At 59.9% G+C, this 222,532-nt stretch carries 226 protein-coding genes, 1 tRNA gene and 1 riboswitch (1 of these 228 cut by a window edge); of the genes, 89 read left to right on the top strand and 138 right to left on the bottom strand.

Annotated elements, in window-relative coordinates; translation table 11 throughout:
- Window positions 1–1,078, top strand: partial view of a pyruvate kinase gene (gene pyk / locus ACTJJ7_RS08290; protein WP_440966502.1) — the 3' portion only. The gene continues 359 nt to the left of window position 1, outside the view; the window shows 1,078 of its 1,437 coding nt (coding positions 360–1,437); the start codon falls outside the window, past its left edge; the stop codon is at window positions 1,076–1,078.
- Between the two features lie 52 nt (window positions 1,079–1,130).
- Here the strand turns inward: pyk and ACTJJ7_RS08285 are convergent, their stop codons facing one another.
- From ACTJJ7_RS08285 to ACTJJ7_RS08265, 5 genes are all read right to left on the bottom strand, one after another.
- A complete protein-coding gene (locus ACTJJ7_RS08285; RefSeq protein ID WP_440966500.1) occupies window positions 1,131–1,757 on the bottom strand; it encodes a hypothetical protein in 627 nt (208 codons plus the stop codon).
- A gap of 60 nt (window positions 1,758–1,817) precedes the next feature.
- Window positions 1,818–1,943, bottom strand: a complete 126-nt coding sequence (ykgO, locus tag ACTJJ7_RS08280; RefSeq protein WP_091880250.1) for a type B 50S ribosomal protein L36 — start codon at window positions 1,941–1,943, stop codon at window positions 1,818–1,820.
- 168 nt (window positions 1,944–2,111) lie between these two features.
- Window positions 2,112–3,185, bottom strand: a complete 1,074-nt coding sequence (locus ACTJJ7_RS08275; protein ID WP_105734404.1) for a 5-(carboxyamino)imidazole ribonucleotide synthase — start codon at window positions 3,183–3,185, stop codon at window positions 2,112–2,114.
- A 1-nt stretch (window position 3,186) separates the two neighbouring features.
- A complete protein-coding gene (gene purE, locus ACTJJ7_RS08270) occupies window positions 3,187–3,684 on the bottom strand; it encodes a 5-(carboxyamino)imidazole ribonucleotide mutase (protein ID WP_105734403.1) in 498 nt (165 codons plus the stop codon).
- A 95-nt stretch (window positions 3,685–3,779) separates the two neighbouring features.
- On the bottom strand, window positions 3,780–3,983 hold the full coding sequence (locus ACTJJ7_RS08265) for a YdcH family protein (protein WP_008128260.1): 204 nt from the start codon (window positions 3,981–3,983) through the stop codon (window positions 3,780–3,782).
- A 226-nt stretch (window positions 3,984–4,209) separates the two neighbouring features.
- Here ACTJJ7_RS08265 and ACTJJ7_RS08260 point away from each other — a divergent pair, with 226 nt between their 5' ends.
- On the top strand, window positions 4,210–4,389 hold the full coding sequence (locus ACTJJ7_RS08260; RefSeq protein ID WP_105734402.1) for a YdcH family protein: 180 nt from the start codon (window positions 4,210–4,212) through the stop codon (window positions 4,387–4,389).
- A 118-nt stretch (window positions 4,390–4,507) separates the two neighbouring features.
- On the opposite strand, the gene ACTJJ7_RS08255 is transcribed toward ACTJJ7_RS08260, so the two are convergent.
- The 3 genes from ACTJJ7_RS08255 to ACTJJ7_RS08245 all read right to left on the bottom strand — a co-directional run bounded on the left by ACTJJ7_RS08255 (window position 4,508) and on the right by ACTJJ7_RS08245 (window position 6,368).
- Window positions 4,508–4,771, bottom strand: a complete 264-nt coding sequence (locus tag ACTJJ7_RS08255; protein WP_105734401.1) for an ArsR/SmtB family transcription factor — start codon at window positions 4,769–4,771, stop codon at window positions 4,508–4,510.
- A gap of 63 nt (window positions 4,772–4,834) precedes the next feature.
- Window positions 4,835–6,076 (bottom strand): MFS transporter, encoded by a 1,242-nt coding sequence (locus ACTJJ7_RS08250; RefSeq protein ID WP_440966579.1) that lies wholly within the window; start codon window positions 6,074–6,076, stop codon window positions 4,835–4,837.
- Between the two features lie 106 nt (window positions 6,077–6,182).
- Entirely contained in the window at window positions 6,183–6,368 is a 186-nt protein-coding gene (locus ACTJJ7_RS08245) for a DUF1192 domain-containing protein (protein WP_130271573.1), read from the bottom strand.
- Between the two features lie 96 nt (window positions 6,369–6,464).
- On the opposite strand from ACTJJ7_RS08245, the gene ACTJJ7_RS08240 reads away from it, so the two are divergent.
- Window positions 6,465–7,469 carry an NAD(P)H-quinone oxidoreductase gene (locus ACTJJ7_RS08240; protein ID WP_440966496.1) on the top strand — a complete coding sequence of 335 codons (1,005 nt, stop codon included), beginning with the start codon at window positions 6,465–6,467 and terminating at the stop codon, window positions 7,467–7,469.
- 59 nt (window positions 7,470–7,528) lie between these two features.
- Here ACTJJ7_RS08240 and ACTJJ7_RS08235 read toward each other — a convergent pair whose 3' ends face one another.
- Window positions 7,529–9,730, bottom strand: coding sequence for an esterase-like activity of phytase family protein (locus ACTJJ7_RS08235; RefSeq protein ID WP_440966494.1), 2,202 nt, complete (start codon window positions 9,728–9,730; stop codon window positions 7,529–7,531).
- Between the two features lie 226 nt (window positions 9,731–9,956).
- On the opposite strand from ACTJJ7_RS08235, the gene ACTJJ7_RS08230 reads away from it, so the two are divergent.
- Together ACTJJ7_RS08230 and ACTJJ7_RS08225 are read left to right on the top strand one after the other, a co-directional pair.
- Window positions 9,957–10,652 (top strand): DUF1013 domain-containing protein, encoded by a 696-nt coding sequence (locus tag ACTJJ7_RS08230; protein WP_105734398.1) that lies wholly within the window; start codon window positions 9,957–9,959, stop codon window positions 10,650–10,652.
- Window positions 10,653–10,738: 86 nt separating this feature from the next.
- A complete protein-coding gene (locus tag ACTJJ7_RS08225) occupies window positions 10,739–11,263 on the top strand; it encodes a GNAT family N-acetyltransferase (RefSeq protein WP_105734397.1) in 525 nt (174 codons plus the stop codon).
- Here the strand turns inward: ACTJJ7_RS08225 and ACTJJ7_RS08220 are convergent.
- From ACTJJ7_RS08220 to ACTJJ7_RS08205, 4 genes are all read right to left on the bottom strand, one after another.
- Entirely contained in the window at window positions 11,260–11,967 is a 708-nt protein-coding gene (locus ACTJJ7_RS08220) for a helix-turn-helix transcriptional regulator (RefSeq protein WP_105734396.1), read from the bottom strand. The two genes, ACTJJ7_RS08225 and ACTJJ7_RS08220, sit on opposite strands and share 4 nt — an antisense overlap.
- A 12-nt stretch (window positions 11,968–11,979) precedes the next feature.
- Entirely contained in the window at window positions 11,980–12,567 is a 588-nt protein-coding gene (locus ACTJJ7_RS08215; protein WP_440966491.1) for a DJ-1/PfpI family protein, read from the bottom strand.
- Window positions 12,568–12,595: 28 nt separating this feature from the next.
- Window positions 12,596–12,892, bottom strand: a complete 297-nt coding sequence (locus tag ACTJJ7_RS08210) for a DUF1127 domain-containing protein (protein WP_105734394.1) — start codon at window positions 12,890–12,892, stop codon at window positions 12,596–12,598.
- Window positions 12,893–13,022: 130 nt separating this feature from the next.
- Window positions 13,023–14,933 carry a propionyl-CoA synthetase gene (locus ACTJJ7_RS08205; RefSeq protein ID WP_105734393.1) on the bottom strand — a complete coding sequence of 637 codons (1,911 nt, stop codon included), beginning with the start codon at window positions 14,931–14,933 and terminating at the stop codon, window positions 13,023–13,025.
- A 136-nt stretch (window positions 14,934–15,069) separates the two neighbouring features.
- Here ACTJJ7_RS08205 and ACTJJ7_RS08200 point away from each other — a divergent pair, with 136 nt between their 5' ends.
- Window positions 15,070–15,234, top strand: coding sequence for a hypothetical protein (locus ACTJJ7_RS08200; protein ID WP_165401873.1), 165 nt, complete (start codon window positions 15,070–15,072; stop codon window positions 15,232–15,234).
- On the opposite strand, the gene ACTJJ7_RS08195 is transcribed toward ACTJJ7_RS08200, so the two are convergent.
- From ACTJJ7_RS08195 to tkt, 5 genes are all read right to left on the bottom strand, one after another.
- Window positions 15,229–15,993 carry an SGNH/GDSL hydrolase family protein gene (locus ACTJJ7_RS08195; RefSeq protein ID WP_130271050.1) on the bottom strand — a complete coding sequence of 255 codons (765 nt, stop codon included), beginning with the start codon at window positions 15,991–15,993 and terminating at the stop codon, window positions 15,229–15,231. The genes ACTJJ7_RS08200 and ACTJJ7_RS08195 overlap by 6 nt on opposite strands.
- 80 nt (window positions 15,994–16,073) lie before the next feature.
- Window positions 16,074–17,099, bottom strand: a complete 1,026-nt coding sequence (locus ACTJJ7_RS08190) for a class I fructose-bisphosphate aldolase (RefSeq protein ID WP_440966488.1) — start codon at window positions 17,097–17,099, stop codon at window positions 16,074–16,076.
- A 178-nt stretch (window positions 17,100–17,277) separates the two neighbouring features.
- Window positions 17,278–18,471 (bottom strand): phosphoglycerate kinase, encoded by a 1,194-nt coding sequence (locus tag ACTJJ7_RS08185; protein ID WP_130271054.1) that lies wholly within the window; start codon window positions 18,469–18,471, stop codon window positions 17,278–17,280.
- Between the two features lie 226 nt (window positions 18,472–18,697).
- Window positions 18,698–19,705: a type I glyceraldehyde-3-phosphate dehydrogenase gene (gene gap / locus ACTJJ7_RS08180; protein WP_105734389.1), complete on the bottom strand. Its 1,008-nt coding sequence runs from the start codon at window positions 19,703–19,705 to the stop codon at window positions 18,698–18,700.
- A 67-nt stretch (window positions 19,706–19,772) separates the two neighbouring features.
- Window positions 19,773–21,758 (bottom strand): transketolase, encoded by a 1,986-nt coding sequence (gene tkt, locus ACTJJ7_RS08175; protein WP_130271056.1) that lies wholly within the window; start codon window positions 21,756–21,758, stop codon window positions 19,773–19,775.
- A gap of 318 nt (window positions 21,759–22,076) precedes the next feature.
- Between tkt and ACTJJ7_RS08170 the strand changes: the two genes are divergently transcribed.
- Window positions 22,077–22,349 (top strand): DUF4164 domain-containing protein, encoded by a 273-nt coding sequence (locus tag ACTJJ7_RS08170; RefSeq protein ID WP_105734387.1) that lies wholly within the window; start codon window positions 22,077–22,079, stop codon window positions 22,347–22,349.
- 27 nt (window positions 22,350–22,376) lie between these two features.
- Window positions 22,377–22,742: a cell division protein ZapA gene (locus tag ACTJJ7_RS08165; protein ID WP_105734386.1), complete on the top strand. Its 366-nt coding sequence runs from the start codon at window positions 22,377–22,379 to the stop codon at window positions 22,740–22,742.
- A 29-nt stretch (window positions 22,743–22,771) separates the two neighbouring features.
- Here the strand turns inward: ACTJJ7_RS08165 and ACTJJ7_RS08160 are convergent, their stop codons facing one another.
- From ACTJJ7_RS08160 to ACTJJ7_RS08140, 5 genes are all read right to left on the bottom strand, one after another.
- Window positions 22,772–24,589 (bottom strand): ABC-F family ATP-binding cassette domain-containing protein, encoded by a 1,818-nt coding sequence (locus tag ACTJJ7_RS08160; protein WP_440966485.1) that lies wholly within the window; start codon window positions 24,587–24,589, stop codon window positions 22,772–22,774.
- Window positions 24,590–24,745: 156 nt separating this feature from the next.
- Window positions 24,746–25,102, bottom strand: a complete 357-nt coding sequence (locus ACTJJ7_RS08155) for a YMGG-like glycine zipper-containing protein (protein ID WP_130271060.1) — start codon at window positions 25,100–25,102, stop codon at window positions 24,746–24,748.
- 136 nt (window positions 25,103–25,238) lie between these two features.
- Complete coding sequence (locus tag ACTJJ7_RS08150; RefSeq protein ID WP_105734384.1) at window positions 25,239–25,535, bottom strand: hypothetical protein; 297 nt, start codon at window positions 25,533–25,535, stop codon at window positions 25,239–25,241.
- Window positions 25,536–25,638: 103 nt separating this feature from the next.
- Window positions 25,639–26,265, bottom strand: a complete 627-nt coding sequence (locus ACTJJ7_RS08145; protein ID WP_105734383.1) for a thiamine diphosphokinase — start codon at window positions 26,263–26,265, stop codon at window positions 25,639–25,641.
- A 54-nt stretch (window positions 26,266–26,319) separates the two neighbouring features.
- Entirely contained in the window at window positions 26,320–26,517 is a 198-nt protein-coding gene (locus ACTJJ7_RS08140) for a hypothetical protein (protein WP_130271062.1), read from the bottom strand.
- 157 nt (window positions 26,518–26,674) lie between these two features.
- Window positions 26,675–26,791, top strand: a riboswitch (TPP riboswitch).
- Between the two features lie 44 nt (window positions 26,792–26,835).
- Here ACTJJ7_RS08140 and thiB point away from each other — a divergent pair.
- The 4 genes from thiB to ACTJJ7_RS08120 all read left to right on the top strand — a co-directional run bounded on the left by thiB (window position 26,836) and on the right by ACTJJ7_RS08120 (window position 31,909).
- On the top strand, window positions 26,836–27,855 hold the full coding sequence (thiB, locus tag ACTJJ7_RS08135; RefSeq protein WP_440966482.1) for a thiamine ABC transporter substrate binding subunit: 1,020 nt from the start codon (window positions 26,836–26,838) through the stop codon (window positions 27,853–27,855).
- 4 nt (window positions 27,856–27,859) lie between these two features.
- The gene (gene thiP / locus ACTJJ7_RS08130) at window positions 27,860–29,494 is read left to right on the top strand and encodes a thiamine/thiamine pyrophosphate ABC transporter permease (RefSeq protein WP_440966480.1); all 1,635 of its coding nucleotides are present in this window, start codon (window positions 27,860–27,862) and stop codon (window positions 29,492–29,494) included.
- Window positions 29,487–30,239 (top strand): thiamine ABC transporter ATP-binding protein, encoded by a 753-nt coding sequence (gene thiQ, locus ACTJJ7_RS08125; protein WP_440966478.1) that lies wholly within the window; start codon window positions 29,487–29,489, stop codon window positions 30,237–30,239. The genes thiP and thiQ overlap by 8 nt, the downstream gene beginning before the upstream one ends.
- Window positions 30,240–30,481: 242 nt before the next feature.
- Window positions 30,482–31,909 (top strand): M48 family metalloprotease, encoded by a 1,428-nt coding sequence (locus tag ACTJJ7_RS08120; protein ID WP_245421111.1) that lies wholly within the window; start codon window positions 30,482–30,484, stop codon window positions 31,907–31,909.
- Window positions 31,910–31,960: 51 nt separating this feature from the next.
- Here ACTJJ7_RS08120 and ACTJJ7_RS08115 read toward each other — a convergent pair whose 3' ends face one another.
- From ACTJJ7_RS08115 to ACTJJ7_RS08090, 6 genes are all read right to left on the bottom strand, one after another.
- Window positions 31,961–32,575: a CarD family transcriptional regulator gene (locus tag ACTJJ7_RS08115; protein ID WP_440966476.1), complete on the bottom strand. Its 615-nt coding sequence runs from the start codon at window positions 32,573–32,575 to the stop codon at window positions 31,961–31,963.
- A gap of 340 nt (window positions 32,576–32,915) precedes the next feature.
- Window positions 32,916–33,254 carry a ferredoxin FdxA gene (fdxA, locus tag ACTJJ7_RS08110; RefSeq protein WP_105734377.1) on the bottom strand — a complete coding sequence of 113 codons (339 nt, stop codon included), beginning with the start codon at window positions 33,252–33,254 and terminating at the stop codon, window positions 32,916–32,918.
- Between the two features lie 311 nt (window positions 33,255–33,565).
- Entirely contained in the window at window positions 33,566–33,970 is a 405-nt protein-coding gene (locus tag ACTJJ7_RS08105) for an RNA-binding S4 domain-containing protein (RefSeq protein ID WP_130271072.1), read from the bottom strand.
- 14 nt (window positions 33,971–33,984) lie between these two features.
- A complete protein-coding gene (locus ACTJJ7_RS08100) occupies window positions 33,985–37,029 on the bottom strand; it encodes a helicase-related protein (protein WP_440966474.1) in 3,045 nt (1,014 codons plus the stop codon).
- Between the two features lie 682 nt (window positions 37,030–37,711).
- The gene (phbB, locus tag ACTJJ7_RS08095; protein ID WP_105734374.1) at window positions 37,712–38,437 is read right to left on the bottom strand and encodes an acetoacetyl-CoA reductase; all 726 of its coding nucleotides are present in this window, start codon (window positions 38,435–38,437) and stop codon (window positions 37,712–37,714) included.
- A 131-nt stretch (window positions 38,438–38,568) separates the two neighbouring features.
- A complete protein-coding gene (locus ACTJJ7_RS08090) occupies window positions 38,569–39,753 on the bottom strand; it encodes an acetyl-CoA C-acetyltransferase (RefSeq protein WP_105734373.1) in 1,185 nt (394 codons plus the stop codon).
- A gap of 273 nt (window positions 39,754–40,026) precedes the next feature.
- Between ACTJJ7_RS08090 and phaR the strand changes: the two genes are divergently transcribed.
- Both phaR and ACTJJ7_RS08080 read left to right on the top strand, forming a co-directional pair.
- Window positions 40,027–40,638, top strand: coding sequence for a polyhydroxyalkanoate synthesis repressor PhaR (gene phaR, locus ACTJJ7_RS08085; RefSeq protein ID WP_105734372.1), 612 nt, complete (start codon window positions 40,027–40,029; stop codon window positions 40,636–40,638).
- Window positions 40,639–40,728: 90 nt separating this feature from the next.
- On the top strand, window positions 40,729–41,166 hold the full coding sequence (locus ACTJJ7_RS08080) for a GlcG/HbpS family heme-binding protein (RefSeq protein ID WP_105734371.1): 438 nt from the start codon (window positions 40,729–40,731) through the stop codon (window positions 41,164–41,166).
- 33 nt (window positions 41,167–41,199) lie between these two features.
- Here ACTJJ7_RS08080 and ACTJJ7_RS08075 read toward each other — a convergent pair whose 3' ends face one another.
- Complete coding sequence (locus ACTJJ7_RS08075; RefSeq protein ID WP_440966471.1) at window positions 41,200–42,099, bottom strand: LysR family transcriptional regulator; 900 nt, start codon at window positions 42,097–42,099, stop codon at window positions 41,200–41,202.
- A 165-nt stretch (window positions 42,100–42,264) separates the two neighbouring features.
- Between ACTJJ7_RS08075 and ACTJJ7_RS08070 the strand changes: the two genes are divergently transcribed.
- The gene (locus ACTJJ7_RS08070) at window positions 42,265–43,725 is read left to right on the top strand and encodes an MFS transporter (protein ID WP_440966469.1); all 1,461 of its coding nucleotides are present in this window, start codon (window positions 42,265–42,267) and stop codon (window positions 43,723–43,725) included.
- Window positions 43,726–43,784: 59 nt separating this feature from the next.
- Here the strand turns inward: ACTJJ7_RS08070 and ACTJJ7_RS08065 are convergent, their stop codons facing one another.
- The 3 genes from ACTJJ7_RS08065 to mtgA form a co-directional block, all read right to left on the bottom strand.
- Window positions 43,785–44,189, bottom strand: a complete 405-nt coding sequence (locus ACTJJ7_RS08065; RefSeq protein WP_105734368.1) for a hypothetical protein — start codon at window positions 44,187–44,189, stop codon at window positions 43,785–43,787.
- 83 nt (window positions 44,190–44,272) lie between these two features.
- Window positions 44,273–44,455, bottom strand: a complete 183-nt coding sequence (gene rpmF, locus ACTJJ7_RS08060) for a 50S ribosomal protein L32 (protein ID WP_008121851.1) — start codon at window positions 44,453–44,455, stop codon at window positions 44,273–44,275.
- A gap of 178 nt (window positions 44,456–44,633) precedes the next feature.
- On the bottom strand, window positions 44,634–45,371 hold the full coding sequence (mtgA, locus tag ACTJJ7_RS08055; protein ID WP_440966577.1) for a monofunctional biosynthetic peptidoglycan transglycosylase: 738 nt from the start codon (window positions 45,369–45,371) through the stop codon (window positions 44,634–44,636).
- Between the two features lie 170 nt (window positions 45,372–45,541).
- Between mtgA and ACTJJ7_RS08050 the strand changes: the two genes are divergently transcribed.
- Entirely contained in the window at window positions 45,542–46,459 is a 918-nt protein-coding gene (locus tag ACTJJ7_RS08050; RefSeq protein ID WP_440966466.1) for a polyprenyl synthetase family protein, read from the top strand.
- Between the two features lie 3 nt (window positions 46,460–46,462).
- Here ACTJJ7_RS08050 and ispG read toward each other — a convergent pair whose 3' ends face one another.
- Window positions 46,463–47,719, bottom strand: a complete 1,257-nt coding sequence (gene ispG, locus ACTJJ7_RS08045; RefSeq protein WP_105734367.1) for a flavodoxin-dependent (E)-4-hydroxy-3-methylbut-2-enyl-diphosphate synthase — start codon at window positions 47,717–47,719, stop codon at window positions 46,463–46,465.
- Between the two features lie 216 nt (window positions 47,720–47,935).
- Here ispG and ACTJJ7_RS08040 point away from each other — a divergent pair, with 216 nt between their 5' ends.
- Together ACTJJ7_RS08040 and ACTJJ7_RS08035 are read left to right on the top strand one after the other, a co-directional pair.
- Entirely contained in the window at window positions 47,936–48,715 is a 780-nt protein-coding gene (locus ACTJJ7_RS08040) for a 3-hydroxybutyrate dehydrogenase (RefSeq protein WP_440966462.1), read from the top strand.
- Window positions 48,715–49,836 (top strand): patatin-like phospholipase family protein, encoded by a 1,122-nt coding sequence (locus tag ACTJJ7_RS08035; protein ID WP_105734365.1) that lies wholly within the window; start codon window positions 48,715–48,717, stop codon window positions 49,834–49,836. Before ACTJJ7_RS08040 ends, ACTJJ7_RS08035 begins: the two co-directional genes overlap by 1 nt.
- Window position 49,837: 1 nt before the next feature.
- Here the strand turns inward: ACTJJ7_RS08035 and ACTJJ7_RS08030 are convergent, their stop codons facing one another.
- From ACTJJ7_RS08030 to ACTJJ7_RS07975, 12 genes are all read right to left on the bottom strand, one after another.
- Window positions 49,838–51,016 carry an MFS transporter gene (locus ACTJJ7_RS08030; protein WP_105734633.1) on the bottom strand — a complete coding sequence of 393 codons (1,179 nt, stop codon included), beginning with the start codon at window positions 51,014–51,016 and terminating at the stop codon, window positions 49,838–49,840.
- Between the two features lie 38 nt (window positions 51,017–51,054).
- Complete coding sequence (locus ACTJJ7_RS08025; protein ID WP_245421095.1) at window positions 51,055–51,837, bottom strand: DeoR/GlpR family DNA-binding transcription regulator; 783 nt, start codon at window positions 51,835–51,837, stop codon at window positions 51,055–51,057.
- A 158-nt stretch (window positions 51,838–51,995) separates the two neighbouring features.
- Window positions 51,996–55,451 (bottom strand): pyruvate carboxylase, encoded by a 3,456-nt coding sequence (pyc, locus tag ACTJJ7_RS08020; RefSeq protein WP_105734364.1) that lies wholly within the window; start codon window positions 55,449–55,451, stop codon window positions 51,996–51,998.
- A gap of 171 nt (window positions 55,452–55,622) precedes the next feature.
- On the bottom strand, window positions 55,623–56,738 hold the full coding sequence (locus ACTJJ7_RS08015; RefSeq protein WP_105734363.1) for a branched-chain amino acid ABC transporter substrate-binding protein: 1,116 nt from the start codon (window positions 56,736–56,738) through the stop codon (window positions 55,623–55,625).
- A gap of 127 nt (window positions 56,739–56,865) precedes the next feature.
- Window positions 56,866–57,219 carry a DUF6867 family protein gene (locus tag ACTJJ7_RS08010; RefSeq protein WP_105734362.1) on the bottom strand — a complete coding sequence of 118 codons (354 nt, stop codon included), beginning with the start codon at window positions 57,217–57,219 and terminating at the stop codon, window positions 56,866–56,868.
- A gap of 62 nt (window positions 57,220–57,281) precedes the next feature.
- The gene (locus tag ACTJJ7_RS08005; protein ID WP_105734361.1) at window positions 57,282–58,031 is read right to left on the bottom strand and encodes an ABC transporter ATP-binding protein; all 750 of its coding nucleotides are present in this window, start codon (window positions 58,029–58,031) and stop codon (window positions 57,282–57,284) included.
- Window positions 58,031–59,305, bottom strand: coding sequence for an ATP-binding cassette domain-containing protein (locus tag ACTJJ7_RS08000; RefSeq protein WP_440966459.1), 1,275 nt, complete (start codon window positions 59,303–59,305; stop codon window positions 58,031–58,033). The genes ACTJJ7_RS08005 and ACTJJ7_RS08000 overlap by 1 nt, the downstream gene beginning before the upstream one ends.
- Window positions 59,305–60,729 (bottom strand): high-affinity branched-chain amino acid ABC transporter permease LivM, encoded by a 1,425-nt coding sequence (gene livM / locus ACTJJ7_RS07995; protein WP_105734359.1) that lies wholly within the window; start codon window positions 60,727–60,729, stop codon window positions 59,305–59,307. Before livM ends, ACTJJ7_RS08000 begins: the two co-directional genes overlap by 1 nt.
- A 4-nt stretch (window positions 60,730–60,733) precedes the next feature.
- Window positions 60,734–61,642 (bottom strand): branched-chain amino acid ABC transporter permease, encoded by a 909-nt coding sequence (locus ACTJJ7_RS07990; protein ID WP_105734358.1) that lies wholly within the window; start codon window positions 61,640–61,642, stop codon window positions 60,734–60,736.
- A 269-nt stretch (window positions 61,643–61,911) separates the two neighbouring features.
- Entirely contained in the window at window positions 61,912–62,913 is a 1,002-nt protein-coding gene (locus tag ACTJJ7_RS07985; RefSeq protein ID WP_440966457.1) for a 4-hydroxyproline epimerase, read from the bottom strand.
- Between the two features lie 14 nt (window positions 62,914–62,927).
- Window positions 62,928–64,181 (bottom strand): NAD(P)/FAD-dependent oxidoreductase, encoded by a 1,254-nt coding sequence (locus tag ACTJJ7_RS07980; protein ID WP_440966455.1) that lies wholly within the window; start codon window positions 64,179–64,181, stop codon window positions 62,928–62,930.
- Between the two features lie 9 nt (window positions 64,182–64,190).
- Complete coding sequence (locus tag ACTJJ7_RS07975; protein ID WP_440966453.1) at window positions 64,191–65,084, bottom strand: dihydrodipicolinate synthase family protein; 894 nt, start codon at window positions 65,082–65,084, stop codon at window positions 64,191–64,193.
- Window positions 65,085–65,165: 81 nt separating this feature from the next.
- Between ACTJJ7_RS07975 and ACTJJ7_RS07970 the strand changes: the two genes are divergently transcribed.
- Entirely contained in the window at window positions 65,166–65,819 is a 654-nt protein-coding gene (locus ACTJJ7_RS07970; protein WP_105734354.1) for a GntR family transcriptional regulator, read from the top strand.
- 70 nt (window positions 65,820–65,889) lie between these two features.
- Here ACTJJ7_RS07970 and ACTJJ7_RS07965 read toward each other — a convergent pair whose 3' ends face one another.
- On the bottom strand, window positions 65,890–67,386 hold the full coding sequence (locus ACTJJ7_RS07965; protein WP_440966451.1) for a CoA-acylating methylmalonate-semialdehyde dehydrogenase: 1,497 nt from the start codon (window positions 67,384–67,386) through the stop codon (window positions 65,890–65,892).
- Window positions 67,387–67,518: 132 nt separating this feature from the next.
- On the opposite strand from ACTJJ7_RS07965, the gene ACTJJ7_RS07960 reads away from it, so the two are divergent.
- Both ACTJJ7_RS07960 and ACTJJ7_RS07955 read left to right on the top strand, forming a co-directional pair.
- Window positions 67,519–68,400: a LysR family transcriptional regulator gene (locus ACTJJ7_RS07960; protein ID WP_105734352.1), complete on the top strand. Its 882-nt coding sequence runs from the start codon at window positions 67,519–67,521 to the stop codon at window positions 68,398–68,400.
- Between the two features lie 113 nt (window positions 68,401–68,513).
- Window positions 68,514–68,894 carry a DUF3011 domain-containing protein gene (locus ACTJJ7_RS07955; protein WP_105734351.1) on the top strand — a complete coding sequence of 127 codons (381 nt, stop codon included), beginning with the start codon at window positions 68,514–68,516 and terminating at the stop codon, window positions 68,892–68,894.
- A gap of 55 nt (window positions 68,895–68,949) precedes the next feature.
- On the opposite strand, the gene rlmH is transcribed toward ACTJJ7_RS07955, so the two are convergent.
- From rlmH to rplU, 10 genes are all read right to left on the bottom strand, one after another.
- Entirely contained in the window at window positions 68,950–69,432 is a 483-nt protein-coding gene (gene rlmH, locus ACTJJ7_RS07950; protein ID WP_105734350.1) for a 23S rRNA (pseudouridine(1915)-N(3))-methyltransferase RlmH, read from the bottom strand.
- A 166-nt stretch (window positions 69,433–69,598) separates the two neighbouring features.
- Window positions 69,599–69,982 (bottom strand): ribosome silencing factor, encoded by a 384-nt coding sequence (rsfS, locus tag ACTJJ7_RS07945; protein WP_245421094.1) that lies wholly within the window; start codon window positions 69,980–69,982, stop codon window positions 69,599–69,601.
- 149 nt (window positions 69,983–70,131) lie between these two features.
- Complete coding sequence (locus ACTJJ7_RS07940; RefSeq protein WP_105734631.1) at window positions 70,132–70,728, bottom strand: nicotinate-nucleotide adenylyltransferase; 597 nt, start codon at window positions 70,726–70,728, stop codon at window positions 70,132–70,134.
- Between the two features lie 56 nt (window positions 70,729–70,784).
- On the bottom strand, window positions 70,785–72,068 hold the full coding sequence (locus tag ACTJJ7_RS07935; RefSeq protein WP_440966448.1) for a glutamate-5-semialdehyde dehydrogenase: 1,284 nt from the start codon (window positions 72,066–72,068) through the stop codon (window positions 70,785–70,787).
- Between the two features lie 3 nt (window positions 72,069–72,071).
- The gene (gene proB / locus ACTJJ7_RS07930; RefSeq protein ID WP_440966446.1) at window positions 72,072–73,214 is read right to left on the bottom strand and encodes a glutamate 5-kinase; all 1,143 of its coding nucleotides are present in this window, start codon (window positions 73,212–73,214) and stop codon (window positions 72,072–72,074) included.
- A gap of 198 nt (window positions 73,215–73,412) precedes the next feature.
- Complete coding sequence (gene obgE / locus ACTJJ7_RS07925; protein WP_105734345.1) at window positions 73,413–74,447, bottom strand: GTPase ObgE; 1,035 nt, start codon at window positions 74,445–74,447, stop codon at window positions 73,413–73,415.
- Between the two features lie 6 nt (window positions 74,448–74,453).
- Window positions 74,454–74,630, bottom strand: coding sequence for a hypothetical protein (locus ACTJJ7_RS07920; protein WP_165401874.1), 177 nt, complete (start codon window positions 74,628–74,630; stop codon window positions 74,454–74,456).
- Window positions 74,631–74,665: 35 nt separating this feature from the next.
- On the bottom strand, window positions 74,666–75,289 hold the full coding sequence (locus ACTJJ7_RS07915; RefSeq protein WP_130271108.1) for a GNAT family N-acetyltransferase: 624 nt from the start codon (window positions 75,287–75,289) through the stop codon (window positions 74,666–74,668).
- Window positions 75,290–75,408: 119 nt separating this feature from the next.
- Complete coding sequence (rpmA, locus tag ACTJJ7_RS07910; RefSeq protein WP_105734342.1) at window positions 75,409–75,681, bottom strand: 50S ribosomal protein L27; 273 nt, start codon at window positions 75,679–75,681, stop codon at window positions 75,409–75,411.
- 24 nt (window positions 75,682–75,705) lie between these two features.
- Entirely contained in the window at window positions 75,706–76,185 is a 480-nt protein-coding gene (rplU, locus tag ACTJJ7_RS07905; protein WP_105734341.1) for a 50S ribosomal protein L21, read from the bottom strand.
- Between the two features lie 352 nt (window positions 76,186–76,537).
- Here rplU and ACTJJ7_RS07900 point away from each other — a divergent pair.
- Window positions 76,538–76,627, top strand: a tRNA-Ser gene (locus ACTJJ7_RS07900).
- Here ACTJJ7_RS07900 and ACTJJ7_RS07895 read toward each other — a convergent pair.
- The 5 genes from ACTJJ7_RS07895 to ACTJJ7_RS07875 form a co-directional block, all read right to left on the bottom strand.
- On the bottom strand, window positions 76,628–76,909 hold the full coding sequence (locus ACTJJ7_RS07895; RefSeq protein WP_440966442.1) for a helix-turn-helix domain-containing protein: 282 nt from the start codon (window positions 76,907–76,909) through the stop codon (window positions 76,628–76,630). It abuts the tRNA gene before it with no gap.
- A gap of 43 nt (window positions 76,910–76,952) precedes the next feature.
- A complete protein-coding gene (locus ACTJJ7_RS07890) occupies window positions 76,953–77,744 on the bottom strand; it encodes a head GIN domain-containing protein (RefSeq protein WP_105734340.1) in 792 nt (263 codons plus the stop codon).
- 90 nt (window positions 77,745–77,834) lie between these two features.
- Window positions 77,835–77,987, bottom strand: a complete 153-nt coding sequence (locus ACTJJ7_RS07885) for a hypothetical protein (RefSeq protein WP_440966439.1) — start codon at window positions 77,985–77,987, stop codon at window positions 77,835–77,837.
- Between the two features lie 3 nt (window positions 77,988–77,990).
- Window positions 77,991–78,362, bottom strand: coding sequence for a hypothetical protein (locus tag ACTJJ7_RS07880; RefSeq protein WP_165401876.1), 372 nt, complete (start codon window positions 78,360–78,362; stop codon window positions 77,991–77,993).
- A 90-nt stretch (window positions 78,363–78,452) separates the two neighbouring features.
- A complete protein-coding gene (locus ACTJJ7_RS07875) occupies window positions 78,453–79,439 on the bottom strand; it encodes an MlaD family protein (RefSeq protein ID WP_105734338.1) in 987 nt (328 codons plus the stop codon).
- 278 nt (window positions 79,440–79,717) lie between these two features.
- On the opposite strand from ACTJJ7_RS07875, the gene ACTJJ7_RS07870 reads away from it, so the two are divergent.
- On the top strand, window positions 79,718–80,167 hold the full coding sequence (locus tag ACTJJ7_RS07870) for a hypothetical protein (RefSeq protein WP_440966437.1): 450 nt from the start codon (window positions 79,718–79,720) through the stop codon (window positions 80,165–80,167).
- Window positions 80,168–80,196: 29 nt separating this feature from the next.
- Here the strand turns inward: ACTJJ7_RS07870 and ACTJJ7_RS07865 are convergent, their stop codons facing one another.
- Window positions 80,197–80,877 (bottom strand): superoxide dismutase, encoded by a 681-nt coding sequence (locus ACTJJ7_RS07865; protein WP_440966435.1) that lies wholly within the window; start codon window positions 80,875–80,877, stop codon window positions 80,197–80,199.
- A gap of 323 nt (window positions 80,878–81,200) precedes the next feature.
- Between ACTJJ7_RS07865 and ACTJJ7_RS07860 the strand changes: the two genes are divergently transcribed.
- The 3 genes from ACTJJ7_RS07860 to ACTJJ7_RS07850 all read left to right on the top strand — a co-directional run bounded on the left by ACTJJ7_RS07860 (window position 81,201) and on the right by ACTJJ7_RS07850 (window position 85,221).
- Entirely contained in the window at window positions 81,201–82,514 is a 1,314-nt protein-coding gene (locus ACTJJ7_RS07860) for an MFS transporter (protein WP_105734336.1), read from the top strand.
- A gap of 80 nt (window positions 82,515–82,594) precedes the next feature.
- Window positions 82,595–83,845, top strand: a complete 1,251-nt coding sequence (locus ACTJJ7_RS07855) for an aminopeptidase (protein ID WP_440966433.1) — start codon at window positions 82,595–82,597, stop codon at window positions 83,843–83,845.
- Between the two features lie 86 nt (window positions 83,846–83,931).
- Window positions 83,932–85,221: an MFS transporter gene (locus ACTJJ7_RS07850; RefSeq protein WP_105734334.1), complete on the top strand. Its 1,290-nt coding sequence runs from the start codon at window positions 83,932–83,934 to the stop codon at window positions 85,219–85,221.
- A 35-nt stretch (window positions 85,222–85,256) separates the two neighbouring features.
- Here ACTJJ7_RS07850 and ACTJJ7_RS07845 read toward each other — a convergent pair whose 3' ends face one another.
- From ACTJJ7_RS07845 to ACTJJ7_RS07830, 4 genes are all read right to left on the bottom strand, one after another.
- Window positions 85,257–86,048 carry an ABC transporter permease gene (locus ACTJJ7_RS07845; RefSeq protein WP_440966432.1) on the bottom strand — a complete coding sequence of 264 codons (792 nt, stop codon included), beginning with the start codon at window positions 86,046–86,048 and terminating at the stop codon, window positions 85,257–85,259.
- A complete protein-coding gene (locus tag ACTJJ7_RS07840; RefSeq protein ID WP_440966431.1) occupies window positions 86,045–86,896 on the bottom strand; it encodes an ABC transporter ATP-binding protein in 852 nt (283 codons plus the stop codon). The genes ACTJJ7_RS07845 and ACTJJ7_RS07840 overlap by 4 nt, the downstream gene beginning before the upstream one ends.
- Before the next feature lie 13 nt (window positions 86,897–86,909).
- The gene (locus ACTJJ7_RS07835) at window positions 86,910–87,929 is read right to left on the bottom strand and encodes an ABC transporter substrate-binding protein (RefSeq protein ID WP_105734331.1); all 1,020 of its coding nucleotides are present in this window, start codon (window positions 87,927–87,929) and stop codon (window positions 86,910–86,912) included.
- A 209-nt stretch (window positions 87,930–88,138) separates the two neighbouring features.
- Complete coding sequence (locus ACTJJ7_RS07830) at window positions 88,139–89,242, bottom strand: saccharopine dehydrogenase family protein (RefSeq protein WP_105734330.1); 1,104 nt, start codon at window positions 89,240–89,242, stop codon at window positions 88,139–88,141.
- Between the two features lie 122 nt (window positions 89,243–89,364).
- Between ACTJJ7_RS07830 and ACTJJ7_RS07825 the strand changes: the two genes are divergently transcribed.
- From ACTJJ7_RS07825 to ACTJJ7_RS07810, 4 genes are all read left to right on the top strand, one after another.
- Window positions 89,365–89,793 carry an Lrp/AsnC family transcriptional regulator gene (locus tag ACTJJ7_RS07825; protein WP_105734329.1) on the top strand — a complete coding sequence of 143 codons (429 nt, stop codon included), beginning with the start codon at window positions 89,365–89,367 and terminating at the stop codon, window positions 89,791–89,793.
- Window positions 89,794–89,887: 94 nt separating this feature from the next.
- Window positions 89,888–90,673, top strand: coding sequence for an ImuA family protein (locus tag ACTJJ7_RS07820; protein WP_440966428.1), 786 nt, complete (start codon window positions 89,888–89,890; stop codon window positions 90,671–90,673).
- On the top strand, window positions 90,582–92,138 hold the full coding sequence (locus tag ACTJJ7_RS07815; protein WP_440966427.1) for a Y-family DNA polymerase: 1,557 nt from the start codon (window positions 90,582–90,584) through the stop codon (window positions 92,136–92,138). Before ACTJJ7_RS07820 ends, ACTJJ7_RS07815 begins: the two co-directional genes overlap by 92 nt.
- Window positions 92,138–95,386 carry an error-prone DNA polymerase gene (locus ACTJJ7_RS07810; protein ID WP_440966425.1) on the top strand — a complete coding sequence of 1,083 codons (3,249 nt, stop codon included), beginning with the start codon at window positions 92,138–92,140 and terminating at the stop codon, window positions 95,384–95,386. The genes ACTJJ7_RS07815 and ACTJJ7_RS07810 overlap by 1 nt, the downstream gene beginning before the upstream one ends.
- Window positions 95,387–95,398: 12 nt before the next feature.
- Here ACTJJ7_RS07810 and ACTJJ7_RS07805 read toward each other — a convergent pair whose 3' ends face one another.
- The 3 genes from ACTJJ7_RS07805 to ACTJJ7_RS07795 all read right to left on the bottom strand — a co-directional run bounded on the left by ACTJJ7_RS07805 (window position 95,399) and on the right by ACTJJ7_RS07795 (window position 98,225).
- Window positions 95,399–95,641, bottom strand: a complete 243-nt coding sequence (locus ACTJJ7_RS07805; RefSeq protein ID WP_105734325.1) for a DUF768 domain-containing protein — start codon at window positions 95,639–95,641, stop codon at window positions 95,399–95,401.
- A 187-nt stretch (window positions 95,642–95,828) separates the two neighbouring features.
- The gene (locus ACTJJ7_RS07800) at window positions 95,829–96,020 is read right to left on the bottom strand and encodes a CsbD family protein (protein WP_105734324.1); all 192 of its coding nucleotides are present in this window, start codon (window positions 96,018–96,020) and stop codon (window positions 95,829–95,831) included.
- Between the two features lie 252 nt (window positions 96,021–96,272).
- On the bottom strand, window positions 96,273–98,225 hold the full coding sequence (locus ACTJJ7_RS07795; RefSeq protein WP_440966423.1) for an AI-2E family transporter: 1,953 nt from the start codon (window positions 98,223–98,225) through the stop codon (window positions 96,273–96,275).
- Window positions 98,226–98,451: 226 nt separating this feature from the next.
- Between ACTJJ7_RS07795 and ACTJJ7_RS07790 the strand changes: the two genes are divergently transcribed.
- The 4 genes from ACTJJ7_RS07790 to ACTJJ7_RS07775 all read left to right on the top strand — a co-directional run bounded on the left by ACTJJ7_RS07790 (window position 98,452) and on the right by ACTJJ7_RS07775 (window position 100,597).
- Window positions 98,452–98,610, top strand: coding sequence for a DUF3309 family protein (locus ACTJJ7_RS07790; RefSeq protein ID WP_105734629.1), 159 nt, complete (start codon window positions 98,452–98,454; stop codon window positions 98,608–98,610).
- Window positions 98,611–98,809: 199 nt separating this feature from the next.
- Complete coding sequence (locus tag ACTJJ7_RS07785) at window positions 98,810–99,682, top strand: PRC-barrel domain-containing protein (protein WP_440966421.1); 873 nt, start codon at window positions 98,810–98,812, stop codon at window positions 99,680–99,682.
- Window positions 99,683–99,810: 128 nt separating this feature from the next.
- Complete coding sequence (locus ACTJJ7_RS07780) at window positions 99,811–100,149, top strand: DUF883 family protein (protein ID WP_105734321.1); 339 nt, start codon at window positions 99,811–99,813, stop codon at window positions 100,147–100,149.
- Between the two features lie 61 nt (window positions 100,150–100,210).
- Window positions 100,211–100,597: a hypothetical protein gene (locus ACTJJ7_RS07775; protein WP_440966419.1), complete on the top strand. Its 387-nt coding sequence runs from the start codon at window positions 100,211–100,213 to the stop codon at window positions 100,595–100,597.
- Here the strand turns inward: ACTJJ7_RS07775 and ACTJJ7_RS07770 are convergent.
- The gene (locus ACTJJ7_RS07770; RefSeq protein ID WP_440966417.1) at window positions 100,577–102,076 is read right to left on the bottom strand and encodes a sensor histidine kinase; all 1,500 of its coding nucleotides are present in this window, start codon (window positions 102,074–102,076) and stop codon (window positions 100,577–100,579) included. The genes ACTJJ7_RS07775 and ACTJJ7_RS07770 overlap by 21 nt on opposite strands.
- A 177-nt stretch (window positions 102,077–102,253) precedes the next feature.
- Here ACTJJ7_RS07770 and ACTJJ7_RS07765 point away from each other — a divergent pair, with 177 nt between their 5' ends.
- Window positions 102,254–102,475, top strand: a complete 222-nt coding sequence (locus tag ACTJJ7_RS07765; protein ID WP_440966416.1) for a hypothetical protein — start codon at window positions 102,254–102,256, stop codon at window positions 102,473–102,475.
- Window positions 102,476–102,482: 7 nt separating this feature from the next.
- On the opposite strand, the gene ACTJJ7_RS07760 is transcribed toward ACTJJ7_RS07765, so the two are convergent.
- The gene (locus ACTJJ7_RS07760) at window positions 102,483–103,877 is read right to left on the bottom strand and encodes a sensor histidine kinase (protein WP_440966414.1); all 1,395 of its coding nucleotides are present in this window, start codon (window positions 103,875–103,877) and stop codon (window positions 102,483–102,485) included.
- Between the two features lie 74 nt (window positions 103,878–103,951).
- Window positions 103,952–104,707 carry a Crp/Fnr family transcriptional regulator gene (locus ACTJJ7_RS07755; protein WP_130271142.1) on the bottom strand — a complete coding sequence of 252 codons (756 nt, stop codon included), beginning with the start codon at window positions 104,705–104,707 and terminating at the stop codon, window positions 103,952–103,954.
- A gap of 141 nt (window positions 104,708–104,848) precedes the next feature.
- Between ACTJJ7_RS07755 and ACTJJ7_RS07750 the strand changes: the two genes are divergently transcribed.
- Window positions 104,849–105,268 (top strand): hypothetical protein, encoded by a 420-nt coding sequence (locus ACTJJ7_RS07750; RefSeq protein WP_105734315.1) that lies wholly within the window; start codon window positions 104,849–104,851, stop codon window positions 105,266–105,268.
- On the opposite strand, the gene ACTJJ7_RS07745 is transcribed toward ACTJJ7_RS07750, so the two are convergent.
- Entirely contained in the window at window positions 105,251–105,802 is a 552-nt protein-coding gene (locus ACTJJ7_RS07745; RefSeq protein WP_105734314.1) for an RNA polymerase sigma factor, read from the bottom strand. The two genes, ACTJJ7_RS07750 and ACTJJ7_RS07745, sit on opposite strands and share 18 nt — an antisense overlap.
- Before the next feature lie 11 nt (window positions 105,803–105,813).
- The gene (locus ACTJJ7_RS07740; protein ID WP_105734313.1) at window positions 105,814–106,017 is read right to left on the bottom strand and encodes a NepR family anti-sigma factor; all 204 of its coding nucleotides are present in this window, start codon (window positions 106,015–106,017) and stop codon (window positions 105,814–105,816) included.
- Between the two features lie 332 nt (window positions 106,018–106,349).
- Here ACTJJ7_RS07740 and ACTJJ7_RS07735 point away from each other — a divergent pair, with 332 nt between their 5' ends.
- The 3 genes from ACTJJ7_RS07735 (at window position 106,350) to ACTJJ7_RS07725 (ending at window position 109,035) form a co-directional block, all read left to right on the top strand.
- On the top strand, window positions 106,350–107,144 hold the full coding sequence (locus ACTJJ7_RS07735) for a response regulator (RefSeq protein WP_105734312.1): 795 nt from the start codon (window positions 106,350–106,352) through the stop codon (window positions 107,142–107,144).
- An 86-nt stretch (window positions 107,145–107,230) separates the two neighbouring features.
- Window positions 107,231–107,395, top strand: a complete 165-nt coding sequence (locus ACTJJ7_RS07730) for a DUF1328 domain-containing protein (RefSeq protein ID WP_105734311.1) — start codon at window positions 107,231–107,233, stop codon at window positions 107,393–107,395.
- Window positions 107,396–107,589: 194 nt separating this feature from the next.
- On the top strand, window positions 107,590–109,035 hold the full coding sequence (locus ACTJJ7_RS07725; protein ID WP_440966411.1) for an ArnT family glycosyltransferase: 1,446 nt from the start codon (window positions 107,590–107,592) through the stop codon (window positions 109,033–109,035).
- Here ACTJJ7_RS07725 and ACTJJ7_RS07720 read toward each other — a convergent pair.
- Window positions 108,977–109,696: a glycosyltransferase family 2 protein gene (locus ACTJJ7_RS07720; protein ID WP_130271148.1), complete on the bottom strand. Its 720-nt coding sequence runs from the start codon at window positions 109,694–109,696 to the stop codon at window positions 108,977–108,979. The two genes, ACTJJ7_RS07725 and ACTJJ7_RS07720, sit on opposite strands and share 59 nt — an antisense overlap.
- A 425-nt stretch (window positions 109,697–110,121) precedes the next feature.
- Between ACTJJ7_RS07720 and ACTJJ7_RS07715 the strand changes: the two genes are divergently transcribed.
- The 4 genes from ACTJJ7_RS07715 to ACTJJ7_RS07700 all read left to right on the top strand — a co-directional run bounded on the left by ACTJJ7_RS07715 (window position 110,122) and on the right by ACTJJ7_RS07700 (window position 114,521).
- A complete protein-coding gene (locus ACTJJ7_RS07715; RefSeq protein WP_440966409.1) occupies window positions 110,122–111,408 on the top strand; it encodes a murein hydrolase activator EnvC family protein in 1,287 nt (428 codons plus the stop codon).
- Entirely contained in the window at window positions 111,398–112,723 is a 1,326-nt protein-coding gene (locus tag ACTJJ7_RS07710) for a S41 family peptidase (protein ID WP_105734308.1), read from the top strand. The genes ACTJJ7_RS07715 and ACTJJ7_RS07710 overlap by 11 nt, the downstream gene beginning before the upstream one ends.
- Before the next feature lie 99 nt (window positions 112,724–112,822).
- Window positions 112,823–113,965 (top strand): divergent polysaccharide deacetylase family protein, encoded by a 1,143-nt coding sequence (locus ACTJJ7_RS07705; RefSeq protein WP_440966407.1) that lies wholly within the window; start codon window positions 112,823–112,825, stop codon window positions 113,963–113,965.
- Window positions 113,966–114,002: 37 nt separating this feature from the next.
- Window positions 114,003–114,521: an RNA pyrophosphohydrolase gene (locus ACTJJ7_RS07700; RefSeq protein WP_105734307.1), complete on the top strand. Its 519-nt coding sequence runs from the start codon at window positions 114,003–114,005 to the stop codon at window positions 114,519–114,521.
- Between the two features lie 80 nt (window positions 114,522–114,601).
- Here ACTJJ7_RS07700 and ACTJJ7_RS07695 read toward each other — a convergent pair whose 3' ends face one another.
- From ACTJJ7_RS07695 to ACTJJ7_RS07665, 7 genes are all read right to left on the bottom strand, one after another.
- The gene (locus tag ACTJJ7_RS07695; RefSeq protein ID WP_105734306.1) at window positions 114,602–115,009 is read right to left on the bottom strand and encodes a F0F1 ATP synthase subunit epsilon; all 408 of its coding nucleotides are present in this window, start codon (window positions 115,007–115,009) and stop codon (window positions 114,602–114,604) included.
- Window positions 115,010–115,100: 91 nt separating this feature from the next.
- Window positions 115,101–116,681, bottom strand: a complete 1,581-nt coding sequence (gene atpD, locus ACTJJ7_RS07690; RefSeq protein ID WP_105734305.1) for a F0F1 ATP synthase subunit beta — start codon at window positions 116,679–116,681, stop codon at window positions 115,101–115,103.
- Window positions 116,682–116,699: 18 nt separating this feature from the next.
- Window positions 116,700–117,578: a F0F1 ATP synthase subunit gamma gene (locus ACTJJ7_RS07685; RefSeq protein ID WP_105734304.1), complete on the bottom strand. Its 879-nt coding sequence runs from the start codon at window positions 117,576–117,578 to the stop codon at window positions 116,700–116,702.
- 19 nt (window positions 117,579–117,597) lie between these two features.
- Window positions 117,598–119,127 (bottom strand): F0F1 ATP synthase subunit alpha, encoded by a 1,530-nt coding sequence (gene atpA / locus ACTJJ7_RS07680; RefSeq protein ID WP_105734303.1) that lies wholly within the window; start codon window positions 119,125–119,127, stop codon window positions 117,598–117,600.
- Window positions 119,127–119,687, bottom strand: coding sequence for a F0F1 ATP synthase subunit delta (locus ACTJJ7_RS07675; protein WP_105734626.1), 561 nt, complete (start codon window positions 119,685–119,687; stop codon window positions 119,127–119,129). The genes atpA and ACTJJ7_RS07675 overlap by 1 nt, the downstream gene beginning before the upstream one ends.
- 244 nt (window positions 119,688–119,931) lie before the next feature.
- Window positions 119,932–120,321, bottom strand: a complete 390-nt coding sequence (locus tag ACTJJ7_RS07670) for an AGROH133_08824 family phage infection protein (RefSeq protein ID WP_105734625.1) — start codon at window positions 120,319–120,321, stop codon at window positions 119,932–119,934.
- A gap of 42 nt (window positions 120,322–120,363) precedes the next feature.
- On the bottom strand, window positions 120,364–122,547 hold the full coding sequence (locus ACTJJ7_RS07665; RefSeq protein ID WP_130271152.1) for a primosomal protein N': 2,184 nt from the start codon (window positions 122,545–122,547) through the stop codon (window positions 120,364–120,366).
- A 91-nt stretch (window positions 122,548–122,638) separates the two neighbouring features.
- On the opposite strand from ACTJJ7_RS07665, the gene fsa reads away from it, so the two are divergent.
- Complete coding sequence (gene fsa / locus ACTJJ7_RS07660) at window positions 122,639–123,292, top strand: fructose-6-phosphate aldolase (protein ID WP_105734301.1); 654 nt, start codon at window positions 122,639–122,641, stop codon at window positions 123,290–123,292.
- A 71-nt stretch (window positions 123,293–123,363) separates the two neighbouring features.
- Here fsa and ACTJJ7_RS07655 read toward each other — a convergent pair whose 3' ends face one another.
- The 11 genes from ACTJJ7_RS07655 to leuS all read right to left on the bottom strand — a co-directional run bounded on the left by ACTJJ7_RS07655 (window position 123,364) and on the right by leuS (window position 135,686).
- Window positions 123,364–124,374: an isopenicillin N synthase family dioxygenase gene (locus tag ACTJJ7_RS07655; RefSeq protein WP_440966403.1), complete on the bottom strand. Its 1,011-nt coding sequence runs from the start codon at window positions 124,372–124,374 to the stop codon at window positions 123,364–123,366.
- 50 nt (window positions 124,375–124,424) lie between these two features.
- A complete protein-coding gene (locus tag ACTJJ7_RS07650; protein ID WP_440966401.1) occupies window positions 124,425–125,225 on the bottom strand; it encodes an ATP-binding cassette domain-containing protein in 801 nt (266 codons plus the stop codon).
- 9 nt (window positions 125,226–125,234) lie between these two features.
- A complete protein-coding gene (locus ACTJJ7_RS07645; RefSeq protein ID WP_105734298.1) occupies window positions 125,235–126,014 on the bottom strand; it encodes an ABC transporter permease subunit in 780 nt (259 codons plus the stop codon).
- Window positions 126,011–127,180, bottom strand: coding sequence for an FMNH2-dependent alkanesulfonate monooxygenase (gene ssuD, locus ACTJJ7_RS07640; protein WP_440966399.1), 1,170 nt, complete (start codon window positions 127,178–127,180; stop codon window positions 126,011–126,013). The genes ACTJJ7_RS07645 and ssuD overlap by 4 nt, the downstream gene beginning before the upstream one ends.
- Window positions 127,181–127,238: 58 nt before the next feature.
- Entirely contained in the window at window positions 127,239–128,195 is a 957-nt protein-coding gene (locus ACTJJ7_RS07635; protein ID WP_440966397.1) for a sulfonate ABC transporter substrate-binding protein, read from the bottom strand.
- A 220-nt stretch (window positions 128,196–128,415) separates the two neighbouring features.
- Window positions 128,416–129,267: an ABC transporter permease subunit gene (locus ACTJJ7_RS07630; protein WP_440966395.1), complete on the bottom strand. Its 852-nt coding sequence runs from the start codon at window positions 129,265–129,267 to the stop codon at window positions 128,416–128,418.
- Window positions 129,264–130,037 (bottom strand): taurine ABC transporter ATP-binding protein, encoded by a 774-nt coding sequence (locus ACTJJ7_RS07625; RefSeq protein ID WP_440966393.1) that lies wholly within the window; start codon window positions 130,035–130,037, stop codon window positions 129,264–129,266. The genes ACTJJ7_RS07630 and ACTJJ7_RS07625 overlap by 4 nt, the downstream gene beginning before the upstream one ends.
- A 111-nt stretch (window positions 130,038–130,148) precedes the next feature.
- Entirely contained in the window at window positions 130,149–131,156 is a 1,008-nt protein-coding gene (gene tauA, locus ACTJJ7_RS07620; protein ID WP_440966391.1) for a taurine ABC transporter substrate-binding protein, read from the bottom strand.
- Between the two features lie 149 nt (window positions 131,157–131,305).
- Window positions 131,306–132,466: an AAA family ATPase gene (locus ACTJJ7_RS07615; RefSeq protein WP_440966389.1), complete on the bottom strand. Its 1,161-nt coding sequence runs from the start codon at window positions 132,464–132,466 to the stop codon at window positions 131,306–131,308.
- Between the two features lie 21 nt (window positions 132,467–132,487).
- Window positions 132,488–133,069 carry an LPS assembly lipoprotein LptE gene (gene lptE, locus ACTJJ7_RS07610; protein WP_105734291.1) on the bottom strand — a complete coding sequence of 194 codons (582 nt, stop codon included), beginning with the start codon at window positions 133,067–133,069 and terminating at the stop codon, window positions 132,488–132,490.
- A complete protein-coding gene (gene leuS / locus ACTJJ7_RS07605) occupies window positions 133,056–135,686 on the bottom strand; it encodes a leucine--tRNA ligase (RefSeq protein WP_440966386.1) in 2,631 nt (876 codons plus the stop codon). Before leuS ends, lptE begins: the two co-directional genes overlap by 14 nt.
- 119 nt (window positions 135,687–135,805) lie before the next feature.
- On the opposite strand from leuS, the gene ACTJJ7_RS07600 reads away from it, so the two are divergent.
- Window positions 135,806–136,471, top strand: a complete 666-nt coding sequence (locus tag ACTJJ7_RS07600) for a YggS family pyridoxal phosphate-dependent enzyme (protein WP_440966384.1) — start codon at window positions 135,806–135,808, stop codon at window positions 136,469–136,471.
- A gap of 10 nt (window positions 136,472–136,481) precedes the next feature.
- Here ACTJJ7_RS07600 and ACTJJ7_RS07595 read toward each other — a convergent pair whose 3' ends face one another.
- Window positions 136,482–137,024 carry a YcbK family protein gene (locus ACTJJ7_RS07595; protein WP_130271172.1) on the bottom strand — a complete coding sequence of 181 codons (543 nt, stop codon included), beginning with the start codon at window positions 137,022–137,024 and terminating at the stop codon, window positions 136,482–136,484.
- Window positions 137,025–137,320: 296 nt separating this feature from the next.
- Here ACTJJ7_RS07595 and acs point away from each other — a divergent pair, with 296 nt between their 5' ends.
- Window positions 137,321–139,273, top strand: coding sequence for an acetate--CoA ligase (acs, locus tag ACTJJ7_RS07590; protein ID WP_440966383.1), 1,953 nt, complete (start codon window positions 137,321–137,323; stop codon window positions 139,271–139,273).
- A gap of 39 nt (window positions 139,274–139,312) precedes the next feature.
- Here the strand turns inward: acs and ACTJJ7_RS07585 are convergent, their stop codons facing one another.
- On the bottom strand, window positions 139,313–140,578 hold the full coding sequence (locus tag ACTJJ7_RS07585) for a class I SAM-dependent methyltransferase (protein WP_440966382.1): 1,266 nt from the start codon (window positions 140,576–140,578) through the stop codon (window positions 139,313–139,315).
- Between the two features lie 476 nt (window positions 140,579–141,054).
- On the opposite strand from ACTJJ7_RS07585, the gene ACTJJ7_RS07580 reads away from it, so the two are divergent.
- The gene (locus ACTJJ7_RS07580) at window positions 141,055–142,455 is read left to right on the top strand and encodes an MATE family efflux transporter (protein WP_440966380.1); all 1,401 of its coding nucleotides are present in this window, start codon (window positions 141,055–141,057) and stop codon (window positions 142,453–142,455) included.
- A gap of 10 nt (window positions 142,456–142,465) precedes the next feature.
- On the opposite strand, the gene ACTJJ7_RS07575 is transcribed toward ACTJJ7_RS07580, so the two are convergent.
- Window positions 142,466–142,699 (bottom strand): DUF1674 domain-containing protein, encoded by a 234-nt coding sequence (locus ACTJJ7_RS07575; RefSeq protein ID WP_440966378.1) that lies wholly within the window; start codon window positions 142,697–142,699, stop codon window positions 142,466–142,468.
- A 115-nt stretch (window positions 142,700–142,814) separates the two neighbouring features.
- On the opposite strand from ACTJJ7_RS07575, the gene htpX reads away from it, so the two are divergent.
- The 4 genes from htpX to purH all read left to right on the top strand — a co-directional run bounded on the left by htpX (window position 142,815) and on the right by purH (window position 148,787).
- A complete protein-coding gene (gene htpX, locus ACTJJ7_RS07570) occupies window positions 142,815–143,786 on the top strand; it encodes a zinc metalloprotease HtpX (RefSeq protein ID WP_440966376.1) in 972 nt (323 codons plus the stop codon).
- Window positions 143,783–145,162 (top strand): RsmB/NOP family class I SAM-dependent RNA methyltransferase, encoded by a 1,380-nt coding sequence (locus ACTJJ7_RS07565; protein ID WP_440966574.1) that lies wholly within the window; start codon window positions 143,783–143,785, stop codon window positions 145,160–145,162. Before htpX ends, ACTJJ7_RS07565 begins: the two co-directional genes overlap by 4 nt.
- A gap of 184 nt (window positions 145,163–145,346) precedes the next feature.
- Window positions 145,347–147,056 (top strand): heparinase II/III family protein, encoded by a 1,710-nt coding sequence (locus ACTJJ7_RS07560; RefSeq protein WP_440966375.1) that lies wholly within the window; start codon window positions 145,347–145,349, stop codon window positions 147,054–147,056.
- 114 nt (window positions 147,057–147,170) lie between these two features.
- A complete protein-coding gene (gene purH / locus ACTJJ7_RS07555) occupies window positions 147,171–148,787 on the top strand; it encodes a bifunctional phosphoribosylaminoimidazolecarboxamide formyltransferase/IMP cyclohydrolase (RefSeq protein ID WP_440966373.1) in 1,617 nt (538 codons plus the stop codon).
- Here the strand turns inward: purH and ACTJJ7_RS07550 are convergent.
- The 5 genes from ACTJJ7_RS07550 to ACTJJ7_RS07530 all read right to left on the bottom strand — a co-directional run bounded on the left by ACTJJ7_RS07550 (window position 148,777) and on the right by ACTJJ7_RS07530 (window position 157,219).
- On the bottom strand, window positions 148,777–150,144 hold the full coding sequence (locus ACTJJ7_RS07550) for an MFS transporter (RefSeq protein ID WP_440966372.1): 1,368 nt from the start codon (window positions 150,142–150,144) through the stop codon (window positions 148,777–148,779). The genes purH and ACTJJ7_RS07550 overlap by 11 nt on opposite strands.
- 36 nt (window positions 150,145–150,180) lie before the next feature.
- Window positions 150,181–154,974, bottom strand: a complete 4,794-nt coding sequence (locus tag ACTJJ7_RS07545) for an NAD-glutamate dehydrogenase (protein WP_440966370.1) — start codon at window positions 154,972–154,974, stop codon at window positions 150,181–150,183.
- A gap of 107 nt (window positions 154,975–155,081) precedes the next feature.
- Window positions 155,082–155,714: a TPM domain-containing protein gene (locus ACTJJ7_RS07540; RefSeq protein ID WP_105734277.1), complete on the bottom strand. Its 633-nt coding sequence runs from the start codon at window positions 155,712–155,714 to the stop codon at window positions 155,082–155,084.
- Window positions 155,715–155,722: 8 nt separating this feature from the next.
- Window positions 155,723–156,556 (bottom strand): TPM domain-containing protein, encoded by an 834-nt coding sequence (locus tag ACTJJ7_RS07535; protein ID WP_440966368.1) that lies wholly within the window; start codon window positions 156,554–156,556, stop codon window positions 155,723–155,725.
- A gap of 42 nt (window positions 156,557–156,598) precedes the next feature.
- Window positions 156,599–157,219, bottom strand: coding sequence for a LemA family protein (locus ACTJJ7_RS07530; RefSeq protein WP_440966367.1), 621 nt, complete (start codon window positions 157,217–157,219; stop codon window positions 156,599–156,601).
- A 139-nt stretch (window positions 157,220–157,358) separates the two neighbouring features.
- Here ACTJJ7_RS07530 and ACTJJ7_RS07525 point away from each other — a divergent pair, with 139 nt between their 5' ends.
- The 4 genes from ACTJJ7_RS07525 (at window position 157,359) to ACTJJ7_RS07510 (ending at window position 159,779) form a co-directional block, all read left to right on the top strand.
- A complete protein-coding gene (locus ACTJJ7_RS07525; RefSeq protein WP_105734622.1) occupies window positions 157,359–157,619 on the top strand; it encodes a hypothetical protein in 261 nt (86 codons plus the stop codon).
- 47 nt (window positions 157,620–157,666) lie between these two features.
- Window positions 157,667–158,551 (top strand): pyridoxal kinase PdxY, encoded by an 885-nt coding sequence (gene pdxY, locus ACTJJ7_RS07520; protein WP_105734274.1) that lies wholly within the window; start codon window positions 157,667–157,669, stop codon window positions 158,549–158,551.
- Between the two features lie 145 nt (window positions 158,552–158,696).
- Window positions 158,697–159,365, top strand: a complete 669-nt coding sequence (locus tag ACTJJ7_RS07515; protein ID WP_105734273.1) for a carbonic anhydrase — start codon at window positions 158,697–158,699, stop codon at window positions 159,363–159,365.
- 3 nt (window positions 159,366–159,368) lie between these two features.
- A complete protein-coding gene (locus ACTJJ7_RS07510) occupies window positions 159,369–159,779 on the top strand; it encodes a DUF4440 domain-containing protein (protein WP_440966364.1) in 411 nt (136 codons plus the stop codon).
- Window positions 159,780–159,843: 64 nt separating this feature from the next.
- Here ACTJJ7_RS07510 and ACTJJ7_RS07505 read toward each other — a convergent pair whose 3' ends face one another.
- Complete coding sequence (locus tag ACTJJ7_RS07505) at window positions 159,844–160,665, bottom strand: lytic murein transglycosylase (protein ID WP_440966363.1); 822 nt, start codon at window positions 160,663–160,665, stop codon at window positions 159,844–159,846.
- Between the two features lie 293 nt (window positions 160,666–160,958).
- On the opposite strand from ACTJJ7_RS07505, the gene ACTJJ7_RS07500 reads away from it, so the two are divergent.
- From ACTJJ7_RS07500 to rpsP, 5 genes are all read left to right on the top strand, one after another.
- The gene (locus ACTJJ7_RS07500) at window positions 160,959–161,234 is read left to right on the top strand and encodes a BrnT family toxin (protein ID WP_440966361.1); all 276 of its coding nucleotides are present in this window, start codon (window positions 160,959–160,961) and stop codon (window positions 161,232–161,234) included.
- Window positions 161,227–161,523, top strand: coding sequence for a BrnA antitoxin family protein (locus ACTJJ7_RS07495; RefSeq protein ID WP_440966359.1), 297 nt, complete (start codon window positions 161,227–161,229; stop codon window positions 161,521–161,523). Before ACTJJ7_RS07500 ends, ACTJJ7_RS07495 begins: the two co-directional genes overlap by 8 nt.
- 244 nt (window positions 161,524–161,767) lie before the next feature.
- Window positions 161,768–163,339, top strand: coding sequence for a signal recognition particle protein (ffh, locus tag ACTJJ7_RS07490; RefSeq protein WP_440966357.1), 1,572 nt, complete (start codon window positions 161,768–161,770; stop codon window positions 163,337–163,339).
- Between the two features lie 2 nt (window positions 163,340–163,341).
- The gene (locus ACTJJ7_RS07485; protein ID WP_105734267.1) at window positions 163,342–163,650 is read left to right on the top strand and encodes a chorismate mutase; all 309 of its coding nucleotides are present in this window, start codon (window positions 163,342–163,344) and stop codon (window positions 163,648–163,650) included.
- An 18-nt stretch (window positions 163,651–163,668) separates the two neighbouring features.
- Entirely contained in the window at window positions 163,669–164,109 is a 441-nt protein-coding gene (gene rpsP / locus ACTJJ7_RS07480) for a 30S ribosomal protein S16 (RefSeq protein WP_105734266.1), read from the top strand.
- A gap of 57 nt (window positions 164,110–164,166) precedes the next feature.
- Here the strand turns inward: rpsP and ACTJJ7_RS07475 are convergent, their stop codons facing one another.
- The gene (locus tag ACTJJ7_RS07475) at window positions 164,167–164,772 is read right to left on the bottom strand and encodes a TetR/AcrR family transcriptional regulator (protein ID WP_440966355.1); all 606 of its coding nucleotides are present in this window, start codon (window positions 164,770–164,772) and stop codon (window positions 164,167–164,169) included.
- 99 nt (window positions 164,773–164,871) lie between these two features.
- Here ACTJJ7_RS07475 and ACTJJ7_RS07470 point away from each other — a divergent pair, with 99 nt between their 5' ends.
- On the top strand, window positions 164,872–165,612 hold the full coding sequence (locus ACTJJ7_RS07470) for an SDR family oxidoreductase (protein WP_105734263.1): 741 nt from the start codon (window positions 164,872–164,874) through the stop codon (window positions 165,610–165,612).
- Between the two features lie 36 nt (window positions 165,613–165,648).
- Here ACTJJ7_RS07470 and ACTJJ7_RS07465 read toward each other — a convergent pair whose 3' ends face one another.
- Complete coding sequence (locus ACTJJ7_RS07465; RefSeq protein ID WP_105734262.1) at window positions 165,649–166,041, bottom strand: DUF983 domain-containing protein; 393 nt, start codon at window positions 166,039–166,041, stop codon at window positions 165,649–165,651.
- Window positions 166,042–166,239: 198 nt separating this feature from the next.
- Here ACTJJ7_RS07465 and ACTJJ7_RS07460 point away from each other — a divergent pair, with 198 nt between their 5' ends.
- Window positions 166,240–167,625, top strand: a complete 1,386-nt coding sequence (locus ACTJJ7_RS07460) for an aminotransferase-like domain-containing protein (protein ID WP_130271206.1) — start codon at window positions 166,240–166,242, stop codon at window positions 167,623–167,625.
- On the opposite strand, the gene ACTJJ7_RS07455 is transcribed toward ACTJJ7_RS07460, so the two are convergent.
- Both ACTJJ7_RS07455 and ACTJJ7_RS07450 read right to left on the bottom strand, forming a co-directional pair.
- Window positions 167,622–168,191 (bottom strand): methylated-DNA--[protein]-cysteine S-methyltransferase, encoded by a 570-nt coding sequence (locus tag ACTJJ7_RS07455; RefSeq protein ID WP_199537992.1) that lies wholly within the window; start codon window positions 168,189–168,191, stop codon window positions 167,622–167,624. The genes ACTJJ7_RS07460 and ACTJJ7_RS07455 overlap by 4 nt on opposite strands.
- A 28-nt stretch (window positions 168,192–168,219) precedes the next feature.
- Entirely contained in the window at window positions 168,220–169,026 is an 807-nt protein-coding gene (locus ACTJJ7_RS07450) for a DeoR/GlpR family DNA-binding transcription regulator (RefSeq protein WP_105734260.1), read from the bottom strand.
- Window positions 169,027–169,201: 175 nt separating this feature from the next.
- On the opposite strand from ACTJJ7_RS07450, the gene ACTJJ7_RS07445 reads away from it, so the two are divergent.
- The 6 genes from ACTJJ7_RS07445 to ppa all read left to right on the top strand — a co-directional run bounded on the left by ACTJJ7_RS07445 (window position 169,202) and on the right by ppa (window position 177,632).
- Window positions 169,202–170,098, top strand: a complete 897-nt coding sequence (locus ACTJJ7_RS07445; RefSeq protein WP_440966352.1) for a phosphotransferase — start codon at window positions 169,202–169,204, stop codon at window positions 170,096–170,098.
- The gene (locus ACTJJ7_RS07440; RefSeq protein ID WP_440966350.1) at window positions 170,095–172,536 is read left to right on the top strand and encodes a GcvT family protein; all 2,442 of its coding nucleotides are present in this window, start codon (window positions 170,095–170,097) and stop codon (window positions 172,534–172,536) included. The genes ACTJJ7_RS07445 and ACTJJ7_RS07440 overlap by 4 nt, the downstream gene beginning before the upstream one ends.
- Window positions 172,537–172,819: 283 nt before the next feature.
- Window positions 172,820–174,205, top strand: a complete 1,386-nt coding sequence (gene mgtE, locus ACTJJ7_RS07435; protein ID WP_440966349.1) for a magnesium transporter — start codon at window positions 172,820–172,822, stop codon at window positions 174,203–174,205.
- Window positions 174,206–174,403: 198 nt separating this feature from the next.
- Complete coding sequence (typA, locus tag ACTJJ7_RS07430) at window positions 174,404–176,233, top strand: translational GTPase TypA (protein WP_105734256.1); 1,830 nt, start codon at window positions 174,404–174,406, stop codon at window positions 176,231–176,233.
- Between the two features lie 134 nt (window positions 176,234–176,367).
- The gene (locus tag ACTJJ7_RS07425) at window positions 176,368–176,874 is read left to right on the top strand and encodes a GNAT family N-acetyltransferase (RefSeq protein ID WP_105734255.1); all 507 of its coding nucleotides are present in this window, start codon (window positions 176,368–176,370) and stop codon (window positions 176,872–176,874) included.
- A gap of 221 nt (window positions 176,875–177,095) precedes the next feature.
- Window positions 177,096–177,632: an inorganic diphosphatase gene (gene ppa, locus ACTJJ7_RS07420; RefSeq protein WP_105734254.1), complete on the top strand. Its 537-nt coding sequence runs from the start codon at window positions 177,096–177,098 to the stop codon at window positions 177,630–177,632.
- Here the strand turns inward: ppa and ACTJJ7_RS07415 are convergent, their stop codons facing one another.
- Window positions 177,633–177,956 (bottom strand): DUF167 family protein, encoded by a 324-nt coding sequence (locus ACTJJ7_RS07415; RefSeq protein ID WP_440966573.1) that lies wholly within the window; start codon window positions 177,954–177,956, stop codon window positions 177,633–177,635.
- A gap of 15 nt (window positions 177,957–177,971) precedes the next feature.
- Window positions 177,972–178,262: a YggT family protein gene (locus ACTJJ7_RS07410; RefSeq protein ID WP_105734618.1), complete on the bottom strand. Its 291-nt coding sequence runs from the start codon at window positions 178,260–178,262 to the stop codon at window positions 177,972–177,974.
- 258 nt (window positions 178,263–178,520) lie between these two features.
- Between ACTJJ7_RS07410 and aqpZ the strand changes: the two genes are divergently transcribed.
- Both aqpZ and ACTJJ7_RS07400 read left to right on the top strand, forming a co-directional pair.
- Window positions 178,521–179,210 carry an aquaporin Z gene (aqpZ, locus tag ACTJJ7_RS07405; RefSeq protein ID WP_105734253.1) on the top strand — a complete coding sequence of 230 codons (690 nt, stop codon included), beginning with the start codon at window positions 178,521–178,523 and terminating at the stop codon, window positions 179,208–179,210.
- A gap of 151 nt (window positions 179,211–179,361) precedes the next feature.
- Complete coding sequence (locus ACTJJ7_RS07400; protein ID WP_440966345.1) at window positions 179,362–180,603, top strand: MFS transporter; 1,242 nt, start codon at window positions 179,362–179,364, stop codon at window positions 180,601–180,603.
- A 5-nt stretch (window positions 180,604–180,608) separates the two neighbouring features.
- On the opposite strand, the gene ACTJJ7_RS07395 is transcribed toward ACTJJ7_RS07400, so the two are convergent.
- From ACTJJ7_RS07395 to hemC, 6 genes are all read right to left on the bottom strand, one after another.
- Window positions 180,609–181,343: a glutamine amidotransferase gene (locus ACTJJ7_RS07395; RefSeq protein ID WP_440966343.1), complete on the bottom strand. Its 735-nt coding sequence runs from the start codon at window positions 181,341–181,343 to the stop codon at window positions 180,609–180,611.
- Between the two features lie 10 nt (window positions 181,344–181,353).
- Window positions 181,354–181,830, bottom strand: a complete 477-nt coding sequence (locus ACTJJ7_RS07390) for a TerB family tellurite resistance protein (RefSeq protein ID WP_105734250.1) — start codon at window positions 181,828–181,830, stop codon at window positions 181,354–181,356.
- 164 nt (window positions 181,831–181,994) lie between these two features.
- Window positions 181,995–183,680, bottom strand: coding sequence for a heme biosynthesis protein HemY (locus ACTJJ7_RS07385; protein WP_440966342.1), 1,686 nt, complete (start codon window positions 183,678–183,680; stop codon window positions 181,995–181,997).
- A 13-nt stretch (window positions 183,681–183,693) separates the two neighbouring features.
- On the bottom strand, window positions 183,694–185,028 hold the full coding sequence (locus ACTJJ7_RS07380; protein ID WP_440966340.1) for a COG4223 family protein: 1,335 nt from the start codon (window positions 185,026–185,028) through the stop codon (window positions 183,694–183,696).
- Window positions 185,029–185,135: 107 nt separating this feature from the next.
- A complete protein-coding gene (locus ACTJJ7_RS07375) occupies window positions 185,136–185,861 on the bottom strand; it encodes a uroporphyrinogen-III synthase (protein ID WP_440966338.1) in 726 nt (241 codons plus the stop codon).
- A complete protein-coding gene (gene hemC / locus ACTJJ7_RS07370) occupies window positions 185,861–186,790 on the bottom strand; it encodes a hydroxymethylbilane synthase (protein WP_440966336.1) in 930 nt (309 codons plus the stop codon). Before hemC ends, ACTJJ7_RS07375 begins: the two co-directional genes overlap by 1 nt.
- Window positions 186,791–186,886: 96 nt before the next feature.
- Here hemC and tsaD point away from each other — a divergent pair, with 96 nt between their 5' ends.
- From tsaD to ACTJJ7_RS07345, 5 genes are read left to right on the top strand one after another with little or no spacing between them, the layout of a single operon-like run.
- Window positions 186,887–187,966 (top strand): tRNA (adenosine(37)-N6)-threonylcarbamoyltransferase complex transferase subunit TsaD, encoded by a 1,080-nt coding sequence (gene tsaD, locus ACTJJ7_RS07365; protein WP_130271230.1) that lies wholly within the window; start codon window positions 186,887–186,889, stop codon window positions 187,964–187,966.
- Window positions 187,963–188,949, top strand: coding sequence for an NAD(P)H-dependent glycerol-3-phosphate dehydrogenase (locus ACTJJ7_RS07360; protein WP_440966334.1), 987 nt, complete (start codon window positions 187,963–187,965; stop codon window positions 188,947–188,949). Before tsaD ends, ACTJJ7_RS07360 begins: the two co-directional genes overlap by 4 nt.
- Window positions 188,950–188,979: 30 nt before the next feature.
- Entirely contained in the window at window positions 188,980–189,270 is a 291-nt protein-coding gene (locus ACTJJ7_RS07355) for a YciI-like protein (RefSeq protein WP_105734243.1), read from the top strand.
- 8 nt (window positions 189,271–189,278) lie between these two features.
- Window positions 189,279–189,707: an EVE domain-containing protein gene (locus tag ACTJJ7_RS07350; protein ID WP_105734242.1), complete on the top strand. Its 429-nt coding sequence runs from the start codon at window positions 189,279–189,281 to the stop codon at window positions 189,705–189,707.
- A gap of 9 nt (window positions 189,708–189,716) precedes the next feature.
- Complete coding sequence (locus tag ACTJJ7_RS07345) at window positions 189,717–190,388, top strand: class I SAM-dependent methyltransferase (protein ID WP_440966331.1); 672 nt, start codon at window positions 189,717–189,719, stop codon at window positions 190,386–190,388.
- Window positions 190,389–190,395: 7 nt separating this feature from the next.
- On the opposite strand, the gene ACTJJ7_RS07340 is transcribed toward ACTJJ7_RS07345, so the two are convergent.
- On the bottom strand, window positions 190,396–190,929 hold the full coding sequence (locus tag ACTJJ7_RS07340) for a L,D-transpeptidase family protein (protein ID WP_130271235.1): 534 nt from the start codon (window positions 190,927–190,929) through the stop codon (window positions 190,396–190,398).
- 129 nt (window positions 190,930–191,058) lie between these two features.
- Between ACTJJ7_RS07340 and ACTJJ7_RS07335 the strand changes: the two genes are divergently transcribed.
- Entirely contained in the window at window positions 191,059–191,742 is a 684-nt protein-coding gene (locus ACTJJ7_RS07335; RefSeq protein ID WP_091879514.1) for a response regulator transcription factor, read from the top strand.
- 38 nt (window positions 191,743–191,780) lie between these two features.
- The gene (locus ACTJJ7_RS07330; protein WP_105734239.1) at window positions 191,781–192,239 is read left to right on the top strand and encodes a cyclic nucleotide-binding domain-containing protein; all 459 of its coding nucleotides are present in this window, start codon (window positions 191,781–191,783) and stop codon (window positions 192,237–192,239) included.
- A gap of 15 nt (window positions 192,240–192,254) precedes the next feature.
- Here the strand turns inward: ACTJJ7_RS07330 and ACTJJ7_RS07325 are convergent, their stop codons facing one another.
- The 6 genes from ACTJJ7_RS07325 to tesB all read right to left on the bottom strand — a co-directional run bounded on the left by ACTJJ7_RS07325 (window position 192,255) and on the right by tesB (window position 199,791).
- Window positions 192,255–193,061: an exodeoxyribonuclease III gene (locus ACTJJ7_RS07325; RefSeq protein ID WP_440966329.1), complete on the bottom strand. Its 807-nt coding sequence runs from the start codon at window positions 193,059–193,061 to the stop codon at window positions 192,255–192,257.
- A 126-nt stretch (window positions 193,062–193,187) separates the two neighbouring features.
- On the bottom strand, window positions 193,188–193,856 hold the full coding sequence (locus ACTJJ7_RS07320) for an outer membrane lipoprotein carrier protein LolA (protein ID WP_440966327.1): 669 nt from the start codon (window positions 193,854–193,856) through the stop codon (window positions 193,188–193,190).
- Window positions 193,857–194,066: 210 nt separating this feature from the next.
- Entirely contained in the window at window positions 194,067–196,709 is a 2,643-nt protein-coding gene (locus ACTJJ7_RS07315; protein WP_440966325.1) for a DNA translocase FtsK, read from the bottom strand.
- A 217-nt stretch (window positions 196,710–196,926) separates the two neighbouring features.
- Window positions 196,927–198,303 (bottom strand): ammonium transporter, encoded by a 1,377-nt coding sequence (locus ACTJJ7_RS07310; RefSeq protein ID WP_105734235.1) that lies wholly within the window; start codon window positions 198,301–198,303, stop codon window positions 196,927–196,929.
- Window positions 198,304–198,329: 26 nt separating this feature from the next.
- Entirely contained in the window at window positions 198,330–198,668 is a 339-nt protein-coding gene (locus tag ACTJJ7_RS07305) for a P-II family nitrogen regulator (RefSeq protein WP_105734234.1), read from the bottom strand.
- Window positions 198,669–198,921: 253 nt separating this feature from the next.
- Window positions 198,922–199,791 (bottom strand): acyl-CoA thioesterase II, encoded by an 870-nt coding sequence (tesB, locus tag ACTJJ7_RS07300; RefSeq protein ID WP_105734233.1) that lies wholly within the window; start codon window positions 199,789–199,791, stop codon window positions 198,922–198,924.
- A 121-nt stretch (window positions 199,792–199,912) separates the two neighbouring features.
- On the opposite strand from tesB, the gene ACTJJ7_RS07295 reads away from it, so the two are divergent.
- Window positions 199,913–201,166, top strand: a complete 1,254-nt coding sequence (locus ACTJJ7_RS07295; protein ID WP_440966322.1) for a ubiquinone biosynthesis hydroxylase — start codon at window positions 199,913–199,915, stop codon at window positions 201,164–201,166.
- Window positions 201,167–201,182: 16 nt separating this feature from the next.
- Here the strand turns inward: ACTJJ7_RS07295 and ACTJJ7_RS07290 are convergent, their stop codons facing one another.
- Window positions 201,183–202,220 (bottom strand): aldo/keto reductase, encoded by a 1,038-nt coding sequence (locus ACTJJ7_RS07290; protein ID WP_440966320.1) that lies wholly within the window; start codon window positions 202,218–202,220, stop codon window positions 201,183–201,185.
- On the bottom strand, window positions 202,217–202,444 hold the full coding sequence (locus ACTJJ7_RS07285; protein ID WP_440966318.1) for a hypothetical protein: 228 nt from the start codon (window positions 202,442–202,444) through the stop codon (window positions 202,217–202,219). The genes ACTJJ7_RS07290 and ACTJJ7_RS07285 overlap by 4 nt, the downstream gene beginning before the upstream one ends.
- A 62-nt stretch (window positions 202,445–202,506) precedes the next feature.
- Here ACTJJ7_RS07285 and ACTJJ7_RS07280 point away from each other — a divergent pair, with 62 nt between their 5' ends.
- A complete protein-coding gene (locus ACTJJ7_RS07280) occupies window positions 202,507–202,944 on the top strand; it encodes an OsmC family protein (RefSeq protein ID WP_105734230.1) in 438 nt (145 codons plus the stop codon).
- A 77-nt stretch (window positions 202,945–203,021) separates the two neighbouring features.
- Here ACTJJ7_RS07280 and ACTJJ7_RS07275 read toward each other — a convergent pair whose 3' ends face one another.
- The 5 genes from ACTJJ7_RS07275 to ACTJJ7_RS07255 all read right to left on the bottom strand — a co-directional run bounded on the left by ACTJJ7_RS07275 (window position 203,022) and on the right by ACTJJ7_RS07255 (window position 207,316).
- Complete coding sequence (locus ACTJJ7_RS07275) at window positions 203,022–203,801, bottom strand: succinate dehydrogenase iron-sulfur subunit (RefSeq protein WP_105734229.1); 780 nt, start codon at window positions 203,799–203,801, stop codon at window positions 203,022–203,024.
- 14 nt (window positions 203,802–203,815) lie between these two features.
- Window positions 203,816–205,663: a succinate dehydrogenase flavoprotein subunit gene (gene sdhA, locus ACTJJ7_RS07270; protein ID WP_440966316.1), complete on the bottom strand. Its 1,848-nt coding sequence runs from the start codon at window positions 205,661–205,663 to the stop codon at window positions 203,816–203,818.
- A gap of 2 nt (window positions 205,664–205,665) precedes the next feature.
- Window positions 205,666–206,049: a succinate dehydrogenase, hydrophobic membrane anchor protein gene (gene sdhD / locus ACTJJ7_RS07265; protein WP_105734227.1), complete on the bottom strand. Its 384-nt coding sequence runs from the start codon at window positions 206,047–206,049 to the stop codon at window positions 205,666–205,668.
- A 13-nt stretch (window positions 206,050–206,062) separates the two neighbouring features.
- Window positions 206,063–206,461 carry a succinate dehydrogenase, cytochrome b556 subunit gene (gene sdhC / locus ACTJJ7_RS07260; protein ID WP_105734226.1) on the bottom strand — a complete coding sequence of 133 codons (399 nt, stop codon included), beginning with the start codon at window positions 206,459–206,461 and terminating at the stop codon, window positions 206,063–206,065.
- A gap of 381 nt (window positions 206,462–206,842) precedes the next feature.
- Complete coding sequence (locus tag ACTJJ7_RS07255; RefSeq protein WP_105734225.1) at window positions 206,843–207,316, bottom strand: GNAT family N-acetyltransferase; 474 nt, start codon at window positions 207,314–207,316, stop codon at window positions 206,843–206,845.
- A gap of 192 nt (window positions 207,317–207,508) precedes the next feature.
- Between ACTJJ7_RS07255 and ACTJJ7_RS07250 the strand changes: the two genes are divergently transcribed.
- The 6 genes from ACTJJ7_RS07250 (at window position 207,509) to ACTJJ7_RS07225 (ending at window position 210,705) form a co-directional block, all read left to right on the top strand.
- Complete coding sequence (locus ACTJJ7_RS07250; protein ID WP_440966314.1) at window positions 207,509–207,913, top strand: hypothetical protein; 405 nt, start codon at window positions 207,509–207,511, stop codon at window positions 207,911–207,913.
- A 67-nt stretch (window positions 207,914–207,980) separates the two neighbouring features.
- Entirely contained in the window at window positions 207,981–208,691 is a 711-nt protein-coding gene (gene queC / locus ACTJJ7_RS07245) for a 7-cyano-7-deazaguanine synthase QueC (protein WP_440966313.1), read from the top strand.
- Complete coding sequence (queE, locus tag ACTJJ7_RS07240; RefSeq protein ID WP_440966311.1) at window positions 208,688–209,347, top strand: 7-carboxy-7-deazaguanine synthase; 660 nt, start codon at window positions 208,688–208,690, stop codon at window positions 209,345–209,347. Before queC ends, queE begins: the two co-directional genes overlap by 4 nt.
- Window positions 209,348–209,406: 59 nt before the next feature.
- Window positions 209,407–209,793: a 6-pyruvoyl trahydropterin synthase family protein gene (locus ACTJJ7_RS07235; RefSeq protein ID WP_105734221.1), complete on the top strand. Its 387-nt coding sequence runs from the start codon at window positions 209,407–209,409 to the stop codon at window positions 209,791–209,793.
- A 23-nt stretch (window positions 209,794–209,816) separates the two neighbouring features.
- The gene (gene queF, locus ACTJJ7_RS07230) at window positions 209,817–210,251 is read left to right on the top strand and encodes a preQ(1) synthase (RefSeq protein ID WP_425350462.1); all 435 of its coding nucleotides are present in this window, start codon (window positions 209,817–209,819) and stop codon (window positions 210,249–210,251) included.
- 25 nt (window positions 210,252–210,276) lie between these two features.
- Window positions 210,277–210,705, top strand: a complete 429-nt coding sequence (locus ACTJJ7_RS07225; RefSeq protein WP_105734219.1) for an OsmC family protein — start codon at window positions 210,277–210,279, stop codon at window positions 210,703–210,705.
- Here ACTJJ7_RS07225 and ACTJJ7_RS07220 read toward each other — a convergent pair.
- Entirely contained in the window at window positions 210,702–211,904 is a 1,203-nt protein-coding gene (locus ACTJJ7_RS07220) for a diguanylate cyclase domain-containing protein (protein ID WP_440966308.1), read from the bottom strand. The two genes, ACTJJ7_RS07225 and ACTJJ7_RS07220, sit on opposite strands and share 4 nt — an antisense overlap.
- Window positions 211,905–212,046: 142 nt before the next feature.
- Window positions 212,047–213,456: a 3-isopropylmalate dehydratase large subunit gene (gene leuC / locus ACTJJ7_RS07215; RefSeq protein WP_105734217.1), complete on the bottom strand. Its 1,410-nt coding sequence runs from the start codon at window positions 213,454–213,456 to the stop codon at window positions 212,047–212,049.
- 194 nt (window positions 213,457–213,650) lie between these two features.
- Between leuC and ACTJJ7_RS07210 the strand changes: the two genes are divergently transcribed.
- Window positions 213,651–214,301, top strand: coding sequence for a DUF1287 domain-containing protein (locus ACTJJ7_RS07210; protein ID WP_440966306.1), 651 nt, complete (start codon window positions 213,651–213,653; stop codon window positions 214,299–214,301).
- Here ACTJJ7_RS07210 and ACTJJ7_RS07205 read toward each other — a convergent pair.
- The 6 genes from ACTJJ7_RS07205 to rimM form a co-directional block, all read right to left on the bottom strand.
- Complete coding sequence (locus ACTJJ7_RS07205) at window positions 214,298–215,116, bottom strand: amino acid ABC transporter permease (RefSeq protein WP_440966305.1); 819 nt, start codon at window positions 215,114–215,116, stop codon at window positions 214,298–214,300. The two genes, ACTJJ7_RS07210 and ACTJJ7_RS07205, sit on opposite strands and share 4 nt — an antisense overlap.
- Window positions 215,117–215,124: 8 nt before the next feature.
- The gene (locus ACTJJ7_RS07200; RefSeq protein ID WP_440966303.1) at window positions 215,125–215,919 is read right to left on the bottom strand and encodes a basic amino acid ABC transporter substrate-binding protein; all 795 of its coding nucleotides are present in this window, start codon (window positions 215,917–215,919) and stop codon (window positions 215,125–215,127) included.
- A 207-nt stretch (window positions 215,920–216,126) separates the two neighbouring features.
- Window positions 216,127–216,579: a 50S ribosomal protein L19 gene (rplS, locus tag ACTJJ7_RS07195; RefSeq protein ID WP_105734617.1), complete on the bottom strand. Its 453-nt coding sequence runs from the start codon at window positions 216,577–216,579 to the stop codon at window positions 216,127–216,129.
- A 193-nt stretch (window positions 216,580–216,772) separates the two neighbouring features.
- Window positions 216,773–217,300 (bottom strand): GNAT family N-acetyltransferase, encoded by a 528-nt coding sequence (locus ACTJJ7_RS07190; protein WP_440966301.1) that lies wholly within the window; start codon window positions 217,298–217,300, stop codon window positions 216,773–216,775.
- 13 nt (window positions 217,301–217,313) lie between these two features.
- Window positions 217,314–218,030 (bottom strand): tRNA (guanosine(37)-N1)-methyltransferase TrmD, encoded by a 717-nt coding sequence (trmD, locus tag ACTJJ7_RS07185; RefSeq protein WP_130271256.1) that lies wholly within the window; start codon window positions 218,028–218,030, stop codon window positions 217,314–217,316.
- Window positions 218,027–218,605: a ribosome maturation factor RimM gene (rimM, locus tag ACTJJ7_RS07180; RefSeq protein WP_105734211.1), complete on the bottom strand. Its 579-nt coding sequence runs from the start codon at window positions 218,603–218,605 to the stop codon at window positions 218,027–218,029. The genes trmD and rimM overlap by 4 nt, the downstream gene beginning before the upstream one ends.
- Window positions 218,606–218,759: 154 nt before the next feature.
- Here rimM and ACTJJ7_RS07175 point away from each other — a divergent pair, with 154 nt between their 5' ends.
- The 3 genes from ACTJJ7_RS07175 to ACTJJ7_RS07165 all read left to right on the top strand — a co-directional run bounded on the left by ACTJJ7_RS07175 (window position 218,760) and on the right by ACTJJ7_RS07165 (window position 221,186).
- A complete protein-coding gene (locus tag ACTJJ7_RS07175) occupies window positions 218,760–219,716 on the top strand; it encodes a tyrosine recombinase XerC (RefSeq protein WP_440966298.1) in 957 nt (318 codons plus the stop codon).
- A gap of 18 nt (window positions 219,717–219,734) precedes the next feature.
- Window positions 219,735–220,808: a TraB/GumN family protein gene (locus ACTJJ7_RS07170; RefSeq protein WP_440966297.1), complete on the top strand. Its 1,074-nt coding sequence runs from the start codon at window positions 219,735–219,737 to the stop codon at window positions 220,806–220,808.
- Window positions 220,809–220,940: 132 nt separating this feature from the next.
- On the top strand, window positions 220,941–221,186 hold the full coding sequence (locus ACTJJ7_RS07165) for a hypothetical protein (RefSeq protein ID WP_440966295.1): 246 nt from the start codon (window positions 220,941–220,943) through the stop codon (window positions 221,184–221,186).
- A 68-nt stretch (window positions 221,187–221,254) separates the two neighbouring features.
- Here ACTJJ7_RS07165 and lpdA read toward each other — a convergent pair.
- On the bottom strand, window positions 221,255–222,532 hold a 1,278-nt coding region (gene lpdA / locus ACTJJ7_RS07160), incomplete at its 5' end, for a dihydrolipoyl dehydrogenase (protein ID WP_440966293.1).

Raw genomic sequence — 222,532 nt, 5'->3', positions numbered from 1 at the left:
CGGCCACCGCCTGCTGATCGATGACGGCAAGCTGGCGCTGGTCGCCGAGGCATCCGATGGCAAGTCGATCACCTGCCGCGTGGTTTCCGGCACCAAGATATCAGACAAGAAGGGCGTCAGCCTGCCCGACACGACGCTGGGCGTTGGCGCCCTGACGGAAAAGGACCGCCGCGATCTCGATGCCGTGCTGCAAGAGGAGGTCGACTGGGTGGCCCTGTCGTTTATTCAGCGGCCGGAGGATCTTGCCGAAGTGCGCAAGATCTCGCGCGGCCGCGTTGCCCTGCTCTCGAAGATCGAGAAGCCGCAGGCCGTCACCCGCCTTGCGGAGATCATCGAGCTTTCCGATGCGCTGATGGTCGCCCGCGGCGATCTTGGCGTTGAAATGCCGCTGGAAGCCGTTCCCGGCATCCAGAAACAGATCATCCGCGCCTGCCGCCGCGCCGGCAAGCCGGTCGTCGTCGCCACGCAGATGCTGGAATCGATGATCACTGCGCCGGTCCCGACCCGCGCCGAAGTGTCCGACGTGGCAACGGCCGTGTTCGAAGGCGCCGATGCCGTGATGCTGTCGGCCGAATCGGCGGCCGGCGACTACCCGGTCGAAGCGGTCTCCACCATGGCCCGCATCGCCGAAGAGGTCGAGCGCGACCCGAACTATCCCGGCATCATCCATGCGCAGCGCCCCGAGCCGAATGCAACCGGTGCGGACGCCATCTCGCTTGCCGCACGGCAGATCGCCGAAACGCTGAACCTGTCCGCCATCGTCACCTATACCGCATCCGGCACCACGGGCCTGCGCGCGGCGCGTGAACGGCCATTGCTGCCGATCATCGCCCTGTCGCCGGTTGTCGAGACGGCGCGCAAGCTCTCGCTCGTCTGGGGCCTGCACTGCGTTGTCACGGAAGATGCAACCGATCTTGACGACATGGTCGACCGCGCCTGCCACATCGCCTATCAGGAAGAGTTCGGCAATCCCGGCGACCGCATCATCATCTCGGCCGGCGTGCCGCTGCGCACGCCCGGCTCGACCAATATGCTGCGCATTGCCTATATCGGCTCGGATGGGCTGACAGGGATTTAAAAACCATCATTCGGACTGGCGGCGACAGGCCGCCGGTCTGAAAACCCGAAAATCAGGTACGCTGACCCGTCAGCTCCTCGGCCAATTGGCCCGCCTGCTTCTGCGCTTCGCGCATCATCGGATAGACTGCAAGAACCTGCTCGAAGGCATGCAGGGCGCCTTCCTTGTTGCCGGTATCCTTGAGGATGGCCGCCAGCCCCGCCAGTGCCCCGAAATGACGCGGCTCCAGCGACAGCGTCTTCTGGATATCGGCCATCGACCGTCCGTAATCATTCATCAGGAAATTGACCGTGGCGCGCCGGTTCCAGCCTTCGGCAAAATCCGGCTTCATCACGGTGACCTGATCGAGAAAATCCAGCGCGACGGCATATTTCTTTTCCGTCATGGCAAGGGCCGCCCACTGCATCATCAGATCGACGGTCGCACTGCCGGAATTCTGCCATTGCGTCTGGATCTGTTCGGCGATGCGGGTGGCCTTGGCTTCATTGCGCTCGCGCTTCAGGGCAAAGAACAATTCATCGAGGCGGGCAGAGCGCTTTTCCGCCAGGGTCTTGCCGGGCAGCGAGGCCGCCTGTGGCGCAGCCGCTGGGACGTCCGTCCCGGATGTTTCCTGCGCCAGTGCCAGCGCCGGCGACATCATCAGGAAAGATCCGATAAAAAATGCAAAAACGTTCCGCATGATACGGATCGTAGTCCGTATCAGCGAAACGTCAAATGCAAATAACCGTGAAACGGTAAATCAGCCCTGGCGCGCTTTGAAACGCGGCGCAGTCTTGTTGATGATGTAGATGCGGCCCTTGCGGCGCACCAGCTGATTGTCACGATGACGGCCTTTGAGAGCCTTGAGCGAATTCTTGATCTTCATTTCAGCACCGGTATCTTTACGCCCGAAACCGGGCACCAATAATAAAGCGCGCCTCTGGAGCGCGCCGGAAACACGTTGCGGGGAAATAGCCAAGGATTGCCCCGATTGTCAACTCCCGACTCATGATTCATATGGCGATTCATGCATCGGGAGTGAATTTATTTGTCCCTAGAGCCGCTTTGTAATGCGCGTGACGTGGCCCATCTTGCGGCCGGGACGTGCATCGGCCTTGCCATAGAGATGCACGACGGCCCCGCTTTCCGCCAGAATCGCCGGCAGTTTCGCCACATCGTCGCCAATGAGATTTTCCATCACGCAATCGGAATGGCGCCGTGTATCGCCGAGCGGCAGCCCGGCAACCGCACGGATATGCTGCTCGAACTGCGAGACCGCGCAGGCGGCTTCCGTCCAATGGCCCGAATTGTGCACGCGCGGCGCAAATTCATTGGCCAAAAGCGTCCCGTTGGCCAGCACGAAGAACTCCATGCCGAGGACGCCGACATAGTTGAGCGCCGCGAGCAGCTTGTGTGCCGAATCGGCCGCGAGCCCGGCGATGGTCGACGACACGGACGCCGGCACGGTCGAGGTCGCCAGAATGCCGTCCCTGTGCACGTTCTCGGCAATGTCGTAGATGCGGATATTGCCCGCCGCGTCGCGCGCCGCGATCACCGAAATCTCGCGGGTGAAATCGACCAGCCCTTCCAGAATGGAGGGAACGCTGCCGATGGCGGCAAAACCCGCCTTGGCGTCTTCGCCCTTGGCGCCGGAAAACTTGACCTGGCCCTTGCCGTCATAGCCGAAGCGGCGGGTCTTGAGGATGCCCTTGCCCTCGAAGGCGAGAAGCGCCGCTTCCAGATCGCCCTCGTTTTCGACAATACGCCATTGCGCTGTCGGGATGCCGGCCTTGTTGAGGAAACGTTTCTCGGTCACGCGGTCCTGCGACACTTTCAATGCCTCGGGCGGCGGAAAGACCGGCGTGGTTTCATTCAGTGTCTCGGCCGCATCAACCGGCACGTTTTCAAATTCATAGGTGATGACATCGCTCAGCTCAGCCAGGCGCTCCAGCGCATCTGGATCATCATAGGCCGCAACGATCTGCTCATTGGCGACCTGTGCGGCCGGACAATCCGCCTGCGGTTCGAGAATGACGGTGCGATAGCCCAGACGCGCCGCTGCCATGGCGAGCATGCGGCCGAGCTGTCCTCCGCCGATAATGCCGATAGTCGATCCTGCTGCAATCATCTCATGCCTCGTCAGATGGCCGTTCGGCGACCTTTTCGCTCTGCGCCGTGCGCCAGCCGTCCAGCCGTTTTGCCAGTGCGGCATCGTTCAGCGCCAGAACAGCCGCAGCCAAAAGGGCGGCATTGACCGCACCGGCACGGCCGATCGCCAGGGTGCCGACGGGAATGCCGGCCGGCATCTGGACAATGGACAGAAGCGAATCCTGCCCGGAGAGGGCTTTTGATTCCACCGGCACGCCGAACACCGGCAGCGGCGTCATCGAAGCGGCCATTCCCGGCAGATGGGCGGCACCGCCCGCACCGGCAATCACGACCTTGAAACCGGCATCGCGGGCGCCCTTGGCAAAGGCAACCAGGCGGTCCGGCGTGCGGTGGGCGGAAACGATGCGGTCATCGTGGGAAATACCGAGCGCATCAAGTGTCTCGGCGGCGTGGCGCATGGTTGCCCAATCGGACTGGCTACCCATGATGATTGCGACGTCAGCGCGTTTATCGGCCATTGAACATCCTCTGATCAGCGGAGCGTGCAGGGATTAACGGAAAAGCGGAGACGCTGCAAGTTATCGGCAGCCCGCCGGTCATGACCTGTTGAAAATCAGGCAATAATGTCTGGGATGATCTTGTCTTCAAGCTCGATGAGCTTGTCCTTGATGATGAGCTTCTTCTTTTTCATCCGCTGGATTCGAAGCTGGTCGCAACCAACCTGGATCATCGCTTGTATGGCGGCATCAAAATCCAGATGCTCCTGTTTCAATCGTGCGACTGCCAATCGAATGTCAGCCTGATCCTGGTCGGACATGCAGTGATTCCCGGTATTTTGTTCTAGAAGAATCCAATGTCTGGTCCGGCGTTCGAGAATACCGGATCAGCACGTGGCAATACCATATTTTACATGACAAGAAAATCCTACGAAACAAATTCGACAATTGCTTCAAGTGGTGGCAGAGTGTCACGGCTCTGTCATAATCTCGCCCTTTGGCAGGCAGAGCATGAACGAGTAGGAAACCAACCAAGGGAGAAGCCGGATGGCCATTGAGTCTCATCTTGAAACGCTTGAACGTAAGCATGGTGCACTCGAGAAGGAAATCTCCGAAGCGCTGGCAAGTCCTGCCACCGACGATTTGAAGATCACCGATATGAAACGCCGCAAGCTCATGCTGAAAGAGCAAATCGAAAAACTGAGATCGACCGCCACGCGCCATTAGAGCCTTTGGCCGACAGACGAAGAATTTCAGCCGGTTGCCGGAGAGGCAACGGGGCTGGCACTAAAACAAAAACCCGGTCAGAGACCGGGTTTTTTATTGGCCGGACGACGCACGGCCATCATTCGCTCCAGAACTGATCCAGCCATAAATTCAGGTGAAAGAAGCCGCTGTCGTCGACGGCATAAATCCGGCGTGTCCCCTCGGCCTTGACCTTGACCAGTTGCGCATCCAGCAGCGCCTTCAGGTGCTGGGATACCGCAGGACGCGAAATGGGCAGACCAAGCGCCAGTTCATTCACGGTCTTGGGACCGCGCCGTAACTCTTCCAGCAGATAGCGGCGGTTCGGATCGGAAATGGCTGCAAATGCGTCGGTTTCGGCCATGCCGAATAGTCGTTTTAAACTGCCGGCAATGTCAACGCATTTTGTACGAAAAACGCCGGAACATCAGTCCGGCTGGGCTTCCGCCCTGGGATCGAGCTTGATGCCCTCGGGCGTTGCCCGTTCCGACGGAACGGTCTGGAAATTGTCCCGCATCGCAATCGGCATGGCCGCCCGCATGCGCGAGCGGATGATGGCATGGGTCATGATCGAGACATGTGCCAGCGCGGTGATCGCAAACAGGCCCTCGGGCGCAACATATTCCATGGCCCAGGCGCCGAGGATTGGACCGACCATGGTGCCGAAACCATAGAGCAGCAGCAGGCCGCCGGTCACCTTGACGAAATTCTGCGAGTCCGAATAGTCGTTGGCATGGGCCACGGCCACCGGATAGAGCGTATAGGCCAGTCCGCCATAGATCGCCGTCATGAACAGGATGACTGTTGCCTGTCGCGAGCCGATCAGGAAGATCAGCATGCCGATGATCGCCGCCGCACCGGCGACGAAAGCCAGGACATAGCGCCGGTCGGTGCGGTCGGACATGCGCCCGACCGGGATCTGCATCAAAGCGCCGCCCATCACCGACGCGCTCATCATCAGGGCGATTTCCGTGGTGGTGATGCCCGTCGCCGCGCCATAGACGGCGCCCAGCGTGCCGAAGGCGCCGTTGGCAACGCCGATCAGCATGCAGCCGACAAAGGCAACCGGCGAATTGCGGTAGAGCGCCTTGAGGTCAAGCTGCACTTCCGTCAGCGGTTTCGGGCTGCTGGCGGTGGAAATGGCCGTCGGAATCAGCGCCAGGCAGAACAGGACCCCCGTCAGCATGAAAAAGGTGCCGTTATGCACGTCGCCGAAGCCGATCATCATCTGGCCCGCCGTGATGGAGGCAAAGTTCACCACCATGTAGAGGCCGAAGATCTGACCGCGGTTGGCATTGGTCGCCCGCTCGTTCAGCCAGCTTTCGATCACCATATAGGCGCCGGCCATGGCAAAGCCGGTCAGCGCCCGCAGCGCGATCCAGGCGGTGGCCTGCACGAGGATACCGGTCATCAGCGCAACAATGGCGGCAATGGCGGCAAAGGCGCTGAATGCCCGGACGTGGCCGACGCGGCGCACCAGGCGCGGCGCCAGCAGGCAGGCGGTAATGAACCCGCCGGCCCAGGCGGTACCGAGAAGACCGAGCGATGTGGTGGAAAAACCCTCCGCCCCGCCGCGCAGCGGCAGCAGGAGCCCGTGCAGGCCCGAGGCCATGACCAGGAATGACGTGCCACACAAGAGGGCGAAGACCTGAACGAACGAACGGAACACAGCGATACCCCAATGCTTGGACGGATGCCGGCAAACAAGCCGGTACAGGCCCGTCTCGATCAGCAATGCGGAGACATCATGACATCCGCATCATTTACGTTCCGTTTCAGCGAAAAAGTGCTTCCGCCGCCAGCTTGCTGCTGCCCTTGCGCGTGCGCTCTTCCTCAAGCCGGGTGATTTCCGCCCGCAGGATGCCGATGCGCTCGTCCAGCTCGGCGACGGAAAGCAGAGAAAGTTCCTGCCCGATCTCGTGGGCAAGCCTGCGTTTCGGTTCCTCGTCGAAAAGTGACATCATGTCCTCCACTTGCCGCTTTATGCTGAAAGGATACAGTCCCCACGCTTCGAATTGCAAATCATTCAAGCGAATCAACTGAAGGAGAGCATGTCCATGGCCAGTAAAATTCCGACGACGATGACCGCGATCGAGATCACCCAGCCGGGCGGTCCGCTGGTCCTCAAGCCGGGAAAGCGCGGCGTTCCGGAAGCAGGACCGAATGAACTTCTGGTTCAGGTGCATGCGGCTGGCGTCAACCGGCCTGACGTGCTGCAGCGCCAGGGTCATTATCCGCCGCCACCCGGCGCATCGGACATTCCTGGCCTTGAAATTGCCGGTGACGTGGTCGCCGTGGGCAGCGCCGTCACGCGCTTCCGCCCCGGCGACCGGGTGACGGCACTGGTGGCGGGCGGCGGCTATGCCCAGTACTGCACCGTGCACGAGACCACGGCCCTGCCGATCCCGGCGGGATACGGTTTCATCGAAGCCGCCGCCCTGCCCGAAACCTTTTTCACCGTCTGGCACAATGTCTTCGAACGGGGCGGCCTGAAGAGCGGCGAGACATTCCTCGTGCATGGCGGCACATCCGGCATCGGCACCACGGCGATCCAGCTTGCCAGCGCATTCGGCGCCTATGTCATCACCACGGCTGGTTCCGATGACAAATGCGAAGCCTGCCTGAAGCTTGGCGCCGACCGGGCCGTCAACTACCGCACGCATGATTTTGTCGATGCGGTTAAGGAAGCCACCGGCGGCAAGGGCGTCAACCTGACGCTCGATATGGTCGGCGGCGATTATACCGAGCGCAATTACGACGCTGCTGCCGTCGACGGGCGGATCGTGCAGATTGCCCATCTCAACGGCGCCAAGGCCACCGTCGATGTGTCCAAAATCATGATCAAGCGGCTGACCCACACGGGATCGACCCTGCGGGCACGCCCGGTCGAGTTCAAGGCCGGCATTGCACGGGAACTGGAGCTGAAGGTCTGGCCCCTGCTGGTGCAGCGCCGCGTCGCGCCAGTCATCGACATGGTCTATCCATTCCACGAGGCGTGGCGCGCGCATGAGCGCATGGAGGAAGGCAAGCATGTCGGCAAGATCGTTCTCGACGTCAGCTGACATGCCTCAAGCAAAAGGCCGCACAGCAAGCGCGGCCTCCTGCAAGCGTTGCGGACGGCTCAGTTTGCCGCGCTGACCTTGCCGATGCCGAAGAACAGCGTTTCGCCGGATGAGCCGTCGACGCCGTCATTGTCGGTGACCGCATAGCCATTGCCGGCGACATCGACGGTAAAGCCTTCCAGCTTGTCGACGATATAGCCATTCGTGCTCTTCAGGTCGGCGATGAAGTCGCGTGCCAGCGTCTTCTCGGCAACCGGCAGCTTTTCGCCGAGCTTTGCCGGTTTCAGCCCGTCCAGCGCCACGCGATAAAGCTTCTTGTTGACCGCCTTGTCGCCAATCAGATTGTCGCGTTCGACAATGTAGAGCTGGCCGTCATGGGCGGTGATTTCGGAAAGGCCAACCCAGCCATCGCCGCTCTTCTTGTCCAGCGGATAGGAGACGGCACCCCAGCTCTTGTCCTTGACGGTGTAGCTCAGGAGCTTGACGAAGCCTTTTTCATCATCCTTCCATTCCCGCTGCACGGCCATCCACAGAACGGTGGCATCGCCTTCGCCGACGCGGGTGATCCCTTCCAGCCCGAAACGGGTCTGATGCGGCAGCAGCTCTTCGGGAAGTGCGATTTCCTTCTTGATCTCGCCCTTCTCGTTGACGTTGAAGATCGCATGCGGCACCAGCTTGGACTGGTCGCCTTCATTGGCAAGCCAGAAGCCGCCCGCGCCGTCGGTGGTGATGCCCTCGAGATCGAGCTTCTGGGCCGGCTGGCCGCCGCGCGTGACCACCAGTGCCCGGGTGATCTTCGCCGGTGTCTGCTTGGCATCGATGGTGTAGATGGTGGGCGCAGCGGAATAGAACGAGTCCGAGACCGCATAGAGCTTGCCCGCCTCCTTCAGGTCTGCAACCAGGCCCGACAGCGCACCCCAGCCCAGCGGCGTGCCATCATCCTTCGATGCCGACACGATCTTCGGATAGGCCGGTTCCTGGTCTTTCAGCTCATAGATCATGACATGGGAACGCGCGCCGCCATCCGCGACCAGATCGGATTCATTGGCGGTGACGAACAGATTGCGCGAGGGAATGGCAAGAATGCCTTCCGGGGCGATGCCCGATGGCAGCAGCTGCACGAATTCCGGGTCCTTGCCGGTATCCTTGTAGACGCCGACGACAGAGGCGCGCTCGCTGGCAACGAAGATGTAGTTCGTGTCGCCATATTGCGCGACTTCGGCACCTTCAAGTTCGACGCCCTTCTTGTTGCGCTTGTCGGGATAATGGCCGGCCGCCGCAATCCTGTGCTCCAGCGAGGGCCCGGATTCGTAGAGAACCTTGCCATCGGTGGAGAAGATCGTGAAGCTGCGCGAACCGCCCTTGTAGTCGCCTTCATTGGCCACGAGAATGCGGTCATTCCCCAGCCATTTCACGGTATCCGGCTCGCGCAGGACGCCCTTCATGCTGCCGTCGAATTTCAGCGCGCCGTCGTTCTTGACGTCGATCTTGTCGAGGTCGACCGTACCGGCGGAGAAATGCGAGGTGATCTTGCCGCTGGCCGCATCGATGATCGCGATGTGGTTGTTTTCCTGCAGGGTGACGGCGATCTGGTTGTTCGCGTTGATCGATACGAATTCCGGCTCGGCATCCTCCGGGGCGATGTCGGCGAGACCGGTCAGAGTGACCGTCTTCATGCTCGTGCAATCGGGCGCGCCATTCTTCAGCGAGAAAATCTTGAGATCGCCGGAGGGAAGCTGCGGCAGCTCGCCATCATTGAGCTTTTCATCGCGCTCGTTTTCGATGGCAACGGCAGCAAAGGTCCTGTCGGGCGACACGGCGACCGAATCCGGCTGACCGCCGAGATCACAGCTCGTCAGCACCTTGCGCGCCGCAAGGTCGATCACGTCAAGCCGGCCGGAGGGATTCTTGTGGTCCTTGGAGGTGTTGACCGCAGCCAGCACCATGGCGCCGGCAACCGCGACGGATGTCGGCTCGCCTTCGACCTTCAGCAGGCCGCCCGCCTTGGGTTTGGCGGCGTCGGTGATATCGATGAAGCCGATGGCGCCATAGGGGCTGTCCGAATAGATCAGCGTCTTGCCGTCTTCCGAGGCCGTGATGATTTCCGAAGACGTCGGCTTGGACTTGTCTGCATCCTTGGGCAGGTTGTCAGCAACCGGGAAGCTGGCGATCCGGTTGAAAACCGGTTCGGCAGCGGCTGGCAGGGCAACGGAAGCGGCCAGAGCGGTCCACAGTCCGATGCAAAGGGTCTTGCGCGGCATTGTTGAATCTCCTCTTGTTTACAAGGGATCACTTGCCCGCGGGCGTTGCAGCGGCATGACAATTTCATGACAGTTTGATGAAACCAGTAATTGCATTCGGTTGCTGCTAAAACCGATTCTTGCTCAATCGGGAATTTACCGCTATATAACGCCTCGAATTCCCGGAAATTGTGGTTGAACCCACGTCCCGCCTCACCGGAACGGACGAACGAGAGGACTATATTCAATGGCCACCCAGCTTCTCATGCCAAAGGCAACGGCCGTCTGGCTTGTCGACAATACCGCTCTGTCTTTTGACCAGATTGCCGCCTTCTGCAAACTGCACCCGCTCGAGGTGAAGGCGATTGCCGACGGTGAATCCGCCCAGGGCATCAAGGGGCTGGACCCGCTGATGACCGGCCAGCTCTCGCGCGAGGAAATCGCCAGGGGTGAAGCCGATATCAATCACAAGTTGAAGATTCTCGAGCCGAAGGTGCGTGTGCCGGAAGCCAAGCGCAAGGGACCGCGCTACACGCCGCTGTCCAAGCGCCAGGATCGCCCGAACGCCATCCTGTGGCTGGTGCGCAACCATCCTGAACTGAAGGATGCGCAGGTTTCGCGCCTCATCGGCACGACGAAGTCGACCATCGAGCAGATCCGCAACCGCACCCACTGGAATTCCAACAATCTCCAGCCGATGGACCCGGTGACCCTCGGCCTGTGCTCGCAGATCGATCTCGACCTTGAGGTCGAGCGTTCTTCCCGCAACCGTCCGGTCCAGCCCGGCGAAGGCGGCGATACATTGCTGCCGGCATCGGCCACGGAAAACCTCGACATCCAGCCAGCCGTCCGCGAAGAGGACGAAGAGCTTGATGCGGACAAGGTTTTCGCCAAGCTGTCCTCGCTCAAGGGCCGCAATGCGGACGAAGACGAAGACGAATAAACCGGACGATTGCCTTGACGGGCAGTCCCGGAATCGAGAAAGCTCCGCCTCCGGTGGAGCTTTTTTCTTTTACGGGAGGTACAGCCTTGCTGCCGGTATTCGAGACAGACCGTCTTTTCCTGCGCCCGCGCACCGCAGCTGATATCGAAGCCTGCATGGCCATGGACCGCGACCCGGAGGTGACGAAATATCTGCCGGGGCCCTGGCAGGACCCCGAGGCGCACCGCCGTTTCGTCACCGCGCGCATGGAGGCCGATTTCGGCCCCGGCCTCGGCTACTGGTCGATCTTCGCCAGAGAGCAGCCGGACCTGTTCCTCGGCTGGGTGCTGCTGATCCCGGACGATGCGGTGGGGCCGGATATCGAAATCGGCTGGCGGCTCAATCGCCACGCCTGGGGCAAGGGCTATGCCACGGAAGCGGCGCGGCCGCTCGTCGTGCATGCGTTCGAGCAGGTCGGCGTCGAACGCATCATCGCTGCGATCCATCCCGAGAATGCCGCCTCTATCCATGTGGCGCAGAAGATTGGCCTCAAGGCCGCCGCCGATGGCATCCCATACCGGTGCTTTGCCATGAGCCGGGAGGATTTTGCCGCCGCGCGCGCAGCCTTCTAGGATGCCTTCTTGGCATCGGGCGCTTCGCTGAGTTCCATCCGCCGGTAGAAATCGGCCAGCGTCTTGCCGCGCTCCTGCCGGAAGATGCGTTGCGCCTTCTCGGCCCGGGTGATCCGGTCGATGCGGAATGTACGGAAATCATTGCGCAATTCGCACCAGCTGATCACGGTCCAGACCTTGCCCCAGAACCACAGACCGAGCGGCCTGATGTCCCGTATGCTTTCCTTGCCGTCCATGTCCTTGTAGGCCACGGACAGCACCTGGCACTGGTCGGCGGCGTTCTCGGCAAGATCGATCATCGCCCGGTCGTGGCTGCTGATATTGGTTCCCGACGAATGAATGTGCGTGTTGGCAATGCGCGGGCGGTCATCCTTGGGCAGGACAGCCCCGATCTTGATGATGGCTTCTTCCGCCGCGCGCGCCATGGAAGCGCCGCCCCAGGCGGTTATCAGCCGGGCGCCTGCAACCAGCGCGACCACCTCGTCGCGCGTGAACATCAGCGGCGGCAGGTCAAAGCCTTCCCGCAGGATATAGCCGACCCCCGCCTCGCCGTCGATCGGCACGCCGGTGGACTGGAGGTCGGCAATATCGCGATAGATGGTGCGTTCAGACACTTCGAGCTTTTCCGCCAGCTGGCGTGCGGTAACCAGCCGCCCGCCCCGGAGTTTCTGTACGATCTGAAAGAGACGGTCTGCGCGGCGCATCCTGTTAATCCTTCACGCTGCCTGATACTCGCGCGCAATAAAGCTGCGCATCCCGGCAATCTGTCCCGCCTGCTCCGGCAGGAACGCTTCGAGAAATTCCGTGGCAAAAGTGCCCGGTGCCGATCCGGCGGCGCTGACAATATGCGCGTCACGCACCGCATGGGGCACATCCTGATACAGGGAGGAACCGGCATAGTCCCCGATCTGGGACTGTATCCAGCCTGCGCCGTTGCTGGTGTGTCTACGGCCTTCGAAAACACCCGCGCGGGCAAGAGCCAGCGTCCCGCCGCAGATGCCGCCGACAATGCCGCCGCGCGACAGAACCGAATGCAGCAGCGGCGCAATGTCAGGAGCATCCTCCGACGGCCAGGTGTTGGCGCCGATCACTGCAACCGCGTCCAGATCGGTATTGTCCAGCGGATCGAGCCCGCGATCCGGCACGAGATGCAATCCGCCAATGGACCTGAGGGGACCGGCCGCCGGCGCCAGGGCAACCACCCGCGCACCGAACCATTCGACGGCCGATCCTGAAAGCAGACCGAACTCCCAATCGGCAAACGCATCGATGAATACAAGGCCGATTGTCTTTTTCTGGTCCATTGCTGTTGCTCCCTTTCGGCGCTGCTGATCAGTATTCTAGCTTGAAATGTCCGTTCTGGCTTGTTTTTCCGGTTGCCGTATGGGCCGGACGCCGTGAACGGGCGGATGGGCGGACAGCGCCGGCATTGTCATTGCCGGCGATCTCCTTCATTGAATTGCGGCGTGCCAGACGTTCCGCATAGGCATCCGGCCAGCCGATATCCTTCAGCAGATAGTCCGGAAGTGCGCTGACGGAGCGTTCAGTCCGCATTTCGTCACGCACATGTGCATAATGTGACCACAGGCGCCTGACTGTTCCGACGATTCCAAAATCAACCATATTCATGACCCTGTCTCCTTTGCTTACGGAGACACTATCGCACACCCCTCCTGACAACCTTCTGTCAGGAGCCTGTCAGCAGGGGCAGGAAAGATGCGGCCCGGAATTGATGGGGACAGGATGATCGCGCGGGCGGTCAACCGGCGGGAATGCCGATGCCCCTGGCGTTGAGCACGGCCTTGATCTCGTCGAGGATGGCGGGATCGTCAATGGTGGCCGGCATGTTCCATGGCTCCTGATCGGCAATCTTCTGCATCGTGCCGCGCAGGATCTTGCCGGACCGGGTTTTCGGCAGCCGCTTGGCCGTCACCGCGATCTTGAAGGCCGCAACAGGGCCGATCCGCTCGCGGACCAGGGCGACGCATTCCTGCTCGATATCCGCCGCCGCGCGGGTGACCCCCGATTTGAGCACGATGAAACCGCAGGGAACCTGGCCCTTCAGATGATCGGCGATGCCGATGACGGCGCATTCCGCCACGTCGGGATGGCTTGACAGCACCTCCTCCATCGACCCCGTCGACAGGCGGTGCCCGGCGACATTGATGATGTCGTCGGTACGGCTCATGATGTAGATGTAACCGTCCTCATCGATGATCCCGGCATCGGCGGTTTTGTAATAGCCGGGGAATTCCGCCATATAGGCGTCGCGGAACCGCTGGTCGGCGTTCCACAGCGTCGGCAGGCAGGCGGGCGGCAGGGGCAGCTTGACCACGATATTGCCCAGTTCACCCCGCTTGACCGGGTGTCCGGCGTCATCGAGCACCTGCACGTCATAACCGGGCATGGGCACGGCCGGCGACCCGTATTTGACCGGCAGCATGCCCAGACCCGCCGGATTGGCCGCCATGGCCCAGCCGCTCTCCGTCTGCCACCAATGGTCGATGACGGGAACGCCCAGCTTTTCCTCGGCCCATTTGATCGTGTCCGTATCCGCCCGCTCGCCCGCCAGAAACAGATATTGCAGCGAGGACAGGTCATATGTGCCGATGAACGTGCCTTTCGGGTCTTCCTTCTTGATGGCCCGGAACGCTGTCGGCGCGGTGAACAGCACCTTGACCTTGTGCTCGGCGATCACCCGCCAGAATGTGCCGGCATCGGGCGTTCCCACCGGCTTGCCTTCGAACAGGACGCTTGTCGCGCCGATGAACAGCGGCGCATAGGCGATGTAGGAGTGGCCGACCGCCCAGCCGATATCGGAGGCGGCCCAGAACACGTCGCCCGCAGCCGTGTCATAGACCGCGCCCATCGACCACGCCAGCGCGACGAGATGGCCGCCATTGTCGCGCACCACGCCCTTCGGCTGGCCCGTGGTGCCCGAGGTATAGAGGATATAGAGCGGATCGGTTGCCTTCACGTTCGCGCAGGGCACCTTTCGTCCGCTGGCGGCAGCAACGGCCGCGGCATAGTCGATATCACGCCCGGCAACCAGTTCGTGCGGTTGTTGCGGGCGCACGAGAATGAGACAGGAGGAAACCTTGTGCGCCGCCTGTTCGATGGCCTTGTCCAGCATCGGCTTGTAGGCCACCACCCGGCCCGGCTCAAGGCCGCAGGAGGTGGCGATGATCATCACCGGCTTGGCATCATCGATGCGCGTGGCCAGCTCGTGGGCGGCAAACCCGCCGAAAACAACCGAATGCACCGCGCCGATGCGCGCGCAGGCCAGCATGGCCACCACCGCTTCGGGCACCATCGCCATGTAGATGATGACGCGGTCACCCCGGGCGACACCCCGATCGGTCAGCACCGCCGCCAGCGCGTTCACCTCGTCAAGCAAGGCGGCATAGGTGATCTTGCGGCCCGTGCCGGTCACCGCGCTGTCATAGATCAGGGCGGCCTGATCGCCCCGGCCGCGCTCCACATGACGGTCGACGGCGTTGTAGCAGGTGTTGCACTCCGCCCCCGGATACCAGCGGCCATAGGGCTGGTGCGTGGCATCGAAGACCTGTTCCCACGGCCGCGACCAGTCGATGGCCTCGGCGGCCCTGGCCCAAAATCCCTCCGGATCGGACTGCCAGTCCCGGTAGACCTGTGCATAGCGTGATGTCATGAATATCCTCCCAGATGACGTACCTTCCCCAATGTGCGCCCCGGAGTCAAAGGCGGATTTGACAATTGGCGCGGGATCACACACTTGTCGGATCCCCATCCACCCCTTCCCTCAGGCGGCAGGCTTTGTAACGACGATGCTCAAGATTCTGCCGCTGCTGCTGATCGTCCTGATGGCGCTGCACCTGATCAAGCCATTGGGCTGGCCCGGCATGAAGAAGCGCGGGGATTTCTGGAAAATCGCCGCCGGAGCGATATTTGCCATGCTGGTGGTCGTGGTGCTGAGCCACAGCGGGTTATGAGTTTGCTTCGCCTTCGCGCGCGGTAGCTTCCCTCACGGTGAGATTAAGCACATAGGGCACGAGATGTTTCGCCCAGGCATCGTAGCCGAGTGCGGAGGCATGGAAACCATCGCTGGAAAAGCCTTCGGGGCCTTCCACCGGCAGCCGCGGCGCCGGTATTGCCATGCGTTCGCGGCAGAGCCGCTCGCCCATGGCGTTGATGGCACTGGCCCGCCCTTCCAGAATGCGTCCGAGCAGCGGCGGCATGGCGGGCACGTCGCGGAAATCAATGACCGGTGACCAGACGACCGAGGTCTCCGGCCACTTTGCCTTCAGCGCATAGAGCAGCCCGCCGAATTCCTTCTTGAAGCGGGCGACCGAATGAAAGTTCTTGGTGTCGTTGGTGCCAGCAGTCAGAACGATATGGGTCCACATGCCCCGCTCGATATTGGGCACCACGTGATCGCGCAGCTGGCCCGATGTCGCCGAATTGAACCCGGCGGCGCGCCAGATGATCTTGCGTCCCGTCCGTCCCTGCAGATGCACGGCAAGCCGCACGCAGAGGCTTTGCCAGACATCGCTCACCCCGACACCGGCGGCCGAGGAATCGCCCAGCACCAGCAGGCGGATGGCCGGTTCCTTGCCCGCGATCTCGCCCACGGGAAAGGCTGGCGGCGGCAGCATGCGTTCGGTCTTCAGGCGCACGGCAATGCCCTGCCACGCATAGACCGGGAACAGCAGCCAGCTGACAAGCGGATGGAAAGCCGATGGTTTGGTCAAACAGTCCTCACAGCACACAAAAAAGCCCGGACCTCAATCAGGCCCGGGCTCTATGAGAGCTGTTTTTGGATAAGAAACGCTTAAGCGGCCTTTTCCAGGTCCTTTTTCCAGCCGCCGGTTGCGGCAAGACTGTTCATTTTGGCGCGGTGCGCGAAGGCGCGCTGACCGGCTGCAACGTTTTCCGGCTTGCCGTTCCAGGCGCTCAGGGCAGCGGCCTGCAGGGCGCGGCCATAGGAGAATGTCAGCTTCCACGGCAGATCGTGCGCAGCATTCATGGCCGAGAGATGCGCCGTTGCTTCTTCATCCGACTGGCCGCCGGACAGGAAGGCAATGCCGGGCACGGCGGATGGAACCGTCGCCTTCAGGACACGCAGGGTCTGCTCGGCCACCTGTTCGACCGAAGCCTTGCGGGCATTCTTGCCGTCGATGACCATGTTCGGCTTGAGAATCATGCCTTCCAGCACGACGCGGGCATCGTAAAGTTCGGTGAAAACCGTCTTCAATACCCATTCGGTCACGTCGTAGCAGCGCTCGATCGTGTGGGTACCCGGCTTGCCGTCCATCAGCACTTCCGGTTCGACGATCGGCACGATGCCGGCTTCCTGGCAAAGGGCGGCATAACGGGCGAGAGCCTGTGCGTTCTGCTTGACAGCACCCCATGTGGGCAGGGCGTCCGAAATATTGATGACACCGCGCCATTTGGCAAAGCGCGCACCCAGTCTGTAATATTCGGCCAGCCGCTCGCGCAGGCCATCGAGGCCTTCCGTGATGGTCTCGTCGGCAAACCCGGCGAGGCTCTTGGCACCGGCATCGACCTTGATGCCAGCAATGCTGCCGGCCGCTTTCAGGATCTGCACGAAAGGCGTGCCGTCCTTGGCATTCTGACGCAGGGTTTCATCATAGAGAATGACGCCGGAGATGTAGTTCTTCATGGCATCGTCCGAGCGGAACAGCATTTCGCGATAGTCGCGGCGGCTATCGGCTGTCGATTCCAGCCCAATCGTATCGAACCGCTTCTTGATTGTTGCGGTACTTTCATCCGCAGCAAGCAGGCCCTTGCCGCTGGCAACCATTGCAATCGCGATATCTTCCAGGCGTTCGCTCATAGATCATGCACTCCGTTTCTAGTGGTCTGGCCCATACCAGAAGCTCATATCAAACGAAATGGCAGTTCAAGCCTTTGAAACGATTGAAATTTTTTCAACCGATTTAACAGGATAACATTTTCTGTTCTTCGTTAATCCGGGGCCTTGGCAGACCCCGGATCACGCCTTCAACAGGCCATCAGCGCTTGAGGACATCGACACCCGGAAGCGGCTTGCCTTCCATCCATTCAAGGAAGGCGCCGCCCGCGGTCGACACATAGGTCAGATCATCGGCAATACCGGCATGGTTGAGCGCCGCCACCGTGTCGCCACCACCGGCAACCGAGACGAGATGGCCGGACTTGGTGCGCTCGGCCACATGCCGCGCCGCGGCAACGGTTGCCTTGTCGAACGGTGTCAGCTCGAAAGCGCCGAGAGGACCGTTCCACACCAGCGTTGCCGCATCATCGATGGCACCCTTGATGCGCTCGATCGACTGCGGCCCGACATCGAGGATCATGCCATCCTCGGGAATGGCATCCAGACCATAGGCATGGAACGGCGCATTGGCTTCAAAATGCCAGGCAACGATGGCGTCAACCGGCAGGATGATGGTGCAGTTGGCCGCCTGCGCCTTGGCCATGATCTCGCGGGCCGTGTCAGCCAGGTCATGTTCGCACAGCGATTTGCCGACCTTGACGCCCTGCGCCGCCAGGAATGTATTGGCCATGCCGCCGCCGATCACCAGCGCATCGACTTTCTCGACGAGATTGCCGAGGAGATCGAGCTTGGACGACACCTTGGCGCCGCCGACAACGGCCACCACAGGGCGCTTCGGATTGCCGAGGCCGCTTTCCAGTGCTTCAAGCTCCGCCTGCATGGTGCGGCCCGCATAGGCCGGCAGCACATGCGCCAGACCTTCGGTCGAGGCATGGGCGCGGTGCGCGGCGGAAAACGCGTCGTTGACGTAGATATCGCCATTGGCGGCCAATGCCTTGACATAGGCCGGATCGTTCTTTTCTTCGCCCTTGTGGAAACGGGTGTTTTCCAGAAGCAGTATATCGCCGTTCGCGAGCTTGGCGACGGCTTCTGCCGCCTTGTCGCCGATGCTGTCCTCGGCGAAATGCACGTTCTGGCCAATCACCTTGGCAACCGCATGCGCGATGGGCTTGAGGCTGAATTCCGGCGTCGGTCCATCCTTCGGGCGGCCGAAATGCGCAAGCAGGATGACCTTGGCGCCCTTTTTCGACAATTCAAGGATGGTGGGCGCGACACGCTCGATCCGGGTGGCGTCGGTTACGTGGCCGTTGGCAACCGGCACATTGAGGTCGACGCGCAGAAGAACGCGTTTTCCCGCAACATCGGCATCATCGAGTGTCTTGAAAGCTGGCATGGTGATTACCCCTCATCTGAATTTGCCAGCACCCCCCTCTGGGCTACCGCCCATCTCCCCCACAAGGGGGGAGATCACATTGGCATTGGTGTTATCGCTCATCGTCACATTCGATAATGTGCTTCAACAAATCTGAAAGCTGATCTCCCCCCTTGTGGGGGAGATGTCCGGCAGGACAGAGGGGGGTGTAAACGCCTGCCGTTCAACTCATACCGGAGCAAGCGTCTCAGATGACCTTGCTGAACGCGACGGCCGTGTCGGCCATGCGGTTCGAGAAGCCCCATTCATTGTCGTACCACGACAGGACGCGCACGAATGTTCCTTCCATCACCTTGGTCTGGTCAAGATGGAACACGGATGAATGCGGGTCGTGGTTGAAATCGATCGAGACATTCGGCGCATCGGTATAGCCGAGGATACCCTTCAGCTTGCCGTTGGCGGCGGACTTGATGGCATCGTTGATTTCGGCAACCGTGGTCGCGCGCTTGGCAACGAACTTGAAGTCCACGACCGAGACATTGGGCGTCGGAACGCGGATCGAGCTGCCGTCGAGCTTGCCGTTGAGTTCCGGCAGGACGAGACCGACAGCCTTGGCAGCGCCGGTCGAGGTCGGGATCATCGACAGGGCAGCCGCGCGGCCGCGATAGAGATCCTTGTGCATGGTATCGAGCGTCGGCTGGTCGCCGGTATAGCTGTGGATCGTGGTCATGAAACCATGATCGATGCCGACAGCTTCGTTGAGCACAAATGCAACCGGGGCAAGGCAGTTGGTGGTGCAGGACGCATTGGAAATGACCAGGTGTTCCTTGGTCAGCTTGTGATGGTTCACACCGAACACAACCGTCAGGTCGGCACCGTCAGCAGGCGCCGACACGATGACGCGCTTGGCGCCGGCTTCAAGATGGGCGGCCGCCTTGTCGCGCGCCGTGAAAATGCCGGTGCATTCCAGCGCAATATCGACGTTAAGCTCTTTCCACGGCAATTCTGCCGGATTGCGCACGGCAGTGACCTTGATGGGGCCCTGGCCGACGTCGATGGTATCGCCGGAAACCGTTACCGTGCCGGGGAAGCGGCCATGCACGGAATCATAGCGCATCAGATGCGCATTGGTCTCGACCGGACCCAGATCGTTGATGCCGACAACCTTGATGTCGGTGCGGCCGGATTCGATAATGGCGCGAAGAACATTGCGGCCAATGCGGCCAAACCCGTTGATTGCAACGCGAACTGTCATTTTTTAGTTTCTCCTTGGGGGTAGTGAGGAGCCCTTGATGAATGGTGTGAAGCGGTAGACCCGCCGATTATTTCAACTTGCCTTCCGCCGCCGCGACGATGGCTTCCGCGGTGATGCCGAAATGCTTGTAAAGCTCTTCGATCGGACCGCTGGCGCCAAAGCCGGTCATGCCGACAAAGATGCCGTCGAGGCCGATGAAACGGTCCCAGCCGAGGCGGATGGCAGCTTCCACCGCAACCTTGACCGGGGCATCGCCGATCAGCGCGCGCTTGTAGTCTTCGCTCTGCTGTTCGAAGAGTTCGAAGCAGGGCACGGAAACGACGCGCGCGGGATGGCCGTCCTTTTCCAGCTGCGCACGGGCGGCGAGCGCAATTTCGACTTCCGAACCGGTCGCGAAAATCGTCACTTCAGCCTTGCCGCTGGCCGGGGCCAGTTCATAGGCACCATAGGCGCATTTGTTTTCATCGGAATGGTCGGTCCGGACCGTCGGCAGGTTCTGGCGTGTCAGTGCCAGTGTCGATGGAGTCTTGCGGGACTCCAGTGCCAGCTGCCAGCATTCGGCCGTTTCGACAACGTCGGCGGGACGGAACACATAATTGTTCGGAATGGCGCGCAGTGCCGCCAGATGTTCGACCGGCTGGTGCGTCGGACCATCTTCGCCCAGGCCGATGGAATCATGCGTCATGACATAGATGACGCGGATGCCCATCAGGCTGGAAAGACGCATGGCGCCGCGTGCATAATCCGAGAAAGTCAGGAACGTGCCGGAATAGGGAATAAGCCCGCCATGCAGCGCGATACCGTTCATGGCAGCAGCCATGCCGTGCTCGCGGATGCCGTAATGCACGTAACGCTGACCATAATCGTCAGGGGTGATGTTCTGCGTCTGGCTGGTCTTGGTGTTGTTGGAACCGGTCAGGTCGGCAGAGCCGCCAATGGTTTCGGGAACAACAGCGTTGATGACTTCAAGCGCCATTTCCGATGCCTTGCGGGTCGCGACCTTCGGCTTGTCTTGCGAAAGCTTCTTCTTGTAGGCGACGATGGTGGCATCGAAATTGGCAGGCAGGTCGCCGCGCATGCGGCGGTCGAACTCAGCGCGGGTCTCGGCATTGGTCGCAGCCAGACGCTGTTCCCATGCGGCATGCTCCTTGGCAGAGCGCAGACCGGAGGCGCGCCATGTGTCGAGAATATCAGCGGGAACGACGAATGGCTCGGATGTCCAGCCGAGGGCCTTGCGGGCGCCGGCCAGTTCTTCCGCACCGAGCGGCGAGCCATGCACCTTGTTGGTGCCGGCCTTGGTGGGCGCACCAAAACCGATGGTCGTCTTGCAGGCGATCAGGGTCGGCTTGTCGGACTTGTGGGCCTTTTCGATCGCCGCGGCAATCGCATCCTGGTCGTGGCCATCGACATTGATCGAGTTCCAGCCGGACGCTTCGAAGCGGGCGCACTGATCCGTATTGTCGGCGAGCGAAACCGGACCGTCGATGGAAATGTTGTTGTGGTCCCAGAAAACGATGAGCTTGTTCAGCTTGAGATGACCGGCAAGCGCAATGGCTTCCTGGCTGATGCCTTCCATGAGGCAGCCGTCACCGGCGATCACATAGGTATGGTGGTTGACGAGATCATCACCAAAATGGGCATTCAGGATGCGCTCGGACAGCGCCATGCCAACGGAATTGGCCAGACCCTGGCCGAGCGGGCCTGTGGTGGTTTCGATGCCGGCGGCGTGACCATATTCGGGATGACCGGCCGTGCGCGAGCCAAGCTGGCGGAAATTCTTGATCTGGTCGATGGTGATATCTTCGTAACCGGAGAGATAAAGCACCGAATAGAGCAGCATCGAGCCATGTCCGGCGGAAAGGACAAAGCGATCGCGGTCGGGCCAATGCGGCGCCTTCGGATCGTGCTTGAGGAAACGGGTATAAAGAACGGTCGCAATATCAGCTGCGCCCATGGGAAGGCCGGGATGGCCGGAATTGGCCTTCTCCACTGCATCTGCCGACAGAAAGCGGATTGCATTGGCCATTTGGTTGGATTTTTCAGAATTGGTCATGTGTACCGTCTTTCGAAGAGGATAGGAAATGCCGTTTCTGGACGCCGGTTCAGACAAAATCCAAAAGGCACGCGACACATAGCAGGTGTCATCAGGGAGTCAATAAAACCTAAGTCAAATTGAGGCATTCGGAAAGCGGGCTCTTTCGTCGCACGGGCGGGAACAAGGGCACCCGATACTCGATTATCGGTGCATGACTGGACTGTGACAACGCGGATTGATTGACGCGACGTTGATGTGCCCTCTAGACTTCGGCGCATAAGCTGTTCTTCTTTTTGCGATTCGCGTAAAAGAGCGACACACAGGGGAAACGCGAAAATGGCACCGGAAGCCACCCTCAAGCAGGTTCTGGAACGATTGGCAAAAGCCTTGGCTCACCTCGAGGACGCGGTTGACCTGCGTCTTGAGCAGGAGGGTGATTTTGCCGAAGCGGAGGAAGAGGTCCAGCGCATGAACATGGACCGGCGCAGGCTGGCCCAGGAGCTGGACGCGTCGGAAGGGCGTGCGGAACGCCTGGAAGCCGCCAACAAGGAAGTCTCCCGCCGTCTCGTAACGGCGATGGAATCCATTCGCACCGTTCTGGACCGGTAATACCGCTATCAGCTGAAAGAGACGCCCATGGCCACTGTAACAGTTACGATTGACGGCAAAGCCTACCGGATGGCCTGCGACGAGGGCCAGGAACAGCACCTGACCGGTCTTGCCGAGCGGTTCGACCGTTACGTGACGCACCTCAAATCGTCCTTCGGTGAAATCGGCGATTTGCGCCTGACTGTCATGGCCGGCATCATGATCACGGACGAGCTGCATGAATTGCAGATGCGGGTCAAAGGCCTTGAAAACGAGGCCGACGCCCTGCGCAAGAGCCGCGATGAAGCTCTGCAGCGGGCGGACAAGAACGACACGGCCATCACCGGCGTTCTGTCCGAAGTCACCACGCGGATCGAAAACCTCGCGGCCAAGATCGCGCCCAAGGCGAGCTGATCTGCCGGATCGGCGGGACAAGCGAGGCCCTAGCCCTCGATTTCCTCGCGCAGCATTTCCAGTTCCAGCCACTCTTCCTCGAAGCGCTCGAGATCGTGCCGCTTCTTGCCGATCTCCTCGACGGTCTTGTTGAACACCTGCGGATTTTTGGCAAAAAGCTCGGGATCGGCGAGTTTGGCTTCGAGCTTGTGGATGTCCGCATGCAGCGCCTCCATCTTGCCCGGCAGGTTTTCCAGCGCGAATTTCTGCTTGTAGGACAGTTTGCGCTTTTCCTCGCGCTGCACCGCCGGTTTTTCCCCGCCGGCGTCGGCGGGCGCTGCTGATTTGGCCGTCTTCAGCTCCTTGCGTGTCGCCAGCGCTTCCCTGCGCTGCGCCAGCATGTCCGTATAGCCGCCGGCATATTCGAGCCAGCGCCCGTCGCCTTCCGGCGCAATCACCGATGTTACGGTACGGTCGAGGAAATCACGGTCGTGGCTGACCAGGAGAACGGTTCCGGCAAAGCCCGACACCAGTTCCTGCAGGAGGTCGAGCGTTTCCATGTCGAGATCGTTGGTCGGCTCGTCGAGCACCAGCAGATTGGCCGGGCGCGCGAGGACGCGCGCCAGCATCAGCCGCGCCCGCTCACCGCCCGACAATTCGCGGATCGGCGTGCGCAACTGCTCCGGCTGGAACAGGAAGTCCTTCATGTAGGAGGCCACATGGCGCTGTTCGCCATTGACGATGACATTCTCGCCGCGCCCGTCGGTCAGGTAGTCCGACAGCGTCTGGTCGAGGTTGAGACTGTCGCGCTTCTGGTCCAGAACGGCAATTTCAAGATTGGTGCCAAGACGCACGAAACCGCTGTCCGGCGCAAGCAGGCCGGTCAGCATGGAGAGAAGCGTGGTCTTGCCGACACCATTCGGACCGACAAAGCCGACGCAGTTGCCGCGCTGGATGCGTGTGGAGAAATCCTTGACCAGCACGCGTTCGCCATAGGCCTTGACCAGGTGTTCGGCCTCGATGACCAGCTTGCCGGATTCCCTGGCGTCGCTGGCCTTCAAGACGGCGGTTCCCTGCGCGCGGCGATGATTGCGGAATTCCCCGCGCATGCTCTGGAGTTCGCCGAGACGCCGCATGTTGCGCTTGCGCCGTGCCGTAACGCCGTAACGTAACCAATGCTCCTCGCGCACGATCTGGCGGCCGAGCTTGTGCAGATCACGCTCTTCCTCTTCCAGCACCTTGTCGCGCCATTCCTCGAAGGCGCCAAAACCCTGGTCGAGCCGTTTCGTAACGCCGCGGTCAAGCCAGACCGTCGACCGGCTGATATTTTCCAGAAACCGCCTGTCATGCGAGATGACGACGATGCTGGAGCGGATCTGCCGCAACTCGCCTTCCAGCCATTCGATTGTTGTCAGGTCGAGATGGTTGGTCGGCTCGTCGAGAAGCAGAATGTCGGGCTGGGGGGCGAGAACCTTGGCCAGCGCCGCACGCCGCGCCTCGCCGCCCGACAGATTGTCCGGCTTTTCCTCGCCGGTCAGGCCGAGATGCTCAAGAATGTAGCTGACACGGTAAAGATCGTCTGCCGGTCCAAGGCCCGCCTCGACATAATCGCGGACATTGGCAAAGCCTTCCATGTCGGGCGCCTGGGCGAGATAGCGGACGGTGACGCCGGGATGGCGGAACACTTCGCCGTCGGTCGGCGTGATGAAGCCCGCCGCGATCTTGAGCAGTGTCGACTTGCCGGAGCCATTGCGGCCGACAAGGGCAATGCGATCGCCCTCGCTGACGGAAATCGCCGCATCGCTGAGGAGCGGCGTACCGCCAAACGTCAGTGCAATCCGGTCAAGACGAAGAAGGGGTGGAGCCATGGCGTTTTTCAGTTCTGGAAAAGGAGCGCAATCGCCGGACATCAGTGCCGACGGGCGCTTGTCGGCGAGATTGGTGCCGCTGTCAAATATCTTTATCGCATAAAACAGAACAGGCCGGAAAACCGGCCTGTCTGCATCCGTTCAGCAGCGTGCCGCTCAGTAGCCGCCGTTGTTGTAACCGCCATAGGGGGCACCACGACCGCCATTGCCTTCGCAAGGGGCATTGTAAATGCTGCCATCGGGCCGCTGGTACCGGCACAGGTTCTGATTGCCATTGCCGCTGCCGCTTGGCGTCGTTGCCGTACCGACTGCCGCGCCGAGAAGCGCGCCGCCGGCCGCACCGATCACGGTGCTCTTGGTGTTGTGTCCGAGTGCCTGTCCGGCGAGTGCGCCGACACCGCCGCCGATCAACGCGCCCGTCCCGGCCCGCTGGTTCTGTTCGCTCGTTTCGCAGCCGGCCAGTGACATGGCCAGGAGCGCAGAAACCGCAATAGCGGTCAAACGAAAACTCATCGTAAATCCTCTCAACATGAATATAGCGGCCATATCGTGCGGGCTTAATGCGGCAGAACAAAGATCAGCCCATGAACCCGGCAAACAAAAACAGGCCGGTTTCCCGGCCTGTTCCGCTTTCCCTGATGGGGAACGATTAGTAACCGCGGCAAGGCGCGCGATAGCGTTCGCCGTAACGGTTTTCGTATGTGCAGTAACGGCGGCCGCCGCCGTCATTATTGGCCGTTGCAGCGCCAACAGCGACACCACCAACACCACCAATGGCAGCGCCGGCCAGTGCGCCACGGCCACCACCGATTGCACCACCAGCCAAAGCACCAAGTGCTGCACCGCCAACGCCATAACCCGCTGTACGCTGTTCACTTGTTGTGCAACCGGCTACCGAAAATGCCAGAAGCGCGGCAACTGCGACTGTCGACAAACTTTTCAACATGGAAGACCTCTCCCGTTTCAAAACTAAACTAACCAGCTTGCGTCCCCAATGCTGTGCCGCAAGAATTGCACTTTCCGCGTTGTTTTACAAGCGTTTCGCAATTTTACGGTGCAGCAATCAGGACGGCATTGCCTGAACGAAGCGATACGTGGAGATTTCCACACACGGCATTCGACACTGTAAGCGATGAACCGAAAGAAAGTTCCATATTTTCCAGCGGCCATCGCGCACCATGGATAAATAATCCGCGCAGGGACGTAAAGGCCACAATGCTGAATACTGTACCGTCGGCAAAATCGAACGCATAATCCCCTGCAACCAGGGGATGCGCCTCCTCACTTCCGCTGGAAAGAATGATCTTCCGGCCTTCCGCCGCATGGCGGGTGGCCATGGTCAGGTGCAGCAAAGTGTGGTCGGTGCGTTCACCGCCAAAGGCGCCGCACAGAATCACCTCGGTGGCACCCAGCCGGTAGGCCTCATTGAGCGCCAGTTCGCCATCGGTCATGTCCTTGGCCGCCGGAAACACCGAACGCGGCACATGCGCATAGCGTTCGGCCAGCGCGGGCGATGTCGAATCGAAATCGCCCAGCCACAATTCCGGTTCGAGGCCCAGTGCCTGTGCATGGGCGATGCCGCCATCGGCAGCCAGAACGCGTGCTCCGGCAATGAGATGGCGCAGACGGTCGGTGACGTGAACGGTTCCGCCAAGAAGAAGAACGAATTTGCTCATGCACCGGCCATAGCATGGCAAAAGCCGGCCGCACAGGGCATCCGTGATTCGCGGTTAAACGAAGCGCCCGAGCGCAATCGCGGCCATGCCGGCAATCGCCACACCAATGGCCAGAAACAGGCTCGGATAAAGCTCCGGGATGAATTTCTGCCGGCGCCGGCGCAGGAGGATCGCCTTGCGGGGCGCATTCTGCACGCCGGGATTGTGCTGCACCCTGACATGGGAATGATAAAAACCGTGACCACGAAACATGATTGACCCTTTCCATCGGAAAACAGCCGCACGGGATGTTTTCGCTGGGGACAATAGGCGCGCCAGTATCAGCTTTCGATTTGGCAGAACCGGCAAAACATAAAGATTTCATAAGCATCGACCGCTTGCACGGCTCTGGCCGAAGCTCTATCCTTGTCGTGCTCTAACGGGGTGCCGGTCCGATCGACCGGCTGAGAGGCGCAAGGGGAAACCCTGCCAACCCGCGGAACCTGATCCGGTTTGTACCGGCGGAGGGATTAGACGCGGCAGATTTGCCGGCGCACCAATCCTTTTGAACACTGCTGATAGGAGGCGCCGATGCGGCCATTCGAGACTATTGTAAAGACAGCGGCCGTCGTGACCGCTCTGTTCGCCCTTATTCCCCTTGGCACGGCACAGGCCGAAGGCAAGCTGACCATCTATACCTATGACAGTTTCACCGCCGAATGGGGTCCGGGCCCGAAGGTCAAGCAAGCCTTCGAAAAGCAATGCGCCTGCACGGTCGAATTCGTGGCGGTTGCCGATGGTGTCGCCCTGCTCAACCGGATCAAGCTGGAAGGCGAGTCAACCAAGGCGGATGTGGTGCTCGGCCTCGACACCAATCTGACCTACGAGGCCCGGCAAACCGGCCTGTTTGCCCCGCATGGCATCGACACGTCAGCCGTGAGCATCCCCGGCGGCTACACCGATGATATTTTTGTTCCCTATGACTACGGCTATTTCGCCGTCATCTATGATTCCGAGAAGCTGAAGACCCCGCCGGAAAGCCTGAAGGAACTGGTCGAAGGCGACCCGAAGCAGAAGATCGTCATCGAAGATCCCCGCACCTCGACGCCCGGCCTTGGCCTGCTGCTCTGGGTCAAGTCGGTCTATGGCGACAAGGCGGGAGAGGCCTGGGCAAAGCTGAAAGACCGGGTGCTGACCGTCACGCCCGGCTGGTCGGAAGCCTACGGCCTTTTCACCAAGGGCGAAGCACCGCTGGTGCTGTCCTACACCACATCCCCGGCCTATCACCTGATCGCCGAGCGTGTGGACCGCTACAAGGCCATTTCGTTCGGCGAAGGCCATTACCTGCAGGTCGAAGTCGCTGCCCAGACCGTCAACGGGGCCAAAAATCCGTTGTCGGCGCAGTTTCTCACCTTCATGACCAGCCCGGCGTTCCAGGATGCCATTCCTGAAAACAACTGGATGTATCCGGCCGCCAAGACCACCGACGCGCTGAACCCGGCCTTCGAAACCCTGGTTCAACCCGTCAAGACCCTGGCCTTCCCGTCCGAGGAAGTCGCCAAGAACCGTAAAGCCTGGATCGATGAATGGCTCGCGGCCATGAGCCTGTAGCATTGTGATTGCCACCGGCAGTTTCAGACCATGGGCGGGGGCGCTCGCCCTCGCCTTTCTGGCGGCACTCGCGGGTGGCGCACTGCTCAGTCTCGCATCCGAAGCGCTGCGCGGCGGCGTGGAAGGTTTTGCCGCATTCGACAGCTATCTGTGGCGTGTGGCCCGGTTCACGCTGCTGCAGGCGCTCCTGTCCATGCTGCTTGCGGTTGCCTTTGCCATTCCGCTCGCGCGTGCCCTGCATGAACATCCCGCCTTTCCCGGCCGCGCGCTGATTTTGCGCCTGTTTGCCCTGCCCCTGGCCTTGCCCGCGCTTGTCGCAGTGCTCGGCATCACCAGCATCTATGGCCGCAACGGCCTGCTGGCCTTTGCTTTCAGCAGCCTCGGCCTGGACACCCCACCCAATATTTACGGGCTTCCCGGCATTCTTCTCGCCCACGTCTTTTTCAACCTGCCGCTGGCAACCCGGCTCGTGCTGGCAAGCCTTGATTCCATTCCGCCGGATTACTGGAAGCTCTCGGCGCAGCTCGGCATGGGCGGCTGGGCTCGCTTTCGCCTGATCGAATGGCCCGTCATCCGCCGCAATCTGTCCGGTATTGCCGGGCTGATCTTCATGCTCTGCATCACCTCGTTCACGATCGTGCTGACCCTGGGCGGCGGCCCCCGCGCCACCACGCTGGAAGTGGCGATCTACCAGTCCCTGCATTTCGACTTCGATATTGCCCGCGCCGTCTCGCTCACCCTGCTGCAGCTGGGCCTGACCATCGCCGTCCTGCTGCTGCTCGGCCTGACAGGCAAACCGGCGGAGGAAGGCTTCAGTCTCCAGACGGCCACGCGGCGCTTCGAGCAGCCAAGCCGTGCAGCGCAATGCGCCAACACAGCCATCATTCTGCTCGGACTGCTCTTCGTCGGCCTGCCCATGGGCGGAACCGTTGTCGCCGGGCTTGGCGCCGACCTGGCGCGTCTCTTGAGCGAAGCCACGGTCTGGCGCGCCATTGCGACAAGCATCGTGCTTGGCGCGGCCGCGGCCCTGCTCTCCCTCGCCATATCGCTGTCGCTGGTGATGGCCCGGGAATATCAGCAAAGCCGGCGGCGAACGGTTGCGCCTCGCCTGTTCGAACGGTCACTGGATCTGGGGGCAAGCCTGATCATGGTGGTGCCGCCCATTGTCATCGGCGCCGGCTGGTTCATCCTCTCGCGCCATGCGCTCGATCCGTTCAGCCTTGCGCCCGTCATGGTCATCGGGGTCAATGCCGCCATGGCCGTGCCCTTTGCCTTCCGCATCCTGCGCCCGGCCTGGGATACAGCGGCAAGCCGCCACAACCGGCTTTGCCTCCAGCTCGGCATCACCGGCTGGGACCGGCTGCGCCTGATCGACTGGCCGGCCTTGCGCCTGCCCATCGGTGTCGCTTTCGCCTTTGCCATGGCTCTGTCGCTCGGCGATCTTGGCACCATCGCGCTGTTCGGCAGTGATTCCATCCAGACCCTGCCGTTCCTGCTCTTGCAGCGCATGGGAAGTTATCGCACACAGGATGCGGCGGGACTGGCCCTGATCCTGGGTGCCCTGTGCCTGCTCTTGATGGTTGCAGCCGACCGTGGTGCGGCCAGCCTCGCCCGACAGGACAATGCAAGAGATGGTTGAACAAACGGAAAAGACCACAACCGGCGGCGCCGCGATCCGGCTGGATGCCGTTCGTTTCGATTATGGCGATATGGCCATGCGTTTCGACCTTGCCATCGAAGCGTCCTCGATTGCCGCCATCATCGGGCCGAGCGGTGCGGGTAAATCCACGGTTCTCAACCTCATTGCCGGTTTCGAGACGCCGCTCTCCGGCCGCGTGCTGATCGGCGGTGCCGATGTCACGCATGTCGAACCGTCCCGGCGCCCGGTTTCCATGGTGTTTCAGGACAACAATCTTTTTGCCCATCTCGACGTTGCCGCCAATGTCGGTCTTGGCCGCCGGCCGGGCCTGCGCCTCGACGCGGCGGATCGGCAGGCGGTCCACGACGCCATCACCAAGGTCGGACTTGCGGGCAAGGAGACGCGCAAACCGGCGGCACTGTCGGGCGGGGAACGCCAGCGCGTGGCCATTGCCCGGGCGCTGGTGCGCAACCGGCCTGTACTGTTGCTCGACGAAGCCTTTGCTTCTCTCGGCCCAGCATTGCGCCATGAAATGCTTGATCTGGTCGGGCAACTGCAAAAAGATACTGGGATGACCATTGTGATGGTCACCCATCATCCGGACGATGCTTTGCGTATACCATCGACACTGTTCTTTCTGGAAAATGGCCACGTGGCAGCATCGGGTCCCGCCGGAGAATTGCTCGCGGCCAAAGGCCCTTCCCTGTTGCGAAAATATCTCGGCTCGCAAGAGTTATCACTTTGACATATTTTGTACTCAATGGGCCTCATAAGAAATCAATGTAATTCTTGCCCCGGCCTGCTCAACGGGCTAGCTAGAAAGTAAGCACACCGATTCCGCAGGCAAAAGACGAGTGAGAACTTGGTTTTAGCGTTGGCACCGGCGCCGCACGACATGAGGACATGATTCTGGGCTCGCACATTTTCCCCATCGGCAATCGACGGTTTCATCCGGCAGTACGAAGCACGACCGTGATTTCGACAACGCTGCTGCTCGCCTTCCTGTCGGGTTGCCAGGTGCTCAACGTCACCAAGGAAGATGCGCTCGGCCCATCATCAAGCCCAGTCATCGTCGACAATGTTTCGAAGAATGACCGGCTGGCCAAGCTGAGTGCCGAACAGCATCCCCGCATCCTTGCCACCTATGGCGGCGAGTACAAGGATGCGAAGCTCGAACGCATGGTTGCCAAGGTCGTCGGCAATCTGACCACCGTATCGGACAATCCGACCCATACCTACCGCATCACCATCCTCAATTCGCCCAACATCAATGCCTTCGCGCTGCCGGGCGGCTATCTCTATGTGACCCGCGGCCTGCTCGCTCTGGCCAATGACAGCGCGGAACTTGCCGCCGTCATCGCCCATGAAATGGGCCATGTGATCGCCAATCACGGCATCGAACGCCAGCAGCGCGAGGCGGAAGCCGTCATCGCCGGCCGCGTCGTCTCTGAGGTCCTGCAGGACGATCAGGCGGGCCGCGAGGCGCTCATCCGCGGCAAGCTGCGCATGGCGCAGTTCTCGCGCAATCAGGAATTGCAGGCGGATGCCATCGGCATCAAGATGATCGGCGAAGCCGGATACGACCCCTTTGCCGCGGCCCGCTTCCTGCAGTCGATGGCGGCCTATGCGGATTTCCGCAATGTCTCCGGGGCGACCGATGCCAGCCTCGACTTCCTCGCCAGCCATCCCTCCGCGCCGCAGCGCATCGAGCTGGCGCGCGGCCATGCCCGCAAGATCGGTGCGCCCGGCGTCGGCACGACGGACCGCGATTCCTTCCTGCAGGGCGTTGACGGACTGCTCTATGGCGACACGCCGGAAGAAGGCTATGTCCGTGGCCGCACCTTCGTGCACCCGCTGCTCGGCGTCAGTTTCACCGTGCCGGACGGCTTTGTCATCGACAACTCAGCCGCAGCCGTCATGGCAACCGGCCCCGGCGAAGTCGCGATCCGCTTCGACGGAACCCAGATTTCCGGCAAGACGTCGATGGTCGACTATATGCGCAGCGGCTGGGTGACCGGGCTTGACGATGCCAGCGTCAAGGCGACGACATTCAACGGCATGCCCGCCGCAACGGCAAAGGCCAAGGCAGACCGCTGGGAGTTCGATATCTTCGTCGTGAATTCCGGCGACCGCATCTATCGCTTCCTGACCGCCGCGCCCACGGGCAGCACGGCATTGATGCCGGCGGCGCAGACGGTGACGCAGAGCTTCCATCTGCTGACGGCGCAGGAAAAGGCCAACATCAAGCCGCTGCGGATCCGCGTTGTCACGGTCAAGCCGGGCGATACGCTTGCCAGCCTCTCCAGCCAGATCATGGGTACGGACCGCAAGCTGGATCTCTTCCGGCTGATCAATGCTCTGCCGCCCGGCGGCACGGTTTCCGTCGGCGACAAAGTGAAAATCATCAGCGAATAACAAAAAAGCCCGGTAAAACCGGGCTTTTTGTTGAAAGGGATGAACCCGCTATTATGCGGCTTCTTCCTGCTCGTCTTCAACGGACATGTCCGCATCAGCTTCAGCTTCGGCTTCTTCAGTCTTCGCGCCGCGCTTGGGACCTTTGGCGAGATTGACTTCGATCAGGCGGACGGCTTCCGTTTCCGACATCTTGTTGACGGCGGAAATTTCACGGGCCATGCGGTCGAGCGCTGCTTCATAGAGCTGGCGTTCGGAATAGGACTGCTCAGGCTGATTGTCGGCACGGAAAAGATCGCGGACAACTTCCGAAATGGAAATCAGATCGCCGGAATTGATCTTTGCATCATATTCCTGCGCCCGGCGGGACCACATGGTGCGCTTGATGCGGGCACGTCCCTGAACAACCTTCAGGGCACGGTCGACATAATCTGTTTCTGAGAGTTTGCGCATACCAATGGCGGTTGCCTTGGCAACCGGTACCTTCAAGCGCATCTTGTCCTTCTGAAAGTCAATCACGAAAAGCTCGAGCTTGTGGCCCGCAACTTCCTGCTCTTCGATATTGACGATCTGGCCTACGCCGTGAGCCGGATATACAATAAACTCACCCGTCTTGAATCCGATACGCTGGGCGGTCTTCTTCTGCGGAACTGCTGTCATGCGCTTCATTACTCCCTGCTGCGCCCGGCAAAACGCACCGGTTAAACCAATCACTGGAAACCGGAACCCGGTTTGTCGGCCGTCAATATTTTCACGCAAAGCAATCCGGACCAAACAGCAGGACGGGTCACAATCAAAGAACCTCAACCTGAACTGTTAAGTCCGGAAAAAATCTAGCCGATTGGTGATTTATGCTTTAGCGCCACGAAATTGACGTCCAATGATCAACATATCGCGGCACCATAACACGAAAAGTGATCAGAATCAACTTTTGCTGCACAAGCGCAAACTAAACGCATTGCAAGACTTGATTTTCAGGGCAAATCAGTCTTGTGGCACGCGAATAAGTTTAGTCGCCTTCGCCCGGTTCCGGTGAGAAGTACTTCTCGAGCTTACCGGTGACGCCGTCCATTTCCTTGGCATCGCTGGGCGCATCTTTCTTCGCCGAAATATTCGGCCATTTTTCCGCATATTCCGAGTTCAGCTGCAGCCAGCTGTCAAGACCCGGCTCGGTATCCGGCTTGATGGCCTCCGCAGGGCATTCGGGTTCGCACACGCCGCAATCGATGCACTCATCCGGATGGATGACGAGCATGTTCTCACCTTCGTAAAAACAATCGACCGGACAGACCTCAACGCAATCCATATATTTGCAGCGGATGCAATTGTCGGTCACAACATATGTCATTTACTGGCTCCTGAAGACACCATAGTCAGCGTGTCAGCGGTTGAGGTAACGATTTGGCACCGGCCTGACAAGAGGGGAAAACGGACTGCGGCACCAGAACGCGGCCCGGAAAATCTCGACGTGCAAAGGGATTGTCTTCATCACATCAGGACCGAGCCATTGTCCAAGTCCGCAGCGTGCCATTCATCGCATCGCGATGGTCCGCCGACAAGCAACCATCATCTCCCAATATAGGCATTCCGGAAATAATATTTTAGCCCGGCCGACCATTTTGGAGATAATTTCGATATTTCCATGTTTTTCATCGCAAACTAATCTTCGGAGCCGTCAGGCCGGCCCTTCATCAGCCGGTCGACATCCCGCCGCTCGCGCTTCGTGGGCCGGCCGCTGCCCGCGTCGCGCCTGGGCAGCATGTCAAGGCGGCTCACGGCATCCTTTGGCGGCGGCGGCGGAGAAATGTCCTCGTACAGCGCGCGCGCCTCCTCGGCGGGTCCGCGCCGGGTACCGCCGGACAGGACTTTGTAAATGAGAATGCGCCGGTCCAGCGTGATCGTCAGCACATCACCGGGTTTGACCCCGTGTGATGGCTGGTCGATCTTGTCCTTGTTGACCCGGACGTTGCCGCCCGATGCCAGTTTTGCAGCGAGGGAACGGGATTTGACCACCCGCGCGAAAAACAGCCACTTGTCGATGCGCTGCCTGTCGGTTCCCGTCATCTGGGGTCAGACCCTCACTTCTTCATCTGTTCCTTCAACGCCAGCAATTTGGCGAAGGGGGAGTCCATGTCGATCTTGACCGGACGTTCTTCCCGCTCCGGACGCTTGCCGTGATGCTGGGGCTTGCCGGAAGGCTTGCCGCCTTCCTGCCGGAAGCGCTCGCCACCGCCGGGCTTGCCGCCCTTGCCGCGGAACTCCTTGCGCTCACCGCGCTCACCCTGCGGACCGGCATTGCGGTTCGGACGGCTTTGCCGGTTTTGACGCTCCTCGCCCTGGCTGTCGCCGCTGCGGGCCTGCTGCTCGCGTCCGCCCTGGGGACGGCGGTTGTTGTTGCGGCCCTCGAAACGCGGTGCCTGGCGCCAGAGCAGCACCGGCTTGGGTGCGTCTTCTGCTGCCGGAGCGGCGGCGGTTTCAGCAACGGCTGCAGGCGCTTCCTCTGCAACCGCAACGGGCGCCGCAGCCTCGACAACCGGCTTGACGATCGGATCACCAACCGGTTCGGCCGCCGGGACTGATTTGGTGCCTTCTGGCGCGGTGCCCTGCGGCGCAGGCGCCTGGGCGACGGCATCGAGTTCGGCAACCTTGGCCGACACAACGGCAGCGTCGGTTGCTTCCGAGCGGTAGCCGAGATTCTTGAGGATTTCTTCCATGTCATCGGCAGTGGCGCCGAGAATGGACATCATCGCCGGCGTGACGACGAAACGCGTGCCGTCATAGGCACCGTCAGGCCGCGTTCCGCTTCCCGGCTTCCAGGCCAGCGCCGGACGGATGAGATCGGCCAGACGCTCGAGAATATCGATGCGCACGGCCCGGCGACCGAGCAGCCGGTAGCCGCCGAGGCGATAGAAGGCCGGATCGAAAGCGGGATCGGTGACAACCGATGTGCGGCCTGCGGACAGCACCTGCACGACGTCGCCATAGCCGGGGCGATCCCTGGCATCTTCCTTGAGCGCCCACAGCAGCGTCAGCAGACCCGCAGGCGCCGGTTTGAGCAATGCGGGCAGGAAGACGTGATAGGCGCCAAAGCGCACACCGAGGCGGCGCAGGGCAGCGCGCGAATCCTGATCGAGGCCGCGCACATCTTCCGCCACATCCCGGCGCTGCAGCACGCCGAAATTTTCGACCAGCTGGAACGCCAGTCCGCGGGTGATGCCGACCAGCGCATCGGCATTGGCAAGATCGACCAGCGGCTTGAGCACCGTATCCACATGATGGGCGAGGAAGCGGTCAACCCGCGCGGCGACCTTGTCGCGCGCCGGTCCCGTCAGCTGCTCGTCGGCCAGAAGCACCGCGCGGGGCTTCAGCGGCTGCTCGCCCGAGACGACCGAGGCGACCGGAGCGCCAATCCAGCGCAGCGTCCCGTCCGATCCCAGGGCGAAGTCGCCATTCGCGGAAGCGGCAAAACGCTCGGCGCGATTGTCGAACTCTGTCGCCAAGGCTTTTTGTGCGGCAGCCTTCACGGCTTTTGCATCGGTTCCATCGATCTGGCTGTCCGTAGTGAAACGGAATCCATCCAAACGTCCAACATGGTGCCCTTCGACAACAACGTCCCCGGCAGGGCTAATTTCGGCTTCTAGCATTGTATTCTCTCTCAGGCGCCTCATAAGCACGCTTGTCCTGCGGTCTACGAAGCGTTTCGTCAACCGTTCATGCAGTGCATCTGATAATCTGTCCTCAATTTCACGCGTCTTTTCTTGCCAATGTGCCTGATCTGCCAGCCATCCCGGCCGATGCGACACAAAAGTCCAAGTTCTGATCTGGGCAATCCGCCGCGACAAAGCATCGATATCGCCGTCGGTCGTATCAGCCCGGTGCACCTGTTCGCCCATGTACGTTTCGTTAACATGACCATGTTCGACGAGATCTGTATAGATCGATGCAATAATATCCGCATGCTGCGCCGGCGCAATTTTGCGGTAGTCCGGCAAGGCACAGGCATCCCACAGCAGCGCCACCCGTTCCGGCGTATTGGCCAGCGGCGCGATATCCGGGTCTTTCGACAGATAGTCGAGTGCCTGCTGATCCACCGCGGGCAGTGCCCGGGTCAATCCCTCCACCGGCGCGGGCGTGTCGATCGACCGCTTCAACGCGTCAAGGCTGGAGAAATCGAACCGGGCGGTGCGCCATTGCAAAATCTTGACGGAATCGAAGGCATGCGATTCCACCCGCTGCACCAGTTCCTCGGAAAAGCCCGATATCTGCCCGGTGACACCAAATGTACCGTCACGCAGGTGCCGCCCGGCCCGCCCGGCAATCTGGCCGATTTCGCCCGGCGACAGGTCTCGGAACTGATAGCCGTCAAACTTGCGGTCCTGGGCGAAGGCCACGTGATCAACATCAAGGTTGAGCCCCATGCCGATGGCGTCGGTGGCGACGAGATAATCCACATCGCCCGACTGATAGAGATCCACCTGGGCATTGCGGGTGCGCGGGCTCAGGGCACCCATGACCACGGCGGCGCCGCCATTCTGGCGGCGGATCAGTTCGGCGATGGAATAGACCTCCTCGGCAGCGAAGGCGACGATTGCGGTGCGCGGCGGCAGGCGCGTGATCTTCTTCGAGCCGGCATAGGTCAGGTTGGACAGGCGCGGACGCGTGACGACCGAAATGCCGCGCAGCAGCTTCTCCAATATGCCGCGCATGGTGGCCGCACCCAGCAGCAATGTTTCCTGACGGCCCCGCAAGTGCAGGATGCGGTCGGTGAAGATATGGCCGCGCTCCAGATCATTGGCGAGCTGGACCTCATCGATGGCGACGAAATCCATGTCGGTCTGGCGCGGCATCGCTTCGACGGTGCAGACCGCATAGCGTGCGCCAGGCGGCGATATCTTTTCTTCGCCCGTGATCAGCGCGACATTGGCAAGCCCCACCCGTTCGGCAACGCGGTTATAGACTTCGCGCGCCAGCAGGCGCAGCGGCAGGCCGATCATGCCGGTCTGGTGCGCCAGCATCCGTTCAATGGCGAGATGAGTCTTCCCCGTATTCGTCGGCCCCAGAACGGCGGTGACGTCACGGCCGCTCAGGATCAAGGGAAGTTCGGGAGTAGGCATAAGGTTCATCAAAAATATCCAACACCGGCACGACGGCCTTACCAGAACCAGCAAGGCATGCCGGGCATGCTCTATCCGATAGCACTATCGGTATCAGACAGAAAGTATGCGGCGACCTCAAGATAAACAATTGCGAACCGATTCACGGAGTGTTCCATTAAGAAATAGAACGCGAGCAGAACGAATCAGCGACGAATCAGCTATAGGACCAGATTCCTGCTTTGTTCACGGCCACATCTAGCTTTGCGGGGTATGAGTCGCACAAGATGCTGAATCGTCAAGGGCAGGATTTCATTGAATCCGTTCATCCGCATTAACCTTTGGCTTGCTGGCGCGAAAACCGACATTCCGGCGTCAACCGGTTTTTTGCCCGGTTAAGGAAATCGTAATATTTCCTTATAGTTAGTTAAGGAATCCGGGCTCCGCGCGTCCCGTTCCATTAACACTTCGATCAAAGGAAGAACGAATCAGCGACGAATCAGCGCTTTGCATTCTTTCCCGTTTTGTTCACGGCTACATCTTGTGCTGAAGGCGCGGGAGTCGCACCAATCACCGAACGCACGGGAAGGAAATAGGACAAGATTCAGGAAATGCCGTTAACCTTTGGCCGCGAGTATCGGGAATCGCTGCCGCACAAAACAAAACGCCGCCGACCGTTTCCGGCCCGCGGCGGCGTCTGATTTGCTTCCGATCAGCTGAAATATTGCCCGCCATTGGCGGTCAGCGTCGAACCGGTGATGAAACCGGCATCATCCGATGCGAGGAACACGACGCAGCGCGCGATTTCCTCCGGCTCCCCCAGACGTCCGACCGGGATTTGCGGAATGATGCGCTCGTTGAGCACCTTCTCATCGATGGCCCGCACCATTTCCGTTCCGATATAACCGGGGCAGATGGCATTGACCGTAATCCCCGCACGCGCGCCTTCCTGCGCCAATGCCTTGGTAAAGCCGATATCCCCGGCCTTGGCCGCGGAATAGTTGGCTTGTCCGGCCTGGCCCTTTTGCCCGTTGATCGAGGAAATATTGATGACGCGGCCGAATTTGCGGTCGCGCATGCCCGTCCATACCGGATGGGTCATGTTGAACAGGCCGGTCAGATTGGTGTTGATCACTTCGCCCCATTGACCTGGGGTCATCTTGTGAAACATGGCGTCGCGGGTGATGCCCGCATTGTTGACCAGTACGGCGACGGGGCCGTGATCAGCCTCGATCCTGGCAATACCGGCAGCGCATTCTTCATAGTTGGAAACATCCCACTTGTAGGTGGCAATGCCGGTTTTTTCCGTGAATTTCTTCGCCGCGTCGTCATTGCCGGCGTAATTTGCCGCGACCTTGTACCCCGCCGCTTTCAGGGCCACGGAAATGGCTGCGCCGATACCCCGTGTTCCACCCGTGACGATTGCCGTTTTGGTCATATTTCCCCTCCCTAATTCATGTTGGATCAAAGTTAGTGTTGTTGAAAAAGAGACGTGGCAGCAGCCTGGAAATTTAGTGCTGCCAGAGCACGGGTCCGGCAAACGCCGGACCCGTGTTCATTCTTGCAAGATCAGTCCTTGACGCGCTCAACGCACAGCGCAATGCCCATGCCGCCGCCAATGCACAGCGTGGCAAGGCCTTTCGTGCCGTTGCGGCGCTTCAATTCATAAAGCAGCGTGTTGAGCACCCGGGCACCGGAAGCGCCGATCGGATGACCGATGGCAATGGCACCGCCATTGACATTGACGATATCGGGATTGAGCCCGAGATCCTTGTTGACGGAAAGCGCCTGCGCCGCGAAGGCTTCGTTGGCTTCGACCAGATCAAGGTCCTCCACCTTCCATCCAGCTTTTTCCAATGCCTTGCGCGAGGCGGGGATTGGACCTGTCCCCATGATGGCAGGGTCGACACCGGCCGTTGCCCAGGAGACGATGCGCGCCAAGGGCTTGACGTTGCGGCGCTTGGCCTCGTCTTCGCTCATGAGCACCACGGCCGCCGCGCCGTCATTGAGGCCCGAGGCATTGCCTGCGGTAACGGTGCCTTCCTTGTCGAAAGCGGGCTTCAACTTGGTAAGAGAGTCAAGCGTCGCGCCATGGCGGATATACTCGTCATCGGCAACGACCACGTCGCCCTTGCGGGTCTTGACCGTGAACGGCACGATTTCATCCTTGAACTTGCCCGCCTTCTGCGCGGCTTCCGCCTTGTTCTGGGAGCCAAGGGCGAACTTGTCCTGGTCTTCGCGGGTGAACTGCCACTTGCGGGCGATGTTCTCGGCCGTATTGCCCATGTGGTAGCCATGGAAAGCGTCGGTCAGGCCATCCTTGATCATCGTATCGATCATCTTGAAATCGCCCATCTTCACGCCGCCGCGCAGGTGCGCGCAATGCGGCGCCATCGACATGGACTCCTGTCCGCCCGCCACGATGATGTCGGCATCGCCGGTCGCGATCTGCTGCATGCCGAGCGCCACGGCGCGCAGGCCGGAACCGCAGAGCTGGTTGAGCCCCCAGGCCGTCGCCTCCTGCGGAATGCCAGCCTCCATGGCCGCCTGGCGGGCCGGGTTCTGCCCTTCACCAGCGCCGAGCACCTGGCCCATGATCACTTCATCGACATCGGCACCATCGACACCGGCGCGGCTCAGCACTTCCTTGATCACCGCAGCGCCGAGTTCATGGGCCGGGACGTTGGCAAAAGCACCGTTGAACGAACCCACGGGGGTTCGCGCTGCACTGGCGATAACGATGGATTGGGTCATGGACGTCTCCTTGTCATTGAGATGCTGAATTCATTCAGCTTGGCTTCCCGAACAGAATTCCCTCCCTGCGTCAGTTTGACAAGGGGCATTCGCCGCGAAGCCAAATTTATCGCCCGCAGGGCCGAGAAAGGCTGGAATGATCTGCGCGATGGATGCGGCGCACAAATCACTTTGATTTGCGCCGCTTTCCCCCTATCCTCGCTGGCATATCAGTAAGCGGGCACGCAAATTCAGACCATTTGAGTCTGATGACATGAGTTGGGGAGTTCTCTGATGGCAGCAAAAACCGGCGACGTCGTCATTAAAAAATATGCCAACCGGCGCCTCTATAATACCGGCACGAGCACCTATGTGACGCTGGAAGACCTCGCCGAGATGGTAAAGCGCAATGAGGATTTCACCGTTCAGGACGCCAAGACCGGCGAAGACATCACCCATTCCGTCCTGACCCAGATCATCTTCGAACTGGAAAACAAGGATGGGCAGAACATGCTGCCGATTCCGTTCCTGCGCCAGCTCATCGCCTATTACGGCGACCAGATGCAGGTGGTGCTGCCGACATTCCTCGAACAGTCCATGAGCGCCTTTGCCAAGGAACAGGAACGCATGCGTGAGCAGCTTTCCGCCGCCTTCGGCAAGTCGCCGATCGACATGATGAATATCAGTGCGCCGGTCAAGCTCGTTGAGGAGCAGGTTCGCCGCAACACCGAAATGCTGCAGCATGCCATGCGGATGTTCACGCCGTTCCCGCTCAACAAAACGGCCGGAGCGGCCGAGGCCGACGAAACACCCGCCGCCGAAACCGCCAAGAAGGACACCGGGCTGGACGAACTGAAAGAACAGATCGCCGCCATGCAGCGCAAGCTCGATTCCCTCGACAAATAATCCAGGCCAGATCCGTTTTGACTGAGCATCCGGCTCGCACGGCGGATCGGCTTTTCCTGTTTTATGACCATACGAACCCAAGAGGATACCATGGCTCAACTCTCACTTTCCAAAGCCAACACCATCATCAAGGCAGCGCTTGCCAAGGCCACCGAGGCAGGCATGCGTCCGCTCTCCGTTGCCGTGCTCGATGCCGGCGGCCACCTCAAGGCCTTCCAGAAGCAGGACGGCGCCTCGCTGCTGCGCTTCGAGATCGCTTTCGGCAAGGCATTTGGCGGCCTGTCCATCGGCACCGGCTCGCGCACCGTTGAAAAATTCGCCAAGGAACGCCCGCATTTCGTCGAGGGGCTGGTGGCAGCATCGGGCGGACGCGTCATCCCGGTGGCAGGCGGCGTTCTCATCAAGAACGCCAAGGGAGAGATTCTCGGCGCGGTCGGCATCACCGGCGATACATCCGACAATGACGAGATTGCCGCTGTCGCCGGGATTCAGGCGGCCGGTTTCATCGCCGACGGCGGCCAGGGCTGACCGCTAGCCCCGTTCTGGAACAGCGCAGCGGCGCTACAGGCGTGTCCCGGCGAACAGCCGGGGCGCAATGAAATCAACGAACACCCGCAGCTTCGGCGACAGATGCCGGTTTGAAGGCCAGAGCACCCAGAACTGGCCTGTCTGCACCAGACAGTCGTCAAGCAGCGTGTGCAGATCACCCGCCTTCACCGCATCGGCCACCAGGAAGTCCGGCATATAGGCAATGCCGAGGCCGCGGACCGTCGCGCCATAAAGCGCTTCCATATTGTTGCATACCAGCGCCGGGGGCAGATGCAGGTCAACGTCCGGGGCTGCTCCTCCCATGACCCAGTCCTGCAACTTGCCGCTTGTCGGGAAACGGTAGCGCAGACAGGCGTGATGCTGCAGGTCGCGCAATTCCCTCGGTCTGCCGCGCCTCTGCAGATAGGCTGATGACGCGGCAAGCACCTGCCGGAACGGACCGAGCCGGCGCGCCATCAGCGATGAATCCGGCAAATCTCCACTGCGAATGACGGCATCGAACCCTTCTTCGATCACATTGACGATCTGGTCGTTGAAATCGAGATCAAGCTCGATTTCCGGATAGAGCTGTTCGAATTCAGGCAGATGCGGCAGCAGGAAACGGTAGCCGATCGTCGGCAGGCTCACACGCAAGCGCCCGCGCGGCGCTTCCTTGGTGCGCGACAGCATGGATTCCGCATCATTGAGATCATCAATGATGCGGCGGCAGCGCTCATAGAACAGCTGCCCCTCCGCCGTGAGGCTGATGCGGCGCGTGCTGCGCTGGAATAGGCGCACATCCAGGTTCTGCTCCAGCCGGGCAATCGTTTTTCCAACCGCCGAAGCGGAAATACCCAGCGACCGGCCAGCCGCAACGAAACTCAGCGTTTCTGCGGACCGCACGAAAGCAAACAAACCATTCAGATTATCCATGGTCCCTCTATTAGAGAAATATTGTCCGCTATCTCGGGATATATGGCGCAATTTTCAATGATTAAAGCCTGTGTATCATGAATTCGACCATTCCCTCCCACATTTAGATACCGCAGGTGAAAAATGACTGCCCACACACATCCGCACGGTACAGCGGAGAAGCTGATGATTCTGACCGCTGTCTGCCTGGCGGCCCTCGCCATGCCCGTCAGCTTTACCGGCCCTGCCGTCGCACTTCCCGCCATTGCCCGCGCCCTTGGCGGCAGCCCGGTCGAACTCAACTGGGTTACCAATGGCTTCATGCTGGCCTTCGGCAGCAGCCTGATGGCGGCGGGCGCGCTCGCCGACAATTACGGGCGCAAACGCGTCTTCCTGACAGGCCTTGCGCTTTTTGCCGTTTTCTCGCTGGCGCTGTCGCTTGTCACCAGCCTTGTCTGGTTCGACATCATGCGTGCCGCACAGGGGCTTTCGAGTGCCCTCGCCTTTTCCGGCGGCATGGCCGCGCTCGCCCAGGAGTTCGACGGACAGGAACGCACGCGCGCCTTCAGCATGATCGGCATCACATTCGGCATTGGCCTGTCCTTCGGACCGATTCTCTCGGGAACGCTGATCAGCCATTTCGGCTGGCAGGCGGCTATCCTCGTCACGCTGCCGATCACCCTTGTCGCGTTTGGCCTTGGTGTTTTCCGGCTACGGGAATCGCGTGACCCCGGCGCAAGGGGCATCGACTGGCCGGGCGCCATCAGCTTCACGCTGGCACTGACGCTGCTCACATGCGGCATATTGCAGGCGCCGGATATCGGCTGGGGGCACCCGCTCGTCATCGGCATGCTCGCCGCTGCCCTCATCGTGTTCGGTCTCTTCGCGATCATCGAACAGCGCGCGGCACGGCCGATGCTGGACCTCAGCCTGTTTCGCTACCCGCGTTTTGTCGGCGTGCAGATCCTCGCGGCGGCTCCCGCCTATTCCTTCGTCGTCCTGCTGATTCTCCTGCCCATCCGCTATATCGGCGTGGAGGGCTTCAGCGAGGTTCAGACCGGGCAGATGATGATTGCCCTGTCGGGGCCGCTGCTCATCGTGCCGTTTCTGGCAGCGCTGCTCACGCGCTGGTTCTCCGCCGCGATCCTGTGCAGTGCCGGTCTTCTCCTCTCGGCAGGCGGACTGTTCTGGCTCAGCCGCTGCATGCCGGGCCAGCCGGTGGAACTGACACTTCCGGCATTGGTCCTGATCGGCTTTGGCATCAGCCTGCCCTGGGGATTGATGGATGGCCTCGCCGTCAGCGTCGTCCCTAAGGAGCGGGCCGGCATGGCAACGGGTATTTTCAGCACCACGCGCATTGCCGGCGAAGGCATTGCCCTTGCCATTGTCAGCGCCCTGCTTACCGCGCTTCTCAACTGGAAATTGGGTACGGGCCCTGATGTCGCGCAGGCCGCCCAGAAGCTGGCAACCGGCAATATCGCCTCAGCCATGGGCCTGTTGGGTCCGGTCAGCCCGCAAGCCATATTGCAGACCTATGGCGAAGCCTTCGGCCAGCTCCTGCAGATTCTGGCGCAGATCACCGTCGTGACGGCGCTCGCCATCTTCATCGTCATGCGCATACCGGACAAGGCGGCCATCGCCGCCTGACCGGCCTGCCCATATCAAACCCCGGCAGATGGCTCATCTGCCGGGGTTTTTGCATGGTATCAGCGAAAGTTGACGTCGCGCCCGGCAGAGCGCAGCGAAACGGTGAAACCGGCGAGAATATCGAAGAAGGCCATTGCCATCAGAATGAAGAACAGTGAATGCGAGGCACTGGGAACCAGAAGGAATTCCACCAGGAATGCCACGAAGACGAAGGTCGACAGGAGATGGTCAACCACCGAGGCATTGCTTGTGCGCGTCGACTTCATGATCTCGAAGAACAGCAGCGCCAGCGACAGCACGATCATCAGATCGCCCAGTGTCATCCGCCATACGCCGCCCGACAGCATCTGCATGGAATAGAGCTGCGTGGCCCACGGATCGGCGCCGCCGATACCCGTCAATCCGGCAACCACCAGATTGAACACAACAAGCGGCACGATCATCAATGGAATATTGGAAATCACGGCATCTGTCTCCCATCAGCATGTCATAAACAAAAAAGACCGGCACAAGGCCGGTCCTCTTTATCACGAAATCCAGGAAGGGATCAGCCTTCTTTCGGCGTCAGAACCTGACGGCCGCGATACATGCCGGTCTTCAGATCGACATGGTGCGGACGGCGCAGTTCGCCTGAATTCTTGTCTTCGACATAAGTCGGGGCCTTCAGCGCGTCGGCGGAGCGGCGCATGCCGCGCTTCGACGGAGAAGTTTTTCTTTTAGGTACAGCCATTGTTCCTGCTCCAGTAATCAGTCAAAATCCGGCGCTGGCCCGATCGAGCCTGTCACAATGGACAAAATTCCGGAAAGTTCGGCTGGGGCTATACACGTCTTGAGAGCTTTTGACCAGCATGAGTCGCATATTTTTTGTCGCAAATGCCGATATGCCGGGATTTGCGCCGCGAGAGGGTCTATTTGACACAACCAATATACGCACCGGCGCCGCGCGCACGCCGTTCGTTGAGCCTTGCCAGTGTCTGCAAACCCCGGCCCGGCCGCGCCGGATTGCGTGCAATCGGGTTGGGCAGGGTTACCGCCAGAAACGCCGCCTGGCGCGGCGTCAGCCTTGCCGCACTGACCTTGAAATGATGCTGCGCCGCCGCCTCGATGCCGTAGATGCCTGGCCCCCACTCGGCAATATTCAGGTAGATTTCCATCACCCGCCGTTTGGTCAGGATCAGATCGGTCATCATCGCCAGCGGCATTTCCAGGCCCTTGCGGATGAAGGACCGGCTGTTCCACAGGAACAGGTTCTTGGCGGTCTGCATGGTGATCGTCGACGCGCCGCGCGTCTGCTCGCCATCCATGGCATCGGACATGACCAGGTTCATCGCATCCCAGTCGACGCCGGAGTGAAAGCAGAACCGCGCATCCTCCGACATCATGACGGAATGCACCAGCACCGGGGAAATCTCGTCCAAGGACACCCAGCGCCGATCATAACCGGAAAAGGTCACGAGGTCCTTCACCATCAAGGTGGAAACCGGATGCACGAATGGCAGCCGGTACAGGCTGAGCAGGATGATGGGGATCATCATCAGGATGATGCCCGCCAGAATCAGGTAGCGCGCGATGCGCCCCAAAGGCGAGCCGCCCGGACTGACCAGATAGCCTCCGCCTTTTTTGTTTCTGACCAGAACCCGTGTCACACCCGCCGCCTGCGTTGAAAACCCATCATGGACATAGAGCAACGATCCGCCAAAGGGAACCATTTCCATGTCTTTGCGGCCATGTTCACAATGACAACAAGGCAAAAATGCAAAAGCAGCACATCTAATCATTGACCGGACGGCGATTTTTCGCTCATTGCCAGATCATGATGACCGATCAAGACACTTCCCTGTTTCAAATGACATTGCTGCATCGCGCCGCCGCGGTGGAAGCGCTGCTGACAGACCTGCTCTCGGATCAGCCGCAAGATGGCGAGATCAGCCGTCCGCCGCGCCTCATGGCAGCCATGCGGCACGGCGTTCTCAATGGCGGCAAGCGTCTGCGCCCCTTCCTCGTCATGGAAAGCGCAGCCCTCTTCGGCGCCGGCACCCCTGCGGCATTGCGGGTAGCAGCAGCGCTCGAATGCATCCACAGCTATTCGCTCGTGCATGACGATCTTCCGGCCATGGACAATGACGATATGCGCCGCGGCCAGCCGACGGTGCATCGCAAGTTCGACGAGGCAGCGGCAATCCTCGCGGGGGACAGCCTCCTGACCTATGCCTTCGAACTGATTGCAGCCGAGGCGACGGAGCTTGATCCCGGCGCCAAGGTTGCATTGGTAACGGCTCTGGCACGCGCTGCGGGCATCGGCGGCATGACCGGCGGCCAGGCGCTTGATCTGGAAGCGGAAAAGGTCAAGCCCGACGAGGCCGGCATCATCCGCCTGCAGGCCATGAAAACCGGCGCGCTGATCCGTTTCGCCTGCGAAGCCGGTGCCGTGATCGGCAATGCCAACCCTGAGGATCGCGAACGGCTGGCGGAATATGGTTCGGCCATAGGCCTGGCCTTTCAGCTGGCCGACGATCTGCTCGATGTCACCGCCGATGCCGCCCACATGGGCAAAGCCACCGGCAAGGATGCGGCAGCGGGCAAGGCCACGCTGGTTTCGCTGCACGGGATCGACTGGACAAAACGCCAGTTAAGCGGACTGGTGGCACAGGCCGAGGAACTGCTTGCGCCTTTCGGCGAAAAAGCTGCCCTGCTCAAGCAGGCCGCACGCTTCATCGCCGAGCGGCAGAGCTAGACTCTATTCGGCTGCGTGCGAGCCTGCGCCCTGGCCGAAGCGGTTTTCGATATAATCGGCAACCATCTTCTGGAATTCCTTGGCAATGCCCGCACCGCGCAGGGTCGCCACTTTCTTGCCGTCGACAAAGACCGGGGCCGTCGGCGTTTCTCCGGTTCCCGGCAGTGAAATGCCGATATCGGCCATCTTGGATTCACCCGGCCCATTGACGATACAACCCATCACCGCAACATTGAGCGCTTCAACGCCGGGATATTTCTCGCGCCAGACCGGCATGTTGTCGCGAATATCGCTCTGGATCGACTGCGCCAGTTCCTGAAACACCGTCGACGTGGTCCGCCCGCAACCGGGACAGGCCGCGACAATCGGAATGAACTGGCGAAAGCCCATGGTCTGCAGCAATTCCTGCGCCACCTGCACTTCGCGCGTCCGGTCACCGTTCGGTTCCGGTGTCAGCGATATGCGGATCGTATCGCCGATACCCTGCTGCAGGAGAATGCCGAGCGCCGCCGAGGAGGCAACGATGCCCTTGGAGCCCATGCCGGCTTCGGTAAGGCCGAGATGCAGCGCATGATCGCAGCGCCGCGCCAGCTCCGCATAAACCGCAATCAAATCCTGCACCTGGCTGACCTTGGCTGAAAGGATGATCTTGGAGCGTGGCAGGCCGATTTCTTCGGCCAATTGCGCGGAAATCAGCGCGGACTGGACAATGGCCTCGCGCGTCACCTGTTCCGCCGTCAGGGGCGCGCCGGCCGCGTGGTTCTGGTCCATCAGCGCCGTCAGCAGTTCCTGATCGAGCGAACCCCAGTTGACGCCGATACGCACCGGCTTGTCGTAGCGGATCGCCATTTCGATGATGGCGCCGAACTGCGCATCCTTCTTGTCCTTGAAACCGACATTGCCCGGGTTGATGCGGTATTTCGCCAGCGCTTCGGCGCAGGCCGGGTGGTCGGCCAGCAGCTTGTGACCGATATAGTGGAAATCGCCGACCAGCGGCACGTTCAGGCCAAGCCGGTCCAGTCTCTCGCGGATTTTCGGCACGGCAGCGGCGGATTCATCCCGGTCAACGGTGATACGGACGATCTGCGATCCGGCATGGAAAAGGGCGGCGACCTGCGCCACGGTGCCGTCCACATCGGCCGTATCCGTGTTGGTCATCGACTGCACGACGACAGGCGCGCTTCCACCAACCATGACCCCGCCCACATCGACGCCAACGGAGGCGCGGCGGGCAAAGGGCTGCGAATAATAGTCAGACATTGTCAAACTCCAGATATTCCCTTCACGTGGCGCAGGGAACGCCTTGTGTCAACACCATGTGACATGAACGCGGCAAATTCAAAGCAAATGCGCTTTCCGATCACGGCACAGTGAAGCGTATGACAAAGTGTTCACGTTCCAAAGCTGGTAATCTTGCTGCAATGCAATATATTCCACACGCCTTCAACACGGTTGTTAAACCAAAGGAAGTTTCTCATGGCCAAGAAGACCGCAGTCGTCACAGGTTCCAACTCCGGCATCGGACTGGGTTCCGCCCACGCGCTCGCAGCGGCGGGTTACAATGTGGTGATCAATTCCTTCACCGACCGTCCGGAAGATCACGATCTTGCCAAGGAGATCGCCGCACAGCATGCCACGGGCGTTGCCTATATCAAGGCCGACATGTCCAAGGGGGATGAATGCCGCGCCCTGATCGACCAGGCCGCCGCGACATTCGGCAGCGTCGATGTGCTGGTCAACAATGCCGGCATCCAGTTTGTCGCGCCGGTCGACGAATTCCCGGCGGAAAAATGGGATGCGATCATCGCCATCAACCTGACCTCGGCGTTCCATACCACCGCTGCCGCGCTTCCCTATATGAAGAAGGCCGGCTGGGGCCGTATCATCAATATCGCCTCGGCCCATGGTCTGCGCGCATCGCCGTTCAAATCGGCCTATGTGGCAGCCAAGCACGGCATTCTCGGACTGACCAAAACCGTCGCGCTTGAGGTGGCGGAAAAACACATCACCAGCAATGCCATCTGCCCCGGCTATGTCCTGACACCACTTGTCGAAGCCCAGATCCCCGACCAGATGAAGGCGCACAACATGGACCGCGAAACGGTCATCCGCGACGTCATGCTGGACAGGCAGGCAACCAAGGAATTCGCCACGGTCGACCAGATCGGCGCAACGGTGGTGTTCCTCGCCAGCGATGCGGCGGCGCAGATCACCGGCACATCCATTTCCGTCGATGGCGGCTGGACGGCGCAGTGATGAATCACAAACCCAAAGTCATCAACATCGCACTGCAGGGCGGCGGCTCGCATGGCGCTTTCACCTGGGGCGTTCTCGACCGCATTCTCGAAGATGGCCGCCTGACCATCGAGGGCATATCCGGCACCAGCGCCGGTGCCATGAATGCTGTCGCGCTGGCTGATGGCTGGAGCCGCAACGGTCCCGACGGTGCCCGCGAGAAGCTCTATGAGTTCTGGCGAGCGGTGGGCCGCACCGGGCAGTTCAGCCCGGTTCAGCGCACGCCGTGGGACCGTTTCTTCGGCAACTGGTCCGTCGAAAACGGCGTCGGGTACAATCTGTTCGAACAGTTCTCGCGCATGTTTTCGCCCTATGAGTTCAATCCGTTCAACCTCAACCCGCTGCGGGATGTGGTCGAGCGCGAGATTGATTTCGACCGGGTGAAAGCCTGTTCGGCGCTCAAGCTGTTCATTTCCGCCACCAATGTGGAAAGCGGCCGCCTACGGGTCTTCTCGCAGTCGGAACTCAACGCCGACGTGGTGATGGCATCTGCCTGCCTGCCCTATATTTTCCAGGCGGTGGAGATTGAAGGCGAGCCTTACTGGGATGGCGGTTATGGCGGCAATCCGGCGCTCTATCCCTTCTTCTATTCGACCAAGAGCGAAGATCTGCTGCTTATCCAGATCAACCCGATCGAACGGCGCGGCGCACCGAAGACGGCCCGCGAAATCACCGACCGTATCGACGAGATCACCTTCAACGCAGCGCTCCTGCGCGAATTCCGTTCGATTGCCTTCGTCAATTCGCTGATCGATGCGGGGCGGATCGAACATGGCGAATACAAGCATATCCGCATGCACCGGATCGATGCCGATGTGGCACTGGCCGGCCTGGCGGCCTCGTCGAAGATCAATGCGGAATGGGCCTTTCTTGAATATCTGCGCGACCTCGGCCAGGCCGCGGCCGATGACTGGCTGGAAGAGCATTTCGATGCGGTGGGCGAAAACGCGACACTCGATCTCTCCGGTGAGCTTTCTCCCGAGATGAATGTCGGCCTGAAAGCCCACAAGGCCGGACGGCGGGTAACCGACTTCCTCCTGCAGCGCAAGAAACCTGCTATCGCGGCGCGGCGCCGGGCATAAATCAGCTGTCCGGATTTTCGTTGCGGTCGGCACTGGCGGCAAGATTGGCCATCAGGAAGACCACGATGAGCAGGCAGGCGAGCACCATATAGACCGGAGCGAAACCCGTGCGCCCGCCGACAAAGCCGATTGCCGAGGGCGCGACCAGAATGCCGGAATAACCCATCAGCGTGACGAGGCTGAGGGCAACGCCCGACGAGGTTCCCTTCTGGTTGCCCGCAGCCGAGAAGGCGATGGGCACCATGTTGGCAATGCCCAGCCCCGCAAAAGCGAAGGCGAGAATAGCGATCCAGGGGCTTGGCGCAAGGCTTGCAACCAGCATGCCCGATGCACCAATGAGCGCGGAGATGCGCAATGTCTTCACCGCACCGAAACGGTTGCGCACGCCATCGCCCAAAAAGCGCATGACGGACATCGTTCCCGAAAATGCCGCGAAGGCAAATCCGGCCGTGGCAATATCGGCACCGCGCTCCTGCTTGAGATAGAGGGCCGCCCAGTCAAGCACGGAGCCTTCGGGAACCATGGAGAAAAGCGCCATGATACCGATGAGGTAAATCAGCGGGTTGGTCGGGAAAGCCAGCTTGCCCTTCTTCTCGTGCACCACCGGCGCATCTTCGGTGATCATGAAGCGGAATGCGGCAAGCCCGAGAACAACGGCAATGGCGGTGACCACCGTTGCATGAACAAGATGACCCTGTGCTTCGATGAGCAGACCGCCAAGCGCGCCCCCGGCAAAGCCGCCAAGGCTCCAGAAGCCGTGCGAGGACGACATGACGGCGCGCGACAGTTTTTTCTCCACCTCCACGGCATTGGCATTCATGGCCACATCCATGCCGCCGATGACGGCACCGAAGAGGAAAAGCGCAGGCGCAGCAATGTAGACATTCGGAGCCAGCGCCACCAGGAGCAGGGAAAAGCTGCAGAAGATGGCAAAACCCTTGACCACCGCGCGCGAGCCATACCGGCCAATGAGGTAGCCGCACCAGGGCATGGCTGCCAGGGCACCAAGGCCGAAGACCAGGATCATCAGGCCGAGCGTGAATTCGCTGATGTGCAGGCGGGTCATGAACACGGGGATCTGCGGCGCCCAGCTGCCGACGAGAAAACCATTGAAGAAGAAGGCGCTGGCAACCGCCCAGCGGCCATAGACGGCTTTCTTCCGGTAGAGCGAGGCATCCATAATTTTATCACCAGCTTGAATTTCGGACAGGATGGACATCACGCGGCATGTCCATCGGCAATGACGACTTCGACCCCCGCGCCGCGAATCCGCTCCACGATCGACGGATCGGCGGTTCTGTCGGTAATCAGCGTTGAAATGGCCGAGATGGGTGCGATGGCAAAGGGCGCCTGCTTCAGCAGCTTTTCAGCCGTGGCAAGCAGCATTACTTCATTGCTTGCCTTGCTCATGGCCAGTTTCAGGTGCGCATCCTCGTAGTTCTCGGCACGCAGTGTCAGACTCTCATCGATGGCGCAGGCGCCGAGCACGCAGTAATCGACATGCATGAGCTGCACTTCGGCAAGGGGCGACTGCCCGATGACGCTGCGGGTGAAGCGGTTCAGCGTGCCGCCGAGGAGAATAACCTCGCATAGGGGATGGTCGAGAGCGGCCGAGGCAATATCCGGCGAACTCGTGATAATGCGCATTTGCAGGTTGACCGGAAGGGCGCGCACAAACTCGAGCACCGTCGTGCTCGAATCGAGAAGCATGGTGGAATTCGGGGCAATTCGTTCGGCGGCAACGGCGGCCACCGCCTTTTTACCGGCCGTTTCATCCCTGGCGCGCTGCTGAAAGCTGCGAAAGCTCGAACTGCTGCGCGCTGCACCGCCGTGAAAGCGCTGGACAAGCCCTGCTTCGGACAACTCGCGCAAATCCCGGCGTATGGAATCTTCCGACACCCCGAATTCCGCCGCGACGGCATTCGCCAGGATGCGGCCGGATTCATTGACCCGTTTGAGGATCATGTCCTTGCGTTCGTCCGGCGACAGGTCTTTGCTCATTATGGACATATCCTGCACATGCGCGCTCACAATCCGCATCGGCTGCGGACCTCAGGACCCGACCATACTTCGCATATGCGCATTGTTCAATGCCTGTTTATGCCGATATGCGCATAAACAGGCACGGATATGTTCCATCAGGCAATGGCCAGATGGCCTTACTCGTAGACGGCGAGCAGATCCTTGGCATCGATCTGGTCGCCGGCGCGAACCAGAATTTCAGCCAGCGTCCCGTCGCGCTCGGCACGCAGGGCCGTTTCCATCTTCATCGCCTCGATGGAGAGAAGCACGTCACCCGCATTGACCCTCTGGCCGACTGCAACACCCACGGTGGACACAATGCCCGGCATCGGCGCACCGACATGCTTGTCATTGCCAAGCTCTGCCTTGCGGCGCACCCCGGCGCTGCCCGCCCGGGTGCGGTCAGGCACCTTCACGCGGCGCGGCTGGCCGTTCATTTCGAAGAACACGGTGACCATGCCCTTGTCATCCGGCTCGCCCACTGCCTGATTGCGCACCACCAGCGTCTTGCCGCGCTCGATATCGAGAAAGACTTCCTCTTCCTGCGCCAGACCATAGAAGTAGACATGCGTCGGCAGGACACTCGTCGGACCGTAGGTGCCGTGTGTCACGGCAAAATCGGTGAACACTTTCGGATACATCAGATAGGAGGCAAATTCCTGATCGCTGACCTTGCGCTCCAGCTTTTCCTCGATGTCCTTGCGCTCGGCCACGAGATCGGCCGGCGCCAGGAGCGAGCCGGGCCGCTCGGTGAAGGGCTTTTCGTCCTTCAAAATCTTCTTCTGGATATCTTTGGGCCAGCCCTTCGGCGGTTGGCCGAGATCCCCGCGCATCATCGAAACCACCGAATCCGGGAAGGAAATATCCTTGTCCGGGTTTTTCACGTCGGCGACGGACAAATCCTGACTGACCATCATCAGTGCCATGTCGCCCACGACCTTGGATGACGGTGTGACCTTGACGATATCGCCAAACATCTGATTGACGTCGGCATAGGCCTGGGCGACTTCGTGCCAGCGCGTTTCAAGGCCGAGCGAGCGCGCCTGTTCCTTCAGGTTGGTGAACTGGCCGCCCGGCATCTCGTGCAGATAGACTTCCGACGCCGGTCCCTTCAGATCGCTTTCGAATGCCGCATATTGGGTGCGGACCGCCTCCCAGTAGAACGAGATGCGGCGGATCCATTCCGGATCAAGTCCGGGATCGCGCTCAGTGCCTTTGAGGGCTTCGACGATCGAACCGAGACAGGGCTGCGACGTATTGCCGGAAAGAGCATCCATGGCAGCATCGACCACGTCGACGCCCGCATCCACGGCGGCAAGCACCGTGGCCGCGGAAATGCCTGACGTGTCATGCGTGTGGAAATGCAGCGGCAGGTCGGTCGCCTCGCGCAGCGCCTTGAACAGCACCTTGGCGGCACCCGGCTTGAGCAGCCCGGCCATGTCCTTGACCGCGATGATATGCGCGCCCGCCTTCTCCACTTCCTGCGCCAGATCGACATAATATTTCAGGTCGTATTTCGGCCGGGCGGAATTCAGGATATCGCCGGTGTAGCAGATGGCCGCTTCACACAGCTTGTCCTCCTCCAGCACCGCATCCATGGTGACGCGCATGTTCTCCACCCAGTTGAGGCTGTCGAACACGCGGAACACATCGACGCCGTTGCGGGCGGCCTGCTGCACGAAATAGCGGACCACATTGTCAGGATAGCTCTTGTAGCCGACGCCGTTGGCACCGCGCAAAAGCATCTGCAGGAGGATGTTCGGCGCCGCTTCGCGCACATCTGCAAGACGTTCCCATGGATCTTCCGTCAGGAAGCGCATGGCGACATCGAACGTCGCCCCGCCCCAGCACTCCAGCGAGAACAGCTGCGGCAAGGCACGCGCATAGGTGCCCGCCACCCGGGCGATATCGAAGGTGCGCATCCGCGTTGCCAGCAGGGACTGGTGGCCGTCGCGCATGGTCGTATCGGTGAAGAGCGCGCGCTTTTCATTGCGCATCCATTCGCCGAACTTCTTCGGTCCCAGCTGGTCAAGCAGCTGCTTGGTGCCATCCGGGATCGGCGTTTCAATGAACGGCACCCGCGGCAGCGCCGCTTCGGCCGGTGGCGTGGCACGGCCCTTGGTTTCCGGATGGCCATTGACGGTGACGTCGGCCAGATAGGTCAGAAGCTTGGTGGCGCGATCCTGGCGCTTCACCTGTTCGAACAGCTCCGGCGTCGTGTCGATGAACTTCGTGGTGTAGCTGTTATCGGCAAACTTCGGATGGGTGATGATGGCTTCAAGGAAGGTCAGGTTGGTGGCAACGCCGCGGATGCGGAACTCGCGCAGGGCACGGTGCATGCGCTGGATCGTCTCGCCGGCGGTCGGTGACCAGGCGGTGATCTTTTCCAGCAGCGGATCGTAGTAGCGGGTAATGACCGCGCCCGAATAGGCGGTGCCACCGTCCAGCCGGATACCGAAGCCGGTTGCACCGCGATAGGCGGTGATGCGGCCGTAATCGGGAATGAAGTTCTGTTCGGGATCTTCCGTGGTGATGCGGCACTGCAGCGCATGGCCGTTCAGCTTGATATCCTTCTGCGCGGGCACGCCGGATTCCGGTGTGCCGATCGCCGCGCCTTCCAGAATGCGGATCTGCGCCTTGACGATATCAATGCCGGTGACTTCCTCGGTCACCGTGTGCTCCACCTGAATACGCGGATTGACCTCGATGAAATAGAACTGGTTCGTATCGGCATCCATCAGGAATTCGATGGTGCCAGCGCCGATATAGGCGGTTTCCGCGGCGATCTTCAGACCGTAATCGGCAATCTCCTTGCGCTGGGCCTCATTGAGGTAAGGCGCTGGCGCGCGCTCGACAACCTTCTGGTTGCGGCGCTGGATCGAACAATCGCGCTCGAACAGATGCACCGCATTGCCGTGCGTATCGCCCAGAATCTGCACTTCGACATGGCGCGCACGCTGCACCAGCTTTTCAAGGTAAACCTCATCCTTGCCGAAGGCAGCCTTGGCTTCACGCTTGCCCTCGGTGACCTCGCGGGCAATGTCATCCGGCGAGAAGATGGCGCGCATGCCGCGCCCGCCGCCGCCCCAGGACGCCTTCAGCATGACGGGATAGCCGATCTTCTCGGCAAGCGTCTTCACCTCGTCCATGTCGTCGGGCAGCGGGTCGGTTGCCGGGACGACGGGAACGCCTATCTCGATGGCGAGATTGCGGGCGGCGACCTTGTTGCCGAGACGGCGCATGGTTTCCGGCTTCGGCCCGATGAAGATGATCCCGGCTTCGCCGCAGGCTTCGGCAAACTCCGGACTTTCGGACAAAAGGCCATAACCCGGGTGGATGGCGTCGGCACCCGACAGCTTTGCCACGCGGATGATTTCCTCGATCGACAGATAGCTTTCGATCGGCCCCATATCCCTGGCCAGATGCGGCCCGCGTCCGACCTGATAGGACTCATCCGCCTTGAAACGGTGCAACGCCAGCTTGTCTTCCTCGGCCCATATCGCCACGGTTTTCATGCCAAGCTCGTTGGCGGCGCGGAAAACCCGGATGGCGATTTCTGATCGGTTGGCGACAAGGATCTTCTTGATAGGCAAGGCGAAAACTCCGAAATCTCATAGAGGCGGTATGAGCGGTAAAACCCTATTGGCGGGATGATTGCTGCACTGCAAACAAGGCATATTGATCACAAGACAGGAAAATGTCCAACGGCAAAATGCCCGGCATGAGAGCCGGGCATTTCGCAATGAGACAGAAAGCGGAAAGGCTTACTGCTGGACGTATGTGTACTTGCCGTCCTTGTCCTTCTTCCATTCGTACATGACGTAACCTGGAAGCTTCGGATCGCCCTTTTCGTCAAAGGAGATATCGCCGAGAACGGACTTGAATGGGCCCTTTTCCTTCAGGGCCTTGGCAACGGTTTCAGGATCGTTCGACTTTGCAGCGGTCGCTGCTCCAACGATGGCCTGCACGGCTGCATAGGAGTAGAGGGTGTAGGCTTCCGGCTCAAAACCGGCCTTGCGGAACTTCTCGACCAGATCCTTGTTGGCCGGATTGTTGCGCGGATCGGGACCGAAAGTGTTGAGCGTGCCGACCACGGCGTCGCCGGCAATCGCAGCGAGTTCGTTGGTGACAATGCCGTCGCCGGAGATGAACTTGACCTTCAGGCCCTGATCAGCCAGCTGGCGGATGATGAGACCGGCTTCCGTATGCAAACCACCCCAATAAAGAACATTGACGCCGGCCTGCTTGGCCTTTGCGATCAGCGCGGAGAAGTCCTTGTCGCCGACATTGACGCCTTCATAAAGAACCGGCTTCAGGCCCTTTGCCTCGATTGTCTTCTTGGTTTCGTCGGCCAGACCCTGGCCATATGGCGTCTTGTCATGGATGACGGCGATCTTGGCATCCTTGTAATGCTCGGCGATGTAGGCGCCGGCAATGGCACCCTGCTGGTCATCGCGGCCGCAGGTGCGGAATGTGTTCCACAGGCCGCGTTCGGTGAAGACGGGATTTGTCGCAGCTGGCGTTACTTCGACAATGCCGTTTTCCGCGTACACTTCGGATGCCGGGATGGACACGCCGGAGTTGAAATGGCCGACGACGAATTTCACGCCATCAGCAACAAACTTGTTGGCAACCGAAACGCCCTGCTTGGCATCGGAAACGTCATCGCCCAGAACGAATTTGATCTTTTCGCCATTCACGCCGCCAGCCGCATTGACCACCTCGGCGGCCGCTTCGGCACCCTTCTGAATCTGCGCGCCGTAAGCGGCGTTGGGGCCGGTCAGCGGAGCACCAATACCGACCAGAAGATCAGCATAGGCGTGACCGCCCAAAGCGAGCATCGCTGCAACAGCAACACCCGAGAATAGTGACTTCTTCATTTGAAAACTCCCATTTTCTAGGTACTTACGAAACCCCTAACGATGAATTCTTCCCATCGCTTGAAGACCACATTTGCCGATTTTCCGGCGGTTGTCACGCTGATTCGTTTCGCGTCAGCGAGATTGCTTAGGCCCCTTTTCTTTCCTTGAACGAGAAGGGAGAAACTTTTTCATAGAGCCAGTGATACTGCTGAACCATCTGGTTTGTCCGGGTGTAACGGTAGCCCAATGTGCCGATGATGATCAGCACGATGGTGTCGATCACATAGTAGTGCAGCGTCACCATCGTGCCTTCAAACAGGGCAAAGTGGATGAAGCGGACGCCGATGCCGAGAAGCAGCATGTAGAAGATCAGAATTGTATAGGACCGCCATGTCTTGGCACAGGCGCGGCCCGCCATCCATGCGGCCCAGCCGCCCATGATGCAGGTTACCAGCACAAACAGCCAGAATGAGGGTTCTTCGTACAAAATGCCTTGCATGGCAGTATTCCCCTTGCGGCACCGGACATTCCAGACCCGCTGGAAAGCCGGCCCTATTTTTGTCAGTGACGCCCGCCCTCAAGATAGGCGGCGCGCACTTCCGGATTGGCGAGAAGATCCTTGCTCGATCCGCTCATCGTCACGATGCCATTGACCATCACATAGCCGCGATCGGCCAGTTTCAGCGCGCCAAAGGCATTCTGTTCGACCAGAAACACGGTCAAGCCCGTGGACTTGTTCAGTTCCTTGATCGCCTCGAAAATATGCTTGATGATCAGGGGAGCCAAGCCCAGCGACGGCTCGTCGAGAAGCAGCAGGCGCGGGCGCGCCATCAATGCGCGGCCGATGGCCAGCATCTGCTGCTCGCCGCCCGACAGGGTGCCGCCGCGCTGGTTGATGCGCTCCTTCAGGCGTGGAAACAGGTCGAAAACCTTGCGCACGTCTTCGTCATAGAACTCCAGATTGTCGAGGCTGGCGCCCATCTGCAGGTTTTCCTGCACCGTCATACGCGGGAATATCCGGCGGCCTTCCGGCGATTGGGCGATACGCAGGCGGGCGATCTCGTGGGTCGGCAATTGCGTGATGTCCTGGCCGGCAAACACCACCCGGCCCTTGCGGGCCCGCGGCATGCCGAAAATGGTCATCATCAGCGTCGACTTGCCGGCGCCGTTGGCACCGATCAGCGTGACGATTTCACCGGCATCCGCATGCACGCTGACACCGCTGAGCGCACGGATATTGCCGTAATAGGTCTCAACATTCTCAACACTGAGAAGGGCTCCGGTCTTCGGAAGAGTTTGTGTTTCCGACATTACTTCGCCCCTCCGGTCTTCTTTGCAGCCGGTTTGCCCTGGCTCTCTTTCGCCAGCTTTTTGGCCTGGCCGATCCAGTCTTCGCGTGCAATACGCCCGTCAAATGCCAGATAGGCTTCGGCGGCCGTCACATCCGCCTTCTTCCAGGCCGCGATCTGATCGAAATGGAAAATACCGTGTTCGTTGAGCCTGCGCTCATTGACCGGGCCAATCCCCTTGATCAGGGTCAGATCGTCGGGCTTGCCCTCGCGCGGCGCGGCGAGTGCATTGGCGGTTGCGCCCGCCTTGATCGCCGGAGCTGCGGGCTTTGCCGCTGTTTTGGCCTTCGCTGCGACGGGCACTTCCGCCTGCGTCTCGGTGATTTCCTGGATGGCTTCGGTGGACAGAAGGTCAACTGCGGCCGTGATATCGTCACTGCCGGTGGCGGCAGCATGCTCGATCAGCTCGACCACCTCTTCATCCTCGACACCGAGATAGGCGGCAATGACCTTGGGGTCATTCTTTACCGTCTCCGGCGTTCCGTCGGAAATCTTGGTGCCGTATTCAAGAACAATGACGTGGTCGGAGATTTCCATCACCACGGACATGTCATGCTCGATCAGGATGATCGATGTTCCCGTCTCATCGCGGATGCTGAGGAGCAGTTGGTTCAGCTCCGCCGATTCACGTGCGTTGAGACCGGCGGCGGGCTCGTCCAGGCACAGAAGCTCCGGATCGGTGCACATGGCGCGGGCAATCTCGAGACGCCGCTGGGCGCCATAGGGCAGATCGCCGGCGGGATCGTCGGCGCGCTCGACGAGGTTGATTTTCTGCAGCCAGAAACGGGCTTTCTCGATCGCGTCGGCAGCCGCCTTCTTATAGGTGGGAAAGCCGAGAAGACCGAGAATCGTATAGCCCGACGACAGCATCAGGGGATTGTGCTGGGCAACCAGCAGGTTTTCCAGAACGGTCAGCCCCGAGAACAGCCGGATGTTCTGGAACGTGCGGGCCACTTTCGCCTTCTTGGTGATGACGAAGTCGGCCATGCGCTCCAGTAGATACTCCTCGCCATTCTGGCGGGTCATGGTCAGCATGCCTTCGGTCGGCTTGTAGAAGCCGGTGATGCAGTTGAACACCGTGGTCTTGCCGGCGCCGTTCGGGCCGATCAGGGCGGTGATCGCGCCGCGCTTGGCCTCGAAGTTCAGGTCGTTGATGGCAACGAGACCACCAAACTTCATCGACAGATGTTCAACGCGCAGCACGGGGCTGGGATTGTTACGCACTTCCGAAACCATCAGCCGTGCCCTTCTTTCGTAAACTCGCTGGAGATCATCTTGCGCTCGTGCAGGAAGGCGCTCGGTTCCCGGTTGCCGACAAATCCGCGCGGCTTCCACACCATGACGACGATCATGGCCAGACCGAACAGCAGCATGCGATAGAGCTCCGGCGTGAAGTCATTGCCAAAGATCAGCTTGAGGAATTCCAGCTCGCGCAGGAGTTCCGTGCCGCCGATCATCACGGCCGCCGCGATGGCGATACCGATGAGCGAGCCCATGCCGCCGAGCACGACGATGGCAAGAATGATTGCCGATTCGAGGAACACGAAGGACTCGGGACTGACAAAACCCTGGCGGGCGGCAAAGAACGATCCGGCAAACCCGCCGAACATCGCGCCGGTGGCAAAAGCCGTCAGCTTGGTGGTCGTCGTGTTGATGCCCAGGGACCGGCAGGCAATCTCATCCTCGCGCAGCGCTTCCCAGGCGCGGCCAATCGGCATGCGGCGCAGGCGGATCGTCACCCAGGCCGTCAGCAGAGCCAGGAACAGAATGAGATAATAGAGGAAAATCTTGTAGTAGACGCCGGAGTTCGGCAGGCCGAACATGGCGGCAAAACCGGTGGGACCCGGCGTGAACGGAATGCCGAACAGGGTCGCCTTGGCAATACCGGAGATGCCGAACGTGCCCTTGGTCACCACGGTCCAGTTGATCAGCACGAGACGGATGATCTCACCAAAAGCCAGCGTGACGATGGCAAGATAGTCGCCCCGCAGCCGCAGGACCGGAAAGCCCAGCACAATGCCCCACATGGCAGCAAAGATGCCGGCCATCGGCAGGAGCAGCCAGAACGACAGGCCGAAATGGGCGGAAAGCAGCGCGTAGGAATAGGCACCGACCGCATAGAAGGCGACATAGCCAAGATCAAGCAGGCCGGCGAGCCCCACGACGATGTTCAGGCCCCATGCCAGCATGACATAGATCAGGATCTGGATGCCGAAATTGTCGACATATTTGAGCGAGCCCTGCACGCCGCTCTGGAACGACCATTGCCCGGTTACCGCGAACTGGATCAGCGCCAGGATCAGGATGACGACGAAGGGGTAGATGAAAAGCAGAGCAAGACCGAACCGCGACACGGCTGCCTTGAGCGAACGGCGGTCAACCTTGGCAGCGGCTGGCGCCTTGCTCTTGGCCAGCTTCGCCTGTTCCCGCGACGGCGTTATGAAGGCTGCAAAGATGAAGCGTCCGATGGCAGCCACCGCCACGAAGATCGCCAGCAGGCCCCAGCGCTGAACGAGAACCAGCTCATTGTTGATGTTCTGGTCGGTGCGGAAACCAACGACGAGAAAGAACAGGCCGAACGCGATGATTCCGGCAAACACCGCTTCCTTGGCGGCTTTGGCGTAGACGGAATCCTGTCCTGAAGATTGGATATCAGCCATAAGCTCAAACCTTTTCGACTTCGGGCCGACCAAGAATGCCGGAGGGCAGGAAGATCAGAACGATTGCGAGGATCGAAAATGCAGCCACATCCTTGTAATCGATGGAGAAATAGGCCGACCACAGAGCTTCGATCAGCCCGATCAGCAGACCGCCGACCACCGCACCGGGCAATGAGCCGATACCTCCGAGCACCGCGGCCGTAAACGCCTTGACGCCGGGCGTAAAACCATCGGTGAAGGAGATGACACCATAGAACATGAGGTAGAGCGTTCCGGCGACCGCGGCGAGCATGGCGCCCATGACGAAGGTCATGGAAATCGTCTTGTCCACGTCGATGCCGAGAAGCGCGGCCATCTTGCGGTCCTGCTCACAGGAACGCTGGGCACGCCCGAGCGTGGTGCGGTTGACCAGATACCAGAATGCGGCAAGCAGGATCGCGGTGACGATAACGATCACCATCTGCTTGTAGGCAATGGTGATGCCCGTGCCGTAAATTGTCACACCGCCATTGACGAGCGGCGGGATCGGCTTGTTGCGCGGGCCCTGTGTGACCTGCACGAAATTGGACAGCGCAATCGACATGCCGATCGCCGTGATCAACGGCGCAAGGCGGAACGATCCGCGCAGCGGCCGGTAGGCAAGCCGTTCGATTGTCCAGCTCCACAGCCCGGTCAGCAGCATGGCGACAAGCATCATCAGAAGCAGCGCCAGCACAACAGGCACACCGCCGATAAATGTGGTTAAAGCAAGAAAAACGATCATCGCCATGAACGCGCCAAGCATGAAAACGTCGCCATGGGCGAAGTTGATCATGCCGATGATCCCGTAGACCATCGTATAGCCGATTGCGATCAGTCCGTAGATTGAACCGAGTGTCAGACCGTTGATCGATTGCTGGATGAAGTACTCCATCGCAACGATACCCCTCATTTTCATTGGGAAGTTTCTTATCCGGTTTTTTTATCCGGTTCCCGTTTACCCCAACTTCTTTACACGTAACGTCTGCGTTAAAGAAAGCAACAGCTTTTTTAGCACAAACAGCGGCATCACATTTGCTTGCATACTCCGTGCGAATTTTTTCACCAAATTTTCGCCAATTCTTGACGAAATTTACGGCAAATGCCGCTGATTTAACCGAATTGCCTATCCTCGCCTTATTGTCGGAACAAGCCAGGCGCGGCTCACTTGACCACAAATCCGTGAGCGAAGGGATCGCGGTCATCGATGAAGATCGTGCTGTAACCGGTCATCCGCGCCCACCCTGCAACCGAGGGTATTATTGCATCGCGGTCCCCGACATGGGTGGCTGATTCCACCCGGCCATGGAACAGCGAGCCGATGATGGATTCATGCACGAAGTCGTCTCCGGGCTTCAATTTTCCCTTTGCCGTCAGTTGCGCCATGCGGGCCGATGTACCCGTTCCACAGGGGGAGCGGTCAATCGCCTTGTCACCGTAGAACACGGCATTGCGCGCATGTGCTTCCGGCTTGGTTGGCGCTCCGGTCCACAGAATATGGCTGAGTATGTTGATATCGGGCTTTTCCGGGTGCTGGAACGTATAGCGTTCATTCAGACGTTCGCGCAGAACCGGGCTCCAGCCAATAAGATCGAGCGCCCGGTAGTCCGCCATATCCCGGAAATTCTTCTGCGGATCGACGATTGCGTAGAAATTGCCGCCATAGGCAACATCCACATGCAGTGTCCCGAGATCCGGGCATTCCACTTCCAGCCCTTCCGCATAGAGAAACGCCGGAACATTGGTGATGCGCACGCTGGTGACATACTGGCCTTCCTGCGTGTACTCCGCGACCACCAGACCGGCCGGCGTATCCAGCCTCAATATGCCCGGTGTCTTCGGGGTAATCAGGCCATGTTCAATCGCCATCGTCACGGTGCCGATGGTGCCGTGGCCGCACATGGGCAGACAGCCCGACGTTTCGATGAACAGCACCGCCACATCGCAATCCGCGCGAGTCGGCGGATAGAGAATGGAACCGGACATCATGTCGTGGCCGCGCGGCTCGAACATCAGGCCGGTGCGGATCCAGTCGAATTCGTGCAGGAAATGCGCGCGTTTTTCCATCATGGTCGAGCCGGTGAGGTTTGGCCCTCCCCCGGCCACGAGGCGTACCGGATTGCCACAAGTGTGACCGTCGACACAGAAGAAGGAATGACGCGCCATGATGTTACAAGGTCCTAAAAGCGTTGCGGATTGAAGGGATCGATCGGGATCGATGGCCGCCGGCCCTCGATGAGATCGCAGATCAGCCGGCCCGTGGCGGCGGACTGGGTCAAGCCCAGATGTCCATGGCCAAAGGCATAGAGAACATTTTTGCTTTGCCGGGAATAGCCGATAACCGGCAGCGAATCGGGCATCGACGGACGATACCCCATCCATTGCTTCCCGCCTGAAATATCAAGGTCCGGCAGGAAGGTCTTGGCTTTCTGCAGCATGACGTCCGAACGCTTGAAATTGGGGGGCAAGTCGAGACCGCCCAGTTCGACGGCTCCGCCGACGCGCACGCCGGTTTCGAGCGGCGTTACAACAAATCCATGACCGGAGAAAATCAGCTGGCGTTTCAGATCAAAGGCCCCGGCGGGCAAGGTGGTGTTGTAGCCGCGCTCCGTATCCAGCGGGATGCGGTCACCGAGATACAGCGCCAGACGGTGTGACCAGGCGCCCGCAGCGAGAATCAGCTTGCCGGTGTCGAGTGTCCGCCCATCCGCAAGCCTGACTGTACCGCCCATATCGTTCGCGCCAACGGAAACAACCTCTGCACGTTCGAAGCGGGCCCCCAGTTTTTCCGCATGGGCCCACAGCCCTTTGCCCACATGTTTGGGATCGCTGACCGTCTTCCATCCCGGAACGAAGGTTCCGGCGACAAAGCGGCGGGCGAGGCCCGGCTGACAGGCAGCCAGCGCGTCGCCGCGCAAATGTTCGAAGGCAACGCCCGCCCTCTCCCGCGCCGCCCAGCCGGGCAGGCCGAGATTGAGCTCATGCTCGCTCTCGTAAAGTTCCAGCGAACCATCCTCGCGCACCATGTGGCGGATACCGGCGCGCTGCATTAGATCCAGCATTTCCGGCTCGGCGAGGCGCATCATCGCGCCCTGCGCCACCGTGGTGTGCTCCAGCACATCAGGCCGGCTGGCGCGCCAGAACCGGTAAAGCCATGGCGCCAGCCTGGGAAGGTAGGACGGCCGGATGGTGAACGGCCCGAGCGGGTCCATCAGCCAGCCCGGAACCTTGGCCATGACCCCTTTCGAGGCCATCGGCAATATGTCGGAAAAAGCCAGGGCCCCGGCATTGCCGGAGCTCGTCCCTTCGCAGATGCCCTGGTGATCGATCACCAGAACCCTGCGCCCGGCTTCGCCCAGAAAAGCCGCGATGGCGACGCCGATGATACCGGCGCCGACAATGACAACATCATGCTTTTCCGGACCGGCACTCATGGCGCAGCCTTACAGAACAGGCAGTTTCGGCCGCGATGCCATGGCATCCCTGACGATCTTGTCGACAGCCGCCCGGCGGTCGCCGCGCAACGGCTGGCGCGGCAGGCGCACGCGATCATTGGTTCCGATTTCATGGACTTCCGCCAGTTTGATGTTCTGCACAAGATAGGTGGAGACATCGAGGTCAAGCAAGGGGCGGAACCAGCGATAGATATCCAGCGCTTCGGCATAGCGGCCGGCACCAATGAGCTTGTAGATCGCAACCGTCTCTTTCGGGAAGGCCGTGACCAGCCCGGCGACCCAGCCGATGGCACCGGCGGTCAATGCTTCGAAGGCGAGGTTGTCGACGCCGGTGAAGAGGTCGTAACGCTTGCCGAAAGTATTGATGATATCGGTGGTGCGGCGCACATCGTCGGACGACTCCTTGATCGCCACAAAGTGCTTGTCGGATGCAAGTTCCGCCAGGATGTCGCTGGTCACATCGACGCGATAGGCGATGCGGTTCGAATAGATCATGACGGGCAGATCGCCGGCAGCGGCAACGGCCTTCAGGGTGGTGACTGTTTCTTCCGGATCCGTGTGATAGATCGGGCTTGGAACCAGCATCAGGCCATCAGCGCCAGCCTTGGCAGCTTGCTGCGCAAGCGCAGCGCCATCGCGGGTTGCCGCTTCATTGATGGTCAGAAGCACGGGCTTACCCTTGGCAACGCCCTGCGCCGTCTTCAGCACTGCGAGTTTTTCCTCGTGGCTCAGCATCGGGCCTTCGCCGAGCGAACCTGCAACAATCAAACCATCGCAACCCGCATCCATCAGGAGCGAGAAGCAACGTTCCATTTCCGTGTGATCGAGTTTATCATCTTCAGTGAATTTGGTTGTAACAGCAGGGAAAACGCCTGACCACATGTCTCTTCTCCTTCTTGATATATCAGAAATATATCTGTAGAGCGTGTGGCTGTCAATTGCCTTGAATAGAAAGTTTGTCTGATGGATCAAACCGCAGTCCACACCATGGCCCAGACGGGCGAAAGTCTCGCGGAGCTGGCCTATCGCCAGATCGAAGAGATGATCGTCACGCTGAAGCTTGAGCCTGGCGCGGTCGTCAATGAGCGCACCCTCACCGATGTGACCAATATGGGCCGCACGCCGGTGCGCGAAGCGGTGCAGAAGCTGGCCTGGGAAGGCTTGATGGAAATCCGTCCCCGTTCCGGCATTGCCATTGCCGCGCTCAATCCCCAGGACTTTTCCAGGGTTCTCGACGCGCGCGAGGGTGTCGAGCGGGTTCTTGCGCGCGATGCGGCGCTCTACGGTGCATCGCTGCACCATGAGCGACTGAAGGCAGCCTCCGATGCGATGATGGCTGCGCGCTCCGGCAACGATGTGATCGGCTTTCTCAACGCCGACAAGATTTTCGATACGGTGCTCGGGCAGGCGGCGGAAAACCCCTACGCCGCCCGTCTCGCCTCCCCGCTGCAAACCCATAGCCGCCGCTTCTGGTTTCGCCTGCAGCGGCCCGGCAGCCTGGAGCAATCAGCCGGGGCGCATACGGCGCTGATCAAGGCGATCATCGCCCGCGAACCCGGCAAAGCCGCCGACGAGGCAACCCGGCTGATCGGCTATCTCAGGACAATGGCTCCGTAAACCCGTTCGGCCCAAAAGAAAATCGCCGCCCGGTGCGGAACCGGACGGCGATTTCAAAGCTCAATGCGATTTACTTCATCGTCGGAATGACGAACTCGGCCCCGTCCTTGACGCCCGACGGCCAGCGCGAGGTGACGGTCTTGGTTTTGGTGTAGAAGCGGAACGCATCCGGGCCATGCTGGTTCAGATCGCCGAAGCCGGAACCCTTCCAGCCGCCGAAGGTGTAATAGGCGATCGGCACCGGAATGGGCACATTGATGCCAACCATGCCAACCTGAACGCGCGAGGCAAAGTCCCGGGCAGCATCGCCGTCACGGGTGAAGATCGCAACGCCATTGCCGTATTCGTGTTCGTTCGGCAGACGGATCGCATCCTCATAGGTGTCGGCGCGGACAATGCCGAGAACCGGACCAAAAATTTCTTCCTTGTAGATGCGCATGTCAGGGGTGACGTGATCGAACAGGCAGCCCCCCATGTAGTAGCCATTCTCATAGCCCTGCATCTTGAAGCCGCGGCCATCGACGACGAGCTTCGCGCCTTCCTTCACGCCGAGATCGACATAGCCCTTGATGCGATCCAGCGCCTGCTGGGTCACCACGGGACCGTAATCCGCCGTCATATCGGTGGATGGGCCGACCTTGAGGCTTTCAACCCGCGGGATCAGGCGCGCGACGAGACGGTCTGCGGTGTCCTTGCCGACGGGAACGGCAACGGAGATCGCCATGCAGCGCTCGCCAGCCGAACCGTAACCGGCGCCGATCAGGGCGTCGACGGTCTGGTCCATGTCGGCATCGGGCATGATGATCATGTGGTTCTTGGCACCGCCGAAGCACTGGGCACGCTTGCCGTTGGCCGTGGCGCGCGAATAGATGTACTGGGCAATCGGTGTCGAACCGACGAAGCCGACAGCCTTGATATCCGGATCATCCAGAATGGTGTCGACAGCTTCCTTGTCGCCATTGACGACGTTGAAGATGCCTGCCGGCAAACCGGCTTCGATGAAGAGTTCGGCCAGACGCATCGGCACGCCCGGATCGCGCTCAGACGGCTTCAGAATGAAGGCATTGCCCGACGCAATCGCCGGACCGGCCTTCCACAGCGGGATCATCGCCGGGAAATTGAACGGGGTGATACCGGCAACGACGCCGAGCGGCTGGCGCATGGAGTAAACATCGATGCCCGTGCCGGCATTGTCGGTGAACTCGCCCTTGAGCATGTGGGCCGAGCCGAGGCAAACCTCGACCACTTCCAGACCGCGCTGGATATCGCCCTTGGCATCGGGAATGGTCTTGCCGTGCTCGCGCGCCAGAAGTTCGGCAAGCGAGTCGTATTCGGCTTCGACGAGATCAAGGAACTTGCGCAAGACGCGCGCACGGCGCTGCGGGTTGGTTGCAGCCCAGGCCGGCTGTGCCGCCTTGGCATTGGCAATGGCTGCGCGCACTTCATTGGGGGTTGCCAGCGCCACGCGGCCCTGAACGGTGCCGTCCATGGGCTGGAAAATTTCGGCCGTGCGACCGCTTGTTCCGGCGACATGCTTGCCACCGATAAAATGTCCGACTTCACGCATTGCGAGCAACCTCCCTGGGATTGACTGAATTTCGTTACCCTATCATCGCGCTTCAAATTTTTTATTGCAAGCCGAGCGAAAGCGTATCCGTTGTGCAAAAATTGAAGTACGAATCGGGGAGGAGGCCAACGAATGAACTGGGACGATGTGCGGATTTTTCTGGCTGTGGCGCGTTCGGGACAAATACTCGGCGCAGCCAAGCGGCTCGGCGTCAACCATGCGACCGTGGCGCGCCGTCTGACGGCGCTGGAGAATGACATCAACACCAAGCTGCTGACCCGCCGCACCAATGGCTGCGAGCTGACCCATGCCGGTGAAGAATTCCTCCTGTCGGCCGAGCGCATGGAAGCGGAAATGCTGTCGATCCGCTCCTCGCTTGGCGATGCCGATGTGTCCATTTCCGGCTCGGTGCGCATTGGCGCGCCGGACGGTTTCGGCGTCTCCTTCCTCGCGCCGCGCCTTGCCACCCTCACCGCCCGCTATCCCGACCTCAAGATTCAGCTTGTTCCGGTCCCCCGTTCCTTCTCGCTGTCGCGGCGCGAGGCTGACATAGCCATTACGGTCGACCGGCCCGATCAGGGGCGTCTCGTGGCGAAAAAGCTCGTTGACTACACCCTTTGCCTCTACGCCAGCCGGTCCTATCTCGCTGAACGCGCGGCACCGCGCAGTATCGACGATCTGCCGAAACACCGGCTGGTCGGTTATGTCGACGATCTGGTCATCAGCCCTTCGCTGAACTATGCGCCCGAAATCACCCGCGAATGGCGTCCCGCTTTCGAGATTTCCAGTGCCATCGGACAGGTGGAAGCGGTGAAGGCGGGGGCGGGCATTGGTATCCTGCATACATTCATCGCACGGGAGTATCCCGACCTCGTGCCGGTCCTGCCGGAACGCACGATTCACCGGTCCTATTGGCTTGCCTATCATGAATCGGTGCGCACCCTGCGCCGCATCACGGCGGTCTCCAGCTTCATCTCCGATCTCGTCAACGGCGAGACTGGACGATTCACCTGACAAAGCATAACAGGCAATGGTGGAAATGTGATTGACGGGCACGGAACAAACACCACAATTGCGCCTTGAACACATGCGCTTTCAGCGTGTTGTCATCATATCGGAGAGGGAAAATGTACCGATATATACTAGCCATGGCTGTAACCCTGGGGGGTATGCAGTTCGTAACGGTTCCAGCCGCACAGGCGCAGGAACGGCCCATCAGATGCGAATCGCGCAGCTTCCGCTACAATGAATGCGAGACCGACATGCGCCGGCCGCGGATCATCAGGCAGCTTTCGGGTTCGGCCTGCATTCCCGGCCAGAGCTGGGGCTTCAGCCGCGGCACCATCTGGGTGGACAAGGGCTGCTCGGCGGTCTTTGCCGACAGTGCCGAGCGTCCGCGCTGGCGGGACCGCGACGACCGTCCGCGCTGGCGGGATGACCGCTATCCTCGCCGCGACTACCGGCGTGAATACCGCGATGACCGCTACTACCAGCCGGACGATTATTGATCGGCATTACGGGCCTCGTTTTTCGCCATCTCCGGCCGGAGGTGGCGAAAACACCTCACACCCGGTGATACGGGTGCCCGGAAAGGATCGTAGTCGCGCGGTAAAGCTGTTCCGCCACGAGAATCCGGACAATCTGGTGCGGCCAGGTCATGGCGCCAAGCGCCAGCACGAGATCGGCGCGCTTTCTTAAATCAGCATCGTGGCCGTCAGGCCCGCCGATTGCCAGGAGCAGCTGGCGCTTGCCATCGTCGCGAAACCGGGCGATTGCATGGGCGAAGTCTTCCGATGGCATGGTCTTGCCGCGCTCGTCGAGAAGAACGAGCACACCGCCCTGATCCAGCGCTTCCAGCACTTTGGCGGACTCTTCCTGTTTGCGCAGGTCCGGCTGCTGGGCGCGGCTTTCGGTGATTTCGGTGACGGCGTTGAATTCGAGACCAAGCGGTGAACCGGTTTTCTTCAACCGGTCGAAATAGCGGTCTGCCAGTTCCCGTTCGGGGCCAGATTTCATCCGGCCCACGGCAAAAACGGTGATACGCATGGCACGTCCAGTCCTTTGTCACCCGGCGCGAAGAGCACTCTCCGGCGCTTGACCGGTCCATATCAGCCAGCCGCCCGAAGCATCCCGCTGGCGTTATGCCGGGATACTCCGATCCGTCAGAACTTTCTCACACCAGTCTCCGCGTGCCGTAACGGCACACCTTGCTCTAGTGTACGGTTTCCCCGTCAAGTTCGGGAGACTGCCACATCTTTTCGATGTTGTAGAACTCACGCACTTCAGGACGGAAAATATGGATGATGATATCGCCCGTGTCGATCAGCACCCAGTCACCGCTGGAAAGACCTTCAACCTTCGCATTGTTTCCGTGGCCGCTTTCCTTCAGCGCACGCAGGAGCTGGTCAGCCACCGCCGTTACGTGACGGTGTGAGCGGCCCGATGCGATGACCATATGGTCGCCGATGACAGATTTTCCGCGAAGATCGATGGGGACAATTTTTTCAGCCTTGGAGTCGTCGAGACTGGCAAGGACTGTCTGGAGGGCAAGAGAAACGGAAGTCGCACCGTTCATCTCCGCCGTTGAAGGTGCCAAGGCATCCTTCTTCTGAATTGCTGTTCTCAGTGTATTTCCTTTCCAATAAGAACAACGCGCCGCAGCCTTTAATCTTGCTGCACGTTATTAAGATAGGCAGAGTCGCATGACACTTTCAAGACGTCGCGGCACGGCCTTTGTTCACGTTTTCATTTCTGCCGTTTTACGGCTCCGTTGCGTATCGCCGTCGATGACAGCGAGGAGCGCGGGCCATGGATGAACGTCCAGGCTGGCGCGGGTGCCCGTGCCAGCAGCGGCGCGTCATCCTCGTCGAAGCGGGCATAGTCAAACGTCTTGGCCATGCGCGACGAGAGAAATGCCAGGGTCGAACCGGGCCGGTCGATCACCGCGATGGGAAACGTCATGGCAATCTTCTGCCAGCGCTGCCAGCGGTGAAAATCGGCAAGATTGTCCGCCCCCATGATCCAGACAAAATGCACACCCGGATTGCGTGCCTTGATCAAAGCCAGCGTATCGGCGGTATAACGCACATTATAGGCGGCTTCAAACGCCGTTACCTTGATGCGCGGGTCATGCACTTGCTGTTCGCACAATTTCAGCCGTTCCGCCAGAGGCGCCAGATGGCGTGTGTCCTTCAACGGATTACCCGGCGTGACAATCCACCAGAGCTGGTCGAGCTGCAGCCGGCGCAGCGAGATTTCCGCCACCAGCGCGTGGCCGGCATGGGGCGGATTGAACGATCCGCCAAACAGCCCGACGGTCATGCCCTTTTCAACGAAAGGCATGCGCAGATGCGCATCGCTCACGCCGGGAAAATCGTGACGTAACGCATCGATGGATGTCACGGGCGGGTCTGGCCATTGCCGCGAACGCGGTATTTGAAGGATGTCAATTGCTCCACCCCCACGGGGCCTCGCGCGTGCATCTTGCCCGTCGCGATGCCGATTTCCGCGCCCATGCCGAATTCGCCGCCATCAGCAAACTGCGTCGAGGCATTGTGCAAGAGGATGGCAGAGTCGATCTCATTGAAGAACCGCTCGACCACATGCACGTCCTCGGCAATCACCGCTTCCGTATGGTGCGACGAATAGCGATTGATATGCGCGATCGCGTCGCCAATGCCGTCAACCAGCTTCACGGATATGATGGCATCGAGATATTCCGTCGACCAGTCTTCCTCCGTCGCCGGTTTTGCCGCGACAAACAGCTGGACGACCGAAGCATCACCGCGAATTTCGCAGCCTGCCGCATGCAGATCCTCAAGCAGCGGCAAAAGACGCGCAGGGGCGATCAGCCGGTCGAGCAGCAGCGTCTCGGCCGAACCGCAGACGCCGGTCCGGCGCATCTTGGCATTGACGATAATCCGGCGCGCCATGTCGAGATCGGCGGAGGCGTCGACATAGACATGGCAGAGGCCTTCGAGATGGGCAAAGACCGGCACGCGCGCTTCCGCCTGCACCCGGGCCACAAGGCTCTTGCCGCCACGGGGAATAATGACATCAAGATTGCCGTCCAGCCCCTTCAGCATTTCGCCGACCGCGGCACGGTCCGTCACCGGGATGAGCTGGATGGCGTCCGCAGGCAAACCCGCCGCTTCGAGCCCTTCGGCCAGCGCCGCATGGATGGCGCGGGAGGAGTGGGCGGAATCCGAACCGCCGCGCAGGATGACGGCATTGCCCGACTTCAGGCAAAGGGCACCCGCATCGGCTGTTACGTTCGGGCGGCTTTCGTAAATCACCCCGATAACACCGAGCGGCGTACGCACGCGCTCAATATGCAGGCCGTTGGGACGGTCCCATTCGGCAATGATGTCGCCGACCGGGTCCTTGAGGGCGGCAATGGTGCGGATGCTTTCCGAGATCGCGGCGATACGGCCGGCATCGAGTTTCAGCCGGTCAAGCAGGGAGGCGGCCATCCCGGCCTTTTCGCCATCGGCCATATCCTGCCGGTTGGCCTCCAGAATCTCCGCAGCACGGCGATCCACCGCATCCGCCATGGCGATCAGTGCGATCATTTTCTGTTCCGGCGAAGCGATGGACAGGGGCTGGGCTGCGGCACGGGCTTTGCGGCCGATCCCGGCCATCAATTCAGCAATGTCGTCAATCGGTTCGACCCGTCCCAGCATTTCTCACTCCTTCGCAGCACGTTTTGCTGCGCGTACAACCAGATCATCCCGGTGAATCATCGCCGACCGGGCATCGTAACCGAGGATCGCGGCAATCTCATTGGTCTTGCGCCCTGCAATTCTTACGGCATCTGCGGCATCATAGGCAACAAGGCCGCGCGCGGCTTCGCGTCCATCCGGCCCGACCACTGCAACCGTATCGCCGCGGGTGAACTGACCGGCCACGTCACGGACACCGGCAGCCAGAAGCGATTTGCCGGATTTGAGCGCCGTCAGCGCACCCTCGTCGATCACCAGCCGCCCGGCTGGCTCGAGATTGCCCGAAATCCAGGTCTTCCATGCATTCACCGGATTGAGGCTCGGCCTGAACAGCGTCGACCGTTCACCCGCATCGATGGCAGCAAGCGGATGCATGCGCGTGCCGGAAGCAATGATCATCGCCGTGCCCGCCGCATTGGCAATCTTGCCGGCGTCGAGCTTGGTCTTCATGCCGCCGCGCGAATATTCCGACGCAGCCGCACCGGCCATGGCTTCGATGTCAGGGGTGATGGCGTCGACAACCGGCAGGAACAGCGCATCGGGGTTCTGATGCGGCGGGGCGGTATAGAGCCCGTCAATGTCGGACAGAAGAATCAGAAGGTCCGCTCCCATCATTGTCGCCACCCGCGCGGCAAGCCGGTCATTGTCACCATAGCGGATTTCCGTGGTCGCCACTGTGTCATTCTCATTGATGACGGGTACGGCCTTGAGCCGCAGCAGGGTGCCGACCGTGGCGCGGGCATTGAGATAGCGGCGCCGCTCCTCCGTGTCGGAAAGGGTAAGCAGGATCTGGCCAGCACGCAGCTGATGCCCGCCCAGCACCTCGGAATAGGCTTTGGCAAGCTCGATCTGACCCGCCGCAGCCGCAGCCTGGCCTTCCTCCAGCCGCAGCGCGCCTTTCGGCAGTCCGAGCACCGTCCGCCCGAGGGCGATGGCGCCGGAGGAGACGATCATCACCTCGACACCCGCCTGCACCAGCCGCGCCACATCGGCACCGAGGCTTTCCAGCCAGTCGCGCTTCAGCCCCTTGGAGCGGTCCACCAGCAACGCCGAACCGATCTTGACCACGATCCGCCGATAGGCGGAGAGTTTGAGAGTATTATTCATATACCCCCCTCTGGGCTGCCGCCCATCTCCCCCACAAGGGGGGAGATCACATCGCCATCAACATTCTCGCTTGCTTTGCAGTGCCGCAGAACGGATCGAGGCAGTAATGAAAGCTGATCTCCCCCCTTGTGGGGGAGATGTCCGGCAGGACAGAGGGGGGTGAAAAATTCAAACTCATTCTGCACGGACATGATGCACTCAATATTTGAAGCGGGTATCGACCTCTACCGGGGCCTCTGACTGGCGCGATTCAAGGATAATCGCAGACAAGGCCCGCAGCACCTGCTCGACACCCTCGCGGCTGACCGAAGACAAGAGCATCGGTTCGCGGCCCGCAGCCTTTTTCAGTGCGGTCACCTTCTTTTTGCGCGCCGCCGCATCCAGCGTATCGATCTGGCTCAGCGCGACGATCTCCAGCTTGTCGGCGAGCCCGTGGCCATAGGCTTCAAGTTCTGTGCGCACGGTCTTGTAGGCCTCGGCCACATTTTCTTCCTGCGCCGAAACCAGATGCAGGAGAACCCGCGTGCGCTCGACATGGCCAAGGAACCGGTCACCGATACCGACGCCTTCATGCGCCCCTTCAATCAATCCCGGAATATCGGCAATGACGAATTCGCGTGCGTCGACGCGGGCAACCCCCAGATTCGGGTGCAGGGTCGTAAAGGGATAATCGGCGATTTTCGGCTTGGCCGCCGTCACGCTGGCGAGAAAAGTCGACTTGCCGGCATTCGGCTTGCCCAGAAGTCCGGCATCGGCAATCAGTTTCAGCCGCAGCCACAGATTGCGCTCTTCGCCCTCCAGCCCCGGATTGGCACGGCGTGGCGCCTGGTTGGTCGATGTCTTGAAGTGCAGATTGCCGAAACCGCCATTGCCGCCCTTGGCAAGACGGTAGCGCTGGCCGACGGCAGTAAAATCGTAGATCAGGGTTTCGTTGTCGTCTTCGAAAATCTGCGTTCCCACGGGAACCTTGAGCACGACGTCGGCACCCTTGCCGCCCGTCATGTTGCGGCCCATGCCGTGCATGCCGGTCTTGGCCTTGAAATGCTGCTGGTAGCGATAGTCGATCAGCGTGTTGAGACCGTCCACGGCTTCGGCCCAGACATCGCCGCCGCGCCCGCCATCGCCGCCATCGGGACCACCGAATTCCAGAAATTTTTCGCGGCGGAACGATACCGAGCCGGCACCACCATCGCCGGAGCGGATATAGACTTTCGCCTGATCGAGAAATTTCATGAAAGTTCAGTCCTTTTTGATGCCCCGAGCCATTACAGGAAAATGCGCGGGAAGAAAACTGGCCAGATCGACATCAGCGGCCTTTTGAGAATTCAGCCTGGTGAGGCAGATGATGCGGTTTACGAGAACCGGAGCGCAGTGGACATTTTCGTCCATGAGCACCGGAAGCGCAGCAAACCGCATCAGATGACCACCAGGGTGGATTGGCATAGGGCCGCCTAGGTGTTCCAGCTGCGAAGCCCGATCCATGTCCGCCGATCCAGCATATAACGCTCGACCGGCACATTGCCTGCGGCAAGCGAATCCATCATGCCGGTATTGGCATACTGGAATCCGCTCTTGTAAAGCACGCGGCGCGAACCGATGTTGGAGACGCGGCACGATGCGTGCAGCTTTTCCACCTGCGTGGCGCGGAACACAAGATCCACCAGCGCATGGGCGGTTTCCGTCGCATAGCCCTTGCCCCAATAGGGTTCGCCCAGCCAATAGCCGATTTCCAGCTCATCCTTGCGGGGCTCGCTCATCCGCACATCCTGGCTGCGGCGGTAATTGATGCCGCAGCAGCCGATGAAGGTGCCGGATTGTGCAAGGGTAATCGCGTAGACGCATTTGCCGATCTCGCCCGCATTGGCGCGGCGCACGAAGTCCACCGCATGATCCTGCGTGTAGGGATGGGGCATGCGGGACAGCATTTCCGCCACACGGGGATTGTCGGCGAGACGGGCAATTGCGTCAACGTCCTCGGTGTGCGGCGCGCGCAGGACCAGGCGTTCGGTCACGAGGACCGGACAGTCTATCAGATCCAGCCTGTCTTCATCGTCTTCCAGTAATTCGGCAACCATTTTGCTATCCTCCAGATGCGAAAGGGGAGATGGGTGAAACCCCATCTCCCCTTTGATCTCTTGGCTTGGATGCCAGTCACCGGGTCCGATGGGGACGCCGGTGCTTCAAGCAGGACCAGCTATTCTGCTGCTTCGGCGATCGGGTTCACGATCGACACGAAACTACGGCCGTTGGCTTTGGTACGGAAAGATACAACACCGGCTTCAAGTGCGAAGAGGGTATGATCCTTGCCAACGCCAACATTGACGCCCGCATGCCATTTGGTGCCGCGTTGACGCACGAGGATGTTGCCAGCAAGCACGCGCTCGCCGCCAAACTTCTTCACGCCAAGGCGCTTTGATTCGGAATCACGACCGTTGCGCGACGAACCACCAGCTTTTTTGTGTGCCATGGGATTGCTCCTTTAAACCTGTTCTTACTCGCCCGAAGCGGGCTTTTCGGCCTTGGCAGCGGCCTTCTTCGGCGCAGCTTTGGCTTTCGGTGCGGCTTTAGTCTCGGTTGCTTCCGCAGCGGCAGCTTCCGCCTTCGGAGCAGGCTTCTTGTTGACCGGCTTTTCAGCGGCAGTCTTCGAAGGCTTGGCACCACCCGTCAGGATCTCGGCGATCCGGATCGTCGTCAGTTCCTGACGATGACCGCGTGTACGCTTGGAGTTCTGGCGGCGACGCTTCTTGAAAGCGATGACCTTGCGTGCCCGGCCCTGCTCGACGACTTCGGCTGTGACCAGCGCGCCGCCAACGGTCGGAGCACCGATCGTAGCGTCTGCACCGACGCCAACCATCAGAACTTCGGCAAATTCAACGATGTCGCCAGCATTGCCGGCAACTTTTTCGACCTTCAGGAGGTCATTGGCGGCAACGCGATACTGCTTACCACCGGTCTTGATGACTGCGAACATTTTATGCCCTTTCGGCGTTCGGTTCGGTTTTTTGCCGTTTGAAGGGCGCTAACCGTCTTTTTGTCAGTCGTGACATATTAATCGAAAGATGCCTGCAACCCCTAGGGATATAGGCACCCGGACTCAAAAACAAACGGCGCGGAGAATCCCCCACGCCAGTCGTCGGGCGCTTATAAGGTGAGGATTATGCGAGAGTCAAGAAATTTAACGCAAAATTGCTCTTGTATCCTTGCGCTTTGCCCGCTATCTAGCGCGTCGCACGCTCAAGCCAAGTCCTTCGGGACATCGCGGCACCGGCTGGGAGAACATCCCGGCTTTATCAGGTCTCTGTTCATGACGGGGGCTTTTACGCGGAGAGGTGGCTGAGTGGTTGAAAGCACCGCACTCGAAATGCGGCATGGGGGCAACTCCATCGGGGGTTCAAATCCCTCCCTCTCCGCCATTACTTTCCCGGAAACCGGTCTCCGACTTCAGTGCCATCGGTATCGCCGGACAATTCAACCGCCTTCACCATCTGTGCCGCATCAAATCCGAGAATGCCCGCAAGCTCGATCAGTTCCACCACATCCACCCGGCGCTGACCGCTTTCGAGCCTGGCGACAAAAGACTGATATTCACCCAGCGCATCGGCAAGCTGCGTCTGCGTGAAGCCAGCCGCTTCCCGCTTGGCGATCAGCAAAGCGATCAGCGCTTTGTGTTTTTCTGTTCCAAGCGTTTTTCCCATCAGCTTCCCTGTTTCCAATTCAACAGCACCGCATCCCGAATGCCTACCTCTCCCCGAGCGGCGTGACGCGCATTGAGCCATGGCCGCGCTGTTTGACCGCCGGCTGGCCGTAATACTCCACCTTGCCGCTGCCGTTCACGGAAATATCCAGCGTGTTCTTCGCCTGGACCAGGGCGCTGCCGCTGCCTGAAATATCCACCTTGGTTGCATCGGTGGCCAGATCGCCATTGTTATAGGCACCTGAACCATCCAGATCGAGATCCTGTATCTGCGCCTTGCCGCCAAGGCTGATCTGTCCCGAACCGGTGATTGCGGCATCGACATTGCCGGCCGCTATATTGTCGAGTTTCACGCTGCCCGAACCGGTCACCCGGGGCAGAATCTGATCGGCGCTCAGCGCGTCAAAATGGATATCGCCGGAGCCGGACAGATCGATCTTCACCATGCTGCCCTTGAAAGCGCCGGCGTGGATGCTGCCCGAACCGGACAATGTGACCCGGCTGAGGTCCTTGACCGTAATGTCGTAGGTAACCGTCTTCGACGGCACGATTTCGATCCTGCCGCGAATGCCAAGCACGAGATCGTCGCCTTTCACGCCGATATCAAGCAGAGGCAGGATATTGTCATCCGTCGTGACAATGAGCGCCTCGACATCCCCCTGCTTCACCTGGACATTGCCGATGCCTTGCAGGGTAATCCCATCGAATGTCTCGATATCGATGGTCTTGGCAACGACATGCCCCGAACCGGCGATCTGCTCCTTCTTGAGAATTTCGAATGAAACGAGCGCAATGAAAAACAAAACAATTAAAAACATGCCGGACATGCGAGCCATTATGAAGCCTCCATAGGCACGGCACCATACACTATGGGGATTACGCGAAGATGTCCGCAGCGCGTCAAGACCGTTTTGGCATGGGGGCGGTTAACCTGTCGCCCGGAACAGGCCGATGATGCGGCCCAGCAGAAACATTGCCGGGTAGAACAGAACCGAACTCACACCGGCGGCAAACACGAGCACCAGAACAAACTGTACCGGAGACAGCGCCCCGGATTGCTGCGGTTCCGGTTCACCCATGCGTCATCTCCCGGCTTTGCGCGCCTCGAATTCGACCCTGACTTTTTCCGCCAGCTTCAGCAATGTATCCTTGCATGACTTGCGGTCCATATCCGTTGGCTGTTTGGGCGATGCGATCAGCCCCTTCAGCCAGCCGCGAACGGTCCGGTCGGCCTCTTCAGGCGAACGGCCGAGCGCCTTGAGGATGGTCTCGCTGCTTTCGATGGCGGAGTAATGCGGCTCGCGGCCAAGCGCATTCTGGCATTGATAAGAGGTTGTCACGAGTTGCCTGACATCCGCCACAAGCCCGGTATCGCCGCCCCTGCCGCCGGATGGTGTTGTGCAGCCTGCAAGCGCCGCAATCACAAGTCCTGTACCGATCACACTCAACCGCATCATGTCCCCCCTACAGGGTTGCAACGCTATCCATCGAATGCCGGCGTGTCGAGCACTACCTTGGGCGCCTGGCCGGTGGCGGCCAAGGGGTCAGCGCCGCCCGCTATATTCCGGAACCTTGCTCTCCCCGCCGAACAATGTTTCCCGCGGATTGCTGTCGAAAGTGGAAATCGCCCGTTCGATGGTCTCGACCGAGCGGCGGCTGTCGGAAATGAATTTTTGCGCATTGCGCAATTTCTCACCGGTATAGGTTCCCAGCGTTTTCAGGATCGGCGCCAGCCGGGCCTGCAAGCTGTCGGCCGTATCGCGATAGGATTGCAGCTGTTCGCGGATATTGGCGACCGTGCTGCCCTTGTCGTCGGAGAGTTCCCTGTTCAGTTTCGTCAGCGCATCGTCAACCTTGACGGAGGCCTCGTTGATCCGCGACATGGTTTCGCGCGCATCCTTTATGACGGCTTGCACATCCTGCGCCCGCTGTCCGTAACGGTTGATCATATCGGTGCTGTCGGCAAGCTGCTGGGTGAACGCCTTGGCTTCGTGCGCCCGGTCGAGCGCCGGCCCTTTCATCTCGTCCAGATAATTTTCGGTGGCATCCATGGCGCGGTCCACGCGCTGCAATACATCCTGTACGGTCTGGACAAGGGTTTTCAGGGATGACGGGTCGATATCGATCCGCGCGACCGTATCTTCCTTTTCCGCTTCTTCGAGCAGCTTCGGTTCGTAGCTCTTGCCGCCCTTCAGCTCGATATAGGCCTGTCCGGTCAAAAGGACGAAAGCCAGTTCCGCCTGGGTCGAGCGCGTGATCGGCGTGGTTGCATCGATCTGCGTCTGGGCGATCACCACATCGGGATTGCTCGCATCGATGAAAAGCCGGGTGACCTCGCCAACCTTCAAGCCATTGAACAGGACCTGGCTTTTCACGGCCAGCCCCGTGACAGAACCGGGAATGCGGATCTCCAGCATTGCCGTGGGCCGCGTGTCGCCCAAGCGCTCGATCCAATAGACAAAGCCAAAGGCCAGCGCACTCACCAGCAGGGTGAAAATACTGACCACAAGATAATTGGCCTTGGTTTCCATTCACAATTCCATTCATTCAGGCCGACAGGTCTGCAACCTTATCGTGCAATATCCCTAACCCCGCACGTTACAGAACGCCACCATGTTCTTGCGGTTCCGGCACGGGCGTTACGGCATTGGGCCGCCGCCGTAACGCCGCCGCGTTACGTAACCCACGCCATCGTAACGATTGTTATCCACAGTCTGTGTGTTACGTGACCATAATGTTGCCCGTTGGGGCACACACCCCTATCAAGTTCATGCGAGTGATTCGCGTTCGTTACGGCACAGACATACCCATGGCACTATCCAACGCAGAGAGACAGAAACGGCACCGGGAACGGCAAAAGCAGAAGCTTGCCGCGGCCGCGCCGGGCCTTACAGCCCAATATGAGAACGTCGGTGCGGACCTGCGCGAAAAACTCTACAGGCTCATCGATGCGGAAAATCAGCGGCGCGATCGCATCCGCCCCACCGCCGAAGAGGCGTTGGAGCCAACCGATTTCAGCCGGGTTATTCTCGATATCGCCCTGGATGAAGACCATTCCGGCCTCGCCAGCAAGGCACGCATGATCCTGCTTGGCGCCCTGTGCATGGGCGAAAGCTCGGAGAAGGAAATCCGCGAGGCGCGCCTGGAGAAGGATGCGGCGCTGGCGCAGGAAACGGCGGATGACGACGGGCAGGACGGCGAACCGCAAGGGCGCATCAGCCCGCTCGAACATTACATCCGCGTGCCGAATTTCGGCTAGGCTCCGCGCCATCGCGGCAAACAGCCGGATCAGGCGTCGAACCGGTCGGAAACGAACTGCCAGTTAACCAGCTTGTCGAGAACCGCCGCCACATGTTCGGCGCGGCGGTTTTCATAGTCGAGATAATAGGCGTGCTCCCACACATCGATGCCAAGCACGGCCTTCCCGCCTTCGGCCAGCGGATCGCCAGCGTCTTTCATGCCCGTCACGGCAATCTTGTCACCATCCCTGACCAGCCAGACCCAGCCTGTCCCGAACACGTTGTCTGCTTCGGCAACAATCTTCTTCTTCAAGCCATCGATCCCGCCAAAACCGCTTTCTGCGGCGGCGGCGAAGGCACCCTTGGCTGGCGCGGAGCCGCTCTGGAATTGCTGCCAGTACAGATTGTGATTCCAGGCCTGCGCCGCATTGTTGAAGACCGGCGCATTGCCGTCCTTCTTCGCCCGCACCACCACCTCTTCAAGGGAAAGGTCGGCATAGGGCGTCTTTTCCACCAGGGTGTTCAGCTTCTTGAAATAACCCGCATGGTGCTTGCCATAATGCAGCCCGACGGTGCGCGCGGAGATGACAGGCGCCAGGGCGTCTTCGGCATAGGGCAGTTCCGGCAGCTTGAAAGGGGCGGCGGCATGCGCCTGAATGGCCGGGGCAAAGAGGGTTGCGGCTGCCACGGTGCCCGAAAGGACGAGCATATCGCGTCTGTTGAGATCCATCTTCTTCTCCTGAGGATTGTTGCGGGCAAATGACGGAATGCGCGCAAAACCTGTGATGCATTGCGCCTTTCCCACCATGAAAACGGCACTGCCCCGAGGGAGTTCCCGGATCATGGCAATTTTCCGCTCGTTTCGATCACGCTTTGGTGCAGGTGCACGTCAGCGGATCGCGTCAAAATCGGCCGGGCAGATAAGGATTTGAATTCTGGCCGGGGCTGCCCTAAGACTTGGAGGCAGGGAGTCCCTGTTTCACACCGAAGAAACGCCATGCCGGAAATCAGCGCCGCGCAGACGGTCAGCCACAATCATAGGTAGGAATTTTCATGAGCGATATTGCCGAAACCGCACCCATTGCCGTTGCACCCGACGTTAAAACCCGACTGAAATCCATCATCGGCGGATCGGCGGGCAATCTTGTCGAGTGGTATGACTGGTATGTCTATGCCGCTTTCACGCTTTACTTTGCGCCTGTCTTTTTCCCTTCCGGCAACCAGACCGCCGAGCTCCTGAGCGCCGCAGCCGTCTTCGCCGTCGGCTTCCTGATGCGTCCGATCGGGGCCTGGGTCATGGGCATCTATGCCGATCGCAAGGGCCGCAAGGCGGGCCTTACCCTGTCCGTAACACTGATGTGCCTTGGCTCCCTGCTGATCGCCATCACACCGGGTTACGCGACAATCGGCCTGCTGGCACCAACGCTTCTGGTCATCGCACGCCTGCTGCAAGGCCTGAGCGTCGGTGGCGAATACGGTGCCAGCGCAACCTATCTCAGCGAGATGGCCGGCAAGAACCGCCGCGGTTTCTATTCGAGCTTCCAGTACGTGACGCTGATTTCCGGACAGCTCGTTGCCCTTGTGGTCCTGCTTATCCTGCAGCGCATTCTCACGCCCGAGCAGCTCGGCGCATGGGGCTGGCGCATTCCTTTCGCCATTGGCGGTTTCCTGGCCATCGCGGTTTTCTACATTCGCCGCGGCCTTGCCGAAACCCAGTCCTTTCACAATGCCAAGAATGATGACAAGCCGAAATCCAGCGGCTTTGCCCTGTTCCGGCACTATCCGAAAGAAGCCTTCACCGTTCTGGCGCTGACATCCGGCGGTACGCTCGCCTTCTATGCCTACACCACATACCTGCAGAAATTCCTCGTCAACACCTCCGGCTTCAGCAAGGAATCGTCGAGCGAAATCACCGCACTCGCCCTGCTGATCTTCATGCTGTGCCAGCCCATTGCCGGGGCTCTCTCGGACAGGATCGGCCGCAAGCCGCTGATGGTCGGCTTCGGCATTCTTGGCGTCCTCTTCACATACCTCATCTTCTCCACGCTGGCCGTCACCACCAGCCCCTACGTCGCCTTTGCTCTGTCGCTGGCCGGTCTCCTGATCGTCACCGGCTACACCTCCATCAACGCCGTGGTGAAGGCCGAGCTTTTCCCCGCGCATATCCGGGCGCTCGGTGTTGCCCTGCCCTATGCGCTTGCCAACACGATCTTCGGTGGCACTGCCGAATGGGTGGCGTTGAAGTTCAAGCAGATGGGCCACGAAACCTGGTTCTTCTGGTATGTCACCATCATGATCGGCCTGTCCCTGATCGTCTACATCAAGATGCGTGACAGCCGTGACCACAGCCTGATCCACGAGGATTGATCCGGCAGGCGGGGAAGCAGACTGTTGCGCGACCCCGCCTTATCTCCCGTTCTCCATTCCGTTGTCACTCTGGAACCGCCATGACCACATCCGCAAAGACCAATATCGTTGATCCCGTCAAGCTTGACCGCCTGGCCGAAGTTGCCGTCAAAATCGGCCTGCAGCTGCAAGCGGGGCAGGACCTCCTGATAACAGCACCGCTGGCCGCACTGCCGCTGGTACGCCGCATCACCGAACACGCCTACAAGGCGGGTGCCGGTCTGGTGACGTCCTTCTATGCGGACGAAGAAGCCACGCTGGCGCGCTACCGTCATGCGCCGCTGGAGAGTTTCGACCATGCCGCCACATGGCTCTTCGAGGGAATGGCCAAGGCTTTTTCATCCAACACCGCGCGGCTTGCCATTGCCGGTGACAATCCGATGCTGCTTTCGGCGGAAGACCCGGAAAAGGTGGCCCGCGCCAACCGGGCAACCTCCAAGGCCTATCAGCCGGCACTGGAGAAAATTGCCGGTTTCGACGTCAACTGGAACATCGTTTCGTATCCGAATCCATCCTGGGCGAAGCAGGTTTTCCCGGATCTTTCCGAAGACGCAGCGGTTGCCAAATTGGCCGACGCCATCTTTGCCGCGTCGCGCGTGGACATTGACGATCCCGTCACCGCATGGCGGGAGCACAATGCCGTGCTTGCCAAACGCCGCGAATGGCTGAATGGCCTCAACTTCGCCTCCCTGCACTTCAAGGGCCCCGGCACCGATCTGGTTGTCGGTCTTGCCGACGAGCACCGGTGGCAGGGCGGCGCCTCGACCGCCAAGAACGGCATCACCTGCAACCCGAACATTCCGACGGAAGAGGTTTTCACCACGCCGCACGCCCTGCGTGTGGGCGGCCATGTCTCCAGCACAAAGCCTCTGTCCCATCAGGGCACGCTGATCGAGGATATCTCGGTGCGTTTCGAAGGCGGCAGGATCGTCGAGGCCAAGGCTTCGCGCGGCGAAGAGGTGTTCAACAAGGTGCTGAACACCGATGACGGGGCACGGCGTCTGGGCGAAGTGGCGCTGGTGCCGCATTCCTCGCCAATCTCGGCATCGGGCCTTCTCTTCTTCAACACCCTGTTTGATGAAAATGCCGCGAGCCATATCGCGCTCGGCCAGTGCTATTCCAAATGCTTCGTCAACGGCGACAAGCTGTCGGCCGAGGAGGTTGCGGCACGCGGCGGCAACAAGAGCCTCATTCACATCGACTGGATGATCGGATCGGGCGAGATCGATGTGGATGGCGTCCATGCAGACGGCAGCACAGTTCCCGTCATGCGCCGGGGAGAATGGGCCTGAGACAGCTGAAACGCATGCGTTGATGGTTACAAAATGAGCCAGTAGAACGCCTCCCGGGGTCAATCATGCCAATGGGAGGAAAATTCATGGCTCAGGACGGATTCGCAAAACGCGCGCGGCTGCTTTTCGCCAGCGCGGTGGGCACCATCATCGAGTGGTACGACTTCTTTGTTTTCGCCACCTGCGCGGTGCTGGTTTTCGACAAGGCGTTTTTCCCGACCGCGGATCCGGCAATCGGCATTCTGCTGGGCCTGAGCACCTTTGCCATCGGTTTTATTGCCCGCCCGCTTGGCGGCATCATTTTCGGCGTGCTGGGTGACCGCATCGGCCGCAAGAATGCGCTTGTGGTCAGCCTCGCCATGATGGGCGGATCGACCTTTGCCATGGGCCTGTTGCCGACCTATGCCTCGGTTGGCGTTCTGGCACCCGCCTTGCTGGTGCTGCTGCGCATTTTCCAGGGGATTGCCGTCGGCGGCGAAGCCACGGGAGCACTGCTCATCGTCGCCGAGTCCATGCCGGGCAAGCAGCGCGGCTTCTGGACCAGTTTCCCGATGATCGGCGGCCCTGCGGCCAACGTGCTCGCCGCAGCCACGATCAGCTTCCTGACCCTGCGCTTCGGCGAGCAGGCGTTTGTCGACTGGGCATGGCGCCTGCCGTTCCTGTTCTCGATCGTTCTGGTTGTCCTTGGCTTCTGGATGCGCCGCAAAGTGGAGGAATCCCCAGCCTTCATCGAGCTGGTCGAAAAGCGCAAAGCCGTGCCAGCCGCGCCCCTGTCGGAAGCCTTCAAACATTTCAGCAAGCCGATGGGTCAGGTGTTTCTGGTCAAAACAGCCGAAAACACCCTGTTCTATCTGTTCACGACCTTCTTTCTCGTTCTCACCGTCCAGTTCCTCGGGCTGGCGCGGTCCGTCGGCGTGGGCGCTCTGTTCTGGGGCTCGATCCTTGAAGTCATCGTCATCATGGCCGCAGCCTATGCCTCGGATCGGTTTGGCCGCAAGCCATTGATGCTGCTGGGACTGGTTGGCGGCCTTGGCGCAGGTGCCTATCTGTTCAGCCTGCCGCACGGCGCCGATCCGCGTCTGGTCCTGCAGGCAACCCTGCTCACCCTGACATTCCACGGCATTATCGTCGGCAGCATGGCGCCGTTCTTTACGGAGCTGTTTCCGACCCATGTGCGCTATTCCGCCATGTCCATCAGCTATCAGGTCGCCTCGGTGGTCGGTGGCTCTGTTGCGCCGCTGATTGCGACGCTGCTCCTCAACGCAACCGGCACGCCGCATGCGGTCATCATCTACGCGGCAGTCATGGTCATTCCGGGCATTATCTGCGTTCTTCTGTCGAAGGAGACGCGCGGAGCGGATCTCACGGCCATCTGAGCAAGGACCGCCGCCGGAATGCCGGTGGCGGCCGCCTATCTGCTTGAAATAACCGAGGTCCTGGGCCGCCAGACGAGCAGCCTGTTTTCGACCAGCGTCACCAGCCAGTCCACGAGAATGACAAAGCCCATCAGCACGAACATCCCCGCAAAAACGCCGGTGACATCGAACACGCTTTCGGCCTCGTGGATGAGGTAGCCGAGCCCGGCGGCCGAGCCCAGATATTCGCCCACCACCGCACCGACCACGGCAAAACCCACCGATGTGTGCAGCGACGAGAACATCCATGAGAGGGCCGACGGCATGTAGACGTGCCGCAAGAGCTGCCGCTCGTTCATGCCGAGCATGCGGGCGTTGGAAAGAACAGCGGGACTGACTTCCTTGACGCCCTGATAGACATTGAAGAAGACGATGAAGAACACCAGCGTCACGCCCAGCGCCACCTTGGACCAGATGCCAAGCCCCAGCCACAGCGCAAAGATCGGCGCGAGCACGACGCGCGGCAGGGCATTGGCCGCCTTGACATAGGGATCGAACACCGCGGCGAGCAAGGGCTTGCGGGCAAACCAGAACCCGATGATCACGCCGCCGAGCGAACCGATGACGAAGGCAAGCGCCGCCTCGGTCAGCGTGATGCCGAGGTGGTACCAGATCGATCCTTCCATGAACCACTGGACCATGCGCTTGCCGACTGCGAGAGGTTCGGCAAAGAAAAAGCTGATGGTTTTCGGATTGCCGATCAGCGTTGTCGTCGAGGCGATGTGCCAGAAGACCAGAGTGACAACCGCCACGAGAATCTGAAGGCTGATGAGCGTCAGTCGGTTCATGGCCGGACCTCTTCGGACTGCCGGTAACCCTTCAGGACTTCCTCTTTCAGGGCATTCCAGATTTCCCGGTGCGCGTCATGGAACTGCGGTTCAGACTTGATGTCGGCCATGTTGCGCGGCCGCGCCAGCGGGATCGTGTAATTGCCGATGATACGGGATGACGGCCCCGCCGACATGATGATCACCCGGTCGGCAAGACCGATGGCCTCATCAAGGTCGTGGGTGACGAACATCACCGCCTTGCGGTCCGCCGACCACAGATCGAGCAGGAGATCGCCCATGATCAGCCGTGTCTGGGCATCGAGCGGCCCGAATGGCTCATCCATGAGCAATATTTTGGGATGACGGATCAGCACCTGCGCCAGTCCGACGCGCTTGCGCTGGCCGCCCGACAGCATGTGCGGATAGCGGTCGGCGAAGGCCGCGAGGCCCACTTTACCGAGCCAGACACGCGCCTGCTCCAGGGCGTCGCGGCGCGGCGTGCCCGCCACCTCCAGCCCGATGGCCACATTGTCGATCGCGGTCTTCCAGGGCATGAGCGAATCCTGCTGGAAGAGATAGCCCGCATGCTTGTTCAAGCCAGACAACGGCTTGGCAAACGTGCGGACCTGTCCCTGCGCCGGCTTGAGAAGACCCGCCGTCGCATTGAGCAGTGTCGATTTCCCGCAGCCGGTGGGGCCGACAATCGCCACGAACTCCCGGTCGCTGACCACGAGATTCGTTTCGCCGACCGCCTCATAGGTGCCGCCGCCCTGCAGGGGGAACGCAATATGGATGCCGCTCAGCTCAACGGCGTTGACATCCTCGGCCTCGTTCAGGTCCCGTGTGGTCTTCCGTGCAATGATCATTGGCCCTTATGCCTCACCCCTTGATGAAACGGTCATCATAGGTCGCGGCAAGGTCAATCGTCGCATTGGCGAATTCGGGATCGAGGATTTTCAGCGTGTTGAGAACGGACTGCATGCCTTCCATGGGCAGGACACCGTCCAGCGAATAGGTCGGCAGCGAATTGGCAATGGCCTTGATGTACAGCGGCTTGTCACCTAGCTGATACTCGGCGGGAACACTGTCGGCGATCTCTTCCGGCGTGGCACTGTGCAGCCATTTCAGTGTTTTGACGAAAACACCCACCAGCGCCTTTGAGGTGTTGGGGTTCGCGTCGGCGAAATCCTTCTTCACATAGAGCACCGCCGCCGGATTGGAGCCGCCGAACAGGGCGCGCGTACCTTCCTCGGTGCGCGTATCGATGAGGATTTTGATATCGCCATCGGCCTCGAGCTTGGCAATGACGGGATCAAGATGCGCAATCACATCCACCTGGCCCTGCTTGATCGCAGCGACAGCGCTGGCACCGCCGCCAATGCCGATCAGCGGCGCATCGCTGGCCTTGAGACCCGCCTTTACCATGGCGTATTGGATCGTCAGGGCCGTCGATGAACCGGGAGCCGTGACGCCAAGTTTCAGGCCGGTGAAATCGGCGGGAGATTTGACCTTGTCGGCCAGTTCCTTGCGCACGGCAATGACGATGGCCGGGAAACGCCCGAGTTCGCACAGCGCACGCACATCCTGCCCCTTCGCCTGCATGCGGATCGTGTGCTCGTAAGCACCGGTCACCACATCGACGGAGCCGCCCACCAGCGCCTGCAGGGATTTTGCCCCGCCGCCGAAATCGTTGATCGTCACATCCAGACCGGCATCCTTGAAAAAGCCGCGGCGCTCGGCAATGGTCAGCGGGAGATAATAGAGGAGCGGTTTTCCGCCGACACCCAGCGTCAGGCTGGTCTTTTCCAGCGCTCCGCCTGTCTGTGCCATCAGTCCCGTGTTCGATGCCGCCAGCACCGACAGGGCGGCTGCGCCCACCAGAAATTCACGCCGTTCCATTGTCATCCTCCCGGCATCACCTCCCGTTCAGCAAGACATAGAAACGCCCTGGTGAGCCGCGTGATGTTCACTGTTTTCACATGTTTTCAAAACGCTACCACCCGGATTCCGGAAGCGCAAGGCAAGGAAATGGACGAAACATGCAACAAAAACGCGCCGGATACGAGATCCGGCGCGTTGTTTTAACGGTTAGCCGACGAGCGGAACGATCAGGCGACGAGGCGTCCCGCTGTTTCGCTCTGGGCATAGGCCTTGCCGAAACGGTTGGCGAGGAAGGCATCAAGCGCGATATCCTCCTGCTTGAGGAAGCCCTGCTGCGGCAGGTCGCCATTGGCCAGCATGTCGAGAACGGCGCAGATGGCCGATGCCGTGGTGATCTGGATACCGCTGTACAGCACGTCGCCGATATGGCCGCTATAGACCTTGTTGGCATAGGTTTCCTGCAAGAGGCGACCCTTCTTGCGGCCGCTGACCGTGACGAAAATCACCACGACGTCCTGCATGGTCGAAGGCAGGGCGTTTTCCAGGATGTCCTTGAACACATCGCGGCGGTCCCGCAGGCCAAGATCGTTGAGCAGGGCCTTCATGATGGCGGCATGGCCGGGATAGCGGATCGTGCGGTAGTTCAGGGTGCGGACCTTGCCGAGCAGCGTTTCGCACAGGGTGCCGAGACCGCCCGAGGTGTTGAAAGCTTCGTAGGTTACGCCGTCGAGCGAGAATTCCTCGCGCTCTTCCAGCGGCGGCACTTCCGTCAGTTCGCCGTCGACGATGGCTTCGCAAGGCTCGCAATATTCGTTGATGACACCGTCCGTGCTCCAGGTCAGGTTGTAGTTGAGCGCATTGGACGGGTACTGCGGCAGCGCACCGACGCGCATGCGCACGCTTTCCAGCGTATCGAAGCGCTTGGCCAGATCATTGGCGACAATCGAGATGAAGCCCGGAGCCAGACCGCACTGGGGAATGAAGGCCGTCTTTGCCGTGGCCGCAAGCTGCTTGACGATACGGGTGCTGGCAACATCTTCGGTCAGGTCGAGATAATGCACGCCCGACGACGCAGCGGCTTGTGCAATGCGCGTTGTCAGGTGGAAGGGAGCGGCGCTAAGCACGGCGAATTTACCGGCGAGAACCTTTTCAAGCGCGCCTTCTTCAGCAATCTCGATGCAGCGGGTAACGACGAGCGGGGAAACATCCAGGGCATCAAGCTGTGCCTGGGCGCGGTCGACGACCGTTACGCGGTAATCTCCGGTGTTTGCGAGCAGGTTGGCGATTGTTCCGCCGATTTTGCCTGCACCGACGATGACGATCTCTTTCATGTGATTCCCCTTGGATATAAAAAAGTTATAAAGATTTTCGCAGGCTTGCTCGTCGAAATGAAGCGTGTAAACTGACGATATTACGACCATTTTTTTACAATATGCCGTATGAGTTTGACATTATGCTGACAGATGCCGACCACGCCCTGCTTTCCCTGCTGCGCGAGAACGCCCGCGCCTCGACCGCCGACCTCGCCCGCAAGCTCGGCGTGTCGCGCACCACCGTGCAAAGCCGTATCGAGCGGCTGGAAAAGCGCGGCATGATTCGCGGCTACAGCGTGCTGCTTTCCCCCGAATATGAGCGGGATCTGGTCAAGGCGCATGTGCTGGTCACGGCCCTGCCGAAATTTGCCAAGCGGGTCGAAGCGGCATTGCGCGAAATCGCCTGGGTGCGGACCCTGCATTCTGTCAGCGGGCAATACGACATGATCGTCATCCTGGAAGCGCCGTCCATCAACGAACTCGACACATTGCTGGACCGGATCGGTGCCCTGGAAGGCGTGGAGCGCACCATTTCGTCCATCATCCTCTCCACGCGCATCGACCGCTGACCCCCAGTACACGCCCCCCTTCGGACTCCGCTTGACTCTTTGGCCGAATGGATTCCATAATAGAACATATCATGAACATTCAGGGGAAACCGTGGTGACAACCGTCAACCTTACGGCGTTGCGGCGCGATATCGCGTCTTTAAGCGAGCGGAATGCGCTGGAAGCGCAGGCGCCGCGCAGTGCCTTTGGTTTCGGCGACAGAAGCATCGACAAGGTGCTGGGCAAGGGACTGCAGCGCGGCGCGCTGCATGAGGTCTTTGCAGCGCAAATGCACGATGCGGGCGCAGCGACCGGATTCGTCATCGCCTTAGCCTTGCGTTCGTCCAGTGACCAGAGCCCCATTGTCTGGCTCGAAGAGGATTTTGCCGCGCAGGAACATGGTTTTCCCTATGCGCCGGGGCTGAACCATCTCGGTCTTGATCCGCAGCGGCTCGTCATCGTGCGCTGTTCGTCGCCGCAGGATGTGCTGAAAGCTGCCTCAGACAGCCTTGGCATCCGCGGAACGGGCGCCGTCATCATAGCACCGTGGAGCAATCCGAAATGCCTTGACCTGACAGCCACGCGCAAATTGCTGCTGACCGCCCAGCAGACGGGCGTGCCCGCCTTCCTGCTGCGGCTCGGCGCCGTTCCAATCGACAATTCCGCTGTGACCCGCTGGATGATCCGCTCGAACCCGTCGCGGTCGAGCGGCGCCAATGCGCCGGGTCACCCGGTGTTTGACGCCACCCTTATACGCAACAGGCAGGGCATGACGGGCCATTGGATCCTGCAATGGGAGAGTGACAATCATGTTTTCAGACAGATCGAACCGGTTTCTGGCGCTGTGGTTTCCACACCTGCCCACCGACCGCCTCAAACGCGAAAATCCGCAACGGGCTGAGTCCGGCCAGTTTCTGATTGTCGTTGACAAGGTTGCCAATGCCTTGCGCCTGACAGCCCTTGACGAACGCGCCGCCAAGGCCGGCCTGTTCAAGACCATGGCTTTGACCGACGCCCGGGCGCAGTTCGAAAATCTCGACATCGCCTTCGCGTCGCCGCGCAAGGATGCCGCCCTTTTGGAAAAACTGGCCGACTGGTGCGACCGCTATACGCCGCTGGTCGCGCTTGACGGTGCCGACGGGCTTATGCTCGACATCACCGGCTGCGTGCATCTCTTCGGTGACGAGCATCAGTTGCGCCGGGATATCCACCAGCGCCTGAGCCAGCATGGCGTGGTGGTCCGCTCGGCCATTACAGGCAATGCGGCGGCGGCCCATGCTTTCGCACGTCATTCGGCGGGAGACGTGATCGAGGATTCCGCGCTCACACAAAAACTGCGCCGCTTGCGTCTCGTCAGCCTCGAGATCGAAGATGTTCATCTGGCCGGATTGAAGAGAGCCGGGCTGCGCACCATCGGCGATGTCGAAGTGCTTCCCCGTGCGGCCCTTGCCGCGCGTTTCGGTGCCGGGCTGGTCGAGCGCCTCGACGCTCTTTTCGGATATGCGCACCACCCGATCTCCCCCCGGCGCATCGTACCCGCCTGCATGGTCGAGCGGCGCATGGCCGAACCCTTGATTGTCATGGACAGCGTTGAACGGGTGCTGCATGCGCTTGGCGACGAACTTTTCCAGCAGTTGCAGCAGCGTGTCGAGGGCGCGCGGGAAGTCGAGGCTTCGTTCTTCCGTGTCGATGGTGAGGTCAGGCGGATCGGCATTCAGGCCGGACGGCCGCTGACCGACACCAAAACCCTGTTCAGACTGTTGAAGGAGCGGCTTTCCACACTCGCCGAACCACTTGATGCCGGTTACGGTTTTGACATCATCCGTCTTGCGGCAGTGCGGGCCGAACGAACCCAAACCATGCAGAAAAGCCTCGACAGCACGGTTCAGGAAACCGAGGAGATTGGCGGGCTGATTGACCGCCTGTCGATCCGTCTCGGGACAGGGCGGGTCCTGCGCCCGCATCCCGTCGACACGCATATTCCCGAGCGCGCCGTTTCATTGGAACCGGCTGTTCACACCGCCGCAAATCCGCCGGTCGAATGGGCGCCCGTTCAGCACCCGGGCGAGCCGCCCGAGCGTCCGGTCCGGCTGTTCCAGCCGCCGGAACAGATTGAAACGACGGCGGGAATTCCCGATGGCGCCCCGGCACAATTCGTCTGGCGGCGGGTCCGGCACACTATCGTCCTCGCCGAAGGGCCGGAGCGCATCGCGCCGGAATGGTGGCGGGAACATGCCGGGGCCCTGACACGGGATTATTACCGCCTCGAAGACAACCGGGGGCACCGTTTCTGGGTCTTTCGCGAAGGCCTGTATGAGCGCGGCCAGACCACGCCGCGCTGGTACCTGCATGGGCTTTTTGCCTGATGCCCGGCTATACGGAACTTGCCGTCACCAGCAATTTCTCCTTTCTCGAAGGCGCTTCGCAGCCGGAGGAATTGGTGCAGGCAGCGGCATTGCTCGGCCTTGAGGGCATAGGCATCGCCGACCGCAACACGCTTGCCGGGGTGGTGCGGGCCTATAAGGCGCATCAGGAACTGACGCAGGAGCAGGGGATAAAGCTCAATCTCTTTATCGGCTGCCGGCTGATGTTCATCGACGGCACGCCCGATCTGGTCGTCTATCCGCGCGACCGCCCGGCCTACGGGCAGCTGTGCCGCCTTTTGAGCGAGGGGAAGACGCGGGCGGGGATCAAGGGCGAGTGCCATCTGGTGCTGGAGGATTTCCTTTTCCGCGCCAAGGATTTCCAGACGGTGGTCATGCCATCAGGACAGCCGGATGAAAATCTCGGACTTGTACTGAAAAAACTAGGCGTCGTTGCACCTGATTGCATCTGGCTTGGTCTTGCTATGTCCTATGACGGCGCTGACCGGCGCCATGGCGAAAAGCTGGAGCGCATCGCCGCCACGGCCGGTGTTCCACTGCTGGCGGTCAACAATGTGCTCTACCACACCGCCTCCCGCCGTCCGCTGCAGGATGTGCTGACCTGCATCCGCGACCATGTCACCATTGATACGGCTGGGCGCAGACTGGAGAAGAACGCGGAAAGGCATCTGAAATCGGCTGAAGAAATGCAGCATCTTTTCCGGCATTTTCCATCGGCCCTTGCGGAAATCCGCTGTTTCACCGCGCCCGTCACCTTCTCCCTTGGTGAACTGCAATACCATTATCCCGATGAGCCGGTGCCCCCCGGCAAGACCCCGCAGCAGTACCTCGCCGACGAGACATGGAAGGGGGCGGCGAAACGGTATCCCGATGGCATTCCCGAAATGGTGCGCGACCTTCTGAACAAGGAACTGACGCTGATCGGAACTTTGGGATATGCGCCGTATTTCCTGACGGTGCATGATATCGTCACCTATGCGCGGTCGCAGAACATCCTGTGCCAGGGCCGGGGTTCATCCGCCAATTCTGCCGTCTGCTATTGCCTGCACATCACCGCTGTCGATCCGACGAACGGCAATGCGCTGTTCGAACGCTTTCTCTCGGCCGAGCGCAAGGAACCGCCCGATATCGATGTCGATTTCGAGCACGAACGGCGCGAGGAAATCATGCAATGGGTTTACGGCCGCTACGGCCGCGACCGTGCGGCCATCGTCGCGACCGTGATCAGCTACCGCCCGCGCAGCGCCATCCGCGATGTCGGCAAGGCCCTGGGGCTGACCGAAGATGTGACGGCTGCGCTTGCCAACACGGTCTGGGGCAGCTGGGGCTCCACCGTTGACCGGCAGCATGTGCGGCAGGCGGGTCTTGATCCCGACAACATCATGATCCGCCGTGCCGTCAAACTGGCAACGGAACTGCTCGGTTTTCCGCGCCATCTCTCGCAGCATGTCGGCGGCTTCGTCCTGACACAGGAGCGGCTTGACGAAACCGTTCCCATCGGCCCTGCGGCCATGAAGGACCGTTCCTTCATCGAATGGGACAAGGACGATATCGACACGCTGCGGATCATGAAGGTCGATGTGCTGTCACTCGGCATGCTGACATGCATCCGCAAGGCTTTTGATCTCATTCATCAACATAAGGGCAAACGTTACGAACTGGCGGACCTGGAGCCCACTGACGAGAAGGTCTACGACATGCTGTGCGCGGCGGACTCCCTTGGGGTGTTTCAGGTGGAAAGCCGTGCCCAGATGAACATGCTGCCGCGCCTGCGCCCGCGAGAGTTTTACGACCTGGTCATCGAGGTCGCCATTGTGCGCCCGGGTCCGATTCAAGGCGACATGGTGCATCCCTATTTGCGGCGGCGCAAACGCATAGAGAATGTCGATTACCCATCGCCTTCTCCCGAATATGGCGACAAGGATGAACTGAAAAATGTTCTGATTAAAACATTGGGCGTTCCCCTGTTTCAGGAACAGGCCATGCGCATTGCCATTGAAGCGGCGGGTTTCACCCCCGATGAGGCCAACAAACTTCGCAGTGCTATGGCAACCTTCCGCAACCGCGGCACCATTCACAAGATGCAGGAGCAGATGGTCGAGGGCATGGTGCGCCGCGGCTATGAGCGCAGCTTTGCCGAAAACTGCTTCAACCAGATCAAAGGTTTCGGGGAATATGGTTTTCCGGAGAGCCATGCGGCGAGTTTTGCCATTCTCGTCTATGTTTCCTCCTGGATCAAATACCACCATCCGGAAGTGTTTGCTGCCGCCCTCCTGAATTCGCAGCCCATGGGTTTTTATGCCCCGGCCCAGATCATCCGCGACGCACGCGAGCACGATGTCGACGTGCGTCCTGTCGATGTCAATTTCAGTGAATGGGACAACACGCTGGAAAAGAAAAGCCACGGAAATCCTGCCATGCGCATGGGCTTTCGGCAGGTCGACGGCTTTTCGAAAGCCTGGGCCGACGAAATTTGCGCAAAACGGAAAAAACCCTATGCGGACATTGAAGAGGTTCGCCGTCTGACGCGACTGGAGCGCCGCGCCTTTGTCCTGCTCGCCGATGCGGATGCGTTTCGTTCCCTCGCCATTGACCGGCGCGAAGCATTGTGGGCCGTGCGCAGATTTCCCGACAATACAACCTTGCCACTCTTCCAGATTGCTGAAACCAACGAGCTTGCGGTGGAAGCGGAGACACGGCTGCCGACGATGCAGATGGCAGAACATGTCATTGCCGACTATGAATCCATCCGGCTTTCGCTCAAGGGTCATCCCCTGCAGTTTTTGCGGGACATGCTGGCCGGCGAGGGTGCCTTAACCTGCAGGCAAGCCACAGCGCTGGCCAGCAACAGGCGCGTCAAGCTTGCCGGCGTGGTCACGGTCCGCCAAAGGCCGGGCAGCGCCAAAGGCGTTGTCTTCATGACGATCGAGGATGAAACCGGCATTGCCAATATCATCGTCTGGTCGAAGACAATGGCGGCGTACCGCAAGGAAGTGATGAGTTCCCGCCTTATCCTGATCGAGGGAACGGTCCAGAGCAGCGATAATGTCACGCATATCGTTGCCCGCAAACTGATTGACCGCACGGCCGATCTCTATCGTCTTTCGGAACAATTGCCGCCCATGCCGGTATCGCATGCCGATGAAGTGGTCCATCCGGTCCCTGATCAGCCGAGAGCCCGTCATCCGCGCAAGGTCCGGATTCTGCCAAAATCCCGGGATTTTCATTAAAGCCTATCCTGCCTAGGCGCGTTTGCGCTCTGCGGCCAAGGCAGCCCGGTCGATGGCGGCGATCATGCAAATTTCCAGGTCGCCCAATCCGTCCAGAATCTCTTCCCTTGAAATACCGGCGGCTTCCGCTGCAGCGGTGCATTTGCCGACCAGTTGCTTGGGCCTTGGATCATGATGGGCCATGTCCGCCGGACGCGTGGCATGAACATTGGCCTCTATCCAGTGGTTGACGAAATCAATCGCACGTTGGCTCATGCTTTCCTCCTGTATATCACCAGTCAAAACTGCTGGCGGCGGAGAAGGTTGCGAAAAAAACAGGATATCACACCGCTCCTTTGGCCCAAACCACGAATTTGGATTGCAGTCCGGAACCACCGGTCATGGCCCAAAAAAGCAACCGGCTCGATCACGAGCCGGTCCCAATTTCAGCCATGGAACACAATCAGGCGCGGTCAACCACCTTCTTCACCGCATCCTTGGCCTTGCCCTTCATTTGCTGGGCATCGCCCTTCAGTTCCTGGGCCTTGCCTTCAGCCTGCAGCTTCCGGGAACCCGTTGCCTTGCCGGCAGCCTGTTTAATATTGCCCGCCGCCTTGTTGGCGAGCCCGGAAATCTTGTCACCTGTGCTACCCATCGGTACACTCCTTCAAAGTTCACTCACCCGAGGTAAACGGCCGATGACATCTACGGTTCCCGTGAAACCGGATAAATTCAAAATATTGAATTAAAAGGATAATTTTGTGAATCCAAGCGAAAACCCGGTGCCCACGGGGGAACAGGCACCGGGTTCTGAACGTGCCGGTCAGCGTGTGGCCAGCTTTTGTGAAACGTGACAGAGTCGTCTTGGTTCCCGCCAATGGAAAAGCTTTCCCGGATGGCGCAGATGTCACCCGGCGACATGTTTGATCGCCGCCTCGACGGTTGAGGCGAAATGACAGTTCCGGCTTGATCCGACGATCTTTTCACCATCGATGCCGCCCGCATCGTCGGCCCAGAATCCGACGATGATCTTGATGCGCGCATTCCGCCTGCGAATGCGGCGCACGAGATAGCGCGCATGAGCCACCGAGGACATGTTGAGATAGCTGATATAGATCGCACCCGCATCCGCGAGATCGAGCTTGGCGATATTCACAGCTTCCAGTTCGTCATGCGTGATGTCGCGAACCTCGAAGTCACGCCGCTCGAGAATATCGCCAATGATCACCGCCGCCGCGTCGTCGAGATCGCCCCGCCCGCCCGCGGAAATGATCGTCCTTGGCCCTTCGCTCTTGCTGCGCTTGCTCTTTGCCGGTTCAACCTGATCTTCATCGTCCTCCCCTTCCACGTCCTGATGTTCCGAGAGATTTTCCACAAGGCGCATCATGCTCTGCGCCACCCGGCTGCGGCGCGGAGCATCCAGCACACCGCGCCCCCGGTCATGCTCGGCGAGAGACAGGGCAGGAACAGCAACCGATGCGTAATAATCCGCGATTGCCGACGACTGCAGATAGTCTTCCGCTTTTTCCGTCGCTTCATCAGGGTCGCCCGACAGCAGCCGCTGGTAAAGCTGTTGCTGCGGCGACAAGACGGGTTCGTTGCCGAGCAGCACATCCAGGAATTCGAAGCGCGGCACGTGACGCCCGAGCACGACAAGGCAGACCGTCAGCGGCGTGGAAAGCAGCAGCCCGATGGGCCCCCATATCCAGGTCCAGACAATGGCCGCAAGCAGGATGGCAACCGGCGAGAGGCCCGTCCTCGAGCCATAAAGCACCGGCTCCATGACATTGTTGCTGATCAGTTCGAGAACAATGAACAAGGCCGCGGTCCACAGCAACAGCATCCAGCCGGGATCGACCGCCAGCGCCAGCATGAGCGGGAAAGATGCGGCAATGAATGGTCCGATATAGGGGACAAAACGCAGGGCAATGGCCAGAAGGCCCCACAGCATCGGGTTGGGAATACCAATCAGCCAAAGACCGATGCCGATCGGAACACCAAAGCAGATATTGATCACCAGCTGCATCAGGAGGTACTGCCCGACCCGCTTTCCCGCATCGTGCAAGGCCGTGGTGGTGCGGTGAATATCGCTGGCGCCGACAAGCCGGATGAAACGGTCGCGCAGATCTTCGCGCCGCAGCAGCATGAAGATGACAAACACCACGACAATGCCAATCGTTGCCAACGGCTGGATTAAAGGCGCGGCAACGGTTTGCAGCACTTGCAGGGGATCAGGCGCCGGATTGCGGATTTCAACCGGAACAGGCTTGTCCGGATTGTCTTTGCCCAAGGGCGACGGGCTTCCTGCCTGATTGTCCGGCGCGACGTTTTCTGGAGGGTGTTGCGCCTGCGCCCCTGCGCCGTCTCGTGGGGGAAACCGCTCCACTTCATCGGAACGGCCGATTTCTTCGTTGAGCCGTTTGAACATGCGCGCGCCACGGTCAAAAATACCGTTGCCGGACTGTGCATCCTTGATCGTCCTGATCTTGGCCTCAATGTTGTACTGATAGCTCGGCAGGTTCTGCGCCAGAACCGTCAGCTGACCGACCACAATGGTGGCAAACAGGAATATGGCGATAAAGGCGGTGAGCACCACGCTGACAACCGACAGAATTTTCGGCACACCGAAGCGGTGAAGCTGCGTGACCAGCGGCGACAAGGCAAAGGTCAAAAGCAGCGCAAGCGCGAGCGGAACAAAAATATCCCGGGCAAAGTAAAGCGCTGCGACCACTGCAATAGCCACAATGATGGGCGGGAACTGCATTCGCCCGTCATCGGCGGGCGCAGGCGCATAAATTGATTTTTGACTGACGCGCTCGACGGCGCGCGGCGACACCTCCCTCACAGTCTCAGAAGGCATGGCAAGTCCGCTTCTTCAAATCCATCAAAGTCCCTCTCCGTTGAGTCACGCACTGAAACGAAGCCGGCTGAATTTGGTTGCATGCGGCCTGGCGGGACCGGTGAACGCAAGGCGCCCTGTCCCTTCCCGCTGCATCGCGCGGCATGGAAACGCCGCAGTGGCCGGAACAAAAATCGATATCGGAAGTTTTCAATGCATCGGACCGCTCAAAGGAGACAAGCAGAGAATGCCGGTGACCACCATCCTGATCATTATTCTGATACTGGCGCTGATCGGCGTTTTTCCGAGCTGGCCCCACTCGCGGGCATGGGGTTATGGCCCCTCAGGTTTGCTGGGAATTGTCTTGGCGATTCTGCTCATTCTGCTGCTTCTGGGCCGCATCTAATGGAACAATTTGAACTCTGATTGCTTGCATCAGACCCGACGAAAGGATCAACACACTATGCTGCGTGGAGTCTTGCTTTGGCTTATCGGCCTGCCAATACCGATCATCCTCATTCTCTGGTTCCTCGGCTATCTCTCCTAGCTGGGAATGTTCAAGGCACTGTTTTCACATCACAATATTGTACAGGAATCATATTCGCATGACCAAACGTCTCTTGATAACCACCGCTTTGATCACTGTCCTTGCGGCATCCACCTTTGCTCAGGCCCAGGAACCGGGTTCAACGGCAACGCACGGCATCTTCCACGACGCGGTAAAGCCGGCAGCCAATGCCGAGCGCTATCTCAAATCCGCGTCCGGGCAAATCCTGGCTTCCGGACTGATCGGCCAGAAAGTCTACAACGGGGCCAAGGACGATTCCGTTTCGATCGGCAATGTCAAGGATCTGGTGCTTGACACCAATGGCATGGTCGAGGCGGCAATCATCGGCGTCGGCGGATTTGTCGGTATCGGCGAGAAGGATGTGGCGGTTGGATTGCATGACCTCGCCTGGGCAGACCGCGCAGACGGCACGCGTTGGCTGGTGATCGCCGCCAGCAAGGACGAGCTGGAAAAGGCGCCTGCCTTTGACGGGTCGGTTTTGCTCAACCGGAATATAGCATCGGATGTTCTGAAGCCGGCTCCCGTGCCCGCAAAGCCAGCACCGGAAGCCACGGCGGGCGCGCGTGACGGGTTGAAAGCGGTACCGGCCACCGCCGTCAGCGCGGAGAAGCTGATCGGCACGACCGTCTATGGTTCGGACGATGAGACACTTGGGTCCGTGGGTGACGCATTGATGACCCCCGATGGACAGGTGGAAGCGTTCGTCGTGGACGTGGGCGGCTTCCTGGGACTGGGCAAGAAACCCATCGCCATTTCAATCGAGAATCTTGATCTTCTGTCTGACAAGGATGGCAAGATCGCCGTCTACACACCCTTTACGAAACAGCAGCTGCAAGCCCACCCCGCCTATAGCGAGGAAGCCTACAAGGCCGACAGCGAAAAAATCCTGCTGCGCGGCAGTGCCGAATAACGGCGTTTGCAGCCCAATATCGGGAGAGGCCGCTGCAGGTGCAGCGGTCTGCACCTTCCGGTGGAACCAAACCGCATGCGGAGCGTTTCCATTCCTATGAAACTTATATTTCTCAAGGAGTTGCTTTAATGGCGTCAGTTTCTTCGAAAGTTCGCAAAGCCGTGGACGATGCAACGGAGTCCAACCCGGATCTGCAAGCGCAGGTTGCCGCTTTGAAAGAGGACATTGCGAACATTGCGGCGACACTCGCCAAGATTGGCAAGACCTCGGCCAAGGAGGCAAGCAGCAACGCATCCTCGACCTTTGAACATGCCAGGGCACGCGGCGAAGACGCTCTGGACGAAATCCGGTCTCAGGCCAAGGCGCTTGAGGATCAGCTGACGGAGACCGTACGCGAAAATCCCCTGACAACCGTTGCCGTGGCTGCGGGTGTAGGATTTCTTCTGGCTCTGATCGCCCGCCGTTGACATGCTGAAACTGCTGGCCCCCCTTCTGTCCAGTGCCGTTTCTGGAGAGCTCGGTTCCGCTGTGAGCCGGGCAAAGCGCCGTGCGGTCTTCGTTGCGCTGATCGGTATTCTGCTGGCGATCGCCGGCGTCTTCCTGCTTGTCGCGGGCTACATCGCGCTCGCGCAGCATATCGGCAGCCTGCACGCGGCCCTGATCCTGGCCGGCGGCGCCATCGTCCTTGCGCTTCTGGCCTATATCGCCATGAAAATTTCTGAAACGGTCGCCCGCAAACGGCAGCGCGAGCGGTCAAAGGTCGATACATCGACCCTGCTGACCGTTGCCGCACTTGCCGCCGCGCCTACCGTCCTGAAATCGCGCGGATTGTTGATGCTGGCCGTGCCGGTCATCGCCTTTGCCGGGCTTTCGCTGCTCACCAGGAAGAAGCCCTCATCCAACGACGGCGGCTGACCCTTCCTTGATCGGCATCGAAATCAGCACTTCCATGCCGGTTTCGGGATAACTCAAACGGACGCTGCTCGACAGAACCTTGTCCAGGCTGCGCTCGATCAGCCGTTCTCCAAGCCCGCGGGCGGCAGGAGGCGTGACACGGGGGCCATCGGATTCCACCCAGTGAATGACCACCCGCGATTCATCGAGCCCGGTTTCCGTCTGCCATGACACGCGGACCCTGCCGCGCGCGGAGGACAGCGCACCGTGCTTGGCCGCATTGGTGGCAAGTTCGTGCAAGGCGATGCCCAGTCCCAAGGCGTGATCGGGCGGCAGAATCATGTCCTCACCTTCCAGCACGACCTGGGCCGGATCATAGATCGCATAGGGCTCGACCTGCTTGGTGATCAGGTCAACGAGACTGATGCCGCTCCATTCACGATCGGACAAAAGCGTATGCGCTTCGGAGATCGCCCGCAGCCGGCCGGAGAAAGCCTCCATGAATTCCGCCGGATCGGAGGTCCGGTTCAATGTCTGCCGCGCCAGCGATTGCAGCATGGCCAGCGTATTCTTGACCCGGTGATTCAATTCCCGCAGCAACAGGCGGGTTTTCTCGGCCGCATTTCGCGTGCTGGTGATATCGATATTGACGCCAACAGCGACGAGCGGCTTGCCGGCGGCATCCCGCTCGAAAATACGGCCGCGCCCCAGCAGCCATTGGCCGGAAGACGCGGCGCGAAATTCGCCGACATAGTCCTGATTATGCGCCAAGGCGCGGGTGAATGCCGATTTCATCAGCGGAAAATCATCCGGATGCATGGCGCGGAAAACATCTTCGCCGCTTATCGGCTTGTCATCGCTCAGGCCGAGCATGGAATAGGCCATCTTGTTGCCGGTGAATTTTCCTGTCTTCAGGTCCCAGACCCAGCTGCCGACATTCCCGACCTCCAGCGCCATGTCGTTGCGCAGTTCATCCCTGTTGAGGGTTTCAATGGACCGAACATGGCTTTGCGCATCACACTGCAGTTTAAGGAAAGACCCGGCAAGCCTGGCCACCTGTTTCAACTGTGATTGCAGCAGTTCTCCTGCCGTCGGCCGGGGCGCCGCCGCGGCGATGACAAGCGCAGCAACGCGCGCGCCGCCGATGTCGACGGGCACGGCCGCAACAAACCGCACAGTGTGCCCGGCCAAACCTGCCGCCTGCCCGGAGAAGCGCTTGTCGGTCATCACATCGGGAACGACCAACACATCCCCCGCCGGCAGAACCAGCGCTTCCGCGCCGAATACCCAGAAATCGGACATTCCCCCCGGCGCGTTTCCGGCCTGCGCCAGTATCCGTCCCTGCGTCTCGCCAACCGCCACAATCACCGCAACATCGGCGTTCGAAAACGACAACGCCAGAGAGGCCAATCCCTGAAGCTCACCATCCGAGTCTATTTCAAGATTGCTTACCGCTGACAGGGCATCCAGGCGAGCTGGCTCCGACAGAAATTCTGACATGTTTTCTGAAATGTGGTCTGACTTCATAGTCGCATGACGCCCCTCATCGAGCCGTCCTTACTCTGAACATTAAAACAGCTTCGATTATCAACGCAACGCATACCCCTTTGTTCCCCATCTGGAACATTTAATAGCCCTCGCCGTTTCTGTTGCGTGAAGAATGCAAAGGAGAAGTCTATGCGTGAAGCGAAGGACATTCTATCGGACAATAGTCTGGACAGATCCGCGAAAATCGAAAAACTCCGCGACCTGCTCAGCGAAGCTAGGGGATTGCAACGCGCGGCGACGGAAGGCGGGATGGACAACGAGGACGGTTTCACCCGGAATTTGCGCGACATCGAACTTGCGCTGGAACAGCTGAAGGCCGACATGCCGGAAACCGGGGCGGCAACACTCTGACTGCGGCTCATTCGTTTTCCGCCTTCGCATTTTCCGCCGCAGCGGCGCTTTGGAGGGAGGGGAACGTCACCGTTACGACCGTGCCGCCGCCATCATTGGCGGCATAGGCTACTGCGCCGCCAAATTGCTGACAGAGCTGCGCGACGATCATCGAACCCAGACCCGATGCCCGCTTGTGGAGTTTTTTCTGGATACCAATTCCATCATCCGCAATGGTGAGGGCAATGACACCGTTGGCATCGTGCAGGAGGCTTATTTCAATGAGCCCGGCACGATTATGCGGAAAGGCGTGCTTGATCGCGTTCATAGTCAACTCGCCGATGATGATACCAAGGGTTGTGGCATCCCGGGAGCTCAGATCAATCGGCTCGAAATGCGCTTCGATCCGGATATTCCGGTCATGAAGGTGGGATTCCTTGATGTCGGCGATAATTTCCGGCAAATACTCATCAGCCCGAACGGTTTCATGGTCCTTTCCCAGCCGGAGGCGGCGGTGCGCCGACGAAATCGTCTGAATTCGGTCACGGGCGGCACCGAGAGCCACCCGGATTTCATCTGACGAAACGCCGCGCATCTGGATGCCAAGAAGCGATGACACGGTCGCCAGTGAATTGCCGATGCGGTGATCGGAATCCTGCAGGAGCGTTTCCACGCGTGCCCTCTCCCGCTTGGCGACCAGCATGGCCTTTTCAAGTTCGGCGGTGCGCAATTGAACCATCTCTTCCAACTGCGATTTTTCAGAAAGCAGCGTCGATTGGCCTTCCGTCAGCTTGCGCACATAGCGCTTGGTGCGGCTGGCAAGGATATAGGCAAGGATCAGCGCGCCTGCGAGCGAGAAGATCGAGGCGATAGTCAGCCAGAAGCGCAACTTGTCCATGGCAATGTTGCGCGCAATCAGCCGGCGGTCCTCTTCACCCAGGAAACTGTTGATGGTCTTCTTGATTTCGTCCATCTGGCCGATGCCGAAATCAGGACCGAGAGAAGCCAGAGCTTCGCTGTTGTTTCCGGCAAGGGACATCGCTATGGCGGCTTCGACTTTTTGCTGCTTCTGCTTCGCCAAATCCTGAATTTGGCTGACGATGGCCTGCTGGCGGGGATTGCCTCTCGTCATCTCGTTCAGCGTATTCAGTGATTCCGCCAGATGGGACGCCGCCGCGTGGTAGAGATCAAGGAAGGCCGGGTTTTGTGTCAGGAGATATCCGCGTTGGCTCGTATGCGCTTCGTTCAGCAGTGCGAGCGTACCATCCGCCTGCTCCCGGACGCGGTAGGTGGCGACGACATCGTCCATTTGATTGTTGAAGCCGCGGGTCAGGATGACTGTCGACATCGCGGCAGTGATGATCAGCGCAAGCGAAATAATGATGGCCAGCCCGCGCCCAGGTCTCTCCGAAAAACCCGCCAAAATTCTACGCCACTGCACCAACTGCACCGCTCCCGCCACAACGGGCCTCTTCTGCTCGGCCCGACATATAGAAACTAGATAAAGGGTCTTGGCACCTTCGGCAAACCTTGCCATCCCGATATATCGAGAAGGACTGCTTCATCGAGAACTTCGCATCCCCGGTCGACCCAGCGCAACGCACCGCGTGCTGCAAGTTTCTTGAGCGTCTTGTTCGTGTGCACGATGGACAGGCCGAGCGTATCGGCAACGTGCTGTTGCTTGAGCGGAACGAACAGCTTGTCGTCCTTGACCATGCCGACCGACTTGGCACGCTGAAAGATGAAGGCAAACAGATAGGCCGCACGTTCCAGCGCCGTCCGGCGCCCGACACTGAGCAGGATTTCGTCCAGCATCTGTTCCTCGCGGGAAGCCAGCCAGGTGATGTCATAGGCGAGACTGGGAAAGGTACGGAAGAGATTGGGAAGCTTGTCGCGCTGGAAAACACACAGGATGACCGGTGACATGGCTTCGATCGAGTGCTGCATCTCCTTCATCAGCGATCCCTGCAATCCGATGAGGTCCCCCGGCAGCACGTAGTTGAGAATTTGCCGGCGGCCGTCTTCCAGCGTCTTGTAGCGAAACGCCCAACCGGACAGGACCGTGAAAAGATGCGCACTGTTGGCGCCTTCAACCAGGAATGTGGTGCCGGCATCGGCAACCAGTTCGCCCGTCTTGAAACCGGACAAAAACTCCAGTTCGTCCTTCTCGTGCCGCTGGAAATGCGCAAACCCCTGCAAGGGACATTTCTCACAGGGAAACTGCCGTACCGCTGATGCCGTCGTTGTTTTCATCTGATTTCTCAATTGTGAGTTGTTGAATACGCTAGCATGGCACGGTTGAAATACCCGACAATTCTTCGCATTCGACATGTCATAGTTAAATGACACCCAATTCCGTTCAGCGCATAAGCACTGCTTTTGGGAGCAGTTGATATGGAATTGACCGGCAAGCGACTTCTGGTTCTGGAGGACGAATATCTGATCGGGCTGGAGTTGGAACGCATTGCCGAGGAATGCGGTGCGAAATCCGTCCACCTCGTCTCAACCGTTGCCGAACTTCTATTCTGGATTGAGAGCCAGCCGCCATGCGATATCGCCATTCTCGAAGTCAAGGCGCGGGGCGCGTCATCGCTGGACGCCGCAAATCTTTTGCTGCAGCGGGGCATTCCGGTTGTCTTTGCCACCGCCTATGATCAGCAAAGGAGCGGCATTGCCGGCTTCGCCGATGTTCCCGTGGTTTTGAAACCCTATGGCAAGACTCATATCCTGCAGGCCGTCGCCGCTGCATCGGCCAGGATGGCGCAGAGGATGCCGCCGGCAAAAGAAGATGGTGCATCAGGCGAATTTGTTTGACGTTACCTGGGTGGCAATCGAGTCGGGGCCGTAATCGACCTCGCCCTGGACATCGAGGAGTTCCTGCAATCGCGTTCTTGCCCGGCTGACGCGGCTCTTGATCGTTCCAACGGCGCATCCACAGATATCGGCGGCCTCTTCGTAGGAAAACCCGGACGCACCGACGAGAATGATGGCCTCGCGCTGGTCGTCCGGCAGCTTTTCCAGGGCCTTGCGGAAATCCTGCAGATCGAGCGAGCCGTATTGCGAGGGATGCACCGACAGCTGTTCGGTGAAAATGCCGTCCGAATCCTGCACTTCGCGCCCGCGCTTGCGCATCTGGCTGTAAAACTCATTGCGCAGGATCGTAAACAGCCAGGCCTTTATGTTGGTGCCGGCTTCAAATGAATCCTGTTTGGCCCAGGCTTTCATGATCGTATCCTGAACGAGATCATCCGCACGATCAGGATTGCCGATCAGCGATACTGCGAATGCGCGCAGCTTCGGCAGGGACGCAATCAGATTTCTCTTGAAGTCAGGGGATTCATGTACCATTCGACCGCCTGTTATTTTGACGACTGAGCATGGTTGCGTTCAGCTTCGTCGAGCTTTTCCAGAAGGTCCAGGAAACGCGCCGGGATTTCCTCCTCCTGTACGGAGGCATAAAGCGCACGCAGCTTCAAACCGATTTCTGATTCCGCGTTTCTGACGTCGCGGCGGCGGACACGACCCTTTTCGGAGCCGTCTGAGAGACTTTTGTTGGCGTTCATTACTACTATCTTTGCTGGTCGGTCGTCGCAAAAGCTTTTGGCAGGCACATTAATGTCGATAATCCTTCAGAGAAGGAAAAGTTCCATGCCAGGGAACTTTTTTTTCGCCAAAGTGTTTTGGTTCGTACTAGTGGAACGAATTTGACATTCGCATCCCATTTGACATGACGTAGGGCACGCGAATGTCAAATTCAAAGTTCCACTAGAAACATAAACTAACTGGTGGTCCTTTGATTCTGACATTTGCCTGAATGGTCTGTATCAAAGCGATGCAAATGTCAGAATCGGACCACTTGTCTTCAATGCCCAAACGGGAACGGGAAATCACCATAATGTCATTGTCCACTCGGATCGCTCCACATCTGCCCTATCTTCGCCGCTTTGCCCGCGCCATTACCGGGTCGCAATCGTCAGGCGATGCTTATGTAGCCGCGACGCTCGAAATCCTCATCAGCGATGTCTCCCTTTTTCCTGAAACCACATCTGACCGCGTCAGCCTCTACAAACTGCTGATCAAGCACTTCAATTCGGTCAATGTCCGCCCGCTTGAGCTGCAATCGGAATTTGGCTGGGAAAAGCATGCGGCGGCAAACCTGACCGCCATCGCCCCGCGCGCGCGCCAGGCCTTCCTTCTCATCAGCCTTGAAGGCTTCAGCCAAGCTGAAACCCTCGATATTCTCGATATAGACGAGCAGGAGCTTTATACCCTTCTCGACGAGGCTTCTGTCGGCATTTCCAAGCAGATCGCCACCGATATCATGATCATCGAGGATGAGCCGCTGATCGCCATGGACATTGAACACATGGTGGAAAGCCTGGGTCATCGGGTTGTCGGTATCGCGCGTACCCGCGACGAGGCCGTCAAACTCTACGCAGAAACACATCCGAGCATGATTCTTGCCGATATTCAGCTCGCCGATGGCAGTTCCGGCATCGATGCGGTCAACAACATCCTGAGCCAGGATGCGGTTCCCGTGATCTTCATCACGGCGTTTCCCGAGCGGCTCCTGACCGGCGAACGGCCTGAACCGACGTTCCTTGTCACCAAGCCCTTCAACCCTGACATGGTGAAAGCCCTGATCACGCAGGCGCTGTTCTTCAAGGAAAGCAGCAAGGCGAAGGCATAAGAGCCGGCAAAGCATTCATTCCGGTTTCCGCAGGGAACAAAGGCACTCCCAGATCGTTGTGAATGCAACAGGATAGGGAGAATAGAATGTTATACTATGCGGTTGTGTTTCTCATTATTGCCCTTGTGGCAGGTGCACTTGGCTTTGGCGGAATAGCCGGGGCTTCGGTCGGGATAGCCAAGATTATTTTCTTTGTGTTCCTCGCGCTCCTGGTCATTTCCCTGATCGCAGGCCTGCTTCGCAGGGCGTAGTCACAACAATTTGAATGCGTGAAAGGCCGCCGGCATCAACCCGGCGGCCTTATTCATTGGCGCGATTCCCCATTGGAAATTTGTAGCATTGCGGCAACGGGCACTTGGTTGTAGTGGGATACGACACATGTGAAATTGACGCTCAGGTTGCATCCAACTCTCGATTCCATGCAGCGTTGAAACTGGACGGCCCGATGATCAACTGGACCTATCTCGCCCGGCGAATCCCCCTTGCAATACTCTGCTATACGCTGGCCCTGATCGCGCTCAGGCTGGCCCTGTCGCCCTTTCTCGACATCGATGAAGCCCAGTTCGTCGGATTGGTTGATTTTTCCTGGATTTACGGCAACTCGCATCCGCCGCTTTACAATTGGCTGGTGCGGCTGGCGCTTGAGCTTACCGGCTGGAACTGGCTGGTTGCCACGGTTCTGGTCCGCCTGTGCCTGCTCGGCCTCTATCACTGGCTTTCATTCGACACGGCACGCCGGCTGGGCGGTGACCGGGCCGGTGTGTTGGCCCTGGCGGCATCCGCCCTTCTACCACAGATTGTCTGGATGTCGATCCAGACAACGGCGCACACGCTTTTGGTGATTGTGGCATCCGTCGGGACGATCCATGCCCTGGCCCTCATCCGGTCGGGACGGGGATACAGCGCCTATGTCTGGCTTGGCATATGGGCCGCCATTGGCGGGCTGGCAAAGTATAACTTCTTCATGTTCCTGTTCAGCTTCCTGATTGCGTGCGCCCTCAACAGGGCCATTCGCCGCCAGATTTTCTGCAAGCCCGCCTTGATATCCTTTGGCATTTTCATTCTTGCCATGGCACCCGTGGCCTGGGCCTCGTTGAACGCGCCTTTGGCTGCAACCGCCGGACGGATGGCCAAACTCAATCATCTGATCCCGATGCTTCAGCCGTTTGATATTCCCTGGTTTGGAGTGGACGGTCTTCTCAGCCTCTTCATCTCGACCTTCCTCTGGTCAGGCCCGGCTCTTGTGATTTTCCTGATTGGCCGCCTGCAGGACGCTCCGAAGCCGGTTCCGGATGGCGACACGGATGTCAGGAAAGTCCTGTTCCGCACTGTCGTGCTTGGCTTGACGGCTTTCGGCTTGATTGTCTTTTTTGCCGACTACCATTCGGTGGCGGAGCGTTACATGGCACCCATTCTGGCGCCGACCGCCATTTTGCTGGCACTTTACTTCCCGCAAAAGCATGGCGCGCGAAACCTGCTGATCATATCCGCCGGATTCTACGTCTTGGCGCCCCTTGCCTTCGCTATCGTGCTGCTGTTCGGTGACGATCGCCTGTCAATACCATTCGATGCGGTTGCCAATGCCATTCGCGCGCAGAACGCGGCCCCGGCACGGTTGGCGTCCAAGCGGCAGGATGATGCCGCCAACATCGCCGTACAGCTCCATTGGCCGCCGGCAAACGGCAAGGCCGATGATATCGTCCTTGTCTGGGAGGGAGGCGATGCTCCGGACAAAGAAGCGCTTGAACTCCTGCCCCTGGACGCGACGGCAACCGGCCCCATGACCCGCGTCGACAGCCCAATGAGAAATTTCAACGGCCAGATAAGGACGTTCAGCTTTCAGCGTTATTCATCTCGCTTACCCCTGCCGGATCAGAGTATCGGCGGATAAGCCAGAAAACACCGACAGTGTCGAGAAACGCAACCGCAGCGCGATCAAAGAACCCGTATTTGGAGACGCCGGCCAGCCGGGGACGGTCCTCCACATCGACTTCGACGACGGTCAGACCGGCCCGGATCGAGAGAGCCGGAAGAAAACGGTGCATGTTGTCGAAGTAGGGCAATCCTCTTGCCACGGACGCTGGCAGGACTTTGAAGCCGCATCCCGCATCCCGACAATTGTCCCTGAGAAGACGCCTGCGGATGAAATTGGCGGATTTCGACGTCAGCAGTTTCACGACCCCGTCATTGCGGCGCTTCCGGACCCCGGCAAACAGCGCAGGCTGGGATTGCGCAATGCGCGGCCAAAGGCGCGCCAGATCCAGCGGGTTGTTCTGCCCGTCACCGTCCAGCGTCGCGATCCATTGCCCCCTCGCGGCCTGAAAGCCGCTGATCAGCGCCCTGGATTTACCGGTACGCTTCTCATGCCGCAGCACGCGAACGTGGCGGCCGGCATTCAGCGCTTCTTCGGCCGATCCGTCACTCGAGCCGTCATCGATGATCAGTATCTCATAGCTGGCAGTGCCCGAAAGGGCCTGATTGATCTCGGTGACAAGGGCGCCGATGTTTCCGGATTCATTATAGGCAGGAATTACGACTGACAGATCGGTCATTTGAAAAATCCAGAAACCAAGGTGAACCTGCCGCATTGCGATCTGAATCCGGTCATTCCGGTCAGCTTCGAAATATCATTGCATCTGCGCAACGCGTCAGGACGTTCGATACGTTCTCTGCCCGTTCCCATAGCACTCAAAAGGAGAAAGCAAAACAAATGTTCGCGCCAAACCGAAGCCACGTCACCCGATGCAGGCTGTTCCTGCCGCGATTTCACGCAAGAGTGAAGCTGAGGTCGTAATTCCGCCATCCCGATTGGCACTAAAATGATAGCATCGCGTGAATATCCCGCATGGATGCCCTATGGTTAATAGTTCATTAATCGAAGTCTTCCTATTGTCGGGCTCTAATCTTAATTCATTTCGGTCCGCATATGCGTTTTCGGCTTTCAGGTGCAACCATTCGTCCAAACAAGTGTTCCGGCATGCGCACCGGCCTGCTTGTTCTGATGGTTGCCTGCGCTTCGCCGGTATATGCGCAGGAAGCAGTCGATGCAAAACGCGCTGACACCATCCGGCAGCTCGACGAACTCACGGGCCAGATAGGCCTGTCCGCCGACAAGTTGGCTTCCCTCGACAAGGAAATTGCCGATCTGAAGAAGGATCAGACCACCCTGACGGCTGCGCTGATCCAGTCGGCCAAGACCGAGAAAAAACTGACGGAAGATATAGCTGCCATCGGCGACAAGCTCACCGATCTGCGCGAGCGGGAAGACGGAATAAAGCTCTCTCTCAAAGGACGGCGCGCGGCGCTCGCTGAAGTCCTTGCCGCCTTGCAGCGCATGGGGCTCAACCCGCCCCCCGCCATCCTCGTTCGCCCCGACGATGCCCTTGCGTCGGTGCGCAGCGCCGTCCTGCTGGGCGCTGTTGTTCCGGAAATGCGCGAGCAGACGGAGGTCCTGATTGCCGACCTCAAGGAACTCTCGCGGATCAGGACATCGATTGGCGATGAACAAACCCGCCTGACCGCCTCCCTGTCAGGACAAGCGGAGGAAAAGAAGCGCCTCGATCTGCTTCTGGCCGAGAAGCAGAAACTGCAGACAACATCCGAGGAAACACGCAAGGCCGAACAGCAGCGGGCGGAAGATCTGGCCCGGCGCGCGACATCGCTACGCGAATTGATCGCCTCCATGGAACAGGACATGGAAGAGGCGCGCAAAGCTGCCAGCGCCGCAAATCAGCAGGAAGAACAGAAGCTTGCAGCCAGCAAGGAGCGGGCCGACAATTTTGCCTCCAACCAGGAACGCCTGTCGGCCAAGGTGAACTTTGCCTCGCTGAAGGGGCATCTGCCCATGCCGGGCGCCGGAAAACTGGTCCGGCATTTTGGCGACGATGACGGACTGGGCGGAGTGCTGCAAGGCGACACGCTGGAAACTCCGGCGGGCGCGACAATTACCGCGCCGACGGACGCCGTGGTGCTCTATGCCGGCGCCTTTCGCTCCTATGGCCAACTCTTGATCCTCGATGCCGGCAATGGCTATCATGTTGTGTTGGCGGGAATGAAGAGAATCAATGTTTCGCAGAATCAGTTTGTTTTGGCGGGAGAGCCGGTCGGTGTGATGAACGAGCAACTCGTAGCGAGTACCGGCACCGTTCAGTTGGGAAATGGAGCGCCAATGCTTTACATTGAGTTCCGAAAAGATACAAAACCTGTTAATCCCGCTCCCTGGTGGGCGGATAGGCTCGCTGGAAGGACCACAAATGATACGTAGGTTAACGCTTCTCATGGCCGGAGCCCTGTTGGGCGCGACGGCAATGGTGGTTGTGCAGGGTGCACTGCCCACAACCGTTGCAGAAGCTGCGGGCAGTGACACATATAAGCAGTTGTCGATTTTCGGCGACATTTTCGAGCGCGTGCGCAACCAGTATGTCACGCCGCCGGATGACAAGAAGCTGATTGAAAGCGCCATCAATGGCATGCTGACATCGCTCGATCCGCATTCGTCCTATATGAATGCCGACCAGGCCCAGGACATGCGTGTGCAGACCAAGGGTGAGTTTGGCGGCCTCGGCATTGAAGTCACCATGGAAAATGAGCTTGTGAAAGTCATTGCCCCCATCGAAGACACCCCTGCCTCCAAGGCGGGTGTTCTGGCTGGCGACTACATCTCGCAGATCGACGGGACCGAGGTTCGCGGCCTGACGCTGAACGATGCCGTCGACAAGATGCGCGGCGATGTCAACACTCCCATCGAGCTGACCCTGATCCGCCAGGGCGCCGACAAGCCGATCAAGCTGACCATCGTCCGCGATGTGGTCAAGGTAAAGGCCGTCAAATACCGCGTCGAGAACGATGTCGGTTATGTCAGGGTCATTTCCTTCACCGAGCAGACCTTCGAAGACCTGCAGAAGGCGATCAAGGACATTCAGAGCAAGGTTCCCGCCGACAAGCTCAAGGGCTTTGTGCTCGATCTGCGCCTCAACCCCGGCGGCCTGCTGGACCAGGCGGTTGCTGTCTCCGACGCCTTCCTCGACAAGGGCGAGATCGTCTCGACCCGCGGCCGCGACCCGCAGGACATCACCCGCTTCGACGCCCGTCCGGGCGATCTGATCAATGGCAAGCCGATGATCGTTATGATCAATGGCGGTTCCGCCAGCGCATCGGAGATTGTCGCCGGCGCATTGCAGGACCATCGCCGGGCGACGGTGCTGGGCACGCGGTCCTTCGGCAAGGGCTCGGTGCAGACGATCATTCCGCTGGGCGAGAACGGCGCGCTGCGGCTGACGACGGCGCTGTATTACACCCCGGCGGGCAAGTCGATCCAGGGCAAGGGCATCGTGCCGGATATCGCGGTCGAACAGCCGCTGCCGGACGATCTGAAGGGCCGGGCCGAACCGATGAGCGAATCCAGCCTGAAGGGCCATATCAAGGGCGTTCAGGAGGATGCGGAAGGATCGGGCTCGATCGCCTATGTTCCGCCGGATCCGAAGGACGACCTGCAGCTGATCGAAGCCCTGAAACTGCTGCGTGGCGAACAGGCCAATGCGGCATTCCCGGCTGATCCGTCCAAGGGCGTACCGAACTGAGATGACTAGGGGGATCAGGCTGGCGCTTACACACCTGATCCCCCTTTCATTCCACACCGGCTATCCCTTCCGTTTCATTCTTCTCATCGGCCAAAGCGCGTGAATTCCGACATCAACAGGCCGCTGGGACAAAACAGCAAACGGCCCAAGGAAAAACCGAAGACTGGTGCGGGCTGGCTTCTGCCCGCCGGTGCCGTGCTGGGCGTCGGCGCCGCTGCTCTGCTGATCTCATGGACCAGCAACCATGGATTTCGCAATCCGCCGCCGGAGATGGAGAAGCCCAAACAGGCCGCCCTGGCTCCGCCCCCACCAGCCGAGACGGCACTGCCAGCAGCCAAGACACCGGCAAGCGGCGTTACGCAGGGCAATGTCACCACCAGTCCCGGCGGCCCGAAAATCATCGTCGTGGGCGATCCCGCCAGGGTGGCCCAGAATCCGCTGACCGCCCACATCCCCGACCGGGATCTGCTTGAGACAACTGCGCTGGGCTCCCTGCCGGTCATCGGGCCGGACGGACGGCGGCCGCTCGACGTCTATGCCCGGTCATGGTCAGGCGCCCGCGGCGCGCGGATCGCTCTCGTCATTGGCGGGCTCGGCATGTCCCAGACCGGCACGCAGCAGGCAATCGCGGCGCTCCCTGCGGAAGTGACGCTGGCTTTTGCTCCCGAAGGCAACAGCCTGATCCGCTGGATGCAAACAGCCCGCCAGAATGGCCATGAATTGCTGATGCAGGTGCCGCTTGAACCTTTCGACTACCCGCGGGTCAATCCCGGCCGCAACACCTTGACGGTCGATGCGCCCGCTACAGAGACACTGGATAATCTGCACAAGGCCATGGGCCGCATCACCAATTATACCGGCATCATAAATTACATGGGAGCCCGCTTCACCGCCGATGCCAAGGCCATGACGCCTGTCATGCAGGACATCGCGAAACGCGGGCTGCTCTATCTCGATGACGGCAGTTCTGCCCGCAGCCAGGCCGATACCATCGCCAGCCAGCAGGGAACGCCCTTTGCCGCCGCCGATGTGCTGATTGACGGCACGCAGGACCGGGGCAGCATCCTCAAGAAGCTGGATGAGCTGGAGCGGATTGCCCGGGCCAAAGGCACGGCGATCGGCACCGGTTCGGCCTTCAGCGTGACCGTGGATGCCGTGGCCGCCTGGACCAACGAGGCCAAGACCCGCGGCATCGAGATCGTGCCGGTTTCCGCTCTTGTCCGCGATCCTGAAAAGGGTTAGGCACCACCAGCATCCCCTCATCCAGCGGAGTATTCGCATGAGCAAGAAACATGTCGACCCCGAGACACTCCCCTACCGGCCCTGCGTCGGCATCATGGTGCTCAACGCCGATAAACTCGTCTGGGCGGGCCATCGCATCGTCATCCCCAATGATGAAATGGAGGGTTCAACCCAGCTATGGCAAATGCCCCAGGGTGGCATCGACAAGGGCGAAGATGCGCAAATCGCAGCACGGCGCGAGCTCTACGAGGAAACGGGCATGAAAACCGTATCCCTGCTGGCTGAGGCGCCGAACTGGATTAATTATGACCTGCCGCCCGCACTCGTCGGAATTGCCCTGAAGGGAAAGTATCGCGGCCAGACGCAAAAATGGTTCGCCTATGAATTTACCGGCGATGAAAGCGAGATTGCGATCAACCCGCCTCCCGGCGGCCACACCGCTGAATTCGACGCGTGGGCATGGAAGCCGATGGCCGAGCTGCCGGACCTTATCGTGCCGTTCAAGCGCAACGTCTATGAGCAGGTTGTCGCCGCATTCAAGCATCTGGCGGGCTGATCTGCTGATCAAGTGCACACGCAACAACAAAAAAGCGGACCAAAGGCCCGCTTTCGTCAGTATCAATGATTTGAAGCCGGTCAGGCTGCCTTGATGGCTTCCTGCAGCGTCGTCAGCTGGCCGAGAAGATCTTCGGCCTTGGCCTTCTGTTCCCGTGTCGTGGCGTCTTCGAAATCTTCGCGGGCGTCCTTGATGCGGTTCTGAAGTTCATCAGCCTTTATATCGGTGACGTGTACCGCCGATTCCGCGAGGAGCGTGCAGCCTTCCGGCGTCACATCGACGAAACCGCCGAACACGACATAGCTGTCCGGCTTGCCATCCGGCGTCTTGACCGTCACGACGCCCGGCTTGACGGTCGCCATCAGCGGCGCGTGGTGGGCCATCACGGTCATGTAGCCTTCCGTACCCGGAACCACAACTTCGGTGACTTGTTCCGAGAGGAGCAGACGCTCTGGTGACACGAGTTCAAAATGGAAGGCTTCTGCCATGATATTCACTCAATTCCTGCGGTCATTGACCTGATAGAAGGGATGGCCTTGACAAGAAAGGGCGGGCCGGAGCCCGCCATTATGTTCCAGATCAGGCAGCTTCCGCTGCCAGACGCTGTGCCTTTTCGATCGCCTCGTCAATCGAGCCGACCATGTAGAACGCTGCTTCCGGCAGGTGATCGTAGTCACCATTGCAAAGGCCCTTGAAGCCCTTGATGGTGTCAGCCAGATCGACCAGCTTGCCCGGCGAACCGGTGAAGATTTCAGCAACGAAGAACGGCTGCGACAGGAAGCGCTCGATCTTGCGGGCGCGGGCGACCGTGATCTTGTCTTCTTCCGACAGTTCGTCCATGCCGAGAATGGCGATGATGTCCTGCAGGGACTTGTAGCGCTGCAGGATCGACTGAACCTGACGGGCAATCTGGTAGTGTTCGTCGCCGACGATCAGCGGATCGAGCATGCGCGATGTCGAGTCGAGCGGATCCACAGCCGGATAAATACCCTTTTCGGAGATCGCACGGTTGAGGTTCGTCGTCGCATCCAGATGCGCGAAGGATGTGGCTGGCGCAGGGTCGGTCAAATCGTCGGCGGGCACGTAAATGGCCTGCACGGATGTGATCGAGCCCTTGTGCGTCGTGGTGATGCGTTCCTGCATGGCGCCCATGTCGGTTGCCAGCGTCGGCTGATAACCCACGGCGGACGGGATACGGCCCAAGAGAGCCGACAGTTCCGAACCAGCCTGCGTGAAGCGGAAAATGTTGTCCACGAAGAACAGAACGTCCTGGCCTTCATCGCGGAAATGCTCCGCAACCGTCAGACCGGAAAGCGCAACGCGGGCGCGGGCACCTGGTGGCTCGTTCATCTGACCGTAAACCAGTGCGGCCTTGGAGCCTTCACCGCCACCGGCCTTGTTCACGCCGGATTCGATCATTTCGTGATAGAGGTCGTTGCCTTCGCGGGTACGTTCACCCACGCCGGCAAACACCGAGTAACCGCCGTGCGCCTTGGCCACGTTGTTGATCAGTTCCATGATCAGAACCGTCTTGCCAACGCCGGCACCGCCGAACAGGCCGATCTTGCCGCCGCGTGCATAAGGCGCGAGCAGATCGATAACCTTGATGCCGGTCACCAGGATCTGGGCTTCCGTCGACTGCTCGACATATGCCGGAGCCTCCTGGTGGATGGCGCGGGTCAGCTTCGTCTTGATCGGGCCTGCTTCGTCAACCGGCTCACCGATAACGTTCATGATACGGCCGAGCGTTGCTTCGCCGACCGGAACCATGATCGCAGAACCGGTATCGTACACGGGCTGACCGCGAACCAGACCTTCGGTCGAGTCCATGGCGATCGTGCGGACAGTGTTTTCACCGAGATGCTGGGCAACTTCCAGAACAAGGCGATTGCCAAGATTGTCGGTTTCCAGCGCGTTCAGTATCTTTGGCAGCTCGCCTTCGAAATGAACGTCGACAACGGCGCCGATGACCTGGCTGACGTGACCGGCTGCACCGGTTGCCTTCAGGGTCGTCTTGGGCGTTGCCGCTGCCTTGGCGGTCTTTGCTGCAGGAGCAGCAGCCTTTGCCTCAGCCTTCGGAGCGGCGGCTTTGGCAGCCGCTGCCTTGGGTGCAGCTGCCTTGGCGGCTGCGGGTGTTTTCGGGGTCGCTGCTTTTGCCATCGATCCTTACCTTCGCGATTAGAGCGCTTCCGCGCCCGAAATGATTTCGATCAGTTCTTTGGTGATCTGAGCCTGACGCTGGCGGTTGTACGACATTGTCAGCTTGTTGATCATGTCACCGGCATTGCGGGTTGCGTTGTCCATGGCGGACATGCGCGCACCCTGTTCCGATGCCGCGTTTTCGAGGAGAGCGCGGAAAACCTGGACGGAAATATTGCGCGGGATCAGGTCACCAAGAATGGATGCCGGATCCGGCTCATATTCATAAACCGCATCGCCGGCCGTTTCCGGTTCGGCATCGCCGATGGCGGTTGCGGGAATCAGCTGCTGGGCAGTCGGAATCTGCGAAATCACCGACTTGAACTCCGAATAGAACAGCGTGGCGACGTCAAACGCGCCTTCGTTGTAAAGGGCGATGATCCTGTGGCCGATCGCGTCCGCATTGACAAACCCGACCTGTTTGACTTCACGCAGGTCAACATGCTCGATGATGTGCTTGCCAAGATCGCGGCGCAGGATATCCGCACCCTTCTTGCCGACAGTAATGATCTTCACTGTCTTGCCGTCCGCCAGCAGGCGGCGCGCATGTTCGCGGGCCAGGCGGGCGATCTGCGAATTGAAACCACCGCAAAGGCCGCGCTCGGACGTGCAGACGATGAGCAGATGCACATCGTCCTTGCCGGTTCCGCTCATCAGCACGGGCGCATCATCGCCATCCACATTGGCGGCGATGTTGGCCAGTACCGCAGCCATGCGCTGCGAGTAGGGACGCGCGGCTTCCGCAGCTTCCTGCGCGCGACGCAGCTTCGCCGCAGCGACCATCTGCATCGCTTTGGTGATCTTCTGCGTCGCCTTAACCGAGGCGATCCGGTTTCTCAGATCCTTTAACGAAGGCATCCGTTCATCCCGTCAGTGGTTATGCGAAAGACTTGGCGAAAGCGTCAATTGCAGCTTTCAGCTTGCCCTTGGTATCGTCGCTGATCTGCTTTTCCTTGGCGATGACATCGAGAACATCCTTGTTCTCGGTGCGCATCCAGGTCAGCAGACCCTGTTCGAACTTGCCAACCTGATTGACCGCAAGCTTGTCGAGATAACCATTGACGCCAGCGAAAATCACGGCGACCTGCTCTTCGGTCTTCAGCGGCGAGAACTGCGGCTGCTTCAGAAGTTCAGTCAGACGTGCACCGCGGTTGAGAAGGCGCTGTGTCGACGCATCGAGATCGGAACCGAACTGCGCAAAAGCCGCCATTTCGCGGTACTGCGACAGCTCGCCCTTGATCGAACCGGCAACCTGCTTCATCGCCTTGATCTGCGCGGACGAACCAACGCGGGACACCGACAGACCGACGTTAACAGCCGGACGGATACCCTGATAGAACAGGTTGGTTTCGAGGAAGATCTGGCCGTCGGTGATCGAAATCACGTTGGTCGGAATATAGGCGGAAACGTCGTTTGCCTGGGTTTCGATGACCGGCAATGCGGTCAGCGAGCCAGCGCCGTTTTCGTCGTTCAGCTTGGCCGAACGCTCGAGAAGGCGGGAGTGCAGGTAGAAAACGTCGCCGGGATAAGCTTCGCGGCCTGGCGGGCGGCGCAGCAGCAGCGACATCTGGCGGTAAGCCACAGCCTGCTTGGACAGATCGTCATAACCGATCAGCGCGTGCATGCCGTTGTCGCGGAAATATTCACCCATCGCGCAACCGGCAAACGGTGCAAGATACTGCATCGGTGCGGGATCGGAAGCGGTGGCAGCAACAACGATCGAATATTCAAGCGCGCCGCGCTCTTCAAGGATCTTCACGAACTGTGCAACGGTCGAACGCTTCTGACCGATAGCAACGTAAACGCAATACAGACGATCCTTTTCATTGCCCGCATCGTGTGCAGGCTTCTGGTTGAGGAACGTGTCGAGAATGATCGCGGTCTTGCCGGTCTGACGATCGCCGATCACCAGCTCGCGCTGGCCGCGGCCAACCGGGATCAGGGCATCGATGGCCTTGAGGCCTGTCGACATCGGCTCATGCACCGACTTGCGCGGGATGATGCCGGGCGCCTTGACGTCAACGCGCGAACGCTGCTTCGCCTTGATCGGGCCCTTGCCGTCAATCGGATTGCCGAGAGCGTCAACGACGCGGCCGAGCAATTCCTTGCCGACAGGAACGTCAACGATAGCGCCTGTGCGCTTGACGATGTCGCCTTCCTTGATGTCACGGTCCGAACCGAAAATAACGACACCAACGTTGTCGCTTTCCAGGTTCAGGGCCATGCCACGGGTACCGTCCGGGAACTCGACCATTTCACCAGCCTGAACATTGTCCAGACCATATACACGAGCAATACCGTCACCGACGGACAGAACCTGACCGACTTCGGAGACTTCTGCCTCCTTGCCGAAATTCTTGATTTGCTCTTTCAGGATTGCGGAAATTTCCGCGGCGCGGATGTCCATCAGCCGACCTCTTTCAGTGCAAGCTTAAGCGAAGAAAGTTTTGTGCGAAGTGAAGTGTCGATCTGGCGGGACCCCAACTTGACGATGAGACCACCAAGGATCGACGGATCAACAGTGACATTGATTGTCACGTCCTTGCCGGCGACGCTTTTCAGCGTGGCCTTCAATTCAGTTTGCTGCGCTGCCGTCAGGGCATGCGCAGAAGTAACATCGGCCGAAACTTCGCCGCGATTCTCGGCAGCGATGTTGCGGAATGCCTGGATCATGGAAGGCACCGCGAACAGACGGCGGTTCGTTGCCACGACGCGCAGGAAGTTGGCGACGAGGCCGCCGATCTTGGCCTTGGCGAGAATCGCCGAAATGGCCTTGACCTGATCTTCCGCGGAGAAAACCGGGCTCTCGATCAGACGCCTCAAATCGGCGCTGCCATTGACGAGAGCCTCAAACTGGCCCAGATTCTTTTCTACATCAGCGACTGATTTTGCTTCCAGCGCGAGGTCGAACAGCGAACCCGCATAACGCTGGGCAACACCGGATATGAGCGACGAAGTTTCTGCCACGAACGACAAGCTCTCTGCGTTGAAGCCAAAAATCGGGAAACCAAAAGGAATTTTCGGTCAAATCTTTGGCATTATTGATTTTTTTATCGCCCTGGAAACAACCCTGAAACTGCCCCCGACGAGATTTGAATGCCGTCTAGCATAGAGAAGCAGGAGTCGCAACACGCGAATCCGCGAAAACTGGCGTCAGAATTGCCGCAGCCGCAATTTTATGAATAGGCCACTCAACTATTAAGCGCGCGAACTAGGTGATAAAGCCGAAGGCGAAAAGCAAGGGACCGGCTGCCAGCGCCAGCTCGATAAGAACGGAAATCCAGTTGTAAAGCGTATTGCCGCGGTCCGACATCATCGAGATCAGACGGCCGAAAACCGTGAATCCCCAGGACACGCCCAGCGCGATCCAGAGGAAGGGCTGCGCAAAGACAAGAGCGCAAAGACCAAGCCCCAGATAGAAGCCCGCCATGGTTGCCCGTGATTCCGACAGCGCTTCGGGATGCGCCTGCACGGTTTGCAGGCGCAGAATCCGGAAGGCTATGCGGGGCGCAAAAAACATGATCAGGCCGAAGACAACCGTAACGGCGGCAGAACTCCAGGCGATCCATTCGCCCTGGCTGGCTGGCCAATACAATTCCATCATTTTCGCGTCCCCGCTGCGTTAACCATTTCCGCTGTTTGCTTATAGAAAGCTTTGCGGGTCGATATCAATCTGCACGCGCACTGATCCACGCTCTTTTGGTCCGGCGCTTAAAATGGCGCGAATGAAATTCTGGATATCGGCCTTGCGCGTTCCATGGATCAGCAGCCGGAAACGATGGCGCCCGCGGATAAGGGCAAGCGGCGCCTCGGCAGGACCCAGAACATTGATCTCGGATGAGTGCGGCGCCGCACGGCGCAATGCACGCGCATGGTTTTCCGCTTCCGCTCGTGTTCCCGCTGAAATAATAAGCGCGCCGAGCCTGCCATAGGGCGGCAGGCCGGATCGTTCCCGCTCCTCGATTTCGCGCGTATAGAAGGCCTCCGCATCGCCGGAAACAATGGCGCGCATGACAGGGTGATCCGGCTGATAGGTTTGCAGCAGGCCCACGCTTTTCTTGCCGGTGCGGCCCGCACGGCCCGTCACCTGGCTCAGCAGCTGGAATGTTCGCTCCGCCGCCCGCGGGTCGCCATTGGCGAGCCCCAGATCCGCATCGACAACGCCCACCAGCGTCATATTGGGGAAATTGTGCCCCTTGGCGACGAGCTGCGTGCCGATAACGATATCCGCCTCGCCGCGTGCAATGGCATCCAGTTCCAGGCGCAACCGTTTTACACCCATCAGATCGGATGACAGGACAATGATCCGCGCATCGGGAAAGGTTTTTTCCGCCTCCTCGGCTATGCGCTCGACACCCGGGCCGCAGGCAACGAGGTGATCCAGCGTGCCACAGGACGGGCAGGCCTCCGGCCGCGGTTCATGATGGCCGCATTGATGGCAGACGAGCTGGCCGCGGAACCGGTGCTCGACCAGCCAGCTGGAACAGCAGGGACATTGAAAACGATGGCCGCACACCCGGCACAGGGTCAGGGGCGCATAACCGCGGCGGTTGAGAAACAGCAGCGACTGTTCCTTGCGCTGCAAGGTCTGGTTCATCGCCTCGACCAATGCCGGCGACAAGAAGCCGCCGGGGCGCGGCGGCGAACGGCGCATGTCGATGGCTTTCAGGTCCGGCATTGCCGCTTCCGCATAACGGCCGGTCAGACGGATGCGGGTGTAGCGTCCCTGCAGGGCATTGACCTGGCTTTCGACTGAGGGCGTGGCAGAAGCCAGGATGACGGGAAAGCCGCCGATATGGCCGCGAACCACCGCCATGTCGCGGGCGTTGTAGAAAACGCGGTCCTCCTGCTTGTAGGCCGGATCATGCTCCTCATCCACAATGATCAGACCCAGATCCTGAAACGGCAGGAACAGCGCCGAGCGCGCGCCCGCAACAACCCGCACCTGGCCTTCCATCACCTGCCGCCAGACACGCTCGCGCGTCTTCGGGGCGAGATCGGAATGCCATTCCGCCGGCTTTGAGCCGAAGCGATCGTGGAAACGCTCGAGGAACTGCTGTGTCAGGGCAATTTCCGGCAAAAGGATCAGCACCTGCTTTCCCTGCTCGATTGCCGTGGCCACCGCTTCGAAATAGACTTCCGTCTTGCCCGAACCCGTCACGCCATCCAGCAGGGACACGGAGAACCCGCGCGACGCAACCGCCTCCACGAGCTGTCTTGCCGCATCGGCCTGGTCGCCGGAGAGCTCGGCCGGCGCATAGTCCGGATCCGGCGGCGCAACGACAGGCCGCGCCGGGATCATCACCTCCTCGAACACGCCCTGCGCCGAAAGCCCATCGATCACCGTTGCCGAAACACCTGCCGCGTGGGCAAGGCCGGTGCGTGTCCAGGCAAGACCATCCCCGGCCAGTTCAAGCACGCGCGAGCGCGCACCGGTCATCCGTTCGGGCTGCTGGCCGGAAAACCGCAACCCCGGCACCGGCGGCTCGGGATCGAAGGCTGCGGGCACACGCAGGATCATCCGGGCCACCATGCCCGGCGGCGAGATCGTGTAATCGGCAGCCCAGCGCATGAAGCGCATCATGCCATTGTCGACCGGCGGACAATCGAAAAGCTCCGAGATCGGCCGCAGCTTTTTCGCGTCGACCGAATCGGTCGCGCCTTCGGTTACAATGCCTGCAACCTCGCGGGGACCAAGGGGAACACGAACAATTGAGCCGGCTTTCACATCCATTCCATCAGGCACGGAATAGCTGTAAGGTTTCGCTGCCGGCAAGGGCACGAGCACTGGAACAATTTTTTGCGCGGAAGGCGAATCTTGCTTCATAACCTCGTGACCTTGGCGCGGCTTTCGTTTAAAGAAAAGCCACTTTTCCGGGACACCATCCCTTTAGCCCCATTTAAGGAGGACTGCTCCAATGAAATTTTTTGTCGATACTGCCGATGTTAAGGATATCCGCGAACTGAATGATCTCGGATTGCTCGACGGCGTGACCACCAACCCATCGCTGATCCTTAAATCCGGTCGCAGTATCCTGGACGTTACCAAGGAAATCTGCAGCATCGTTGACGGCCCGGTTTCCGCAGAGGTTGCCGCTGTCGAATATGAGCAGATGATGAAGGAAGCGGCGGTTCTTTCCAAGATCGCCAAGAATATCTGCATCAAGGTTCCGTTGACACTCGACGGCCTGAAGGCCTGTAAGGCGCTCACCTCCGATGGCCATATGGTCAATGTCACGCTGTGCTTCTCCGCCACCCAGGCGCTGCTCGCCGCCAAGGCCGGTGCGACATTCATCTCGCCGTTCATCGGCCGCATCGATGACATCGGCATCAACGGCATGGACCTGATCGCCGAAATCCGCACGATCTATGACAATTACGACTACAAGACGGAAATCCTGGCGGCTTCAATCCGCACGATCAACCACGTCAAGGAAGCCGCACTGATCGGTGCTGACGTTGCCACCATCCCGCCGGCAACATTGAAGGCGCTGGTCAAGCATCCGCTGACCGACAAGGGCCTCGAGACCTTCCTCGCCGACTGGGCCAAGACCGGTCAGAAGATCGCCTGATCCGGTTGGATCATATTTACAAAATCGCCCGCTGACTTAACACCAGCGGGCGATCTGCTTTTGGGGCTGCCTCAAAGCAGATCGGCGTGATGGCGCTGCGCAACATCCGGATGCGAGCGCAGGCGGCCTTTCAGATAATTGCGCCCGACTTCCCGGAACAGCGGATTGTCGGGGTCTGTATCGGCACCGCCCGCCTCATGCGCGAGATCATCCGGCAGTGTCAGCAATGGCACGTTGGCATTGAGATCGGCGCCGAAGAAGAACGCCACCGACAGCCTGTCCTTGCCCGACGGCGGCGAGACGACGCGGTGCACGGTCGCCTTGAGATAGCCATTCGACGCCAGTTCCAGGATTTCACCGATATTGATGATGAAGGTTCCCGGAACCGGTGTGGCATCGATCCAGCCGCCATCCTTTTCCACCTGCAAACCGCCCTGCACATCCTGCAGCAGCAGGGTCAGAAAGCCGCTATCTTTGTGCGCACCAACCCCTTGATCGCTGCCGGTGGCATCGCGGCCGGGATAGCGGATGATCTTCAGGTGCTGGTTGGGCGCCTTTTCGTAGATCGGCCCGAAAACATCCTTGTCCTGCCCGAGTGCAATGGCAAAGGCCTGCAGCAGCTCGATGGCAATGCGCGTCAGTTCGCCCTGCCATTCCAGCACGGTGGATTTGAGGCCGGGCAGGCTATCCGGCCATTGATTGGGGCCCTGCAGCCGCGACCACGGCGGCGTTGTCGCATCCTGCCGGATGACGGCCCGCTCCGCGCCCACGTCAAATTGTTCACGCCAGTCCGCCTCTCCCCTGGTCCGTTCCCAGCCGGCGCGGGTGTAGCCGCGAAAATGCGGGGAGTTGGCCATGTCAACGGCGACTTTGTCCGCCTCCGGCAAGGCAAAGAACCGCTTGGAAACAGCAACGATATCCCTTTGCAGCTGCTCGGAAACGCCGTGGCCGCTTAGATAGAAAAAGCCATAGGTTCGTGCCGCATGGCGCAAGTCCTCAAAGAACGCTTCTTGCTCCGCAGGATCGTGATACCGCCGGAAGTCGAGGGTCGGCAGCGTATCGGTTTTGGGTAAGGCGCTCATAGCCAGGGTCTCCGTATGCAACCGGATTGTCTATCCCGGTGTATTCAACTTCAAGGTGTTTTTTGCTGATAAAGCTGGTCCAGGATCTGGCGCTCGAAAAAGGCAAGCTCCGGCGAGGCATGCCGCCGCGGCCGCTCCACTGGAATGGCCAGATCAAGTGCAATCCGGCCGCTGTCGATCACGACAACACGGTCCGCCAGCGCAACGGCTTCCGCCACATCGTGCGTCACCAGCACCGCTGTGAATTTCTTGTTGAGCCAGATGCGTTCCAGCAATTGCTGCATTTCAATGCGGGTCAGGGCATCCAGCGCCCCAAGCGGCTCATCCAACGCCAGAACACGGGGATGCCCGACCAGCGCCCGGGCCAGGGCCACGCGCTGACGCTGCCCGCCCGACAGCACTGAAGGCCACTCTTCGCTGCGATCGGCAAGTCCCACTTCCGCAAGGATATCGAGGCTCTTCTGCCGGACCTCGGCCCCTCTGGCGATGCCGGTCAACCCGACATCCACATTGGCACCTACCCGCGCCCACGGCAGGAGGCGCGGCTCCTGGAACATGATGCGCGTGCGCTTCTGATCCCCGGTTGCCCCGGCGTGAACGAGTTCGCCGGATGTCGGCCTGTCGAGCCCGGCCAAAAGCCGCAGCAATGTGCTCTTTCCGCAGCCGCTCTTGCCGATAACGGCAACGAACTGGCCGTCATGCACGTCAAGGTCGATGCCCTGCAACACGGTCTTGTCGCCGAATCGTTTGGTAACGTTACGGAACGAAAACGCAATCTTGCGTGCCGTTACGGTTGCGCGGGCCGTGGTTTCAACAAAGGATTGGCGGGCGGTGACGGTTGCTGCGGTCATCGTCGTTCCTCACACGTTTTGAAAGGCGGGATGCCATTGCAGGGAAAGCCGCTCAAGCGAACGCGCCAGGGCATCGGCGAGTTTTCCAAGAAGCGCATAGATGAGAATTGACAGGACAACCACGTCGATCAGCAGGAACTCCCGCGCCTGCATGGCCATATAGCCAAGGCCGGAGGAGGCGGAGATCGTCTCGGCCACGATCAGCGTCAGCCACATGATCCCCAGCGCATAGCGCAGCCCGACGAAAATCGATGGCAGGGCGCCCGGCAGGATAACCCGCGTGAACAATTGCGAGCGGGACATGCCGTAGATGCGGCCCATTTCGACCAGCTGCGGATCGACGCCCTGAATGCCGAGGAGCGTATTGATGTAGATCGGGAAGAAAACACCGAGCGCCACCAGAAACAGTTTTGCTTCCTCGTCGATGCCGAACCACAGGATCACCAGCGGGATGAGGGCCAGATGCGGGATATTGCGGATCATCTGGATGGTGGTATCGGTGAGGCCGCGGCTGAGTGCAGAGAGGCCATTGGCAAGACCAAGACCAAAACCGATGGCGCCGCCAACAACGAAGCCGCTCAACGCACGCAGCGTCGATATGCGGATATTTTCCAAAAGTTCGCCTGACAGAAGCAGTTTCCAGAAAGCCGCCCCAACCGCAGAGGGCGCAGGCAGCACATTGGCCGAGATGACGCCGGCACGCGACGCAATCTCCCACCCGACAAGCAGCAGGGCCGGAAGCAGCCAGCCTATGGCGCTGCGGCCAATGGATTGAAGCGCCCTGCTCACGAGGACGCCTGCAGCCGTTTGGCGCCGTGGAAACCAACGGCAAACTCGTTGGCGATCTCTTGGCGGAGCCTATTCTTCCGTCCGCCCAGTCCCAGCTGCGGAAACAGCAATTCGGCAACGCGGTAGGCTTCTTCAAGATGCGGATAACCGGAACCGATCACCGTATCGATACCCACGTCCTGATATTCGCGGATGCGTGCGGCAATGCTTTCCGGACTGCCGACAAGGGCGGTGCCCGCCCCGCCGCGAACCAGCCCGACGCCCGCCCACAGATTGGGGCCGACAAGCAGCCTGTCACGGCGTCCGCCGTGCAGCTCTGCCATGCGGCGCTGGCCGACGGAATCCATTTCCTTGAGGAAGCGCTGCTGTGCGATCTCGATCTGCGCGTCGGTCACACGGCTGATCAGCCTGTCCGCCGCGGCCCAGGCCTCGTCTTCGGTTTCGCGGACGATGAAATGCAGCCTTATGCCGAACCGCAGCGTGCGGCCCTTGAGCGCTGCCTTCTTGCGCGCCCGCTCGATCTTCTCGGCGACCTGCGCCACCGGCTCGCCCCAGGTGAGATACATGTCCACCTGCTCGGCAGCCAGATCCTGACCAGCATCGGACGAGCCGCCAAAGTAAAGCGGAGGCGGCGTCTGCACCGGCAGCAGATCGAGCCGCCCGCCCTGAACCCGGTAATGCCTGCCTTCAAAATCGACGGTCTCGCCCGTCACCAAACCCTGCCAGATTTTCAGGAACTCGGCTGCCTGTTCGTAGCGCTGATCGTGCGGCAGGAAGACGCCATCGCCTGCAAGTTCCGTCGGGTTGCCGCCGACCACCACATTGAGCAGCAGGCGCCCATTGCTGAGCCGGTCGAGCGCGGCTGTCTGCCGGGCGGCAAAGACCGGAGAAACGATGCCGGGACGCAGCGCCACCAGAAACTTCAGCCGTTCCGTATGGGCGGCAAGACCGGTCGCGGTAATCCAGGAATCCTCGCAGCTTTGGCCCGTCGGCAACAGCACGCCGGGAAAACCCAGTCGGTCGACGGCCTGGGCAATCTCCTTGAAATAGGCAAACTCAGGCGGCCGCTGCTGTGTTTCCGAACCGAGATAGGTTCCGTCCCCATGGGTGGGAATGAACCAGAAGAAATCAAGCGGGGCTTGCGTGGCATTTGCTGGCTGCGTCATGGTGTGGTTCCAGTTCTTTCCATGGTGCGGGTCGATCTCCGCATTCCCGTTGTTCCGTTCAGTTGCCGGGGGCCGTCCAGACGGCATCGGAAATCCTGATGGCTTTGGGGATCAGCTTCAGCTTGAAGAACCTGTCCGCCGTCTCCTGCTGATGCGCGACGATCTCCGGTGTGATCGGGAAGATGCCGAACACCGACCGGTTGGCGGCAATGGTCTGCGCCTCGAGCGGAACGCCGGTGACCTCATGCAGTGCCGCTGCCACCTTGTCCTTGTTCGCCTCGGCCCATGCGGCCGCTTGCTTCAAGGCATCGATGGTTGTTGTCACCACATCCGGATGCGCAGCGGCGAAGCCGCGATTGGCCAGAAAATAGGTGTTGACGTCGAGCACGTCGCTGGAGCGCGCGAGGATGCGCGGCTGATAGCGCGTCTCGGCAATGGCAAAGAACGGATCCCAGACTGCCCAGGCATCGATCTTATCACTGGCAAAGGCCGCTGCGGCATCCGCCGGGCTCAAATAAACCGGGGTAATCTCGTCATAACCGATATGGGCTTTCTCAAGCGCAGCGACCAGCAGATTATGCGCGCTGGTTCCCTTGCCGACGCCGACTTTCCTGCCCTTCAGATCGGCCAGTGACTGGATGGCGGAACCCGGCTTGACAAAAATCGCCTCGCCTTTGCCGTTGGATGGCAGGGCGGCGACATAGACAATGGCCGAGCCCGCGGACTGCCCGAAGATCGGCGGGGCATCGCCGACCCATCCGGCATCGATGCTGCCGACATTCAGCGCCTCGACCAGGGGCGGTCCGGCTGTAAACTCGACCCATTTGACCTTGATACCCTTGGGTTCCAGGGCCTTTTCAATCACCTTCTGTTGCTGGGCAATGACCGGCAGGCTCGTCTTCTGGTAGCCGATCTTGTACTCCTGCAGCGGTTCGACGGCATGGGATGCTGTCGCCGCGATGGCCGTTGCTGCAAGGACAAGGGCACCGAATAGTCTGCGCGTCAGGTTGGGCATGGGCTCTCGCAATTCTGTGGTTTGGGAGAGCGTCGTCAGGATTATACCAAGGACCCTCCCGTGATCAGGAATGGCCCCAATGCTATTCAACTCGACTATTTCTATAGAGAAAATATATTTCGTATAATGAGCTGCATGCGGATTGGTTTTCTCGGCGTCGCGCAAGCCAAAGCAAAGGCCAAGCGGTTTCCCGCAACACCTTTCCGCCGACAGGAGTTATCTATTCCCGACCGGCCCAGGGCACCACCATACGTTCCAGCCGCCTGATCCCGATTTCCAGAATGAACGCGACGATGGCGATGATGAAAATGCCCATGATGACGACATCCGTTACCAGGAACTGCGCCGCCGACTGGATCATGAAGCCGAGACCGCGCGTGGCAGCCACCAGTTCCGCCGCAACCAGCGTCGACCATCCCGCTCCAAGCGCAATGCGCAAGCCGGTCAGGATGGAGGGAAGTGCACTTGGCAGAATCACGTGGCGGACGACCTGTGCGCGCGTGGCGCCGAGGGCGCGCGCCGCATTGATCCGGTCAAGCGAAGCGCCTTTCACACCGGCAGCGGTAGAAATGGCAATCGGCGCCAGCATGGCAATGGCGATCACCAGGATTTTTGACGGCTCGCCTATACCGAACCAGATAATGACCAGCGGCAGATAGGCCAGCGGCGGGATGGGCCGGATAAATTCGATGACGGGATCGAAAATACCGCGCCCGATGGCACTGACACCCATGGCAATGCCAGCGGGAACAGCGACTATAAGTGCAAGCAGCAGGGCCGCGAACACGCGCAGCAGGCTCGCGAGCAGGTGCTGCCACAGCGTGGCGTCGACAAAGCCATTGGTTGCGACGGAATAGAACTTCCACAGCACCGCCGAGGGTGCGGGCAGAAAAACCGGAGAAACCAGTTTGAAATGCGCCGCGGCAATCCAGACAAGCAGCAGGCCGGCAATGGTTAGTGCACTGGCAATGCGGGCCAGCTGTTTCGCTGAAGGCTTTGCCCCTTTGCCGCCGGGCCGCTCCGCGGCGTTTTCAACGGCAACATCGCGGCCGATCTCAACAGAGAGTGTCATGCCGCCTCCCCCTCAAAAATGGAATCTTCGAGCTCGGCACGGGCTTGATTGAATGCCGGGTCAGCCTTGATCGACCGGACCGGCTCACCGCCGGCATAGCGGCGGCCAAAACCAGCCTCGATCTCCCTGACAACCCGGCCCGGGCCCGGCGCCAGCACGACGATGCGCGTCGCCAGCAGCAGTGCTTCGTCAATGCCATGGGTTACCATGAGAACACCGACGGCGTTGCTGGCCCAGATATCGAGCAGCAGGGTCTGCATGCGCTCGCGCGTCAAGGCGTCGAGCGCACCCAGCGGCTCATCCATCAACAGGAAATCCGGTTCCGCCGCAAGCGCCCGGGCAAGACCAACCCGCTGGCGCATGCCGCCCGACAATTCCCAGATCGCCTTGCCGCCGATGCCATCCAGCTTGACGCGCTCCAGCAGGCGGACCGCAGCAGCATCTCTTTCCCGTAAAGGCACACCGCGCAGCGTCAGGGCGAAGCTGACATTGTCCCGCACGTTCAACCAGGGAAACAGCGCATCGTCCTGGAAGACAACAGCGCGATCGGCACCGGGCGCCGTGACGGCCTTCCCATCCACGGTCACCGCTCCTCCGGTTGGCGGCACCAATCCGGCCGCGGCGTTGAGCAAGGTGGTCTTGCCGCAGCCGGACCGGCCAACCAGAACAACGAAATCGCCTGATCTGACGGAAATGCTAGCCTGGGTGACTGCAGGCTGCGCCTGACCGTCATAGTGCACAGAGACATGATCGAGAAAGAGATGTGCCATAAATCCACCGGTTGAACGGCGGCGTTCACGGTCTTCCCGGCCTCCGGGGGAGAGGGAACCCCGAAGACCGGAAAGAACACATGAACACCCCCGCATTACAAGGTTACGAACTCAGTTCGATGCCAGCGCCGCCTCCACGAATTTTGCCGTTGCATATTTCGAGTAGTCGGGAAGGACAGCGTCGATCTTTCCCTGCTCCTTCAGAAACTGCGATGTGGCCGCGATGGCCTTGACCGTATCGCCGCCGAGGAATCTGGAGGATGCCTGTTCGCTCAGCGCCGGGAAAACATACCCCTTCAACAGAAGCGGCACGTCATCGGCCTTTGCTCCGGTCAGGCGGCTGATCTGTCCGGCCTGCGGCGACGATGCGGACCACGCATCCGGCTTTGCCAGATAATCGGCATAGGCCGCCCCGGTCACCTTGACGAAATCGCGGACGGCGTCCGGATGTTTTTCGGCAAATTCCGTGCGGACGATCCATGCGTCAAATGTCGGCGCACCCCACTGCGCCACCTTCGAGGAATCCACGATGATTTTTCCGCTGGTCCTGATCTGGCCAAGCGCCGGATCCCACACATAGGCCGCATCGATATCCCCGCGCTCCCAGGCCGCGGCGATCTCCGGCGGACGCAGGTTGAGAATGTTGACTGACTTTGAATCGACGCCTTCATGCTTCAAAGCGGCAAGCAGGCTGTAATGCGTCGTCGACACAAAGGGAACGGCGACTTTCTTTCCGGCCAGATCAGCGATGGTATCGACATTGGAGCCATTGCGGGCGACCAGCGCTTCCGATTCGCCGATGAGACCGACAACGAGAATGGTCTGGATCGGCAGCTCGCGGCTGGCAGCGGCGGCGAGCGGACTAGACCCGACATAGCCGATATCAACCGAACCCGAAGCAACGGCGGCAATAACGTCCGCGCCGGAATCGAATTTCCGCCAGTCGATTTTGGCAGAGGCGGCCTTTTCATAGGCACCATCCGCCTGCGGCACCTTGGACGGCTCGACCACCGTTTGATAGCCGATGGTGATCGTCAGGTCGTCCGCGCGGGCGGAAGCAAACGCCCCGAGACTGAAAAGAACAGTGGTTGCAGCAAGGAAATGACGGCGGGTGAACATCGGTGATCCTGACCTGTTGAAACAATCCTGTTCCAACTCTGGTCATCTCTACTCGAATTGTAGAGTTACGATCTGCCAAGTTTCCGCCCGCCGGAGAAAATTATTTCTTCCGGCAGCGCATCCACGCAGAAAGCGGGAGCGGACGAAGTTCAATCGTCATCATCGGCATAGCTGCCGGACAGGCGCATTCCCTTGATGACCGTTGCGCCGTGGTCTCGCACCACCGTCAATGCCCGCGCCCCGGTCCGCGCCTCGATCTCGTCGGCAAGGATACGTGAATGGGTGACCACCCAGACCTGCGTCCGTTCCGCCGCATTGGCAATCATTTCCGCCAGGGCGGGAAGCATGGACGGGTGCAGGCTGGTCTCCGGCTCATTCAGCGCGATAAGCCGTGGCAGGCGATAGGACAACAGTGCGCCTGCCAGGGCAAGAAACCGGATCTGCCCGTCCGAAAGCTCTTCGGGCCGGAACATCCGCTGCGGGAATTCCGGCAGCCGCAAGCCGAATGTCGCGGTTTCACCGGGAACCGGCACATCAAGCGCCGCACCTCCGAGGGCCGATGCGATGCAATGGTCGAGATCAACGGTATCCCCGCGGATATGCACCAGTGTGGCGAAAACGGCAGCCAGATTCCGGCCGTCTTCGTCCAGCATCGGCGCGGTAATTGCGAGAGCAGGCTGCCTGACCGGCGAATCGCGGTCCGTGCGGAAGCCGTGATAGAACCGCCATCCCAGAATCGTGGCGCGCAAATCACCGATTTCGGGATATCGTCCCGCATTGCCGAGCGCCGCCAATGCGGTTTCCGAATCAAGCAGGCGCACCGGATGCTCAATTCGCCGGCCGCTATCGTCGCGGGCAAAGACCGCCGGGCCCTTGCGGCCCATCATCTCGACCGGCCGGCGGCCGGAATCGATTGTCAGACTTTCTTCCTTGATCTGCGGTTCAAAGGCAAAGCCTGCCGCAACCGGAGGCCGCAATCCGATCTCGATGCTGTAAGTCGGGGCAAATCCCGTGCGCACCGCATGCCCGGTCCGAATCGCTTCCTCGTCATCGTCAAAAGAGGCGCTGAAGACCATGCGCACCGGACCGGGTTTGCGCTTGCCGGTCCACAATGCCGATTGCATGCCGCCCTCGCGGGCTATTTCATAGGAGAGTGTCCCCTCAGCCGCCGCCTTGATCATCTGCATGGCGCGGTAAAGGTTGGATTTTCCGACACCGTTCTCGCCAACGAACACGGCAAGCTGGCGCATATCCAACCGGATCGATTGCAGCGACCGGTAACCGGCCGCCGAGAGGGAAATCAGACGCATGGGGACCGCCCCGTCATGTCCTTAGAGCTTGGACATGTCCTGTGCGACGCTGAGATTCAAGGCCTCTGCAACTTCCCGTGCCGCCCGGTTGATCGCATCGCGCTGCGCCCGCAGAACGGCGTAGCGCTGTCTGGGTGCATCGTAGTCGGCCGTCACAAGCCGGGTGCCCTTGCCAACGACCTTGCCGTCCGCAATGCGCGTCAGCGTATAGCTGCCTGTCATGCGCATCGAACCGGCAGTCGGCTGACCGGATTTGTCGTTGGTTGCGTTCTGGATAAGTGCAAGCGACAGATCCTGGTAGCTGACACCGAGTTGCAGCGTATAGGCGGCATTCGCAGGCTGCCCGGCTCCATGATTGAACATGAAGATCAGATTGTTGCGCACCTGCTGTGCTTCGCGCGTGCCCACTTCCGCAATGGCGATGGTGGCAAGTTTCGACTGCACGCTGCCGCTTACGCCAGCGCCTGCTCCGGCGACCGGACCCGGATCGGAATAGAGCGGGCGAACCTGGCAGCCGCCAGCGATCAGAGCCATGCCGAGAACGCACGCGGACAACAAACGCTTGGAGCCGGACATCGGCTGGAAACGATCAGGCAACGACATTGATGATCCTCTGCGGTACGATAATGACTTTCTTCGGCGGATTACCGTTCAACACCACCTTGACAAAATCAAGTTCGAGAGCGGCCTTTTCGACCGTCAATTGATCCGCATCGCGGGCAATTGTCAAATCACCCCGCTTCTTGCCGTTTATCTGTACCGGCATCGTGACGGTGTTCTCGACGATCAGGGCGTCGTTGTAGTGCGGCCAGGCCTTGTCAGCAATGAAACCGCTGCCATTGAGGGCCTTCCAGCACTCCTCGGCCAGATGCGGCATCATCGGCGCGATCATGGCAATCAGCATATCCGTTGCTTCCCGGCAGGCAGCGATGGTTGCCGCATCGGCTTCACCTGCGGCGATCTTCTGCAAGGGAGCAGCCAGCACATTGACGAGTTCGTAGAGACGCGCAACAGCCTTGTTGAAAGCGAGCTTCTCGATGTCTTCGCCAACGGCCTTGACCGTCCGGTGGGCCGCCTTGGAAATTGCCGCCGCATCGCCGTCGAAGGCAGGAGCAGCCGTCGCACCCTGCAGGACGGGCGCTGCTTCGGAAATCAGACGCCAGACACGCTGGACAAAACGGTGCGCGCCCTCGGCTCCTGCTTCCGTCCAGATCACGTCGCGCTCGGGCGGCGAATCCGACAGCATGAACCAGCGTGCGGTATCGGCGCCGTAGGACGCGATGATGTCATCGGGGTCGACGACGTTCTTCTTCGACTTCGACATTTTCTCGATCGAGCCGATTTCAACCTCGTCACCGGTGGCAATCAGAACCGCCCGGCGCTTGCCGTCGCTTTCCTCCAGCCGCACTTCGGCCGGCGTGACCCAGCTGCCATTGGCCCCCGTGCCAAGCCGGTAGGTCTCGTGCACGACCATGCCCTGGGTGAACAGTCCCTTGAACGGCTCACTGATATCGAGATGCCCGGCAACTTTCATCGCGCGGGTGAAAAAGCGCGAATAAAGCAGATGCAGGATCGCATGCTCGATACCACCGATATACTGGTCGACCGGCAGCCAGTGATTGGCCACTTTCGGATCGGTCGGCTCGTTCTCCCACGGCGCGGTGAAACGGGCAAAATACCAGGACGAATCGACGAATGTATCCATCGTGTCGGTTTCACGCCGGGCAGCCTTGCCGCATTGCGGGCAATTGACATGCCGCCACGTGGGATGCCGGTCGAGCGGATTGCCGGGACGATCGAATTCGACGTCATCCGGCAGCTTTACCGGCAGGTCGGCCTTGGGAACCGGAACGACGCCGCAATCATCGCAATGGATCATCGGGATCGGACAGCCCCAGTAACGCTGGCGCGAGATGCCCCAGTCACGCAGGCGGAAATTCACCTTGCGTTCGCCCTGCGGGCGCCCGCCGATCGACTGGCTTTCCAGCCGCTTGGCAACCTCGTCAAAGGCCGCTGCCGGGGACAGCCCATCGAGGAAGCGGGAATTGATCATCACGCCGTCATCGACATAAGCGGTTTCGGTGATCTGGAATGTGGCCGCATCGCCATCTTCCGGCATGACAACAGCCACGACAGGCAGGCCATACTTGTTGGCAAAATCCAGATCGCGCTGATCGCCGGATGGACAGCCGAAAATCGCGCCCGTGCCGTAGTCCATCAACACGAAATTGGCGACATAGACCGGCAGGGTCCAGGTCTCGTCGAGAGGATGCTTGACGCGCAGGCCCGTGTCGAACCCCCGCTTCTCCGCGGTTTCGAGCGCGGCCAAAGATGTACCCGCGCGGCGGCATTCATCGTTGAATTCAGCCAGGGCAGGATTGTTCTCCGCCGCTTTTTTCGCCAGCGGATGATCCGCAGCAATGGCCAGGAACGAGGCACCGAACAGTGTATCGGGCCGTGTCGTATAGACCTCGACCTCGGTCTCGCCGCCGATCTGCGATGGGGTGTCCAGCGCCCATCGGATCAGCATGCCTTCGGACTTGCCGATCCAGTTGCGCTGCATCAGCCGCACCTTGTCCGGCCACTGATCGAGACCATCCAGGGCGCTCAGCAACTCTTCATTGAAATCGGTGATCTTGAAGAACCACTGCGTCAGTTCGCGCTGCTCCACCAGCGCACCGGAGCGCCATCCGCGGCCATCGATAACCTGCTCATTGGCAAGCACCGTCATGTCCTCGGGGTCCCAGTTGACCTTGGAGGATTTGCGCGTCACCAGCCCCTTCTCGACAAAATCGAGGAACAGCATCTGCTGGCGGTGGTAATATTCGACATCGCAGGTGGCGAATTCACGCGACCAGTCCAGCGAGAGCCCCATGGACTTCAGCTGGCTGCGCATGGTCGCGATGTTCTGATAGGTCCATTCCTTGGGATGAACCTTGTTCTGCATCGCCGCGTTTTCTGCGGGCATGCCGAAGGCGTCCCATCCCATCGGATGGAGAACATTGAATCCCTTGGCGCGCTTGTAGCGGGCAACGACGTCACCCATGGCATAGTTGCGCACATGCCCCATGTGGATGCGTCCCGATGGATACGGGAACATCTCAAGCACGTAATAAGGGTCGCGCGGATCGTCATTGCTGGTTTCGAAGAGCTTGGCTTCGTCCCAAACCTTTTGCCAATGCTTCTCGGCTACGCGGGGATTGTATCGTTCGGTTGCCATGAACGGGATTCTCTTGCAAAGGATAGTGATGGGCGGACCTTCACCATGGATTGACCAGAGCGTCAACCATTGACAATGAGGGTTTGGCCGAAACTGCATCAAAAAGGACACGCTTGACCATGTCGACCGCCGTTGAAAACCTTCTTGCCGTTCGCAAAGCCATTGCGAAAGCCGAAGCGGAAGCCAACCGTAGGGAAGGCTCGGTGACACTCGTTGCCGTATCGAAAACCTTTGACGCAGCAGAGATTCGTCCCGTTCTGGATGCCGGGCAGCGTGTTTTCGGGGAAAACCGGGTCCAGGAAGCGCAATCGAAGTGGCCCGGTTTGCGCGAGGACTATACGGGCATAGAACTTCACCTCATCGGGCCGCTGCAATCAAACAAGAGTGAAGACGCCGTGGCGCTGTTTGATGTCATCGAGACCATCGACCGGGAAAAGATCGCGGCGGCGCTTGCCGGCGAAATGAAGAAGCAGAACCGCTTTCCCAAGCTTTATGTTCAGGTCAATACCGGCTCCGAACCGCAGAAGGCCGGGATCGAGCCAAAGGAAGCCGTCGCCTTTGTCGAGCGTTGCCGCACGGTGCACGGGCTGGCGATCGAAGGCCTGATGTGCATCCCTCCGGCGGATGAGAACCCTGGCCCGCACTTTGCCCTTCTGGAAAAGATCGCGCAGGAAGCCGGCGTGGAAAAGCTCTCCATGGGCATGTCGGGCGACTACGAGACCGCCGTCGGCTTTGGTGCGACATCCGTGCGTGTCGGCTCCGCTATCTTTGGCAGCCGAACCTGAAAACGTGCCGTCACCAGCTGCGGCGCGGTCCCGTATCGATGTGGTAGTAACCGGCGGGATAGCGTTTGAAACCGCCGACTTCCTTGCTGCCCGACAAATGCTGCAACAGGCCGGAAGCGCTTCCATGCACGCGGAAATCAACAGCCTGGCAGCTCAGGTGGTAGGATTTTTCCCGCCCGCCTGCCCTGCGGTTGGCATTGCGTGACCGCACGGTCGAGTTGACCGTGATCGGGCCATAGGCGGCCGAAACGCGGTTCAAGACATTCTTGAGCCGTTCCGGCACGCAATTGGCCGGGGCCTTGTACTGGATATAGGCCTTGCCGCGCGGCATGGCTGCAAGCACGAGCGGATTGATCTTGTCGAACAGGGAATCGCCCAGCAGATGCGCATGCTCTTCGTCAAAGAGGTGCGCACCAAGCCGTTTCCAGGGATTGGCAGGTTCCGGCAGCGTGCCGGCAGTAGCGGAATTGGCAAAGGCAAGCCCGAACAGGGCAACCGCCAGGGTGGCGGATTTTGCGCGAAACACAACGCCGCGCAAAGGTAACATCGTCATCCATCAGTCCTTGATTGGGCGCACGCTCTTCAGTCCACAGGGCGCGCCGAAATTATCCTCCCAAGTCAAGGCAGAGACGGTCTAAGGCAAAATGTGTTCAAAATGGATCACGCCCCATAACAAAATATAACGCAATATTACAACGCGTAGCGGTTTGTGTGCGACGGAACGCCGTTCCCTCCGGGGCATTTGTTGTATTTACGCATCGATTTGCATGGTGATAATGAACGCCATGCGCCTCTCTCCCCGGGAGGTATCCGGGTGGAGGCCCGTCAGCTCAGGTTTGGAGGAAATTGATGTCCGAGAAGGTCTATCCCGTGCTGCCAAGTGCGAAGAAAAACGCGCTTATCGACAATGAAACATATCTCGCCTGGTACAAGCAGAGCATCAAGGATCCCGAGAAATTCTGGGCCAAGCACGGCAAGCGCATCGACTGGTTCAAGCCCTACACCAAGGTCAAGAACACCTCCTTCGAAGGCAAGGTCGCGATCAAATGGTTCGAGGACGGCCAGACCAACGTCTCCTATAACTGCATTGACCGGCACCTGAAGAAGCGCGGCGACCAGGTCGCCATCATCTGGGAGGGCGACAATCCCTACCTCGACAAGAAAGTCACCTATAACGAGTTGTATGAGCAGGTCTGCCGTCTTGCCAATGTGCTGAAAAAGCACGGCGTCAAGAAGGGCGACCGCGTGACGATCTATATGCCGATGATCGTCGAAGCCACCTACGCCATGCTGGCCTGCGCGCGTATCGGCGCCGTCCACTCCGTCGTTTTCGGCGGCTTTTCGCCCGATGCGCTGGCAGGCCGTATCATCGATTGCGAATCCACCTTCGTCATCACGGCCGATGAGGGCATGCGCGGCGGCAAGCCGATCCCGCTGAAGGACAATACGGACAAGGCCATCGACATCGCTGCCAAACATCATGTGATGGTGAAGAACGTGCTGGTTGTCCGCCGCACGGGCGGCAAGACCAGCTGGGCGCCCAACCGCGACCTCTGGTATCACGAGGAAATTCTCAGCGTGAAGCCCGAGTGCAAGCCGGAAAAGATGAAGGCCGAGGATCCGCTGTTCATCCTCTACACATCGGGCTCGACCGGCAAGCCGAAGGGCGTGCTGCACACCACGGGCGGTTATCTCGTCTATGCTTCGATGACGCACCAATATGTCTTCGACTACCACGACGGCGATATCTATTGGTGCACGGCCGATGTGGGCTGGGTCACCGGCCACTCCTATATCGTCTACGGCCCGCTCGCCAATGGCGCCACGACGCTGATGTTCGAGGGTGTTCCCAATTACCCCACCAATTCGCGCTTCTGGGAAGTCATCGACAAGCACAAGGTCAACATCTTCTACACCGCCCCCACCGCCATTCGCGCGCTGATGAGCGCCGGCGATGAGCCGGTCAAGAAGACCTCGCGCAAATCGCTGCGCATCCTCGGTTCGGTCGGCGAACCGATCAATCCGGAGGCCTGGGAATGGTACTATCAGGTGGTCGGCGACAAACGCTCGCCCATCGTCGATACCTGGTGGCAGACGGAAACCGGCGGTATTCTCATCACCCCGCTGCCGGGTGCCACCGACCTGAAACCGGGTTCGGCCACGCGCCCGTTCTTCGGCGTGCAGCCACAGCTTGTCGACAATGAAGGCGATGTGCTGGAGGGGGCCGCCGACGGTAATCTCTGCATCACCGACTCATGGCCAGGCCAGATGCGCACGCTCTATGGCGATCACAAGCGCTTCATCGAGGCTTACTTCTCCACCTACAAGGGCAAGTATTTCACCGGGGATGGCTGCCGCCGTGACAAGGACGGCTATTACTGGATTACCGGCCGCGTCGATGACGTCCTCAATGTCTCGGGTCACCGCATGGGCACTGCTGAAGTTGAATCGGCGCTCGTATCCCACGACACGGTTTCGGAAGCCGCCGTTGTCGGCTATCCCCACGACCTGAAGGGACAGGGCATCTATTGCTATGTCACGCTGATGGCGGGCCTTGAAGGCAGCGACGAACTGCGCAAGGAACTTGTCGCCCATGTCCGCAAGGAAATCGGCCCCATTGCCTCCCCGGACAAGATCCAGTTTGCACCGGGCCTGCCCAAGACACGCTCGGGCAAGATCATGCGCCGCATCCTGCGCAAGATCGCCGAGGACGATTTCGGCTCTCTGGGCGACACCTCGACCCTGGCCGATCCGGCTGTCGTCGACGATCTGATCGCCAACCGGCAGAACAAGAAGAGCTGAGCGGCAAGCCGTTACAAAAACCCCAACAAGACCCGCTCTCTAGCGATAGAGATCGGCTCTTGTCTGTGGTACGGTGGAAATCCCGCGCTTGCGCTTGGATGCCAGCGTCTGGTTGATCTGCACGGTCCCGCGTTCGAACGCCAGCGCGCAACCGGTCAGGTAGAGCAGCCAGAGCCGGGCTTTCGGCGCACCGACGTCCGCAATCGCTTCGTCAAAGCGGGCATGCAACCGCTCCGCCCAGAGACGGCAGGTCCGGCCATAGTGCTCGCGCAGATTTTCCACATCGTGAACCTCGAAACCATACCCCTCGAGGTTTTCGATGGTCATGCCGAGATGGTCGAGTTCACCGCCCGGGAAGATGTATTTCACCAGCGCCAGATGCTCGGCACTCTTGCGGCCGAACGTCTTCTTGTTGCGCTTCATGCGCCGGGTGATGGCGTGATGAAGATAGAGGCCGCCCGGCCGCAGCAAACGGTGCACGCTGGAAAAATACGTATCGTAATTGGCAATGCCGACATGTTCGAACATGCCGATCGATGAAATCTTGTCGAATTCCTCGTCGAGATGTTCGTAGGATTTGACGTGAATCGTGATCTTGTCTTCCAGTCCCTCTGCCTTGATCCGCTCCCGGGCAAGGGCAGTCTGGGCTTCCGAAAGCGACACGCCGGTTCCCGTGATGCCATAATGCTTGGCCGCATGGATCAGCATCGCGCCCCAGCCGCAGCCGATATCCAGCAGTTTTTCGCCGGGCTTCAACCGCAGTTTGCGGCAGATCAGGTCGAGCTTGGCCTCCTGCGCCTGGTCCAGACTGTTGGCCCAGTCGGTGAAGTAGGCACAGGTATAGACCATCCGTTCGTCCAGGAAGAGCTGGTAGAACTCATTCGACACGTCATAGTGGTGGGTAATGGCCGCCTTGTCGGAGCCGCTGACAAACGGCTTCTGTCCGTCGACGCCCGAGGCGTCCGTGCCGCGGCCGCCGAGCAGCAAGGCCGGCACGTCCTTCAGCAATTGCCATTTGGGCAATGTTTTGAGCTTCTGCTTGAATTTGCCCTTGGGCCCGCGCTCGACCAGATCGAACAGCGTGCCGTTCTTCACGTCGATCTGACCCGAGATCCACAGTTCGACGATGGATCCGATGTTGGGTTTCAGCGCCAGACGGCGCACGGCCATCGGGTCGTTGATGGCAAGCACCGGGCCTGCCATGTCGCCGATACGCTCGCCATTCCATAATTCCACGGCAAATTGCGGCTCCAGCATGTGTATGACTGTGCGGATGATCCGCGCCGCGCTTTCCTGTGCCGCCATGCAACAACTCCAAATCCTGTGCTCCGGCACACTGCGGCCGGAGGTTCGGCAGAACCTATGCGCTTCGTTTCCGACTGGCAACGCACTTTCAAGAGCTGCCAAAAACGGCGATTGAAAATTTTCCCTTGAAACCTGGCGCGCCAGACCCCATTCTCAATTTGTGTTCAACGAATGAAAAGGAGGTGATCCGATGTCTCGTGATTTCGCAAACTGCCACAGGGCGTCTGATGCTTTCCATCGGGGATCGTCTCTCCGTTGAATAAGCACCCTGGCTAGTCCAGGGGTAAGAAGGCCAAACGACAGCTTTGTGCCAAACGGAATTGCGGGGCCACTCTTCGGAGTGGCCCTTTCCGTTCAGGCGGCCAGAATTCTCTCCCCGCTGCTTTGCTCTTTCTGAAATTGGTGATACCAAGATTTCTGCCTGAAAATGGTGCGCCCTGCCTCTATAAGAGGCAATTCCCTCGGAAAGACCCGCTATGTCCGCCCTTCCAACCCCAAACGCAGCACCCAAGCGTGCATGGCGTGACGAAATCATTGCGATGCTGGCCTTGAGCTGGCCGATGATTCTCACCAATCTGGCCCAGACGGCCATGACGGCGACCGATGTCATGATGATGGGATGGGTCAGTGCACACACGCTGGCTGCCGGTGCACTGGGGACCAATCTCTACTACGTTCCAATGATCTTTGGCCTTGGTCTTATGCTGGCGACATCGCCGATGATGGCGCGCGAGCTTGGCCGCAACAGGTACACCGTACGGGAAATCCGCCGGACCGTGCGTCAGGGCCTGTGGATTGCCGTGACGATCTCCATTCCCATCTGGTGCGTGTTGTGGAACACCCAGCACATCCTGACCGCCATGGGGCAGGATCCGGCGCTCGCTGCCGAGGCAGGTGCCTATGTCCGGGCTCTGCAATGGGCAGCCCTGCCATTCTATTGCTACATCGTCGTCCGCTCATTCCTGGCCGCACTCGAGCGTCCCGGCTGGGCACTGGTGATCGCCATCCTTGCCGTCATGTTCAATGCTCTGGCGAACTGGTGCCTGATCTTCGGCCATTTCGGTTTCCCCAAACTCGGCATTGTCGGCTCGGGCATTGCCACGACGCTGTCCTCCGCGCTGATGTTCGTCGGTCTTGTCGTTGTCGTTTTGCGCGACCGGCAGTTTCGCCGCTACCGCCTGTTTGGCCGGTTCTGGCGCGCTGACTGGGCCCGCTATCGCGAACTCCTGCGCCTCGGCCTGCCCATTGCGGCAATCCTCAGCTTCGAGGTGACGATTTTCAACGCAGCGGCGTTCCTGATGGGGATTATCGGGCCTGATTCGCTGGCCGCCCATGCCATCGCCATCCAGATCGCATCGATCAGCTTCATGGTGCCCATGGGCTTCGGCCAGGCGGCGACCGTGCGCATCGGCCGCGCCTATGGCGCGCAGGACAAGGATGGCATCAAGCGGGCCGGCTGGGTGGCGTTTGCCGCAGGCACAGGCTTCATGGTCCTCACCGCACTGCTGATGCTGCTGGCACCGCACCAGCTCATCCGTGCCTTCATCGATGTCAGCGATCCGGCCAATGCCCCGGTCGTGTCCCTCGCCGTGTCATTCCTGGCTTTTGCTGCGCTTTTTCAGATTTTCGACGGCGGGCAGGCTGTTGCCAGCGGCATGCTGCGCGGCCTGCATGACACGACGATACCGATGATCTATGCGGCCATTGCCTATTGGGGCATCGGCTTGCCACTCTCCGTCGCTTTCGGCTTCTGGCTGAAACTGGAAGGTGCTGGCATCTGGCTCGGCCTGCTGTCCGGCCTGGCTGCCGCTGCCATTTTGCTGATGAGCCGTTGGCTGCGGCGGGAAAAACTGGGTATCAAAATCATCCGGCACTAGGTGGACAGGATCAGAAATCGATGGTGCGACCCTTGATTTCCCAGTCGCCGAAGCGGGCAGGATCCTTGCCACCGCGCCCGCCGATCTCCCGCGGCTGGCCAGCCTGGTTTTCCTCGGCCTTGCGGCGCGCTTCGGCTTCCAGCAATGCACGCTGTGCGGCAGGCGGCAATTGATCGAAAGGCTTGCCTGACGGCTGTTCGCCGGCCTCTGCCTGCGGCGTCTCCGATGTCTGGTCGCTTGTCATTCCGGTCTGTCCATCATTGAAGCTTGCTGTGTGAAACACCATCATATACCGGAAGATGTCGAACAAAAGGAATGATCTTGATAGGTGAAATGTTCACAATGCGGGGAATGATACCATGAATGTAATGCGCACCGGAATGCTGCTCGCCTTCATGACCGCCTTGTTTATGGGCGTTGGTTTTCTCATTGGCGGCACCGGCGGCATGCTGATTGCCCTCGTCGTTGCGACGGGCATGAACCTCTTCAGTTACTGGAATTCCGACAAGATGGTCCTGCGGATGTACAACGCCGTCGAAGTCGACCAGAATAACGCCCCGGAATATTATGGAATCGTGCGCGATCTCGCCGGGCGTGCTGGCTTGCCCATGCCACGCGTCTATCTCATTGAAAATGATCAGCCGAATGCCTTCGCCACCGGACGCAATCCGCAGAACGCTGCAGTCGCCGCGTCTACCGGACTGCTGCACCGCCTGTCACCGAACGAGGTTGCAGCGGTCATGGCGCATGAGCTGGCGCATGTCGAACATCGCGATACCCTGACCATGACCGTCACAGCCACCCTCGCCGGGGCGATCTCCATGCTTGGCAACTTCGCCATGTTCTTTGGCGGCGGCAATCGCAACAACAACAACCCCCTCGGTTTCATCGGCGTTCTCGTTGCCATGATCGTTGCGCCGTTCGCGGCCATGATCGTGCAGATGGCCATCAGCCGGACGCGCGAATATTCGGCGGACCGGCGCGGCGCGGAGATTTGCGGCAATCCGCTGTGGCTCGCTTCCGCGCTCAACAAGATTGCCCGCGGTGCCAAAGAGATCGTCAACGAGGAAGCCGAGCGCAACCCGGCCTCCGCGTCGCTCTTCATCATCAATCCATTGAGCGGCCAAGGAGCTGACAATTTGTTTTCCACCCATCCGAGCACCGAAAACCGTATCGCAGCACTGCAGGCCATGGTGGACGAGTTCCGCCAGCGCCCCGCCGCACCGCAGCCAATGGCAACGCCGGCCACTCCTGCCCAGGAGGAGCCTGAGGACGAAACGCCGTCCCCCTGGGGCCGTGACGGTTCCTTGCGCAAAGGCCCATGGGCATGAGCGCGGCGCAGGAGAGAAAGCGGCCGTTTGGCAAGAAGAACAGCGCGTCCAATCACCACGAGGCCGAAGACCGGCCGGGGCTGGCGGCGCGCCAATGCGCAACCCGGCTCCTGGGCGCCGTCATTGAAAAGCAGACGTCCCTGGACGGACTGACCGACAACAGCAACGGCCATCCGCAATACATGGCGCTTGACGACCGCGACCGGTCGCTGGTCCGCGCCATCCTCGGTGCTGCCCTGCGCAACCGCGGCAACATCGAAGCGGCCATCGGCCAGCTGATCGACCGGCCGCTGCCTGAAAACGCCGTCGCCCTGCGTCACCTGCTGCATGTGGCGGCAGCGCAGATTCTTTATCTCGATATTCCTGATCGTGCAGCCGTCGACCTGGCAGTGACGGCCGCCAACAACGATCCGCGCAATCGCCGCTTCGCATCGATGGTCAATGCGGTGCTGCGCCGCCTGTCGCGCGAGCGAGAGACTATCGTCTCGAACGCGAGCAATGTGCCTGCATGGTTCGAAGATGGCCTGATCGCCGCCTACGGCACGGAAAAAGCCAAAGCTATTCTGGATATGCAGAGCAAGGAACCGCCCATTGACCTCACCGTCAAGGGCGATCCGCAGGAATGGGCGGAGCGCCTTGGCGGCATTGCCCTGCCGACGGGATCGGTGCGTATCGCCCAGGTCGATGGTGCGCTGACCAGCCTTGCAGGCTTTGCGGAAGGCGACTGGTGGGTGCAGGATACGGCGGCGAGCCTTCCCGCGAAACTCTTCGGCGACATCAAGGGAAAGCGGGTTGCCGACCTTTGTGCCGCCCCCGGCGGCAAGACGGCGCAACTGGCGCAGGCCGGTGCGCATGTCACGGCGCTTGACCTGTCGGCCAACCGGTTGAAACGCCTGCGATCCAACCTTGAACGGCTTCAACTCACGGCGGAAACCGTGGAAGCCAATCTCGCCGCCTATATGCCAGCCGAACCGTTCGATGCGGTTTTGCTCGATGCACCCTGCTCCTCGACAGGCACTGTGCGGCGGCATCCCGACGTTCCCTGGACGAAATCACCAGCCGATATCCAGAAACTGGCAACACTTCAGGCCAAGCTGCTTGATCATGCTGTCACCCTGGTTCGCCCCGGCGGTGTCGTGGTCTTTTCCAATTGTTCGCTCGATCCGCTGGAAGGCGAAAAGGTTGCCAACGATCTTCTGGCCAAAAACCCGTCCATTGAACTTTTGCCCGTCAGCAGGGACGAGGTGGGAGGACTTGCCGAACTGATCACCCGCGAGGGCTATGTGCGTTCCACGCCCGCTGACCTTGCCAACGAGGATCCGGCGCTTTCGGGCATGGATGGTTTCTTCGCCGCAAGGTTTCGCCGGAAAGATTAAAATCAAATACTAAAATTTTAACTGTTTTACTTGCATAGTCCCGATTTGTCGTCGATGGGTGAAACCAAAGCAATGATTTCAGGGAGCTGGGACAGGATTCCGCCATGCGGGACATGTTTCGCGAACATGCATAACAGCAGACTGAAGTGCGCCGGAACGCGGCGAAGCGAGGAAATACCGCGAGATGGTCGCCTTTAGCGAAACACCGCAACTGTGGGGACTTGCGACTGCGCAATTGTGGCGCCGTTTCCGCAGGCGCCTGCGCATGGGGCCGCTGTTCCGCTGGCGTTTCACCGGCTTCACCCCCGAACGCGTGCTGATTGCACCGCAGGATCTGCGCCCCGCCGACCCGCAGCTCGCGGAAGAATTTTATCATGGCCGCTTTGCGCTTGCCGGCCGGGTGGTGGAGACAGGCGGGCGCTCGCCCTTCGTCGTCGAGCCGCCCAATGCTGCCTGGCAGGCCGCGCTGCACAATTTCGGCTGGCTGCGTCATATGCGTGCGTCCGGCACCGAGCTGGCGACAGCCAATGCCCGCGCCCTGCTCAGCGACTGGATCGCGACCCACGGCCGCTCGATCGGCGGCCCTGCCTGGGCTCCCGAGGTCACAGCCCAGCGCATTATCGCCTGGCTCCAGCATTCCAGCCTCATCCTGGCGGGCGCGGATTTGCGGGCCTACCGGCAATTCATGCGCTCGCTCGCCACCCAGGTGCGTTACCTGCGGACCATGGCCGCCGTGATGGACGACGGCGAAGAGAAGCTGCGCGCCCGCATTGCGCTTGCCTTTGCCGCGCTGGCGCTGCCCGTTTCATCCAATACGGCGCGCTCGGCCCGCCGCAATCTCGAATTTGAACTCATTCATCAGATCCTGCCGGACGGTGGGCATATCTCCCGCAATCCGCTGACGGTGCTCGAACTTCTGGCCGACCTTCTTCCGCTGCGTCAGACCTATGCCAGCGGCACCGAGGCCCCTCCGAAGGCGCTGATGGAAGCCATCGAGCGCATGCTGCCCGCATTGCGTTTCTTCCGCCATCACGACGGCAATCTGGCCCTGTTCAACGGCGTCGGCGCGACCATGCCCGAACGCGTCATCGCCGTTCTGCGCCATGACGATATTGGCGGCCTGCCGCTAACCCATGCGCTGCATTCGGGTTATGAGCGGCTCTCGATGGATTCGACCACCATCATTGCCGATACCGGCCTTGCGCCGCCAGTCACCGCATCGCGCGACGCCCATGCCGGGTGCCTGTCCTTCGAAATGTCGTCCGGGCGCAATCGCTACATCGTCAATGCCGGTGTCGACCGCTACGGTCCGGAAGAATTCCGCCCGCTGGCGCGCTCCACAGCCGCGCATTCCACCGCGACGATCAATGACACCTCGTCATGCCGCTTCAGCGCCACCTCCGGCCTTTCCACCATGATTGGCACCCCGATCATCGCCGGACCGACAAAGGTCAATGTCGAGCGAATCGAACGGCCGGGCGCGGTCGGCTTCGTCGCCAACCACAATGGCTATGTCCGGCCATTCGGCATCTACCATGAACGCCAGATCGTCCTGTCGCACAATGGCAGTGTCATCGAGGGCATCGACAGTTTCTTCGCCGCCGGTCGCAATCCGCTGCGCGGAACCGGCCGCGAGAATGTGGTTATCCGCTTTCATCTCCATCCGGCGGTCAATGTCAGCGTCGATGACAACGGCCTGATTATCCTGCAGGTGGACAATGACGATATCTGGATGTTTTCCGCCACCGTTCAGCCCTTCATCGAAGACTCGCTGTTCTTTGCCGGGTTCCGTGGGCCGGTGAAAACGCGCCAGATCACGCTTTCGCTGAGTGCGGCGCAACTGCCGGAAGTGGAATGGCAATTCACCCGGACATCCCTCGGTGCCTATGGCTAGGGGAAAACCGCCTCTATTCGTCTGAATATGCGATCGGAAGTAGGATTCCTCGGCCGCCTGTGCTAACCGGCTGTCCAAATCCCCCAAACTTTTCCGCTGAGGACGAATTCTCCCATGGCCGTCACCGCAAAATCCATTCCCGCTCCGAACCTTCATCCCGTCAAGCGCGCGCTCATTTCGGTTTCCGACAAGGCGGGCCTGACAGCGCTCGCCCATGCGCTGCACCGGCACGGCATCGAAATCCTGTCGACGGGCGGAACGTCGAAGACCATCGCGGCGAAAGGCATTCCCGTCATTGACGTTTCCGAGGTCACCAATTTTCCCGAGATCATGGACGGCCGCGTCAAGACCCTGCACCCCAAGGTCCATGGCGGCCTTCTGGCCGTGCGCGACGATCCGGACCATGCGGAGGCCATGCAGGCGCACAGCATCGGCGCCATCGATCTGGCGGTCATCAATCTCTACCCCTTCGAAGAAGTCCGCCATTCCGGTGCCGACTACGCCACTATCGTCGAGAACATCGACATTGGCGGACCGGCCATGATCCGCGCTGCGGCAAAGAACCATGCCTATGTCGGCGTGGTCACCGATACGGGCGACTACGAGATGGTGATTGCCATGCTCGACAAGCATGAGGGATCGCTGCCCTATTCCTTCCGCCAGAGCCTCGCCGCCAAGGCCTATGCCCGTACGGCAACCTATGATGCGGCCATCTCCGGATGGTTTGCCGAAGCGCTGATGACCGAGACACCCTCGCGCCGGGCCATCGGCGGCCACCTGCATTCGGTCATGCGCTACGGTGAAAACCCGCACCAGTCCGCGGGCTTTTACCTCACAGGGGAAAAGCGTCCGGGCGTTGCCACGGCAACGCAGCTGCAGGGCAAGCAGCTTTCCTACAACAACATCAATGATACTGACGCGGCCTTTGAACTCGTTGCCGAGTTCGATCCGGCCCGCACGGCCGCCGTTGCCATCATCAAGCATGCCAACCCCTGCGGCGTGGCTGAGGGCGCGACACTGAAGGAAGCCTACCTCAAGGCCCTGGCCTGCGATCCCGTTTCGGCCTTCGGCGGCATTGTTGCACTCAACAAGACGCTCGATGCCGATGCGGCGGAAGAAATCGTCAAGACCTTCACCGAAGTAATCATTGCGCCGGACGCGACGCCGGAAGCCCAGGCAATCGTTGCCGCCAAGAAGAATCTCCGCCTGCTTGTCACCGGTGGCCTGCCCGATCCACGCGCATCCGGCATCACCGCAAAGACCGTTGCCGGCGGCATTCTCGTCCAGTCACGCGACAGCGGCGTGGTCGACGATCTCGATCTGAAGGTCGTGACCAAGCGCGCGCCAACCGAGCAGGAAATGATCGACCTGAAGCTTGCCTTCCGCATTGCCAAGCATGTCAAATCCAACGCCATTGTCTATGTGAAGGATGGCGCGGCGGTTGGCATCGGTGCCGGTCAGATGAGCCGCGTTGATTCGGCGCGCATTGCCGCCCGCAAGGCGGAAGATGCCGCGGAAGCCGCCGGATTGGCAACACCTCTGACCAAGGGCTCGGTCGTCGCCTCCGACGCATTCTTCCCCTTCGCCGACGGTTTGCTGTCAGCGGTCGCCGCCGGAGCCACGGCAGTGATCCAGCCCGGTGGTTCCATGCGGGACGAGGATGTTATCGCTGCCGCCGACGAACATGGCATCGCCATGGTGTTCACCGGCATGCGCCATTTCAGACACTAGGTCTGTCGATGACTGCTGCCGGATAGGGTGTTCGCAACAGGACAGCCAGTCCGGCCAGCAGGAAGACGATGATCATCGCCATGCCGAGGCGTGGCGATCCGCTTAGCGCTGTCACAGTGGCAACCATAAATGGCGCGAGAAAACTGGTTGCCCGCCCCGACAGGGCATAGATGCCGAAATAGCGGCCCGCTTCATCGATCGACACGCTGCGGGCCATGTAGGAGCGCGACGACGCCTGCACCGGGCCGAAGGCAACACCGATGAGCAGCCCGAACACAATGAAAGCCTTCTCGGCGGGTGTCTTGAACAACCCGGTCGTATCGGCGCCTGTCAGCGGCCACCATCCGAACAGGGTGTAGCCAGGCCCCGTCGAGACAATGCCGATGGTCGCGATGGTCAGAAGCACCAGTGAAATCACCACCACGGCCTTCGAGCCGATCCGCGTGTCGAGCCAGCTCGCGGCAAGGCAGCCGAAAATCGCAACGACGTTCAGGATGATGCCGTAGATGCCGATCTCCGCCGTCGCCCAGCCGAACATGGTCGCGGCAAATGCCCCGCCAAGGGCGATCAGGGCGTTAACACCATCCTGGTAAATCATGCGCGCAATGAGAAAGCGGAAGATGCCCGGACGCTGGCGCACTTCGCCAATGGTGGATTTCAACTCCGCAAGCCCCCCGCGCACCGCCTTGCCGATGGGGAGCCCCCTTGCGCTGTCAGGTGTGAACAGGAACATCGGCAGCACGAAAACCAGATACCACAGCGCTGACAGCGGTCCGGTTGCGCGGTCGCCCTCGCCCGCCGCGGGATTGAGCCCCAGGATTGGCTGCCATCCCAGCATGGTTTTTCCGGTGTCCGGCGACCCCGCCATGAAGGCGACCACAAAGATCAGGGCAATCATGCCGCCGAGATAGCCGAGCCCCCACGCCATGTTGGAAATGCGCCCGATGTCCTTTTCCGGCACCAGCCGCGGCATCATGGAGTCGTTGAAAACGATGGAAAATTCCGCAGAAATCGATGCCAGCGAGAAGAAGATCAGCGGAGCAATCAGGCTGGAGCCTGGCGCCGCGAACCACAGCATCGACAGGGCTATGATCTGGATAACGGCAAAAAAGCCGATCCACGGCTTGCGCGCCCCGGTCTGATCGGCAATCGACCCGAGGACGGGCGACAGCACGGCAATGACGAGGCCAGATATGGCAATGCCATAACCCCAGGCCGCCTGGCCGATGGCGGGATCACTCGCCATCCGCGCAACGAAATAGGGACCGAAGATAAAGGTCGTGACAACGGTGAAGAATGGCTGCGCCGCCCAGTCGAAGAGCATCCATCCCCAGATGCCCCGTTTAGACGCAGCCATGTCGTTTCCTTCCCCTGATCTGCCCTTCGGCCTGTTCTAGGACAGGTCGGAAAGCAATCCGGCGGCAACGGCGAGACGCGAGACCGTGAGGTCCCCGCCTTCGACGATATTCGCCATACGCTGACGCACTTCGTCGACCTGCGTACCGCGCCCCGTCAGCCATTCCTTTGCCGGATCGGATGTCTTGCCATGCTCGCTGAGCGCCGCCACGGCAATACCGCGCCGCGCCTGCGAAATCAGGTCCGATGCGCGCGCCAGCGCGATGCCGTCATAGTAATCCGCGACGGAAACGCCCCGGGCGGCTTCGACGATACGGCCGATGCGGAAGGCTTCGGAAATGTCGAAATAAGCCTTGGCGGCACTGGCAATGTCGGTACCGGCCTGTTGGGCGACGGCTGCGATATCCGGAATGATCGGCGCAATTTCCAGCCGGGCGAGCTGAGCCGCCAAGGGCGCAGGTGCGCCCTGTCCGGCGTAATAGGCCGTATCGTCGCGCAGCTGATTGCTCATGGACAGCGGCAGCAGCTTCTCCAGTTTGGGCTGCAGGGTGCTGCGGGCCGCCTTGATTTCCTTGATTGCCGCCTCCAGGCCGATGCCACCGGTCCGGTTGCGCAGAACCCACGCCGTTGTCCAGTTGAGCATCTGCGCCACCTTGGCGTAAAAGCCGTTTTGCACATCGCCGGGCAACGCATTGTCGAGCGCATCGATATCGGCAAACAGCCCATCGACCTCGAAACCATCGCGCACGATCACATAGGCCCGGACGATATCCGGTGCCGACTGCCCCGTCAGATCGGCGAGGCGGCTGACAAAGGTCGGGCCGCCGCGGTTGATGGCATCATTGGCGAGCTGGGTCGCAATGATTTCCCGGCGCAGACGGTGCGTGCGGATTTCTTCGCCATAGCCTTCCTTCATCTGCTTCGGGAAATAGTCGAGCAGCCCGCGCTCCAGATAAGGATCATCCGGCAGGGTGCTGGCCAGCAGCTGATCGGACAGCACGATCTTGGCATAAGCAAGGAGAACGCCGAGTTCGGCGCGGCTCAGCGCTATGCCGTCAGCCTGCCGTTCGGCCAGAGCCTTGTCATCAGGCAATGTTTCGACCTTGCGATTCAACAGCTTCCGGGCTTCCAGTTCGCTCATGAACCGCGACTGATAGGCAAGATCGGTCAATCCGCGCCGCTGCGCCAGCGACAGAGCCAGCGTCTGCAGGTAATTGTTGCGCAGGACGAGATGCCCTACTTCGTCCGTCATCGATTCGAGCAGCGTATCGCGCTTGTCGCGCTGCAGTTTTCCCGAACGCATGGCCTGCGCCAGGGCAATCTTGATGTTGACCTCAACGTCGGAGGTGTTGACGCCGGCCGAGTTGTCGATGGCGTCGGAATTGCAGCGTCCGCCAGCGAGACCGAACTCGATGCGCGCCTTCTGTGTCACGCCGAGATTGGCACCCTCGCCGATCACCTTGGCCCGCACATCAAGCCCGGTGATGCGGATGGCATCATTGGCGCGATCCCCGACCTCGGCATCCGTCTCGAAGCTGGAGCGGATATAGGTGCCGATGCCGCCGAACCACAGGAGGTCGACCGGCGCTTTCAGAATGGCCGTCATGATTTCGAACGGCGTTGCCGTGGTCTTGGCAAGGCCGATCACCTTGGCGGCTTCCTTCGACAGCGTGATCGACTTCTGCGAACGGGAGAACACGCCGCCGCCGGCTGAAATCTTCGACTTGTCATAGTCCTGCCAGCTCGAACGCGGCAGATTGAACAGGCGCTGCCGCTCCTTCAGGCTGGCTTTGACGTCAGGCTCCGGATCAATGAAGATATCGCGGTGGTCGAACGCGGCAACGAGTTTCGTCTGCGGTGACAGCAACATGCCATTGCCGAACACATCGCCGGACATGTCGCCGACGCCAACGGCGATAAACGGCACTTTCTGGATATCCGTGCCGATTTCGCGGAAATGCCGTTTCACGGCTTCCCAGGCGCCGCGAGCGGTGATGCCCATCTTCTTGTGGTCGTAACCGGCCGAACCGCCCGATGCAAAAGCATCGTCCAGCCAGAAATCATGCGCCTGGCTGATGGCATTGGCGGTGTCGGAGAATGTCGCCGTACCCTTGTCGGCGGCCACGACGAAATAGGGATCGTCACCGTCCAGCCGCAGGATATTGTCTGGCGGCACCACGGTTTCGCCGTGCAGATTGTCGGTCACCGACAACAGTGTCGCGATGAAGGTGATGTAGGCGGAGCGTCCGGCCTCAAAGATCACATTGCGGTCGCCGCCCGTCGGCAGGCGCTTGGGATAGAACCCGCCCTTGGCACCAACCGGTACGATGACGGCATTCTTGACCTGCTGTGCCTTGACCAGGCCCAGCACTTCCGTGCGGTAATCCTGTGCCCGGTCCGACCAGCGCAGCCCGCCGCGGGCGACAGGACCGAAGCGCAGGTGCACACCCTCGACTTCAGGACCATAGACAAAGATTTCGCGATAGGGCCGTGGCTCCGGCAGATCATCCAGCGCACGCGGGTCCAGCTTGAAGGCCAGCGTCACGCGCTCGCTGCCGTCTTCCTCCGGCGCAAAGGCATTGGTGCGCAATGTCGATTCGATCAGATTGAGGAAGCGGCGCAGGATACGGTCGTCGTCAAGGCTCGGCACGCCCTGCAATGCCTCTTCGATGGCAGCGCGAATCGTTGCCTGCTTGCGTTCCGATTGCGCAGCAGCACCCTTTTTCGGATTGAGCCGCTGCTCGAACAGATCGAACAATTGCTTGGCAATCACCGGGTAACGGTTGAGCGCAATGGCGATGTAATCCTGCGAGTAGGGAATGCCGGCCTGCTGCAGATAACGGCCATAGGCGCGCAGGATGATGATCTGGCGCGCTGTGAGCTGCCCGGTCAAGGCGAGCGCATTGTAACCGTCATTGTCGGACGCACCGCCCCATATGTTGCGGAATACATCTTCAAACAGGTCGCCATTGTCCCTCAGATCGATAGGCGATCCCGATGTGCTGACCAATTCCATGTCATGCACGAAAAGCGGGCTTCCATCGGCGGCAGGCAGGGCGAATGTCTGCTCGCTGATCACACGGAAGCCCATGTTTTCCAAAAGCGGCACGCGTTGCGACAGGGCGACGGCCGAGCCGTAGTGATAGATTTTCAGCGACGCCGCATTCGGGCCGTCGGTCCGGTGACGATAGAAATCAACGAACAGCGGATTGGTCCGCGACAGTCCGGCAATCCGGCTGGCATCGATCAGCGCTTCATCGGGTGAGAAGTTTTCCCGATAGGAATCGGGGAATACCGCGGCGAGAGACGAGAATTCCGCCAGGCCGCTGCGGTCGCCCACTTCGGCGACCGCATCTTCCCAGGTGCGGACAATCGAACGGACGGTTTCTTCCAGAGCCTCGCGCTTGACCTTGGGGAAGTCATTCTCCGCATGGCCGATGATGAAATGGACACGCGCCAGATTGCCTTCCGGAAACGCCGGATAATAGGCCGAAACATGTCCCTCATAAGTTGCCGCGAGATAGGAACCGACCTTTTCGCGCACGATGGAATCGTAACGTTCGCGCGGCACATAGACGATGATGGAGGCAAAGCGGCCGAATGGATCGATGCGCGGCAGAACACGCACGCGCGGACGCTCGCCCAAGGCCAGGATGATCTCGGCATTGCGGGTCAGTGTCTTGACGTCGATCTGGAAAAGATCGTCGCGCGGATAGCTCTCAAGGACCTTGATCAACTGCTTGCCCGAGTGATCCTCGCGGTTGAATCCGAGGCGGCTGATGACGCTTTCCGTCTTCGAGCGCAGATAGGGGATCTTCAGCACGGACCGTGTATAGGCCCCGGACGTAAACAGGCCGACGAAGCGCAGCTCGCCGCTCACCTTGCCCTCGGCATCATAGGTCTTGACGCCGATATAATCCATGTAGCCGCGGCGATGCACCAGCGACTTGGTGTTTGCCTTGGTGACGATCAGCGGCTCGGGACCCGTGAGGAATGCGATGATCTGCGGCGTTGTCGTCACGCCCTGGTTGCCGCGCTTGAGCACGCGCACATCGGGATCACGCAGAATGCCAAGACCCGGCTTGCCCGACCGCTCCAGTTCACCCTGGCTGCCGTCGCCCTGATAGTCGTATTCGCGCACACCGAGGAAGGTGAAATTATTGTCGCGCAGCCATTCGAGGAATTCGACCGCCTCTTCGGCGGCGGCTTTCTTCATCGGTGTCTTGCCGGACTTGTAGGCCTCGATCGCATCGCCGAGACGCGCGACCATGGCGGCGCGGTCATTCACCGCTTCGCGCACCTGCTTGAGCACGAGATTGAGCGCCTCGACCATGATTTCGCGCGCAGGTAGCTCCAGTGCGGGCACATGAATCTGCATCACGGAGACACGGAGCTCGTCCTTGCCGGGCTTGTCGGGGCCTGCAGCCCCGATAACCGCACCGCTTTTCCTGTCCACATCCATCACCGGATGCAGAACCAGATAGACCGAACTGACCCGCTCGCTGATCTCGCCCAGAACCGAGTCGAGCAGGAAGGGCATGTTGTCGTTGATCAGGGTAACGACCGTGACCGGCCTGCCATCACGCGAAACCGTGCTGCCATCGGAAAGGTCGATCAGCGGCTTTCCCGGCTTGAACCGGCTCAGCGCATCCTCGGCAAGCCTGGCGGATATTGTCAGTGCCCCGGCATCATAATCAGCGAGGTCTTCTGCCGGTGCCCGCGCAAACAGCAGTTCTTCAAACAACCCGGGTGTTTGCTTTTTTTCTTTCGTGGCTTTTGCTGTTTTTGATTTCGGAGCGGCTTTCGCGCCCGATTTTGTTTTTGAAGCCATCAGATTCTCTCCCTGAACAGGCATTTTGGCTCATCATAGCCACTGAAATTGCATTTTCGACTGCAAACTGCACGCCGGACGTAAAATTCGCATGACATTTGGACGGGTTACAGTTCCACCAGATGATCATCGAGTTCATTGATGTTGTCGGGACCCGCCGGAAAGTGTGTTTCGAGCAGTTGTCCCGCATGTTGGATGGCCTTGAGGAAACCCGAAGCGTGATCATCCAGCGCCGCATGATCTGTCAGGGTTGCGACGATGCCGTTCCATTCCTCCTGCGGCACCCGGGCATTGATACCCGCATCTGCCACAACCTCCGCATAGTGTTCGGCCAGGGACACGAAGAGCAGAATGCCAGTGCGCTTTTCCGTCAGGTGAACATTGCGTGCCAGGAATTGCTGAACCGCATTGAGGTGCGCGCGCTGATAGAGGATGCGCTTGGGTACGAACAGCATGCCCAGGCCCGGAACCAGCCGGATCAGCAGGATCGCGGTGAGAAACGCTGCGAGAATGGCCAGGCCGAACAGCGGCAGGGAAATCGTGAACCAGTACCAGTGTGCAGCCAGCGCAACCGCGACGGCTGCAATGAGGATGGCAACGGTGACGACAAAACCGGCGACGAAGAAATAGCTGTCGCTACGGCGGGCAAGCACCGCGTAGATTTCGCCGCTGGTCCGGCTTTCCGCATCACGGATCGCCTCGGCAATGCGGGCGTGATCCTCGTCGCTCATCATTGACATGCTCTCTCCTACCAACTTCCCGAAGCGCCGCCGCCGCCGGACGAACCACCGCCGCCGGAAAAGCCGCCGCCACCGCCGCCACCGGAGGACCATCCGCCACCGCCAGACGACCACCCGCCGCCGGAACCGCCGCCCGAGGAGGATCGTGTGTCGATGGTCATGCCAAGCCATTTGTAGCGGCCGGGCCCGATCTTCTGGCCGAAAACCGACGCCATGATCGCCATGCCGAAACCGCCGAAGAAGATCAGCACCCAGATTGAGATGAAAATCACCCCGAACCAGTCGATATTGGAGGATTCCTTCTGGATATTCCGCTTTGCCCGCGCCTGGAGTTCCGCCGAATCGCCGGAAAGCACGGTCAGTATATCGTCGACCCCACGCGCTATGCCGCCGGAATAGTCACCCAAACGGAAGCCAGGAATAATGGCATTCTCGATGATCAGCCTGGACAACAGATCCGTGAGCGTGCCTTCCAGCCCGTAGCCGACCTCGATGCGTACCTTGCGGTCATTGGGCGCGACAACCAGAAGCACGCCGTTGTTTTCCTGCTTCTGGCCGAGCGCCCAGGCACGATAAAGCCGGTTGGAATAGGGTTCGATCGCCTCGCCATCAAGGCTTGGGACCGTCACCACGACGACCTGGTCGGACGATTTCGCCTCGAACGCCGCCAGCTTCTGGGTGATGGCATCGCGGGTTGCCGCGTCGATGACGTTCGCGCCATCGACCACACGACCCGTCAGAACCGGCAGGTCAGCCGCAAGGGCATTGCCCAGCAGCAGCGCGAGCAGGACCGGAATCAGCAGTAGGCCATACGACATCCGCATCAGCGCGGGGTGTCGCATGGCAGTAACCGCGCTTTGGCGGATGGTGCGCATTCTGAAAGCCTAGAATTTGACTTGGGGCGTCTGCTTGGCGGAATCGTCGATCGTGAAGGTTTGATAGGGCTGGTTGCCGGTGTACCAGATCCATGTCCAGATGATTGTCGGCATGGTTTTCAGCGACGTGTTGTAGACGCGCACCGCCTCGATATAATCACGGCGCGCAACCGCTATGCGGTTTTCCGTGCCTTCCAGCTGTGATTGCAATGCCAGGAAGTTCTGGTTGGATTTGAGATCGGGATAGTTTTCAACGACGGCCAGAAGCCGTGACAGGGCACCGGTCAGATTGGCCTGATTGTCCTGGAACGCCTTGAACGCATTGGGATCCTTCAGCGTATCCGGTGTCACCTGCACCGATGTCGCCTTGGCGCGCGCCTCGACCACGGATGTCAGCACATCCTTTTCCTGAGCCGCATAACCTTTGACGGTTTCCACCAGGTTCGGGATCAGGTCCGCACGGCGCTGATACTGGTTGAGCACCTCGCTCCACGCAGCCTTGGCCTGTTCTTCATTGGTCGGAATCGTATTGAAACCGCATGCGGAAAGCAGCGGTACGAGAATGGCAAGCGCAAAAACCGAAAAAACATTGCGTGGCAAAAAGCCGGACGACGACGCCATTTTCTGCATAAAACCCTCTCCTCAACACTCATTTTCCTGACCGGTTGGCCGTTTTGGAACGAAGCAGGCTGAGCGTAGCCATTTTTTGCTGCAAAAGGAACTGGCAAAGCGCTATGCTGCCTTGCAACAGGGATCAAGCGGAATCGCCATGGCTGCCAATGACAAAGAACGTCAGACTGTAACAGAATCGGCGCGGATTCTGGAACGCGTCAACCATGAGTCGAATGCGGGCAGCGGAACCGTGATTGACCGGGCCGTAGCCAGAACCAAAGGGCATTTCACTGCACGGGATGCCGACGCCGGCGATCCGATCGAAATCTGGGGAACGCGCATCGGAAGGTTTCTGGGATTGCTTGTGCTGCTCGCCATGTTTATCTGGTTGATCAGTTCTGTTACCGGCAAAAGCTGAGTCTGCGCACTCATCCCGCTTTTCCGAACTCCTTTACGAGTATTTCCATGACCGGTTCTGTTGCCCCCTCCTCCAATGCTGTCATTGTCATTTCAAGCCACGTGGTGCGCGGTTCCGTCGGCAACCGGGCAGCGGTGTTTGCGCTTGAGACCCTCGGACACCCGGTCTGGGCAGTGCCGACGGTCATCCTGCCATGGCATCCCGGGCATGGGGCGGCCAAGCGCATCGTGCCGGAACCGCAGCAGTTCGACGACCTGATCGCCGATCTGGAACGTGCGCCGTGGCTGGGCGAAGTGCGCGCCATCATGACCGGATATCTCGGCAATGCCGCGCAGGCGGCATCCGTTGCCCGCCTGGTCAGGAAGGTCAAAAGCCAGAACAAGGATGTGCTTTACCTCTGCGATCCCGTCATTGGCGACACCAAAGGACTATATGTCCCCGAAGCGACGGCCATTGGCATTCGCGATGAACTCATGCCGCTGGCCGATATCTCCACACCCAACCGTTTCGAACTCGCCTGGCTTGCCGGCGCCGATCTTCCCGATAACAAGGCGATCATGCAGGCCGCTCTTCATGCCGGTCCCGGCACGATGCTGGTCACCTCGGCCCATCCGATGCTGGCGGGCGGTACCGGAAATCTCCTGGTCACCCACTCCTTCGCCATGCTGGCGGAGCATCGCCTTGTCACCGGGCCGACGAACGGGCTTGGCGACCTGACGTCGGCACTCTTCCTGGCACGCATGCTGGCCGGCCTTGATCATGAACAGATTTTGCAGCGGACCACCGCGTCAGTCTTTGAAATCATGGCTCGCTCCGCCAAGCGCGGCGCCGATGAGTTGATGCTCGAGGCGGATGCTTCCAGCCTGTCCAGTCCAATGGCAATGATCCAGATGCGCCGCCTCACGCACCCGAGCAAAGGCATCCGGGCCTGACCTGCGCCGTTTCGACACGGTGCGCTGTTCGCAATTTCGGTGACACGCCGCGAAACCGCCCTATTCTGGGGTCTCGCATTGTGGCGATGCGTCCACCGGCGCAAGACCAATTGATCTTCCCTTCAATCGGGATTAATGCACCATCATGACCATGCTTCCTGAGAAACTGCTCACCGGTTATCGCACCTTCATGGCACAGCGTTATGCCAATGAAACCATGCGCTACCGCCAGCTGGCCGAACAGGGCCAGACCCCCGAAACGCTGGTGATCGCCTGTTGCGACTCGCGCGCCGCCCCTGAAATCATTTTCGACACCAGTCCCGGCGAGATTTTCGTCATCCGCAATGTCGCCAATCTGGTGCCGCCCTATGAGCCTGATGGCGAGTACCACGCGACATCGGCCGCGCTTGAATTTGCCGTGCAGAGCCTCAAGGTGAAGAACATCGTCGTTCTGGGGCATGGGCGTTGCGGCGGCATCAAGGCAGCGCTCGATACGGAGAGCAAGCCGCTTTCCCCCGGTGACTTCATCGGCAAATGGATGAGCCTCGTGGCGCCCGCCGCCGAAGCGGTCGCCGCAAATGAGCTGATGACCCCATTCGAGCGCCAGACGGCGCTGGAGCGCATCTCCATCCGTTACTCCCTGCGGAACCTGCGCAGCTTTCCCTGTGTCGATATTCTGGAGAAGAAGGGACGCCTCACATTGCATGGCGCCTGGTTCGATATCTCGACGGGTGAGCTCTGGGTGATGAACCCTGAAACCGGGGATTTCCTGCGTCCCGACCCTGAACTGGTCGACCTGCAGCCGGGGCAGTAACCGATGCAAAGACTGTTGATCGCAATCACGCTGCTTCTCAGCCTCGTGGTGCCTTCGCTTGCCGAAGATACACCTGAAACACTCGTTGAGCGCTGGTACAAGGCACTGATGACGGCTGACCGGGCCGAGTTCGCCAATCTTCTGACAGATGATGCAACCATTGTGCTGGAAGATCAGGAAGTCGAACTGAACAAGAGCGAATTCCTCGCTTCGCTCGCCGAATGGGAGAACGCCGTAAAAAACACCACCGTAAAGCACCGGCTTGAAGGAACTGAAAACGGCCGGATGACCATGCTCGTCTGCTACGCATTCCCCCAAAACACCACCTATTCCCGTGAGATATTCAGCTTCCGCGACGGCAAGATCAGCGCCAGTGCACAAGGCGCCATCGGCGAGACCTGTGAAGGCTTCTAAACAAAAGGCCGGTGCGAACACCGGCCTTTTGAATTTGATGGAGCGGGCGGACGGAAGGAAAGCTTTATTTGCCGTCGATCTGCGCGCCCATGATGGCGATCGCCTGCTGGTAAACCGTGGCGGCATTCCAGCCTTGGATTGCCGCAAAATTCGGCTCGCCCTGCTGATAGCCGGCGCCCCGCTGCCAGCCGTGGCCGACCAGGAAATTTGCGGTGGATGCCAGGGCATCGGCCTTGGAGCGCACCATGTCAATGTGACCGCTGCCATCGCCATCAACGCCATATTTCAGCACATTGGCGGGCATGAATTGGGTCTGGCCGATTTCGCCATGCAACGCGCCGCGCGCGTCGGGCGCCAGATCGCCGTGATCGATCAGCTTCAAAGCCGCGTAAAGCTGCTGGCGGAAATAATCACTGCGGCGGCAGTCATAGGCGAGCGTCGATACGGCCGATAGCGTGTGCTGGTCACCCATATAGGCGCCAAAGCCCGTTTCCATTCCCCAGATGGCAATGATCGGGCCGGCCGGTACGCCATAGCGCTTTTCGATGCTGGCAAAGAGCGCCGCATTCTGCGCCTTCTGCTTCTTGCCGCGCGACACGATGGTCTGGCCGCCGCGGACCTGCAGGAATTTGTCGAGCGAATACTTGAAGCTCTTCTGATTGCGATCGAGCGCAATCGTCTTCGTGGAATAGGTCACGTTGTTGAGCGCATTGAGGCCTTTGCTGCCGATCCCTTGCGACTGGGCTTCCTGCTTGAACTGCTGAACCCATGCCGGAAACCCGGCGGAGTTGTTGCCGCACTGGGCGGCAGCCTGTGCTGCACCCGCAGTCAGAAAAACCGCTGCAGCGACCCCTGCAAAAAACCTGGCTTTGGCAACAAATGCCATGGATATCTCCTTAAAAGTTGAATCTTCTTTGAACCTATCTGCCATTTTTCTGATCCGCTGTCATCTGGCAGAATCCGGCGATATCTGGCGAAACCGCGCCAATTCCGTTTATTTTGGCCCGGTTTCGGGCTTTTGACGCCACTCGAAGGCATTTTGAGGGCCGGGAGTAAGTCCATGAAGCTTGGACTCTTCACAACCTAGAATTGCTGCATACAACCTGATTCGGCTGCTCGTATTAGACGTATTGATAAGCAGCACCGTTCGATTTTCATTGTAAAATGGCCGTGGTTTTCATGCGTAAATTCGATTGGGATGACGAAAAGGCCAGAAGCAATTTGCGCAAGCATGGCGTGGATTTCGAATGTGCCAAACGTTTTCAGTTCAGCACGGCTTTGGAACGCTTGGACGATCGGGAAAACTACGCAGAAGAGCGGATCGTGGCGATAGGCTTTATCGGACATACGCTTTTCACACTTATTTACACCGAACGCGGAGACCAGATTAGAGTTATCTTCTTGCGCAGATCAACAACGACCGAGATGAAAAGATATGCAAGCGAATATGACTGAGAAACAACGCGCCGCGCACAGAGCTCGCATTCAAGCGGCTTTGGACAGCATCACTCCCGAAGAAGATGCCGCTCTGACCAAGGCTGCACTGGAGGATCCCGATACGGTGCTGATTACCGAATTGAGCAAGCGCAAGCCGGGCAGGCCGGTCGCGGATATCACCAAGACCCCGGTTTCCATCCGTCTCAGCCCCGATGTGCTCGATTATTTCCGTTCCAGCGGCCCCGGCTGGCAGAGCCGCATCGACGAGGCCTTGCGTGAAGCCGCAGGATTGAAAAAGCACGCTTGATGCCCTTGTCTTGACTTTGAGCCGCATTTCCTGTTTAAGCCGCCCATCAATCCGCGACGAGTTCCAAACTCCGAGCAGCCGACCGGGACCCCGCAAGGGTTCGACGATCCCGGAGGTCAACACCCGACAGCGCGATGCGCCCTCGGGTGCAATTTTGCTTTGAGCCGCATTTTGACTATGGGCTTTGGCGCGGAGGATGCTTACCTCTCGGGGAAACGGTTCCCGGAAGGATAAAGGAAAACGGATGTTTGAGAGCTTACAGGAACGACTAGGTTCGATTTTGAATGGCCTGACCGGCCGTGGCGCGTTGTCGGATGCCGACGTCGCGGCGGCTTTGCGCGAAGTGCGCCGGGCATTGATCGAAGCTGACGTTGCCCTCGATGTTGTCCGCTCGTTCACGGACAAGGTTCGCGCCAAAGCGGTTGGCGCCGAAGTCCTGAAAAGCATCAAGCCGGGCCAGATGGTCGTCAAGATCGTCCATGACGAACTCGTCGACATGCTCGGCGCCGAAGGCGTGACGATTGATCTCAATGCCCCGGCACCCGTCGTCATCATGATGGTCGGTCTGCAGGGCTCCGGTAAGACCACCACCACCGGCAAGATCGGCAAACGCCTGACCGAACGGTCGAAGAAGAAGGTGCTGCTGGCGTCACTCGACACCCGCCGTCCGGCTGCCCAGGAACAGTTGCGCCAGCTTGGCGTACAGACCGGCGTCGACACGCTGCCGATCATCGCTGGCCAGACGCCGGTCGAGATCGCCGCACGCGCCGTGCAGGCCGCCAAGCTCGGCGGCCACGACGTCGTCATTCTCGACACCGCCGGCCGCACGCATATTGACGAGCCGCTGATGGTCGAAATGGCCGACATCAGGAAAAAGGCCAATCCGCACGAAATCCTGCTCGTCGCCGATGCCCTGACCGGTCAGGACGCCGTCAATCTAGCCCGCTCCTTCGACGAACGCGTCGGCATCACCGGTCTTGTCCTGACCCGTATGGACGGTGACGGCCGCGGCGGTGCCGCGCTTTCGATGCGCGCTGTCACCGGCAAGCCGATCAAGCTGATCGCCACCGGCGAAAAGATGGATGCGCTGGAGGAATTCTATCCTCGCCGTATCGCTGACCGTATTCTCGGCATGGGCGACATTGTTTCGCTCGTTGAGAAGGCAGCCGAAAACATCGACGCGGAAAAAGCCGCGGCGATGGCCAAGAAGATGCAGTCCGGCAAGTTCGATCTCAACGATCTGGCGGACCAGATCGGCCAGATGCAGAAGCTTGGCGGCATGGGCGGCATCATGGGCATGATGCCCGGCATGGGCAAGATGAAGGATCAGATGGCGGCAGCCGGTCTTGACGATTCCATCTTCAAGCGCCAGCTCGCGATCATTTCCTCGATGACTGCAGCCGAGCGCACCAATCCGGATTTGCTCAAACATTCGCGCAAGCAGCGCATCGCCAAGGGCTCCGGCACCAATGCCGCCGACATCAACAAGCTTCTCAAAATGCACCGCCAGATGGCGGACATGATGAAGGCAATGGGCGGCAAGGGCAAAGGCGGCATCATGAAACAGATGATGGGCGGCCTTGGCGCCAAGATGGGTCTCGGCGGATTGGGTGGCATGGGCGGCATGCCTGACCTCTCGAAGATGGACCCGAAACAGCTTGAGGCCTTGCAGAAGCAGGCGGAAGCCGCGGGCTTCGGCAAGGGTGGCGGTCTTCCCGGTCTTCCGGGTGGCCTCGGTGGTGGTTTGGGCGGCGGCCTCCCGCGTTTGCCCGGCCTTGGTGGCGGGCTTCCCGGCCTGCCGAAGAAGAAGGGATAATCATGACGTCTTCCTCTCTGCCAAAAGAATTGCTCGAACTGCGTGCCTCCATCGACAATATCGATGCGGCGCTGATTCACATGCTGGCGGAACGTTTCCGCTGCACCAAAGCCGTGGGTGTGCTGAAAGCCAAAAACGGTCTCGCAGCCGCTGATCCCGCGCGCGAAAAACAACAGGTCGAACGTCTGCGCGCCCTCGCTCAGTCGGCCGACCTCGACCCGGATTTTGCCGAGAAGTTTCTCAACTTCATCGTCAAGGAAGTGATCAGACATCACGAAACAACCGCGGCCAAGGAAAACGCCGCGACCTAACCAACAGGAGAATACCCTATGTCACTGAAAATCCGCCTGGCACGCGCCGGCTCCAAGAAGCGCCCTTACTACCACATCGTCATTGCTGACGTTCGTGCACCGCGCGATGGCCGTTTCATCGAAACCGTTGGCGCATGGAACCCGATGCTTCCCAAGGACGGCGACCGCGTCAAGCTTGACGCTGACCGCATCCAGCATTGGATCGGCCACGGCGCGCAGCCAACCGACCGCGTTCTGCGCTTCCTCGATCAGGCCGGCATTGCCAAGCGCGACACGCGCAGCAACCCTGAAAAGGGTCTTCCGGGCAAGAAGGCTCAGGAACGCGTTGCCATGGCCAAGCAGGCCGAAGAAGACGCAAAGGCAAAGATTGCCGCTGAAGCTGAAGCTGCAAAGGCAGCTGAAGAAGCCGCCAAGGCCGCTGCCGAAGCACCGGCTGAAGAAGCTGCTGCCAGCGAATAAGCTTTACTGCATCGCTAAGACTGCAAAACGGGTGGCTCGCAGCCGCCCGTTTTTGTTTTACCCGGACGTCAACCCCTCCCAGGCGGCCATGGCCGCATGGGCTGTTTTCACCAGCTGATCCAGCGTCGCTCCGTCGCGGGCAGTGATCGACATGCCGTGCTGCACGGTTGCATAGAATTCGGCGATCTGCTGGAGATCAGCCTTCGCGGAAAGCTCGCCTTCGCGCACGCCGCGTTCCAGCCGTTCGCGCAACAGCGTAACATTATCAAGCCGTCGCTCGCGCAAGAGAGAACAGGGTGTATCTGCCCCCTCCTCGCCATGCAGCGCGCCCAGCACAACCATGCATCCATGCGGCTGGCCGGGATGCGTGTGGGAAATTGCGGTTTGCTTGAGAAAATTCGCAACCCCCTCTTTTGCGGTCGCCGCCATCGGCAAAGCGTTCTTGATGCGCTGCCCGACCTGACCGGTGTACAATTCCACCGCCGCCCTGAACAGGCCAGCCTTGCTGCCGAAAGCCGCATAAAGGCTTGGCGCGTTGATCTGCATGGCCTCGGTCAGATCGGACATGGAAGCGCTGTCATACCCTTTCTGCCAGAACACACGCATCGCGCGCTCCAGCGCGGCATCACGGTCAAATGCGCGGGGTCTGCCCTTCGGCAACATGGCAATCTCCTTTTGTAACAATCAATACATAAATCGCTTGACGCTTCGGCGCAAGAGTGGCAGTTACTTATGTATCAATCATTACATAAAGGAAAATCGATGTCTCGTCTCTCTCACAAAGTCGCCTTCATCACCGGCGGAAGCCGCGGTATCGGCGCAGCTATTGCCCTCAAACTGGCCGGAGACGGTGCCGATATCGCCATCACCTATACCAGCGCTGCAGCCAAGGCGGACACGACGGTCAAGGCCATCGAGAAGCTTGGACGCCGGGCAATCGCCATCAAGGCAGACAATACAGATGCGGCAGCTGTGGCAAACGCAGTCAATGAAGCCCACGCCAGGCTTGGCCGGCTGGACATTCTTGTGAACAGCGCCGGGGTCTACACCATGGACACTGTCGACGCGCTGGAACTGCAGGAATTCGACCGGGTGATGTCGATCCATGTCCGCGCCAGTTTCGTCGCGGCAAAGGCAGCCGCAGCGCTCATGCCCGCTGGCGGGCGCATCATCAGCATCGGCAGCAACCTGGCGGAAATCGTTCCCTTCCCCGGCCTGATTGCCTATTCAACCAGCAAGGCTGCCTTGATCGGCCTGACCAAGGCGCTTGCACGCGATCTTGGGCCCAGGGAAATTACCGCCAATATCGTCCACCCCGGCTCGACGGATACGGACATGAATCCTGCCGATGGCGATCATGCCGAAGGCCAGCGTGCCCGCATGGCTATTCCGCGCTTCGGCGAAGCCAGGGACATTGCCGGACTGGTGGCTTTTCTTGCCGGCGAAGAAGGCCGGTTCATCAATGGCACATCGCTGACGATCGACGGCGGCGCCAATACCTGATCAATCGGAACGGCCCAAGCCTGGTGTTCGGGCCGTTCATTGCTCGCCCTTGCGCACCAGACGACCCTCTTCCGCCTTGTGGAAAAACTGCGAGCATACCAGCCAGCCTTTTAGCGGCCGCAGCAAGATAAGGCTCCCGAACAGCGTCAGGGGCAGCGTGGTGAACAGATGCACCCAGATGGAAACTTCGTAGGTCGTTTGCAGCCAGAGCGCGAACAGCATGGCCGGAACGGCCACGATGGTCATTGCAAAGAACGCCGGACCGTCGGCCGGATCGGCAAAGGCATAGTCGAGCCCGCAAACCTCGCAGGAGGGCGCAAGCTTCAGAAATCCGTGGAACAGCCGTCCTTGCTGACATTGCGGACAGCGGCCGAGAATACCAGTCTTCATCGGATTGTCGGTCGCGTGGTGGTGGCCTGTCTGTGACATGGCTGATGCCTTTCTAACAAAGCTTTATTGTATGGCATTATACAGATATGAACATACAATTAGCATACTATTATGAGTTAATATATGGATTGTATGTGTTTAAGCAAGCATGGCGCTTTGTCACACGGGAGATTTGTCCTTGCCTCAAGGGCAGATCGCGGGTAATTGTATGGCTTAAATCCATACAAAGAGCCCGTCATGACCACCTGGAACCCCCGTATCGCAGCCAGTTCCCGCTACAAGCATCAGGGGATTGTCGATGCGCTGGTCGCAGACATCGGGTCGGGCCTTCTCAAACCCGGCGATGCGCTGCCGCCGCAGCGCGCGATGGCAAAGCAGCTGGGAATCGACCTGACGACCGTCACACGGGCGATGACCGAAGCGCACCGTCTCGACCTTATTGAGGCGAAGGTTGGTTCAGGCACGATCATAAAGGGTGCACCGGCACAGTCGGTCCAGGGCATGGCGTCCCTTCTGACCGATCTGGACCTGACCATGATCATTCCTCCGCAGCCCCCGGAAGCCGATCTCCACAGCCACCTGATCCACGGCGTCAGCCATGTGCTCAATGGCGCTTCAAGCCATTTTCTCAGTTACCAGGAAAGCACGGGGACGGAAGCGGCGCGCGCCGCCGGGACCAAATGGCTGGCACCGCGTTTTGGCGAAGCCCCATCGGCCGACCGGCTTTTGGTGGCGGGAGGCGCCCAAAGTGCGCTCTTCGCCATTTGCAGCCTTCTGGCCGGGCGCGGCTCCATCTGCGCGGGAACCCTGACCTATCCCGGCCTGAAATCCGTCTGTGCGGCGCTTGATATTCCCCTGCACCCATTGGCCATGGACAGGAATGGCATCATTCCCGACGTGTTCGAAAGCTGCTGCAGAGCCCTGAAGCCGAAAGCCATCTACCTCTGCCCCTCCATCGACAATCCGACAACGGTGACAATGCCGCCCTCGCGCCGGCAGATAATCGTCAGCATCGCCCAGCGCAATGACGTGATGATCATCGAGGATGACCCCTATGCGGAACTTCTCGATGCGCCACTGCCGGCCATCGCTTCGATAGCACCCGACATCACCTGGCATATCGCCACGCTGTCGAAATGTGTCACGCCGGCGTTGCGTGTCGCCTATGTGGTCTGTCCTTCCGCGCTGGATGTGCTGAAACTCGCATCCAGCCTGCGCGCCAGCAATCCCACCGCTTCGCCGCTTCTGATGGCCATTGCCACCGCCTGGATCAATGACGGCAGCCTTTACCGGATCGCCGCAGCCATTCGCGAGGAAAGCAGCGCCCGGCAGGCGATCGCACGAAAAGTGCTGAAAGGCTGGCATTTTGCCGCTCATCCCGCCGGGCATCACCTGTGGCTCGACGTGCCGGTTCAATGGAGCGCGGCGGAATTCTCCGCTCTCGCCCGCCGTTCGGGCATTGGCATCGTCCCCGCTTCGGCTTTCAGCGCAGCCCCCAGCCATCCCGAGGCGGTAAGGCTGTCGCTGGGCGCCGCGCCAAACAGGGAAAGGCTTGAACAGGCACTCGTCCTGCTCGACCGGCTCCTGCACGAACCGCGCTTTGCAACCGGAATTCTTGTTTAGAGAAAACTGCCCTGCGCCGTGATCGGGTGAAACACCGGCTGCTCCGATGTCTGCGCCGCAACCCGATGTTCCAGATCGAGCAGGAAACGTTTGCGCGGCTGGCCGCCGCCATAGCCTGTCAACGATCCGTCCGCGCCGATGATCCGGTGGCAGGGAACCACAATGGCAATGCGGTTCTGGCCGTTCGCTCCCCCGACGGCCCGGCTCGAATTCGGCTTGCCAAGCGCCTGCGCCATGCCGCCATAGGTGCGCGTTTCGCCGTAGGGAATGGCGAGAAGCATTGACCAGATGGTGCGCTGAAACGGCGTCGCCGGCAGAAACAGCGGCGTCTCGAACCGTGTGCGCACGCCGTTGAAATAGGCCGTCATTTCCCTGTCGATCTGATCGAGATAGCGATGCCCGCCCGGTGTGATCGTATAGCGGTAGCGCTGCTCCAGCTCATTGAGTTCCGCGGGCAGAGCGGGCCGGTCGGCGAATTCCAGCAGCGATAACCCCTCATCATTCGCCATGGCGATCATGGGGCCGATGGGTGTCTGTATATGCCTGTAGTGCAGGGTCTTGGTCACGATGCTCTCCCGACTCACCCGGGGGATTCTATCCGCCTGCGGCCTGATCGCCACCCGATTCTTGCCGGGTGTCTTCCCCCGCAATACTGATCCTGGCTCCGGCCCGGCCAAGCGCCTGAAGAATATCGGCGGGCGGGGTTGCTTCCGTCACCAGCTCGTCGAAACCGGTGAAATCGCAGACCTGCACAAGACCATGCCGGCCAAACTTGGAGGCGTCGGTCACGACAACCGAACGTCCGCCGCGCGACAGGACCATGCGTGCGAACTCGGCCTCTTCCAGATTGTAGTCCATCAACCCATGCGCCGCGTCGATTGCACCGATGGAGATGATCGCATGCGCAACATTGAACCGGCTGACAAAGTCGATGGCAAACGCGCCGAACGCCGCGCCATTGTCGCTGCGCAATTCGCCGCCCGCCATGAACACCTTATTGCCGTTGACCGTCGCCAGCGTCCGGGCAATGTCGGATGAATTGGTCACGACGGTCAGATTGCGGCAGTGCAGAAGCTCACGCGCCAGAAAGCTGGTGGTCGTTCCCGTATCGAGCATGATCGAGTCTCCGCTGCGGATGGTGCCCGCCACATGCCGGGCAATTGCCCGTTTGGCGCTGGCGTTCTCCCGCATACGCCGCTCGAACGGTGCTTCCCCCAGATGCTGCGGCAAGCCCACGGCGCCGTGGGTGCGCACGATCACGCCTTCATCCGTCAGGGGCTTCACGTCGCGCCGGATTGTTTCGAGCGAGACACCCAGTCTTTGCGCGAGATCCGAAATCGAGATCGTGCCCTCATCCTGCAACACCCTGGCAATCTCGCCACGCCGTTTGGAACTCATCAAACACCTCTTTAATCCCGCAAACTCGTGTACATTCCAATGTTAATACCACATAAATTTTATAAAACAGTCATAAAAACCACAAAATCTCACAAATCTGGATTGACAACGCCTGACATGCGGATGAGATTTGCTGCAGTGAGCGCCCAATCCGGGCCCTTGTTTTCTGGATTGCCCCATGCCGCAGACCCAGACCAGTGAAGCGCGAATTGCTGCCTTGCCGCTTTGGCAGGGCAACATCCGGATATCGGCGCTCAAGGGTGGGATCAGCAACGAGAGTTATGTCGTCGAGGATGGCGCCCGCAAATATGTGGTGCGCTTCGGCAAGGATTATCCTTTCCACCATGTCTTCCGCGACCGCGAAGCGATGACGGCAAAGGCCGCCCATCGCGCCGGTTTCGCGCCGGAACTGTTCCACGCGGATGACGGCATCATGGTATCGGCGTTTCTCGGCGCGAAAACCTATGAGGCCCAGGACGTGCGCAGCAACATCGCCGGAGTTGCAGAGCTGATCCGGCGGTTTCATACGGCAATGCCTGAGCATATCACCGGCCCCGGCTTCATGTTCTGGGTGTTCCATGTGATCCGCGATTACGCCCGCACGCTCAAAAACGGCGCAAGCCGCATGGCCAGCCATCTGGACCGCTACCTCGCTTTGGCCGCGGAGATGGAAGCCGCGCAAAAGCCCTTGCCGATCATCTTCAGTCACAATGACCTTTTGCCCGCCAATATTCTGGATGATGGCAACCGTCTCTGGCTGATCGACTTCGAATATGCCGGATTTTCCACGGCCATGTTCGATCTCGCCGGCATCGCCTCCAATGCGGGCCTGAGCGACGATGAATCGGACGCGCTTCTCACCGCCTATTTCGGGACTGCACCGGATTACGGGCTGAAGCGCGCCCATGCCGCCATGCAATGTGCCTCGCTGCTGCGCGAGGCGATGTGGGCGATGGTATCGGAATTGTATCTCAACGCACCCGGCGTCGATTACGTCGCCTATACCCACGAAAATCTGGAGCGGCTGGATCAGGCGCTCGACCGGTTTCGAACCACCTATGGAAACAAATCATGACCCTGCCCAGTCACGCCCAGATCGTCGTCATCGGCGGCGGCATCATCGGCTGCTCCACCGCCTATCATCTCGCCAAGGATCACAAGGCCGATGTCGTTCTGCTCGAACAGGGGCAACTCACGTCAGGCTCCACCTGGCACGCGGCGGGCCTGGTCGGTCAGCTGCGCTCCTCCGCATCGATCACGCGCGTCCTGAAATATTCCGTCGATCTCTATAAGCGCCTCGACGCGGAGACCGGTCTGGCAACGGGTTGGAAAATGACGGGCTGCCTGCGCCTTGCCACCAATCCGGACCGGTGGACCGAGTTCCGCCGGCTGGCGACGACCGCTGGCAGCTTCGGCATGGAGATGCATCTGCTTTCACCGGCGGAGGTCAAGGCCATGTGGCCGCTGATGCGGGTTGACGATCTGGTGGGCGCAAGCTGGCTGCCGACAGACGGGCAGGCAAGCCCCTCCGACATCACCCAGTCGCTGGCGCGCGGCGCCCGCATGAACGGCGCCAAACTCATCGAAAACATCCGCGTGACCGGCTTCGAGATGGACGGCGAACGCATCGTCAAGGTCAAGACGGATCAGGGTGATATCGCCTGTGAAAAGGTGGTCAATTGTGCCGGGCAATGGGCACGGCAGGTCGGGGCGATGGCGGGGATCAATGTGCCTTTGCAGCCCGTCAAGCACCAGTACATCATCACGGAAAAGATCGATGGCCTGTCCTCCAATGCGCCGACAATCCGCGATCCGGACCGGCGCACCTATTTCAAGGAGGAGGTTGGCGGGCTGGTCATGGGCGGTTATGAACCCAATCCGCAGGGCTGGGTGACCGGCGACGTGCCGGAAGACTGGCAGTTTCGCCTGTTCGACGACGATTTCGATCACTTCGAGCAGCACATGCTGCAGGCCATCGAACGCATTCCGGCGCTCGAAACCGTTGGGGTCAAACAGATGATCAATGGGCCGGAAAGTTTCACCCCGGACGGCAATTTCATCCTTGGCCGGGCTCCGGAATGCTCCAACATGTTTGTCGGCGCAGGCTTCAACGCCTTCGGCATCGCCTCGGGCGGTGGTGCCGGTTGGGTATTGGCCCAGTGGGTTATCGATGGCGAAGCGCCGCTCGATCTGTGGACCGTCGACATCCGGCGCTTCTCCAATCTGCATCGCGACCGCGAATGGGTCCGTGACCGCACGCTGGAGGCCTATGGCAAGCACTACACCATCGGCTTCCCGCACGAGGAATATGCATCCGGGCGTCCAGCCATCGTCTCGCCGCTCTACAAGCGCCTGCAGGAGCATGGCGCGGTCTTTGGTTCAAAGCTCGGATGGGAGCGGCCCAACTGGTTTGCCCCTGCGGGAACAGAGCCCGCCGACGTCTATTCCATGGGCCGGCAGAACTGGTTTAATGAGGTCGGCAAAGAACATGCGCTGGTGCGTGAAAAGGTCGGCATTTTCGACCAGTCGTCCTTTGCCAAATATGAACTGACCGGCAAGGACGCACAAACCGCGCTCGACTATATCTGCGCAAACGATATCGCCAAGCCCGCCCGCCGCCTGACCTATACGCAACTTCTCAACACGCGCGGCGGCATTGAGTGTGATCTCACGGTGGCGCGGCTTGCTGAAGACAAGTTCTATATCGTCACCGGCACCGGCTTTCGCACCCATGACTTTGCCTGGATCAGGGAGCACATCGGTGAAGGGCTGGATGCGCGTCTCGCCGATATCACCGAGCATTTCGGCACGCTTTCCCTCATGGGGCCGAAGGCGCGCGACGTTCTCGCCCGTGTCACGGATACCGATGTCGGCAACAGCGCCTTTCCCTTTGGTCATGTCAGGGAAATCACCATTGCCGGGGCAACGGTTCGCGCCCTGCGTGTCACCTATGTCGGCGAACTCGGATGGGAACTGCACATCCCGATTGCCGCGACCGGCGCGGTTTTCGATGCCCTGATGCAGGCCGGTGCCGATTTCGGCATCAAGCCGGTCGGGTACCGGGCATTGGAATCCCTGCGGCTGGAAAAGGGCTATCGCGCCTGGGGTGCCGACATCACGCCCAATGACTCGCCTTTCGAGGCTGGGCTGGGCTGGGCCGTCAAACTGCGCAAGGACACGGAATTTCTCGGCCGGAAGGCGAGCGAGACCATTCAGGCCGCACTGCTCAAGAAGCGCTTTGTCGGATTTACGGTTGCCAGGGAAGACGTGGTTCTTCTCGGGCGCGAGACAATCCTGCGCAACGGCGAGACGGTGGGGTATCTGACCAGCGGCGGCTTTGGCTACACCGTCGGCAAGCCCATTGGCTTCGGCTATGTGCGCCATGCCGATGGCGTCACGGATGACTTTCTGACCGGGGGGACCTATGAGCTTGTCGTCGCCAATGAGCGCTTTCCCGCCGCGATCCATCTGGAACCGCTCTATGATCCGCACAACGCAAAAGTGAAGGCGTGAAGCGTCAGACGCACCGTCAGGCAAGCCCTCCGAAACAGCAGCAATTCAGCGCCCTGCGGCATAATTTCCAGGGGGTTGACTTTCCCTGTAGAGGGGACCAAATGGCAGCACGCAGCTGATATATTTTCAACCGCGTATCACCAAACCGGAGTCTATCTCTTATGCCCAGCGACGACAGTTACAGTCGATTGTTTGCGCCGTCATCGGCGATCGTGGCCTGATTCCAAGAGATCAGCTCGCCCCGATCAGCCATGACGGCGGATCGACGGAAAGGCGAGCTAAAATGAACGACCTTCGCTTGAACCAGGATGCGGCCAATGCTGATTTGGCAACGGCATCCAATGTGGCTGAACAGCTTGCGTCCATGCAGGCTGCTGATGCTGTCGAACTGCTCAATGAGCTCGATGTCGAGGATGCCGTCGGCATTCTGGCGGAAATGCCGCGGGACCACGCGGTTCTGATTCTGGATCAGCCGGAACTGCATTCGTCCGCCGAGATCATCGCCGAACTTCCCCCCGTCATTGCGCGGGAATTGCTCGACGCCATGTCCGCCGACCGCGTGACGGATATTTTCCAGCAATTCGATGATGAGACCCGCATTCGCCTGGCCGCCAGCCTCGGCCAGGAAACCAAGGCTGCGCTGCGCAAGCTGCTGCATTACCCGCCGCACACGGCCGGCAGCCTGATGACGACGGAATTCGTCAGCGTTCCCGCCAATTGGAGCGTTGCCGCAACGCTTCAGCACATTCGCGAGGTCGAGCGGTCGCGCGAAACCATCTATGCGATCTATGTGACCGATCCAAGGACCAAGGGGCTGTTGCGCGCCGTCGCCTTGCGCCGCCTGATCACCAGCGAACCGAATGATTCCATTATGAGCGTCGGCCGCGACGTGGCACCGGTTACGGTTGGCCCGCTCACCGATCAGGAAGACGTGGCCCGTCTGTTCCGCAAGCACGATCTGCTCGCCGTTCCCGTGGTGAATGACGACAATCACATCATCGGCATCGTGACCGTCGATGATGTGATCGACGCCATGACCCAGGAAATGACCGAAGATACCCTGAAATTCGGCGGTATGGAGGCGCTCAACAAGCCCTACATGCAGATCGGTTTCGTCCAGATGCTGCGCAAGCGCGCCGGCTGGCTCGGCGTGCTGTTTCTCAGCGAAATGCTGACGGCCAGTGCCATGCAGTATTTCGAGGGCGAACTGGAAAAGGCCGTGGTTCTCACCCTGTTCATCCCTTTGATCATGAGTTCGGGCGGCAATTCCGGCTCCCAGGCCACATCCCTGCTGATCCGGGCCCTGGCATTGCAGGAACTGCGCTTGAAAGACTGGTGGCGGGTGGCGCTGCGCGAACTGCCGACCGGCCTGGCGCTTGGATCATTCCTCGGCCTGATCGGTATTATCCGCATCACCACATGGCAGATGGCCGGCCTTTACAATTATGGTCCGCACTGGATGCTGATTGCAGCCACCGTCGGCGCCGCCCTGATCGGCATCGTGACCTTCGGTTCGCTTGTCGGCTCCATGCTGCCCTTTATCCTGCAGAAGATCGGGTTTGACCCTGCCAGTGCCTCCGCGCCCTTTGTCGCCACGCTGGTCGATGTGACCGGGCTGGTCATCTATTTCTCGATAGCGCTGGTCTTTCTTTCCGGCACCCTTCTTTGACTGAGCGCGCGGCAATTCCCCGGATTTGCCGCGCGCGGGACCACTCGAGAACCGTTACATCCGCATAGCTGTAATGCAGGCAACGGCCAGCCAAACGCGCATCCCCCCTTTCGCATTTGCGAAAAAACATGTAAGGAGCGCGCAAATGCAAAGCGGCGCCAGCATGTGTGCGTCCTCAATCCTCCAAAAGAGAAACTCATGAAACTGCGCAACATCGCGATCATCGCACACGTTGACCATGGCAAAACCACGCTTGTCGACGAACTTCTGAAACAGTCCGGCAATTTCCGTGACAACCAGCGCGTTGCCGAACGCATGATGGATTCGAACGACATTGAAAAGGAACGCGGGATCACCATTCTCGCCAAGGCCACTTCGGTTGTCTGGAAGGATGCGCGCATCAACATCGTCGATACACCCGGCCACGCCGATTTCGGCGGCGAAGTCGAGCGTATCCTCAGCATGGTCGACGGCGCGATCGTTCTCGTTGACGCCGCCGAAGGCCCAATGCCCCAGACCAAGTTCGTGGTCGGCAAGGCCCTCAAGGTTGGCCTGCGCCCGATCGTTGCGATCAACAAGATCGACCGTCCGGATGCGCGTTACGAGGAAGTCGTCAACGAGGTTTTTGATCTCTTTGCCGCCCTGGATGCCACCGACGAACAGCTCGACTTCCCGATCCTCTACGGTTCTGGCCGCAATGGCTGGATGGCACGCAACCCCGAAGGTCCGCAGGACCAGGGTCTGTCCGCCCTCTTCGATATGGTTCTTGAACATGTACCGGCACCGACCGTCGGCGAAGGCCCGTTCAAGATGATCGGCACTATTCTCGAAGCCGATCCTTTCCTTGGCCGCATCATCACCGGCCGCATCCATTCCGGCACGGTCAAGTCGAACCAGCAGGTCAAGGTTCTGCATGGCGACGGCACCCAGCTCGAAACCGGCCGTATCTCCAAGATCCTCGCATTCCGCGGTCTTGAGCGCCAGCCGATCGACGAAGCCCATGCGGGCGACATCGTGGCCATTGCCGGCCTGCAGAAGGGCACGGTCGCCGACACGTTCTGCGCGACGGAAGTCACCGAGCCTCTGCATGCACAGCCGATCGATCCGCCGACTGTGACCATGTCCTTCATCGTCAACGATTCTCCGCTGGCCGGCACCGAAGGCGACAAGGTCACCAGCCGCGTCATCCGCGACCGCCTCCTCAAGGAAGCCGAAGGCAATGTTGCGCTGAAGGTCGAGGAATCCGGCGACAAGGATTCGTTCTTCGTCTCGGGCCGCGGCGAATTGCAGCTCGCCGTTCTCATCGAGAACATGCGCCGCGAAGGTTTCGAGCTTGGCGTCTCGCGTCCGCGCGTCGTCATGCAGAAGGACGAGAACGGCAACATGCTCGAGCCCATCGAGGAAGTGCTGATCGACGTCGACGAGGAATATTCCGGCACGGTCGTGCAGAAGATGTCCGAGCGCAAGGCCGAAATGGTCGAGCTGCGGCCATCCGGCGGCAATCGCGTGCGCATGGTTTTCTACGCGCCGACCCGCGGTCTCATCGGCTATCAGTCGGAACTTCTGACCGACACGCGCGGCACGGCGATCATGAACCGCCTGTTCCGCGCCTACGAGCCCTTCAAGGGTGAAATCTCCGGCCGCAACAACGGCGTTCTGATCTCCAACGACCAGGGCGAGTCGGTTGCCTTCGCCATGTGGAACCTGGAAGATCGCGGCCCGATGGTCATTGAAGCCGGCGTCAAGGTCTATGCCGGCATGATCATCGGCATCCACTCGCGCGACAACGATCTGGAAGTGAACGTGCTCAAGGGCAAGAAGCTGACCAACATCCGGGCGGCCGGCAAGGATGAAGCCGTCAAGCTGACACCGCCGATCCGCATGACGCTGGAACGCGCCCTGTCGTGGATTCAGGATGACGAACTGGTGGAAGTCACGCCGAAGTCGATCCGTCTGCGCAAGCTGTACCTCGATCCAAACGAACGCAAGCGTTTTGAAAAGAGCAACAAGACCGCCGGCGCCGCATAAGGCGACGATGTGACGGCTTAACAATCGGAAAAAGCGGCGATTTTCGCCGCTTTTTCTTTTTGGTGCACGACACGAAAAATCGTTTTGAAAGCCAGTTGCGAAGTCCCGGTGACCGGGTCTATGGTTAAGAAACCATGAACACCCATGTGACCGAGATCAGACGCGCTGAACTGGCCGATGCGGGCGCAATTTCCGCCGTGCATCTGGCTGCCTGGCAAGGTGCCTATACGGGTATTATTCCGCACCGTTCGCTCAATACCATGCTGCATCGCCGCGGCGCGGACTGGTGGGCAAGAGCCATCCGCCGCTCCACTCAAATTCTCGTCGCCGACATTGGCGGCGTTGTCGCCGGCTATGCCACGCTCGGCCCCAACCGGGCGCGGCAGCTGCCGCAGAAGGGCGAAGTCTATGAACTTTACATCCGTCCTGAATATCAGGGACTGGGCCTGGGAACGCGGCTTCTGGGCGCTGCCCGCCGCAGCCTCATCGATCAGGGGCTGAAGGGCATGGTTGTCTGGGCGCTGGAAGACAATGATCTTGCGGTCAGCTTCTATGCCAGCGCAGGCGGCAGGGATGTGGCCGAAGGCGTTGAATGTTTCGAAGGCAAGACGTTGAAGAAAATCGCCTTTGTCTGGAACTGACTGCCTGACATGCTTTTTTCCACCTGCGCGGTGATGGGTTGTCCCATCATTTTGAAACGCAATATGTGTCGTTTTGCCTGCCATTGCATGGCCTTGCCGGCGCTTCTTCCGGTCGATTCGGCCTGCTCCCGCATTTTCGGGACGTAGATATGCGATGCAATTCTTGCGCCAGGCCATAAAAATCTTTACAGCACTCCCAAACCAACAAGGACTCTGAAAATATGCGCATTGATGCCATTTCGGTCGGCAATAATCCTCCTGAAGATGTCAACGTAATCATCGAGGTTCCAGTCGGCGGCCAGCCGATCAAATACGAACTCGACAAGGATTCCGGCGCCCTGTTTGTCGACCGGTTCCTGCATACCCCGATGACCTATCCAGGCAATTACGGTTTCGTGCCGCACACCCTGTCGGACGATGGTGATCCGATCGACGTGCTGATCTGCAACACCCGTGCCTTGATGCCCACCAGCGTGATCAATGTACGCCCCATTGGCGTATTGGTGATGGAAGACAACAAGGGCCAGGATGAAAAGATCATCGCTGTGCCGTCGCCGCACCTGACACTGCGTTACGAAAAGGTCCATAACTACACGGACCTGCCCGACATCACCCTGAAGCAGATCCAGCATTTCTTCGAACACTACAAGGATCTGGAACCCGGCAAGTGGGTGAAGATCGGCGACTGGGGCGATGAAGATGCAGCCCGCAAGCTGATCACTGAAGCCATCGAGCGTCACAACGCCAAGAAGGCCTGATTATTCGTCGGGCGATCCCAGCCGCGCAAGCTTCGATGCGAGCGCCTCAGGATCGCCCGAAATCTTCACCTGCTTCAGCCGTGATGTGGCGCCTGCGCCAATGGAAACATCCCGCGCTGCAATGCCAAGCCATTGCGCCAGCAGCTTCTCCAGCGCCGCATTGGCCTTTCCGTCTTCCGGGACTGCCCGCACACGCGCTTTCAGATGCGCCCTGCCATCAACCGTCGCTTCGACACCTTCCACCGCGTCTTTGGCTGACTTTGGCGTCAGCCGGACAAAGAGCGTGACGCCGTCGCGCTCTTTGCGAAAGAATACCCCGCGCAAAGCCAAGGCGCTGACTTAGAGCAGCGCTGGCGCAATCGTCGTTGCGAGAAACCGCTGAAGGAAGAAAATGATCAGGAGCAGGATGATCGGTGAAATATCGATGCCGCCCAGATCAGGAATGAACCTGCGTATGGGACGCAGCGCCGGTTCCGTCACACGATACAGAAACTCACCAATCGACGCGACAAAGTGATTGCTTGAATTGATCACGTTGAACGCATGGAGCCATGAGAAAATTGCGCTGGCAATGATGATGTAGGAATAGAGTGTCAGCGCCAGATTGATGGTTTCGAGAAGGGCGAGCATGGGTTTCTCCTGATAGTCACGCGACATGTAGCGATTGGCGCGCTTTCGGGCAAGGGGCAGCAGCTTCCCCCACGGCGAAACCAGATGCACCGCTCCATTCCAGCCGCTAAGTATTTCCGTGTCAAACAGCACAGCCCAGCCGCGGAACAACCGTATTCATCACTATACAATTGAACGTTATTGTTGAATTTGCCAAACAAGATTAACTTCTAGTTGTGAGTCGGGCAGTTCCGGCAAGCAATTATCTAGGGGGTTTTCATGCTCAATAAACTGTCAGCCGAATTTTTCGGTACATTCTGGCTCGTTCTTGGCGGGTGCGGCAGTGCCGTGCTGGCCGCCGCATTTCCGGGCACAGGCATCGGCTTTCTTGGTGTTGCGTTTGCGTTTGGTCTTACGGTTCTTACCATGGCCTATGCGGTCGGCGGTATTTCCGGCGGCCACTTCAATCCCGCCGTTTCGCTTGGCCTTGCCGTGGCGGGACGGTTCGATGTCAAGGATCTCATTCCCTACTGGATCGCGCAGGTTATCGGCGCTATCGCGGCGGCGGCCGTGCTTTATCTGATCGCTTCGGGTAAGGCGGATTTCGCCGGCGTCAAAGGCTTTGCTTCCAATGGTTATGCTGAACTTTCTCCAGGCGGCTTTGGACTGACCGCCGCCCTGGTTACGGAAGTGGTGCTGACCGCCTTCTTCATCATCATCATCCTTGGGGCAACATCATCTTCGGTTCCGGCAGGCTTTGCGCCCATCGCGATTGGTCTGGGGCTGACCTTGATCCATCTGGTATCGATTCCGGTGACGAATACATCCGTCAATCCGGCACGCTCCACGGGCGTGGCCCTGTTTGCCCAGACAGCGGCGCTCAGCCAGCTGTGGCTCTTCTGGGTGGCTCCCCTGGTCGGCGCCGTTGTCGGTGCGACCATCTGGAAGGTCCTTCTCGGCAAGGAGTGAGTTCCCGATCCTTTCACACTTGATTTTGGGCCGGTTGATCCGGCCCATTTTTTCGCCCTGCCGAAACGATATAATAATTCATATTTATTGATCCCCCTTTGACCGGATTTGTTCTAGAAGAGATCTCCAGATTCCGGAGCCTTTCATCGCAATGTCCCTCTCAGAAACGAACGCGGCGCATGATCGCTATGCCGCCTTCCGTCATTCCTCCTTCACCCGATACTGGCTGGCACGCTTCTTCGGCTCCTTCGCCATCCAGATCATCAGCGTGTCGGTTGGCTGGCAGATTTACGATCTGACGCGCGACCCCTTTGATCTTGGCCTTGTCGGCCTCGTCCAGTTCGCGCCCTCGCTTCTGCTGGTTCTCGTCACCGGTGCCGCCGCAGACCGGTTCGGCCGCCGCTTCATCATGGGGCTCGCACTGGGTGCGGAAGTGATCTGCGCGGCGTTGCTGTTGCTGCTGACCCTCACCCATACATTCACCCCGCTCACCGTCTTTGCCATTCTCGCCGGTTTCGGCGTGGGACGCGCCTTTCTTGGACCGGCTTCCGCCTCGCTGGTTGTCAATCTGGTTCCCACGGAAGTATTTTCGAATGCGGTGTCGTGGAACTCCTCCGCCTGGCAGATCGCCACGATCGTCGGCCCGGTTGCCGGCGGCCTGCTCTACGGCCTGTCGCCCGCCATCGCCTACAGCATCGCGACAATCCTGCTGGCTGCCGCCACGATCTGCATTTTCTCCATCCCCAAACCCGCCCAGCACACGCTCAGCGAGAAAAAATCACTGCAGACACTGCTGGCAGGCTTCCACTACATCTGGAAAGAAAAAGTCGTTCTCGGCGCGATTTCGCTCGATCTGTTTGCCGTCTTGCTCGGCGGCGCCGTGGCGCTCCTGCCGGTCTATGCCCGGGACATCCTGCAGCTTGGCCCCTGGGGACTTGGCATGTTGCGGGCAGCGCCCGGTATCGGCGCCATTCTGACCGCCCTCTGGCTGGCCGGTCATCCCATCCGCGACCATGCCGGCATGATCATGTTCCTGTTTGTCGCGCTGTTCGGCTTGCTTACCATCATGTTCGGCATATCCAACCTTGCATGGCTCTCCATCGCCCTGCTGGCCTTCATGGGCGCCGCCGACATGATCAGCGTCTACATCCGGGAAACGCTGCTGCAGCTCTGGACGCCAGACCACGTCCGCGGCCGCGTCAATGCGGTCAACATGGTCTTTGTCGGTGCGTCGAACGAACTGGGTGAATTCCGGGCCGGTATCATGGCATCGCTGATCGGCACCATCCCTGCCGTGGTCTTCGGCGGCGTCGGCACCATTGCCGTGGCAGGCCTGTGGGCTTACTGGTTTCCGCAATTGCGCAAAGCACGCAACCTGCAGGGCCGGACGTAGACGGCCTAAGCCGGAACCGGCGCGCCGAAGATCGTACCGAGGAAGCGCTGAAGCCAGGCTTTCAGCACCGCATCGTAAACCAGGCGGCCCTCCAGGTGCTCGCGCCCCGGCTGGGCATTGTTCATTGTGAAGCGTTCCGAACCGCGCACGACCCAGCGTTGCATCATGGCACGGGTCAATTCCGCGTGGAACTGCACACCCCAGGCATTCTCGCCATAGCGGAAGGCCTGGTTGTGGTAAGCCTTGGCGGTTGCCAGAAGGGTGGCGCTGCGCGGCAGGTCAAAGCCCTCGCGATGAAAATGATACACCATGGACGGCCAGTCCATGAGGGCCTTGCCGGCCTCGGTGGCTTCCAGTTCGTACCAGCCGATTTCCACCAGTCCTTCCGGATGCGGACCCACCGTGCCGCCAAGATGCTTGGCGAGCATCTGCGCACCAAGGCAAATGCCGAGAAACGGCTTGTTTTCCGCCAGCGGCACGGACAGCCAGTCGGTTTCCCGGTCAACGAATTCATCGGGATCATTGGCGCTCATGGGGCCACCAAAGATGACAGCGCCCGCATGATCCTCCAGCGTTTCGGGCAGGCCATCACCCAGCGGCGGACGGCGGATATCCAGATCAAAGCCGGACTGCAGCAGCAGCTGGCCGACACGGCCGGGGCTTGAACGTTCCTGATGCAGTACCGTAAGGATTTTCGGGCGCTTCACTTGCCTGTTCTCCATCCAGTCTGTCTGGAACATGCTTCTGATCCTATTCCTCTTGCACCGCCTGCTTGGCGCGAAGGGCTGCCTTCTGTTTCATCGTGACCCGGTCACGGGACGAGACTCCGATCAGTTCCGCAACCCGCCAGACAACATTTTCTTCCAGCTCATGCGCGGATCCGTCGGCAAAAACCACGTCCCACATCAGTTCAATGAAGTGAATGCGCGCCGCTTCGTCAAGATTGCGTTTGAGCACGCTGGTAAAGCTGTAGAGATCGACGGCTTCCTGATCCGCCTGCTCACTATCCTCCAGCAGGCGCTTCAACGCCTCGCCCTTGAGCCCGTAGGCTTCGGAAATCAGCTGCGACAGGCGCTTGCGCTCCACCTTGCGCCGCTCTCCGTCCGCATCCATGACATGAAACATCAGCGCGGCCGCCGCAAGGCGCGGATCGTTCCTCGAAAAATGGCCTTTCCCGCTTTCGCCCGACGGCAAAGCTTTGAAGAAGGTGACAAGGCGGTCCAGCATCAAAACAGATCTCTCAGCGTTGTTATCAATGACCCGAATCAACTGATAGCTTGGCTGACAGGGCCCTGTCATTGTGCATCTTGCCGCAAAGACCGCTATTGAAATTAATGTGTTAGGATCGACACACCAGGGCAGTTCCGGCCATCTGGACCGGAAAAGCTCTTCTAGAAGAGACGGAACTTCTTGTTGGGCCGGTCCTCCTCGTCATCCCGTTGCACGCCCGGGTCATCCGGCACCGGAATGACCAGTTTTTCTTCCTCGCGCTGCACCGCGGCAGGCGCCGTTTCCGCCAGGGATGGCAGGACGGACGCAATGCGTTCATGGGCATGCGGCTCTTCCGGTTTTGCCGCCACGGGCTTCACCGCAGGCTCCGCCGGTACGATTTCCGCATCCGCAATATCGCCATCCGCTTCAACAACCCGTGCCGCGGGCCTTTCCGCAGGCACCACCACGGACTTTGCCGGGATCAAGGGTTCTTCAGGTTCGCGCCGGGGTGCGAGCTGGACAGGTTTGGCGGCCAGCGCACTGTCAAAATCATCCCGCGCATCGATCATTGTTCCCAATTGCTCGACAGGAACCTTCCACTCGAACGCGTTCAGCTTGCCGGTGACCGGTGAAGCGGGCGCCCAGCGCTCCGAAACATAGCCGTCGGCGGTCCAGGCAGGGTCGCGGGGCGCCTTGACGGCCCGCGACAGCCACTGGCGCACGCGGCCCTGATCGCCCGTCTGCGCCTCCTCGATATCGGCCAGCAGCAGATAGGCGCTTTCGCGCGGGGCCGTGCGCAACACGGTCTCGGCAGCCTCGCGTGCTTCCTTCAATTCGCCGGCGGCCAGCGCCGCATGGGCAATGGCAAGGTTCGATTCCGCATGATGCGGATAGAGCGAAGCCAAGTTGCGGGCGCGCTTCAAGCGGTCGAACACCGAATCCCCCAGGCGCGCATGCACATAGGTTTCCGCCACTTCCGGATGCGGCTGTTTCTTCCACACATGCTCCAGGATTTTCGACCCCTTGCGCAGGTCACCCTGCTGGAACAGCACTTTGGCGGCGATGATGGCGGCCGGGATCAGATCCGGCGCAAGCTTGTTCGCCTCGATGGCAATGGGTTTCGATCCCGCCGGATCGCTTTCGAATGTATCGATCGCCTTGGCAGTCAGGAGAACGGCGCGTTCACGCTTTGCCGTATCCTTGTCGATCTGCTTGGTGGATTTCTGCTTCTCCAGCAGTTCCAGAGCGCCATCCCAATCGCCATGGGCTGTCTTTTGCCCGAGAGCCGCCGTGGCCGCCCATTCGACGTTGGGTGCCAGAAGCGCCGCCTGTTCGGCATATTGCAGCGACGCTTCCCGCGCACCAAGGCGTTGCGCTTCAAGATAAAGCCCGCGCAGGCCGAGCAGCTTCGTCTCCGGATCATCCAGCATCGCCTGGAATTTCGCCCGCGCATCATCCGAACGGCCTTCCAGCATGGCTGCCTGTGCGTCCAGAAGCTTGATCAGCGGCTCCTGGTCGACATTGAGCAGTTTTTCCGCCTGCTTGATCATGCGCCGGGCCGTCTGCCCGTCTCCTGCACCCGCTGCAATCAGACCGGTGGACAGGGACTGATAGCCGCGATCACGCTTGCGGGCGCGGAAATGGCGGCGCAGGGCATAGGGAGACCCAATGACGCTCTTGATGATCCACCAGACAAGCATGACAGCGGCCACAAGCGCCACGATGGCGGATGCGGCCACCATGAGGCTGACCTTGTGCTGCATCCCGGCGAGGGTGACGACGAGATCGCCCGGCCGGTCGGCCAGCCATGCAAAACCAAACCCGAGCACGAGAACGACGATGAGGAAGGACAGGACTTTGATCATGATCGTCTTTCCCTCACTGCGCCGCAGTCGGCGTCTTCATGCCGGTCAACGCGTTGGAGAGCGCCTTGGAAACGATATCGCCGGCCTTCTGCCGGGCGCGCATGGCATTGGCGAAATCGGCCGAGACAGCTTTGGCCGTTTCGGGCAGCCTGTCCCATTCGGCAATGGCGGCTGGCAAGTCGCCGCCGTTGAGATGCACCTCTATGCGCGCAGTGATAGCATCGACACCTTCGCCTTCGACGAGGCCCACCGGACGCGATTCGACAAGGCCGCTGGCGCTCGCCCACAGCCGGTCGACAATACCCGCATTCGGGTCAACCTTGCGCGTTGTCGCAATGATTTTCGTCGCCACGTCGCCGAACTGGCTCGCCAGCATGCTGACGGTCGGAACACCGGCCGAAGCGGCGGAGCGCAACCCCTCGGCATCGGCAGAGGCCGGCGCGACAGCAAGATATGTATCAAGCTCCGCCGCAAAAGGCCCGCCCCGGTCAATCGCCGACTTCAGGCCGGTGGCGGCGATGGCCAGCGCCATGGTGTTCTGTCCCGCATTGTCCTGCACTTTGGTCTCAAGCGCATCGAGTCGCGTCTGCAAAGCCGCTGACGCCTGCGCTTCCCCCGCAAGTGCACCGGCAGCCTGCTCCACTTTCTGCTGGCTGGCGGTCAATTGCGTCTCAAGCGATGCGATACGCGCATCGATAGCACTGGTATCAACAGCACCACCGGCGCTTGCAGCCTTTGTCTGGACGTCCGCCAGGGTTTGCTTCAGGGCTTTTACGTCAGCGGCAATGCCGGACACCTGACCCAGAGCCTGCTTGGCGTTTTCCACCGCGCCATTCAATGCCACTTGCGCGCCTTCATCAAGACTGGCCTTCGCCGGAGCGGCCGCACGCAATTCGGCAATCTGCTGCTCGACGGCGGAGAGGTCAGCCTTGGGCGATGGCAACACCCCGGCCCATTGCAGGGTCGCAGCGCCAAGCAGAGCGACCACACCGCCGATGAGACCGGACGTCAAACGCCCGAGCGGATCACCCGTCTTCGGCGGCACGACAGCAGATGCAGATGCTGCCTGTTTCGGCGCTTCGGCAGATGGCGACCGGCCAAACGACGGGCTTTGCTGCGATGTATTGTCTGTGTTGGGCTTCTCCGCATTGCCGGAAGCAGCAGCTTTGACCGGCTCGTCCCTCGGCGGCTGCGGCTTGGCGTCGGTCTTCGGGCTGAAGCCGACCGGCTCGGGCTGCGGCACATTCGTGCTCGCCGGTGCACTCTTCACAATGTCCGATGGCTCCAGTTCTATCGTCACAGGCTTCCGGGCTGATTTGGAATGACGGGGAACGGATGATTTGGCCATGGACACTCTCTTCGGAACAATTGGGCTTCAGAACAATTGGGCTGACTGAAACCCCAAGCTAACAGGGAAGTTCCACTTCGGAAACGTCATGCAGCGACGATTGCCGTTCATCCATCGCCCTGCAACCCCGCCAGGAGGTCGAACAACGCGTCTTCATCCGGGCGGCGGGCAATCCCAATAGATGGCGCGTTGAGGCCCTTGAGACCATCGGCAATACGCCGCGACAGGCATAAAAATAGTGTCTTATCAAAGAGTTCCGCCAATCTCGCCGCTTTGATCAGAGTGGACAGCACATCCGAACTCATCTGCGAATACAGCAAGCAGCAATCAATATTTCTTGACCCGAGGGTTTTGATCAAAAACTCAGTTGTATAACTGACTGAAACCGTATCATAGACGGCCAAAGAAGCGCACGGGAATCCCGCTTTCGCCACCGCGCGTTCAAAACCCGGCGACCGCACCCGGCCGGTCAGGTACAGAATGGAGGCACCTGAACACAATTCTTCGACAATGGTTTGCGCCAGCGATTCTCCATCGCCATCACCTGTCGTCACTGTCTCAAAGCCGCGGGCACGCGCCGCATCCGCGGTTGCTTCGCCTACGGTGAAGCAAGGTAGCTGGAGAAACGGCGCAAGCAGCGCATCGCTTGCATGGACCAGCGCATTGGCGCTCGTTGCAACAAGGGCATTGAACGCGCCGTCAGGCAATGCCGGGTTGAGGGGAACGATTTCCGTGAGCGGCAACTGCAGGGGCACATAGCCCTGGGCGCGCAGCCGGTCGGCGGTTCTGGTCGCAGCTGGCAGGGGCCGTGTGACCAGAACGGTTTTTTCCATCAGAGCCAATCCGTAAAGAAATGCGCCCCGGCCTTTGCCCTGACGCGTGCGGCGGCATCCTGCCCGATGGCCGCCGCATCCGCCACATCGCCTTCGCCGGTCACTTCGTGGGCTTCCGTCCCGTCCGGCAGCAGGATCATGCCGTGAAATTTCAGGGTGCTGCCGGAAATCGTCGCAAGACCGGCGATGGGCGTGCGGCACGAACCATCGAGCGTACCGAGGAAAGCGCGTTCACAGGCCAGCGCCGTCGACGTCGCGAAATGATTGAGCGGCGCGACCAGCGCATCGATTCGCGCGTCGCCGATTCGGGTTTCCAGTGTGATCGCGCCCTGTCCGGGTGCCGGTGGAAAGGTTGCCACATCCATCAGCGCAGTCGCCGCATCGCCAAGGCCAAGGCGGCGCAGACCGGCATAAGCCAGGAAAGTAGCGTCTACCTCACCATCGGCCAGCTTGCGCAGGCGCGTTTCCACATTGCCGCGAAAGTTCACAACTTTCAGATCCGGCCGCGATTTGAGAATCAGCGCCTGGCGCCGCAGCGAGGCAGACCCGACAACCGCGCCCAAAGGCAATTCCGCCAGCGTTCTCACAGTACGGCCGATGAAAGCATCGCGCGGATCTTCGCGTTCGAGGAAAACCGAGAGATGCAGGCCCTCGGGCAGGAAGGTCGGCATATCCTTGGAGGAGTGCACGGCCAGATCGATGCGGCCATCCGCCAGCTGTTCTTCGATCTCAAGGGTGAACAGCCCCTTGCCGCCAACCTCCGACAGCGGACGATCCTGAATCCGGTCGCCGCTGGTCGAAATCACCACGATCTCGATGTCCTCTTCGCGCAGGCCATGGGCTTTAACCAGCCGATCACGCGTCTCACGGGCTTGTACGAGTGCCAGCGCACTCCCACGTGTACCGATCTTGAGCGTTTTTGTTTGCATTAGTCGCAGTCCGTGTTACGCGAGTTTGAATTATCCGGCCCTAACTAACGGGCTTTTGTGCAACGGGCAATGCGGCGAAGGATGTCAGGGTCATCGATGCGGGTTTTGGGCATAGAAACAAGCTGTGACGAAACGGCGGCGGCGGTCGTTGAGCGCGATCACAACGGCCAGGGACGGATTCTGTCCAGCGTGGTTCTCAGCCAGATTGACGATCATGCACCCTATGGCGGCGTCGTGCCCGAGATTGCCGCACGTGCCCATGTGGAAGTGCTCGACCGGCTGATCGGGCAGGCGCTGCATGAGGCTCACATGACCCTGGACGAGGTGGATGCGGTGGCCGCAACCGCTGGTCCCGGCCTGATCGGCGGCCTGATCGTCGGCCTCATGACTGGCAAGGCCATTGCCATGGCGGCGCAAAAGCCGTTTTACGCCATCAATCATCTCGAAGGTCATGCCCTGACCCCCCGTCTCACCGACCAGATCGATTTTCCCTATCTGCTTCTCCTTGTTTCCGGCGGCCATACCCAGATGGTGCTGGTCAAGGGCCTCGGTGACTATGAACGGCTTGGCACGACCATCGACGATGCCCTCGGCGAAGCCTTTGACAAAACAGCAAAACTGCTTGGCTTGCCCTATCCGGGTGGCCCCGAGGTGGAGAAGGCGGCGTCTCTGGGTGATCCCAGCCGCTTTTCCCTGCCAAGGCCGCTCAAGGGCGAGGAACGGCTCGACTTCTCCTTCTCCGGCCTGAAGACAGCCGTGCGCCAGCTGGCAACCACACTGGAACCGCTGTCGCAGACGGATGTAAACGATATCTGCGCCGCGTTTCAGGCCGCTGTTGCCGATACGCTGAATGACCGCGTATCGCGCTCGCTTGCCCGTTTTCGCGCCAGGTTTCCCGGTGTGAAGGAACCCGTGCTGGTCGTCGCTGGCGGCGTTGCCGCCAACAAGGTCCTGCGGACCTGCCTGCAGGACCTGTGTTCCGGCAACGGCTTCCGCTTCATTGCGCCGCCCATGGCGCTGTGCACCGACAATGCCGCGATGATCGCCTGGGCCGGGGTGGAACGGGCCGGGCATATGGCCGCCGATTCGCTCGATATCGCGCCGCGGTCGCGCTGGCCGCTGGACATGCAATCCGCCCCCCTGATCGGCGCCGGGCGTCGAGGAGCCAAGGCATGAGTCCCACGCACAACATTGCGGTTCTTGGCGGCGGTGCCTGGGGTACGGCCCTTGGCGCCATGGCAGCGCACAATGGACACAGCGTGCGCCTTTATGCCCGCGACGCCGCCAGTGTTCATTCCATCAACGCGCTTCACCGCAATGAAACTTACCTTCCGGGCATAGATCTGCCAGCGCCGTTGACCGCCAGTACGGACGCAGCGAGTGTTCTTGCGGGCAGCGATTTCATTCTTTGCGTCATTCCGGCGCAGGCCATGGCCAGCGCTCTTGAGGAGCTGAAGCCCCTGATCCCGAGAGCCGTGCCGCTGATCATCTGCGCCAAGGGCATTGATCGCAAACGCGGTCTGCTGATGTCCAGCCTGGTCAGGGAGATCATCCCGGATCAGCTCATCGCGGCATTGTCCGGACCGAGCTTTGCCAGCGACGTGGCAAGGGGCCTGCCGACCGCCGTCACCGTTGCCGCCGAAAGCCAGACCGTAGCTGACCGAATCGCGCTTGCCCTTTCGGGTCCGGCATTCCGCTGCTATTCGACGGATGACCTTGTCGGCGTCGAGATCGGCGGCGCGCTGAAGAACGTGCTTGCCATTGCCGCCGGCGCCGCCATCGGCCGGGGATTTGGCGCGAGCGCACAGGCGGCGCTGGTGACCCGTGGCTTTGTCGAACTGCGGCGTGTGGGTCATGCACTTGGCGCCCGGCCGGAGACGATCATGGGCCTTTCCGGCCTCGGCGATCTGCTGCTCTCCTGCTCGACATCCCAGTCGCGCAACTATTCCTACGGCCTTGCCCTTGGCCGCGGCGATGACCTGACCGGCAGGCCGCTGGCGGAAGGCGTGGCGACGGCAGCCATCGCCGCGGAGCTGGTCGCCCGGCACTCCATCGAAGCACCCATCATCGAAGCGGTTGCGCGCATTCTGGACCGCAGCATTACCATTGACGAAGCGGTCGAAGCCCTGCTTGCAAGACCGCTGAAAAACGAAGATTAGAAATCTGATTGTCCGTATCGGAGAAACCGAATGCTCTATGCCCTACTTTGCAACGACAAGCCTGGCCATCTGCAGGTGCGTCTTGATACCCGCGCCGCGCATCTTGACTATCTCAACGGTCTCGGCGACCGCCTGAAATTCGCTGGGCCTTTCCTTGGAGACGATTCCAAGCCCAACGGCAGTCTGGTTGTGATCGACGCCGCCGATGTCGCCGGCGCCCGGGAAATCGCTGCAAACGATCCCTATGCCAAGGCTGGCCTCTTCGCATCGGTCGATATCCGCCCATGGAACTGGGCAATCAAGAATCCAGACAGCAAATAGGTTCAAACATGGCATTCTGGCTTTTCAAATCCGAACCCGACGCGTGGTCCTGGGAGAAACAGAAGGAAGCGGGCGCCAAGGGCACCGAATGGACCGGCGTGCGCAACTATCTCGCGCGCAACAATATGCGCGCCATGCAATTGGGCGATAAAGGTTTCTTCTACCATTCCAATGAAGGCCTCGAAGTGGTTGGCATCGTCGAGGTCTGCGCGCTGGTGCACCATGATTCGACCACGGACGATCCCCGCTGGGAGTGCGTCGACATCCGTGCGGTAAGGGACGTGCCGAAACCGGTCACGCTCAAGGACGTCAAGGCAAACCCCAAGCTGGAAAAAATGGCCCTCGTCACCTCGATGCGCCTTTCCGTGCAGCCGGTCACTCCGGACGAATGGGAGGAAGTTTGCCGCATGGCCGGGCTTGTTCCCGCACCGCAATGATGGCCCGTCATGGATGAGCAGGCGCTTGATCCGAACAGCGAACGCTACCGGCGCTTTGTTCGGGCGAATACCACGTTGCAGGCGCCGCCCCATGTGCCGGAGATAAACCTGCATCTGGCCGATGAAGCCCATGACCTCTGGCACAGGACGGAAGAGGAACTGGCGACCATTGGCCTACCGCCGCCCTTCTGGGCTTTTGCCTGGGCCGGCGGCCAGGGCGTCGCACGTTATGTCCTCGATCATCCTGATACGGTGAGGAACAGGACTGTTCTGGATTTCGCCTCCGGCTCCGGTCTTGTCGGCATCGCCGCCGCAATGGCCGGTGCAGCGCGCGTCACATCCTGCGACATCGACCCCTTCACCCGTCCGGCCATCAATCTCAACGCCGATGCCAACGGCGTCGCGGTCGAAACCCTCATTCACGATCTGATCGATACGGACCATGATTGGGACGTCGTCCTGGCTGGTGACGTCTTCTATGAAAAGCCGCTCGCGGACCGGCTTATCCCGTGGTTCACGGCGCTCGCCGCGCGCGGCGCAACCGTGATTGTCGGCGATCCCGGCCGCTCGTATTTTCCGAAGAACCTGCTGGAGGAACTGGCAGTCTATGCGGTGCCGGTGACCCGAATCCTCGAAGATTCCGAGGTAAAGCGCACCACCGTCTGGCGGTTCCGCTATTAGCGGGACTCTAGCGCAAAACCCGGATAACCGTTTCCGGTGACAGAAATGGCAGCAACCGGTCCATATCCCGGCGATTCAGGGCAATGCAGCCCTCCGTATGGGTATAGCCGGGCCGGGCCAGATGAAAGAAGATGGCACTGCCGCCAGAACGGCGCCGCGGCTTGATGTTCCAGTCCATGACGATGCAGATGTCATAGAGATCGTCCTTGCGCCACATGGTTTCATGGCTGGCGCCGTAGGGAATGCGCACCTTGCGATTGTAGTTGCGATCATCGCCCACTTCGCACCAGCCATCCGCACGGCGCAGCGCGCGCAAGTTGAGCCCGGTCGGCGCAATCACCCGCTTGTCAGGGCGCTTGAAGCCATAGAGCAGACGCATGCGCGCCAATGGCGTTCCCCCATCGCCCTCCCGTTTGAACGCGGTGATCCCGCCTTTCCCCAGGGCGCAGTGCAAAACCATCTGGCCGGCAATCAGTTGTCCGCGGCTGCGGTGGCCGGGCTTGCGGCGAACATCGATCATTTTCAACGCTGTACGACTCATACTTGCCTCATAAAAAGCATTTTTATGTCAGACTGATGCGCCGCATAAGCAATATCAAGCCGGTCCTCTTTCTTTCCGGAACAATTCGACTTAAATTCCAACCACTTCTTTGCACGGGCGGGAAACCATATGACAGCACGCACCATTCTTATCGTCGATGATGATACTGATCTTCGCGCCATCCTGGTTGAGCAGCTGAGCCTCTATGAAGAGTTCCAGATCATCGAGGAAGACAATGCGACCAAGGGTATCCAGTCCGCGCGCAATGGTGTCGTCGACCTCCTGATCATGGATGTGGGCCTTCCCGACATGGACGGGCGGGAAGCGGTCAAGCTTTTGCGCAAAGGCGGGTTCAAGGCGCCTGTAATCATGCTCACGGGCCACGACACTGATTCGGATACTATCCTCGGCCTCGAATCGGGCGCCAATGACTATGTCACCAAGCCATTCCGTTTTGCGGTGCTTCTGGCGCGCATCCGCGCGCAATTGCGCCAGCACGAGCAGAGTGAGGATGCGACCTTCGTTGTCGGCCCTTACACCTTCAAACCCGGCCAGAAAATGCTGATCGACGCCAAGGGCGGCAAGATCAGGCTGACGGAAAAAGAAGTCGCCATTATCAAGTATCTCTACCGCGCCGGCGGCAAGGTCATCACCCGTGATGTGCTGCTGGAGGAGGTCTGGGGCTATAATTCCGGCGTGACGACCCACACGCTGGAAACACATGTCTACCGGTTGCGACAAAAAATCGAGCACGATCCGTCGAATTCGAGCATACTGGTTACCGAAAGCGGGGGATACAAACTCATTCCTTGATGCCGATCAGGTGAATCTAGGTATATGTCTGTTCTTGCATGGCAATTGAAGATGATATTCGCATTCTGGAGACAGTGGGGCTGTTCGGGACATTCACCCGCGACCAGTTGCGTCTGCTTGCCTTTGGTACCGAGCGTCTTGTTCTAAGGGAAGGCCGCGAGCTTTACCGCGAGGGCCAGTCCGCCGATTGCGCCTATGTCATCGACCGGGGAACCATTTCGCTGTTCCGCGAAGGCCAGTCCGGGCGTGTCGTGCTCAAGAGTGTGGGCCCCGGCGCGGTTCTCGGCGAAATGGCGATCATTGCCCAGACCAAGCGCCTCACCAGCGCCATGGCCGACACCGAAACCGAAGTCATCCGGCTCAATCGCTCGCTGTTCCGGCGTATTCTTGAGGAGTACCCGGAAATTGCCGCCGCGCTCCACACCCAGATTTCCGCCGACCTGAATGAAATGATTGCGGAAATTACCCGGTATGAGCACCTGTTCGGCGGCGAGTAGCCGCCGGATCACTCTCTAATCCAGATTGAACCGGGCAATGACCGGCACATGATCGGACGGACGATCCCATCCGCGCGCTTCGCGAAGCACCGTGATGCTGGCAAGATCGTTCTCCAGATCCGGCGACCCCCAGATGTGATCGAGACGGCGGCCGCGATCCGCCGCGGCCCAATCGGCAGCACGGTAGCTCCACCACGTATAGATCTTTTCGTGCGGCGGAATATAATGGCGCATCAGATCGCTCCAGCCGCCGTTCTTGCGCAGGGCCTCGAAAGTCTCCGTCTCGATCGGCGTATGGCTGACCACTTTCAGCAGCTGCTTATGCGACCACACATCCGTTTCGAGCGGCGCAATGTTCAGATCGCCCACGAGCAACGAGGCATGGCCATCGCCATAAACGGCATTCATCGCCTTCATCTCTTCCAGGAAGCCGAGCTTGTGCGCGAATTTGGGATTGATAGCCGGATCCGGTTCGTCACCGCCCGCGGGCACGTAGAAATTATGGATGCGCAGCCGCTTCGATCCGGCCATGACAATCGTGCTCAGATGACGGCAATCGGCAATGTTGCAGAAACCCACCCGGGCGGGCTCCGACAAAGGCCGCCGCGAGAGCGTGGCGACGCCGTGATATCCCTTCTGGCCGCTGATCTCGATATGTTCGTAGCCGGCCATGTGGAAGGCCTCGCGCGGGAAGAGATCATCGGGGCATTTCGTTTCCTGCAGGCACAGAACATCCGGCTGGTGATCCCGCAGGAACTGCAGGACCAGATCAAGACGCAGGCGCACGGAATTGATGTTCCAGGTGGCAACGGAGAAAGGCATGGGGGAGAAATCTCGCGATAGAATGGATTGACGCGAGCCTAGACCATCTTTGCAGCGATTGAAAATCGAAAGGCCGCTCGTCCACACGCGATTGGTGTGACGACGCGGCCCTGAAAGATGAAGCGGTCAGCGCTTCATGGCGATGCGCGTGTAGTCGATCGTGAACATGTCCTTGGCGAACTTCACGTCCTTGCGGACATTGGTGATCATGACCGTTGTATCCAGGCCCTGCGCATCAGTGATCGTCCACTGGCGCAGCTCATAGGTCTTCGGATCGAACATCATCGTGATGGTGGAATTGCCAAAGACGGATTTGTCGCCGAGAACGATCGTCGTCATGTCGGGCTCTTCCTTGACGGACTTCACCCGGTCGCCGGTCAGATCGATCTGGTCGGCAAGCAGCAGCTTCAACGGCGTCTTCGACAGGGGATAGAGATCCCAGGTATCGAGCTTGCGATTGTTGATCACGACGGATTCACCATCGGAAATCACGCGGATCGGCGATGGCTTGTTGTAGGTGAAGCGAATCTTGCCCGGCCGCTCGATATAGAACGTGCCTTCGGTTTGTTCGCCGCGCGGACCGAACTGAACAAAGTCGCCGGTCATCGTCTTCACGCTGGAAAACTGGTTGGCGATCTGCTGGGCTCCGTTGATGGCGGCAGGTGCCGCCTGGGCGCTTGCCTGCCCGGAAATGCCAGCTGCACCGAGAAGCAGCGCCATGCCAACCACGGAAGCCGCAGCACATGTCCGGGCAAACGTGCCAATCGTGCGAAGCGAAGCTTTGGTCGTTGTCATGATGTTCAGTCTCCTGTCTTATTCTCTTGCTGTATACCCGGTCAGTTTGACCTGACTATGGCCGAGAAACGGCGGGAAACCGCAACTTGTTCCTCAATTTCGCAACGCATCGGCGGGCACACCGGTTACGTAACGCTGCATCATGCCGTTATGTAGTCATTCGGTGCGCCCGTTACAGGACGGGCAGACGAAAATGCTACGTAACGGCGCTTAAAAATCATCGTCCTGTGTCGGCACGAGAATGTCACGCTTGCCCGCATGGTTGGCAGGGCCGACGATACCCTCCTGCTCCATACGCTCGATGATCGAGGCTGCCCTGTTGTAACCAATGCCGAGGCGGCGCTGGATATAACTGGTAGACGCCTTCTTGTCGCGCAGCACCACGGCAACGGCCTGGTCATAGGGATCATCCGAATCTTCCAGATTGGACGTCCCGGCCGGGCCGCCGCCCATATCGTCTTCCTCGTCCTCTTCCGTGATCGCATCGAGATATTCGGGGACGCCTTGCAGTTTCAGATGATTGACGATCTTTTCCACTTCGTCGTCACCGACAAACGGCCCGTGCACGCGCTGGATGCGGCCGCCGCCGGCCATGTAGAGCATGTCGCCCATGCCGAGCAGCTGTTCGCCGCCCTGTTCACCCAGAATGGTGCGCGAATCGATCTTGGAGGTGACCTGGAAGGAAATGCGGGTTGGAAAGTTCGCCTTGATCGTGCCGGTGATGACATCGACAGACGGGCGCTGTGTTGCCATGATCACGTGAATACCGGCAGCACGGGCCATCTGCGCAAGACGCTGGACAGCCCCTTCAATGTCCTTGCCGGCCACCATCATCAAATCGGCCATTTCGTCGATGATCACGACGATATAGGGCATGGGCTGCAAATCCAGCTCTTCGGTCTCGTAGACCGCCTCGCCCGTTGCCCGGTCGAAACCGGTCTGCACAGTCCGGGCAATCCGCTCACCCTTCTTCTGCGCCTGTTCGACCCGCTGGTTGAAGCCGTCGATATTGCGCACGCCGACCTTGGACATCTTGCGGTAACGGTCTTCCATCTCCTTGACGGTCCATTTCAGCGCAACCACGGCCTTCTTCGGATCGGTGACGACGGGCGTGAGCAGATGCGGAATACCGTCATAGATCGACAGTTCCAGCATCTTCGGATCGATCATGATCAGGCGACACTGCTCCGGGGTCATGCGGTAGAGCAGCGACAGGATCATGGTGTTGATGGCGACGGATTTACCCGAGCCGGTGGTGCCGGCAACGAGCAGATGCGGCATCTTCGCCAGATCGGCGATGACAGCTTCGCCATTGATGGTCTTGCCCAGCGCCAGCGCCAGCTTGGTCTTGGTCTGCTCAAAATCCCGGCTGGCCAGCAATTCCCGCAGAAAAACCATTTCGCGGGTCTGGTTTGGCAGTTCGATGCCGATGGCATTGCGGCCCGGCACGACGGCAACACGCGCTGCAATGGCGCTCATCGAACGGGCAATGTCATCGGCCAGCGTGATGACACGCGAAGACTTGATGCCCGGAGCCGGTTCCAGCTCGTACAGCGTTACGACAGGACCGGGGCGCACATGGATGATCTCCCCCCTGACGCCGAAATCTTCAAGCACACCCTCGAGCAGCCGCGCATTCTGCTCAAGCGCTTCCTTCGAAAGACTGGGGTTGCGGACCACGTTCTTCGGTTCGCTGAGGAAATGCAGCGGCGGCATTTCAAATTCGTCGGATTTGATCAGGGATGTCTGGGCTTCGCGCTGTATGCGCGCACCGGTCTTTGGAGCCGGGGCGGGTGTGGCGATCCGAGCCTTGCCGCCGGGTATTGCTGCCGGGCGCGCGGGCGCTGCCTGCGGCGCCCAATCATCCACCTCATCCTCTTCGCTGAACGCGATCGGATCATAATCATCGGGTTCGTGCCCGAAACCATCATTGCCGATGTCGATTGACGGCGCCTCAATGCGCGGCGCTTCGTCATAGAAACCTGGCTCCCGGCGCGCACCGTTCTGCCGTGCCCCGTTCTGCCGTGCCATCGGGGTATCGGCAAACAGATCATCGTCATTGTGCCGTGCCGCGGCACTGCGCGCACCGCTGTAAAGCCCAGCACTGCGCCCGAACAGGCGGCGGAACAGCGCCTTGATGCTGAGGAACCAGTGGGTCAGCGCGCCGAGCGCCAGCCAGCGGCCACCCTCACTTTCCTCATCATCCTCGTCCTCGTCGTCAAAATCCTCTTCCTGTGCCACGTGACGGCCGGACTTCTTGGCCACGACCGGCTCGCTGTCACGATAGGTCAGACCGCTGGCAAAGCCGAAGACCCACAGCGTCGGCAAAGCGAGGACGGCGACCAGGATCATGGCCAGACCGCCACGCGGGAATGTTCCGGTGAAGATCGCCGGAATTTTGAGAACCATGTCACCAAAGACACCGCCGAGGCCGATCGGCATCGGCCAGCTTGCGGGGATGGTGAAGCAGCCGGCAATGGCCGCCGCCATCAGCGATGCGCCGAACCAGGCAATCGCCCGCCGCGGCAAACGGTCGACCCCCCTGCCGGTCAGCATCAGACCGCCCCAGAACAGCGCCGGCATGAGTGCGACAACGGTCGAAAGGCCGAAGAACTGCATGCCGAGATCAGCAAAAACCGCGCCGGCATAGCCAAGGGCGTTGCGAACCGGATTGGACGTGGCGTGGCTGAAGCTCGGATCGATCACGTTCCATGTCGCAAGGCTGCCAATGGCAAAGGCAACGAAGCAAAACAGGGCCAATCCCCAGACAATCTGGATCTGTCTGCGGAAAAGGGTCGTCAACCCGTGCCGGTTTTCCTCGATCGCATAGGAGGCTGAATATCCTTGACGCATGAAATCTCGCCCTAGTAAACGCACGCACGGCGGTCGTGAGTAACCGCAGATTCGATTCCCACGTTACGGCGCGGATGGTTAAGGGGGCATTAACCATGGCGAGCACGAGCGAAATTACATTGGCGGAGCTGCCATCCCGGGTTCGACAAGCTTGCCTGCCTCAACAAAAAAGGCCCGGAAAACCGGGCCTTTCTCAGTTCCTGTCAAAAGCCGCCCATTAATTGTGGTAGGCCGCTTCACCGTGGGAGGTGAGATCGAGACCGATGGACTCGGCTTCAGCGGTCGGACGCAGTCCGACAACGACATCGACGATCTTGTAGAGGATCAGCGAACCCAAACCGCTCCAGACCAACGTGACGAGCACGGCCTTGATCTGCACGAACACCTGCGCACCCATGGTGACGCCTTCCGCATAACCGACACCGCCAAGCGCCGTGCTGGTGAAGAAGCCGGTGCCGATGGCGCCGATGATACCGCCAATGCCGTGCACGCCGAAGACGTCGAGGCTGTCGTCATAGCCGAGCTTCGGCTTCACCACGGCCACCATGTAGTAGCAGATGATGCTGGCGATGGCGCCAAGGAAGATGGCGCCAACCGGACCGACGGTTCCGGCAGCAGGCGTTACGGCAACCAGACCGGCAACAACACCGGATGCGGCACCCAGCATCGAAGCCGTCTTGCGGGCAAGCGCTTCGATGACAACCCATGCAATGATCGCACCGGCGGTTGCCGTGAACGTATTGATCATCGCCAGCGTCGCAATGCCGTTGGCTTCGAGAGCCGAACCGGCATTGAAGCCGAACCAGCCGACCCACAGGATTGAGGCGCCGATCATGGTAAGCGGCATCGAGTGCGGCGCCATCATGTCACGGCCAAGACCGGCACGCTTGCCGATGACGAGAGCACCCACGAGACCGGCAATACCGGCGTTGATGTGAACGACGGTGCCGCCGGCAAAATCAAGCGCACCCCAGCTGTAGATCAGACCATTGGAATCCCAGACCATATGGGCAATCGGGAAGTAGACGAACGTGACCCACAGGATGACGAACAGGATCGTCGCCGAGAATTTGATGCGTTCGGCAAAAGCACCGACGATCAGCGCTGGCGTGATGGCGGCAAAGGTCATCTGGAAGCAGATGAAAACGAATTCGGGAATACCGACACCCTTGGTAAAGGTTGCAGCCGTCGAAACCGGTGTCACACCGGAAAGGAAAACCTTGCCAAGGCCACCCCAGTAGGGGCTGGTGCCGCCGCCGAAGGCGAAGGAGTAACCGTAGAAAACCCAGATGATCATCACGACGGCGGCAATGCCCGTGCACTGCATCAGCACGGAAAGCACGTTCTTGGCGCGCACGAGGCCGCCATAGAACAGGGCAAGGCCCGGAACGATCATGAACAGGACGAGGACACTGGAGATCATCATCCAGGCCGTGTCGCCTTTGTTGACAGTCAGCGCAGCGGCTGCGGCAGTATCCGCTGCGGCTGGCGCCGCCTCCTGAGCGAGCGCGGCCAGCGAACCGAATGCGGTCAGCGCCAGCGAACCCAGAAGGGTACTGCGCACCGCGGATGTCAGACTGGTTGGAATTTTCATTATTTTCTCCTTAAACCCCAAATGACTCAAAGCGCATCGGTGTCAGTTTCGCCCGTACGGATACGGACGGCCTGATCAATGCTGAGAACGAAAATCTTCCCGTCACCGATCTGGCCGGTTTTGGCGGCCGTGGTGATGGCTTCAACGGCGGTGTCGACGAGCTCTGACGCGACAGCCACTTCCACCTTCAGTTTGGGAAGAAAGCTGACGGCGTATTCCGCGCCACGATAAATCTCGGTGTGCCCTTTCTGGCGGCCGTAACCCTTCACCTCGGTGACGGTCAGGCCCTGGATGCCGACAGCGGTAAGTGCTTCGCGCACTTCGTCCAGCTTGAACGGCTTGATGATGGCCATCACAATTTTCATTGACTATACCCCTGCGCTAGCGCGGTACCCCTCAGGTGGAATTACCTGAACGGCAGCAACCCGCGTTGAACCCATCCCCTAAGCCTTGATGGCCCTTGGCGACTGGTGAGGAGTATTCAAGTTCCGTGCCAGACTCGAAAAATAATACTAAGGCATTGATTATATATGGATATTTTTATCACTTCGGCAGTGCACAATACATTATCCGGCAACATGCCTAAAATTTAGGCAATTCAATCCGCGTGGTCGAATTTCACTCGGCCGGATGCACACGAATTAGGCCTTCCTGCGCCGTCGAGGCAATCAGAGTGCCATCCCGGCTGTACAAAGCGCCACGGTTGAACCCACGGGCACCAGCCGCACTCGGGCTATCGGCCGTATAAAGCAGCCAGTCATCGAAATTGAAGGGCCGGTGGAACCACATGGCATGATCGAGGCTCGCGACCTGCAAATCCCGATCAAAAATCGAGCGGCCATGCGCATAGAGCGAGGTATCCAGCAATGTCATATCCGAGAGATAGGCCAGAACCGCAGCCTGCAGGGCGCGATCCTCAGGTACAGGACCAGTTGTCCTGATCCAGACATTCTGCTCTGGAGGCAGCTTTTCCCGCGTGAAGTAATGCGTCAGAGACAGGGGTTTCATCTCGATCGGACGGTCCTGCTCCCAATATTTGCGCACATTGGCTGGCGCGTTCTGCAGATACTGCTCCTTGAGGTCCTTGTCGCTCATCAGCTTTTCCGGCGCGAGAACGTCGAGGGGCATCGGCTTTTGATGCTCAAGTCCTTTTTCCTCGATCTGGAATGACGCCTCGAGCGAAAAAATCGCATGCCCGTGCTGGATCGCCACCACGCGCCGGGTGGTGAAACTCGCGCCGTCGCGGATGCGGTCCACCTCGTAGATGATCGGCACTTTCGGATCGCCCGCACGCATGAAATAGCTGTGCAGGGAGTGGACATGACGCTCGGGATCGACCGTGCGCTGCGCCGCCACCAAAGCCTGGCCGATGACCTGACCGCCAAACACCCGCTGCCAGCCAACCTGCGGGCTGCGACCTCGAAACAGGTTGTGTTCAAGTGTCTCAAGGTCGAGTATGGACAAAAGCTCTTTCATGGCATCAGACATGACGGGCGCGACTCCTGTTCGTACGGTCGGCATAATAGTGCCTGAATCCGCTTGCAACAGGAACAGGTGAACAAGTCAAGCGCCACATCGGCGCAAGAGCAAAGGGAAACCGGAGGCAATCATGGCTGAAAGAACCCGTACACACACATCAGAAGTCCCCGGCAGCACCGATATCGTGATTGCTGGTGCTGGCTATGTCGGCATGGCGACCGCCGTTGCACTGAAATCCTCGGCGCCGCATCTGGCTGTCACGGTGATCGACGCGGCACCGGCCGGTCTCTGGCGCAAGGACACCCGCGCCTCGGCCATTGCCGCCGCTGCGAGCCGCATGCTCGACCGCCTCGGCTGCTGGCAGGAAATCCTGCCGAAGGCACAACCGATCACCGAAATGATCGTTACGGATTCGCGCACCTCCGATCCGGTTCGCCCGGTCTTCCTGACCTTCAATGGCGAAGTTGAGCCCGGTGAGCCTTTCGCCCACATGGTGGAAAACCGCAACCTCAACGCCGCCTTGCGTGGGAAAGCCGAACAGATCGGCGTCACCTTTGTCGAGGGGACACCCGTCCATGGTTTTGACCATGGCGACGAGTACCTCACGGTGCGTTACGGCGATGACAAGACGCTGCGCACGCGCCTGCTCCTGGCGGCTGACGGCGTCAAATCGCGGCTGCGCGATATGGCGGGCATCAAAACCGTGAACTGGGAATATGGCCAGTCCGGTATCGTCTGCACGGTCGCCCATGAACGGCCGCACAATGGTCGCGCAGAAGAGCATTTTCTTCCCGCAGGCCCCTTTGCCATTTTGCCGCTGAGCGGTAACCGCTCCTCGCTTGTCTGGACCGAGCGCACCGCAGATGCGGAGCGGCTCATCAGGGAAGACGATTTCGTGTTCGAAGCCGAACTCGAACAGCGTTTTGGCCTGAAACTGGGAGAATTGCGGATCGAAGGGCCGCGCAAAGCCTTTCCGCTCGGACTGACGCTGGCACGCGATTTCGTCAAGCCGCGCTTCGCGCTCATCGGCGATGCGGCGCACGGCATCCATCCCATTGCCGGTCAAGGCCTCAATCTTGGCTTCAAGGACGCAGCAGCGATCGCCGAAACCATTGTCGATGCCGACCGCCTCGGTCTAGACATCGGCTCCATCGCCGTACTCGAACGCTATCAGACCTGGCGCCGTTTCGACACGGTGCAGATGGGTGTGACCACCGACGTCCTCAACCGTTTGTTCTCCAACGACCATGTGCCGGTGCGTGCACTGCGCGACTTTGGATTGGGTCTTGTCGAGCGCATGCCGCGGCTCAAGGGATTTTTCATCCGCCAAGCCGCGGGATTATCGGCCACATCCCCGAAGCTGCTTCAGGGCCAACCGATCTGAAGCAGCTTTCCCCCGCTCAGAGCGGGCGGGGATAGGTGCGATGGATAGCCTGGATTTCACCAAGAATGTCTGGTGTGAGCGTCACATCCGCAGCACCGATATCGGTCTTCAGCTGGTCAAGCGATGTTGCACCGATGATGACCGAGGTGACGAATGGCCGGCTCAAGGCAAAGGCAATCGCGAGTTGCGCGACATCCAGATCATGTTTGTGCGCAAGCGCGATATAGGCCCTGACCGCCGGATCGGCATGCGCGTTGTTCCGCCAAAGGTCCTGCAGCGCGCCGCGTGTTCCCGCCGGCACCTTTCCATCCAGATACTTGCCGGTCAGGACACCTGAAGCCAGGGACGAATAGGCAAGGAGCCCGACGTCTTCATGGTGGCTGACTTCCGCCAGATCCAGATCGAATGCCCGCTGCAGCAGGCTGTATTCGTTCTGAACCGAAACAACACGCGGCAGGTCCTTGCGCTCGGCCAGCTTCAGCCATTGCGCGACACCCCAGGCCGTTTCGTTGGAAAGGCCGATATGGCGGATTTTGCCCGCCTTCACCATGTCGCCAAGGCCATCGAGCGCTTCCTCGATCTGTTGAACCACTTCGGCCCGGTTCTGCTGATGCGGCGCATATTCCCAGCCATTGCCAAAGTGATAATGCCCCCGAACCGGCCAATGCACCTGGTAAAGGTCGATATAGTCCGTCTGCAGGCGTTTCAGACTGCCTTCGACCGCTTCGGCGATGGTACTCTTGCTCATCAGGCTGCCGCCGCGGATCCAGCTGTTGCGTCCGCCGCCGGCAATTTTCGTCGCCAGCACGAAGCGATCGCGCTTGCCGGTCTTCTTAAACCAGTTGCCAATATAGGTTTCGGTCTTGCCATAGGTTTCGGCGGTCGGCGGAACCGCATAAATCTCGGCCGTATCCATGAAGTTGATTCCGGCTTCGAGCGCACGATCAATCTGCGCATGGGCATCGGCTTCGGTGTTCTGTACGCCCCAGGTCATGGTGCCAAGGCAAATTTCCGTGACGTCAATATCCGTCCGGCCAAGCTTTTTCAGTTTCACGGGGATTGTCCTGTTTTGAATTCACGAGGGTTCGATTTCGAAGCCAGGCTTCCGCCGCAGCCTTCAGACACGCTGGCCGCAGCAAGGGAGGGTTGCGCGGCAGTGGTCTTTGCCACCATAGCAATCAAATCCCGCTTTTCCATATATCGTTTTGCAAGCCACGCGACAAAACGATCAATTCTGGCAAATTCCGCCACCGGGCCTATGATGCGGAACTGCTGCAATCCTGTGGCGTTACCGACAGGAGGCGCACAGTCTTAATCAACCAACCGAGGGAGAGTGTTCTATGGACAGACAGGCAACCGCAATCTGGAAGGGCGCCCTGAAAGATGGCGCTGGTACACTTGATACGCAAAGCGGTGCCCTGAAGGGGCTTCCCTATAATTTCAAGGCCCGCTTCGAAGACGCAAGCGGCACGGCGGGGACCAACCCGGAGGAACTTCTGGCGGCCGCCCATGCCGGTTGCTTCGCCATGCAGCTTTCGCATTTCCTGGCGGAAAACGGCACGCCTGCCGCCAAACTTGATGCCAAGGCAACCGTCAGCATCAACCCGGCCGCCGGTGGCGGTTTCGAAATCACCAAAAGTGCCATCACGCTCGTTGGCGATGTTCCGGGTATCGACGCCGCGACCTTTTCGAAACTGGCCGAACAGGCAAAGGCCTCCTGCCCGCTCTCCAAAGCGCTTGGCGCCATTCAGGTCACACTGGACGCAAAGCTGGCCTGAGCGGCACGTCAAAGCCACCAAACAAAACGGGCGCTCGCAGCGCCCGTTTTTATGCGATCATCGACGTGACCAATCGCCTAGACCCGGCGTTCGACCATCATCTTCTTGATTTCAGCAATTGCCTTGGCCGGATTCAACCCCTTGGGGCAGGTCTGCGCACAGTTCATGATCGTGTGGCAGCGATAGAGCCGGAAGGGGTCTTCCAGATTGTCGAGGCGTTCGCCTGTCGCTTCGTCACGGCTGTCGATCAGCCAGCGATAGGCCTGCAGCAGAACAGCCGGTCCAAGATAGCGGTCGCCATTCCACCAATAGCTCGGGCACGAGGTCGAGCAGCAGGCGCACAGGATGCACTCATAGAGCCCATCGAGCTTGGCGCGATCGTCATGGCTCTGCAGCCATTCCTTTGCCGGCTCCGGCGAAACCGTCTTGAGCCATGGTTCGATCGAACGGTGCTGGGCATAGAAATTCGACAGGTCCGGCACCAGATCCTTGACCACGGGAAGATGCGGCAAAGGATAGATTTTGACCGCGCCCTTGATCTCGTCCATGCCCTTGGTGCAGGCGAGCGTATTGGTTCCGTCGATGTTCATGGCGCAGGAGCCGCAGATACCTTCGCGGCAGGAGCGGCGCAGCGTCAGAGTCGGATCGATCTTGTTCTTGATCCACAAAAGACCATCGAGAACCATCGGGCCGCAATCGTCGAGATCGACATAATAGGTATCGATCCGCGGATTCTCACCATCATCCGGCGACCAGCGATAGATGCGGTATTCCCGAAGATTGTTGGCGCCCTGCGGGCGGTCCCAGGTCTTGCCGGGGCGCATCTTCGAGTTCTTGGGAAGTGCAAGTTCAACCATGATGCTCTGATCCCTTAGTACACGCGCGCTTTCGGCGCGATCTTGGCGAGGCTGATGCCGCCGTCCTCTTCCTTGACCAGCGGGTCAAGGTGAACGGGACGGTAGTCAAGCTTGACCTCACCCTCGGGCGAGAGCCAGGCAAGGCTGTGCTTGCGCCAGTTGATGTCGTCACGGTTGGGGAAATCCTCATGCGCGTGGGCGCCGCGGCTTTCCTTGCGTGCTTCGGCGGCAACCACCGTGGTCAGCGCGTTGGCCATCAGGTTTTCCAGTTCCAGCGTTTCCACCAGGTCGGAATTCCAGATCATCGAGCGGTCGGTAACCTTGATGTCCGGAAGCTCGTGCCAGATTTTCTCCATGCGCGCGACACCGGACTTCAGCGATTCCGACGTGCGGAACACCGCAGCGTCTTCCTGCATGGTCTTCTGCATCTTTTCACGCAGGACCGCCGTCGGCGTGCTGCCATTGGCATGACGCAGGCGGTCGAAGCGTTCCATGATCTTCTCGACCGATGCCTCGTTGATCGTCGGGATCTTGGCATTGCGGTCGATCACCTGACCGGCGCGGATGGCTGCGGCCCGACCGAAGACCACGAGATCGATCAGCGAATTCGAGCCAAGACGGTTGGCGCCATGCACAGACGCACAGCCCGCTTCGCCGACAGCCATCAGGCCCGGCTGGATGCGGTCCGGATTATCCTTGGTCGGATTGAGCGCTTCACCCCAGTAGTTGGTTGGAATGCCGCCCATATTGTAGTGAACCGTCGGCAGAACCGGGATCGGTTCCTTGGTCAGATCCACACCGGCAAAAATCTTGGCCGATTCGGAAATGCCGGGCAGGCGCTCGTGCAGAACGGCCGGATCAAGATGGTCGAGATGCAGGAAAATGTGATCCTTGTTCTTGCCAACACCGCGGCCTTCGCGGATTTCCAGGGTCATGCAGCGGGAAACCACGTCGCGTGATGCCAGATCCTTGGCCGATGGCGCATAGCGCTCCATGAAGCGCTCGCCCTCGGAGTTGACGAGATAGCCGCCTTCGCCGCGTGCGCCTTCGGTGATCAGGCAGCCCGCACCGTAAATGCCGGTCGGATGGAACTGAACGAATTCCATATCCTGCAGGGGCAGGCCAGCGCGCGCCACCATGCCGCCGCCGTCACCGGTGCAGGTATGGGCTGACGTTGCCGAGAAATAGGACCGGCCGTAGCCGCCTGTTGCCAACACCACCATCTTGGCGGCAAAACGATGGATCGTGCCGTCATCGAGGTTCCACGCGACGACACCGGTGATGGTGCCGTCCGCATCCTGAATGAGATCCAGGGCAAAATATTCAATGAAGAACTGCGCATTGTGGCGCAGGCTCTGGCCATAAAGCGTGTGCAGGATGGCATGGCCCGTGCGGTCGGCGGCGGCGCAGGTGCGCTGCACGGGCGGACCATCGCCATAGTTCATCATGTGGCCGCCGAAGGGGCGCTGGTAAATCTTGCCCGCTTCGGTGCGCGAGAAGGGCACGCCGTAGTGCTCCAGCTCGTAGACGGCAGCCGGTGCTTCACGCGCAAGATATTCCATCGCGTCGGTGTCGCCGAGCCAGTCCGATCCCTTGACGGTATCGTACATGTGCCACTGCCACGAATCCGGCCCCATATTGCTCAGGGAAGCGGCGATACCGCCCTGCGCTGCAACAGTGTGCGAGCGGGTCGGGAAAACCTTGGTGATGCAGGCCGTCTTGAGGCCCTGTTCCGCCATGCCCAGCGTCGCGCGCAAACCGGCGCCGCCGGCACCCACCACGACCACATCGAATTTGTGGTCAACGAATGTATAGGCCTTGCCGTTTTTGCCGGCGGTCCCGTTCTTGTCTGTAGTTGCCAAGATTAGCCTCCGAAGCTCAGCTTGATGATCGCAAAGACGCAGGCAACGCCCACCACAAGGGTGAAAAACGTATTGAGCATCAGACAGGCGATCTTCTTGCCTTCGCTGGTTACGTAGTCTTCGATGATGACCTGCATGCCGAGGCGCATGTGATAGAGACCCGAAATGATCACCATCAACAGCACCAGCCCGGTCAGCGGATGGGAAAGAGCGGCCCGGGTTTCCGCATAGCTTGCGCGGTGCAGGTAAATGACCAGGCCGATGAAAAACAGCATCAATGGCACATTGGCAACGGCTGTCAGCCGCTGGCGCCAGAAATGCTCGGTCCCTTCATGTGCGGAGCCCAGTCCGCGGACTTTCTTGAGCGGTGTACGCATTTCACTCATTGTCCCGCCTCCTTTACAAAACCGTGAACGCTGCGATCCAGATCAGGATCGTCAACGCAATGGAGAGAACGAGCGAGGCAACAGCCATCTTCGTCGTGGTGTGCTTGTCCAGTCCGCGGCCCGTATCCCAGACGAGATGGCGAATGCCGCCGATCATGTGGTGAACGAGCGCCCAGGTGTAGCCGAGCAGGACGAGAAGACCGATCCAAGAGCCGAATACCCAGCTGACAACGTTGAACTGGCTCTCGCTGGTCGCGGTCGCAATCAGCCACCAGGCAACCAGCAGCGTGCCGAAATACAGCGCGCCGCCGGTGATGCGGTGAACGATGGACATGACCATGGTGGGAATTGGTTTGTAGATTTGCAAATGCGGCGACAGCGGCCGGTTTGCATGCAGGTTTGTCTTGCTCATAGCGTCCCCAATGATAAGCACCGCGCCATTTGAACCTTGATTGACGGGCAGGGCCGAAAGGCTGGATAGAGGCAATTTAGAAGGGTTTTAGTCCCGTTTTTGCACTGCGTCAAAGGCCCATTCACCCCCCTCATGCGGCGAATTGGCACCAATAGCAAGCCCATAAGGTTTGTTTAGAAAATTCAATCGTTTAAAGCGCCGCATAGAGCTGCAAAGGCCCGTATTTCACCTCAAATCGGCAATCAATTTTATTTGAGTGAGTCTGTCCGGTTTAACCGGTTTTACCGTATTGCGGCACCCGATTGTGCAAACGCGAACAGGACATTCCGGGTCGTTCCCAGAATGTCCCGCGCAGCGCCAAGCTTCAGGAATTGGGCCGCTCTACTGATTGCCGAAACGGATGATGAAACTGGTCCAGTCTGCGGGCGCCGCAATCTGCTCATACAGTTTGCGGCCGTCTTCCGGCAGGCGCGGCGCGTTGAGTGACAGCTTGGTCCAGCCGCGTTCTTCCGCCTTGTCGGCGAGGACATCGATCAGCGCCTTGGCAATACCCTTGCCGCGATGATCATGGTGCACATAGATGTGATCGACCTGCCCGGCGCGCATGCCGGACACGGGTTCCGGCAGATCGTAGAAAATGACAAAGCCCACGAGATGGCCGTCGAGCCGCGCTCCTGCGATCTCCGCCGCACGGTCCCGCAGCAGGTTTTCAGCATAATAGTCATCCGGGCGGCGGGGCGCGCCGCGTTTCAGCGCCTGGGCATAGCTGGCCAGAAGAGGTGCGAACTCGTGTGCATCGTTGAGATGCAGCAGAGAAATGTCGACGGCGTGTTCGTCCGGGCTCTTTGTCGTCATGGTCGCATCATCCCTTTCACTCCGGCAGCACGTCCGGCTGCCCCGCAGCATTGAGGATTGGTTGATTGTGCACCGCACGTCAACCGGCGGATCGCAGCAAAAATCGATTCAAAGGCGTTTTGGCAGATGACAAGCATTAATAAAAGGTTAATGCTTGGGCTGTCGCAGCCCATTCAACAAAGGAGCTTGTCCATGTTCGCCTTCCGCAAACACACGGCCGCACTTTTGCTGTCGGGCCTGGCCGTTATGGCCGCCACGCACAATGCCGCTGCCTACGACATCAATCTGCGAGATGCCTATGGCGATGAATATGGCAACATCATCGTGCAGGATCCCAATGGACCGAAGATGATCTTTGTCGGCGCGACAGCTGCCAAATCGGACAGGCTTGCCCGCGAACTCCGCAAGAAGGTTGCCGTCTACAAGCGGGCCAAGGGGCCAGCGATCATTTCTCCTCCCGGCGACCCCTATGTCGTGGGTGTTATTCCGGCGCCCAACACGAGCTGCGATGGCCCGATAGTCGTGCGCGGCCGCGGCTACATGTATGGCATCAACCGTGGTGAAACGCCCATTCTCGGGCTTCCGGGCTGCCAATAGCTCACATTTGATTTGCCTCGCTGTTCCGCGCCCTGTAAGGGGGCCGCTTCATTGAAGAGGTTCATTCATGGCTCGTAATGCTGACGGCGCACTCGTCCTTTTTTCCGGCGGGCAGGATTCTGCAACCTGCCTCGCCTGGGCGCTTTCGCGGTTTGACCGGGTCGAAACGGTCGGTTTCGACTATGGCCAGCGCCACCGGGTAGAGCTTGACGTGCGCAATGATTTCCGCGCCGAGGTGATCCGGCGGTTTCCCGATTGGGCGAAGCGGCTCGGTGACGACCACCGGCTTGATGCCGGCGTGATCGGCCAGCTCGGCGCCACCGCCATGACCGGCGACATCGCGATCGAGATGGCAGAGAACGGCCTGCCCAACACATTCGTGCCCGGCCGGAACCTTTTGTTTTTCACGCTTGCTGCGGCACTCGCCTACCGGCGCGGATTGCGCGTTATCGTCGGCGGCATGTGCGAGACGGATTATTCCGGTTATCCCGACTGCCGCGACGACACGCTCAAAGCACAGCAGGTTGCCCTTTCACTGGGACTGGATCGCCGCATCACCATCGAAACCCCGCTGATGTGGCTGGACAAGGCCGAAACCTTCGCCCTGGCGCGCGATATAGGCGGCGAACCGCTGCTCGATATGATCATTGAAAACACCCACACCTGTTATCTCGGCGACCGCTCGGCCCGCCATGCCTGGGGCTACGGCTGCGGCGCCTGCCCGGCCTGCGCCCTGCGTTCCAGCGGTTGGTCCAAATTCAAGGCGGAAGCCGCATGACTTATGCCGTCAAAGAAATTTATCTGACGCTGCAGGGCGAGGGCAACCATACCGGCCGTGCGGCGGTGTTCATGCGTTTTGCCGGGTGCAATCTCTGGTCCGGACTTGAACGCGACCGGGCAAACGCCCAGTGCCGGTTCTGCGACACGGATTTCGTTGGCGTGGATGGCCCCGGCGGCGGCAAATTCAAAACCGCCGATGCGCTTGCCGATGCCGTTGCCGGCGCCTGGCCGAAAAGCGCTCGCTCCAAGGGCAAGCCCTATGTCATCTGCACCGGTGGCGAACCGCTGCTGCAGCTGGACCAGCCGCTGATCGATGCCTTTCACGCAAGAGACTTCGACATCGGCGTCGAGACCAATGGCACCATTGCCGCGCCTGATGGCATTGACTGGATTTGCGTGTCACCCAAGGCCGACACCAGCCTTGTCCAGACCAGCGGCCACGAGCTCAAGCTTGTCTATCCCCAGGCGGAAGCCCAAACCGATCCGGCCCATTTCGAACACCTTTCCTTTCAGCATTTCTATTTGCAGCCTCTTGACGTCATCGGTGATCCGGCGCAAACCGCCCGGCATGTGGCATCTGCAGCGGCCTATTGCCTCGCCCATCCGCTTTGGCGGCTGAGCACGCAGACACATAAACTGATCGGCTTGCCCTGAGCTGAGGGCAGGCTTTTTTGGCGGGCGCCTGTATTGCGCCAGAGCTGACGGGAAAAACCATGAGAATCTTTATCGACTTCAATTTTGAAGCGGCTCACCATCTGCCGCACTCCTTTCCGGACGGGCATGTCAACCAGCGTCTGCACGGGCACAGCTTTCGCGTCCGCGTCAGCCTGCAGGGCCGCCCGGACCCCAAAACCGGGTTGATCGCCGATCTTGGCGCCGTCAAAACCACGGTCGACAGCGCAAAAGACGCATTGGATCATCGCTATCTCAATGAAATTGCGGGGCTGGAGTTGCCGACGCTTGAAACCATCGCCATATGGCTGTGGCGGCGTATTGCTCCGGACCTTCCGGCGCTGGCCGAGATCGGCATTTACCGCGACAGTTGCGGTGAAGGCTGCGAATATCAGGGCGAGTTTGAAACACTGGAGGAAGCGGCATGAGTCATTACGCAGAACAGGCAACGATGCTGGGCAAGGATGTTCCCATCCCGCATGATCCCGATGAAGCCTTGCTCGACGCGGTTCCCAACCCGCAGGCGGGGACACTGTTTCTGGCGCGTTTTACCTGCCCGGAATTCACCTCGCTGTGTCCCGTGACCGGCCAGCCGGACTTCGGCCATCTGGTTATCGACTACGCTCCGGACCAGGCCCTGGTCGAATCCAAGTCGCTGAAGCTTTTTCTGACCAGCTTCCGCAATCACGGCGCCTTTCACGAGGATTGCACCGTGAACATCGGCAAACGCATCGTCGAGGCCGTTAAGCCGCTGTGGCTGCGCATCGGCGGCTACTGGTATCCGCGCGGCGGTATCCCCATTGATGTCTTCTGGCAGACCGGCCCGGTACCGGAAGGACTGTGGCTGCCGGACCAGGGCGTTCCCGCCTATCGCGGCCGCGGCTGATCAAAACACAACGGGAGACGGTAAAATGGCTGAACTCAGGGTAAGAACACGGGATGTCGGCGCGACGGCGGTTCTGGAGCGAGGCGGTCAACCCGTTGTCACATCCCATACGGGCGGCGTGCTCAACGTCGCCCATGCGGTTTCGGAGCAGGGTTTTGCACCGCTCGACCTGCTCTATGCATCGCTTTCGGCCTGCCTGGTGCTCAGCGCCAAAATGGCAGCGTCGCGGCTCGGCGTTGCCGACAAGCTCGAAGCGGTTCAGGCGCATGTCACCGGCGACAAAGCCAAGGACGGTCTTTCGCGCGTTGACCGCTTCCACATAGCCTTCACCATCACCGGCGATATCGATGACGCGACAAAGCATGCGATCATCGAGGCGGCCGAGAACGAGATTTGCACGGTAAGCAATACGCTACGCGGCGACCCTGCGTTCACGACAACCCTGCAGGATTAACGCTCAAGCCGCTGGACATTGTCCATCGCAGTGTCAGGCAGATCATTGGCCGCGAGGCGCACGCAATTTCGCCCTGCTTTCTTTGCTTCGTAGAGCGCGTGATCGGCGCGGCGCATCATGCTGCTGAAGCCCTCGCCTGCCTGGAATTCCGCTATGCCAAAGCTTGCGGTGAAACTGTCATTGCCCGCAAGCTCCGTCAATTTGAAACCGGAAAAGGCAAGGCGCACATCTTCCGCATAATGCCGCGCAGTCTGACTGATGGACCCCGGAAGCAGGACGGCAAATTCCTCGCCGCCGATGCGGGCCACGATCTTCTCGCGATCGGATACCGATTTGAGAATTGCGGCGAAGCCTGCAATGACCTTGTCGCCGGTTGCGTGTCCATAGGTGTCGTTGATCTGCTTGAAATAATCGAGATCGCAGATGATCAGGCAAACGGGAATATCGCCGGCCTGGGCCTCGCTCAGGGCCGTGCGCACCCGCCGTTCGAACCCGCGCCGGTTGAACAGCGATGAAAGCACATCCGTTTCCGAATCCGTGGCGATACTGGCAAGCAGATTGCGGGTCAGAATCGTCAGGAGCAGAATAGCCGTTGCAACGGACAGGACCGCCGATGCCGACTGCGACAGCAAGGCATATTCCGTCGCAATGTAGCTTTGCGGCCGGTCACCCATGCCGCCGAGCGCGGTGGCAAGGAACGGCTTTGACAGGAAATGCGCTGAATTGAGCACGAATAGACCCATCAGAACCCGGTCAAACGCGGAACGGCGCTCCGAACGCGCCACCAGAAAGGCGCAGATGGCAAAAATGACGGCATACGGGCCCTGATAGACCGACATGCGGACAATCGATTGCCGGGCCATGTCCACCGTCAGCTGATTGGAGACCAGCGACAGAACCAGCACGACGGCAAACAGCCACCATGGCGTGATCTTCGCATAACGCTGAGCCACGCCTGCCGCAAAGATCAGCATGGCGACGACGAGCACCGCAAAGGCGAGGAAAACCGCACCGCGTGCGTCAGCCAGGGATGGAATCAGGAACTCGATGGCAAAGTTCAGCATCCCCAGCCCATAGGCAAGGGCGAAGAAACGCGCCGGAACGCAGTTCTTGTCATAAAAACTGATCATGAAGAACGCCGCGGCAAAAATGCCCGACATGAAAAGGTTCATTGCGAGAATAAAGCCCGCACCGCTCATAATTTCATCCTGTGATCTGCCGAACGGGGCAGCCTGTTTTCAAGACATTATCACGTAAAAAGTTCAGGAGCGCGAGATGGTTATAAAAAACGGGGCTTTAAGCCCCGTTTGCAGTGTTTGCGCGATGGCGAGTTCTACAAAACTATTTCCACTCGCGAATATCGACGAAATGACCGGCGATGGCTGCCGCGGCCGCCATGGCGGGTGAAACAAGATGCGTACGGCCCTTGAATCCCTGGCGCCCTTCGAAATTGCGATTCGAGGTGGACGCGCAACGCTCGCCCGGCTTCAACCGGTCGTCGTTCATGGCAAGACACATGGAGCATCCCGGCTCGCGCCAGTCGAAGCCGGCAGCCTTGAAAATCTTGTCGAGGCCTTCGGCTTCCGCCTGCTCCTTGACCAGGCCGGAACCCGGAACAATCATCGCATCGACCGTTTCCGCAACCTTGCGGCCTTCGACAACCTTGGCAACGGCGCGCAAATCCTCAATACGTCCGTTGGTGCACGAGCCGATGAAAACCCGGTCCAGCTTGATCTCGGTCATCGGCGTGCCCGGCTTCAGACCCATGTAGTCCAGCGCGCGCCATTTCGATGTGCGCTTGTTTTCGTCGCTGATTTCGTCGGGGTTGGGCACGGCACCGGTGATCGAGATCACGTCTTCCGGCGACGACCCCCAGGAAACGATGGGCGGCAGGTCGGCGGCATTGAGCACGACCACCTTGTCGAAATGCGCACCCTCGTCAGATTTGAGCGTCTTCCAATACTCGACGGCCTGATCGAATGCTTCGCCCTTTGGTGCGCGCGGCTTGTCCTTCACATAGGCAAAGGTCGTCTCATCGGGTGCAATCAGACCAGCGCGGGCGCCGCCTTCGATCGACATGTTGCAGATCGTCATGCGGCCTTCCATCGACAGCGCACGAATGGCTTCACCGGCATATTCGATAACGTAGCCGGTGCCGCCAGCGGTACCGATTTCGCCGATGATGGCAAGGATGATGTCCTTGGCGGTGACGCCGGCCGGCAGAACGCCATCAACACGCACCAGCATGTTCTTGGCTTTTGACTGGATGAGCGTCTGAGTGGCCAGAACATGCTCGACTTCCGACGTGCCGATGCCGTGCGCCAGCGCGCCGAAGGCACCGTGTGTCGATGTATGGCTGTCGCCGCAGACAATCGTCATGCCCGGAAGAGTAAAGCCCTGCTCCGGTCCGATGATGTGGACGATGCCCTGACGAATATCCTTCTCGGAATAATATTCGACGCCGAAATCCGCAGCATTCTTGGCCAATGCTTCAACCTGAATGCGGCTTTCCTCGTTCTTGATGCCGTTGACGCGATCCGGCGAGGTCGGCACATTATGGTCGACGACAGCCAGCGTCTTTTCCGGGTGACGGACCTTGCGGTTGGTAAGGCGCAAACCTTCGAAAGCCTGCGGGCTGGTCACTTCATGCACAAGGTGACGATCAATATAGATAAGGCAGGTGCCATCGGCCTGCTGATCAACCAGATGATCATCCCAGATCTTGTCATAGAGTGTACGTGGCGCAGTCATCGCGATCCTCGGCAATGGTAGGTGCTGTAAGATTATGTCGTGGACATATGCACTCGGTGTCCACTTACGTCAAGAAACAAGCGGCAAAAGTAATATTTCGGCGACAAAGCGCCGCGACACGTGGCTGCTTCTCCATGATTTTGACGCGATTCTACCGGTACTTCGCTACAGACCGGCACATGGGAGACGCAAAAATGGTTTCACGGCGCACTGTTGTATTGGGTGGTCTTGCTGCCCTCGTTTCCGTTTCCGGTTTGCTCCGCCTGCCGGATACGGCCCGTGCCGGGAACACACGCCCCTTTCCAGAGCCGGATGCCTGGGCAGCCAAACTGATCGCCGCAGCCGAAAGCCAGATCGGCCAGACCGTGCTCTACGATCCCGCCTATACCCGCATACCCTATCCCATGGGCGATGTGCCGCCCGAACGCGGCGTCTGTACCGACGTGATTATCCGCGCCTATCGCCAGGCGGCAGGGATTGATCTCCAGGAACGGGTTCATCGCGATATGAAAGCCGCCTTTGACGCCTATCCCAAATCCTGGGGAGCCAAACGGCCCGACACCAGCATCGACCATCGCCGTGTTCCCAACCTTGCAATGTTTTTTCAGCGCGCGGGTGCTGCTTTGCCCGTTACATCAGACGCGCGGGACTACAGGCCCGGCGACATCATCACCCAAATGCTGCCAGGCAACCTCCCCCATATCGGCATCGTCACCCATCGGGCAAGTCCCGATGGCACCCGTCCCCTTGTGGTCCATAATATCGGTGCCGGCACGAAGCTTGAGGACCGTCTGTTTGAATTCCGGATTACCGGGCACTTCCGTTATGCCCCGCGCCTGGCCTAGGTGCGGTCGTTCAGCCGCGCTTCGAGCCAACGCAGGCTGAGGGACAGGCTGATCGTCAGGATCAGGTAGACATAGGCAACGACGGAATAGGTTTCGAAAAAGCGAAACGAGCCCGAGGCGTAGACCTTGCCCATTTGCGTCACGTCAACGACGCCAAGCACCGATACGAGTGACGAATCCTTCACCATCGAGATGAAGTCGTTGCCATAGGGTGGCAAAATGGTGCGCAAAGCCTGCGGCATCACGATCAGCCGGAAGCGCTGGAACCGTTTCAGCCCGAGTGATTTGGCCGCCTCGATCTGTCCCGCATCGACGGCCTGGATACCGGCGCGAAAGATTTCCGCCAGAAATGCCGCATAGGCAAGTGTCAGGGCAATGATCGCCCGCCACAGAAGTGAAAAATCCCGCACCAGCAAGGGTTCGAACAGGCCGGCGCTCTGGAGCGGATGGGTGAGGAAATTCCACAGGGCGACAACGGCCGGTGCGCCGACAAAGGCGATGTAGAACAGGAGAACCAGCAGAGGAATTCCGCGAACGATTTCGACATAGAACCGGGCGGTCTGCCGCAGGACGATATGTTCCGAGAGGCTCATCAGCGCAAGCAGAAGGCCGAGGCCCGATGCGAGCAGGAATGCCAAGAGCGAGACCCAGACGGTGATCCAGATGCCTTGCGAGACCGTGGAAAACACCTGCCCGTAGACATCGCTGACGAGGATGGCTATGCCGAGCGCAACAGCGATGACCACGGCAGCGGCCAGCCACCAGGGGAAGTCCTTCCTGACGAAAGGACTTCTGTTCTGTGAGGGAACTGACAAGCGGCGGCCTACTGGCCAAGCTTGTAGTCGAGGAACCACTTTTTGGTGAGGGCGTCGAACGTTCCATCGGCCTTCAAGGCTTCAATGGCCGCATTCACCGGACCCACGAGATCCGAACCCTTGGCGAAGATGAAGCCGAAATCCTCAGCGCCCAGCGGGCCGCCAACGAGCTTCAGCGCGCCGCCGGATGCATCCACATAGCCCTTGCCCGCCGTGCTGTCAGTCAAGACCACGTCAACATCGCCGGTTTTGAGCGCCTGGATTGTCGCGCCAAACGTTTCGAACAGCTTGATGCGCGGATTTTGCTCGTTGCCGTCGAGCAGATTGTAGACTGCCACGTAGAAATTGGTTGTACCCGGCTGGGCGCCGACAAGAGCGTCCTTGATCTCACCAAAGCTCTTTGCATCAGAAAAGCGCTTTTCATCGGCGCGAACCAGCATGAATTGCTCTGAACGCATATAGGGTTCGGAAAAATCCACCTTCTGCTTGCGCTCATCATTGATGGTAATGCCGGTCATGCCGATCTGGTACTGATTGTCGGCCACGGCCTGTATCATCGCGTCCCAGCTGGTATTCAGATATTCCACTTTGAAATTCAGCCGTTTGGCAATTTCATTCATGGCATCATATTCCCAGCCGACTGGCTTGCCGGTCTTGGGATCGACGAATTGCAGCGGTGGATAGGCATTCTCCGTCACAACCGCAACTTTCTTGCCGCCAAGGTCGGGAAGGGGAGCCGCCAGCGCGGAAAATGGAACCATGGCGAGTGCAAGCCCCGCCAGCAGAACGGATCGCAAATTCATGTCAGACCTCTAATATTGCGTTTTGATCAAGCGAAGCACAAATTTCATTTTATGAAGGCCCCGTCAATCCCCGAACGGCATGCAACTGCTTTATTCGCTATCGTGCAAGCACGATTTTTTCAACCGGGCAAGGAAACGGAAAAGGGTCTTGCCCGAAACAAAAAAGGCGGCCCGAAGACCGCCTTTTCAAACTCAAAACAATCGCGCTTATTCAGCAGCGGGTGCCTTGGCAACGGTTTCTTCCGTTACCTTTTCGGCTGTACCGGTGACCGGAACAGCGGCTTTGCCCTTGCGGTTGTCTTTCTTTTCGACAATGCGGGCAGCCTTACCGGTCAGGCCGCGCAGGTAGTAGAGCTTCGCGCGGCGAACCTTGCCGCGACGGACGATCTCTACGCCTTCAACCAGCGGGGAAATAATCGGGAATACGCGTTCAACGCCTTCGCCGTAGGAAATCTTGCGAACTGTGAAGTTCTCGTTGATGCCAGCACCGTTGCGGGCAATGCAGACGCCTTCATAAGCCTGAACGCGGGTACGTGTACCTTCCGTCACGCGAACATTAACGCGGACTGTGTCGCCTGGCTTGAAATCTGGAAGCACGCGCTTGGCTTCTATTTTTGCTCTCTGTTCGAGATCGAGCTGACGAATAATATCGACGGTCATCGTCTTCATCCTTTTCTTTTTCAAACAGCCAGAGCGCTCAACACTTGCAATGCAGCATCCTGGCCGCATGTCTATGCCTCTGAGGAGGCAGGAGCGAATTCACCATCCATTGATTATCGGACTTGGGATTTTCCCGAGTTCGCGGCCAGATACACCATAAAAGTCCGTTTGTCACCTCTGGCAGCGATTCTTTTTAGCGCTGATTGCCGCCCGAGTCGAGCCGAAGCGGTTTGCGCATGAAAACCCGCCGTGTTTCGTCAAGGCCCCTTTCGACGTGATCCCGGCGGATATGCGTCAGCGCAGCACTGAGAGTGTCGTCGGGAATATCGGTGAATCCAAGCCGCCGGTAATAGGGTGCATTCCACGGAACATCCCGGAATGTCGACAACAGCAGCCCCATCCTGGCCTCTTTGCGGGCACGATCCTCCACCAGCCCGATCAGTGCCGATCCAATGCGTTTGCCGGCGTGAGCCGGATCCACATCGATCTGTTCGATATAGAGATGATCATCAACCACATCAAAAATCACGAAGGCGACCGGTCGCTTGTCAACGGCAACAAGAAGGCGATTCTGACCTATCCGTTCGAGCAGAAGGGAGGCCGGCGTGGGATCATCATTGGCGATTTGTTCCATGCCAACGGCATGGAATCGTGCGGCCGAGGCCCGTTCAATAGCCTGAACAGCGGGGACATCTCCCGCATCACCGCTGCGAAACTGCATTGTCCTGACCCTGTTATTGACGTGGCTTCCTGGCCTGCGGATAACGATCCCACAGGTCCGGACGCCGTTCCTGCGTCAGTTTTTCCGCTTCAGCCCTGCGCCATTTCTCAATAGCCCCGTGATTTCCGGAGAGAAGGACGTCGGGAATGCGGCGCCCCTCCCACTCCTGCGGCTTGGTGTATTGCGGATGCTCCAGCAATCCCGTCTCGAAACTCTCCGTTTCACCCGACTGGGCATTGCCCATCACACCGGGCAAAAGCCGAACGATCGCGTCGAGAACAACGATAGCTGCCGTCTCGCCGCCGGAAAGGATGTAATCGCCGATTGAAACTTCTTCAAAGCTGCGCGCTTCGATCAACCGTTCATCGACGCCTTCGAACCGGCCGCACAGAATGATAGCGCCGGGACCCGCAGCTAGTTCGCGCACACGCTCCTGGCTCAGCGGTTTGCCGCGGGGGCTCATGAAGAGCCGCGGCCGCTCATCGGCCACCGCATCGACGGCACGCGCCAGAACATCTGCTTTCATCACCATGCCGGCCCCGCCGCCGGCAGGCGTGTCATCCACCATGCGGTGGCGATCCGAAGCGAAATCGCGAATCTGCACTGTCTCAAGCGACCATGCCGTATCGGCCAATGCCTTTCCGGCAAGCGAGACGCCGAGCGGCCCCGGGAACATTTCCGGATAGAGCGTCAGCACTGTCGCCCGAAAACCGGCAGCCTGGCCGCTCATGGCCGCTCTTTCCCGCCATCGCCGCCGAGCTGCCTGCGCCGGTCCTCTTCTTCGTTCTCGTCAGGAATAAGCCCGGCCGCTGCGGGGTCGATAACGACCTGTCCAGCCTTGATGTCGATATGCGGCACGGCGGCCTGGGTGAATGGAATCAGCATCGGCCGGCGCCCCGGTATCGTCAGCTCGATGAGGTCACCGCCGCCGAAATTGAACATGGCCGAGACCTTGCCATAGGGATTGCCTGCGTCGTCGACGGCATCAAGCCCGATCAGGTCAGCATGATAGAACTCATCCTCTTCGAGTTCCTCCGGCAGTTGCGAGCGGTCAATGAACAGCGTCGTGCCATTCAGCGCTTCGGCCATGGTGCGGTCATTGACCCCGCGGAACCGCACAACGACAACCGTATTGGCCGGGCGGATAGCCAGAATCTCGAAGCTTCTGCCGGTCACATCGTAAAGCGGGCCATAATCGGCTAGCGCCAACGGGTCACCGGTAAACGTCTTGACCCGCACTTCGCCGCGCGTTCCGTGCGCTGCACCGATAACGGCGAGTTGCACTGGATCATTCAATTTTGCCATCGGGCTGTTCCATTCCTATCTTCTCTTCCCGACGAATTACTCTGTCTTTGGCCAAACGCCAAGTGCGAAGGAGCAGCCCTCAAGGGAAAGCGAAACGACTCCGTAAGGACTGTCGTGGCATGGTCTGCTCCGATACACGGTAAGGAGTATGGCAATGGCGGCGCAGCCCCAGAATGCCGAGTTTCTTGTTTCGGCCCGGCCAGACCTGATCGCAGCGCGGGAAGAATGGCTCAGATCACTGAAAAACACCCGGCGTCTGGCGGCCAACACGCTGGAGGCCTATGAGCGCGACACCCGTCAGTTCTTTCAGTTTCTCACCGGCCATCTCGCAGAGCCGCCATCCCTGAAGGATGTGGCAACCCTGCGGATTGCCGATCTTCGATCCTACCTGGCCCGGCGGCGGAATGACGGTGCCGGTGCGCGCACACTCGGGCGGGGCCTTGCGGGCATTCGTTCGTTTCTGCGTCATCTGGAAAAGCAGGGCATGGCCAATGCAGCAGCCTCCATCGCCATGCGCGCGCCAAAGCAGCCAAAATCCCTGCCAAAGCCGCTGACGGCCATCGATGCGCGGCGCGTGGTGGAAAAAGGCGAACAGCTCAACGAGGAACCCTGGATTGCTGCGCGCAATGCGGCGGTATTGACCCTGCTCTACGGTTGTGGCCTGCGCATTTCCGAAGCACTCAACCTGGACGGCGCCGCCTTGCGTGACGCTTCGGCGCGTTCGATCCCCATCACCGGCAAGGGCGGCAAGACACGCATGGTGCCGCTCCTGCCCATTGTTCACCGGGCGGTGGAGGAGTATCGCACCCTCTGCCCCTATGAACTGGATGCGGGGAAACCGCTGTTTCGCGGCGCGCGGGGCGGTGAACTGCATCCGGCCATCATCCAGCGCGACATGCAGAAAATGCGCGGTGTACTCGGCCTGCCGGAGACCGCGACGCCGCATGCTCTGCGCCATTCCTTCGCAACCCATCTGCTCGGGCGCGGCGGCGATTTGCGCACCATCCAGGAACTGCTCGGCCATGCCAGCCTGTCAACGACACAGGTCTATACCGGCGTTGACACAGACAGACTGATGGAAATCTACGACAAGGCACATCCCCGCGCCTGAACACCATATGGATTGATGATGACCCACTCCGGCCCCACCACTTCTCTTGATCGCATTGCTGAGGGCGTACTGCGGCTTTTGGCTTTCCTGAGCTGGATTCTGCTCGCCTCATTCCTTGTCGTGGCGTTTGGCACAATCCGCGCCCGCGCCGAGGATGCTTCCTGCGGCGGACGCGATCTTGTGGCTGAAATGGCCAAGTCGGACCCTGCAAAGCTTGCTGCCTTGCGCAAGGAAGCGGCCGCAACGGTGAACGGCAAAGGTATCCTTTGGAAGATCGGAAAGCCGGGAACCAAGCCTTCCTGGCTCTTTGGTACCATGCATTTGACGGACCCACGCGTGCTAAAACTTTCGGATGCGGCTCAGGCAGCCTATCAGGGGGCGGCAACGGTCGTCATTGAAACCGACGAGGTGCTTGATCCGAAAGCCCCGTTGAAAGTCATGGCGCAGGATCCGGGATTGATGATGTTCACCGACGAGAACACGTTGGAGAAGCTCATTCCGGCTGACAAGATTGAGGGTGTGAAAGCGGGCCTCGCCGCACGCGGCCTTTCATTGGCGGCGCTCAACAAGATGCAGCCGTGGATTGTAACGAGCATGCTGGCCATGTCTCCCTGCGAGGTGACGCGCAGCAAAAGCGGCACAGCCTTCCTCGACGTCAAGCTCGCCCAGGACGCCAAGGCACAGGGCAAGACGGTCACTGGGCTAGAAACCATCAAGGATCAGCTCAGCGCCATGGCATCCCTGCCGCTGAAATTCCATGTCGAAGGACTTGTCGAGACGCTGACACTTGCACCGAAACTGCCAGACATCTTTGAAACCATGACCCTGCTTTACACGCGCGGCGACATAGCCATGATTTTCCCGGTGATACGGTCTATTTCTCCCGACGGCACGGCGAGCGGCGAAAACTATGCCGCGTTCGAGGAAAAGATGATCAATGCGCGCAACCGCGTCATGGCGGAACATGCCGTTCCAATCATCGACAAGGGCAATGCCTTCATAGCCGTGGGAGCCTTGCATCTTCCCGGAGAAAAGGGACTGGTGGCCCTGCTGCGCAGCAAGGGCTTTACGATCGAGGCGCAACAACCTTAAATCTTGTCACATCTGGCAGAGTGATTCCAAGCCCTTATATAAGGCTGGTCAGCCAGATGATGGGCGATTTCGGAACCTAGGCTGTTCTGAGCCGTTTATCATTCTGAATGCAAGAGTGTGACGGAGGACATGATGACCTATGATCCCAATTTGCAGCGTCCGGTGGAGACGCAGTCCGATCGCGAGCCCAAGACGGCTCCATCAGGTGGCAGCGGCTTTCTGATTGCTGGTATTCTGATCGCAGCGTTGATTATCGGCGGCTATTATTATCTGAACAACAGTTCGACCATGGATGGCCCGGAACCGGCAGCACCAACAACGCAGGCGCCTGCACCGGCAACGCCAGCTCCCGCCAATTCGGCCCCAAGCAACAACTAGTTCCAACGCGCTTTGGAAACCAAAAAGGCCCGAAATTTCGGGCCTTTTCTCATTTTCATGCTTGGAGATTACATATGGATCGGCTTGGCGAAGGTTGCCAGCGCTGCTTCGCGGACGGCTTCCGACATTGTCGGATGGGCATGGGTTGTCCGCGCCAGATCCTCTGACGAGCCGCCAAATTCCATCAGGACCGTTGCTTCGTGGATCATCTCGCCGGCGCCAAAGCCGACAATGTGGACGCCAAGCACACGATCGCTCGCCTTATCCGCGAGGATTTTGACAAAACCGTCTGTCTGAAGCATGGCGCGGGCGCGGCCATTGGCAGTGAACGGAAATTTTCCAGCCTTGTATTCGATGCCGGCCGCCTTCAACTCTTCTTCCGTCTTTCCGACCGAAGCCACTTCCGGCTGCGTGTAGACAACGCTCGGAATGGCATCGAAATTCACATGCCCCGCCTGTCCGGCCAGAATCTCGGCAACGGCAATGCCTTCGTCTTCGGCCTTATGCGCCAGCATCGGCCCCTGAACAACGTCGCCGATCGCGTAGATGCCCGCAACGTTGGTCTGCCAATGGTCATTGATCGCCACCCGTCCGCGATCATCGACGGCAACGCCGGCTTCCTTGAGCCCGAGACCATCCGTGTAGGGACGGCGGCCCGTGGACACGAGAACGGCATCGGCCTCAATAGTCTGGGCGTCACCGCCCTTGACTGGCTCGAACGTCACCTTGGCTCCCTTGCCGGACTTTTCAACGCCCGTCACCTTGGCGCCAAGCTTGAACGCGATTCCCTGCTTTTCCAGCATCCGCTGGAACTGGCGCGATACTTCACCATCCATCGGTCCGAGAATCTTGTCGAGATATTCGACAACGGTAACCTTGGCGCCGAGGCGTGCCCAGACCGAGCCCAGCTCAAGTCCGATGACGCCGCCGCCAACGACAACGAGATTGTCCGGAACCTTGTCGAAATCCAATGCGCCGGTCGAAGATACGATGACCTTTTCATCGAACTTGACGTCGACACCCGGAATACCGGCGACATCAGAACCGGTGGCGATGACAATGTTCTTGGTCTCGATTTCCTGTACCTTGCCATCGTCGCCAGTGACGGACACCTTGCCGGCCGCCACGACCTTGCCAGTCCCCTTGAAGGTATCGATCTTGTTCTTCTTGAACAGGAAGGCCACACCACTGACATTGGACTCAACCGTCGCGTCCTTATGGGCAAGCATCGCCTTCAGGTTGAGCTTTGGCGTGCCAACCTCAACGCCCAGCTTTGCATGGGTGTGGCCGGCCTCATGGAAGACTTCCGAAGCATGCAGCAATGCCTTGGAGGGAATGCAGCCGAT

This window comes from Phyllobacterium sp. 22229, from assembly GCF_052056495.1.
Taxonomy (GTDB): Bacteria; Pseudomonadota; Alphaproteobacteria; order Rhizobiales; family Rhizobiaceae; genus Phyllobacterium; species Phyllobacterium myrsinacearum.
Note: the sequence above shows the minus strand (reverse complement) of the source record. Positions and strands in the feature narration are given on the sequence as shown.

What these genes read in the sequence shown, in the direction of transcription:
- ACTJJ7_RS08285 (WP_440966500.1), bottom strand. Translation starts at nt 1,757, where the DNA reads ATGCGGAACGTTTTTGCATTTTTTATCGGATCTTTCCTGATGATGTCG.
- ykgO (WP_091880250.1), bottom strand. Translation starts at nt 1,943, where the DNA reads ATGAAGATCAAGAATTCGCTCAAGGCTCTCAAAGGCCGTCATCGTGAC.
- ACTJJ7_RS08275 (WP_105734404.1), bottom strand. Translation starts at nt 3,185, where the DNA reads ATGATTGCAGCAGGATCGACTATCGGCATTATCGGCGGAGGACAGCTC.
- purE (WP_105734403.1), bottom strand. Translation starts at nt 3,684, where the DNA reads ATGGCCGATAAACGCGCTGACGTCGCAATCATCATGGGTAGCCAGTCC.
- ACTJJ7_RS08265 (WP_008128260.1), bottom strand. Translation starts at nt 3,983, where the DNA reads ATGTCCGACCAGGATCAGGCTGACATTCGATTGGCAGTCGCACGATTG.
- ACTJJ7_RS08260 (WP_105734402.1), top strand. Translation starts at nt 4,210, where the DNA reads ATGGCCATTGAGTCTCATCTTGAAACGCTTGAACGTAAGCATGGTGCA.
- ACTJJ7_RS08255 (WP_105734401.1), bottom strand. Translation starts at nt 4,771, where the DNA reads ATGGCCGAAACCGACGCATTTGCAGCCATTTCCGATCCGAACCGCCGC.
- ACTJJ7_RS08245 (WP_130271573.1), bottom strand. Translation starts at nt 6,368, where the DNA reads ATGTCACTTTTCGACGAGGAACCGAAACGCAGGCTTGCCCACGAGATC.
- ACTJJ7_RS08240 (WP_440966496.1), top strand. Translation starts at nt 6,465, where the DNA reads ATGGCCAGTAAAATTCCGACGACGATGACCGCGATCGAGATCACCCAG.
- ACTJJ7_RS08235 (WP_440966494.1), bottom strand. Translation starts at nt 9,730, where the DNA reads ATGCCGCGCAAGACCCTTTGCATCGGACTGTGGACCGCTCTGGCCGCT.
- ACTJJ7_RS08230 (WP_105734398.1), top strand. Translation starts at nt 9,957, where the DNA reads ATGGCCACCCAGCTTCTCATGCCAAAGGCAACGGCCGTCTGGCTTGTC.
- ACTJJ7_RS08220 (WP_105734396.1), bottom strand. Translation starts at nt 11,967, where the DNA reads ATGCGCCGCGCAGACCGTCTCTTTCAGATCGTACAGAAACTCCGGGGC.
- ACTJJ7_RS08215 (WP_440966491.1), bottom strand. Translation starts at nt 12,567, where the DNA reads ATGGACCAGAAAAAGACAATCGGCCTTGTATTCATCGATGCGTTTGCC.
- ACTJJ7_RS08210 (WP_105734394.1), bottom strand. Translation starts at nt 12,892, where the DNA reads ATGAATATGGTTGATTTTGGAATCGTCGGAACAGTCAGGCGCCTGTGG.
- ACTJJ7_RS08205 (WP_105734393.1), bottom strand. Translation starts at nt 14,933, where the DNA reads ATGACATCACGCTATGCACAGGTCTACCGGGACTGGCAGTCCGATCCG.
- ACTJJ7_RS08200 (WP_165401873.1), top strand. Translation starts at nt 15,070, where the DNA reads ATGCTCAAGATTCTGCCGCTGCTGCTGATCGTCCTGATGGCGCTGCAC.
- ACTJJ7_RS08190 (WP_440966488.1), bottom strand. Translation starts at nt 17,099, where the DNA reads ATGAGCGAACGCCTGGAAGATATCGCGATTGCAATGGTTGCCAGCGGC.
- ACTJJ7_RS08185 (WP_130271054.1), bottom strand. Translation starts at nt 18,471, where the DNA reads ATGCCAGCTTTCAAGACACTCGATGATGCCGATGTTGCGGGAAAACGC.
- gap (WP_105734389.1), bottom strand. Translation starts at nt 19,705, where the DNA reads ATGACAGTTCGCGTTGCAATCAACGGGTTTGGCCGCATTGGCCGCAAT.
- tkt (WP_130271056.1), bottom strand. Translation starts at nt 21,758, where the DNA reads ATGACCAATTCTGAAAAATCCAACCAAATGGCCAATGCAATCCGCTTT.
- ACTJJ7_RS08170 (WP_105734387.1), top strand. Translation starts at nt 22,077, where the DNA reads ATGGCACCGGAAGCCACCCTCAAGCAGGTTCTGGAACGATTGGCAAAA.
- ACTJJ7_RS08165 (WP_105734386.1), top strand. Translation starts at nt 22,377, where the DNA reads ATGGCCACTGTAACAGTTACGATTGACGGCAAAGCCTACCGGATGGCC.
- ACTJJ7_RS08160 (WP_440966485.1), bottom strand. Translation starts at nt 24,589, where the DNA reads ATGGCTCCACCCCTTCTTCGTCTTGACCGGATTGCACTGACGTTTGGC.
- ACTJJ7_RS08155 (WP_130271060.1), bottom strand. Translation starts at nt 25,102, where the DNA reads ATGAGTTTTCGTTTGACCGCTATTGCGGTTTCTGCGCTCCTGGCCATG.
- ACTJJ7_RS08150 (WP_105734384.1), bottom strand. Translation starts at nt 25,535, where the DNA reads ATGTTGAAAAGTTTGTCGACAGTCGCAGTTGCCGCGCTTCTGGCATTT.
- ACTJJ7_RS08145 (WP_105734383.1), bottom strand. Translation starts at nt 26,265, where the DNA reads ATGAGCAAATTCGTTCTTCTTCTTGGCGGAACCGTTCACGTCACCGAC.
- ACTJJ7_RS08140 (WP_130271062.1), bottom strand. Translation starts at nt 26,517, where the DNA reads ATGTTTCGTGGTCACGGTTTTTATCATTCCCATGTCAGGGTGCAGCAC.
- thiB (WP_440966482.1), top strand. Translation starts at nt 26,836, where the DNA reads ATGCGGCCATTCGAGACTATTGTAAAGACAGCGGCCGTCGTGACCGCT.
- thiQ (WP_440966478.1), top strand. Translation starts at nt 29,487, where the DNA reads ATGGTTGAACAAACGGAAAAGACCACAACCGGCGGCGCCGCGATCCGG.
- ACTJJ7_RS08115 (WP_440966476.1), bottom strand. Translation starts at nt 32,575, where the DNA reads ATGAAGCGCATGACAGCAGTTCCGCAGAAGAAGACCGCCCAGCGTATC.
- fdxA (WP_105734377.1), bottom strand. Translation starts at nt 33,254, where the DNA reads ATGACATATGTTGTGACCGACAATTGCATCCGCTGCAAATATATGGAT.
- ACTJJ7_RS08105 (WP_130271072.1), bottom strand. Translation starts at nt 33,970, where the DNA reads ATGACGGGAACCGACAGGCAGCGCATCGACAAGTGGCTGTTTTTCGCG.
- ACTJJ7_RS08100 (WP_440966474.1), bottom strand. Translation starts at nt 37,029, where the DNA reads ATGAACCTTATGCCTACTCCCGAACTTCCCTTGATCCTGAGCGGCCGT.
- phbB (WP_105734374.1), bottom strand. Translation starts at nt 38,437, where the DNA reads ATGACCAAAACGGCAATCGTCACGGGTGGAACACGGGGTATCGGCGCA.
- ACTJJ7_RS08090 (WP_105734373.1), bottom strand. Translation starts at nt 39,753, where the DNA reads ATGACCCAATCCATCGTTATCGCCAGTGCAGCGCGAACCCCCGTGGGT.
- phaR (WP_105734372.1), top strand. Translation starts at nt 40,027, where the DNA reads ATGGCAGCAAAAACCGGCGACGTCGTCATTAAAAAATATGCCAACCGG.
- ACTJJ7_RS08080 (WP_105734371.1), top strand. Translation starts at nt 40,729, where the DNA reads ATGGCTCAACTCTCACTTTCCAAAGCCAACACCATCATCAAGGCAGCG.
- ACTJJ7_RS08075 (WP_440966471.1), bottom strand. Translation starts at nt 42,099, where the DNA reads ATGGATAATCTGAATGGTTTGTTTGCTTTCGTGCGGTCCGCAGAAACG.
- ACTJJ7_RS08070 (WP_440966469.1), top strand. Translation starts at nt 42,265, where the DNA reads ATGATTCTGACCGCTGTCTGCCTGGCGGCCCTCGCCATGCCCGTCAGC.
- rpmF (WP_008121851.1), bottom strand. Translation starts at nt 44,455, where the DNA reads ATGGCTGTACCTAAAAGAAAAACTTCTCCGTCGAAGCGCGGCATGCGC.
- ACTJJ7_RS08050 (WP_440966466.1), top strand. Translation starts at nt 45,542, where the DNA reads ATGACCGATCAAGACACTTCCCTGTTTCAAATGACATTGCTGCATCGC.
- ispG (WP_105734367.1), bottom strand. Translation starts at nt 47,719, where the DNA reads ATGTCTGACTATTATTCGCAGCCCTTTGCCCGCCGCGCCTCCGTTGGC.
- ACTJJ7_RS08040 (WP_440966462.1), top strand. Translation starts at nt 47,936, where the DNA reads ATGGCCAAGAAGACCGCAGTCGTCACAGGTTCCAACTCCGGCATCGGA.
- ACTJJ7_RS08035 (WP_105734365.1), top strand. Translation starts at nt 48,715, where the DNA reads ATGAATCACAAACCCAAAGTCATCAACATCGCACTGCAGGGCGGCGGC.
- ACTJJ7_RS08030 (WP_105734633.1), bottom strand. Translation starts at nt 51,016, where the DNA reads ATGGATGCCTCGCTCTACCGGAAGAAAGCCGTCTATGGCCGCTGGGCG.
- ACTJJ7_RS08025 (WP_245421095.1), bottom strand. Translation starts at nt 51,837, where the DNA reads ATGAGCAAAGACCTGTCGCCGGACGAACGCAAGGACATGATCCTCAAA.
- ACTJJ7_RS08015 (WP_105734363.1), bottom strand. Translation starts at nt 56,738, where the DNA reads ATGAAGAAGTCACTATTCTCGGGTGTTGCTGTTGCAGCGATGCTCGCT.
- ACTJJ7_RS08010 (WP_105734362.1), bottom strand. Translation starts at nt 57,219, where the DNA reads ATGCAAGGCATTTTGTACGAAGAACCCTCATTCTGGCTGTTTGTGCTG.
- ACTJJ7_RS08005 (WP_105734361.1), bottom strand. Translation starts at nt 58,031, where the DNA reads ATGTCGGAAACACAAACTCTTCCGAAGACCGGAGCCCTTCTCAGTGTT.
- ACTJJ7_RS08000 (WP_440966459.1), bottom strand. Translation starts at nt 59,305, where the DNA reads ATGGTTTCGGAAGTGCGTAACAATCCCAGCCCCGTGCTGCGCGTTGAA.
- livM (WP_105734359.1), bottom strand. Translation starts at nt 60,729, where the DNA reads ATGGCTGATATCCAATCTTCAGGACAGGATTCCGTCTACGCCAAAGCC.
- ACTJJ7_RS07990 (WP_105734358.1), bottom strand. Translation starts at nt 61,642, where the DNA reads ATGGAGTACTTCATCCAGCAATCGATCAACGGTCTGACACTCGGTTCA.
- ACTJJ7_RS07985 (WP_440966457.1), bottom strand. Translation starts at nt 62,913, where the DNA reads ATGGCGCGTCATTCCTTCTTCTGTGTCGACGGTCACACTTGTGGCAAT.
- ACTJJ7_RS07980 (WP_440966455.1), bottom strand. Translation starts at nt 64,181, where the DNA reads ATGAGTGCCGGTCCGGAAAAGCATGATGTTGTCATTGTCGGCGCCGGT.
- ACTJJ7_RS07975 (WP_440966453.1), bottom strand. Translation starts at nt 65,084, where the DNA reads ATGTGGTCAGGCGTTTTCCCTGCTGTTACAACCAAATTCACTGAAGAT.
- ACTJJ7_RS07970 (WP_105734354.1), top strand. Translation starts at nt 65,166, where the DNA reads ATGGATCAAACCGCAGTCCACACCATGGCCCAGACGGGCGAAAGTCTC.
- ACTJJ7_RS07965 (WP_440966451.1), bottom strand. Translation starts at nt 67,386, where the DNA reads ATGCGTGAAGTCGGACATTTTATCGGTGGCAAGCATGTCGCCGGAACA.
- ACTJJ7_RS07960 (WP_105734352.1), top strand. Translation starts at nt 67,519, where the DNA reads ATGAACTGGGACGATGTGCGGATTTTTCTGGCTGTGGCGCGTTCGGGA.
- ACTJJ7_RS07955 (WP_105734351.1), top strand. Translation starts at nt 68,514, where the DNA reads ATGTACCGATATATACTAGCCATGGCTGTAACCCTGGGGGGTATGCAG.
- rlmH (WP_105734350.1), bottom strand. Translation starts at nt 69,432, where the DNA reads ATGCGTATCACCGTTTTTGCCGTGGGCCGGATGAAATCTGGCCCCGAA.
- ACTJJ7_RS07940 (WP_105734631.1), bottom strand. Translation starts at nt 70,728, where the DNA reads ATGCCTTTCGTTGAAAAGGGCATGACCGTCGGGCTGTTTGGCGGATCG.
- ACTJJ7_RS07935 (WP_440966448.1), bottom strand. Translation starts at nt 72,068, where the DNA reads ATGCTGGGACGGGTCGAACCGATTGACGACATTGCTGAATTGATGGCC.
- proB (WP_440966446.1), bottom strand. Translation starts at nt 73,214, where the DNA reads ATGAATAATACTCTCAAACTCTCCGCCTATCGGCGGATCGTGGTCAAG.
- obgE (WP_105734345.1), bottom strand. Translation starts at nt 74,447, where the DNA reads ATGAAATTTCTCGATCAGGCGAAAGTCTATATCCGCTCCGGCGATGGT.
- ACTJJ7_RS07920 (WP_165401874.1), bottom strand. Translation starts at nt 74,630, where the DNA reads ATGCGGTTTGCTGCGCTTCCGGTGCTCATGGACGAAAATGTCCACTGC.
- ACTJJ7_RS07915 (WP_130271108.1), bottom strand. Translation starts at nt 75,289, where the DNA reads ATGGTTGCCGAATTACTGGAAGACGATGAAGACAGGCTGGATCTGATA.
- rpmA (WP_105734342.1), bottom strand. Translation starts at nt 75,681, where the DNA reads ATGGCACACAAAAAAGCTGGTGGTTCGTCGCGCAACGGTCGTGATTCC.
- rplU (WP_105734341.1), bottom strand. Translation starts at nt 76,185, where the DNA reads ATGTTCGCAGTCATCAAGACCGGTGGTAAGCAGTATCGCGTTGCCGCC.
- ACTJJ7_RS07895 (WP_440966442.1), bottom strand. Translation starts at nt 76,909, where the DNA reads ATGGGAAAAACGCTTGGAACAGAAAAACACAAAGCGCTGATCGCTTTG.
- ACTJJ7_RS07890 (WP_105734340.1), bottom strand. Translation starts at nt 77,744, where the DNA reads ATGGCTCGCATGTCCGGCATGTTTTTAATTGTTTTGTTTTTCATTGCG.
- ACTJJ7_RS07885 (WP_440966439.1), bottom strand. Translation starts at nt 77,987, where the DNA reads ATGGGTGAACCGGAACCGCAGCAATCCGGGGCGCTGTCTCCGGTACAG.
- ACTJJ7_RS07880 (WP_165401876.1), bottom strand. Translation starts at nt 78,362, where the DNA reads ATGCGGTTGAGTGTGATCGGTACAGGACTTGTGATTGCGGCGCTTGCA.
- ACTJJ7_RS07875 (WP_105734338.1), bottom strand. Translation starts at nt 79,439, where the DNA reads ATGGAAACCAAGGCCAATTATCTTGTGGTCAGTATTTTCACCCTGCTG.
- ACTJJ7_RS07870 (WP_440966437.1), top strand. Translation starts at nt 79,718, where the DNA reads ATGGCACTATCCAACGCAGAGAGACAGAAACGGCACCGGGAACGGCAA.
- ACTJJ7_RS07865 (WP_440966435.1), bottom strand. Translation starts at nt 80,877, where the DNA reads ATGGATCTCAACAGACGCGATATGCTCGTCCTTTCGGGCACCGTGGCA.
- ACTJJ7_RS07860 (WP_105734336.1), top strand. Translation starts at nt 81,201, where the DNA reads ATGAGCGATATTGCCGAAACCGCACCCATTGCCGTTGCACCCGACGTT.
- ACTJJ7_RS07855 (WP_440966433.1), top strand. Translation starts at nt 82,595, where the DNA reads ATGACCACATCCGCAAAGACCAATATCGTTGATCCCGTCAAGCTTGAC.
- ACTJJ7_RS07850 (WP_105734334.1), top strand. Translation starts at nt 83,932, where the DNA reads ATGGCTCAGGACGGATTCGCAAAACGCGCGCGGCTGCTTTTCGCCAGC.
- ACTJJ7_RS07845 (WP_440966432.1), bottom strand. Translation starts at nt 86,048, where the DNA reads ATGAACCGACTGACGCTCATCAGCCTTCAGATTCTCGTGGCGGTTGTC.
- ACTJJ7_RS07840 (WP_440966431.1), bottom strand. Translation starts at nt 86,896, where the DNA reads ATGATCATTGCACGGAAGACCACACGGGACCTGAACGAGGCCGAGGAT.
- ACTJJ7_RS07835 (WP_105734331.1), bottom strand. Translation starts at nt 87,929, where the DNA reads ATGGAACGGCGTGAATTTCTGGTGGGCGCAGCCGCCCTGTCGGTGCTG.
- ACTJJ7_RS07830 (WP_105734330.1), bottom strand. Translation starts at nt 89,242, where the DNA reads ATGAAAGAGATCGTCATCGTCGGTGCAGGCAAAATCGGCGGAACAATC.
- ACTJJ7_RS07825 (WP_105734329.1), top strand. Translation starts at nt 89,365, where the DNA reads ATGCTGACAGATGCCGACCACGCCCTGCTTTCCCTGCTGCGCGAGAAC.
- ACTJJ7_RS07815 (WP_440966427.1), top strand. Translation starts at nt 90,582, where the DNA reads ATGTTTTCAGACAGATCGAACCGGTTTCTGGCGCTGTGGTTTCCACAC.
- ACTJJ7_RS07810 (WP_440966425.1), top strand. Translation starts at nt 92,138, where the DNA reads ATGCCCGGCTATACGGAACTTGCCGTCACCAGCAATTTCTCCTTTCTC.
- ACTJJ7_RS07805 (WP_105734325.1), bottom strand. Translation starts at nt 95,641, where the DNA reads ATGAGCCAACGTGCGATTGATTTCGTCAACCACTGGATAGAGGCCAAT.
- ACTJJ7_RS07800 (WP_105734324.1), bottom strand. Translation starts at nt 96,020, where the DNA reads ATGGGTAGCACAGGTGACAAGATTTCCGGGCTCGCCAACAAGGCGGCG.
- ACTJJ7_RS07795 (WP_440966423.1), bottom strand. Translation starts at nt 98,225, where the DNA reads ATGCCTTCTGAGACTGTGAGGGAGGTGTCGCCGCGCGCCGTCGAGCGC.
- ACTJJ7_RS07790 (WP_105734629.1), top strand. Translation starts at nt 98,452, where the DNA reads ATGCCGGTGACCACCATCCTGATCATTATTCTGATACTGGCGCTGATC.
- ACTJJ7_RS07785 (WP_440966421.1), top strand. Translation starts at nt 98,810, where the DNA reads ATGACCAAACGTCTCTTGATAACCACCGCTTTGATCACTGTCCTTGCG.
- ACTJJ7_RS07780 (WP_105734321.1), top strand. Translation starts at nt 99,811, where the DNA reads ATGGCGTCAGTTTCTTCGAAAGTTCGCAAAGCCGTGGACGATGCAACG.
- ACTJJ7_RS07770 (WP_440966417.1), bottom strand. Translation starts at nt 102,076, where the DNA reads ATGTCAGAATTTCTGTCGGAGCCAGCTCGCCTGGATGCCCTGTCAGCG.
- ACTJJ7_RS07765 (WP_440966416.1), top strand. Translation starts at nt 102,254, where the DNA reads ATGCGTGAAGCGAAGGACATTCTATCGGACAATAGTCTGGACAGATCC.
- ACTJJ7_RS07755 (WP_130271142.1), bottom strand. Translation starts at nt 104,707, where the DNA reads ATGAAAACAACGACGGCATCAGCGGTACGGCAGTTTCCCTGTGAGAAA.
- ACTJJ7_RS07750 (WP_105734315.1), top strand. Translation starts at nt 104,849, where the DNA reads ATGGAATTGACCGGCAAGCGACTTCTGGTTCTGGAGGACGAATATCTG.
- ACTJJ7_RS07745 (WP_105734314.1), bottom strand. Translation starts at nt 105,802, where the DNA reads ATGGTACATGAATCCCCTGACTTCAAGAGAAATCTGATTGCGTCCCTG.
- ACTJJ7_RS07740 (WP_105734313.1), bottom strand. Translation starts at nt 106,017, where the DNA reads ATGAACGCCAACAAAAGTCTCTCAGACGGCTCCGAAAAGGGTCGTGTC.
- ACTJJ7_RS07735 (WP_105734312.1), top strand. Translation starts at nt 106,350, where the DNA reads ATGTCATTGTCCACTCGGATCGCTCCACATCTGCCCTATCTTCGCCGC.
- ACTJJ7_RS07730 (WP_105734311.1), top strand. Translation starts at nt 107,231, where the DNA reads ATGTTATACTATGCGGTTGTGTTTCTCATTATTGCCCTTGTGGCAGGT.
- ACTJJ7_RS07725 (WP_440966411.1), top strand. Translation starts at nt 107,590, where the DNA reads ATGATCAACTGGACCTATCTCGCCCGGCGAATCCCCCTTGCAATACTC.
- ACTJJ7_RS07720 (WP_130271148.1), bottom strand. Translation starts at nt 109,696, where the DNA reads ATGACCGATCTGTCAGTCGTAATTCCTGCCTATAATGAATCCGGAAAC.
- ACTJJ7_RS07715 (WP_440966409.1), top strand. Translation starts at nt 110,122, where the DNA reads ATGCGCACCGGCCTGCTTGTTCTGATGGTTGCCTGCGCTTCGCCGGTA.
- ACTJJ7_RS07710 (WP_105734308.1), top strand. Translation starts at nt 111,398, where the DNA reads ATGATACGTAGGTTAACGCTTCTCATGGCCGGAGCCCTGTTGGGCGCG.
- ACTJJ7_RS07700 (WP_105734307.1), top strand. Translation starts at nt 114,003, where the DNA reads ATGAGCAAGAAACATGTCGACCCCGAGACACTCCCCTACCGGCCCTGC.
- ACTJJ7_RS07695 (WP_105734306.1), bottom strand. Translation starts at nt 115,009, where the DNA reads ATGGCAGAAGCCTTCCATTTTGAACTCGTGTCACCAGAGCGTCTGCTC.
- atpD (WP_105734305.1), bottom strand. Translation starts at nt 116,681, where the DNA reads ATGGCAAAAGCAGCGACCCCGAAAACACCCGCAGCCGCCAAGGCAGCT.
- ACTJJ7_RS07685 (WP_105734304.1), bottom strand. Translation starts at nt 117,578, where the DNA reads ATGCCTTCGTTAAAGGATCTGAGAAACCGGATCGCCTCGGTTAAGGCG.
- atpA (WP_105734303.1), bottom strand. Translation starts at nt 119,127, where the DNA reads ATGGACATCCGCGCCGCGGAAATTTCCGCAATCCTGAAAGAGCAAATC.
- ACTJJ7_RS07670 (WP_105734625.1), bottom strand. Translation starts at nt 120,321, where the DNA reads ATGGAATTGTATTGGCCAGCCAGCCAGGGCGAATGGATCGCCTGGAGT.
- ACTJJ7_RS07665 (WP_130271152.1), bottom strand. Translation starts at nt 122,547, where the DNA reads ATGAAGCAAGATTCGCCTTCCGCGCAAAAAATTGTTCCAGTGCTCGTG.
- fsa (WP_105734301.1), top strand. Translation starts at nt 122,639, where the DNA reads ATGAAATTTTTTGTCGATACTGCCGATGTTAAGGATATCCGCGAACTG.
- ACTJJ7_RS07655 (WP_440966403.1), bottom strand. Translation starts at nt 124,374, where the DNA reads ATGAGCGCCTTACCCAAAACCGATACGCTGCCGACCCTCGACTTCCGG.
- ACTJJ7_RS07650 (WP_440966401.1), bottom strand. Translation starts at nt 125,225, where the DNA reads ATGACCGCAGCAACCGTCACCGCCCGCCAATCCTTTGTTGAAACCACG.
- ssuD (WP_440966399.1), bottom strand. Translation starts at nt 127,180, where the DNA reads ATGACGCAGCCAGCAAATGCCACGCAAGCCCCGCTTGATTTCTTCTGG.
- ACTJJ7_RS07635 (WP_440966397.1), bottom strand. Translation starts at nt 128,195, where the DNA reads ATGCCCAACCTGACGCGCAGACTATTCGGTGCCCTTGTCCTTGCAGCA.
- ACTJJ7_RS07630 (WP_440966395.1), bottom strand. Translation starts at nt 129,267, where the DNA reads ATGACACTCTCTGTTGAGATCGGCCGCGATGTTGCCGTTGAAAACGCC.
- ACTJJ7_RS07625 (WP_440966393.1), bottom strand. Translation starts at nt 130,037, where the DNA reads ATGGCACATCTCTTTCTCGATCATGTCTCTGTGCACTATGACGGTCAG.
- tauA (WP_440966391.1), bottom strand. Translation starts at nt 131,156, where the DNA reads ATGTTCACCCGCCGTCATTTCCTTGCTGCAACCACTGTTCTTTTCAGT.
- ACTJJ7_RS07615 (WP_440966389.1), bottom strand. Translation starts at nt 132,466, where the DNA reads ATGCGTCTGATTTCCCTCTCGGCGGCCGGTTACCGGTCGCTGCAATCG.
- lptE (WP_105734291.1), bottom strand. Translation starts at nt 133,069, where the DNA reads ATGTCGTTGCCTGATCGTTTCCAGCCGATGTCCGGCTCCAAGCGTTTG.
- leuS (WP_440966386.1), bottom strand. Translation starts at nt 135,686, where the DNA reads ATGGCAACCGAACGATACAATCCCCGCGTAGCCGAGAAGCATTGGCAA.
- ACTJJ7_RS07600 (WP_440966384.1), top strand. Translation starts at nt 135,806, where the DNA reads ATGTCGACCGCCGTTGAAAACCTTCTTGCCGTTCGCAAAGCCATTGCG.
- ACTJJ7_RS07595 (WP_130271172.1), bottom strand. Translation starts at nt 137,024, where the DNA reads ATGACGATGTTACCTTTGCGCGGCGTTGTGTTTCGCGCAAAATCCGCC.
- acs (WP_440966383.1), top strand. Translation starts at nt 137,321, where the DNA reads ATGTCCGAGAAGGTCTATCCCGTGCTGCCAAGTGCGAAGAAAAACGCG.
- ACTJJ7_RS07585 (WP_440966382.1), bottom strand. Translation starts at nt 140,578, where the DNA reads ATGGCGGCACAGGAAAGCGCGGCGCGGATCATCCGCACAGTCATACAC.
- ACTJJ7_RS07580 (WP_440966380.1), top strand. Translation starts at nt 141,055, where the DNA reads ATGTCCGCCCTTCCAACCCCAAACGCAGCACCCAAGCGTGCATGGCGT.
- ACTJJ7_RS07575 (WP_440966378.1), bottom strand. Translation starts at nt 142,699, where the DNA reads ATGACAAGCGACCAGACATCGGAGACGCCGCAGGCAGAGGCCGGCGAA.
- htpX (WP_440966376.1), top strand. Translation starts at nt 142,815, where the DNA reads ATGAATGTAATGCGCACCGGAATGCTGCTCGCCTTCATGACCGCCTTG.
- ACTJJ7_RS07565 (WP_440966574.1), top strand. Translation starts at nt 143,783, where the DNA reads ATGAGCGCGGCGCAGGAGAGAAAGCGGCCGTTTGGCAAGAAGAACAGC.
- ACTJJ7_RS07560 (WP_440966375.1), top strand. Translation starts at nt 145,347, where the DNA reads ATGGTCGCCTTTAGCGAAACACCGCAACTGTGGGGACTTGCGACTGCG.
- purH (WP_440966373.1), top strand. Translation starts at nt 147,171, where the DNA reads ATGGCCGTCACCGCAAAATCCATTCCCGCTCCGAACCTTCATCCCGTC.
- ACTJJ7_RS07550 (WP_440966372.1), bottom strand. Translation starts at nt 150,144, where the DNA reads ATGGCTGCGTCTAAACGGGGCATCTGGGGATGGATGCTCTTCGACTGG.
- ACTJJ7_RS07545 (WP_440966370.1), bottom strand. Translation starts at nt 154,974, where the DNA reads ATGGCTTCAAAAACAAAATCGGGCGCGAAAGCCGCTCCGAAATCAAAA.
- ACTJJ7_RS07540 (WP_105734277.1), bottom strand. Translation starts at nt 155,714, where the DNA reads ATGTCAATGATGAGCGACGAGGATCACGCCCGCATTGCCGAGGCGATC.
- ACTJJ7_RS07535 (WP_440966368.1), bottom strand. Translation starts at nt 156,556, where the DNA reads ATGCGACACCCCGCGCTGATGCGGATGTCGTATGGCCTACTGCTGATT.
- ACTJJ7_RS07530 (WP_440966367.1), bottom strand. Translation starts at nt 157,219, where the DNA reads ATGCAGAAAATGGCGTCGTCGTCCGGCTTTTTGCCACGCAATGTTTTT.
- ACTJJ7_RS07525 (WP_105734622.1), top strand. Translation starts at nt 157,359, where the DNA reads ATGGCTGCCAATGACAAAGAACGTCAGACTGTAACAGAATCGGCGCGG.
- pdxY (WP_105734274.1), top strand. Translation starts at nt 157,667, where the DNA reads ATGACCGGTTCTGTTGCCCCCTCCTCCAATGCTGTCATTGTCATTTCA.
- ACTJJ7_RS07515 (WP_105734273.1), top strand. Translation starts at nt 158,697, where the DNA reads ATGACCATGCTTCCTGAGAAACTGCTCACCGGTTATCGCACCTTCATG.
- ACTJJ7_RS07510 (WP_440966364.1), top strand. Translation starts at nt 159,369, where the DNA reads ATGCAAAGACTGTTGATCGCAATCACGCTGCTTCTCAGCCTCGTGGTG.
- ACTJJ7_RS07505 (WP_440966363.1), bottom strand. Translation starts at nt 160,665, where the DNA reads ATGGCATTTGTTGCCAAAGCCAGGTTTTTTGCAGGGGTCGCTGCAGCG.
- ACTJJ7_RS07500 (WP_440966361.1), top strand. Translation starts at nt 160,959, where the DNA reads ATGCGTAAATTCGATTGGGATGACGAAAAGGCCAGAAGCAATTTGCGC.
- ACTJJ7_RS07495 (WP_440966359.1), top strand. Translation starts at nt 161,227, where the DNA reads ATGACTGAGAAACAACGCGCCGCGCACAGAGCTCGCATTCAAGCGGCT.
- ffh (WP_440966357.1), top strand. Translation starts at nt 161,768, where the DNA reads ATGTTTGAGAGCTTACAGGAACGACTAGGTTCGATTTTGAATGGCCTG.
- ACTJJ7_RS07485 (WP_105734267.1), top strand. Translation starts at nt 163,342, where the DNA reads ATGACGTCTTCCTCTCTGCCAAAAGAATTGCTCGAACTGCGTGCCTCC.
- rpsP (WP_105734266.1), top strand. Translation starts at nt 163,669, where the DNA reads ATGTCACTGAAAATCCGCCTGGCACGCGCCGGCTCCAAGAAGCGCCCT.
- ACTJJ7_RS07475 (WP_440966355.1), bottom strand. Translation starts at nt 164,772, where the DNA reads ATGTTGCCGAAGGGCAGACCCCGCGCATTTGACCGTGATGCCGCGCTG.
- ACTJJ7_RS07470 (WP_105734263.1), top strand. Translation starts at nt 164,872, where the DNA reads ATGTCTCGTCTCTCTCACAAAGTCGCCTTCATCACCGGCGGAAGCCGC.
- ACTJJ7_RS07465 (WP_105734262.1), bottom strand. Translation starts at nt 166,041, where the DNA reads ATGTCACAGACAGGCCACCACCACGCGACCGACAATCCGATGAAGACT.
- ACTJJ7_RS07460 (WP_130271206.1), top strand. Translation starts at nt 166,240, where the DNA reads ATGACCACCTGGAACCCCCGTATCGCAGCCAGTTCCCGCTACAAGCAT.
- ACTJJ7_RS07445 (WP_440966352.1), top strand. Translation starts at nt 169,202, where the DNA reads ATGCCGCAGACCCAGACCAGTGAAGCGCGAATTGCTGCCTTGCCGCTT.
- ACTJJ7_RS07440 (WP_440966350.1), top strand. Translation starts at nt 170,095, where the DNA reads ATGACCCTGCCCAGTCACGCCCAGATCGTCGTCATCGGCGGCGGCATC.
- mgtE (WP_440966349.1), top strand. Translation starts at nt 172,820, where the DNA reads ATGAACGACCTTCGCTTGAACCAGGATGCGGCCAATGCTGATTTGGCA.
- typA (WP_105734256.1), top strand. Translation starts at nt 174,404, where the DNA reads ATGAAACTGCGCAACATCGCGATCATCGCACACGTTGACCATGGCAAA.
- ACTJJ7_RS07425 (WP_105734255.1), top strand. Translation starts at nt 176,368, where the DNA reads ATGAACACCCATGTGACCGAGATCAGACGCGCTGAACTGGCCGATGCG.
- ppa (WP_105734254.1), top strand. Translation starts at nt 177,096, where the DNA reads ATGCGCATTGATGCCATTTCGGTCGGCAATAATCCTCCTGAAGATGTC.
- ACTJJ7_RS07410 (WP_105734618.1), bottom strand. Translation starts at nt 178,262, where the DNA reads ATGCTCGCCCTTCTCGAAACCATCAATCTGGCGCTGACACTCTATTCC.
- aqpZ (WP_105734253.1), top strand. Translation starts at nt 178,521, where the DNA reads ATGCTCAATAAACTGTCAGCCGAATTTTTCGGTACATTCTGGCTCGTT.
- ACTJJ7_RS07400 (WP_440966345.1), top strand. Translation starts at nt 179,362, where the DNA reads ATGTCCCTCTCAGAAACGAACGCGGCGCATGATCGCTATGCCGCCTTC.
- ACTJJ7_RS07395 (WP_440966343.1), bottom strand. Translation starts at nt 181,343, where the DNA reads ATGTTCCAGACAGACTGGATGGAGAACAGGCAAGTGAAGCGCCCGAAA.
- ACTJJ7_RS07390 (WP_105734250.1), bottom strand. Translation starts at nt 181,830, where the DNA reads ATGCTGGACCGCCTTGTCACCTTCTTCAAAGCTTTGCCGTCGGGCGAA.
- ACTJJ7_RS07385 (WP_440966342.1), bottom strand. Translation starts at nt 183,680, where the DNA reads ATGATCAAAGTCCTGTCCTTCCTCATCGTCGTTCTCGTGCTCGGGTTT.
- ACTJJ7_RS07380 (WP_440966340.1), bottom strand. Translation starts at nt 185,028, where the DNA reads ATGGCCAAATCATCCGTTCCCCGTCATTCCAAATCAGCCCGGAAGCCT.
- ACTJJ7_RS07375 (WP_440966338.1), bottom strand. Translation starts at nt 185,861, where the DNA reads ATGGAAAAAACCGTTCTGGTCACACGGCCCCTGCCAGCTGCGACCAGA.
- hemC (WP_440966336.1), bottom strand. Translation starts at nt 186,790, where the DNA reads ATGCAAACAAAAACGCTCAAGATCGGTACACGTGGGAGTGCGCTGGCA.
- tsaD (WP_130271230.1), top strand. Translation starts at nt 186,887, where the DNA reads ATGCGGGTTTTGGGCATAGAAACAAGCTGTGACGAAACGGCGGCGGCG.
- ACTJJ7_RS07360 (WP_440966334.1), top strand. Translation starts at nt 187,963, where the DNA reads ATGAGTCCCACGCACAACATTGCGGTTCTTGGCGGCGGTGCCTGGGGT.
- ACTJJ7_RS07355 (WP_105734243.1), top strand. Translation starts at nt 188,980, where the DNA reads ATGCTCTATGCCCTACTTTGCAACGACAAGCCTGGCCATCTGCAGGTG.
- ACTJJ7_RS07350 (WP_105734242.1), top strand. Translation starts at nt 189,279, where the DNA reads ATGGCATTCTGGCTTTTCAAATCCGAACCCGACGCGTGGTCCTGGGAG.
- ACTJJ7_RS07345 (WP_440966331.1), top strand. Translation starts at nt 189,717, where the DNA reads ATGGATGAGCAGGCGCTTGATCCGAACAGCGAACGCTACCGGCGCTTT.
- ACTJJ7_RS07340 (WP_130271235.1), bottom strand. Translation starts at nt 190,929, where the DNA reads ATGAGTCGTACAGCGTTGAAAATGATCGATGTTCGCCGCAAGCCCGGC.
- ACTJJ7_RS07335 (WP_091879514.1), top strand. Translation starts at nt 191,059, where the DNA reads ATGACAGCACGCACCATTCTTATCGTCGATGATGATACTGATCTTCGC.
- ACTJJ7_RS07330 (WP_105734239.1), top strand. Translation starts at nt 191,781, where the DNA reads ATGGCAATTGAAGATGATATTCGCATTCTGGAGACAGTGGGGCTGTTC.
- ACTJJ7_RS07325 (WP_440966329.1), bottom strand. Translation starts at nt 193,061, where the DNA reads ATGCCTTTCTCCGTTGCCACCTGGAACATCAATTCCGTGCGCCTGCGT.
- ACTJJ7_RS07320 (WP_440966327.1), bottom strand. Translation starts at nt 193,856, where the DNA reads ATGACAACGACCAAAGCTTCGCTTCGCACGATTGGCACGTTTGCCCGG.
- ACTJJ7_RS07315 (WP_440966325.1), bottom strand. Translation starts at nt 196,709, where the DNA reads ATGCGTCAAGGATATTCAGCCTCCTATGCGATCGAGGAAAACCGGCAC.
- ACTJJ7_RS07310 (WP_105734235.1), bottom strand. Translation starts at nt 198,303, where the DNA reads ATGAAAATTCCAACCAGTCTGACATCCGCGGTGCGCAGTACCCTTCTG.
- ACTJJ7_RS07305 (WP_105734234.1), bottom strand. Translation starts at nt 198,668, where the DNA reads ATGAAAATTGTGATGGCCATCATCAAGCCGTTCAAGCTGGACGAAGTG.
- tesB (WP_105734233.1), bottom strand. Translation starts at nt 199,791, where the DNA reads ATGTCTGATGCCATGAAAGAGCTTTTGTCCATACTCGACCTTGAGACA.
- ACTJJ7_RS07295 (WP_440966322.1), top strand. Translation starts at nt 199,913, where the DNA reads ATGGCTGAAAGAACCCGTACACACACATCAGAAGTCCCCGGCAGCACC.
- ACTJJ7_RS07280 (WP_105734230.1), top strand. Translation starts at nt 202,507, where the DNA reads ATGGACAGACAGGCAACCGCAATCTGGAAGGGCGCCCTGAAAGATGGC.
- ACTJJ7_RS07275 (WP_105734229.1), bottom strand. Translation starts at nt 203,801, where the DNA reads ATGGTTGAACTTGCACTTCCCAAGAACTCGAAGATGCGCCCCGGCAAG.
- sdhD (WP_105734227.1), bottom strand. Translation starts at nt 206,049, where the DNA reads ATGAGTGAAATGCGTACACCGCTCAAGAAAGTCCGCGGACTGGGCTCC.
- sdhC (WP_105734226.1), bottom strand. Translation starts at nt 206,461, where the DNA reads ATGAGCAAGACAAACCTGCATGCAAACCGGCCGCTGTCGCCGCATTTG.
- ACTJJ7_RS07255 (WP_105734225.1), bottom strand. Translation starts at nt 207,316, where the DNA reads ATGACGACAAAGAGCCCGGACGAACACGCCGTCGACATTTCTCTGCTG.
- ACTJJ7_RS07250 (WP_440966314.1), top strand. Translation starts at nt 207,509, where the DNA reads ATGTTCGCCTTCCGCAAACACACGGCCGCACTTTTGCTGTCGGGCCTG.
- queC (WP_440966313.1), top strand. Translation starts at nt 207,981, where the DNA reads ATGGCTCGTAATGCTGACGGCGCACTCGTCCTTTTTTCCGGCGGGCAG.
- queE (WP_440966311.1), top strand. Translation starts at nt 208,688, where the DNA reads ATGACTTATGCCGTCAAAGAAATTTATCTGACGCTGCAGGGCGAGGGC.
- ACTJJ7_RS07235 (WP_105734221.1), top strand. Translation starts at nt 209,407, where the DNA reads ATGAGAATCTTTATCGACTTCAATTTTGAAGCGGCTCACCATCTGCCG.
- queF (WP_425350462.1), top strand. Translation starts at nt 209,817, where the DNA reads ATGCTGGGCAAGGATGTTCCCATCCCGCATGATCCCGATGAAGCCTTG.
- ACTJJ7_RS07225 (WP_105734219.1), top strand. Translation starts at nt 210,277, where the DNA reads ATGGCTGAACTCAGGGTAAGAACACGGGATGTCGGCGCGACGGCGGTT.
- ACTJJ7_RS07220 (WP_440966308.1), bottom strand. Translation starts at nt 211,904, where the DNA reads ATGAGCGGTGCGGGCTTTATTCTCGCAATGAACCTTTTCATGTCGGGC.
- leuC (WP_105734217.1), bottom strand. Translation starts at nt 213,456, where the DNA reads ATGACTGCGCCACGTACACTCTATGACAAGATCTGGGATGATCATCTG.
- ACTJJ7_RS07210 (WP_440966306.1), top strand. Translation starts at nt 213,651, where the DNA reads ATGGTTTCACGGCGCACTGTTGTATTGGGTGGTCTTGCTGCCCTCGTT.
- ACTJJ7_RS07200 (WP_440966303.1), bottom strand. Translation starts at nt 215,919, where the DNA reads ATGAATTTGCGATCCGTTCTGCTGGCGGGGCTTGCACTCGCCATGGTT.
- rplS (WP_105734617.1), bottom strand. Translation starts at nt 216,579, where the DNA reads ATGACCGTCGATATTATTCGTCAGCTCGATCTCGAACAGAGAGCAAAA.
- ACTJJ7_RS07190 (WP_440966301.1), bottom strand. Translation starts at nt 217,300, where the DNA reads ATGCAGTTTCGCAGCGGTGATGCGGGAGATGTCCCCGCTGTTCAGGCT.
- trmD (WP_130271256.1), bottom strand. Translation starts at nt 218,030, where the DNA reads ATGAGCGGCCAGGCTGCCGGTTTTCGGGCGACAGTGCTGACGCTCTAT.
- rimM (WP_105734211.1), bottom strand. Translation starts at nt 218,605, where the DNA reads ATGGCAAAATTGAATGATCCAGTGCAACTCGCCGTTATCGGTGCAGCG.
- ACTJJ7_RS07175 (WP_440966298.1), top strand. Translation starts at nt 218,760, where the DNA reads ATGGCGGCGCAGCCCCAGAATGCCGAGTTTCTTGTTTCGGCCCGGCCA.
- ACTJJ7_RS07170 (WP_440966297.1), top strand. Translation starts at nt 219,735, where the DNA reads ATGACCCACTCCGGCCCCACCACTTCTCTTGATCGCATTGCTGAGGGC.
- ACTJJ7_RS07165 (WP_440966295.1), top strand. Translation starts at nt 220,941, where the DNA reads ATGACCTATGATCCCAATTTGCAGCGTCCGGTGGAGACGCAGTCCGAT.